This window comes from Marivita sp. S0852, from assembly GCF_046591575.1.
Lineage (GTDB): Bacteria > Pseudomonadota > Alphaproteobacteria > Rhodobacterales > Rhodobacteraceae > Marivita.
Map to the genome: position 1 here is coordinate 57,672 of NZ_JBIQWA010000002.1, position 223,959 is coordinate 281,630.

A 223,959-nucleotide genomic window follows, 5' to 3' on the forward strand; every position below is an offset into this window, starting at 1 on the left:
GGGGGAAAAGAAAGTCGGTTCTGTGGGTATTCCGTTTCCCTACACGGATGTGAAAATCCTTGCCGAAAAGGACGGTGAGGTGACGGCCTGTGACGTGGACGAAATCGGCGAAATCTGCGTGGCCAATCCCGGCGTCTATGTTGGGCATACCTATACGGAAGAGGCCAAGAATGCCGATCTGTTCCACTTTGGAACACATCTGCGCACCGGTGATCTGGGGCGGCTGGATGCAGATGGGTATCTTTGGATCACCGGCCGGGCGAAAGATCTGATCATCCGGGGTGGGCACAATATTGATCCCGCTGAAATCGAGGATGCCTTGCTGGCCCATTCCGCGGTGGCCTTCGCCGGAGCCATCGGTCAGCCCGACGCCCATGCCGGAGAGTTGCCCTGTGCGTTTGTCGAACTGGTCGAGGGGGCAGAGGTGACCGAGCAAGAGCTGATCGCGCATTGCAAGATCCATGTGCATGAACGGGCTGCCCAGCCCAAACACATGACAATTCTTGACGAGCTGCCGAAAACCGCCGTGGGCAAGATTTTCAAACCCGATTTGCGCAAACACGCCATTGCCCGCGTGTTCAACGCAGCGTTGGACGATGCGGATCTGTCCGCGCGGGTTGTGTCGGTGATTGATGACAAAAAACGTGGTCTGGTGGCGCAGGTGCATCTGAACGATGACACGCCAGAAGCGGTTGGTCACGTGCTGGGCAATTTTGCCAATCGCTGGGAAGAGGCGGCGTGAGGCCGGTTTCGGATCGGCTTTGCCGATCCGACCCGCGCGCCTTTGGCGCGCGATTGCATATTGATAAAAAGAAGAAGAGCGCCGCGCGCCCTTGAGGTGGGCCGCTGAGCCTGTGCACGTATCCGGGCGGTCAAGGAGAGCGGGGGTCGATGCAGGTGACGGGCAGCGCCAGCGCCTGTTCCAGCGAATGGGCGATCTGCAACAGACGGGCCTCGCCGCGTGGCGGCCCAATCAGTTGCACGCCGACTGGCATGCCCGAAGGGGTGAAGCCAACCGGCAAGGACAAAGCCGGTAATCCTGTCACCGTTGCCAGAAAGGCGAATTGCAACCAGTCGATATAGTCCCGCATGGCGCGGCCTGCGACCTCTGAGGGGTATTCGATTTCGACCGGCAGCGGGGCCAGTCCATTGACCGGGCAGGCCAGCACGTCGAAGGTTTCAAAAAACGTGACCATGCGTGCATAGAGGGCCGCGCGATCCCGTTCTGCGCGGGCATAATCGGCAAATGTCATCGCCTCTGCATCGGCCAGGTTGCCTTTGATCGTGTCCTTGTAGTGCCGGGAGACGTCTGGTGGTGTGGCCTGATAACTGCCCAGAAACGACAGACAGCGCAGCGCGCGGAAGGTTTCGTCCAGTCGGGGCAGATCGGGGCAGTGGTCATCGACAGATAGGCCCGGACGCTCCAGCCCGCCCAAGGCGGCCCGCAGCACGGTGTCAATCTCGGGTGTGACGGCGGCAAATCCGTTCAGGTCGGGGGTATAGGCGATCCGGATTGCGCCCGCGTCGCGTTGTGCGGTTTCAAAATAGGGGGCGTCCGGTGCCGGAAACGAGATTGGCCAAGTTTGATCGTAGCCAGCCATCGCATCCAGAAACAGCGCACAATCCAGAACATCCCGCGCCATCGGGCCGTCAACGCCGCCTGTGGTAAATGCCAGTGAGGCCGAGCTGCCGCCCGCGATTCCCGGAGAGGGGCGCAACCCCACGATACCGCAGTAATTTGCCGGGCTGCGCAGGCTGCCGCCAAAATCCGATCCGTGACTGAGCCAGAGCGTACCGGTGGCCAGCGAAACAGCCGCCCCGCCTGATGATCCGGCCGCGTTCAGCGCCGTGTTCCACGGATTTCGGGTGGCCCCGAACACCGTGTTGAACGTGTTGGCCCCAGCCCCAATTTCGGGTGTGTTGGTTTTGCCAAGCACAACGCCGCCGCTTTGTTCCAGCCGGGTGACCAGAGGGTCGGATGTGGTTGGGATGTGGTCGGCATAGCCTTGGGTGCCAAACGTGGTGCGCACGTCTTTCACCTCTGTCAGATCCTTGATCCCGATCGGCAATCCGGCCAATGGCGTGTCGGGGGCAACCTGCGCATGTCGCGCCCGCTCCGGGCAGCGTGTGACAACGGCATTGACCGCAGGTTCGACCTGATCCATGCGCGCAAGGCTGGCCGAGATCAGCTCGTCTGTGGACACCTCGCCGTTGCGCAACAACGCAATGATATCGCGCGCCGGTTTCGCGCACAAATCGGGGCCTGAGAACTGTGTGTCAGGACGCATATGTCACCTATTGTCATTTCAGTTGGCAGACTGGCCCAAACGCAGCTGCGACACTAGGGTGTTTGGCTAGGTTTTGCAGAACATGTCGTGCAGTAGTGCAATCATACGCTCTGTGTCAGTGTTGCTGAGGCTGTAATAGATGGTTTTGCCTTCGCGGCGCGTTTTCACCAGCTCTTCCTCTCTGAGGCGCGACAGCATCTGGCTGACGGCGGCCTGACGGATGCCCAAAAGCGTTTCCAGCTCCCCGACAGAGCGTTCGCCGGAGGCCAGATGACACAGGATCGTCAAACGGCCCTCATGTGCCAGTGTTTTCAAATAGATGGCGGCGTTTTCGGCGTTTTTGGCCATATCCTGCGCGGTGGCAGGTGCAAGAGCTGTATCAGACATACATCTTATCCTGGTGACATGACGCGGCATATAGCACCATTCTGTGCGATGTATCAAAGCAATAGCGCGTGTGTCGCTAATCTGTGACCGGCGGAGCGCCGCCGACAAACCGATTGCCCTCCTGATAGTTGCAGGGTGTTTCCTGCATTTGCAGGTGCAACCCGTCGCCGGTGTAGGGATGTTCGCGGGCCAAATCTTCGTTCACGTCGATGCCAAGGCCCGGTGTGTCCGACAGCGCGACATACCCGTTTTCGACGCGGATGGTGTTGCCGATCAGATCGCGGTGAAAGGCGGTGTCGATGGTTTCAGCCAGCAGCAGATTGGGGATTGACGTGCCAAACTGCAGGTTTGCGGCCCATTCGATCGGTCCGGCATAAAGATGGGGGGCTATTTCGGCGTTGAAGGCCTCAGCCATGCCAGCAAGCTTTTTCATCTCCCAGATGCCCCCTGCACGGCCCAGAGCCGGTTGCAGGATCTTTGCCCCGCCGGTGCGCAGAAGCGTGGCAAACTCGGCTTTTGTGGTCAGGCGTTCTCCTGTGGCAATGGGTATGCGCACGGCCCGGGCAACCTCGGCGAATTCCAGCAGGTTGTCGGGGGGGATGGGTTCTTCGTACCAAAGCGGCAGATAGGGCTCGATCGCCTGTCCCAGCCGGATGGCCCCGGATGTGGTAAACTGGCCGTGTGTGCCAAAAAGCAGATCGGCCTTGTTGCCCACAGCCGCACGGATGGCCGCACACATGTCGACGGACAGGGCGATGTCGGTCAGGGCAGGCTGGTGCCCGCCATGAAGGGTGTAGGGGCCCGCCGGATCAAACTTTAGCGCGGTATAGCCCTGGCGGACATAGTCGCGGGCGGCGTCGGCCTGGGCGTCGGGATCGGTCCAGAAGCTGTCCATGTCGTGATGGGGCAGGGGATACAGATAGGTATAGGCCCGGATCTTTGGCGTCATGCGTCCGCCCAGCAAGGCATAGACCGGACGGTTGCGCGCCTTGCCAAGGATATCCCAGCACGCAATCTCCAGCCCGGAAAAGGCGCCCATGACGGTCAGATCCGGCCGTTGGGTGAAACCCGACGAATAGACCCGGCGGAACATCAGTTCGATGTTTTCGGGCGTTTCGCCTTTCATGTGGCGGTCAAACACATCCTCGATCACCGCCCGCATCGCGGTTGGGCCAACCGATGATGCATAACATTCCCCCCAGCCAACCAGCCCGGTATCCGTACTGACTTTGACCAGAATCCAATAGCGCCCGCCCCAACCGGGGGCTGGCGGCGCGGTGACGATGATCTCAACAGCGTGCAGTTTCATATGGTCTTTCCGACAGGGGCATCAGACGAATGTGGCAGGGCCGGGTTAAAACAGGATGACATTGCGCTTTGATCCACCGGCTTTGGTGTCGGCAATCGCGTCATTGATCTGGTCCAATGTGAACCGGCCCGATATCAGCTCGTCCAGTTTAAGCCGCCCCTGCCGGTAAAGGTCAGCCAGCCAGGGGATATCGCGCTGGATCACAACATCGCCCATTTTTGAGCCGATCATGCCTTGCCCCATATAAGCCAGCACCACCGGTTCATAGGCGGCCATCGCCCCGGAATGGGGCATGCCGATCATGATCATGCGGCCGCCCCAACCCAGATAGCGCGGTGCGTCATTATAGGCGGGGATCGCGCCCACGGTGACCGCAACAAGATCCGCACCGCGCCCCAGAATGGACAGAGCCTGTTTCCAGGGGGCTGTACCGGTGGCCAAGACGCCATCCGTGGCCCCAAAGGACAGCGCCGTGTCCAGTTTGTCCTGGGTTATATCGACCGCGACGATGCGTCGTGCGCCGGCCAGACGTGCACCCTGAATGGCGTTGAGCCCAACGCCGCCAGCCCCGATCACCACGACATCTTCGCCGGGGCGTAATTTGCCTGCATTGACCACAGCACCAACCCCGGTGATGACCCCGCAGGCCATCAGCGCAACCGCTTCGGCCGGGATGTCATCGGGCATCGACACCACCTGGCTTTGATCCACGATGACCCGCTCGGCAAAGGCACCACAGTTCATGGCTTGGGTCACCGGCGTGCCATCGGCGCGCGACAGCGGCGACGGTTGATCGACCGCGCCGTCGCAGACGGTTGGTTTGCCGCTGGCGCAATTGGCGCAGGTTCCGCAGGCTTTGATCAGGGTGACGACAACGCGTTGGCCGATCGTCAGTCCTGTGACACCCGCCCCAAGCGCCGACACGCGCCCGGCCGCTTCGTGTCCGTAGACCGCAGGCAGCGCACCGCCCCAGGCACCTTCCGCGAAATGGATATCGGAATGGCAAATCGCCACAGCGTCCAGCGTGACTTCGATTTCACCGTCGCGCGGCGCGGCCAGATCAAGCTCTTCGATCACCAATGGCGCGGCGAACTCGGTGCAGACGGCGGCTTTGATACGGGTCATGGGTGGCTCCTTGTGCAGGGGTTGCGGCACCGTGGGGTGCGCGCAATCAGAGCGCAAGCCGGAAGTCGACGACAACGCATCAAGCCGCGACACCCCGGCGGTTTGGAAAACAGAACACAAATAACGCGACCGCAATCAAGCCAAGCGACAGCAGAAATGGCGCACCCGGAAAATAGACCGGTGCCTCCGACCGGGTGAAGGTCGCGAACACATAGGTCATCAGCATTGGAGAAACGATCATCGCCATGGCCCCGACGGATGTCAGCGCGCCTTGCAATTCGCCTTGCCGCCGGTCCCCCACGGTGCGCGACATGATCCCTTGCAGCGCCGGTGTGATGACGGCACCCAACGCGGTCAGGGGCGTCAGGAACAGAGCCACCGTGCCAGAGGTGATAAATGCCAGCGCGCCGAATGCGGCAATATCGAAAACCAGCCCGTAGATGACAGTGCCACGTTCGCCCAACCGGTGCAGGATAACCCGGATCAACCCGCCCTGAACCACCGCCATCATGATGCCAAACATGCCAAGCGACAAACCGATCATGCCCGCATTCCAGCCAAACCGCGCCTGCGCGAAATAGGCCCAGACCGCAGGATATACGAAAAACGCAACCTGATAGAGAAAGAACACCGCAAATAGACGACTTAGCCCGGGCAATGTGCCAAGCGTTTTGAACGCTCCGAACGGATTGGCCCGCCGCCAGTCAAACGGACGCCGGATCTTGTCCGTCACGGTTTCCGTCAGGACGAAATACCCCAGAAGGGCATTGGCACCCGCCAGTGCCGCCGCCGCCCAAAACGGTGCCCGCGTGCCCCATTCGCCCAAGACTCCGCCCATCAAGGGACCGATCACAAAGCCCAATCCAAAGGCCGCGCCGACCAGACCGAAATTCTGGGCTTTCTTTTCCGCTGTTGAAATATCCGCCATATACGCGGTTGCGGTGGCCTGTGTGGCTGCGGTGATCCCGCCAATCACTCGGCCAAGAAACAAAAGCCAGATGCTGCCCGCCAGCGCCATAACCACATAATCGGCGGCCATGACCGCCAGAGTGATCAGCAAAACCGGCCGTCGGCCATAGCGGTCCGACAGATTGCCCATCAACGGGCCGAACAGGAATTGCATAACGGCAAACACGGTGGTGAGCACGCCCCCCCACAGCGCCGCATGGGCCAGATCACCGCCGGTGATGTCGCGGATCAAGTCTGGCATCACCGGAATGATCAACCCGATACCCATCGCATCGATCATAACGCTGACAAGGATAAAAACGACGGGCAGGCGCATGCGCGGGGCTTTCAATGGTCAGGCGGATGCGCCAATAGCGGGCAGGCTACACCTGTCAGGGCAGGCGTCAATGCGCCTGCGCGGCGATGAAGTCTGACAGAGCCCGTGCAAAATTGTCCGGGTCTTCGACACAGGGCAGGTGCCCGGCCTTGCGGATCAGATGAAACCGCGACCCCGGAACAAGATCGACCGTTTCCTTGACCAGATCCGCAGGCGTGGAGCCGTCTTCGGACCCGGCAATGCCAAGCGTCGGCAACCGCAGGCCAGCCGTCATGGTTAAAAAATCCGTCCCTGCTATCGCATGTGAACAGCCGATATAACCATCTGCCGGGGTGCGCGTGAGCATGTTGCGCCATGCGTGATACTCTTCGGTCTGGCGAAAGGGGGGCGAAAACCATCGCTGCAGGATCGAGTCCGCCAAAGCCTCGATGCCGCCCTGTTCAACCCCGGCAATCCGCTCGGCCCAGATATCACGGGTGCCGATCCTGGTTGCTGTGTTGGACAGCACCAAGGTGCGCACCAGATCAAGGCGCTTGGCCGCCAGCCCCTGCGCAATCATTCCGCCAATCGACAGACCGACAAAAACCGCATCGCGGATCGCAAGATGATCCATCAACCGCTCCGCGTCACGCACCAGCGCGCCCATGGTATAGGGGGGGGGTGGGCATTCCGACAATCCGTGGCCGCGTGTGTCATAGCGGATGTATTTCAGCCCGCGTATCGGCAATCTTGCGATCACCTTGTCCCAAAGGCGCAAATCGGTGCCGAGGGAATTGGAAAACACAACCGGCGCGCCATCCGGATCACCATCTATCCGGTAGTGCAGCCGGATGTCTCCCAAATTCGCAATATACATACGCCGTCCTTTGTATTGGTGTTTCTTTGGGCAAAAAATACCTCGGGGGAGGCCGTAGGCCGGGGGCAGCGCCCCCTGACACGGTTGGCAGATGCACGCTTATCGCTCAAACGCGCGAACATGAGGTCGCCCCTTACCCCTCTCCGAAACGCTCCAGCGCGGCTGTGAACACCGCGCGGTCGACATTTCCACCCGAGATCGTGACAATGACCGTGTCGGCCTCAAAGGCGTCCGGGTGGTAAAGCGCCGCCGCAAGCGCCACCGCGCCGCCCGGTTCAGCCACCAGTTTCAACCGTGAGAACGCCTGTGCCATCGCTTTCTGGGCCTCGCTTTCAGACACCACGAGACCGGGGCCGCAGAGGCGTTTCATGATTGGAAAGGTAAGATCTCCGGGCTGCTGCGTGACAATGGCGTCGCACAATCCGCCGGACGCGGTGGCGTTGCGTTCGATCCGGCCCGAAGCCAGCGAGCGCGCCACGTCATCATAATTTTCCGGCTCGGCCGGGCGCACCTGCATGTCGGGGGCCTTGGCCTGCAGCGCCAGCGCAATTCCCGATGTCAGACCGCCCCCGCCGCAGCACACAATCACCTCGGCGTGGGTCACACCCCGCGTGGCCGCCTGTGCGGCGATTTCCAGACCGCAGGTGCCCTGACCGGCAATGACGTCCGGGTCGTCAAACGGTTTGATCAACGTCAGCCCGCGCTTTTGCGACAGCGTGGCCCCGATCGCATCGCGATTTTCCGATGCCCTGTCATAAAGGATCACCTCGGCCCCCAAGGCGCGGGTGTTGTCGATTTTCAAACGCGGCGCATCCGATGGCATGATGATCACCGCGCTGACACCGAATGCTCGTGCTGCCAGCGCCACACCCTGAGCATGGTTGCCAGAGGAAAATGCGATAACTCCGCGTGCGCGCTGTGCATCGGGCAATGCCGATAGGGCCGACCGCGCGCCACGATACTTGAAGCTTCCGGTGTGTTGCAGACATTCGGCTTTGACCAGCACCCGCCGTCCGGCGATCTTGTCCAGAAACGGCGATGACAAAAGGGGCGTCACCCGCGCGTGCCCTTCAAGCCGTTGCGCGGCCGCTTCGATTTTGGTGATGTCCATCAGGTCCTCAGCATATCCAGCCACCGGCGCAAGGCATCGAGGCTTTCCCGTTCGTCCAGAAACGGAATATGCCCGCGATCGGGGATGTCAACGGCGATCATATCGGGACGGCGGGCTTTCATCTTGTCGACGGTTGCGCGTGCCAGAAGGTCGGAATTGGCACCGCGCAGACAGGCCAAAGGCATGCCGGACAAGGCATCGAACAAAGGCCACAGATCCGGTTCGGGCTGAGCGCCATTGGCAAGAACCGCGTCGCGCAGTTTCGGATCATAGGTCAGGGTCAGACCGGTTTCGGTTTGGTGAAACAGTCGGTGTGCCTCGTCCAGCCATCGTGATTTCGGCACATTGGCAAAGCCCGTCATCAGCCGTTCGCGCGCAGCCGCCACCTCTTCATGGGTGGTCAGGGTCGGGGGGCGGCCAAGGTAGTCTTTGATCACATCCAGGCCCTGCGGATCAATTTCCGGCCCGATGTCATTCAGCGCGACACCCAAAAGCCGGGATTTCGCGGTGGCGGCCAGCATCATGGCCACCAGCCCGCCACGCGAGGTTCCCAAGATGGCGACCTGGTCCAGCCCTAGGTGATCCACCAGTTCAACCGCGTCGCGGGCCTCGACAGGTATCTGGTAGGTCGATGGGTCCGCCCAGTCGGATTTGCCCCGCCCGCGATAGTCAAGCGTGATCAGGCGCACGTCCCGCAGGTGAGGGGCAACAAAATCAAAATCGCGCCCGTCGCGGGTCAGCCCGGCAAGGCACAGGACAGGCAGCCCGGTTCCGGTATCGGTGTAATGCAGGGATATCCCGTCCGAGGTTGTGAAACTGGGCATCAGGCAATCTCCGGAATGGTCGAAAGGTCTGGCAAAATGTGTTTTGGCGTGTGCGACAGGCGATCAACCGGGGCGCGTGCGCGGTTCACCCAAACGGTTTCAAACCCGTATCCGGTTGCCCCGGCGGCGTCCCAGCCGTTGGATGATACAAACAGCACGTCGTCTTTGGCACATCCAAACCGCGCGCCGACCATGTCGTACACGGCTGCAGCCGGTTTGAAGAGGCCAACCTCTTCGACAGACAGAACCGCATCCAGAAAGTCGGCGATCCCGGCACTGTCGACCGCACCGTCCAGCATGTCGGTGCTGCCATTTGACAGGATCGCACAGGTCTTGCCCGCAGCCTTGAGACGGGCCAGCATCATCGGCACATCGCGATAGGCGGGCAGTTCCCAATACAGTGCCAACAGACGTTCGCGCAGTTCCGGGTCGTCCAGTTGGGCTTTTTCCATCGCCCAATCCAGCCCGTCTTTGGTGACATCCCAGAACGGGATATACGCGCCGGTGATCGTGCGCAGCCAGGTGTATTGAAGCTGTTTCTGCCGCCAATCTTCGGCCAGCTGCGGCCACACGGCCTTGAGCGCGGCGCGCCCCGGTTCATCGGCGGCCACACGTGCGGCGGCCGCGACATCAAACAAGGTGCCGTAGGCATCAAAGACAAAGACCTGTGCCACGATTTCCCCTCACCCGACACTTTTGATCAAAGTGGCAGATCGGGTCGATTGAGAAAAGTGTTCTTTCACGCACGATGCGACGCAGCTCAGAAATCAGCCGAGGTCCACATCACCCGGTCGCCATTGACGCGCAGTGGGATCACCGGCCGGTACACACATTGAAAGGATCGGGGGCGATAGTCACAGACCAGCGTATCGCTCGCATCCTTGATGAACAGATACGCGCCGTTTTCGTGCTTCCAGGCAACGCCCCCATAGCTGGCGATTGTCATCGCTGTGATGTGATTGTTGGATGACCAGAAGCTGTAATCATCGGTGCCATAGATGCCGCCGCGCACTGCTTCGGGTTCGTCCTGTTTCGCCTCCGCGACCAGACCCGCCGTATGGTCGTCGATCAGAGCTTTCACAAAGCCGGTCGCTATGGAAGGCACAGCCAGAACCCAACCCGCGCAGGCCCCTGCGGCACCGACACCGTATATAAAGGCATCGGCCGCATCTGGTCCGGTTCCGGTAACGGCCCAAACGACCGGCTGCACAGCAAGACCGGCAACCCCACCGCGGGACAGCCCACCCGCCATGCTGAGCTTGCCATTTATCGCATATTCAACGGAAAAGGCGGCAACGGTCACCGCGGCGTTGGTGGCAGAATTATCTCCTGGCATGTCAATTCCTTGTGATCATGGCCCGTGCCACCACGGCTTGAAAAATTTGACTGGCCGCAAAGTGGCGGGCGGTTGAATAAAGGAAGGCAACAATAAAAATAAAAAGTTGCGCCGCTCAGATAGTGTCATGCATGGTTTGATTCGCGCAAGAAATCTTGCAACGCCTCCCCATGGGGGAGTGCGCCCAGGGCAAAGATCGGACCCGCCAGACACAACAAACCCCCGAAAGCGCAAGGCCTCGGGGGTTGTAAACTTCATAGCGTGTTGGAAAATCTGCTTAGAGCATACCTTCGCGCTGTGCCTTTTTACGCGCCAGTTTGCGCGCACGGCGGATCGCTTCGGCTTTCTCGCGGGCTTTTTTCTCCGATGGTTTTTCGAAGTGCTGACGCAGCTTCATTTCACGGAAAACGCCTTCACGTTGCAGCTTTTTCTTCAGAGCGCGGAGCGCCTGATCTACGTTGTTGTCACGAACACTAACCTGCATGTGGTTTTCACCACCTTTCTAAGTTGGATTTGCAAGGAGTTGCAGGAACGCGCTGGTTATCAAGTTGCGCCCGGTTTGTCCAGCCTGATCTAACGGGTTTTACAGCGGGCCAGACCCGTCCGATGCGGCCATATTATGTGCAGCGGTGATCGGGTTGGCCGGATAGATAAAGATGGCCAGTGACAGCAAGGCAAAGATACATTCATACACTTCCCAACGCCGCGATTCCCCCAGAAGCGGAATAATCAGCGTCACCGCCAATGCAAAGCCCGCATGATGCAGGCGAGGGACCGGGATGATCATCTTTCGGGTCAGCGTCTGAACCCATCCCACACGCGGCCAGAGCAATGGCAGAACGATCAGATAGCTAAGGATGATGTAGCTGAGGACCGGGCCGAAAATGAGTTCATCAAGTTTCACGTCGCCGATCACCAGATTATGGAAGGTGAATTCCTGCTGATCATTGTTTTGTCTAAAGTATTCCGGGCTTTCAAACCCAAGAATACGCTGTCCCCAAGAGATTTCCTCGCCACCTGCCCAGATATACGCAACCCCGTAGAGCACTCCCAGCGCCAGAGCGCCGGTCGGGATGTGTTTGCGCGCTCTGAACGCCCGATACCAAAGAACGCCCCCCGCCAGCGCCAAGCCGATCGCTGTTGTGTCTTCAATCAGCGAATCCTCAGCGCCGAAATAGTCAAAGAATATCTCTCGCGAGATGGCAGAGACAATAAAGGCGGAGATCAGGATCGTTGCGGCGCATGTCAGCAGCCAAAAGTCAAAGGAATGTCGCTGCACGTCTTGTCTCGCGAATTGGGTATTGGCGGCGGTGTATCAGCGACAGGACGTGGATTTCCAGATCAAACCCACAGCGTTTTAAGCCCGGCCCGAGTGACGTGGCTGGATCTGAACCGGGGGCTTGTCAGGATTTGCGCCGATTTCGGGCTCTTCCTGTTGGCGTTTGGCGGGGCATCGCACTAGGTTGGTCTGTAGCAACCCCGCAACCGATCTATCGGAGGCCACTTATGACACAGACACCCGACGAGACCGCCAGCGACGCCGGAAGCCAACTGCTGGACGCCGCGTTGATGCACGTGCCCTTTGACGGATGGTCAGACACCGCGTTTCGGGCCGCAATCGAGGATACCGGAATTGCCCCGGCAGTGGCGCGCGGCCTGTTTCCGCGCGGTGCCATTGACCTTGCTGCGGCCTTTCACCGGCGGGGCGATGACGCAATGGTCACCGCCTTGCAGCAGCACGATCTGTCAACGATGCGCTTTCGCGACCAGGTCACGCTTGCGGTCCGATTGCGGCTTGAGGCGGTCGAGGACAAGGAAGCGGTCCGGCGCGGTGCGACCTTGTTTGCGCTGCCGATGCATGCCGCCGAGGGCGCGCGTCTGGTCTGGGGCACGGCAGATCGCATCTGGACCGCGCTGGGCGACACCTCGCGCGATATCAATTGGTACACCAAACGCGCGACCCTGTCGGGGGTTTATTCGTCAACCGTGCTGTATTGGCTGGGCGACGATTCGCTTGAACATCAAGCAACCTGGGCGTTTCTGGATCGCCGGATCGGCGACGTGATGCAGATCGAAAAGACCAAGGCACAGCTGCGCAAGGCTCCGGGGCTGAGCAGTGTTCTCAAACGGGCGGATTCGCTGTTGTCGCGGGTCAAGGCACCGAAATCGAAACACAGCAACTTGCCCGGCGGCTGGACGGTTCCGCGCTGATGGGATCATCGCAGGGCTTCGGCCACCGGGTTTAGCGGATGGGAGCCAGCAAGGCATCTGTCGCGCGGCAATCCCTGATGACATCGACACCGCATGGCACCGGGTCCAGTGATCTGGACAAACAGATACGCGCTTCCTGAATGCGCCCGGCTTTGCAGGTGATGGTGATCATGTCGCGCGTGAGCTGCGGGTTTGCCTTGATGAACGCCTCTTCAACCACGGCTGCGGGCAAAGTGACCGGTTGGTCCAGTTTCCGGAACACATCCGGGCGCGTGATCATGTCATAGGCTTGCCGCGAGGTGGCGTAATAGTCGGTCGCCGACAGACCGGAACACACGCCATGCTTGTTCCACTGATGCCAGGCCAGACCGGGCGTGCCCATGATATCGGCCATGCCCCGCGTCATTGCGCGCGACGGGTTGCGATGGGTGGTCGGACAGTAGGACGGCCAGCCGCGATCATATTGGGGCCAAAGCCCGTGCATCATCCAGCCGAAATCTGCATCCTCGGAACATTGCGGTGACTGGCGCGCGTCGCCCTCGATGGCGCACCATGTCGGTGACCAACTAAGCGATAGCACATAATAGTCAAACGCGCCGGATTGTTCCCCTTTGGCCACGGCCACAGTGGCCCAAACTGCTGTCACCAGACCAATGATCCACGCCTGCATTTTCTCTTTCCTCTTTGCTCTTGCGCGATTATAAGCGCGCCAAGTTCCCTGACAATGGAAACCGGTCCCGGCACCTCTGGGGCCTCTCGGACAGCCTCCGAGAGATCAAGAAAGCTTTGCGTAAGGAGACGCGAGATGGGCAAACCGATTATGGCCAAAGCCACTGCCGTCTGGCTGGTGGACAACACAACACTGACCTTCAAGCAGATCGCCGATTTCACCGGTATGCACGAGCTTGAAGTGCAGGGCATCGCAGACGGAGATGTGGCCGCAGGTGTCAAAGGGTTTGACCCCATCGCCAACAATCAGTTGGATGCCGAAGAGATCAAAAAGGGTGAGAACAATCCGCTGCATGCCCTGAAGCTCAAGATCTATGCCGCCGCGCAAGGCGAAGAGAAACGCCGTGGTCCGCGCTACACGCCGCTGTCAAAACGTCAGGACCGTCCGGCGTCGATTCTGTGGCTGGTCAAGTTTCACCCCGAACTGAGCGACGGCCAGATTTCGAAACTGGTGGGCACCACCAAACCGACCATTCAGGCGATCCGCGAGCGCACCCATTGGAACATCAACAATATCCAGCCGATTGACCCGGTCGCATTGGGGCTGTGCAAACAATCCGAACTGGATGCCGCCGTCGCCAAAGCCGCGAAAAAGCAGGAAGCGGTGATGACTGATGACGAGCGCCGCAAATTGGTGTCGACGGAGCAGAGCCTTGATATGGACACCGAACCACGTTTGCCAAGCGCAATCGAAGGTTTGGAGACCTTTAGCCTGACCACGCCGGACGAGGATGAAACCAAGACAAGCGAAGAAGATTACACGGACGCGGACAGCTTTTTCAACTTGCCGGACAGCGATGTCGAGGACGAGGACGAAGAGGATGCCAGCGACAAGTGATCGCGGTTTCCGAACAAAAAACCCGGCCCCGTTTAACGGTGCCGGGTTTTTTTTGTGCGACGAGGCTATGATCAGCCGGATTTTTTCATCTCTTTCGGACCGCCGGTCGACACATCGGTGCCCATATAGGGCAGGCCGCTGTCTTTCCATGCCACAAAGCCGCCGGCCATATGTGCGATGCGGTCCGCGCCGGCCTTCAACACCTGTTCGGCCACTTTGGCCGACCGCACACCCGAGCCGCAGTGAAACACGATCTGCTTGCTGTTCTGATCGGGCATGTGATCGGCCTGAAAGGATTGCATCGGTGCCAACAACGCTCCGGTGATCCGTTCCAGCGCGAATTCCTGAGGCGTGCGCACGTCGATCAAGATGATTTCGTTTTTTGCAAACGCCTTGGCCACTTCGTCCGGTGTCCAGTTTTCAAGTGTTCCATTGTCGGTCTGTTCGATGTCCATCCGTGTCCTCCTAAAAGCGGTTCAATGGGATTTTCAGATAGCTGCGCCCATCCGCTTCGGCCTTTGGCGCACGTCCGGCACGCAGGTTCATTTGAAGCACATGCAGCATACGGTCCGGCAAGGCCAGCGACCTGTCACGCCCCTCGCGTTGCGCGATATAGGCGTCTTTGGTCACACCGCCGCCGATATGAATATTTTGTCGCCGTTGTTCGGCCACGGTCGATTCCCAGGTGGGGGCCGGTCGCGTGTCCGTTCCATAATCATGGCCGACGAACAGCCGGGTTTGATCAGGCAGATCAAGAATGGCCTGCAAGGACGCCCAAAGATCTTCGGCGGTTCCACCGGGAAAGTCGGCGCGCGACGTGCCTGCGTCGGGTTGCATAAACGTGTCATGCACGAAAGCCGCATCATCGCCAACGATATAGGTGATCGACCCCAACGTGTGACCCGGCGACAGCATCACCCGCACGGGCAGGGTGCCGATCTTGAAGCTGTCGCCATCGGCAAACAGGTGATCGAACGCCGCTTTCGGATCGAACGCGTCCGGCAGGTGATAAAAATCGCGCCACAGCTTTGCGATCTGTTGTATTTTCTCTCCGATCGCATTCGGCTTGCCCAGCCTGTCTTTCAGATAGGCCGATGCCATCAGGTGATCTGCGTGCGGGTGCGTGTCGAGAATCCACTCGATCTCGGCCCCTTCGCTTTCGGCAAATCGTAAAATGGCGTCAACACTGTCGGTTTTGGTCGATGCGCTTTCGGGATCAAAGGTCAGCACCGTGTCAATCAGCGCGGCTTTGCGCGTGTTCGGGTCGACCACAAGGTACTGAATGCTGCCGGTGTCCGCGTCGTAAAAACCGGTGACCTCGGCCGATCCGCTTCCGGTTGACTGGCTGGTGCGTGATACTGTCATGGTATGCCCTCCGATGTTATGTCCGAAACGGCTGTGGCACTGACATGTTCCATTTTTTGAAGATGTTTTTTCAAACAGTTTTGCGCGCATTCAAGGCAGCGGTGATCGTGCCTTCATCCAGATAATCCAGTTCCCCGCCAATCGGGACACCCTGGGCCAGAGATGTGAGCGTCACGCGGCCTTCCAGATGGTCGGCGATGTAATGAGCTGTTGTCTGACCGTCGATAGTGGCGTTCAAGGCAAGGATCACTTCGGTCACCTCTTCGCTTTCAACGCGGCTTTGCAGTTTCGGGATACGCAGCTCTTCCGGCCCGATTGCATCCAGCGCGGACAGCGTACCGCCCAGCACATGATACCGCCCCTTGAACACGCCAGACCGCTCGATGGCCCACAGGTCCGAGACATCCTCGACCACGCAAAGCAGACCGTTGTTGCGTTGATTGTCCTGACAGATCTCGCAAATGTCCTGCGTTCCGATATTGCCACAATTTAGGCATTCGCGTGCATCGCGTGCCACACGGGTCATCAACTCGGCCAGAGGGCCCAGCAACAGCGACCGTTTCCGGATCATCTGCAGCACTGCCCGCCGGGCGGATCTTGGACCCAGCCCCGGCAGTCGCGCCATCATGGCGATCAACGCTTCTATGTCATTGTCGTCGCGCATCAGCCGCGTGTGATCCTGTCGGTCAAAACGGCAGGTTCATTCCGGGGGGCAAACCCAGACCCTCGGTCAGCTTGGACATCTCTTCCTGGGATTTGTCCTGCGCTTTTTGCTGTGCGTCCTTGATCGCGGCCAGGATCAGGTCTTCGACCACTTCCTTGTCATCGCCGTTAAAGATCGACGGGTCGATATCAAGGGCCGTCAATTCGCCCTTGGCGGTCGAGGTCGCCTTGACCAGACCGGCCCCGGATTCCCCCACAACCGTAATCGACGCCAGGTCTTCCTGCATCTGGGCCATCTTGCCCTGCATCTCCTGTGCGGCCTTCATCATCTTGGCCATGTCACCCATCTGGCCCAAACCCTTAAACATCTGTCGTTCTCCGCTTGTCAGCGCTCCCAGGTGGGGGCGCGGTGTAAAAGATCATCCCAACACATATTGCAGCGATGATGCCAATGAACAAGGCAGGACACCCGATACAGCCTTCGGTCAAGTACCGGGCCGGGCAGGGCTGACAGGATCAGTCCTCCTCGAACGGGTCCCATTCATCTTCCACTTCGGGCAAAGCGTCTGCTTCGGCCTCGGCTGCGATCTGGTCCTGTGTGCGGACCTCTTCGATTGTCGCACCGGGAAAGGCGTCCAGAACCGCTTTCACAAGCGGATGCTCTGCCGCCTCGGCCTTGATTGCGACAAGTGCAGCATCCTTGCGCTCGGCAATTGTTTCGGCGTCCGAATCGTTGACGACCGACACGCCCCAACGATTGCCGGTCCAGCGCTGCAACGCGCTGCCAAGCCGCGCGGCAAGATCGGCAGGTGCATTGTTCGTTGGCGTAAATTCAATGCGGCCCGGTTGATAGGCCGCCAACCGAACACAGCCCTCGACCTCGACCAACAGCTTCACATCGCGGTTCGCGCGGATCAGGTCGACCACATGCTCAAAGGTGGGAAATCGCGCCAGCGCCTGATCTGCGGCAAGCGCCACCGCGGCACCGCCATGGGACGCATGGGGGCCCGATTGCGGTGCATGGGTCGCGGCAGGGGTGCCAAGAGCCGTGGCCCCGTGCGACCCACCGGCCTGTGGTCCACCACCCGCAGGCGGCTGGGGTGGGGGCGGCGCGTCTTGCAAGCGTTTCACCAGATCCTCTGGGCTGGGCAATTCGGACACATGGGTCATTCGGATGATCGCCATTTCGGCGGCCATCATCGCGTTCGGGGCCTGGGCCACCTCGTCCAGCGCCTTGAGCAGCATCTGCCAAAGCCGGGTCAGAGGGCGCATGCCGAGGGCTGCCGCAAAATCCTGCCCACGCTGGCGTTCGTCGGGGCCGATGGTGGGGTCTTCGGCGGCCTCGGGCGTGATTTTGACAACTGAAATCCAATGCGTGATTTCGGCCAGATCCCGCAACACCGCCATCGGATCAGCGCCATCTGCGTATTGGGCGGACAATTCGGTCAACGCGCCTGCCGCGTCGCCTTTCATCACCAGATCAAACAGATCCAGAACGCGCCCGCGATCGGCCAGACCCAGCATCGCCCGGACCTGATCCGCCCCGGTTTCCCCCGCGCCATGGCTGATCGCCTGATCCAGAAGCGATGTCGCATCGCGGGCCGAGCCTTCGGCGGCGCGGGTGATCAACGCCAATGCATCATCGGTGATGTCGGCCCCTTCGGAAGTGGCGATCCGGCGCAGCATTTGAAGCATCATCTCGGGTTCGATCCGGCGCAGATCGAACCGCTGACAGCGCGACAGAACGGTCACCGGAACCTTGCGGATTTCCGTGGTGGCAAAGATGAATTTCACATGCTCGGGCGGCTCTTCCAATGTCTTCAACAACGCGTTGAACGCGCTGGTGGACAGCATGTGAACCTCGTCGATGATGTAGATCTTGTAGCGGGCAGAGGCCGCGCGGTAATGCACCGAATCGATGATTTCGCGAATGTCGCCCACACCGGTGCGCGACGCGGCGTCCATCTCCATCACATCGACATGACGCCCTTCCATGATCGCCACACAATGTTCGCATTGGCCGCACGGTTCGGTGGTTGGCCCGCCCGCGCCATCGGTGCCGATACAGTTCAGACCCTTTGCAATGATCCGTGCGGTGGTGGTTTTGCCAATCCCGCGAATGCCGGTCATCACAAAGGCCTGCGCAATGCGATCTGCCTCAAACGCGTTTTTGAGTGTGCGCACCATCGCCTCCTGGCCGACAAGATCGGCAAAGGTTTCCGGGCGATACTTGCGGGCAAGCACCTGATAGGGTGTGTCGGACATGGGTGTTCTTTCCTCGGCTTGGCGCTCAGGCTACCTGATCCGGGGGAGGATTCACAACAACCAAAGAATGACCCCCGTCGCCGAAGTGCCGATTCCGAAAGCAATCGTGATCACGGTGATATAATCACGGGATTGCCCGTTCGCGTCATGCGTGCTGAGCGAGTCTTTCGTGCGCTTGGCTTGCCGCCATGCCGACACAAAGATCAAAAGCGCCGCGACGATAAAAACGGTGGCCACCACCTTGGGCACCCAGGTTGGCTCGTACGGGCGAAACAGCGCCCTGAGGCCAAGCGCGATGGCAACAGAGGCCATGCCGGTGCGCAGCCAGCCTGCGAACGTGCGTTCATTGGCCAGAACCGTCCGGTCCTCGGCCCAGTCGGTGCGGTTTTCGGCGTATTCAGTGCGGTCTTTGGCCAGTCCGGTCTTGTCGCTCATGCGTTGACGCTACTGCCGGAGGGGCCGGTGACCAATATCGAAAATGTCACCACGCAAGAAAAAGGCCACCGCGACGGGTGGCCTTTTGAAAACGATCGGTGAAAAACGATCAGCGCTTGGAGAACTGGAAGCTCCGGCGCGCCTTGCGCTTACCGTATTTCTTGCGTTCCACAACGCGGCTGTCGCGAGTGAGGAAGCCTGCCGCCTTGAGCGCGCCGCGCAGCGACGGATCGTACAGCTGCAGCGCTTTGGAGATGCCGTGCTTGACCGCACCGGCCTGACCGGACAGACCACCGCCCTTGACGGTTGCCATAACGTCGAACTGGTCGGCAACACCGGCCACGTCGAACGGTTGACGCAGGATCATCTGCAGAACCGGACGCGCAAAGTAAACGTTCATGTCTTTGCCGTTCACGTTGACCTTGCCGGAACCCGGCTTGATCCAGACGCGGGCAACCGCGTCTTTCCGCTTGCCGGTGGCGTAAGAGCGACCAAGATCGTCGCGCTGTGGCTCTGCCGGGGTTTCTGCAACTTCCGGAGCCGCGTCAACGCCAGCAACCGTGTTCAGGTCTTCCAAAGAAGTGATTTGCTCAGCCATTATTTCGCCGTCCGTGTGTTCTTGGAGTTCATGGACTTCACATCCAGCACTTCGGGGCTTTGCGCCTCGTGGGGATGCTCGGCTCCGGCATAGACACGCAGGTTTGTCATGATCTTGCGCGAAAGGCGGTTGCCCGGCAGCATACGCTGAACCGCTTTGGTCACAACGCGCTCTGGATGGGCACCTTCCAGGATCTGCTGCTTGGTACGGGACTTGATGCCGCCCGGATATCCGGTGTGCCAGTAGAAATGTTCCTGACGCTTGTTGCCGGTCAACTGGATCTTGTCCGCGTTGATCACGATAACATTGTCACCGGTGTCCATATGCGGGGTGAAGGTCGCCTTGTGCTTGCCGCGCAGGCGTGTGGCAACGATCGACGCAAGACGGCCAAGCACGACGCCTTCGGCGTCGATGATGATCCATTTCTTGTCGATATCTGCCGGTGTTGCAGAATAGGTTTTCATCTTGGGAGTACCCTGACGTTTGATTGGTGAATCAGGGCCAGATCCGCCCCGAGCGTTCGATGGGCGGGTTATAAGGATTGCATTTCCACAGTCAAGCGCGGTTCGGGGCGAAAAATCACATCAAATCAATACTTTGAAAATAAGGTAATATGTTACCCCATCACGTGACGCTATTTTGCCGCGCCGCCCAGATCAAGCTTGCGATAGACCAGATAGGGGTCAAGCTCTGGCGCGTTGGCGTTGCCGTTATAGCGCTGTGTCTCGCCAAAGCCGAGCCGGTCATACAGCGCCAGCATAGAGCTGTTGCCGCGTACGGTATCGGCAAGGATGGTTGTGGCGCCCATGTCCCTGGCCTTTTCGATCCGCATCTCGATCAGACGGCGTCCCAGACCCAGACCGCGGGCCAGATCGCGGACATAGAGACGCTTCAGCTCGGCCCGGTTTGAATCGATCATCCGGATGAAACCACAGCCCAGCAAATAGCCGGATTTGTCCCGCGCGAACACGATGTCCCCGTTTGGCGGCAGAAAGTCGTCCAGAGAGGCAAGGTTTGCCGCCACCTCTTTTTCGATCGAAAATCGCGGCCCGCCGACATTCATCAGGCGTTCCTGGATCTGACCGTAATATTCCGTCAAAATATCTGACAACTCGGCAAGGTCAGGCTTGGCCTGAGCAAAGGAAAAGGTGATGTCTAGCTGCATTCAGGGCTTTCACAGGTGAGTCGCTCGCACAGGTTACCGTCCGATCCATAGGCGAGCGACTATTTTTTGATCATTCCGGGGAAAAATCAGACACTTATCTGCTCTGGCGGGTGCTCTAAAAGATTGCGCAGCTTATGGAGCGCCTGTTCGAACCGGTCCAACGGGATCTGCGCATTCACAGCAATCCGCACCGCGTGGGGCGCGTGTGCCTCGCGACCGACGAAATCCTCTGCGGGTTTGATTTTGATGTCCTGCGCCTCGGCGGCCTGACAAAAGGCGGATGCACGCCAGCCGACGGGCAGGGGCAGCCAAAAGAACGGAACGTCCTCGCGCCAGCCCAGATCGTGATGCCCCAGAATATTCACCGCAGTGCGGATATATGGCCGCATATAGGCCACCACATCCTGCGCCAGACGGTCCCCTTTGGGATGGGTGAACAGCAAGGTGGCCAGATCGGCCAGCGGCATGGCCAATCCGAAAAAACCGTATTCCGCAGACCGCCGCAAGCTTGCGCCCTGGCCGTGCGGTGAAATCGCAAACCCGATGCGCAGCGACGGAGTGATGGTTTTGGAAATCGACGAAACGTACCAGCCGCGGTCCTTTGCCAACATCCGGTATGACGGCGCGCGCGTGGCACCCATCCGGTAGCAATCATCCTCAAGGATCTGAAAATCACACCGCCGTGCCACCTCGACAATCGCATTCCGACGCTGAACCGGGGTGGAGTGGCATGTCGGATTGTGCACTTCCGGACTGGTACACAGCACTTGCGCCGCGTGCAGGCGGGCGAGGCGTTCCAGCTCTTCTGGAATCAGGCCATGTTCATCCATCGGCACGGACACCACAGTGGCGCGCAGCAAATCGGCGGCCCGACGAAACCCGGGATAGGCAAGCTCTTCGACCAGAATGACCGGTGCAGGCCCGCGCAGAACGCTTTGCAGAATGAGCAAGATGCCGTTTTGCCCGCCATGGCTCAGAACCACGTCATCCGGGTCCAGCGGGCCAAGCGGCGTGCCGTTCAGCCAGCGGACAACGGCGGCGCGTGCAGGCGCGAATGCGGCCCTGTTAGGGTAGTGCATCAATCCAGAGGGCGGGTCTTTGGCGATCTGGATCATCAGATCCCGGACCAGCCGTGCCTGTCCGACATTGGGCAGCGCAGGCGACATCAGGTTGAAATCCTTGAAGTTTCCGTTGGTGCCATGCGGCACTGCGTCAACCTCGATTGGCAGCGCATCGTCATCGACCACAGGGGTCGCCACAAATGTGCCGCGCCCGACCTCGGCCACCACTTCGCCCGCATCCGTCAGAATTGTATAGGCCCGCGCCACCGTGCCCGGTGTGATCGACAGCGACCACGCCAGTTCACGCACAGGCGGCAAACGATCCCCCGGACCAAGGTTCCCGCTGCGAATGGATTTGCGGATCGCATCGACGACACGTTGATATTTTGGGCCGGTCCCGCTGGTGGGCAGTGTGATCTCTGACGGTTCGACTTTGTTCAGAATTGTATCGGGCACAATCTTTTCCTAGCGGCGGCGTATGTAGCAATGTATCTCAAATTGTATTGCTAATGTCTACCTAAATGCCAAAAATTCAAGATTGTGTCGATACAATATAGGAGCGCCACCATGACACACGCCACACAATCCGCCCATCTTGCCTATCTTGGCGATCAGACCTCGCTGACACCAGCAGCCACGGTCGCGGTCCGTGTCGCGGTGGTTTTGACACAATGGACCGAACGCCGCCGCACGCGTCGCCACCTTGGTCAGTTGGATGATCATCTTCTTCGGGACGTTGGATTGGATCGGTTGGCCGCCCAAAGGGAGGCCGACCGCAAGTTCTGGCAGGTGTAATCCCTGCGCTTGTCAGAGCGCTGACTGGGGTGCAAAGACCGGCTTTGCGCCCCTTTTTTTGTTGCACGTCCGCGGCGGACCCCCTAGCGTTTTGGCGGCAGGGAATAGGTCAGCGTCGCGCGCGCCACGGGCTCTGGCTGGCCATCGGAATACAGCAAGACATCTGTCACGCTAAGTGCTTTGCCAAGTTTCAGAACCCGCGCATGAGCCAGCACGTCGGCACCCGCTGCCGGTTTGCGCATAAAATCAATCGAACAATTTGTGGTGACGGCCAGCGCCTCTTTGCCGACCCGCGCCATTGTGGCAACATAGGCTGCCACATCCGCCAGCCCGAACATGGCCGGCCCCGATACAGTGCCGCCGGGGCGCAGATGCTGTTCGGAGGTATGCAAACGCATGACCAGCAGTGTCTCGTCCAGGCGGTCGATCCCGAACATGCCTTTGACCTGTGGAAAGACCTCATTCAGAAATACTGCCATTTCCTCTGCCGGTACTTTGATCGCCATGCTTTCCTCCTCTGGGTTCAGCGGCTAGAGTTGCCTCAAGTCACTGGGAGAACAAGATGAAAATCCTGGAACGTCGCGACACGGACGCGATATGCCATTTGCAGCTAAACGCGCCTGACCGGTTGAATGCGTTGTCGGATGAAATGCTTGCCGCGCTGCAAGAACAATTGGACGCGCTGCACTCTGACAGCTCTATTCGTGTGGTTGTTCTGTCCGGAGCGGGCAAGGCGTTTTGCGCCGGGCATGATCTAAAGCAAATGACCGCCGGTCGGCAGGCCGAGGATGGGGGCAAGGCTTATTTCAAAGACCTGTTTGACCGCTGCGCGCGCGTGATGACCGGTGTTCAAAACCTGCCGCAACCGGTGATCGCACAGGTGCATGGCATAGCAACCGCCGCCGGATGCCAATTGGTCGCGTCCTGCGATATGGCGGTGGCGGCAGAGGGCACGCGGTTCGGGGTCAATGGCGTCAATATCGGGTTGTTCTGTTCGACACCGATGGTGGCCTTGTCCCGCAACATCCCGCGCAAACAGGCCTTCGAGATGCTGGTGACGGGCCAATTCGTGGATGCCCATCACGCCGAGGCGCTGGGCCTGATCAACAAGGTCGTTGCCGAAAACCAATTGTCCGAAGAAACAGATGCGTTGGCGCGGCTGGTGGCCAGCAAGCTGGGCGCGGCCGTGAAAATCGGAAAACATGCCTTTTATGATCAGGCAGAAATGTCCTTGCAGGATGCCTACGCATATACCGGCGATGTCATGGTGGAAAACATGATGAACCGTGACACCGAAGAAGGCATCGCCGCCTTTCTGGAAAAGCGTCCTCCAGACTGGACGCAGTGAATTTTGCACATGCGGCTTCCCTTGCGCGCTGGCATGTCCGTGGGGCTGTTGGGGGGATCGTTCGATCCCACCCATCAGGGCCATGTCCACCTGACCCGCATGGCCCTGACCCGCTTTGCGCTGGATCGGGTTGTCTGGCTGGTATCGCCCGGAAACCCATTAAAATCGCGGGGTCCGGCATCGCTGGAGGATCGCATGGATCGGGCGAAAGCGTTGATGAAAGATCCGCGTGTCCTGATCAGCGATTATGAATCCCGGATCGGCACGCGTTACACGGCGGAAACGCTGTCCTCGTTACAAACGTCCTTTGCCGGAGTGCGTTTTGTCTGGTTAATGGGGGCTGACAATCTGCATCAGTTTCACCGCTGGGATCGCTGGCAACAGATCTTTCAGTCTGTCCCGATCGGGGTGTTGGCGCGTCCCGGCTGGCGTCAATCTGCGCTGCATTCCCGGGCGGCCCGTCAGTTTCGCCAATACCGGCTTTCGGGGCGGGCGTCGCATCTTCTCGCACAGATGCCGCCGCCCGCATGGTGTTTCGTCAATATGCCGATGGTCCCCGTCAGTTCGACCGATATCCGCAAACAAGGCGCATGGCGCAGCTGACGGATATGCGGCAACCGGCACCGGGTATCACCGCCTTTTGATAAGGCACGACAGCCGCTTGAATGCGCGGGGAGCATAAGGTTAGATCACGTCTATGACACGAGGTATTTCACGACGTACTGTCCTGGCAGGACTGGCGGCTAGTGGGCTGGGGCAAGCCGCGCTGGCGCAATCTGCCTTGGCGCCATTGGCCTCGTTGCGCCCGATGGCCCGCGATGGCGGGTTGCTCAAATCCTATCAGCCGCCCCTCTCTGATCTGGTCGCGCAATCCGGTCTGGCTGGCAAAGTCAGCGTGCAGGTCGCGGATGTCAAAACCGGGCTTGTTCTGGAATCGCACAACCCGTTGCGGGCCTTGCCTCCGGCCAGCGTCGCCAAAGCGCTGACCGCCTGTTACGCGCTGGATGTGCTGGGGCCGGGGTTTCATTTTGAAACCCGTATTCTTGCAACCGGCCCGATCACCGATGGACGGCTGAACGGCGATCTTATTCTTGCGGGGGGCGGGGACCCGACGCTGAACACCGATGCGGTGGCGGCCCTGACACAACGTCTGCGCGAAGAGATTGGCCTGACCGAGGTGACCGGGCGGTTCCTGATTTGGGCGGGTGCTCTGCCGCAGCTTCGCCAGATTGACGCCGAACAGCCTGACCAGGTGGGCTACAATCCCGGATTGTCCGGTCTGAACCTGAACTTCAACCGCGTGCATTTTGAATGGAAGCGCGGCGGCAACGGCTACAGCGTGGCGATGGATGCGCGGTCCGCCAGCCTGCGCCCGGCTGTCCGCACCGCCCGGATGCAGATCGAGCCACGCAAATACCCGATCTACACCTATGCAGATGGTGGCAGCCACGACAATTGGACGGTGGCCCGCGCTGCGTTGGGCCAGAACGGATCCCGATGGCTGCCGGTGCGCAAACCTGCCTTATACACAGGCGAGGTGTTTCAGATTCTGGCCCGCTCGAACGGTATTGTCCTCAAAGCGCCGGAACCGATTGAGGTGCTTCCCGCAAATACCACAGAGATCATCACCCATCAAAGCGCCCCCTTGCGGATCATCCTGCGGGATATGTTGAAATATTCGACCAATGTCACCGCCGAATGTATCGGATTGACCGCCACAAACACGCGCGTTGGCCCGGTCACGTCGCTCAGGGCGTCTGCCGAGGCGATGAATGACTGGGCGAGGACCACGCTGGATATGTCGTCAGTGGAGCTTGAGGATCATTCGGGGCTTGGCGACGACAGCCGTGTGTCGGCGCGTGATATGGTCAAGGCGCTGATTGCGGCGCGCAAGGCCGTCGGGATCAAGCCGCTTTTGAAGGCGCATCCCCTGCGAAGCGAAGATCGCACCATTATCAAAGATCACCCGGTCAAGGTTCACGCAAAAACCGGCACATTGAATTTCGTCAGCGGATTGGGAGGCTTTGTCGATCTGCCCGATGGCACAGAGCTGGCCTTTGCCTATTTCTCGGCCGATCTGCCGCGCCGCGATGCTCTAAGCCGGGAAGAACGCGAACGCCCCCCCGGTGGGCGCACCTACAGCACACGCGCCCGCAAGCTTCAGCAGCGCATGCTGGCGCGTTGGGGTATTGTGTATAGCGGCTAGGATCAGCTGCCAGTTCTAGAGTTTCATATGCCGCGCGCGCGATCCACGTTCGATGGCGGCGGCATGAAGGCGGTCAAGGTTCAGCTCGTAGCGGATTTCTTCCAAAAGCCGCAGCTCTGTTTCCTTCAACGTTCCGTCCGCCGCGGCCACATCGCATGCCAGCGCATAGGCGGTTTCAAACAACCGGTCCGGCAGATTGTCGCGGATCAGACCGAACAGTGCATCCAGCCCGTCTTCCTGTTCAAAAAGCTCGAACACCAGGGCGGACATCATCGGAATATGCGATTCGTCGTATTCGGCAAACACTGGCAAATTGTTCACAGCCGAGTTGATTTTGACCAATTCCGCAGTGCGGATTCGCTCGTCCGAGGCCGATACCGCGATCATCAACGCAACCAGACAATCCTGTGGGCTAAGCGGGCGGGGTATCGTATCTGGCACAATGATGGCTTTCTGAACGGGAAACAGGACAAACCCAACTTATTGACCCGCCCGCGCCCCCGCAATAGGGAGAACGCCTTAAACCCCGCCATTCCCGGCGATTGTCCAAATCGGAGAACCTGAGCAATGTCTGATCTGCGCGAAGCTGCAATGACCTCAAAGGCCTGGCCCTTTGAAGAGGCGCGCCGGTTGCTCAAACGCTACGAGAAAGCGCCACCGGAAAAGGGCTATGTCCTGTTCGAAACGGGCTACGGGCCAAGCGGTTTGCCGCATATCGGCACCTTCGGCGAAGTCGCGCGCACCACGATGGTGCGGCGCGCTTTTGAAGTGATCTCGGATATCCCGACCAAGCTGATCTGCTTTTCCGACGATCTTGATGGCATGCGCAAAATCCCGGGCAATGTCCCCAACCCCGAGATGCTGGAAGAGCATTTGCAGCGCCCTTTGACGGACGTGCCGGACCCGTTCGGCACACATGACAGCTTTGGCGCGCACAACAATGCGATGCTCAACCGCTTTCTGGACACGTTCGGGTTCGAATATGAATTCATCTCATCCACCGAATTCTACCGCTCGGGCCGCTTTGACGAGGTGCTGTTGCGCGCCGCCGAACGGTATGACGATGTGATGGCCGTCATGCTCAAATCCCTGCGCGATGAACGGCGCGAGACCTATTCGATCTTCCTGCCGATCCATCCCGACACAGGCCGCGTGCTCTACGTGCCGATGAAGAACGTCGACGCGGCCAAGGGCGAGGTGACGTTCGACGACGAGGACGGGCGCGAGATCACGCTGCCGGTCACAGGCGGGAACGTCAAACTTCAGTGGAAGCCCGATTTCGGCGCGCGCTGGGCGGCGTTGGATGTGGACTTTGAGATGTACGGCAAGGACCACAGCACCAACACGCCGATCTACGACCGCATCTGCGAAATCCTGGGCGGGCGCAAGCCCGAGCATTTCACCTATGAGCTGTTCCTCGATGCGAACGGTCAGAAAATCTCGAAGACCACCGGCAATGGCGTGTCCATTGACGAATGGCTGACCTATGCCAGCACGGAATCCTTGTCGTATTTCATGTATCTCAAGCCCAAAACGGCGAAGCGGATGCATTTTGATGTGATCCCGAAGGCGGTCGATGAATACCACCAGCAACTGCGCGCCTTCCCGACGCAGGACGCCAAGGCGCAGGCGAACAATCCGGTGTGGCACATTCATTCCGGCGATGTGCCTGAATCGAAAATGGTCGTGCCGTTCTCGATGCTGCTGAACCTCGCCAGCGCTGCCGGGGCCGAGGACAAGGACGCGATGTGGGGCTTTATCAAGCGCTATGCGCCCGAGGCTTCACCGGAAACGCATCCTGACCTCGATCAGGCGGCGGGCTTTGCGGTGAAGTATTACGAAGACTTCGTGAAGCCCACCAAAACCTACCGCGCGCCCAACGATCAGGAACGCGCGGCGATGGAAGACCTTGCCGCCCGGCTTGAGGCGCATGACGGTGCGACCGACGACGAGACGTTGCAAACGCTGGTCTTTGCGGTGGGCAAAGACCACGGCTTCGATCCGCTCCGCGATTGGTTCAAGGCGCTTTACGAGGTTCTGCTGGGCCAATCCCAAGGCCCACGCTTTGGCGGCTTCATCGCCCTTTACGGCGTGCCGGAAACGGTGGGGCTGATCCGCAAAGGCCTGGCGGGCGAGCTTCGCTAACGGGCCGGTTTTGCCAGCTTCCCTTCCTGCGCTACTTTAGAGAAAAGCACAGGAAGGGTTTTTATGGGCACCCAAATCACCGGACTTATCTTGGCCATGACATTGGCCAGCACGCTTTGGGCACAAGAGGTTTTGTCGCCTGATCCCGAGATCGAACAAACGATTCAACGCCAGATTGACGCGTTTCTCCAGGATGATTTTGAAACCGCCTTTACCTTTGCCAGCCCCAATATCCGCAATATGTTCCGCACACCGGAAAATTTCGGTCGTATGGTTCAACAGGGATACCCGATGGTCTGGCGCCCCGAGGATGTGCAATTCGGAGCGCTGCGGAACATTGCGGGCGCGCTGTATCAGACTGTGATCCTGAAAGACGCGGCTGGCGATCTGCATTATCTGGACTACCGGATGGACCAGATTGACGGCGTATGGCGCATTTCGGGTGTGCAAATCCTGCAGGCCCCAAAGGTGTCGGCCTAAAGCCGCATCTGGAAGCGGGTCAGTCCAAATCCTCTGGGCCAAGGATATAGGCCTTGCCAAACCCACCGTTCAAATGCGCCCCAAGCGGGGTGAACTGAACAAGGGCGAAATCCGCGAACCCGATATACAGCTTTGCTTTCGGCTGCTTTGTCAGAAAGGCCTGCGCCAATCGGGCATGCGACACATCGGTGTGACGGACGAAAGACGCTTTTGCCTGCAGGCTCAACCGGGGATGGGTCAATGGGTCGCCTTTGGGCCCCGGTTCTCCGATCAGCAGGGAGCAAACCGGAATTTTCTGCAGTGCAGCACTGTGATGGCTCAAGTCAGAGATCAGGCTCAGCGGCAAGCGATCCGGTCCCTCGACCAGCGCAATCCGACTGACCATCGGCGCGCCCGTGTCTGGGTCAATGAACGAAAGCGCCGCAAACCGTGCGTCCTGCAGAATGCTGCGCACCATGTCGCGGGCTGCGTCGTCAAGCGGGCGAATAGGTGATTTCATCGCATCAAACCTTTGCTCAATTCCGGGTGTGGCAATTTTTATGCTGCAGCTGCACAATAACCACCGTACCCTCCGGTCGAATCGGGGGATGACCATATGACCGGACATGTCATTACTGTAGCACAGCAAAAAGGCGGCTCTGGCAAGACGACGGTGTCGGCCAATCTAGCCACTGGCTTTTTGCGTCAGGGCAAACGCGTGGCGCTGGTGGATATTGATCCGCAAGGCAGTCTGGGCCGGTGGTTCATGACCCGGATTGATGGCGAAACCGGTCCGGTAGACCATCTTGAATTTGCCACATCTTCGGCCTGGGGCATCACCTATGAGGTGCGCAAACTGTCTGACAGTCATGACATCGTCATCATCGACACCCCGCCCAAGGCCGACAGCGATCTGCGTCCGGCGTTGCGGGTGGCCGATCTGGTTGTGGTGCCTGTCAGCGTCAGCCATGTGGACCTGTGGGCCACCGAAGGTGTGCTTGATCTGGCGCGCCGTGAAGGCAAAGAGGCGTTGGTGGTGCTGAACCGCGCCCGCAAAAACACCCGCCTTGGCACCGAGGTGTCAGAGGCCGCCGAAAAGCTGCAGGCGCGTATTGCCGACGCGCAATTGGCCAATCGGGTGATCTATGCCGAGGCCTTGGGGCAGGGGCGCGGTGCCGCCGAGGGCCGCAAGACACCCGCGCAAGCCGAAGTGGACGCGCTGACCTCAGAGGTGGCAGAGGTGTTGGCAAACAGGTAGAGCCTGTGCACCAACATCCGGAGTCCGCCTTATGACCGACCTTGCCGCCCTCAAAGACGTGATCCGCGCGGATGGTGTAGCCCGCGGTCAGACCGTTTCAAAGCTTGGCTATTTCTGTGCGCCGTTCCGCCCTGCCACCGGCCCGTTTTCGGACAAGGTGATCAAGGTCTATCGCGGTCTGCGCGATCCGGAGGCGCTCGACCGGCTTGGGCAATGTCATGAAGATTATGTGAAGGCCCTGAACCAGGCGGGTGTGGCGCTTCCGACAACTGAATTTCACCTCCTTGATATCGACGCGGTGCGCATCCCGGTCATCGTTCAGCAAGCGCTTCCTGCCGAATCGATGATGCGCCCGCAGATGATGTCGGCAAGTCGTGACCAAACACTTAAGATGATGGAGGCGGCGGGCGATGTCATTGCCACGTTCTGGAACAACGCCGATCAGTTCGAGACCCGGATCGGCTTTCATCCGTCGATCCGCAATTTCGCCTATCTGGAGGGCGAGGCGCTTTTCTTTGATACATTTCCGCCCCTGATCCACTACAGCCGCGCCGAGATGGGCAAGATGTTGCTGTTGTTTTCCGACAAAGCGCTGATGCGCTGGGTTGGGCCGCTGCTGCAAAACAAAGTCACCGCAATTCAGGATGAATGGTATTCGGCCCCGGAAACGCTTGTCGGGCTGGTCGGCTCTGCCTGTCGCCTGCGCCCCGGGGACGCGGATGCATACCTTGACTGGGGGCGGGATTTCACCGCCCGGCGCATGCCACGTTGGGCAGATGAGGCCTTGCCAAACCTGCAACACCCGCCGCGCCTGCCGGGATATTGGACAGGGTTCCGCAAACTTCTGGGCCTGCAAGGGGAACCGAACGTCCGGTAACACCGCGCAATCACCGCCAAAGCCGATCTGATGCGGATCAAGGCCAACACCATCTGGCCGCGCTATGATGCCTATATCAGCGAATAGGAGGGGTCTGATGTATTCGAATATCCTTGTTCCCATTGCACTCGACAACGAAGATGACCGCACGGCACATGCGATCTCGGTGGCGAAAAAGCTGGCCGATGACGGTGCGCGGATCACGCTTTTGCATGTGGTCGAATCCGTGCCAAGCTATGCAATTTCCTATATTTCATCAGACATTCTGGACGCCACGCGCACAGGTATCGAAAAAGAGATGGAGCGTCTGGCCGCCGATGCCGGGGCTGTGGCCAAGGTGATCGAAGGCCATTCCGGACGGTCGATTCTGGACTATGCCGAAGAGCACGGCCCCGACCTGATCGTCATCGCGTCGCACCGTCCGGGGATGCAGACGTTGCTTCTTGGGTCGACGGCCACGCATGTTGTGCGCCATGCACGATGCGCGGTTCACGTGCTGCGGTAATACGGCAGGCCTCTGACGCTCTGACGGCTTTACTTGTCCGCCGCCCCCATGCCACATCTGCGGGTGAACAAAGACGGAGCCCCGCGCATGGATATTGACGATCTGGCCCGCCGCATCTTGTCCGGTGAACGCCGCGCTTTGGCCCGGGCCATCACCCTTGCGGAAAGCGGGCGGTCCGATCATCGCCAGCAGGCCATTCAGCTGCTGGATCGGTTGCGCGGTCATGGTCGGCAGGCCCTGCGTATTGGCCTGTCGGGCACACCCGGTGTGGGCAAATCAACCTTCATCGAATCCTTCGGTCTGATGCTGACGGGGCAGGGGCTCAAGGTGGCGGTTCTTGCGGTTGATCCCAGTTCGGCGCGCTCTGGAGGGTCGATTTTGGGGGACAAGACCCGGATGGAACATCTGGCCCGCGATCGCAACGCGTTTATCCGGCCCTCTCCGTCGCAATCCCATCTGGGCGGTGTCGCCCGGCGCACCCGCGAGGCCATCGACCTGTGCGAAGCTGCGGGATTTGATGTGGTCCTGATCGAAACCGTCGGGGTGGGCCAGTCGGAAACCGTGGTCGCCGAAATGTCTGACCTGTTTTTGTTGCTGTTGGCCCCGGCGGGTGGGGATGAACTGCAAGGTGTCAAACGCGGCATCATGGAAATGGCGGATATCATCCTGGTCAACAAGGCCGACGGAGAGCTGAAATCGGCAGCCATGCGCACCTGTGCGGATTATGCCGGCGCGCTGCGTCTGCTGCGCAAACGCCCGCAAGACCCAAAGGGCTTTCCCAAAGCGATGACGGTTTCGGCGCTTGAGGAACAGGGGTTGGAAACGGCGTGGACCGAGATGCAATCGCTTGCAGAGTGGCGGCGCGACAACAGCCATTTCGATGCCCGCCGCGCTGCGCAATCGCGTTACTGGTTCGAAGCCGAATTGCGTCAGGCCATTCTGGCACGGCTTGAACGGGAGCCGATCAAGGGGATGGTCGACGCGCTTGGGCTGCAGGTTGAAAACGGTGAGCAAACGCCGGGTCAGGCCGCAGAACGCGTGCTGGCGCAGCTTGAGGGGCGGGGCCCCATACCGTGAGTTTTCTCCGCCTCGACGCCTATGATGCAACGATCAGATGGCTGGATCTTGGGGCAGGGGATCCGATCTTGTTCTTGCCCGGCCTGAGCATGCCGGTCTGCGCCACATTCGCCGCTGTCGCCGCAGATCCCGCCTTGCACGGGCGACGGTGCATTCTGCTTGATTATCTGGGCTCCGGACAATCTGACACGCCCTGCGATTTTGAATATTCGCTGGGGTGCCATGTCGATACGGTGATTGCGGTGCTGGATCATTTGGGCATCTCTGGCATTGATGTGGTGGGTCACAGCATGGGCGGCACTGTCGGCATCTGCCTGGCCCTGTCCCATCCGCACCGGGTGCGGCGGCTGATTGTTGGCGAAGCCAATGTCGATCCCGGCGGAGGTCTGATGTCTCTGCGGATCACTGAAGCGGGTGAGGACGTGTTTTTGGCGTCCGGGCACCGCGCATTGTTGGCGGATCTACGCGGCAAGGCGCGGTTGGGGTCTGCTGGCGCGGACCGTCTTGCCGCCGCGTGGCAGACCGCCGATCCCCGTGGTCTGTACCGCAATGCCCGCGCATTGGTGGACTTGCCGAAAGATTTCTTTGATCGCTTTGCCGCATTAGAGATGCCGAAAGCCTTTTTCCTGGGCGAAAAAAGCCTGCGCTGGGGCACCACGCCAGACACACCCGCACCAGAGCGTTTGCGATCCAATGGAATCACGCCGCTGATTATCCCCAAGGCCGGGCACAGCATGATGCTGGATAATCCTTCTGAATTTATGGGCATGCTGCGATCTGCATTGACTACCGCGTCATAGATGCTGGGCCTCACAATGCTGTCCTTTTCAACGTCGGTGAAAAGGGGGCTCTGCCCCCGGCCTTCGGCCTCCCCCGAGATATTTGATAAACAGAGACCTTGGCACCGTGCACCCCCTGCACAGCGGCAGGGGGCGTCTCCGTTTACGGCCATCGGCGTCTCCGCCTGTACCGCAGGCCCATCTAAGCGCAGCCAGGTAAACACTTGCTTAAATCTCTGTTTCAAAAATATCTTGGGGTGAATGTCGCCAAAGGCGACAGAGGGGCAACGCCAATTGTCTGTCGAGTTCTCTGTCGGGCATCGGGTCATTCGTATTTCCCGCGCTGGCCACTTGACGCCTTTCGTGCATGCCTCTAAGGACAGCCAACGAGATTCCGGGCGCTGCCAGGTGGTGCCCTTTGCTATTGGCGGACGGTTTGAGTGTCCGGCTGTGATAAAACGAGGATGAACCCATGTCGCGTGTGTGCGAACTGACCGGTAAGGGCCCAATGACTGGCAACAATGTCAGCCATGCCAACAACAAGACACGTCGGCGTTTCCTGCCGAACCTGAATGACGTGACGCTGCAGTCCGAAACACTGGGCCGCGGCATCAAGATGCGGATTTCTGCACATGCGCTGCGCAGCGTTGACCATCGCGGCGGGCTAGATAAATTCTTGGCCAAAGCCAAGGACACAGAGCTGTCGGCAAACGCGCTCAAGGTGAAAAAAGAAATCGCAAAGGCGCAGACGGCACAAGCCTGAATCGCTTTTGAACCGATGTAAAACAGCCTCGTTCGGGTTTGCCGGGCGGGGCTGTTTCCTTTTGCCACGTTGTCTGCGACTGCAGTGCGTTTAGGACGGCGACATGCGGACTGTGATACGCCAGACAACTCTGTGTGTGCTGCTGCTGGTGATTGGATTTGCCAGTGTTCAGCTGGCTGCGGCGCGCGGTCAGGCTCCCGCTGTTGGGACAATGGTGATCTGCACCGGCACAGGTCCGATCCATATTCTTGTTGACGAAAACGGAGACCCGACCGGTGCGGTTATGGTGTGTCCGGATTACGCTTTGGCGTTTTTTGCCGATATCACGGGCAGCACACCCCAGGCAAAGCGCGTCGATCTTTTGACGTCCCTTTGGACCAGCCGGACGCGGGCGCGCGCCGCTGAACAGGAGGCTCCGTCCTCCCATGCACGGGGGCCGCCAATTTCTGTTTGATGCACCAAATTTCACGTATTTCAGACAGAAAGACACCAAGATGTTCAAAACCACGATTCTCTCTGCAGCAGCAGCCCTGTTGCTGGCTGTTCCGGCTTTTGCGGAAATAGAAATCCACGATCAATACGCCCGCGCGGCGACGCCCACCTCGAAAACCGGGGCGGCGTTTATGATGATCCGGAACACGGGCGATGAGGCAGACCGCCTGATCGGCGCAGACAGCGACGCCGCAGCGCGGGTCGAACTGCACACCCATCTGGAAGATGCCAATGGTGTGATGCGGATGATCCATGTCGAAGACGGGTTCGAGCTTCCCGTGGATGGGGAAATCGCAATGGTACGCGGTGGCAAACACGTCATGCTGATTGGGTTGACCAATGCGCTCAACCATGGCGATTCGATTTCAGTGACCTTGAGTTTCGAGAAAGCCGGCGATGTTGTGGTTGATATTCCGGTCGATCTTGAGCGTCAGGATCACGGCACCATGATGAACCACGGCTCAGACGGCTGACCATGTTGGGCGGGGGAAACCCCGCCTTACGCTTGGCTCAACAGCCGACCCACCCATTGCGGCACTGTTTCACTGGCTGGTCCTGTGATCTGGTCCTGGAACGCGTATGACATATCGCTGTCTTTCAGGTTCAACTCGACAGTGGCGGCCCCGGCCGACAGCGCCTCTTGCACGAAACCCGCCGCCGGATATACCTGCCCGGATGTTCCAATGGCTGCGAACAGGTCACAGTTTTGCAGCGCGGACAGGATGTCTTGCATGTGGTAGGGCATTTCGCCGAACCAGACGATGTCAGGCCGCGCGGTATGCGCGCCGCAGGCCGGGCAGGTGTCCTCGACCGACAGGTCAGCAGGAGAGTCCCATCGGTGCGCACAGGCGGCGCATAAGGCGCGCATCAGTGCGCCGTGCATGTGAACCGCACGTGATCCCGATTTTTCGTGCAGGTCATCGACATTTTGCGTCACCAGCAACAGATCATAGGGCCATTTCTGCTGAAGCTCTGTCAGGGCATGATGGGCTGCGTTTGGCATGGCGTGCAAAGCCTGTTTGCGCCGTGCGTTGTAAAAGCGATGCACGCGGGCAGGATTGCGGGCAAACGCTTCGGGTGTGGCCACCTCTTCGATCCGGTGTTGTGCCCAAAGGCCATTTTCGTCGCGAAACGTGCTTAACCCGCTTTCGGCGGAAATGCCTGCTCCGGTCAGGATCACGATGTTTCCGGTTTTGGTCATGTCGGGCCTTTCCTCTGGCCTGCGGGTTGGGTTAGGTGCGCTATGACGTATCGTATCCTCTTTGTCTGTCTCGGCAATATTTGCCGGTCTCCCACCGCCGAAGCGGTCACCCGCGCAAAGGCAAAAGCGCTTGGGATTGATCTGACGCTGGACAGTGCCGGAACAGAGGGGTGGCATCAAGGCAAACCGCCTTACGGCCCGATGTCAGACGTGGCCAAGGCAGCCGGATATGACATGTCCACCCTGCGCGCGCGTCAGGTGACGCCTGCGGACAGGTCTGAGTTTGATCTGATTATCGCGATGGATGCGCAAAACCAAAGGGATCTGGCGCATCTTGAGGTGCCAGTGGCGCGGTTCACCGATTACGCCCCACACACTGGCGCGGAATATGTGCCCGATCCGTATTACACCCGCGATTTTGAAGGCGCGCTGGCGCTTATCGAAACCTGTGCCGATGGTTTGTTGACGACGCTTGCCGATAAACCGCGTTAAGTATTGTAAATTTCGCGCGCCACATACCATGAGACCGGCAGCGCCAGAACCGCGCCGATGCCCGCTGCGACCAATATTGGAACAAGTGTGCCATATCCGGCTGTCAGCACCGCAATCACGCCGATGCCCGCCAGTGATGTGCCAATAAGAGAATACAAAATACTTGCAAGACGCAGCATTTCTGCCTCCAAACGTTGTCATTGACAGAGGTATTTCACAGCCGGGATTCTGTGACTTTGACCGGGATCAAGTCGCCGACTGAATACGGGGCTGCTGTGTTTTCAGCGCATTACACGCGGTTTCCAGCTCAAGAAAGCTGTTGCGATTGTGGCACCAGGGCGGCGGGCCTTCCTGGCCTTGCTTTTGCCAATCCACGCAATAGCCTGGGCATTTGCACGACCCGCAGGCCAGCAACGTGGCCCGCAATTCGTGAAACACAAGCGGCGCTTCCTCTTCGGTTGGTGCAAGCGACAGATGCGTCAGCATCCGTTCATGGGCCGATAATCGTGCGTCGAATGTTTCGCGCATATTGTCCAGTAAGTCTGACACGTTCTCCTCCTGATTGTAGCCAAAACTTCATGGGTCGATGTCGGGATTTTTGAAATGGTAACTTTGCCCTGTGACATATGTCCAATTTCATGGGCAGATTTCAGCCGATCGCAGGCCCCCCCTTGTGCTGGCCAGACCCCAATTCATGGGCCCATACAGCGCTTGCACAACGCGGCTTCGGGTACGGCTGTCAGCCGCTCGTCCGAAATTGTGTCGCCGCATTTCGGGCAGATCCCGTATTCGCCATCTTCGATGCGCTGGAGCGCGGCATCTATCTTGCGCAGCTCGTCCAGTTCAACATTGCCCAACGCCTCAAGCACCTCGTCGCCCTGGCGTTCAGAGGCACGATCCTCCCAATCCTTTGGCGGGGTTTCGTCAAGGCTTTGTTCGATATCTTTCAAATCGCCGGTGATTTCGGCCCGACGTTTCAGAAGCGTCTGTTTTTGAACGGCAATATCCATGTCGCGTCTCCTTGGCGTGATAGAAGAGTGCCATGGCTTAAGAAAAATACGTTGATTTAGGTCAAAGCACCGATGCCGCGCGGCCAAAATGGGGTGCCGGACTGATCCGGGCCGCAACAGAAAAACCGCGGCCACATTGCGGAGTGCGGCCCGGCCCGTTCAAGGTATTGCGCTGTAATTGTCATCAGAATCGACGTTTTGAATGCGCGACGACACCACAGTCGCGCACAAAAGCGGAAACAGACTCTAAAGGTCAAACGTCGTCAGCTATCCATTTTCAGCGCCGAAATGAACGCCTCTTGCGGGATATCGACCCGACCGAATTGGCGCATCTTCTTCTTGCCCGCCTTCTGCTTTTCCAGCAGCTTTTTCTTTCGGGTCGCATCGCCGCCATAGCACTTGGCCGTCACGTCCTTGCGCAGCGCGGCTAGTGTTTCGCGCGCAATGACCTTGCCGCCAATCGCCGCCTGAATCGGGATCTTGAACATATGGCGCGGGATCAGATCCTTGAGTTTCTCGCACATCGCGCGGCCGCGCATCTCGGCCCGGTCGCGGTGGACCATGGTTGACAGCGCATCGACCGGTTCGTCGTTCACAAGGATCTGCATTTTGACAAGGTTGTCCTCGCGGTAGCCCGACATCTGATAGTCGAACGACGCATAGCCTTTGGTCACCGATTTCAGACGGTCGTAGAAATCGAACACCACTTCGTTCAGGGGCAGGTCATAGACCACCAGCGCGCGGCTGCCAACATAGGTCAGGTCAAGCTGTTCGCCGCGACGGTCCTGACACAGCTTGAGCACGTCGCCAAGATAGTCATCGGGCACAAGGATCGACGCCTTGATGCGTGGCTCTTCGATGTGGTCAATGGTGGACGGATCGGGCATGTCGGCCGGGTTGTGCAGTTCCTGCATCTCGCCATCTTTGGTGTAGACGTGATAAATCACCGATGGCGCGGTGGTGATCAGGTCGATATCATATTCACGTTCCAGCCGGTCGCGGATGACTTCAAGGTGCAACAAGCCAAGGAACCCGCACCGGAACCCAAAGCCAAGCGCGGCAGAGGTTTCCATCTCGGACGTGAAGGACGCATCGTTCAGGGCCAGCTTTTCGATAGCCCCGCGCATGTCTTCGAAATCATTTGCATCCACCGGGAACAGACCACAGAACACCACCGGGATCGACGGCTTAAAGCCGGGCAGGGGTGTCTCTACGCCCTTTTTCTCTGTTGTGATCGTGTCACCGACGCGGGTGTCGCGCACCTGTTTGATCTGCGCGGTGATATAGCCGATCTCTCCGGGGCCCAGCTCTTTGACCTCTTGCATCGCCGGACGGTAGACGCCGATGCGGTCGATGTCATAGGTGCCGCCGGTTTTCATCATCTTGATGCGCTGGCCCTTTTTCAGCACGCCGTCGATGACGCGCACAATCACCACCACCCCCAGATAGGGATCATATTTACTGTCCACCAGCATCGCCTTAAGCGGCGCGTCCGCATCGCCCTCGTGCGGCTGAGGCAGGCGTTTGACAATTGCCTCCAGCACCGCCGGGATGCCGATGCCCGTCTTGGCCGATATTTCCAACGCGTCAGACGCATCAATGCCGATCACGTCCTCGATCTGTTCTTTGACCCGGTCGGGTTCGGACGCGGGCAGGTCGATCTTGTTCAAAACCGGAACGATCTCGTGATCTGCATCAATCGCGGTGTAAACATTGGCCAAAGTCTGCGCCTCGACGCCCTGCGTGGCGTCCACCACCAGCAGTGACCCTTCGACCGCGCGCATAGAGCGGCTGACTTCATAAGCGAAATCGACATGTCCGGGTGTGTCGATCAGGTTGAGGATGTAAACCTCGCCATCCTCGGCCTTGTATTCGATCCGGACGGTGTTGGCCTTGATCGTGATCCCCCGCTCGCGTTCGATATCCATCGAATCAAGCAGCTGCTCTTTCATCTCGCGATCGGCGACCGTGTTGGTGGATTGGATCAACCGGTCGGCAAGGGTGGATTTCCCGTGGTCGATATGCGCCACGATCGAGAAATTGCGGATGCGAGAAAGCTCTGTCATGCGCCGGATATGATGCGGTTTTGGGGTCCGGTCAAGATGGTGTGATGGTTGTGCGCCGATTGACAAATGGTGATTTGAAAACGCGGGCCTGTTCAGGCATGATCAAACCGAGGGCAGCCGCGCATCACACGGGCACCAGACCCATGGCGCGAAACGACCAAAAATGGGCAGGCAAGATGAAAGTTTTGGTAGCATTGGCAGTGGCGGCGCTTGTCGCGGGGTGCGGTGGAAACCGGTTTGATCGCGGCGACGGCGGACAAGTCACACGTCTGTCCAGCGGTCCGATCAGCCGCGCGTGTATGTCGTCAGACCGGCGGGCGCGCAATGCGCAGCTGTGTGGATGTATCCAGACCGTGGCCAATCAAACCCTGACGCGCAGCGACCAACGCAAGACCGTGCGGTTTTTCCGCGACCCGCAGCGGGCGCAGGATATCAAAATGTCCCAAACGGCAGCCGACGATGCCTTCTGGGACCGCTACAAAGCGTTTTCCGCACGCTCTGAACGATCCTGCCGAGGCTATTGACCATAATCCAGAAACGCGCGCACAGAGGCTTCGAATTCCCTTGGCTTTTCGGCATGAAGCCAATGCCCGGCCCCCGGAATCTTTGCAAACCGTGCTTTAGGAAACAGCGTTCTGATGGTGGGTCGGCTGTCTGACGTGACATACTCGGACTGCGCCCCCGACAAAAAAAGCGTCGGCCCGTCGAACTGGCCTGTCACATCCGGAAACCCAAGGATATTCGGCATTTCCGCGGCCAGCACCTCCAGGTTCAGCTTCCAGCGTTTTGCCTTCAAATCCAAAGACTGAGTGAAAAACGCCTGTAGCGTGGGGTCGTCCACATGCCGCGCAAGCTGTGCTGATGCGTCGGACCGTTTCTCGACCAATGACAGATCAACGTCGCGCATGGCGTTGATAAAGGGCATTTGCGAATGTCCGTAGGTCACCGGAGCAATGTCAGCGACCAGCAACCGGTTGACCAGATCAGGCCGCCGCAGCGCCAGCACCATTGCCGCCTTGCCCCCCATCGAATGCCCAACCACATCCATCGGGGCCCCCTGTGCGTCGATCACCCGCGCAAGATCATCGGCCATGGCGTCATAGCTGTGCCGGTCGGACCAAAAACTGTCGCCGTGATTGCGCATATCGACCGCAGTGACCGGGCCACGATCAGACAGGCGTTTGGCGATCACCCCCCAGTTGCGGCCCGAGCCAAAAAGCCCGTGGACAATCAAAACAGGTGTGGCGGTTCCGTCAGAGGGGTGTTTAAGCGTGTTCAGCATCCGTGTTACATACGGGCGCATCATAGGCTTGAGCAAGATGGTGCAGAGGCTTAGGACACACAAATGGATCGGACCAACAGCATAGAGGCTCAGGTCAGCACCCTGCGGGATCTGCTGGCCCGTCAGGTTGGCGCGCGGCGTGGCTCTTTGGCCAAGCGGCTCGCGACGGCTGGACGCCTGCTGCCGGCTGGTGTGCGCAATGATATCGCCGCAGTTGCCGATGCCGAACACATGGCCGAACACCCCAAGATCAGACGGCGGCTTGATCCGGGGGCCACGCAGGCCGCCTGTGACCGCGCCGCGACGTTCTTGCGGGCAATTGACGTCAAGGATCGCCGCAAGGGGCTTGTTTTGTCGATCTTGGGAAGTGTGGCGTTCAACATTCTGGCGGTGGTCACGCTTTTGATCATTGTCCTGCGTTGGCGCGGACTTGTGTGACAGCGTTGACCCAGCCCCATGCCACCCTAGGTGGCGAGATCATGAAAACAGCACTTATTATTGGCGCAAGCGGCGGCATCGGGTCAGCCCTATGCGCGGCCCTGTCGCAAAAAGGCGTCGACGTCACCACCCTTTCGCGCACGGACGATGGCTTGGATGTCACGGACGAGACCAGCGTGGCGTCGGCACTGCAGTCCTTGAACGGACCGTTTGACCTGATCTTTGTTGCGACAGGGGCCTTGGAGATCAACGGCGCAGCACCCGAAAAAACCATCAAATCGGTCACGGCGGACGCGCTGGTCGATCAGTTTATGCTCAACACGGTTGGACCCTCGCTGGTTCTGAAACATGCCGTTCGGCTATTGCCGCGCAAGGGGCGGTCGGTGTTTGCCGCCTTGTCGGCGCGGGTCGGGTCGATTGGCGACAATCGGCTTGGCGGATGGTACAGCTATCGCACCTCCAAGGCCGCTTTGAACCAGATGGTCCACAGTGCCGCTATAGAACTGGGTCGCACGCATAAAGACCTGATCTGTGTCACGCTGCATCCGGGCACCGTGCAGACCGACTTCACCGCAAAATATGTCGACCGCCATGCCTCCGTCCCGGCCGGGGATGCGGCCCGGAACCTTATTGAAGTTCTGAACGGGCTAACCGTGGAGGACACCGGCAAGTTCTTTGACTGGCAAGGCAAAGAGGTGCCGTGGTGAGCAAACTTATCCTGGTTCTGGGGGATCAGCTGACCGAGACGCTGTCGGCGCTGAAGGCGGCGGACAAAGCGTCGGATCATGTGGTCATGGCCGAGGTGGCCGAAGAAGCCACGTACGTCCAACACCACCCGAAAAAGATTGCGTTTATCTTTGCCGCGATGCGCAAGTTTGCCAAGCGGTTGCGCGATGCGGGATGGGATGTGCGTTATACGCAGCTTGACGATACGGAAAACGCCGGGTCGATCCCCGGCGAATTGCTGCGGCGGGCAGAGGAAACAGGCGCATCCGAGGTTATCGCAACCCAGCCCGGCGAATGGCGTCTGATCCGGGCGCTTGAAGACATGCCGCTTAAGCTGACGATGAAAACCGACACCCGCTTTGTCAGCACGCAAGAGGAATTCGATGCCTGGGCCGAGGGCCGCAAGGCGCTGCGGATGGAGTATTTCTACCGCGACATGCGGCGCAAAACCGGCCTTTTGATGGACGGCGATCAGCCCGAGGGTGGCAAGTGGAACTACGACGCCGAGAACCGCAAACCGGCCCCGGATGACATCGCCTTTTCCGGCCCGATGCAATTCACCCCGGATGATATTGTCGGGGATGTGCTTGATCTTGTTGAGGCGCGATTTGGCAATTCTTTCGGCCAGTTACGCCCGTTCTGGTTTGCCACGGATCAGGAACAGGCCCGGCGTGCGCTGACCCATTTCATCACCTATGCGCTGCCCCGCTTTGGCGATTTTCAGGATGCGATGATGAACGACAATCGTTTCCTCTACCACGCTCTGATCTCGCCCTATCTGAATGTCGGTTTGCTGGATCCGATCGAGGTCTGCAAGGCGGCGGAAGAGGCGTATAAAGACGGTCATGCACCGCTCAATGCAGTCGAAGGCTTCATTCGCCAGATCATCGGCTGGCGCGAATACGTGCGCGGCATTTATTTCCGCGAAGGGCCTGACTATCCCCGCCGCAACGCGCTCAATCACCAGCGCAAACTGCCTGATTTCTACTGGACCGGCGACACCGACATGAACTGCCTGTCCAAATCCATCACCCAAACCGCAGAAGAGGCCTATGCCCATCACATTCAACGCCTGATGGTCACAGGCAATTTTGCACTCTTGGCCGGGATCAACCCGCACGAGGTGCATGACTGGTATTTGCGCGTTTACATCGACGCCTTCGAATGGGTCGAAGCGCCGAATGTCGTGGGCATGAGCCAATTCGCCGATAACGGAATCATCGCCTCAAAACCCTATGTCTCCTCTGGGGCATATATCAATCGGATGTCGGATTACTGCAAATCCTGCCGCTACAAGGTGACCGCCAAAACAGGCCCCAACGCGTGCCCGTTCAACACGCTTTACTGGCATTTTCTTGACCGCCATTCCGACAAATTCGCAAAAAACCAGCGCATGAACCAGATTTACGCCAATTGGCGGCGCATGGACGAGGATCGAAAAACCACGATCCTGTCCGAAGCACAGACGTTTCTGGACAGCTTGACCTGACGCCTAGCCGTAGCGCGCCACCGGTGTTCCCGCGATGGCGGCCATGTTCAGCAATCCGCGCGGGGTGATGCCCGGTGTGACAACATGCGCCCGGTTGCCCATGCCCATCAGGATCGGTCCGACTTCCAACCCGCCGGCGCGCATTTTCAGAATGTTACGCGTGGCGGATGCGGCGTCGGCGTGGCCAAAGATCAGCGCATTTGCCACGCCCTGCATGCGATTGCCCGGCAACAGCCGTTCACGCAGCTCTGGGTCAAGGGCCGCGTCGACGTTCATTTCGCCCTCGTAGCAGAAATCGCGTGGCTTTGAATCAAGCAGTTCAATCGCCGCGCGCAACCGTTTGCCTGACCCTTCGGCCTGATTGCCGAATTGCGATTGCGAACACAACGCAATGTTTGGTGTCAGCCCGAATCGCCGCACATGTCGGGCCGCCCCGATCGCCGACAGCGCCAGTTCTTCGGGCGTGGGTAGGGAATGGACATGGGTGTCGGCGATGAACAGGGGGCCATCCTCTAGGATCATCATGCTCAGCGCCCCATGCGGGGCCAGCTGATCATTGCCCAGAACCTGCTGAATGTAATTCAGATGCCACCGGTATTCACCGAAGGTGCCGCAGATCAGACTGTCGGCCTCTTCGCGATGCACCATGACCGCGCCGATTGCGGTTGTGTTGGTCCGCATGATGGCACGGGCCAGATCAGGTGTAACGCCGCGCCGGGCCATGATGTCGTGATAGGTGCCCCAGTAATCGCGATAGCGCGGGTCGTTTTGCGGGTTCACGATGGTGAAATCACGCTCCGGCCGAATTTCCAGCCCCAACCGTTCGCACCGCGTGGCGATCACCTCGGGGCGGCCGATCAGAATAGGGGTTTCGGTGGTTTCCTCAAGGATCGCCTGCGCCGCGCGCAACACGCGTTCATCCTCGCCCTCGGCAAACACAATACGCCGCGCGGCTGTGGCGGCGGCTTCAAAGACCGGTCGCATCAGCAAGGCTGATTTATAGACATTGGCGTCCAGCTTGTTCTTGTAGGCCGTCAGATCTTCGAGAGGGCGTGTGGCCACACCAGACTCCATCGCCGCTTTGGCAACGGCAGTGGACACGACGCCCGATAAGCGCGGGTCAAACGGTTTGGGGATCAGATACTCTGCCCCGAATGTCATCTGCTCACCGCGATAGGCGGCGGCTGCCTCGGCGCTTGTTGTGGCGCGCGCCAGTTGCGCGATGCCTTCTACGCAGGCAATCTGCATCGCGTCATTGATCTCGGTTGCGCCAACATCCAGCGCGCCGCGGAAAATGAACGGGAAGCACAGAACGTTGTTCACCTGATTGGGAATATCGCTCCGGCCCGTGGCCATGATCGCATCCGGTGCCACCTGCCGGACTTCCTCGGGCAGGATTTCCGGTGTCGGATTGGCCAGCGCAAAGATGATCGGACGCTGTGCCATCCGCGCAACCATGTCGGGTTTCAGCACTTTGGGGCCGCTCAACCCAAGAAACAGGTCGGCCCCCTCTACGACGTCGTCCAACGTGCGCAGATCCGTCTTTTGCGCAAAGGCGGCTTTTTGCGGGTTCATGTCCTCGACCCGGCCTTCATAGACCAGACCGTGAATATCGCAGAGCCAGATGTTTTCGCGTTTGACGCCCAGCTTCAGCAGCATGTTGAGACAGGCAATCCCCGCAGCGCCGCCGCCGGTGGACACAACCTTGATATCCGCAAACGATTTCCCGGCCACGTATAACGCATTTGTGGCAGCCGCACCGACAACAATCGCGGTACCGTGCTGGTCATCATGGAACACCGGGATGTTCATGCGTTCGCGACACAGCTTTTCAACGACAAAACAATCCGGTGCCTTGATATCTTCCAGATTGATCGCGCCGAAGGTCGGCTCCAGCGCGCATACAATATCAGCCAGCTTTTCCGGGTCGCTTTCGTTCACTTCGATATCGAAACAGTCGATATTGGCGAATTTCTTGAACAGAACCGCCTTGCCTTCCATCACCGGCTTGGAGGCCAATGCGCCGATATTGCCCAGACCCAGAACCGCCGTGCCGTTGGTCACCACCGCCACCAGATTGCCCTTGGAGGTATAGCGCGCCGCAGCGCTGGTATCGGCCTTGATCTCAAGACAGGCTTCGGCCACGCCGGGGCTGTACGCCCGCGCCAGATCTCGGCCGTTGGCTAACGGCTTGGTCGCCCGGATCTCAAGCTTGCCCGGTTTCGGATGCTCGTGATAAAACAGGGCCGCCTGACGCAGCGTTTCGTTTGTGTTGTCCGACATGACATGGCCCCCTCAAAATTTAGTTGAGCGGTAAACCAATCTGGACAAAAACAAAAGAGTTCTGCTTGCCACGCGTGTCCTGAAACACTTTCAAAAGTTCCAAACAAGCGGCACGGGCTGCGCCCCCCCTTGCAATCGGGGCCGGGGCCTCGCAATCATGCAGGGGCCGGGACAACGGGGAATACGATGACACTCAGGGCAGCAGCACAGGCGGTGCGGGACAACGCATATGCGCCATATTCCAACTTCAAGGTTGGGGCCGCCATCCAGACATCCACAGGCGCGGTGTTTGTTGGCTGCAACGTTGAAAACGTCGCCTATCCCGAAGGCACCTGCGCCGAAGCAGGGGCCATCGCCGCGATGGTGGCCGCCGGGGAAATCCGGATCGAATGCGCCTATGTCATCGCCGACAGTCCGGACCCGGTTCCACCCTGTGGCGGGTGCCGCCAGAAACTGGCCGAGTTTGCCGCCAAGGATGCCCGCGTGACGCTGGCCACGCTGGACGGAACCGAACGGCACACAACAATCAAAGATCTGCTGCCGGGTGCGTTTGGGGCCGATCACATGGACCGCGCCTGATGGATGCGCGCAGCATTCTTGCCAAACTGCGCCAGGGCCACACGCCAGACGCGGATGCGCTGGCATGGTTTGCCAAGGGATTGGCCGATGGCAGCGTCAGCGACGCTCAGGCCGGGGCCTTTGCCATGGCGGTGTGTGTGCAGGGTCTGGATGCGCCCGGCCGCGCAGCACTGACGCTTGCGATGCGCGACAGCGGACATGTTCTGCGCTGGCATCTGGACGCTCCGGTGCTTGACAAACATTCAACCGGTGGGGTTGGGGATTGTGCAAGCCTGATCCTGGCCCCCGCGCTGGCGGCGTGCGGCGTTTACGTGCCGATGATCTCGGGCCGTGGTCTGGGGCATACCGGCGGCACGCTGGACAAGCTCGAGTCGATTCCCGGCCTCAAAACCACGCTGTCAGAAGATCAGTTTCGCGCCATTGTGCAGGATGTCGGATGCGCCATTGTCAGCGCCAGCGCCGATATCGCGCCAGCCGACAAGCGCCTTTACGCAATCCGCGATGTGACCGCGACAGTCGAAAGCCTTGATCTGATCACCGCGTCGATCCTGTCGAAAAAGCTGGCGGCGGGGCTGGAGGGGTTGGTGCTGGATGTCAAATGCGGCTCTGGCGCGTTTATGAAAACGCCCCAGGAGGCACGCGCTTTGGCGCAGGCATTGGTCGACACTGCAAACGCTGCCGGATGCCCGACCACAGCGTTGATCACCGACATGTCGCAACCTCTGGCCCCCAGTCTTGGCAATGCGCTTGAAGTCATTGAGGTGATGCGGGTTCTGACCGGTCGCAGCACCGGGCGTCTGCTTGATCTTACGGTCGAACTGGGCGGTGCGCTGCTTGATCAGGCGGGGTTTGCCGACGGCCCTGCCAAACTGCGCAATGCCGTGACATCGGGTGCGGCTGCCGACACATTCGGCGCGATGGTCTATGCGATGGGCGGACCGGTGCGCTTTGTCGACAATTGGGCGCGCTTCCTGCCCGAAGCGCCCGTCATCCGCGAAGTGATCGCACCTGTTTCGGGCTGTGTGACAGCACTTGATGGCGAAGCGCTGGGATTGGCCGTCGTCGCATTGGGCGGGGGACGGCAGGTTGAAACCGATGTGGTTGACCCGGCAGTCGGGCTGGGCGACGTGGTGTCGATTGGCGACCGGGTCTCAAAGGGCCAGCCGCTGGCGCGTATCCACGCGGCACGGGAATCGCAGGCCGACCAGGCTGAACAAGCGGTCCTGCGCGCCATTTCCATCGGCGCGCCACCTCCAACGCCCGCCCTCATTCAGGAGCACATCACATGAGCCGCGCCTTTCTTGTCGTGATGGATTCAGTCGGCATAGGCGGTGCCCCGGATGCCGACACATTCTTCAATCAGGGTCAGCCGGATACCGGGGCCAACACGGTGCTGCATATCGCGCAAGCCTGCGCAAACGGATTGGCAGAGGACGGGCGCTCGGGTCCGCTGTCCGTGCCGCATTTGGACGGGCTGGGCCTGGGCCGCGCGCTGACGTTGGCCTGCGGCGACACGGCACCGGGTCTGACTGCCGTGCCAACCGGGCGCTGGGCGGCTGCAACAGAAACGTCCCGGGGCAAGGATACGCCCTCCGGGCATTGGGAACTGGCGGGGCTGCCCGTGCCCTGGGAATGGACCTACCTGCCAGACACGCACCCGTCTTTGCCGCAGGACATCACCGAACGGATCTGCGCATTGGCTGGCACCGATGGCATCCTTGGCAATTGCCATAGCAACGGGATCAAGGTGATCGACGATTTCGGAGCCGAACATCTGCGCACCGGGTATCCCATTTGCTATACCTCCGCAGACAGCGTTCTGCAGATCGCGGCGCACGAAGAGGCGTTTGGCCTCGAACGGTTGCACAAGCTGTGCGAGGATCTGGCCCCCATGTGCCATGCACGTAAAATCGGACGGGTGATTGCGCGTCCGTTTCTGGGCCGTAATGGCCAATTCGAACGCACATCCAACCGGCGCGATTATGCCATTGCACCGCCGACCCCAATCTTGACAAACTGGGTGCAGGACGCGGGGCAACCCGTTATTGCCATTGGAAAAATCGGAGACATCTTTTCGATGTCCGGGATCGACACCGTTCACACAGGCCCGGATGCCAAACTGATGGTTGATCTTGCGCAACAGATTGACACCGCACCGGACGGGGCTTTGGTGTTTGCCAATTTTGTAGAGTTTGACAGCAAATTCGGCCACCGGCGCGATGTTTCGGGCTATGCCAAAGCACTGGAGTGGTTTGACGCCGAACTTGGCCGTCTGTTGCCCCGTCTCAAAAAGGATGATCTGTTGCTCCTCACGGCGGATCATGGCAACGACCCGACATGGATCGGAACCGACCATACCCGCGAACGCGTGCCTGTGTTGATTGCGGGTGCGGGCCGTGGCGAAATCGGTCATATCGGGTTTGTCGATGTCGCCGCCAGCGTGGCGGCGCATCTTGGCGTGGCATCTGACGGGCAGGGACGCAATTTCCTATGATGGACCAGGATCAGCTTGACCGCATCACACGCTTGCCCAAGGTGGAGCTGCATCTGCATCACGAGGGCGCGGCCCCACCAGATTTTATCAAAGGGCTGGCACAGGAAAAATCGGTCAATCTGGACGGTGTATTCGCCCCGGATGGCAGCTATGCGTTTCGCGATTTTGTCCATTTCCTGAATGTCTACGAAGCCGCGACACAGGTTCTGAAAACCCCCGAAGACTATGCGCGCCTGACGAAAGCAATACTTGAAGAAAGTGCTGCAAATGACGTGATTTATTCGGAAATCTTTCTGTCACCCGACTTTTGCGGGGGTGGCGACGTCGGGGCATGGCGCGAATATCTGCACGCCATTCAAGAGGCCGCCGCCGAGGCCGAACAGGACCATGGCATTCTGCTTCGGGGGATCGTGACATGCGTCCGCCATTTCGGCCCCGAACAGGCCAAAACCGCAGCGCTTTGCGCCGCCGAAACCGCCGGTGACTGGATCGTCGGGTTTGGCATGGGTGGAAATGAGGCAAAGGGCACAGCCAAGGATTTTGCCTATAGCTTTGACATGGCACGCGAAGCCGGGTTGCGGCTGACCGCCCACGCGGGCGAATGGGGCGGCGCGCGGTCGGTTCAGGATGCGCTCACCGATCTTCGCGTAGAGCGTATCGGACATGGTGTCCAGGCCATCACCGATCCGGCGCTGATCGACAGGATCATGGATGACGGCATCGTTCTTGAACTCTGTCCGGGGTCAAATGTGGCGCTTCAGGTGTATCCTACGCTTGATCAACACCCGATCGAACAGTTGCGCCAGCGCGGGGTCAAGATCACCGTGTCCACGGATGATCCGCCGTTTTTTCACACCACCCTGCGGGATGAATACCGCAATCTGGCCCAAACCTTTGGCTGGGACGAAGACGTGTTCATGGACCTGAACACCACCGCCGCACAGGCGGCGTTTTGTGACGAGGACACGCGACGCCGTGTTCTGCAACGACTGGAGCGCACATGACCAATCACCTCACCATCGTCGATCATCCGCTTGTTCAGCACAAGCTCAGCCTCATGCGCGACAAGGACACATCGACCAAATCGTTCCGCCAATTGCTGCGCGAAATCAGCCTCTTGCTGGCCTACGAGGTCACGCGCGACCTGCCAATGACCACCCGCAAGGTCGAAACGCCGCTTTGCGAAACGGACGCTCCGGTCATTGGAGGCAAAAAACTTGCGCTGGTGTCGATCCTGCGGGCGGGCAATGGCTTGCTCGATGGCATCCTCGAACTGATCCCGGCGGCGCGGGTTGGCTTTGTCGGTCTGTACCGCGACGAGGAAACCCTCAAACCGGTTCAATATTATTTCAAGGTGCCCACCGGGCTTGAAGATCGCGTCACAATTGTGGTGGACCCGATGCTCGCCACCGGCAACAGCTCTGCCGCGGCGATTGATCTGCTCAAAGAGGCCGGGGCGCAAAACATTATCTTCCTGTGCCTGCTCGCCGCCCCCGAAGGCGTGGCCCGCATGAAAGAGGCCCACCCAGACGTCCCCATCGTCACCGCATCGCTTGACAGCCACCTCAACGAACAGGGCTACATCGTTCCCGGCCTCGGCGACGCAGGCGACCGTATGTTCGGGACCAAATAGCGCTTTACAGTCAAAGGCCTGACAGGCAGTGTTTCGTCACATCTGTGGGGACAGACCTATGACTGCTTTCAAATTGACCGCTCTGGCGGTGCTGGCTGCGGCCAGCTTTGCTGTAACCGGCGCATCTGCGCAAAACCTGCGGTCCGTCGGGCCACCGGAAGAGTTTCCACCGGCCAGTTACGCGGGCACGCAATATGTTGACAGCCGCGGCTGTGTCTATGTGCGGGCCGGTGTCGATGGCGCGGTGAACTGGGTGCCTCGGGTCTCTCGCGACCGGCAGCTGATCTGCGGTCAAACACCGTCGCTGCGTCAGGGTCAGACCGGTATGGCCGAAACCGCCCCGGTGATCATCACCCCGCAGCGCACCGTGCGCGCCGTGCCAAACCGAACCGTGCACCGCCCCAAATACACCGGGACGCACCGAATTGTGCAGGAACGGATCGTGCCCAAACATGTCTACGAGTCACAGGGCGATACGCTGCCCACGGTTCCCAAAGGGTACAAACCGGCCTGGGAGGATGATCGCCTGAACCCGCACCGGGCCCATATGACCCGCAATGGCTATCGCGCCACGCAGCAGGTCTGGAGCAACACCGTGCCCCGAGAGCGGTTAATGGCCCCGCAAGAGATCAAAGACCCCGTGATTGTCGGGCGCGGCCGGGGCCTTGGCCACTGATCACTCGCCGCAGATGCCCTGCAGCCGCAGCCAATCCGCATCACTTAACACCGGACGCGTGTCACGGCCAGCCATCGGGTCTGCCTCGATCAGGCCCAATGTGGTTTCCCCTGTAATATCAAGCGAATAGGCATAAGGTGTGGAGCGCAGCTCGGCGGTTTTGAACGCCGCAAGCAGCATGTCGTCCGACACCGGGGCAGGTGTCTTGGCCAAAAGATGTTCGCTGTAGCGGTCCAGATCGGCCTCGTTCAATTCCCCGGTTGTCAGCAAACGCAGGCTGGACCAGAGTCCCGTTTCGATCAGCATTTCTTCCAAAGGATCTTGGGTCAGCGCGCGCACGCGCTCGGTCAAAATATACCCGGCCGTGACATTGGGGTCTTCCGGGTCTTCGACCAGGGCCCGGTTCAACAGGATACGGCCCCCGGGCAGATGCGCGGTTGTGGACACCCCGCCCGGAAGCACAACCAGAGCGCCGCGTTGACCGGGGCCAAGCACACGCGACGCCAATCTTCGCAGGGGTTCTCTTGCGTCCCGGGTCGTACACATCTGGCCAGAAATCCGCGTAATCCGTGCCAAAAGCGCATCGCCGATGTCGTCGCGCTTTACCGCAGGCACCACTTGAACGGTATGCCGCAGCAAGGCGTCGGGCAGCCACAGGAACATCCCCGCCGCAACAAGACAGGCAATACCGGCGGTGATCCAAAGCCGAAGCTTACCCGGTTTGGCACGGCTTTTGTCAATTGCGGTGCGAATTTGCTCGATCGCGTCGATCATTTCGACGCCATCTTCGCCAAGTTCAAGTGTCTCGCCAGGGTCGCCATCGGGGTGGTACACTGCAGGTCGTTGGCCCTTATTCGCGCGCGCAACCGCTGCAATCGACCAATGCGCCAGAACGTTTTCGCGCAAATCAAAAATCGTGATCGACGCATCCCCAAGAGAGATCACAACGTCCTTGCGCTGGTCTGCAGGCGTGGCACGCCAGACGCCAGCGGCTTCAAGCCGTTGAAATTCCTTCAGCGCGGTCATTTGGGCTGCTCTGCCTCGTTCATTGAGTCAAAACCTACACCGCCCTGCGATTCCGCGCAATGCAGCAGGCGTTACAGCTCCTTTGCGCGGTCGCGCAGTTGGAATTTCTGAATTTTCCCGGTGGCGGTTTTGGGCAGATCTTCAAAAACCACCATCTTGGGGGTTTTGAACCCCGCCAGTTTTGTGCGGGCATAGGCAATCAGGTCGGCTTCGGATACGGAATGATTGTCTTTCAACTCGACAAAGGCGCAGGGCACTTCACCCCAGGTCGCGTCCGGCTTTGCGACCACGGCGCAAAGCAGCACGGCATCATGGCCCATGAGCGTCGCTTCAACCTCAACCGATGAAATATTTTCCCCGCCGGAGATAATGATATCCTTGGCACGATCCGAAATCTGCACATACGCGTCCGGGTGGATGACGGCGATATCGCCGGAATGGAAATGCCCGCCCTCGAACGCCGCCTCTGTCGCCTTCGGATTCTTCAGATACCCTTTCATCACCGAATTGCCGCGAATAACGATTTCCCCCTGGGTTTTCCCGTCTCTGACCACGGGCGCGCCGTTTTCGTCAATGACATCAATCTTTTCCATCATTGGAAACGCCACACCCTGACGCGCCTTGATGCCGGATTGCGCGTCCTGGTCCAGATCATCCCAGACATCGGTTTTCCACAAACATTCAGTGACATGACCATAGGTCTCGGTCAGTCCGTAAACCTGCATGACATTGAAGCCCAGGTGGCCGATCTTGGCCAATGTTGCCGGGGCAGGTGGGGCCCCGGCGGTAAAGACCTGCACGTCATGTTGAAAGTCACGCCGCTCGGACGGGTCGGCGTTCACAATCATATTCAGCACAATCGGCGCGCCGCCGAAATGCGTAACCCCTTCATCGGCAATCGCATCATAGATCGCTTTCGCACTGATATCGCGACAGCAAACAAGCGTGCCCCCCAGCACCGGCATCATCCAGGTGTGGTTCCAGCCATTGCAGTGGAACAGCGGTACAATGGTCAGATAGGTTGGCCGCAGCGTCAGTTGCCAACTGATCACCGTTCCCATCGTCATCAGATACGCCCCGCGGTGATGGTAGACGACCCCCTTTGGCCGCCCTGTGGTGCCCGAGGTATAGTTCAGTGCCAGGCTTTCCCATTCATCCTCGGGCATGATCCATTGGAAATCCGGGTCTGCCGCTGCCAGAACCGCCTCGTATTCCGGATATTCCGAAACCGCATGTACCCCTTCATGCGGGTCTGCCACCTCGATCACTTTGGGGGCGGGGCCGTCCAGTTGTTCAATCGCGTCCGCAAGCCCCGGTATGAATTGGGGATCGCACAGCACCACCTTGGCTTCGCCGTGATCCAGGATATAGGCAATCGTGTCCACATCCAGCCGTGTGTTGATCGTGTTGAGCACCGCCCCGCAGGCCGGAACACCGAAATGCGCCTCGGCCTGGGCTGGAATATTTGGCAGGATCGTCGCGACCACGTCCCCCGGGCGCACACCCATATTCACCAGGGCAGAGGCCAATCTGGTCGCACGCTCCAGATATTGTTCATAGGTCTTTCGATGCGGGCCATGAACAACGGCCACCACCTCTGGAAATACCTCTGCTGCGCGTTTCAGATGCGACAGCGGTGTTAACGGCACATAATTCGCCGCCCGTTTGCCCAAACCGGTTTCGTCCCGCATCCAACCCATATCCACCACTCCTCAAGGACTTCACTTGCCAATGACATAGCGCAGCGATCGTGCCGGGGAAAAGCAATTCCTTGCCTCATCCGTCTGGCAATGGCACCTCTGGCGCATGATTATTTCGCCTGGTCGCCAGTTTGTTTTTGTGCATATCCCCAAAACCGGTGGCACCTCGATGGCGCTGGCCCTGGAAAGTCGCGCGCATCGGGATGACATCCTGATTGGCGACACGCCGAAGGCGCAAAAGCGAAAAGGACGATTGAAATCGCTTACCGCCAAGGGCTGGCTTTGGAAACACAGCACGCTGGCGGATATGGATGGCGTGCTGCCACCAAGGACGTTGTCCGCGATGTTCGTTTTCACATTGGTGCGCAATCCGTGGGACCGGATGGTCAGCTACTATCACTGGTTGCGGGATCAACGTTTTGACCACCCTGCGGTGACACTGGCCCGGTCGGTATCGTTTGATGCGTTTGTTCTGCACGATCAGACCCGTGACGCGCTGAGTGCAACACCTTACAGCAGCTACATGCGACCTGCCGATGGCACCGATTTGCTGTGCCATTACATCCGGTTGGAGCACCTCGCAGCCGATATCGCGCCATTGGAGGCCCATCTGGGTTTTTCGCTGCAAATCCCGCATGTTAACCGATCTAACCGGCCTGCCGACTACCGCCGCGCATACACCGATGAAACGCGTACAGCTGTGGAAAACATATGCGCCCAGGATATCGCGCAGTTCCATTATCAATTTTAATGCTAACGCAATGATCGCCATAAAAAACGCCGCCCCATATTGTGGGACGACGTTATCTGCTCAAGACTGAAGAAATTGTTACGCCGCTTGCGCTTTCTCGCCAAAACGTCCGTAAAATTTCTGACCTTTTGTTGCCATATCCCGCAACACATCCGGGCAAGTGAAGCGATCACCAAACGCATTGGTCAATTCATCACACCGGGCCGCCGCGTATTCCGCGCCCAGCATGTCAAGCCAGGACAGCGGACCACCTGACCAAGGTGCAAAGCCCCAGCCAAGGATCGCCCCCACATCGCCTTCGCGGATATCCATCAGCACGCCGTCTTCCAATGCGCGAACCGCTTCCAGGGACTGCGCGAACAGCAAACGGTGTTGCACATCAACCAGGTCTGGCTGTTCCTCGGCCTGTGGATATTGCGCCAAGACACCCTCGGAAAGGCCCTGTCGCTTGCCCTTGTCATCATAGTCGTAAAACCCAGCGCCGGTCTTGCGACCCAGGCGGCCTTGCTCTTCCATCCAGAAGATCACTTCGTCCACCGCCTCATCCGGGTAGGCATCACCCATCGCCGCCTTCGTGGCGCGGGCAATCTTGGCCCCCAGATCAATCGACGTTTCATCCACCAATTGCAGCGGACCAAGTGGCATGCCCACCAGCTTTGCCGCGTTTTCGATCAGGGCAGGGGCCACGCCTTCCTTCACCATCCGTATCCCTTCGTTGATATACGGAATAATGCAGCGATTGGCATAGAAGAACCGCGCGTCGTTCACCACGATCGGTGTCTTTTTGATCTGCCGCACAAAGTCGAGCGCCTTGGCCACCGCGCGGTCGCCTGTCGCGGTGCCCTTGATGATCTCGACCAGCATCATCTTTTCAACCGGGCTGAAGAAGTGAATGCCGATGAACTGATCAGGCCGTTTTGAGGCCTTCGCAAGCTCTGTGATCGGCAGGGTCGATGTGTTGGTGGCAAAGATGCAGTCTTCACCAATCACTTCTTCGACCTTTTGCGTCACCTCGGCCTTGATCTTGGGGTCCTCGAACACTGCTTCGACGATAAGATCGCAGTCTTTCAGTTCCGCGTAATCGGTTGTTGGCACAATCCGCGCCAGCATCGCATCTGCCTTGTCCTGCGTGATTTTCTTCCGGCTTACGCCCTTTGCTGTATACGCCTCTACATATGCCTTGCCTTTGTCCGCAGCGGCCTGTTCCCGGTCGAGCAAAACAACCTCGATCCCGGCCTGCGCCGACACCAGTGCAATGCCCGCGCCCATCATGCCAGCGCCCAGAACGCCCACTTTCCTGACCGACTGATCCGCAACATCCGCCGGTCTGACAGCGCCTTTCTCTAGTGCCTGTTTGTTAATGAAAAGTGACCGGATCATCGCCGATGACGAGGGGTTCATGAGAATTTGAGTAAACCACCGCGCCTCGATTTTCAGCGCGGTGTCAAACGGGACCAACGCACCTTCGTAAACCGCTGACAACAAAGCCTTTGCGGCCGGATAAACGCCCTTGGTCTTGCCGTTGACCATCGCGGATGCGCCAACGAACGTCATGAACCCAGCCGGGTGATACGGCGCGCCGCCGGGCATCTTGTAGCCCTTGGCGTCCCACGGCTTGACCAGATCGGCGTCCTTCGCGTTGAGCACCCAGTCGCGCGCGGCCGCCACCGGATCGTCAACCACCTCGTCAATGATCCCGGCGGCCTTGGCCTTTTTCGGATCAGACAGCTTGCCCTCCAACAGGAACGGAGACGCCGCCATCGCCCCCATCTTGCGCACCAGCCGCGTCGTACCACCCGCACCGGGGAAGATGCCCACCATGATCTCGGGCAGGCCAATCTTGGCCTTTGGGTTGTCGGCGGCAAAGATGCGGTGCGTCGCCAGCGGCAACTCCAGCCCAATACCCAGCGCGGTACCGGGCAGCGCCGCCGCAATCGGCTTGCCGCCCTTGAACGTCTTCGGATCCATGCCCGCACGCTCGATCTTGCGCAGCATGTGATGGCCGTTCATCGTGAAGTCGAACAGCGCCTCGGCAGGGTCATCCCCGGCCTCGGCCCGGATGGTCGCCAGTGTATTGAGGTCCATGCCGCCCGCGAAATCCGACTTGCCAGAGGTGATCACGATCCCCTTTACGGCCTCATCCGCCAGCGCGTCGTCGATCAGATCGTTGAGCGCCATCATCGACTCGCGGCTCATCACGTTCATGGATTTGCCCGGCACGTCCCAGGTGATGATCGCCACGCCACCCGCGTCTTTTTTCATCGTAAAATCAGTCATGTCGCCGCTCCTTAAACCCGCTCGATAATCGTCGCTGCACCCATGCCGGATGCGATGCACAGCGTGGCGAGGCCCGTGCCTTTGCCCGTGCGCTCCAATTCATCGAGAAGCGTGCCGATGATGATCGCGCCTGTCGCACCCAGGGGATGCCCCATTGCAATCGAGCCGCCGTTCACATTAACCACGCTGTCATCCACATCAAACGCCTGCATGAAGCGCAGCACGACGCTGGCAAAAGCCTCGTTCACCTCGAAGAGGTCAATGTCGCTGATGCTCATGCCCGTGTCGGCGAGGATCATCTCGGTCACGGGGACGGGGCCGGTCAGCATAATGGTCGGATCTGTCCCGATCTTGGCGGTCGCCTTGATCCGCGCGCGGGGTTTGAGACCCCATTTCTCGCCGAATTCCTTGTTGCCGATCAGCACGCCCGCTGCGCCATCGACGATGCCGGACGAATTGCCCGCGTGGTGGATGTGGTTGATTTTTTCCAGATGCGGGTACTTCATCAGCGCGACCGCATCGAAGCCGGGCATGACCTCGCCCATCTGTTGAAACGATGGGTTCAACGCGCCAAGCGACTGCATGTCGGTGCCGGGGCGCATGTATTCGTCATGGTCGAGGATCGGCAGACCGTTCTGGTCGCGCACCTCGACGATCGACTTGGCGAAGCGGTTGTCATCCCAGGCCGCCTTGGCGCGCTTCTGGCTTTCGACGGCCAGGCTGTCTGCCTCATCGCGGCTGAACCCGTATTCGGTCGCAATGATGTCGGCCGAAATGCCCTGCGGCACGAAATAGGTGTCCATCGCCACGGAGGGATCGACGGCAATCGCAGCGCCATCGCTGCCCATGGCGACGCGGCCCATCATCTCGACCCCGCCTGCGATATAGGCGTCGCCTGCACCGCCACGCACCTGGTTCGCGGCAAGGTTCACCGCTTCCATACCTGACGCACAGAACCGGTTGATCGCCAGTCCCGGAATGCTCTCGTCCAATCCGGACGCCAAAACAGCCGTCCGCGCCAGGCATCCGCCCTGTTCTCCGACCTGGGTGACGTTGCCCCAGATCACGTCTTCCACCGCATGGCCCTCAAGCCCATTACGATCCTTCACGGCGTCCAGCACCTGCGCACTCAGCCGCACAGAGGTCACTTCGTGCAAACTGCCGTCCTTGCGACCTTTGCCGCGCGGTGTACGCACGGCGTCATAGATGTAAGCTTCACTCATGTCGCGTCTCCGTCTCAGGCCCGATCCGCAGGGGATCCAGGCATCAAGTGATAGGGGTGTTTCCAACGTGGCAGGGTCTCAATCCCCGACAGCCAACGGTCGATATTCGGCCAATCTGCGCGGTCAAATCCAAAAGGTTCGGGGTAAAACAGGTAGCCGCAACACGAGATATCCGCATTGGTGATCCCGTCGCCCACGATCCAGTCGCGCCCGTCAAGATGTGTATCGAGCACGTTATACGCTGCCTTCAGACGTCCTTGCAAAAAGCCGATAACGTCTGCGGGGCGCTTCCCTTCGGGCAGGAAGTTCATCAAGAACCGCGTCATGCCGGCCTGGCTCGACAGTTTGTGATTGTCCCAAAACATCCAACGCATCACCTCACGCGCCTCCTCTGGCGTTGCGCCGCCAAATTTGCCCGAATGTTCCGCGACATACATCTGGATCACACCCGATTGCGTCAGCTTCACATCGCCATCGACCATCACCGGCACTTCGCCCATTGGGTTGATATGCGTGCGGAACTTATCGGTCCTTGTCTCGCCGCCAAAGAAATCGACCTTAACCGGAACCCAGTCCAGCCCGCCGAGCTCCAAAGCCAGCGCCGCCTTGTAGGCATTCCCGCTTTCGCCAAAACAATAAAGTTGGATACTCATAGGTTCTGTTCCTTGAAAGGTCGGGCGGGCCGATCAGGGCAGGGTGCCTCCGGCGGGAGTTTTCCGGGCAAGATGAAGACAGAACCGGTGCTTTCTTTACCGACCTTTAAGGGTAATCGACTTAGTCTAAGCACGCATGGCAGGCTGGAGAGCTGAGCCATGTGCAAGGTGAAGCCCCGCCAACAGCGCCTGACACCGCGTGGTAAAGAGGCCGGCCGGCGGGGTGGACCTTTCCGTGCGCCTTCATCTTGCCTGGAAAACTCCCGCCGGAGGCTCCCGCAATTTGCCATTTGCGCAAAGGACAGGATCATCACAGCGCCCTCGCAATCAGCTCTTTCATGATCTCATTGGTGCCGCCGTAAATGCGTTGCACCCGCGCGTCAGCCCACATTTCGGCGACGGCGTATTCCTGCATGTAGCCATAACCGCCATGAAGCTGGACGCACTCGTCCAGCACCTCGCCCTGCGTGTCTGACAGCCAGTATTTCGCCATCGCGGCTTTTTCGACCGACAATTCCCCGCGCAGATGCTCGACCATGCAGGCGTCAAGAAACGCGCGCGCGACCGTGGTTTTGGTGTGGCATTCGGCCAGTTTGAACCGCGTGTTCTGGAACTGCGTCAGCGGACCACCAAAGGCTTCGCGCTCTTTGCAATAGGCGATGGTCCGCGCCACAGCGCCTTCCATCGCGCCCACTGCGCCACAGCCGATGATCAGCCGTTCCTGCGGCAATTGCTGCATCATCTGGTAGAAACCCTGGCCTTCCGCGCCGCCCAGCAGGTTCTCGGGTGCGATCTCGACATTGTCGAAGAAAAGCTCTGACGTGTCTGCCGCGTGACAGCCGATCTTTTCCAGGTTCCGCCCGCGCGAAAAACCCTCTGCGCCGTCGGTTTCCACGACGACCAGGGACGTTCCCTTGGACCCTTGCGTCGGGTCTGTCTTGGCCGCCACCAGGATCAGGTTCGCGTGCTGGCCGTTGGTGATAAACGTTTTTTGCCCGCTCAGGCGATAGGCATTGCCGTCCCGCAACGCGCGGGTCTTGATCCCTTGCACATCTGATCCGCCCGAGGGTTCGGTCATGGCCAAAGCGCCCACCAATTCGCCCGTCACCATCTTGGGCAACCAGCGCTGTTTCTGATCGTCGGTCCCGTATTCCAGGATGTAATGCGCCACGATTCCCGAATGGATGCCGTGGCCCCAGCTTGCCAAATTGGCCCGGCCCGCTTCCATCAGGATCACCGCCTCGTGGCCGAAATCCCCACCGGCCCCGCCGTATTCCTCGGGCACAGACGGACACAACAGACCCAACTCACCGGCTTGTTGCCAGATCTCGCGGTCCATCTGTCCTTGCTTGCGCCACTTGTCATACAAAGGCTGCCACTCGGTCTCGATGAACTTCGCGGTCATCTCGGCAAGCATCTCGTGCTCGTCGGTCATCCAGTTTGATCGCATGGCTCCCCCCACATCCCGCGTCATCGTTTGCGCGCGTCCAGCTCGGCATTGAAGAGCCGCAACCGATGGCCCAAAGCCTCGCTGTCCGTCACGCTGTCGAAATTCTCGAACAGGAAGGACAGCGCCTCGCCCTCATCCAGGCCCGCCGCATCGGCAAACCGTTTGAGCCGGCGATAGCCGTCTTCGGTCATGGCGGCCGGAAAGCGACGGGTTAGGCGAAAGCGTTTGGGCATCTGTCCTCCCGGAGTTAAAAGTTCGACGCGTCCAGCACCATGACAGGCTCTGCGCCGGTTTCAATGCGCGCCAGGTGCATCTTGGTGGCGGGCAACTGGCGCGCCATATAGTAACGGCCTGTGGCGATCTTGGTTTCATAAAACGCGGTGTCAGAGGCACCCTCGGACAAAGCCGTCTGTGCAGCAAGCCCCATCCGCGCCCACATATAGCCAAGGCAGACATGACCAAACAGGTGCATGAAGTCATAAGACCCGGCAAGCGCGTTATTGGGATCTTTCATGCCGCTTTCGACAAAATACATCGCGGCGGTCTGCAGGTCTTTGGAGGCGGCCTTCAACGGCTCCAGGAAGTCGCTGTCATACGCCGCGTCCTGGCCTTTGTTTTCAGCAATGAAACTCTTGATCATGTCAAAGAAGGCCATGACGTGCTTGCCGCCGTCCTGCGCCAGCTTGCGGCCCACCAGATCAAGCGCCTGAATGCCGTTAGCCCCTTCGTAGATCATGGCGATCCGGGCGTCGCGCGCGAACTGGGACATACCCCATTCCTCGATATAGCCGTGCCCGCCATAGACCTGCTGGGCATTCACCGCCATCTCGAAGCCCTTGTCGGTCTGAAAGCCCTTGATGATCGGGGTCAGCAGGGAGATCAGGCCATCGGCGTCCTTGTCCGAATTCTTGTGCGCCCGGTCGATCAGGTATGCGCCCCAATAGGTGAACGCGCGCGCGCCTTCGGTAAAGGATTTCTGATCCATCAGATTGCGGCGTATGTCGGGGTGTACGATGATCGGGTCCGCCGCCTTGTCTGGTGCTTTTGCCCCGGTCACGTCCCGCCCTTGCAAGCGGTCATTCGCGTAAGCCACAGCGTTCTGATAGGCGACTTCGGATTGTGCGTAGCCCTGAAGGCCCACACCCAGACGCGCTTCGTTCATCATGGTGAACATCGCACGCATGCCCTTGTGCATCTCGCCCACCAGATAGCCCGTTGCCTCGTCATAGTTCATCACACAGGTCGCATTGCCGTGGATGCCCATCTTTTCTTCGAGCTTGCCCACCGTCACACCATTGCGTGCGCCCAATGATCCATCCGTGTTCACAAGGAATTTCGGCACAATGAACAGCGATACCCCCTTGATGCCCTTTGGCCCACCGGGGATTTTTGCCAGAACGAGGTGGATGACATTGTCCGCCATGTCGTGATCACCGGCCGAGATAAAGATCTTCTGACCCGTGATCTTATAGCTGCCATCGTCCTGCGGTTCGGCTTTGGTGCGCATCAAACCCAGATCGGTGCCGCAATGCGGCTCTGTCAGGTTCATGGTGCCGGTCCATTCACAGGTGGTCATCTTTGGCAGATAGGTCTGCTTTTGGTCATCCGAGCCGTGAAAATAGATCGCCGAATACGCGCCATGCGTCAGGCCCTGATACATGTTGAAGGCCATATTGGCCGACACAAAAGGTTCTTGTGCCGCGGTGTGCATCAGATAGGGCAGGCCCTGACCACCATATTCAGGATCGCAATCCAGCGCCGTCCAGCCGCCGTCGCGCATCATATCGAACGCGTCCTTAAAGCCATCCGGCGTGCGCACCACGCCGTTTTCCAGAACGCAGCCCTGCGTGTCGCCGACGCTGTTCAGCGGCATCAGCACCTCGGAGGCCAGTTTGCCCGCTTCCTCGATCACCGCGCCGGTAAAGTCCCGGTCCAGCTCGTCATAGCCGGGGATATCCTGCGATGCGACGTCAAGAACGTCGTGCAGGATGAACTGCATGTCTTTGACAGGTGCGGTATAGCTTGGCATGTCGGGTCTCTCCTCAAACCGGGCCGCTTATTCAGCCGCCTTTTTCGTCTGTTCCATCGAGGCGAGCATCTTTTCGCCCCAACGCATTTGTTCTTTCAATTCGTCAATCGCCGCTGTCAGCTCGTCGCGCTGCGTTTCCATATCCGATAGTCGCTGTTGCGCGATCTCATAGGTGCGCGCGATCTGGGTCTGCTGCTGGTCACCCATGTGATACAGGTCAAGAAGCTGCCGGATCTCTTCAAGGCTGAACCCAAAACGCTTGCCGCGCAAAATCAGCTTGAGCCGCGCCCGGTCCCGTTTGGTAAACAGGCGTTTCTGACCTTCACGGATCGGGAACAGCAATTCCTTGGCTTCGTAAAAGCGCAGGGTGCGAGGTGTCACGTCATAGGCGTCACACATTTCCCGGATCGTCATGGTGCGGTCGTCAGTCATTTTTCACATTCCTTGTTCGGTGCCGTCATGGCATCGAAATGCAAAGGCGTGACGCTTCATACAATGGGAATTTACGTTGACGTAACTTGGACGCCACGTCACTTCAAAGTTGACGTAACATCCTTCTGCGTCAGCCACCCTTTGCCGAAACATTCTTTCAAAGCGCTTTGAGTTCGATACACATATTAGGTACGGAATACCTTACCCGCAGTCAGTGTGTTTTGGATGAATGAATCACCCAACGCCGTTTTTGACGCAGGAGGCACTGATTCTGCGTGGCGCAAATGGGTCAGGACAGGCTCGATGCGGTTGTGTCGCGCAGCTCTTGCAACTCCTGAATGGCTTCATCCAGCTGGGCGCGTTGTTCGTGCAGTTCATGCAATTGCCGGTCAGCAAGATCGATCCAGGCCCGCATCTGGGCTTCGGTGCCTTCGTTTTCATAAATCAGCAACCACTGGCGGATATCTTCAAGCTGAAATCCGAATTTGCGCCCCCGCAAGATCAACGTCATCCGGGCAATTTCTTTCGGCCCATACCACCGCGACCGACCATCCCGCTCGGGTTGCAGCAGTTCAATATACTCGTAATACCGCAATGTGCGTGGGGTTACGTCAAACCTGGCGCACATTTCCTTGAAACTCAGACGGTGCTCGGTCACGTGGTTGCCTTCTTTCCTTCGTTCAAAGCATAGAAGTGTGGTGCCGCAAGGGCAACCGGCAGATGCGCTCTCTGGCCCTGCAGCGCGAAGCGTCGTACACCGGCAAAAACACAGGACGAAACCATGCCCGCCGACAAAGCCCAGATTGCCCGTCAGTTCATAGAAACCATCCCCCATTCCAAGGCCCTTGGCATGACCATCACAGAGCTGGGCGCGGGGCTGGCCGAGATCACCATGCCCTATGATGACCGCTTTATCGGCGACCCAGAGACCGGTGTGATCCATGGCGGAGCCGTGTCCGCGCTGATGGACACCTGCGGCGGTGCTGCTGTCATGAGCCATCCCGACGCACCCGCAGGAACCGCAACCATAGACCTGCGCATCGACTATATGCGCGCCGCCACCCCCGGCGATCCGATCCGTGCACGCGCCGAAGTCTATCACTTTACCCGCTCTGTGGCCTTTGTGCGCGCGACAGCCTTTGACGACGATCCCGACAAACCCGTTGCCATGGCCACAGGCACATTCACCGTCGAGGGGCATTGACATGGCCCGTCCTGCACCGGAACCCGTCCAGATCGTCAAACAACGCCGCGATGCCGCGCTCAGCGCATTGGTCAGCGGCGTGCCCTACATCACCTTCCTTGGGATCACCTTTGACCGGCGCGGGGATGAGGTGACGGCAGTGCTGCCGTTTGCAGACAAGCTGATCGGCAATCCAATGCTGCCCGCGATCCATGGCGGTGTCACCGCGGCCTTTCTTGAGGTGACCGCGGTGATCACCCTAAGCTGGACCTATATCTGGGAAGACCTTGAAAACGGCACTCTGGATGTCGAAGCCCTGGCCGCCGGGACTGTACCGCGACTGCCCAAAACCATCGACTTTACCGTCGATTACCTGCGCTCGGGCCTGCCGCGCGACGCCTATGCACGCGCAACCATCACCCGTTCTGGACGGCGCTATGCCTCGGTCAAGGCCGAAGCCTGGCAGGACAATCGCCATCGTCCGTTTGCTCAGGCGACAGCGCATTTCCTGATGCCGCGCAAAGACGCCTCTGAATGACCGGCGCGGCGGGGGCGCGGGGCGACGTCACCAACAAGCGCGTCCTGAATATCGCGCTGCCGATCGTTTTGTCCAACGTGACGATCCCAATTCTGGGTGCGGTGGATACCGGCGTTGTTGGACAATTGGGAGAGGCCGCTCCCATCGGCGCTGTCGGCCTTGGCGCAATCGTTCTGTCCGCCATTTACTGGATTTTCGGGTTTTTGCGCATGGGCACAACCGGGCTTGCCGCGCAGGCCCAGGGGCAGGGTGACCGCGCCGAAGTCGCCGCCATCCTGACCCGTGTTCTGATGATCGCCTTCACCGCCGGGGCCGTGATCATCCTGTTCCAAAGCCCGATCATCTGGGCGGCATTCCAGATCGCTCCGGGCAGCGCCGAAGTCGAAACCCTGGCGCGGGGCTATATGGCGATCCGGATCTGGTCGGCCCCTGCGGCCATTGCTGTGTTTGGCATCACCGGTTGGCTGATTGCGCAGGAACGCACGCGCGCGGTGCTGGTGCTGCAGGTCTGGATGAACGGCGTCAACGTTCTTCTAAGCATCTGGTTCGTTCTTGGTCTGGGCTGGGGCGTCAATGGTGTGGCACTGGCCACCTTTCTGGCCGAATGGGGCGGGCTGGCCATGGGGCTTTACCTGTGCCGCGCCGCCTTTCGCACGCCCGATTGGCGCAGTTGGGGGCGGGTGTTTGACCGGCTCAATCTTGTTCGCATGGCGCGGGTCAATTCCGACATTCTGATCCGCTCGCTTCTGCTCGAAACGATTTTTCTGTCGTTCATGTTTCTGGCTGCGGATTTTGGCGATGTCACACTGGCCGCCAACCACATCCTGCTGCAGTTCTTGTATATCACGGCCTACGCACTGGACGGGTTTGCCTTTGCGGCCGAGGCCATCGTGGGTCAGGCCGTGGGCGCGCGCGCTGTTGCGACCCTGCGCCGGGCCGCCATCGTGGCAAGCCTGTGGGGGCTCGGTAGTGCGGCGGCGCTTGGGGCCGGGTTCTGGCTGCTTGGTCCGGACATCATCGCGCTGATGGCCAAAAATTCCGAGGTCCAGACCGCCGCCGCCGCGTTTCTGCCCTGGATGGTGGCCGCACCGGTCGTGGCGCTGGCCTCGTTCATGTTTGACGGCATTTTTGTCGGGGCCACCCGCACCGCAGACATGCGCAACATGATGCTGCTGTCCTTTCTGATCTACGCTGCAACGGCGTTTGCCTTGGTGCCCGGCTACGGCAATCACGGGCTTTGGGCGGCCCTCATGACGTCTTTCGTGGCGCGTGGCCTCACATTGGCCGCGCGCTATCCGGCGTTAGAGAGATCTGTCACCGGTTAACCGGGGCTTTACCTTGATCTGACAAAGCACAGGGTATGACAGGTTTGCCGGATCACCTCACGCCAGAAAGATGGCTCGATCAGATGCTGACCTCCGCAGAGGCGCGCAAAGGGGGTGTGGTCAAACGCCAGATCCGCGATGTCGAACGATTGGTGGGCTACGACATGTTTATCGCCGCCGTCTAGGAACGCGGATTTCAGGCGGTGCGCAACGGGCGGCATGACGTTGTCTTTTGCAACCACCACCCGATCCGCCGGGTGCGGTGAAAGCGGCTTTCAAGCCGCTTGACCGCCGCGTTTCGAAACGCGGCATCAAAGCCAATTCTAATTGGCTTGCCCTTGCCCCGACCGCCACACCTCGCTACCTGTGTCGCGTTCGATAGATGAGGCGCGCAATGAACGATCTTTTTAACTCTTTTATGACCGGTCCCGACGAAAAGGGCCGCTTTGGGATTTTCGGGGGGCGCTTTGTCTCCGAGACTTTGATGCCGCTCATTCTGGAACTGGAAGAGCAATATGAACGCGCCAAGACCGATGACAGCTTCTGGGCGGAAATGGAGTTCCTCTGGAAGCACTATGTCGGCCGCCCTAGCCCGCTTTACCACGCCGAACGCCTGACCGCGCATCTGGGTGGGGCCAAGATCTATATGAAGCGCGACGAGCTGAACCACACCGGCGCGCATAAAATCAACAATGTGCTGGGCCAGATCATCCTAGCCCGCCGCATGGGCAAGACCCGCATCATCGCCGAAACCGGCGCGGGCCAGCACGGCGTCGCCACCGCCACCGTCTGCGCCAAGTTTGGCCTGAAATGCGTCGTCTACATGGGCGCGCATGATGTCGAACGTCAGGCTCCCAACGTCTTCCGCATGAAACTGCTTGGGGCCGAGGTTGTGCCTGTCACCTCCGGTCGTGGCACGCTCAAGGACGCCATGAACGACGCGCTGCGCGACTGGGTCACCAATGTGCGCGACACGTTCTACTGCATCGGCACCGTCGCAGGCCCGCACCCGTACCCCGCGATGGTGCGCGATTTCCAGTCGATCATCGGCAAGGAAACCAGGGAACAAATGCACGAGGCCGAGGGCCGTCTTCCCGACACCATCATCGCGGCCATCGGCGGCGGGTCGAACGCCATGGGCCTGTTCTATCCGTTCCTTGACGATAAAGAGGTCAACATCATCGGTGTCGAGGCAGGCGGCAAAGGCGTGAACGCCAAGATGGAGCATTGCGCGTCGCTCACCGGCGGCCGCCCCGGCGTGTTGCATGGCAACCGCACCTACCTGCTGCAAGACGATGACGGCCAGATCCTCGAAGGCTACTCCATCTCTGCCGGTCTGGATTATCCCGGCATCGGCCCCGAACATTCCTGGCTGCACGAAATCGGTCGCGCCAAATATGTTGCGATCACAGACAAAGAAGCGCTCGAGGCGTTCCAGCTTTGTTGCGAAAAAGAGGGCATCATCCCGGCACTAGAGCCATCCCACGCGCTGGCCCATGTCATGAAGATCGCACCCGATCTGCCGAAAGACCACATCATCTGCATGAACATGTGCGGTCGCGGTGACAAAGACATCTTCGCTGTCGCCAAACATCTCGGATTCGACATGGGCTAACCGGTGCCCGTGTAAACCAAAGGTCTAAAGCTTGTTCAAACCGCCTCGTGCCCCTGGCACGGGGCGTTTTCATTTTTCGCGTATTGCCCAAGGGCTGTCATAAACCAAAGTTTAGGCTGTTAGATCAGATGTTTACAGACCCGAAGATAAACCCTCTGTAGATAGAGGTGACCCCTCAAGACCGGCATGGTTTGTCCTGTTCGCACCACCTTGCAGCAACGCCCTTCTGCGAACAGGGCAACGACCAGGAGACCGACCATGACACTCAGATATGCCGCCACCGCCGCTCTTATCGCCGCCCTCACCACCGGCGCGCAGGCCAATTCCGACCAGATTGACCAGATCCGCGCCGATCTGTCCTCGAAAGGCTTTACCGATATCGACATCGACATTCGCGGCGACCGGATCATCGCCGACGCCGATAAAGGCCGCCGCGATTTCGAGGTGATCTATGACCGCAACACCGGCAGCATCATAAGCCAGGGATGGGAGGATGAGCGCGACGCTTCGGATATCCGCGGCCCCGCTGTCGAAGCCGCCTATGCAGATCTTGCCACCAGAGGGCTGACCGATATCGACCTCGATGTGAAAGGCGACCGCATTTTCGCAGATGGCGAATTGCGGGGCCGTGACTACGAAGTGGTCTATGACCGTGCGTCCGGTGAGGTTGTCAGTGAAGGCTGGGAGGTTGACGATTCGGTTCGCCCAGAGCACTCAGATCTGCGAGATGCCGCCATTGCGGATTTGGCAGCACGCGGGTTCACCGATATTGACGTGGACCAGGAAGGGGACCGCCTTGTCGCAGAAGGAGAGCTGAATGGCCGCGACTACGAAGCGGTCTATGACACCGCATCAGGTCAGGTTGTCAGCGAAGGCTTCGACACCGATCGCGATGAGGACCGTGACGAGCAGGACGACCGGGAGGACGACGATGATCACGATGATGACGATGATCGCGATGATGATCATGACAGCGATGACGACGATGATCAGAACGATGATGACGATTGATCCCGCCTGTCGCCGGTGCCCGTCGTGAACCGCCGGTTCTTTTTGACCAGCCTGCTGAGCGCGGGGCTGGTCATTCCCCATTCTGGCGCGACGCAGGATCTGCAAAGCCGTGTCATCGCCCGCCTGCAAGAGGACGGATATCGCAATATCCGGATCTCACGCACGTTTCTGGGGCGGATTCGCATCCTGGCACGCAGCCCGTCAGGCGAACGCGAGATCATTCTCAACCCGGCCACAGGCACAATCCTGCGCGATTATCTGCGTTTGTCAGATGACCATGACGATGATGATCGGGATGAAAACGATCGCGACGACGAAGACGATCGCGAAGACGATGACCGCGATGATGATGACGACAACGCCGACAGCGACGACGATGACAGCGACGACGACGGTGACGGTGCCGATGACGATGACGGTGGCGACGATGACGATGGTGGCGGTGGCGATGACGGTGGCGATGATGACGATGGTGGCGGTGATGACGATGATTGACCCGGACCGCATTCCGCTCCGAAGGCCAGAGCTGTGAAGGGCCAGATCGGATTTGGCCTGCTTCTTGCGGTGCAGCTTGTCTGTGCCGGGTTTTTCCTGTGGGACATCCTGACCCCGCTTCTGGGCATTCGCTACGCGCCGGTGTCCTGGGCGCTTTATGAAATCATGGAAATCGGGGCCGCGCTGGGGCTGATCATCGGCGTCGCCACCACCACGATCCTGCTATCGCGCTCTACCGTGCGGAGGCGTCAGGCCGAGGAAAAGCTGCGCCTGGCCTCTGGTGCGTTTATGGATGTCCTGTTTGAACGCTTTGACCAGTGGGAATTGACCCCCGCCGAACGGGACGTCGCGCTGTTTTCGGTCAAAGGGCTCAGCACCGCTGAAATCGCCGGTCTTCGCAAGACCTCGGAAGGCACCGTCAAAGCCCAGACCAACGCGATTTACCGCAAGGCGGGCGTCTCGGGCCGCCCGCAGCTTCTTAGCCTGTTCATCGACGATCTGATGGGCGACCCCCTGTCAGCCGAGCCGTCAGACCATGCAGTGTCAAAACCCGCACTGCCAGCCCCCTGACAGAATGCAGGTCTGATCCGGGGTCAGGAGGGGCTGTCCGCATCCAGACGATGCGCCTCAAGCACCTGCAGCGGCACGATCTCCAGGGCGCGTTGATGCGTGGCCTCAAGATTTACCTTGGGCGCACAGCCTTCGTCATGCGCCTGCAAAAATCGCCCCGCACACAGGCACCAGCTGTCACCGGGTTTCAGACCCGGAAAACGATGGTGCGGCATTGGTGTGCTCAGGTCATTGCCGACATATTTCGAATAGGCCAAAAACTCTGCCGTCATCACCGCACAGACCGTGTGGCTGCCTTGATCGGCGGCACAGGTGTTACACTGCCCGTCGCGGAAAAACCCGGTCATCGGATCAGACGAGCAATGCCCAAGCGGGCCGCCCAATACGTTAACGGATGCGTCTTGTTCCATTCTGGATCTCCCTTCCATCGTCAACTTAGCTGTCGCGCCCGGCCCAATCCACCCATCGGCCATGAAAATCTGCCAGGGTCTCAGCCAGTCTATGATCCAACGGCCCAAAACCCGCTGTGCGGTTAATTGCGTTGACGGCAAAAGGTTCTGATTATGCAATTCAGGCTCATCGAAATTTGTCCAACAGCTTTTGCATCGGGCTGCGTGTGTCCGGTTCAGGCGTGGCTGTTGGCGAAGGTTTCGGCACGTCCGCTTTTTCGGCCTTCGGTTTTGATGTGGAAGAACGCGGCGGAGCAACCCGGAGGGCCACGGCGTTCATGAACTTGCCGCTGTCTCCCTCGGCCAGATGCGGCGCGCCGTCGGCAAGGCCGCGCAGCAAATCGTCCAGCCAATCCGCATCAGCCTTGGCAAAGTCATTAAGAACATAGGCCGCCACCTTGTCCTTGTGGCCCGGATGACCGATGCCCAATCGCACGCGGCCGTAATCGGCCCCCAAGTGCCCGTGGATCGACCGCAAGCCATTGTGCCCGGCGTGCCCGCCGCCCTGTTTGACGCGGCATTTTCCGGGGGCCAGGTCCAGCTCATCGTGAAACACGGTGATATCCTCTGGCCCCAGCTTGTAAAACTGCGCCGCCGCCTGCACGGATTGCCCGGATTTGTTCATAAACGTGCCGGGTTTGAGCAAAAGCACTTTCTCGCCGCCCAGACGGCCTTCGCAGGCCTCGCCCTGAAATCGCGCTTTCCACGGCCCGAAGCCGTGATCGGATGCAATCTCGTCCACGGCCATAAACCCGATATTATGTCGGTTTTTCGCATATTTTCCGCCGGGATTGCCCAGACCTACAAAAAGCTTCATTGCGCCATGCCTATGTCGTTTGGCCCTCTCTAGGACATTCCTCACCCAAGAGCAAAACCGGGATGGCCAGCCAAATACCAGGCCCAAAACCCAGGTCACACTTGCCGAGACAGCCAGGACGCATCCGATTGCCAACACGCCGATGTTCAGAAACACCCGAAACAGCTGCGAGTGTGAGGGTGCTATCACATCGGGTTCATTTGGGATGACCGCCCGCAATAAAGGGACTTGGCCAACTTGCGCTTTGCCACGCGCCGGTCAGACTGCAAGTTGCCCCGGCGCAGCGAACACCCTGCCGGGAGGTTCAGGAACGCTCCTTTGAAAGCAGATAGAACAGATGCGCCAACGTCCCCACGACGGCAAAGGCGATGAGGCCCAAACCCCGTTCATAAAGGCCGTCAATCGAGGTCGGCAGGAAAAAGAAAATGGGCGCGGACAGGCACCACAGGATCGACAACGCGATCAAAACGCGGCTGTGCACCCGGCTGACCTGCGCCGCGCCCGGGGCCATCAACGCAGGCGCTGCCGCCATCAACAAACCCAGCGCATAGACAAGAAAGCGATGGATCACCACACCGTCGCGGTCACTGTCGCCGTATTCGTTGCGTGCGCCGACCAGAAACACAATCAGGCCCAGAAGGGCAAAGGCCACAAGACCAACGCTCCAGCCGGAGCCGCCCAGATGCTGATGCGCAGACAAAAGCGCAATGGCGATCAATGCGGCGGAAAACGTATAGATCCCGATATCGACAATGAATTCATATTCCCCGGCCCCAAGATCACTGATCGTGTCAGCGATCCAGTTGTGGTCTGGAACAACCCAATCCGCGATCAGGATCGAAACCGCAAAAACCACACAGCCCAGCAGGGCAAATCCTGCAAGGATCTGCATCATTTGTGGTTGTCGGTTGGCTAAGTTGCGCGGCGTTTCAGCGTGATCCATGGCATGTCAACGCACAGCGCAGGTTTTGGTTCCCCGGCACACCCCTGAAACCGAAAACGGCCCCGCCCGGGGGGGGGCGAGGCCGTGTGTGGCAAGAAATCTGGCAGGATCAGTCTTCGGACTGTTCGATTGCCGGCACTTCATCCGCTTCGGTTTCGTCTTCATCCTCATTGTCGGACGACCGCAGACCGGACGGAGCCGAAATGTTGGCAATCACAAAATCACGGTCAATGGTCGGCTTGGCACCGTCCGGCAGCGTGATGTTCGAGATGGTGATCGTATCGCCGATGTCGAGACCGGTCAGATCAACCGTCAGCTTTTCGGGGATGTCACCGGCCGTCACAACCAGTTCCACTTCGGGGCGTACAACGGTCAAAACACCGCCGCGTTTGATGCCGGGCGCTTCTGCTTCGTTCAGGAATTCAACCGAAATAAACAGGTTGACCTTTGATGTCCGGCGCAGCCGCATGAAATCCACATGTGTCGGCAGATCCTTGACCACATCGCGCTGCACGTCGCGGCAGATCACACGCACATCGTCGTGGCCGTCGACCTTCATGTTGAACAGGGTCGACTTGAAGCGACCTTTCTTGAGACGCTTGAGCAGTTCGTTGAACGGAATGTTGATCGAAAGCGGCTCTGCGTCGCCACCAAAAACAACACCCGGAACCATGCCGTCGCGGCGTGCCTGACGAGCGGCGCCCTTGCCTGTCCCCGTCCGTTCCAGAGCTACGAGATCAGGAATCTCTCCAGCCATGATAAATCTCCAATTTGTAAGGGCAGGGTGCCTCCAAGGCTGTCACCCCGCGTGAAGGCTGCCTCGTAAGGCGGTTTCGCGCGCGATGCAAGCGCGAACAGTTCATTGGGCTGGACGGAGGATGCGGGTCGTGACACAGCGACCTGTATGAGCATGATACAGGATCTTGTCGAAAGCCGCAAAGCGGCCGCCAGCTTTGCCTCGATTGGCGTGCTGTGGGGCACCTTTGCAGCCCTCGTGCCGGCGATCAAACAGCAAGTGGGGCTGGATGATGCGGTGTTCGGGCTGTGCCTTACACTGGGCGCGCTGGGGGCCGTGGGGGCCATGTGGCTGGCCCCGATGGCGGAACGTATCTTTGGCACCCGCATCCTGCCCGTGGTCACCTCGACTGTTGCGGCGGCCTCGATTCCGATTGCCTTTGTCACGGAGGCGGTGGGCCTGACATTGGCTTTCATCGCCATGTCGATGAGTTCAGGCATGCTGGATGTCGTGGCCAATGCCCGGATCAGCGCGATCGAATCACGGGTCCGGCGGTCGCTGATGAACCTCAACCATGCGATTTTTTCGATTGCCTACGGGGCGGCGGCCTTTGCCACAGGGCTGGCCCGCGAAGCCGGATTGGGACCGGTCGAAATATTCGCCGCCTGCTGTGCCGTCAATTTCTGGCTCACCTATATGTCCAGCGGCACACCGCGGTCCAAACCGGGACAAGAGGATGAAACACCTCTCCCGCCAGCGGCATTGCCCTGGAGCTTGCTGGTGCCGGTCGCGCTGATCCTGCTTGTGGGCTTTATGGCCGAGCAATCCACCGAAGGTTGGTCGGCCCTGCACCTGGAACGCACGCTCGACGCCGGAGCGGCCGGCGGGGCGCTGGGGCCGACATTACTGGGCCTGACCATGGCCATCGGGCGTCTGTCGGGACAGATCTTTGCCAACCGCGTGTCAGAGCTTTTGGTGATCCGCTGGGCCTGCCTGCTGTCGGGGGGTGGCGCGATCATTGCCGCGCTCGCGCCGAACATCGTGCTGGCCTATCTGGGCTTTGCGCTTTTGGGTCTTGGCATTTCGGTTGTGGTGCCCATGGCGATGGGCTGGATGGGGCGACATGTGACAGATGATCAACGCTCTGTCGCCATCGCCCGCGTGTCAGTGCTGGGCTATGCCGCGTTTTTTATCGGCCCGATCATGATGGGCAGTCTGGGTCAGATCTTTGGGTTGCGCGTCGCGTTCGGGGCCATTGCCCTGTCGCTCTTGCTGGTGGCGGTGGTTCTGGTGCCCATCCTGTCCCACCGTGCGCGCGTCCAGATATCCTGAGCGCCAAGCCCGTTAGAACGGGCTTGCAACGCGGTTTCGAAACCGCGTCATACGGCTTTTCGAAAAGCCGTCTCACCGCACGCCCCGTTTTCCATGCGTTAACCTTAACGGCTCAGAACCGCGCCCACGATGCGCATCGAGCGGGAAGGGTCACTCCCAGGCCGCGACACTTGGAACTGACAGGCAGGGTCGCAAGACGCTGCATTTTCTCTCTGACGCCGGAAGGTTGGCCATGAGAGACCGGTCTCCGTACAGGTTTGGGTCTCCCCCAAACACAGGCCCCGCGTTAAATCGCGGATACAGAAGAGAATGTCAGCTCAAAGAGCGGCGCCGCTTCTTCTAAGATATACCGTCACCCTCGGGCGTTCACCCGAGGACCACAGAAACACTCACCGGGCACCACCCGGCGATACCGCGTGCTGTTATGATACGGTCACGCGTCCCACTCGCCCGAAAACCCTTTCGGCACCATCAGGATATCGCGGTCCACATCGTTGATGTCGGTGCGCCCGCAAAGGCCCATCGACATCTCCAGCTCCTTGTGGATCACGTTCAACGCATCCGTCACGCCCTGCTGGCCCTTTGCGCCCAGACCGTAGACATAGGCGCGGCCGATATAGGTGCCCTTTGCCCCCATCGCCATCGCCTTGAGCACGTCCTGACCGGACCGGATGCCGCTGTCTATGTGCACTTCGATCTTGTCACCCACCGCGTCCAGGATCGGCTCCAAAGCGCGAATGGAGCTTAGCGCGCCATCCAATTGCCGCCCGCCGTGGTTCGACACGACAATCGCATCCGCCCCCACGTTCAACGCCTCGCGCGCATCGCGCGGGTCCATGATGCCCTTGATGATCAGCGGCCCGTCCCACATCTTGCGAAACTGCCGAATGCGGTCCCAGTCCAGGGATTGATCGAACGCTTCCGCCGTCCATGTGCCCAGGGAGGACGGGTCTTTCACTCCCTTGGCATGGCCCACGATATTGCCAAAGAACCGACGCTTGGTCGACAGCATGCCCATGCCCCATTGCACCTTGGTCATCATGTTGGCCACGGAGGCGGGCGTCAGCTTGGGCGGTGCGGACAGGCCGTTCTTCAGATCCTTGTGCCGCTGGCCCAGCAGTTGCAAATCGACCGTGATGATCGCGGCCGAGCATTTCGCGTCTTTCGCCCGGTCGAACAGGCGCTGCATGAAATCGTCGTCCTTGAGCGTGTAGACCTGCATCCAGAACGGCTTTGACGTGTTGGCAGCCACATCCTCGATCGAACAGATCGACATGGTGGACAGCGCATAGGGCACGCCGAACTTCTCCGCCGCCTTGGCCGCTTTGATCTCGCCGTCGAAATGCTGCATGCCCGTCAGGCCCACAGGGGCCAGCGCCACCGGCATCGACACATCCTGACCGATCATCTGCGTCCTGGTCGAGCGCCCCTCCATGTCGATGGCCACGCGTTGCCGCAGGTAGATCTTGTCGAAATCCGACGTGTTCTCGCGGAAGGTCTGTTCCGTCCAACTGCCCGACTCGGTGTAGTCATAGAACATCTTGGGCACGCGCCGCTTGTAAATGCGCTTGAGATCGTTGATGTCGGTGATGACGGCCATGACGTGTCCCTCGGTCGTTTTGGTTAAGTTTCTTTACCAATTACGCACAGGCGCGACAACGTGGCATTTTACCCGTCAGGTTGAGCCCGCCCTGATGGCGTCAGGCGCGATGGGCACCATCGGCCAGCGTTTTGACAAAGGCCAACACGTCGCTGACCGGTTTGCCCGCACCCATCTCGGAAACAATGGCCGATCCGACAACACATCCATCCGCAACGCTGGCGATGGATTGCGACGCCTCTGGCGTCTTGATGCCGAAACCCACAATCACCGGCAGGTCGGTTTGCGATTTGATCCGCGCCACCTCTGGGCCCACATCCGTGGCCTGTGCCTCGGCGGCCCCGGTGATGCCGGTGATCGACACGTAATAGACAAATCCGGACGTGTTCTGCAGCACCTTGGGCAGACGTTTGTCATCGGTGGTCGGCGTGGCGAGGCGGATAAAGTTCAGGCCGACAGCCTGGGCTGGCAGACACAGCTCTTCGTCCTCTTCCGGTGGCAGATCGACGATGATCAACCCGTCAATGCCCGCTGCTTTGGCCTGATCCAGAAACCGGTCCACCCCGCGCGAATAGATCGGATTGTAATAGCCCATCAGCACAATCGGCGTGGTGTCATCGGTTTTACGAAACTCGGTGGCAAGGTCCAGCGTGCGGTCCAGCGTCATGCCCGCATCCAGCGCGCGCTGACCTGCCAGTTGAATGGTGGTGCCATCGGCCATCGGATCGGTAAAGGGCAAGCCCAGTTCGATCACATCCACACCCGCCTCCGGCAACCCTTTGACCAGCGCCAGCGAGGCATCGAAATCCGGATCACCGGCCATGACATATGCAACAAATGCTTTCTGGCCTGCATCCTGCAGCGCGGCAAATTTGGCGTCGATCCGGGTCATTGCGGTCTCCTCGTTCAGGTTTGGACCCATTGCCTGAGCTGTAAGGGAAAATCAATGGGCACTGCGGGGCGCAATTGACGCGTATCAAGGCGGTGCTTGCAAAAATCATCTACGCTTGGCGCATATTATTTCTCTAACGGAGCCGTGTATGACGACCACCCTTTCCAAGACCAGCCAAGAGACTAAAACGACACCCGGTGCATTGAACGAGGTGCCAGCCCCCGCGGCGCGCGCCGTCGGAGCGGACGAGGTGCGCCGGGCGTTTGAGACGGGCAAATACCCCTATAGCCGACGGCTGTCGCGCCGGGCCTATGAGGCGGAAAAAGCGGCGCTGCAGTCAGAGCTTTTGAAAGTGCAATTATGGGCGCAGGAGACGAGCCAGAAATTTGTCATGCTGTTTGAGGGCCGGGATGCGGCGGGCAAGGGCGGCACGATCAAACGGTTCACCGAACATCTCAATCCCCGCAGCGCGCGTGTGGTGGCGTTGAACAAACCCACCGACGAAGAGCGCGGACAATGGTATTATCAGCGCTACATCCGGCACCTGCCGACAGCGGGCGAGATCGTGCTGTATGACCGGTCGTGGTACAACCGCGCCGGGGTCGAACGGGTGATGGGGTTTTGCGAACCGAACGAATATCTGGAATTCATGCGCCAGACCCCCGAACTGGAACGGATGCTCACACGCTCTGGTATCCGGCTTTACAAATACTGGTTTTCGGTCACGCAGGATGAACAGAAACGCCGGTTTGCCAGTCGCGAAACCGATCCTCTCAAACAGTGGAAGCTGTCACCGATCGACAAGGCCAGCTTGTCGAAATGGGATGATTACACCGAAGCCAAAGAGGCGATGTTCTTTTATACGGATACCGCCGATGCGCCCTGGACCATTGTCAAATCCAACGACAAGAAACGCGCGCGCCTGAATTGTATGAAGCACTTTTTGTCGACGCTCGATTACCCGGGCAAGGATCATGCCATTGCGCAAGCGCCTGATCCGCTGATCGTTGGGGGTGCCGGTCATGTGATCAGTCAGTCGGATCATATTCTGGGCACATCCCTGCATCCCGACGCGCGCAAAACGCAGGGCTAGACGCACAGCGCGTATGCTGTCCCAGTCCGGGCTGCGATCGGCCCGGATGCCGTGTGATCTGCGAATTCGCGCGTGTCGGACGCGGTTGGGCCTTGTTTTGACGCCGCCCCGGCCTTACCTCGGGCCATGATGAAACAGCTTGCCTGCGCCCTGACCGTTGGATTTCTGGCAGCCCCTCTTGGGGCGCATCCGCATATTTTTGTGGACACGGCCTTGCGGTTCGAGGTCAACGACGCGACCGAGGTGACGGGTGTCACCGTCACCTGGACATATGATGATTTCTTCACCCTGCTGATCCTTGAGGATATGGGGCTTGATCCGGACGGCGATGCCGTTCTCACCGAGGCCGAGCTGGAGGCGTTGTTCGGCTTTGATCTGGTCGAATGGCCCGAAGGGTTCGAGGGCGATCTTTATGTCTATTCCAATGGCGAAAAGATAGAGATGCCACGCCCCAAACCGATTGGAATCGCGGTAGAGGACGGGCTGATCACCGCAACGCATTTTCGCGAAATACCCCCGGTGCCGGTCGAAGGGTTGGTCGTGCAACAATATGATCCGACCTATTATGTCGCGTATGACGTGTCCCAGGGGGTGTCTTTTACCAATCCCGATTGCACCGCGATTGTGTCTGACCCCGACCTCGAAGCGGCGCAGGCGGTGATCGAGGAAGAGGTCAGCGGCAATATGGAAGACATCTTCAACGAGATGAAAGTCGGCGTGCATTTCTCTGACAAAATCGACATGACATGCGCGCCGTCCTCCAACTAGCGGCGCTGGGGCTTGTCGGGCTGGCGGTCTGGCTGTGGCTGTTTGACGGCGCGTTCTGGCTGGAACGCTGGGCGGCAGAGGGCCAACGCGCGGCCCAGAACGGAATGGCGCGCGGCCTGCGGGCGTTGCGCGCCCAGGAACCGGGTGCCATCGGGGCGTTGATGGCCGTGTGTTTCGGCTATGGGTTTTTCCATGCCGTGGGGCCGGGGCATGGCAAATTGCTGATCGGGGGTTATGGCGTGGCCAAACGGGTGGCGGTGACCCGGCTGTCGGTGCTGGCGCTTTTGTCCAGTCTGGCACAGGCTGGAACGGCGATTGTGCTGGTCTATGGCGGGGTCTGGCTGTTTGGTCTGGGGCGCGAGGCGATGGTTGGCGCGGCCGAGGATTGGTTTGCGCCGGTCAGCTATGCCGCAATCGGGGCCATCGGCGTCTGGTTGGCGATCCGGGGCGCGATCAAACTGTGGCGGACATGGCGGGCGCAAGAGTCCGCCCCCCATCACCACCACGATGATGACGCGGGCAAAGACGGCCTGTGCCAGTCGTGCGGTCATGCGCATGGACCGACACCGGAACAGGCCAGTGACGTGCGGTCGTTGCGCGATGCGGTGATGCTGATCGCCGCGATTGCGATCCGGCCCTGCACTGGGGCGCTGTTTCTTCTGATCCTCGCGATCCGCATGGATATCGACCTGGCGGGGGTGCTGGGCACACTGGCAATGGGGCTGGGCACTGCCAGCGTAACCGTTCTGGCGGCGGCGGCCTCTGTCACCTTTCGCGAAGCCGCGCTGGTGCGCCTGGCCTCAGGTCCGCAGGCCGTGCGGATGATGGGCCTGATCGAAACCGGCGCGGGGCTGGTGATTGCGGTGCTGGCCACACAGTTTTTGATGCGCGCCCTGTGATGGCCGTGATGGACAATTTTCTTGCCGGAACAATCGCTCCACGCTAACGCTGATTGATGCGCGCTGTTGAGATGTCATACCCGGCCCATGTGAGGGCCGTGCTAGTGTTGGGCCTGCCCCTGATCGGCGGGCATATGGCACAGATCGGGATTGGCCTGACCGACACGATCATGGTCGGCTGGTACGGGGCCACGGCCTTGGCCACGTTCACGCTGGCCAACACGCTGTTCTTTTCTCTGTTTCTGGTCGGCACCGGTTTTGCCGCCGCAGTGCTGCCGATGGTGGCGAAATACGCCGCGGAACGCGATGACCCACAGGTCCGGCGCGCCACGCGCATGGGGCTGTGGCTGTCGGCGATCTATAGCGTTCTGGTGTTTCCGCTGTTGTGGTGGTCCGAACCGATCTTGCTGGGTCTGGGGCAGGACCCGGTCATCGCCGCAGACGCACAGCTGTATCTGCGCATGTTGGCCTTTGGACTGCTGCCCGCGCTGGTGGTGATGACGCTGAAAAGCTATCTGGCGGCGCTGGAAAAGACGCAGGTTGTGTTCTGGGTCACCCTGGTTGCGGTGCCGTTCAACGCGGCGGCGAATTATGGGCTGATCTTTGGCAATTTCGGATTTCCCGAGCTGGGCCTCAAGGGGGCCGGGATCGCGTCGCTCAGCACACATGTGTTCTCGGCGCTTGTGGTGATAGGCTATATCGCGGTCTGTGTGCCCAAACATGCGCTGTTCCAGCGGATCTGGAAACCCAGCCCCCAGATGCTGATGGCGGTGTTTCGGCTGGGCTGGCCGATTGGCCTGACCATGCTGTCGGAAACCGTGCTTTTTGCCGCCTCGGCGCTGATGATGGGATGGATCGGCACCGTGCCACTGGCCGCCCACGGGATCGCGCTGCAATATGTGTCGGTGACGTTCATGCTGCATCTGGGCCTGTCGAACGCGGCAACAGTGCGCGTGGGCAACGCCTTTGGTCGACAAGACTGGCCCCATATGGCGCGCGGCGGGGTCGTTGCGTTGGTGATGTCGGTGGTGGTCGCAGTGGTGACGATTGTGGTGCTTCTAGCCATCCCCGAGCCGCTGATCGCGGTGTTTCTTGATCCGGACGATCCGGCGCGGGCAGAGATCATTTCGGCCGGAGTGGTCCTGCTGATGCTTGCCGCGCTGTTTCAGCTTGCCGATGGCGCGCAGGTGGTGGCGCTGGGCCTGTTGCGCGGGGTGCAGGACACGCAGGGGCCGATGATCATCACGGCGTTTTCGTATTTCGGGGTCGGCGTGCCGGCGGCCTATGGTCTTGGCTTTCTGCTGGACTGGGGCGGTGCCGGGGTCTGGATGGGGCTGGTGCTGGGGCTGGCTGTGACAGCGGTGCTTTTGAACCACCGGTTCTGGCTGCGCATCGTCCCCGGCCTGAGCCGTCTTGCAGCCCCGGTTTCGACCGCATAGAAGCAGCCCGAATGCGCGCGCTCAGGAGACGGAAAAATGGGGTTCAAAGTTGGTATTGTGGGCTTGCCCAATGTCGGGAAATCGACGCTTTTTAATGCGCTGACCAAAACTGCGGCGGCGCAGGCGGCGAACTTTCCGTTCTGCACCATTGAACCCAATGTAGGCGATGTGGCGGTGCCGGATCGGCGGCTGGATCAACTGGCCGCGATTGCCAAATCGGCCCAGATCATCCCGACACGCATCACTTTCGTCGACATCGCGGGCCTTGTGAAAGGCGCGTCCAAGGGCGAAGGTCTGGGCAACCAGTTTCTGGCCAATATCCGCGAGGTCGACGCGATTGCCCATGTGCTGCGGTGCTTTGAGGACGGCGATGTGGTGCATGTGGATGGCCGGGTCGATCCGGTTGCCGATGCCGACACAATCGAAACCGAACTGATGCTGGCCGATATGGAAAGCATCGAAAAACGCCTGCAAAACATCGTCCGCAAGGTGCGCGGCGGAGACAAAGAGGCGGTGCAGCAGGAACGCCTGATGCGCGCTGCGATGGCGATGCTCGAACAGGGCAAGCCCGCGCGTCTGGTCGAGGTGGACGACGAAGACCGCAAGGCGTGGGACATGTTGCAGCTGCTCACAACCAAGCCTGTGCTTTATGTCTGCAACGTGTCCGAGGCGGACGCCGCTGAGGGCAACGCGCTGTCCGATGCCGTGGGCGAAATGGCGGCGGCGCAGGGCAACAGCCATGTCGTGATCTCGGCCCAGATCGAGGAAGAGATCAGCCAGCTGGACGATGACGAAGCCACCGAATTCCTGTCTGAAATGGGGCTGGAAGAACCGGGTTTGGACCGGGTGATCAAAGCGGGCTATGAATTGTTGCAGCTCGACACCTATTTCACCGTCGGCCCCAAAGAAGCCCGCGCCTGGACCATCACCAAGGGCACATTGGCCCCGCAGGCGGCAGGTGTGATTCACGGGGATTTCGAAAAGGGCTTCATCCGCGCCGAAACCATTGCCTTTGACGACTATGTCACCCTGGGCGGTGAAAACCCCGCCAAAGAGGCAGGCAAGATGCGCGCCGAAGGCAAGGGCTATACCGTCAAGGACGGCGATGTCCTGCACTTTTTGTTCAACACCTAGGACCAGACCCGCCGCAGGCGCAAAACGCGCCCGCGTCGGCCCGATCAAAGCCGTTCAGGCGTCCAGGGTAAGGTTTGACAGCGATTTGCGCAGGCTGTGCTCTGCGCTTTGCAAGGCCTGAAACGCGGCAAAGCGCAGGTCATGGCACTGCGCAACCGAACCCGTGGCCGGGGTGAACCGTGTCTTGATCGACGACATCGCGGCCATGGCCTCTGGCAGGGTGTCATGCGTTTTGCCCGCGACCGCCCCCAGCATCGCAGCGCCCAGCAAGACGGGTTCCGGAGACCGTGTGGCCAGGACCGGAAAACCGCTTGCATCCGCGATCAGCTGTTTGATGGTGGCGCTTTCTCCTGCGCCGCCGCTGACCACGATGGCTTTGGGGCGCACTCCATGCGCGGCTTGCACCTCCATGATCTGGCGCAGGCTGTAGCCAATGCCCAGCACCGCTGCCACATAGGTGGCCACCAGATCCTCCAGATCATGCGCCAGCGTCAGCCCTGATATCACCGCTGTGGCCTCGGGATCGGCATAGGGCGCGCGGTTGCCATGAAAATCCGGAACGACCAGCCGTGCGCCCGCAAGTTTCACCGCCTGACTGACCTGCGGGGTCCGGCGCTCGACCTCGTGCATCAGATACCCCTGTAGCGACAGACCAGCGGCTTGCGCGGCTGCGGTTGCTTCGGCCCGTGCGAGATGGGTGGCGCAAAGATGCGCTATCGCCTCGCCCGCTGCCGACTGGCCGCCCTCTGACAACCACATATCGGGGACCATCGCGGAAAAATACGGCCCCCAGATGCCGGGCACCTTATGCGGTTTGGCCGATGTCGCCATCGTGCAGGCAGAGGTGCCGAACACATAGGCCATCGTGGCCTCTGGTCCTGTGTCGCGATCAGCGCCGACTGTGCCGATACCGCCTGCATGCGCGTCGATCAGACCCGCGCCCACAGCTGTGCCCGGGCGCAAGCCCATAAGCGCCGCCGCGGTTTCGGTCAGGCCGGGGTCAAGGGTTTGACCGGGCGCGACGATCTGCTGACCGATCCGGGCATATCCTTCGGCGGGCATCTCTGACAGGCCGATCTGGTCAAAATAGCTGTCATCCCACCGGTTTTCATGGGCCAGATATGTCCATTTGCAGGTCACGGTACAGGCAGACCGCGCCAAAGAGCCGGTTGCCGCCCATGTCAGAAAATCCGGCAGATCGAAAAACTGACCGGCGGCGGCAAACGTGTCTGGGCGGTTCTCTTTGATCCAAAGCAGTTTGGGTGTCTGCATCTCTGGCGAAATCCGCCCACCAACGTAATCCAGAACGGAATGACCCTGTGCATTGATCCGTTCGGCCTGGGGCGTGGCGCGGTGGTCCATCCAGACGATCACATTGCGCTGCGATTGTTCGGTGTCGCTGATGGAAAGCGGTTGCATCTGGCGGTCCAGGACAACCATGGAGCAGGCGGCATCAAAGCCGATCCCGCTGACCGTTTCAGGGTCGATCCCGGCCTCTGACACCGCATCGCGGACAGACGCGCAAACGGCGTGCCAGATATCGTCCGAGGATTGCTCGGCGATGCCACCTGCCGCGCGCCACATTTGAATGTCATGTTTGTGGCTGGCCAGCAGCGTTCCGGCCCTGTCGAACACACCCGCGCGCGCACTGCCCGTGCCGACATCAACACCAATGAAATAGGTCATAGGTCAACAGCATTCGGCAGCAGGACCAGATCCCGGATGGTTACATGCGATGGTCGCGTCAGCATAAAGACAACGCAGTCGGCGACCTCTTTGGGTTGCATCAGGCTGCCTTCGGCCAGCGCCTGTTCCAGCTTTGCCTTGGGCCAATCATCCAGCAGCGCGGTCACCACAGGCCCCGGCAACACGGCCCCCACACGCACACCATGTTTGGACATCTGGCGACGCACCGTGTGGGTAAAGGCTTGCACCGCATGTTTGGAGGCGGTGTAGATCGGTTCCCAGACCACGGGAATGACCCCGGCGACCGAGCTGGTCAGGACCACATCGCCCGAGCCCTGCTTGGCCAGATGGGGCAGAACCGCGTGAATGGATCGGAACGCGGCGTTGATGTTCAGGTTCAGCACATGATCCCACGCATCCGGATCGCCCTCGGTGACATCACCGCCGATATACGCCCCGGCATTGGCGTGAAACACGTCGAGCCGGCCGCAGCGCTCTAGGATTTGCGGCAGCATCTTTGCCACGCTGGTTTTGTCCAGCAGGTCGGTCACGATGGGCACCGTGTCCGGGCCCAGATCATCACAGGCCCGGCGCAGCGCAGCCTCGTCCCGATCCACCAGCGCGACAGTCGCGCCCGCATCGCGGCAGGCTTCTGCACAGGCCAGACCGATGCCCGATGCGGCCCCGGTGATCGCCACGACCTTGCCCGATAAATCGCTCATGCCGGTGTCTCCTTTTTGGTTAACTGTATGGTGCCGTGCGATGCTCCAGCGGTGGTTTCGCCGATGCCGGGCGCGAGTCCGGGCAGGCCGCGCCGGTGCATGTGATCCAGAGTATCGCGTGTCATATGCTGGAATACCCGCCTTCAATCATCATGGTTGTCCCGTTGACCAGATCCGAGGCAGGTGACGCCAGATAAAGCGCCATATCGGCGATTTCGACGGGCTCACCAAATCGGCCCAAAGGCGTGCGCGCAAGGAACGGGTCTTTCTTGTCAGGGGCCGACCAAAGCGCCTGACCCATTTCGGTCATCACCACCGTGGGGCAGATGGCATTGACCTGGACGTTGTGGGGGGCGGCTTCGGTCATCAGAGATTTCGTCAGCGCGTTCAGCCCGCCCTTGGAGCTGGCATAGGCGGCATGCTCGGGCAGGGCGATGACACCGGTTTGCGACGAGATGTTGATGATCTTTCCCTGCTTACGCCGCATCATGCCGGGCAGCAGCGCCTTGGACAAAATGAAAGGCGCGCTCAGGTTCACCGCCAGCGTTTTTTGCCAATCGGCCAGATCATACTCGATGGCAGGCCCGGTGATGGCGATCCCGGCGGAATTGACCAGAATGTCAATCTGATCAAATGCCTCCAGCGCCTGCTGTGCAACAGCTTCGGTTGCAACCGGATCTGCCAGATCGCCGGTGATCGGCACAATCCTGCGTCCTGTGACGGAGATTTTTTGGGCCAAGGCGTCAAGCCGTGTGGTGTCACGGCCATGCGCTGCGATATCCGCCCCGGCATCGGCGAACACCTCGGCGATTGCGGTGCCGATGCCAGAGGACGCCCCGGTGATCAAAGCGGTTTTGCCTGTGAGGCGAAAGCGCGTGTCCCAGCTCATCGCTTACTCCAGATTGGTGTGATTGGCGCGCATCCTGTCGGGGGCGACCGCCAAACGGTCGCGCAGATCCAGAACAAGCACCTCGAAGAAAAGATACATCAGCGCTTCATAAAGTGACCCCATAGGCAGGATCGAGCTTGCGGCTGCACCCTGATCGGCGGCCATGGTCTGGGCTGGCAGGTGGATCGCCAGATCGGCGCTTTGCGGCACCGTACCCGCCGCTTCTGCCGTGATACAGATCACATGCGCGCCGCTGGTTTTGGCCACATCCACCAGTGCAGCGACGGTTGAAAACTGTCCCGGACCGGCGCTGACGAAAAGCACATCACCCCGGCCTATGGGTGGTGCCGTCATGTCACCGACGATATGCGCATCAAGCCCCAGATGATACAGCCGCATGCCAAGCGCCTTCATCATCAGACCTTCGCGCCCGACGCCGTAGCACAGGATGCGACCGGCCTTGGCCAGCGTTTCCGACAGCGGCGGGATCTGTTCCAGCACCGTGCGCGACAGACCGGGGCGGAGTTCGTCAAGCAGCTGATCGGCAAGTGTATCGAGGTTCAGGCTCATGTCTGATCAAGCCGGATCTGGATCTTGACGTCCGTAGGATTGGCTGCGACCGCACGGTCGAACGCGGCGATGCTGTCATCAAAGGCAAAGGTTTCAGACACCAGTGGCTTGAGATCGACCTTGCCGGACCCCAGCAAGGCAATCGCCCGGTCATACATATTGGCATAGCGAAACACGGTCTCCATGCGCAGTTCCTTGGATTGCGCCAGAACGATGTCGACAGGCACCGGGTCCACCGGCATGCCGACCCAGACGACACAGCCCGCCGGTGCCGCCGCTTCAAGCGCGGTCTGGATGGACGCGGCCGCCCCGGCGCATTCAAAGACCACATCGGCCCCCCAGCCTTCGGTCGCATCGCGCAGGATCTGGCCGGGATCGTCGCGCGGGATCAGAATGGGTTCGATATTGTCATACTGGGCTGCAACGCCCAGTTTGTCTTCGACCAGATCGGCAATATAGACCTTGGCGCACCCACCGGCCAGGGCCGCCAGTGCCACCATGATGCCAATCGGCCCCGCGCCGGTCACAAGTGCGACATCGCCCGGTTTGATCCGGGCCTTGGCGGCGGCCTGCATGCCGATGGCAAAGGGTTCGACCATGGCCCCTTCGGCAAAGCTGACACTATCGGGCAATCGGAAGGTAAAGGCGGCGGGATGCACAACCGACGGGGTCAGACATCCATGCACCGGCGGCGTTGCCCAGAACCGCACCGACGGGTCAACATTGTAGACACCCAGCTTGGCCGCCTTGGAGCGTGTGTTGGGGATGCCCGGTTCCATGCAGACGCGGTCTCCGACAGCCAGATGTGTGACATCCGACCCGATCTCGGTCACGGTGCCTGCTGCCTCGTGGCCCAGAACCATCGGGGCGTTCACAACGAACGGGCCGATCTTGCCGTGGGTGTAATAATGCACATCACTGCCGCATACGCCCACCGTGTGAATGGCGATGCGCACATCTTCGGGGCCAAGCGCATCCGGCAGGTCAATGTCGCGCAGGGACAGTTCATTTGCCTTTTCCAGTACAAGTGCCTTTGCCATCCGGGTCGTCCTTTTTCCTTGAGGTCAATCCGCGACGCGCTGCAAAAGCGCGGTTGCGGTGTTTTCATCAGTGACAAGCGTGTCGACAAATCCGCGCTTGAGCGATGCGGCGATAATCGGAACCTTATGCACCCCGCCTGCCGCAAGAATGACATTGTCGATGCGGGACATATCATCCAGCGACATCCCGATCACGCGCTGATTAAGCGGATGGTCGATCAGATCGCCCTCGGCGTTCAGGATATGGCCGGTGATGTCCCCAACCCCGCCGCGGGCTTTCAGCTCTGCCGGGTCGATGTCGGCGGGCAGCGCGTCGCGCACCAGAAGCGACGAGTCAAGATCGCCGGTTGCCAACGCAATCGCCCCGCAGGACCGGATTTTGCCCAGCATTTCTTTGATCACGTCCTGATCGAGAAACAACCCCTGGCTTTCGGCGCTTCCGGCATAAAGCGGGGCGGTGAAAAAGCTGTGCTCGGCATTGCACAGATCCGCCAGCCGCGTGGTGATTTCATAGCCGTTCACATCCGACCCGCGCGACACGCCGCCCATGATCGACACCACTTCAAGATCGGGCCGGTCCAGCGGCTGCATGTGCCGCGTTGCCAGATTAAGCGTGTTGCCCCACGACATGCCAAACCGCGTCAGGCGCTTGTCCTTGAGCAGATCCCCCAGATGCGCCCCAAGACCGGCGCTGACCAGCGGCGTGACCGACGCGCCATCGGCGGGGCAGGGCACGACCACCGCGCGCAGCAGGCGAAACCGGCGTTCCAATTGCCATTCCAGATCGGCGGCCGCGGCAAACACGGAGTCGACGCTGACCCGCAATATGCCCCGGCGGCGTGCCTCGCTCAGCGCCTTGTTCACCCGCAGCCGCGTGATGCCAAAGCGATCCGCCGCTTCTGCCTGCGTCATGCCTTCGATCTCGCAGGCCCAGGCCAGCCGAACCAAAAGCTGTTCTTCGGGGTCGATCTGATCAAGCTTGATAGAGCGCGACACGAGCAACCGGTCCTTTCAGAAAAATGTGCAGGGATCGTGCGGGCGGGTCATTTGACGGCCCCCATGGTCAGCCCGCGCACCAGTTGTTTCGACGCGATCAGCGCAAAGATCAGAACCGGGATCACAATCAGGGTCGAGGTCGCCATGATCTTGCCATAAGGCAGGTTGTAGCCTTCCATGAAGGACACCGCCATGGCCGGGGCCGTTTTGGCGTCGCTGCGGGTCAGGACAAGGCCGAACATCAATTCGTTCCACGAAAAGATGAACGAGAAAATGGCCGAGACAGCCACACCGGGCATTGCAAGCGGCAGGCAGATCTTGCGCATGATCGTGAATTGCGACGCGCCTTCCAGGCGGGCCGCTTCGTCCAGATCATAGGGAATGCCCCGGAACTGGTCGGTGACGATCCAGATGACGATCGGCAGGTTGAAGGTCAGGTAGATCAGGATCAGCGTGATGTGTTTGTCGAGCAATCCAAGATTGCGCGCGATCAGAAAGAACGGCAGCGCCAAGACAATCGGCGACACCATGCGGTTGGTGATGAACCAGAACCACAGGTCTTTCTTGCCGCGAAATTCGAACCGCGCCAGCGCAAAGGCCGCAGGCACCCCCAGTACCAGGGCAAGCAGCGTGGTGCAGACGGCGATGATCAGCGAATTGATCAGCGTCTGCAACACGCCGTCTTCGAACAACGCTTCGCGGTAATTGTCCAGGGTCGCGTCAAACAGCCAGACGGGCGGGGATTCCAGCGCGACAACCTGGGTTTTCAATGATGTGGTCACCATCCAGTAGAACGGGAACACGCACAGCGTGATGATCACGACAAGCAGCGCAATTTGCGCCCAGAGGGAGCGGGAGGATGTCATCGCTCAGACCTCCTTGTAGAAGACGCGGATATAGATCTGCGCCAGGACGATGGTGATAATCAGAAGAATGATGGCCTGCGCCGAGGCTAGCCCCTGATCAAAGGCGCGGAAGCCCACGCGCTGGATCAAAAGCGATATGAACTCGGTTGACGCCCCCGGTCCGCCACGCGTCAGGGTAAAGACCATATCAAACAGTTTCAGCGTATCCGCGGTGCGCAGGATCAGCACAGCCACAAGACCGGGCAGCAGGAACGGCAGTTGAACATACCGCAGGATGGTCCATTTCGACTTGGTCTCAAGCCGCGCGGCTTCCTCGATTTCGCCGGGAACCATGGTCAGCCCGGCAAGCAAAACCAGGGCGACAAACGGTGTCCATTGCCAGACATCCCAGAAGATAATCATGGCAAAGGCGTTTTGCGGATCGCCGATCCAGTTGATATCCGCGCCGCCCAACAGCTGGTTCACAACGCCGAATTTCTGGTTGAACATGACCTGTCCCAGCAGGCCGACAACCGCATAAGTCGTGGCCATCGGCAGAACCAGGCTCAGACGTGCCAGCGTTTTCAGCAGGGTCAAACCGGGCTGATGCAGCACCAGGGCAATGCCCAGCCCAAGAGCGATTTGGAGCGGCAAGGCGGTGCCCAGCAGAAAGAAGGTTCGCGACATGGCCTGCCAGAATGCTTCGTCGGTCAGCACGTCCCAATAGTTTTGAAGGCCGATGAATTCGACCCGCCGCAGCTGTGTCAGGTTGTAGAAATGCAGGGATGTCCAGATCGCGTAAAGCAGTGGCGCGATGCCGACAATCGCAAGCCCAAAGACAGCAGGGCCAATGAAGGAAAAGATGGTTTTACGGGGAACCTGACCGCGCATGTTGTCCTCCGGACGCTGCGACTTTGAAGGATGACCGGAGACGCTTGAAACAGCGCCTCCGGTCAGGTGTTTCAACGCTGTTTTACTGCGCCAGAGGCTTGTCACCGGAGTAGTATCCGGCGGCTTCAAGCACCTCTTCCATACGGGTGCCAATCTCGGTCGCACCTTCCTCGGTGGTGACCTCGCCCAGCATCATCTTGGTGCCCCATTCCTGCACGATCTCGGTGATCTCGGGCCATTCTGCGAAACGCGGACGGAATTCAGGCACGCCGTCCTGCCAGCTTTCGACCAGCGCGGGCACGAATTTGAACTCTTCCAGACCGTCCTGTTGATAGACGGACTGACGGGCAGGCACGCCGCCGCGCTCAAGATATTCGCGGGCATTGGCCTTGGAGGTGGCCCACTGAATGAACAGATATGCCGCCGCCTGTTCGTCTTCGTCCGCCTGTGACGCCACCGCCATCGAAAAGCCCCCCAGCGCGGGCTTGCGGCCCGCAGGGCCTTTCGGTTCGGGAGCGATTTCAACGCAATCGGCGACTTTCGATGTTTCGGGCGATACGACCGACGAATAGAAGGCCGACCATTCGGTGATCATCGCCACATCGCCCTGTGCAAAGGCGTTGACCGTTTCGGCATGGTCATAGGCCACAATGCCATCGGGCATATACTGCATCAGATCCTGACGGAATTGCAGACCGGCCTGGCTTTCCGCGCTGTTCAGGTTGGAGCGGAAGTTTTCGTCCAGGAACGACCCGCCAAAGGGCCACAGAACGCGGGCAAAGCTGTCGGCGGACTGGGTCTCGTTGCGCTTGGACTGCAATGCAAACGCATATTTGCCATCCTTGGTGAGCGCCGGGCCGTAGACGTCTTTCAATTCGGTCCAGGTTTCGGGCGGGCCGTCAAAACCGGCCTCTTCCAGCATGCAGCGGTTATAGAACATCAGGCCCGAATAGTTGTCGACCGGAAGACCGTACACCGTGTCGTTCCAGCCGCCGAACGCGTTCAGGACAAGCGGGAAAAAGTCGTCAATATCCAGATCGGGATCAACAATATCGGGGAATTTTGCCTGCACATCCGCCAATGGCAGAACCCATTCATTTTCGGCAAAATTGCCCATCCAGACAAGGTCGATCAACGCGATATCCAGATCGCCGCCCGCGACAAAATCGCGGACCTGTTCACCCAGAGCGTTCTCATAGGGGTGCTTGATGATGTTGACCTTGATGCCGGTTTCTTCCTCGAAGGCGGGCAGCATGGCTTCGATGGCTTCATAGCCGGGGCGCAGAAGGAACACGACATCCACGGTTGTTCCGGCATAGGGTTCTGCCGCTTGTTTCAGGCTCCAGCCGTGGGTGTCTGCCACGGCCCCTGTGGCAATGAGGCTTGCCAAGGCGGCTGTGCCATAAAGGTTACGCAGTTTTTTCATGACGATTTCGTCCTCCCAATGGTGTCTGGATTGGGGTCAATCCAAATGTATGACCTTGATTACAAAAGTTACAAATCGCTTGAAAGTCAACACATATGTTCCTAACAAATAACATAAGTAGGGCGGGGACGCGCCGCGCGTGGTGCGGCCCGACATGCAGGGAGACACGGCTTTGGCTGGCATCAAGATCAACGGATTGAACAAGTTTTACGGCGATACACAGGCGCTTTTTGACGTCAGCCTGGATATCGCGGATGGCGAATTCGTCGTCTTTGTCGGCCCCTCGGGCTGTGGGAAATCCACGCTTTTGCGGTGTCTGGCGGGGCTGGAAGGGGTCGATTCGGGCAGTATCGAAATCGGCGGTCGTGATGTTACCAAGGCCGAGCCGGTGGATCGGGATCTTGCCATGGTGTTCCAATCCTACGCGCTTTATCCGCATATGAGCGTGCGGGCGAATATGGAATTTGGCATGAAGGTGAATGGCTTGCCTGCCAAGGAGCGGGAAACGCGCATCGCCGAGGCGGCACGGATTTTGCAGCTTGGTGAGTATCTTGACCGCAAGCCATCGCAATTGTCCGGGGGGCAGCGACAGCGCGTGGCCATTGGCCGTGCGATTGTCAAAGACCCGAAAGTGTTCCTGTTTGACGAACCTTTGTCCAATCTGGATGCCAAGCTGCGTGTCCAGATGCGGGTCGAGCTTGAGGGGCTGCACAAGCAGCTTGCCGCAACCATGATCTACGTCACCCATGATCAGGTCGAAGCGATGACAATGGCCGACAAGATCGTTGTGCTGAATGGCGGGCGAGTCGAGCAGGTGGGCACCCCGATGGAGCTGTATCACACACCCAATTCGCGCTTTGTTGCCGAATTTATCGGCTCTCCGGCGATGAATGTCTTTAGCCCGAAAGCCGGTCTGACCGATCTGGCGCTTAACCCGGCGACCGCGTTTGTGGGCTGCCGCCCCGAACATTTCGAGCTGGTCGCGCCGGGGCAAGGCCACGCGGATGCCACTGTCACTGTCAAAGAGCAGTTGGGTGGGGAAAGCCTGCTGTATCTGGGGCTGGCCGGGGGCACGAATGTGGTCGCGCGGGTTGATGGTGATGATGCCACGGATGTGGGGCAAAGCATTGGTCTGCGTATTCCGCCCAAACGCCTGCACCAGTTCGACAGCTCTGGCCACGCGCTGCACTAAGACAGTGACGATGCTTTCCTCTGCCCCGCCGATCGCCCTGTCGACCCTGTTCGACGACGTCGACCTTGTGATCTTTGATTTTGACGGGGTGGTGGCCGACAGTGAGGTCATTTCGCTATCCACCTTGCAACAGGCGCTGGCGGATTTCGGAATTGATATGACGCCGGAGGCGGTGCGCAAACGGTTTTTGGGCACGTCCATGAAGACGATGCTGGACTATGTCGGCACGCTGAACCCTACACGTCCGGTTGCGGAGTTTCCCGATCACTGGCAGGCGACCCTGTTTCAGCAGTTTGAACGGCATCTTGTGCCGGTGCCGGGGGTGGTTCCGCTTGTCGATCAGTTGGATGCTGCGCGCATCGGCTATTGCATCGCGTCCAGCAGTTCGTTCACCCGTCTTGGTGTGGCGTTGGACGCGATGTCCCTGACGGCGCGGTTCAGCCATGTGTTCAGCGCCGAACAGGTGGTTCGCGGCAAGCCCGCGCCTGATTTGTTTCTCTATGCGGCGGGTCAGCTTGACGTTGCGCCATCGCGGTGTCTGGTGATCGAGGATTCGCCCTTTGGGGTGCAGGCGGCCAAAGCCGCCGACATGCGCTGCGCCGGATTTGTGGGCGGGCAACATATGATCGGCATCCGCGACGCGCATGCCGCGCGGCTGAGCGCTGCGGGGGCGGATCTGATCGTGCAGAGCTTTGCCCATGTGATGCCAGAAGATATTGCGCGCGGACAGACACGCCGACAGTCTGGCGCGGACACGAGTGAGGAACGCCCGAACCGATGAGCTATCTTGGAATTGATCTTGGCACGTCTGGCCTGCGCGCCCTTCTGGTGTCTGAAACCGGCGCTGTTCTTGGGTCGGTCGAGCGCTCTTACAGGTCCGAACACAAACATTCCGGGTGGAGCGAACAAGATCCCGCCCATTGGATTGCCGCATTGGATGAGGCCATCGAAGAGCTGCGCCACAGCAGCACCGCGTTTGGCGATCTTCGGGCGATCAGTGTTGCGGGCCATATGCATGGGGCGACGCTGATTGACGGGACCGGTGCCGTTATTCGCCCGTGTATCCTGTGGAATGACACCCGCGCCCATGCAGAGGCGCGCGATCTGGATGCGACCGAGCAGGTGCGCGAGATTTCGGGCAATATCGTCTTTCCCGGCTTCACCGCCCCCAAGCTGGCCTGGGTCGCGAAACATGAACCGGCGCATTTTGCGCGTATTCACAAAGTATTATTGCCCGCAGGTTATCTGAATTACCATCTGACCGGCGCGTTTGTCGCTGATATGTCCGACAGCGCGGGCACGTCCTGGCTGAACGTGGCAGAGCGGACATGGTCCGAGACGCTGTTGGAGGCAGGTCAGATGCGGCTGGATCAGATGCCTCGTCTGGTCGAGGGCTGCCAACCGGCGGGAACGCTGCGTCCAGAGCTGGCGCGTCGTTGGGGTGTCGGCGATCGGGTCATCATCGCGGGCGGGGCAGGGGATAACGCGGCCGCCGCTTGCGGCATTGGTGCGTTGAACGAAGGGGATGGGTTTTTGTCGCTGGGAACGTCCGGCGTTCTGTTGGCAGCGCGTGACGGGTATCATCCGAACCCGGCATCCGCGCTTCATACCTTTTGCCATGCGGTGCCGGATCGTTGGTATCAGATGGGGGTCATGTTGTCGGCCACCGATAGCCTTAATTGGTTGGGGCAGATCACTGGAACGTCGCCCTCTGATCTGACGGCGGATCTGGGAGAGACGCTGTGCGCGCCGGGGCGGGTGCAGTTCATGCCCTATCTGTCGGGGGAACGCACACCCCACAATGATGCGAATATCCGCGGCAGTTTTACCGCACTTGGCAAGGACACCACGCGCAGCGACCTGACCCGTGCCGTTCTGGAAGGCGTGGCCTTTGGGTTGCGCGATTCCCACGAAGTGCTGGTCGAGACCGGTGCCCGGATCGACCGGCTGCTTGCCATCGGGGGCGGCACGCGGTCGCGCTATTGGGTCAAGTTGATTTCAACCGTTCTGAACGTGCCGCTGGAATTGCCCAAAGACGGAGAGCTGGGGGCCGCTTTGGGTGCGGCGCGGCTGGCCATCATTGCCGAGACAGGAGAGGAGCCGGACCGCGTTTTGACACCGCCCGATGTGGCCGAACGCATCCTGCCCGACGCAAAGCTGAAGGACGCGTTTGACGCCGCCTATGACCGTTTCAAAGCGGGCTATCCCACATTGCGCACCGTGTCGTCGCTCACGTAACACGGGCTGCACTGCGATAGGGCCGATTTCAATATGAGTGGTCACGACAGGCCCGTCGTTTACGGCCACCGCTCTGTGCCTGCGGGTGCGTCGCCATTTGCCTCAATATCGTCGATATAACGTTTCATTTCGGCAATTTCGCTGCGCTGTGCTTCGATAATCGCGTCAGCCAGCGCGCGGACACGCGGATCAGAGATATTGGCGCGTTCGCTGGTCAGGACCGCGATGGAGTGGTGCGGAATCATCGCCTTCATCCAGGCCACATCGCCCACTGTGTCTTGGGATCGGACAAGATACAGGCTTGCCGCAAAGGCCAGAGCCGCCCCGGCAAAGATGGCGATGTTGGCTTTGCGGTTGGTATACATGCCAAGCATGAAAGCCAGCATGACAACCGCCATCATGCTGCCCATATAAAGCGCCATCCACATCCGGGTCTGCGAATAAAAGACGTGATCCAGCGCGTAGGTGTTTAGATACATCAAGCCATACATCACAACCGTCGATGTGCCGATCATCGCGAAAAAGCGGGCGTAATTGCCATTGTGGCCGGTGTCGGTGCTTTGGTCGGACTGATGCGTTTCCTGTGAAATACTGCTGGAATGTGCCATTTCCCCTCTCGTCTTTGGTGCCAGATAGAGGAAAAACGCCCGCAGCGCGGATTGGTTCCAATCGCAGACGCGGTGTAAGGGAAGGGGTGCTGCTATTGGGCCTTTGACGTGGATTGCAACCAAAGACGGGGATTTTTGCCCTGCACGCGCAAGAATTCCCGGTTGAAGTTCGATTTGGTGTTGAAGCCACTGGCAAACATGGCCTCGGTCACCGATGAGCCGTTTTGCATCAGCCCACAGGCGTGCCGCACGCGGTGTCGGTTGATAAAGCGCGAGACGTTTTCGCCCTTGGCCGTGTTGATTGCCCGCGACACCTGTTTTTCGGGCACGCGCAATTTGCGGGCCAGGCGCGCCAGCGTCAGATCGGAATCAAGATAGGGTTTGTGTGTCTGCATATAGGCGTCAAGCGTTTCAAGGATCGTTTTGTCGCGCATCTGGTCCTGGTCGGAATAGGCGGCGCGGTCCTGGGTGCCGGTGTTCTGGCTTTCCATGGCATGCAATAGCCCAAGCGCCCCAAGCACCAGCAAAGTGAGCGACGAAAACAGGCTGGGAAGCCATAGCAACACCGCTGTATCGCCGGAGGCCAGGCGGATTGCGATGTAGATGTCGCTTGCCGCAGAGCCGACCAGCGCAAAAGCCACCACGCGCCAGACCAGAACCGTCCTTGTCCCGTGTTCCAGACGGCTATGTGGCACACTGTCTTCGCCTTGCATCACGGCGATGCCAATCGCTATGCCATATGCTGCAAAAAGCACCGGTATCAGAATGTCGAGCGCCGCCGGCCATGCGATCAGGCAGATCAGGGCGGCCACCGGGCCGATCATGTGACGCACCATATCCTGCCTGCGAAGATGGCCCGTTGATGCCTGACGAAACGCCGTCCAAGCGATGGCGGGAATGGCGGTCGCCAGCAGGGGCTGAAACACCCGCAGGCCGGTCAGGCCATAATACTGCACCAGCGCGATAAGCGCGCTTTGCACCGCGCACACCCCGATCAACGCCGACAGCGCAAGATGCGTGTCGCGGGTCAGGACCCGGTGCACCAGAAAGCCCGCAAGCACCAAGGCGATGATCATAGGGACAGGCAGCACTGGCATGGGTGGACCGTTCTTTGGTCTGAAAAGGTTCTGAATTCCGATCTGCACGACCTTAAACCGGATTCAGGTCGTCTTAAACCGGGTCACCGTGCCAAGCGGACGCATCTACATGCAAACCGCTTTACCGAAAGGCCCGTTATGAAACACATGCTTCTTGCAGTCGCTGTCACCTTGACCGTGGGCGATGACCTGTCCGCCGGGGGTGTCGGGCTGATCGAACAGACGATTGCAGTCCCTCATCATAGCCAAGACATGCAAATGTCGATCCTGTTTCCCGCCACAGGCCAGGATCGGACGGTGTTTGCAGAAAATGCGGTGTTTTATGGCACCGAGGTTCTGAGCGATGCAAAGCCGGTTCCGGGGACATACCCGGTTGTGCTTGTCTCACATGGGTGGGGCGGCAATTCCGCGCGAATGGCGTGGCTTGCGGCCGGGCTGGTGTCGCACGGGGCGATTGTGGTGGCGGTCAATCACCCCAACAGCACAACCTTTGATCTGGATTTTGACACGGCCTTCAATCACTGGACCCGCGCCCAAGACCTGACAGCCGCGTTGGATCATATGCTGCAGGACCCGAGATTTGCGCCGGTGATCGATGAGGCCCGGATATACGCCACCGGGTTTTCCTATGGCGGATGGACCGCGCTTTCACTGGGTGGGGTGCGGGGCAAACGCGGTGGGTTTTTCGACTATTGCGCGGCGGCCGGCACACACTCGCAATTTTGCACAATGCTGACAGACGCCGGTGTCGATATCACGGCGCTTGACCGGGACAGATACGAAGCGTCCTACAAGGACGGGCGCATCGCTGCCGTTGCCGCGATTGATCCCGGCCTGACTTGGGGGCTGGCACCGGACGATGTTGAGGATCTGACGGTTCCGGTACTGTTGATCGCATTGGGGCAGGGGCCGCACCGCCTGAACGCGACCGACACCAGTGCCGCTGGCAGCGGTTTTGAAGCGTTGGTCCCGGATGCGACGGTCAAAACCATCGCGCCTGCGATGCATTTCACGGCGCTTGGGCTCTGTCAGCCGGCAGGCGAGGCGATCCTGCGCGAAGAGCAGGATGATCCGGTGTGCACAGATCCGCCGGGAACGGACCGCGCGCAGGTGCTTGAGACGATCATTGATGCGATGGCCGATCATTTTGAGCTGCGCTAGCCTGGGTGTGCCCGGCGCGGATCAGGCACTGCGGCGCGCGTGATCCAAGCGCGGCCCGGTGGCTTTGGCCGGGGTCCATTCTTCCAGCACGGGCCGCCCATGTCTGAGATGGGCGGCCACCAGCTTTTTGGCCATTTTGCCGTCAACAAACGGTCGGGCCGGGACCATCTGACGGCTGTGCTGCGCTGTATCCGGGGCACCCGCGATGGCTGTGCCGATGTCATGACCGCCAAATTCCGAACCCGCGCCAAGAAACAGGCTTTCCGCAGGGGCTCCGTTTGCGATCAGAACGGCGTGGCGTTCCAGCAGCAGGTGGTAATATGTGACCGGCTGCATCGAGCGGTCCAGATCCACGCCAGGCACACCAATGAGCTTATGAGCCGGTATCAGGATTTCGGTATGACGACACAGACGCGCGGCAATCCGCGAGGCCATCATAACCCGATGTTGGCGGGACAGGCGTAGATCCCGGGTAGGACAGCCGTTGCCCAAAGCCCCGGTGCGGATGCGCACCGGCAACAACCGCGCTTCTCGGGCGAGTTCGAGCGGTCGTACCTTACGGGCATATAGGTCGATCACCCCAAGCGCTGCTCCGTCAACCGTTGTGACCAGATCACCTTTGCGGAAGTGCGACACCTGTTTGGTGCCTGTTGGCGTGTCGATAAAGGTGTCACCGCAGAAACAGACGATGCGGAAATCGGCAGAATCGATCCCGATGTCAAACACATCGAAGTTACCGCTTGAGCCACCAGTGCCAAAAATCCGGATCGAATTGACCGGGGATTGAAAGTGGATAAAGCCAACGCTGCCGTTGTTGAACGCTCCGGTGCTGCTCAGCCCGCCGGCGGCTGTGACAAAATGGGTCGCAGCCCCGGTTTGGGTGAATTCAACAGTGCCATCGGCAATGGCGGTGTTGAGATCAACCTGCACGCCATCAATCTCGACAAAGTAAACCTCGCCCGGGTTGCTGGCCCCGATGGCAAAGGACACGCCATGCACCGTGTCGTCAAAATTCACCTCGACGGTCTGATTGCCGTCGGCGGTCACCCGTGCGCCGCGATCAATTCCGATGCGCGACAGCGTCGAGACGTTGCTGGTGATCGTGTACCCGACCGAACCGCCATTGGTGGTTGTCAGCGTGCCAGTGGTGCCGTTTGCGTAATTGTCGATGATATCTGTAAACGCCATGCATTGCGTCTAGGTGAACCCGATGACCGAGTTGAGGCACATTTATGGTAAATTTTAGCGAAAACACCCGGTTTGTTGCCGCCAATGGCCCCGGACAGGGCCATGAAACCAAGTGTCAACGCAGGTTCGGCACATTTGCCGAAATGCCCGATCGTCGCCGTGCAAAGCCGGGTGCGGACACCGCTGGCCCGAATTCCTGCCCATGGATCAAATTTAGCCTTGTGACCGCCGCGCAGAATCCCTAAACCCACCGGCGGAGACGTGGCCGAGTGGTCGAAGGCGCTCCCCTGCTAAGGGAGTAGGCGGGAAACCGTCTCGAGGGTTCGAATCCCTTCGTCTCCGCCATAGAATTGAAAATTATGATTATTAATCAAGATGTTGCGCGATAACCTATCGCGCTCGTCCCCCAATTTGTCCGCCATTCTGTTTTCTCATTCGAGCTGCTTTGATCCGTAGGCGAGCCAGTAACGGATAAGGTCTTGCAGCGAGTCGATCTGCGATTTGGTCCTGACCTGCCACGGGATTTTTCCTCCACCGTCGATTAGAGTCCGCCCTAACCTGAGGACGGACAATGAAGCGAACGAGATTCACGGACGAGCAGATCATCGGCATTCTGGCTGAGCACGAGGCAGGCGCAAAGTGCGCGGACCTGTGCCGCAAGCACGGCATGTCGGAAGGTACCTTTTATAACTGGAAGGCCAAGTTCGGCGGCATGACGGTGTCGGAGGTCAAGCGGCTGAAGGCGCTCGAGGATGAGAACGCCAAACTGAAGAAGTTGCTAGCCGAGCAGATGCTCGATCTGGCAGCGATGAAGGAACTGGTTTCAAAAAAGTGGTGACGCCTGCCGTGAAGCGCGAGGCGGTCGCGCATCTGAAGGCCCGGCTCGGGCTCTCAGAACGGCGGGCGTGCCGGATCGCAAGATGATCCGCTACCAGTCGCAGCGCGCGCCCGATACGGAGTTGCGCGGTCGGTTGCGGGAGCTGGCTAATGAACGTCGGCGGTTCGGATACCGGCGGCTCTTCGTCCTGCTGCGCCGCGAGGGCGAGCCTTCCGGGATCAACCGGATCTATCGGCTCTACCGCGAAGAAGGGCTGACGGTACGCAAGCGGAAGGCCCGGCGCAAGGCGGTCGGGACACGGGCGCCGATCTTGGTCGAGGCGCGGGCCAATGCGCGCTGGTCGCTGGATTTCGTCCATGACCAGTTCGCCAACGGCCAGCGCTTCCGGGTGCTCAACGTGGTCGACGATGTCACCCGGCAGTGCCTCGCTGCGATCCCGGATACCTCGATCTCGGGGCGCCGTGTGGCGCGTGAACTGACGACCCTAATCGAGCGCCGCGGCAAACCCGGCATGATCGTCTCTGACAACGGGACGGAACTGACCTCGAACGCCATCCTGCGGTGGTGTTCAGAGCACCGGATCGAATGGCACTACATTGCGCCGGGCAAGCCAATGCAGAACGGCTTCGTGGAGAGTTTCAACGGTCGGATGCGCGACGAGTTGCTCAACGAGACCATGTTCCGCAATCTGGCCCATGCGCGGATCGCGATCACTGCCTGGGCAACCGACTACAACACCGAGCGCCCGCATTCGGCCTTGGATTACCAGACCCCAGCCGACTACGCGCAGACCCTGACTACCGCAATCGCCCGCCCCGCTGCGCGAGATGAAGGCTCCGCGCGTCGGGCGATTGCTCAACCCGCGCCAATCGGCGTAAATACCAACCGGGCTCCGGTCGCGGCTGGATGAAAGTTCAGTGGCAGGTCAGTCCCAAGGAAGGTGTGAGCGCAGTGCCGCGCATTGTTGTGCGCCTCGGTTTGGTGCCGCGACAACGGCGTCGAAGGTCGTGTTTAGAATATCGCTTGGTGTGTCTAAGGCTTCGGATAGCCAAAAAAGCATCGGCGCGCATTGAATGTGATTGTAGACAAACTGCGCATCCCGTTTGGTGTCAGAGCGACCATACGCACCGGGACCATCGTATTCGGCAAGCCAGCCCAGCCAATGCTCTTTCTGCGACCGATACCATGCGCGGTTATGACCGACGCCTTCGCGCAGCGCGGTTTCCATCGCTTTGGTTTGGGACAGGTACTCGGGCAAAGGTTTGATGTGGGCGCGCAAAACCAGAGGTGTCATGTCATACCACCTTTAGTCTTGTTGCAGATCAGGCACGAAAATCTGTTTCAACGGTATCAATGCGCGATAGCGGGGCGACAATTTCGCGTAGTGTTCGAAAACCAATTCTACAAACTGTTCGCCATTGATCAGGCGTAGCTTCGCGCGGTTGCGTTCCAGTTCCACCGCTCCTCTGGCGAATGAGCCAAGGTTGACGAACAGACCGTATTCACCGTCGCCCAGAGTTCCCAAAAGCTGGTCCACATCGGGGCGGGGCGTCTGGCCTGTTGTCCGCTTGCATTGAACCTTCACGATGGGCGGTTGGAAGCCCAGCGGGTCCATGTGTGCGATGACGTCAACGCCACCGTCGCCTGACTTTGGTGTGACGCGGGCGGTGTAGCCCATGCACTCCAGAAGGTGCGCGATAAATTCCTCGAACTGATGTCCCGTTAGTTCGGTCATCAGGCGTTTGATGATGAAATCGCTGGTGCTGGCCTCGGCTTGGATGGCTGCTGAGACCGTCGCTGTGTCGTCGTCGGCAATTTCGTCTTGTTGGTCTGCAAGGGCCTCTGAAGGTGTCGTGATGCTGACCGGGGCTGCCAGATTGATCTTCGCCAAAAACTCGTTCGCATAGCGACGGACGCGGAACATGGTCAGGAAAGAGCCGATTTCATGTAACGCCGCTTGGCTGAATTCGTCGCGTGGAACGTGCTTGAGCCATTCGACCTTTTGCCGTGTTGGGTATTCATCGGGGTCACCTTCGACATAAACGGCTTCGCCAGTGAACCGCCCGATATTCACCATGCGGTCCGCTTTCGACGGATAAACCACAATGTCACCCGCTTGGATGTCATGCAGGAACTTGAACATGGACCCAGCATCAACCGGAATGGCACCTGCCTTCTTGTCGGGGTAGGCTGCAATCAACGCCGCTTTGAATGCTTCACGGTCTGGGGCAATCTTGGTCAGGTCACCAAGAGCAGGCCAACCAATAGCTACATAGCCGCCCTCGATAGGGCGGTCTCCAACATGCGCCCCCATGTGGACGCCCCAAATGGTGACTTGAGGCACTAAATGTCCTTACTCTTTGGTTGGGCTGATGGGTTCATTTTGGTACAGATTTTCGGCTATTGCAAAAAGTTCAGCGCCATCTACTCCAACCTCTATATTCCCGAGTTGCGGAGAAGGCTTGCCATGGAACCATTGTGCAACCTCACCATCAGTGTTTTGACGGCTACCTTTTTCGAATATATCGCGATATCTTCGCGGGGAAATTCCAAAAAAGTGTTCTATCGAGACTGTGGGTTCATCGCTAGAATCCGAGGCTACTATGTCTTTGTAAAGGGTCTCAACTTTGCTTTTGGGATATGGTTCTATAAAAACTATACGATTAATCCCTGAAGCAATTAAGTTTTTTGCGCAATTGTGACATGGATAGGTGGTAACATAAATGCTGGCCCCATTCACAGACCTCCCGAGTCGAGCCGCATCAGTTAGGGCGTTCATCTCTGCGTGTACCATGCGTCCATATTCAGTTACCTTCGAGACTAACGACTTCTTTATCGCCTTTTTCAAGCTTTCATCTTGAAGGATTTCTTCGACTGACTTCTCAACGGGGAGTATGCCTTGTTCCTTTAATACTTCAAGGAAATCAAAAACCATTCTATTGACTTCATTCTTGTTGGCTTCTCCCCCCATGTCTATGTCGCGTTTTTTGTCTGTATCCTCATCCCAATAGTTTCCACCACCAAATTTTGGAACCTCATTGCAACCAACAGAAATGATATCTCCATCTTTTGTCGTAATAGCTGCGCCAACCTGTCTTGAAAGGTCCACTGATCGAAGAGAGGCTGCTTTGGCCATATAGCTGCCGAACTCATCTCGTGTGGGTGCAACATTATTTCGCCCAAAAAATGCTCGAACGAAGCGGTCGCTCGAAGAGACAAGGCTTGCCTCGTTTTCTCCATCAAAGAACACGTCGCCTAAGTGGAATATTTTTGTAATTTGCTGACCCCTTTTATCTTTCCGTTCGTCTTGATCTATTCCAATAAGAAAATCCGCATGAGACTCGCATTTCTCATTTGTCCAGCCGTGTTGTTCAGATCGCAATCTAGAGATAAGGGAGTGCCGCCTTTTTTCTAAATTTGTGACAACAGAAACTTGAACAAAGCGTTTACTAAAGGTTTTAACTAGAAGGTCAATTTCTTCTGGTCGTTTTAGTTGGTCAATTATGAAAGCGTGTTCATCAAGCCTAACAGTCGCGATTTGACCAAGTTTTTCGTCGTCCTCTTCACCCGCAGCTTTGGCTTTGTCGCGGCGGTATGTCACAATTTGTCGGATGGCTTCGGCTGCAAGAACAGAATTGTTGCTAAAAGCGGATCTGATAGCGTTACCTTTTTTGATTTTTGTTAATAACTCTGATTCTTCTGGTGCGGGGATGCTAGCGGCCTTCGCTTCAAGCAGCCGATCCATTTCGGCGCTTAGGGAAATTTTTATTGGCTTGTAGTCTACCTTCTTTAGTGTATCGGCAAGAATGTCCCCTGCCTCATGGATTGGACAGCCGATGGGGCCGACCAAACCGAAAACAAGCTCATCCCGACTGGCCATAAAATCATCCCTGAGTTGCACTCAGAACAATATCTTGCTGATTTTAGCGAGAGGTCAACCCAAGTGTTGATGTGCGACGACTTTTCGATCAAGGTGCAAGAAAAAGCAGGAGGAAGACATGGACATCGAGACAAAGCCATCTGAGCACGAGAGGCAGGAGCAAAAAAACCACCTTCGCGACCTCGACCAAGAGCGGCAAGACTTCCAACGTATGATTGAACTTCGCTCGGAGGCTTCGCGAGTGTACGCAAGCGGAAGATTTCAGTCAGCGTGACCAGAGAACTGCTAGCTCGTGAGACGTGTCATTATCGTGGCGCGAGCTAGCGTTTTTATGAGCGGATCAATCACATAACAGCTAAACCCAAACCCAGCACTTGTTTCACTGTTGGTGCGTCGCACGAGTTGATTCGACCAAGTACATCGTAAGTTCGTTGTCGCTAAGGACATGGCGAAACCTGTTGATGAAAAGTCTGTTAGCTTGGTCCTCGCACCACTCGATTTCGAAGCGTTTGCGCTGATACGTCCGTTGCCACATGCCCTTGGGTTTTGGGGCTATCCAATAGGCAGTTCCCGGTCCGCCTCCAAGTTCCATGCGCAGTTTGTTCGCTCGGCGCAACATGCGGTCGTATCGCGGTTCTGACTGGCTGGTATAGGCGACGTTGTAGCAATGACGGCAGAGGAAGTAGCGCCCGCCTGAGAACAGCTTGCCAACGCGGCGTCCGCACGCGCGACCGTTCACGACGCCGGGGCAGATAAAATAGGGCCGTTTATTCCCATAGTGGCAGGGCGCGTAGGTGAGCCGGGTCGGTTGTTCGATGTCTTCCCATTGGCCCGCCATCTACGACCGCGCCTACTTGCAGGCGAACATTGCGGGCGGCGAAAGCTTCGACTGGTTCTACGCCAGCGCCGCCGATAGAAGCGCGCAGGGGCGACCGATACTGTGAGGGTTGCGAACCCAGCGAGCCCGGCCAAACGACGTGCGAAGACTGCCCGGCGCGGCTGAACCGGCCGCTCACCCATGAAGGCTGGCAGGTCTGGGACCTCGTCGGCCGCCTCGGCGGACAGCTGCGCGTCCTCCCCGGCGCCGTGATCGGCTGGGATATGTCGGCGGCGCTTGCTCTCGGTGACGCGCTCGGCGTGTCGCCGCTCGCCATGGCCGAACTGCTGCCCGTCATCGAAGCGGTGATGGTCGCAAAACTTAACGAACAGATGGATCATTCCTATGGCTGAGAAACGCATATCCGTTCGCCTTGCAGCGGTCGGCGGCCGACAGGTGCGTGCTGAGCTGGAAGGTGTCGGTGAGGCCGGAGCGCGCGGCTTCGGCCGCCCCCACCGGGAGATGGAAGCAGCCAATACACGGCTCGCGGCGTTTTCCCGCCGTGTTGCGATGGCAGCCGCTGCCGCCGTTGCCGCCGCTGCGGCTGCTGGCGTGGCGATGGTCCGATCCGGGCTGCAAACCGTGGATGCGCAGGCAAAGTTGGCGCATTCGCTTGGTACCACCGTCGCCTCAATTCAGACCCTTGAGCGCGCGGGTGAACTCGCGGGCGTGTCGATGTCCGGCATTGAGCAGGCCACCAAGGATCTGACACGCCGCCTCAGCCAGGCTGCCGCTCGTCATGGTCCCGCTGCCGATGAGCTGGAGCGGCTTGGGCTATCTGCGACTGACCTGATTGCCCTGCCGCTGGATCAGCGGGTGACGCCCGTGGAAAACGTGACCGGGCGTTGTTGCTGATCGGTTGGGCGGGCGGGTTCCGGTCCTCGGAACTGGTGGGCCTCGATCTGGCCGATATCGAAGAGGTCCGCGAAGGTCTGGTACTACAACTGCGCCGGTCCAAAACCGACCAGACAGGCCAAGGCCGCAAGATCGGCATCCCCCTCGGTCGCGCTCGTCATTGCCCCTTGCCTTCCGTACGCCACCCAAAGGTTGCATCCACCACACGGATCGCGGGTCGCAATACTGCTCTCACGACTATCAGAAGATCCTGCGCCAGCACGGCTTCAAGGTATCGATGAGCGGAAAAGGCAATTGCTATGACAATGCGGCTGTTGAGACGTTCTTCAAAACCATCAAGGCTGAGCTGATCTGGCGACGGTCATGGGAAACACGACGGCAGGCGCAGATGGCAATCTTCGAGTACATAAACGGCTTCTACAATCCGCGTCGCCGTCACTCAGCATTAGGCTGAAAAAACCCGGTCGCTTTCGAGCGAAAGGTGGCCTAAACGAGCACTAGGGGCGGCACAAAGGCGCGACAGGTCCAGAGCGGCCACACGTTGGCGCAGAAGCAAGAAGCCATCGAGAAGTTTACGGTCTGACATCCTGCCCGGCATTCCTTATCGTTACCAGTAATGAGGGAGCGCCGGAGGATGTTACCGAAGATAGATGATCCACAGATCGCACATCCCTTTTAACCCTTTGATCAAATATCTTAAAGTATTGATAATAATAAAATTTTCAAATTTACTCATACTAGAGAGAGGTAGTTGCTTCTTCGATGGTGTCTCGCTTATCCCGGAATGCCTTTAGTCTAGCATCATATCCTTCAGGGTGAAGAAGCCAGTCTGGGTTAGCTTCGATTGGCAGATCGCTACCTTACACAACTTCCCCGATGCCGATATCTACCCCGACTTTGCCAGTGACGCCGAACTCGGCTTTGAATGCCTCACGCATGATCTGGTCCAAGTCGTCCTGTATCCCATGATGCACGATAAAGCTGTCATGCACTGGCAGACAGGCATAGCGCGTTTGGGCGCAAGTGGTTGGTCGCTTTGTCGCAGAAGGTCACGTGATCATACGGGTCTGTATGAGGGAATGGCGCTTGGCAATCGTTCTGTTGTGGCTGTACTCTGAAATCGTTCGGGGTGATGGGATTTTCCAGCTCTGGGCCAAGTGTGGAATTCAGCTGCGTCAGGTCAGATATGGGCCTGCCAAAGATAAAAAACGGGAGCAACCCTTATGTCTGATCCGGTATTTTTCCAATTTTCGACGGCAACAGTCATAATATTATTGGTTTTATTTTACGGTGGCACATTTTTGCTGTCGACCTTCGTCAACGAAAAGGAAGAAAGCGTTGACGGTTTCATGGTGTCCAGCGGCAAGGTTGGATTCGGGATTTCTGCCGCCAGTATGACGGCGACTTGGATCTGGGCGGCGTCTTTTTATGGAGCGGCGATTTCGGGGTATAATTACGGGTTGTCCGGGCCGATGCATTACGGCTTTTGGGGGGCGTTGATGATCCTGTTCATCTATCCGTTCGGTTTGCGGTTTCGCGCGCTTGCGCCCAATGCCCATACATTGGCCGAGGTGATGCACGCGCGTCATGGATCGGGCAGCCAGTTGATCCTTGCGGTCTCCAACCTGATGGGCAGTGTCATCAGCCTGATGGTGAATTTCACCGCGGCAGGTGCGTTGGTGGCGGTGTTGTCGCCGCTGTCGTTTCAGGCGGGCGTTCTGATTGCCGGTATTGGCGTGTTGTCCTACACGCTGTGGTCCGGGTTTCGGGCGTCGATCCTGACCGATTTTGCGCAGGTTGTCGCGATGATGTCGATTGCCGTGGTGATCATTCCGTGGGTGTATTTCAGCGCGGGCGGCAGTGAAGCGTTGCAGGCCGGATACGACATTATCACAGAAGAGCAGGCCGATTTCTTTTCCATGACCGCCATTCTGGAACAGGGCGCGCCGTTCTTTGTGGCGGTTCTGGCCTATGCCATCGGCAACCAGACCATTGCGCAACGTCTGTTTGCGGTGCGGCAGGATCTGATCAAACCGACCTTCATCACCGCGACGCTTGGCTACGGATCGATTGTGATCGGGTTGGGTATGCTGGGGCTGATGGCGCTGATGCTGGGCATTGTCCCGCATGAAGGCGATCCCAACAACATCATCCCGCAGATGGCGTCGGCCTATCTGCCTCCGGTGATGATCGCGCTGTTCTTTGTGTTGGTCATCGGGTCGCTGTCCTCGACCGCGGATTCCGATCTGTCGGCGCTGGCGGCGATCATGATGACGGATATCTATGGTCGTAACCTGGCCAAGGGCAATCCGAACCCGCGCAAGATGCTGTTGCTGGGCCGTCTGACGATGATCGTGGCCACCATGGCCGGGCTGATCCTGGCCAGTTTTGCGCTTGATATTCTGGTGATGCTGGTCTTCGTCGGCGCGTTGTGGGGGGCCATCGTGTTTCCCGTGATTGCCAGCTGCTACTGGAACCGGGTCACCAACCAGGCGTTCATCTGGGCGGTGCTTGGCGGGCTGCTGCTTTTCACTGTGGTGCGGTTTGAACTTCTGCCGATGACGGGTGTTGTCGCGGGCTTCTTCGAGATTGTCGCAGCAGTCGGTGGGGGCGTGGTGGTCGGGCTGATGGCCTTCGGCTTTTTCGGACGGATCGCCGGTATCGCGGTGGGTGTCATTGGGATGGCTGTCGGGATCTTCTATTTCAGCGGCTTCCTGCGCGAATATACAGTTTTGCTGGGATCGTTGACGGCCTATGGCGCAAGTACCATCATCTGCGTTCTTCTAAGCCTTTTGGGTAAAGAAGAGTTCGATTTCGATGTGATCAACGAGCGCGTGACCAGCTTTGACGATGACGCGGCGCTTGCCGCTGTTCGTGCCGCTGACCAAAAAATCTGAGTTTTCGAGAAAGCAAGGACGGAAGAAATGCTGACATTTTACATTCTGGTCTGGCCCATCATTTCGGCAGTTGTGCTGGCAGTGATCGTGACAACCTTTGTACGCGAATTGCGTCAGGCCAAGAAAGACGGCAACAAGCTTGTCTAAAAAAAACAGGGCTGGGATGCGTTTGCAAACCCGGCCCTTTCGGATGGCGGTTGATTGACCGTTTGGCGGTGTCTGGCGCGAAAGCCACCAGACACCGCGTTATGTGCCGTCACTCTGCCGCAATGGCGGACACGGCTTGCGGGGTGTAGTTGAGGATCGGTGCGAGCCAGCGTTCGGCCTCGTCAAACGCCATGCCTTTGCGCTCTGCGTAATCCTGCACCTGATCGCGCTCGACCTTGGCCACGCCAAAGTAATATGCCTCGGGATGGCCGATATAGAGGCCAGACACGGATGAGCCGGGCCACATCGCCATGCTTTCGGTCAGTTCCACCCCGGTGTTCGCCTCGGCATCCAACAGACGGAAAAGCGTGCGTTTTTCGGTGTGATCCGGCTGCGCTGGATAGCCCGGCGCGGGGCGAATTCCGCGATAAGGTTCCCCGACCAGTTCGTCGGGTGCAAAGCTTTCCTCGGTCGCATAGGGCCACAATTCGCGCCGCACGCGTTGGTGCAGCATCTCGGCCATGGCTTCGGCAAAGCGGTCGGCCAGCGCCTTGACCAGAATCGCGGAATAGCTGTCGTTTGAATCCTCGAATTGCTTGGCGATGGTTTGCTCTTCGGGGCCTGCGGTGACGACAAACCCACCGACGTAATCCGCCGTGCCCTCAGGGGCCACGAAATCGGACAGGGCCACATTGGGCCGGCCTTTGCGCTTGGCGTGTTGCTGGCGCAGGGTGTGCAGGGTGGCGAGTTGGTCTTTCCGGTCGTCGCCAGTGAAAAGCCGAATATCGTCGCCCACCGCATTGGCGGGCCAGAACCCGGCCACGGCACGCGGGCCGAACCATTTTTCGTCGATGATCCGTTTCAGCATGTCCTGAGCATCGGCAAACAGCGCGCGGGCGGCTTCGCCCTGACGCTCGTCCTCAAGGATTTTCGGATAGACGCCTTTCAGTTCCCAGGTGCGGAAGAACGGGGTCCAGTCGATATATTTGGCGATCTCGGCCAGATCCCAATCTTCGATCACCCGCGCCCCGGTAAAGGTGGGGGCAGGGACGGTGTAGTCACTGAAATCAATCTGCATCGCATTGGCACGGGCGGCGGCAAGCGGCACGCGTTCTTTCGCCCGTTCGGACCGTTCGTGGCGTTCGGTGACGGTCACATATTCCTCGCGGATGCCTTCGATATAGCTATCGCGTGTGTCGGGGCTCAGAAGCTGGCTGACAACGCCGACCGCACGCGACGCATCCAGAACATGGATCGCCTGATTTTTCGTGTAGCGCGGTGCGATTTTCACCGCTGTATGGACCTTGGAGGTGGTTGCCCCGCCAATCAGCAACGGAATGTCATAGCCCTCGCGCTCCAGCTCGGAGGCCATATGCACCATCTCGTCCAGGCTGGGTGTGATCAGACCGGACAGGCCGATGATATCGACATTCTCGGCCTTGGCCACTTCGAGAATTTTCTGCGGGGGTACCATGACGCCCAGATCAATGATCTCGTAATTGTTGCAGGCCAGCACGACGCCGACGATGTTTTTGCCGATGTCATGCACATCGCCTTTCACGGTGGCCATCAGCACCTTGCCCGCAGCCTCACGCGCATCGCTGCCGTTTTGGCGTTTTTCCTCTTCCATGTAGGGCAGCAACACCGCGACCGCCTGTTTCATCACGCGGGCGGATTTCACCACCTGCGGCAGGAACATCTTGCCCGAACCGAACAGATCGCCCACCACGTTCATCCCCGCCATCAGCGGGCCTTCGATCACGTGCAGCGGGCGTTCGGCCTGCTGGCGCGCTTCTTCGGTGTCGGCGTCGATAAATTCGGTGATGCCGTTGACCAGCGCGTGTTCCAGCCGCTTCTCGATCGACCACTCCCGCCACGCCAGATCGCGCACTTTTTCCTCGCGCGCGCCACCGCGAAAGCGTTCGGCCAAGTCGAGCATCCGCTCGGTCGCGTCCTCGCGACGGTTCAGAACAACGTCTTCGCAGGCTTCGCGGAGGTCGGGATCAATCTGGTCATAGACCGCCAACTGGCCCGCATTCACGATGCCCATGTCCATCCCCGCCTGAATGGCGTGATAGAGGAACACGGCATGCATCGCCTCGCGCACGGTTTCATTGCCCCGGAAGGAGAACGACAGGTTCGACACACCGCCAGACACATGGGCGTGGGGCAGGTTCTGCCTGATCCAACGGGTCGCTTCGATGAAATCGACGCCGTAATTGTTATGTTCTTCGATGCCAGTAGCGATGGCAAAGATGTTGGGGTCAAAGATGATGTCCTCTGGCGGGAAGCCGACCTCGTCCACCAGAATTCGGTAGGCCCGCGCGCAAATCTCGGTCTTGCGGGCGGCGGTGTCGGCCTGGCCCTGTTCGTCAAACGCCATGACCACCACGGCGGCCCCGTAAGCCAGACACAGGCGGGCGTGGCGGCGGAATTCGTCCTCGCCCTCTTTCATGGAGATCGAGTTGACGATGCTCTTGCCCTGCACGCATTGAAGACCGGCCTCGATCACCTCCCATTTGGAGCTGTCGATCATGATCGGAACGCGGGCGATATCCGGTTCCGACGCGATGAGGTTCAGGAACTCGATCATCGCCTGTTTGGAATCGATCAGGCCCTCATCCATGTTCACGTCAATGATCTGCGCACCGTTCTCGACCTGATCGCGCGCCACATCCAGCGCCGTCGCATAGTCGCGGTTGGTGATCAGTTTGCGAAACTTGGCCGAGCCGGTGACGTTGGTCCGCTCGCCCACATTCACAAACGGGATATCCGGTGTCAGGACAAAGGGCTCAAGTCCGGAAAGACGAAGATAACGGGTCATGCGGCTTGCTCCTTGAGGATTTGGCGGGGCGAATGGGGGGCGACGGCGTCAGCGACGGCGCGGATATGCTCTGGCGTGGTGCCACAACAGCCGCCGACAATGTTCAGCAGGCCCTCTTCGGCAAAGCCTGCCAGCTGTGCGGCGGTTTCTTCGGGGCCTTCATCATATTGGCCGAACGCGTTGGGCAGACCGGCATTGGGATAGGCACAGGTCAATGTGTCGGCGACGCCGGCCAATTCGGCCATATGCGGCCGCATCGCTGATGCGCCAAGCGCACAGTTCAGACCCACCGAAAAGGGCCGTGCATGGGCGACGGAATGCCAGAACGCGGTTGGCGTCTGGCCGGACAAGGTGCGCCCCGACGCGTCGGTGATGGTGCCCGATATCATGATGGGCAGATGGGTGTTTTGCGCCTCGAACGCCTCGAAGGCAGCAAAAATCGCAGCTTTGGCGTTGAGCGTGTCAAAGATCGTTTCGATCAGGATCAGATCCGCACCACCGGCAATCAACCCGCGGATCTGTTCGCCATAGGCGACGCGCAAATCGTCGAATGTTACCGCGCGGTAGCCCGGATTGGTCACATCGGGCGACAGCGAGGCCGTCCGGTTTGTGGGGCCCACCGCTCCGGCAACAAAACGTGGTTTGCCGTCCAGTTCCGTCGCACGGTCCATCGCGCGGCGCGCAATTCTGGCGGCCTGTTCGTTGAGGTCCGGCACAGCGGCCTCAAGCCCGTAATCGGCTTGCGCGATGCGGGTAGAGGAAAAGGTGTTTGTCTCGACGATGTCGGCACCGGCTTTGGCAAACTGGAAATGGATATCTTCGATCGCCTGCGGCTGGGTCAGGGTCAGAAGATCGTTATTGCCCTTTTGCGGGTGCTCGGTCGGATGCGGACATGGCTGTCCGGTTCCGCGCCCGGCATAGTCGTCCTCGCCCATTTTCAGGCTCTGGATCATCGTGCCCATGGCCCCGTCAAGGATCAGAATACGCTCTCTTGCAAGTGCGGCGAGGGTATCGGCGATGGCGTTCCCGGATTCAGACATGAGACCTCCTGACGGTGTGATCCATGCCTCATACAGAAGCAGCCGTCATTAATCGACTTCATAATATTCAGGATAAGTATGAACTGAGCGAATATTGATGCGCCGTCCGGGTGCATGGCCGTCAACGGGGTGCGCCGGTAAATGGCGGCTTTGCCGTGACGCGCCTGACCCAAGATTGCGATAGGACAAGTGTCGATCAAGGTCGCATTGTGGGGCCGGGCCGGGTCGATTAGCTTACGCTAGGGCAGCTGTTTGGGAGGACAGGATGCGCGATCTGAACATCGTGGATCAGATCAACCATGTGCGGCGCGGCATAGCGTTCGTGCGCAATCAGGTGGCGGCCGGGACACCATTGGCCTGGCTGGCACAGGATTAACACAATTTCAAAAGGGAGGAGCATATGCTCGACACAACGATTGCCGATCAAACCCAAAACTTTCTGGACGATTTCGGCGCGGCACTTGAACAGGGCGATATCGCGCGCGTTCGGGATATGTTTCAAGACGAGTGCTACTGGCGCGATCTGGTGACCTTTACCTGGAACCTTAAGACGGTTGAGGGCAAGGATCAGATCGAAGACATGCTGAAACATCAGCTGTCGACAACCCGGCCCTCGGGCTGGCGCCTTGCCGAGGGAGAGATCCCAACAGAAGAAGACGGCATCATCACGGCGTGGATTCAGTTCGAAACAGAGCTCGCACGGGGGTATGGGCTGGTTCGGTTGAAGGACGGGAAAATCTGGACCTTGTTGACCACCATGGTCGAGCTGAAGGGCCACGAAGAACCCGCCGGGTTCAACCGTCCGCTTGGGGCCAAACATGGCGCGGGCAAGAACCGCGAAACCTGGGCCGAGGAGCGCGACCGAGAGGCGACCGAGCTGGGCTATAAAACCCAGCCCTATTGCCTGATCATCGGCGGCGGACAGGGCGGGATCGCGCTGGGCGCGCGCTTGCGTCAGTTGGGGGTGCCGACCATCATCGTCGAAAAGAACGACCGCCCCGGCGACAGCTGGCGCAATCGGTACAAATCGCTCTGTCTGCATGACCCGGTGTGGTATGACCATCTGCCTTATATCAAGTTTCCCGACAACTGGCCGGTGTTTGCGCCCAAAGACAAGATCGGGGACTGGCTTGAGATGTATACCAAGGTGATGGAGCTGAATTACTGGACCCGAACCACCGCCAAATCCGCAACCTTCGATGAAACGACGCAGGAATGGACCGTAGTTGTTGATCGGGATGGTGAAGAGGTGGTTTTGAAGCCAAAGCAACTGGTGATGGCAACGGGCATGTCCGGAAAAAAACGGATGCCTGATTTTCCGGGCATGGACAGGTTCAAGGGGGTGCAACAGCATTCGTCGGAACATGACGGGCCGGACAATTGGACCGGCAAGAAAGTGGTGGTTGTCGGGTCGAACAATTCGGCACATGACATCTGTGCAGCCCTTTGGGAACACGATGCCGATGTGACCATGGTGCAGCGGTCCTCGACCCATATTGTCCGGTCTGACACCTTGATGGAGATCGGTCTTGGTGCGCTGTATTCCGAAGAGGCGGTGCGCAACGGGGTGACAACCGAAAAGGCCGACCTGATTTTTGCGTCGCTGCCCTATCGCATTTTGCATGAATTCCAGATCCCCGCCTATGAGGCGATGAAGGAGCGGGACAAGGACTTCTATGACGGGCTGGAAAAGGCCGGTTTCTGGCTGGATTGGGGTGATGACGGCTCGGGGCTGTTCCTGAAATACCTGCGGCGGGGATCGGGGTATTACATTGATGTGGGCGCCAGCCAGCTGATCATTGATGGCGAGATCAAGCTAAAGCGGGGGCAAGTGACCGAGCTTGATGAAACCGGCGTCATTCTGGATGACGGCACCCATCTGGATGCCGATCTGGTCATCTATGCCACCGGTTATAATTCGATGAATGGCTGGGTTGCGGATCTCATGGGTCAGGATATGGCCGACAGGCTTGGAAAGTGCTGGGGTCTGGGGTCTGACACCACCAAAGATCCCGGTCCCTGGGAGGGCGAGCAGCGCAATATGTGGAAGCCGACGCAGGTGCCGAACCTTTGGATGCATGGCGGAAACCTGCATCAATCGCGGCATTATTCGCAATTCCTGTCCTTGCAGATCAAAGCGCGTATGGAGGGGCTGGACACGCCGGTTTACGGATTGCAGGCCGTGCATCACCTGAGCTGACCTGCGCACAGCCGCTCGATCCCTCCGGATCGGGCGGCGGCCGTCTTTATCGCGGTTTTGACCGATCAAAGATGCGGGCCGCCAAAGGGGCACCCAGGATAACAGCAAAAATCCGCAGAATGTGGTGGGCGACGACAAAGGCAATGTCGGCCCCCACGATCAGGGCAAAGACGGTCAATTCGGCCTGCCCACCGGGGGCAAAGGCCAGCAGCGTTTCCATCCCCGGCGCAAGGCCCAGCTGATAGATCGCTTCGACAAAGATCAGCGTCAGCACGATCAGGATGGCGCAGAAGCCCAGCCCGGCAGCAAGGTCGCGGCGCACCTCGTTCCAGGTGATCCCGGCATATTTGGTGCCAATGCTCATGCCGATGAAAAACTGCGCCGCCCAAATCGCTTCTGCGGGGGGGCGGTTGTGCAGACCTCCGGCGAGCGTCAGCGCGGCGGTCAGGATCAGCGGGCCCAGAATGGACGCGCCGAACAATCCGACACGATCGGCCACGCGCCAGCCCACAAAGGCGCAAACGCACATCAGGCCCAGTTCTTGCAGCGGGATGCTGGAGGCGGGCGCACCGGGCGGATTGGACAGGTCGGCATCCCAGATCCCGATCAGCAGGAAAGGCAGGGCGACCACGATGATCATGACACGGGTGGCGTGAATGAGGCTGATGGTGCGCACATCCCCGCCAGCGTCTTCGCCAAAGGCGATCATGTCTTGCAAGCCACCGGGCATGGTCGAGTAATAGGCGGTTGGAAAGTCGAAACCGCAGATGCGTTGGAAATACGGCACGCCCACCGCGCCGATGCAGGCGATCATCACCGGCACCAGAACCAGCGTCGGCCACATGGCGGGAAACGTCGCCAGAACCGACGGTGTGAGCGTGGCCCCGACCGCGACGCCAAGGATTGTGCGCATGCTGTGATTGAGGGTTTTGACCCCGCCAAGTGGCAGACCGGCCAATGCCGCCAGCAGACAGGCGGAAATCGGACCAAGCAACCAGGGCAAGGGCAAATCGACAGCGTAGAACACCGCCACTCCGGCACCGGCGGTGATAAAGGCGCTGACCACCGGGATCATGGCAGCGTTCCAAGCCAAAGCCAGACGGTGATGATAGACATGCCCGTGGCCAACAGAACCGAAGACGCCGCCACCCGTCGCGCCCGACCATACATGTTAGCAAAAATATAGCCGTTGATCCCCGGTGCCATGGCCGCCGTCAACACGGCACTGCGGAACGCGGCATCGTCAAGCGGGAAGCTGGCGGCCAAGCCCCAGGTGATCCCCGGATGCAGGATCAGGCTGATTGCGCAAACATACAGAATAACGCGCATATCGCCTTCGGGCCGGTATCTATAAAGCACGCCTCCTAATGCAAACAAAGCGGCCGGAAGTGCGGTGCGCACAACCATGTCAAGCGCAACGGTTACCGGCTCTGGCAGGGTGATATCCAGCAGGTTGAACGCCACGCCGAAGGCAATTCCGATGACAAGGGCGTTGCGGAACATGGCTTTGGCAACAATCAGCGGCACATCGCGATTGCGTTGCCCGGCAGACCGGGCGCGGACAAACTCCATCACGCTGATGCCAAGCCCGTAGCAAAACGGCGAATGAAACGCGATGATCGCATAATTGGCGGTCAGGGCATCGGACCCAAAGGCGCGTTCGGTTATGGCGATGCCCAGCAGGACCGAATTGGCGAACAGGCAGCAAAAGCCGATGACAACGGACTCTTCCCACGGCCGATGAAACAGAAACCGCGCCCCCAACAGCCCGGCCACAAAACAGGTGAGCGAGCCGGTGTAATAGCTGATCAGCAGCGGGATCGAAAAACTCTGGCCCAAGTCAAGCGTCCAGATTGCGCGGAACAAAAGCAGGGGAAGGGCGATTTTCTGGGTGAACGCCATCAAACCGTCCATCGACGCGTCGCCAAGCACGCCACGCCACGCGACAAGGTAGCCCAGTCCGATCACCAGAAAGACCGGAAGGATGATGTCAATCAGCGCCTGCATGTCAGCCGGGCGGAGTAAGGGCGGAAAATCGGCGCATGGTGACAGACTGCACTGGAAATGTGACGCGACGCAATCGGACGCGGCCTAGACGGGCTGGGTGATCACCATACCATCATAGGCCGGGGTGATATGGTCGGGCGTTTCCGCGTCAACCGTCGCATAGTCAAGATCGACATGCATGTTGGTTAAGACCCCCAAACGCGGCTTGGCGCGATCCAGCCATTCAAGTGCGAGGGCCAAATGCGCATGGGTCGGGTGCGGCTCGCGGCGCAGCGCGTCAAGTATCCAGACATCCAGATCCTGCAAATGGGTGTCCCACACCTTTTCGGGAATGGACGCGACATCAGGCAAATAGGCAAGATCGCCAATGCGGAACCCAAGCGCATCAATGCTGCCATGGTTCACATCGAACGGATCGAGGGTGATTGGCCCGCCCGCGCCGTAAACCGTCAGCGGGCCGTTGATCGTGTTCATTTCGCAGATCGGCGGATAGGGGCTATCCGAGGGTTGCACAAAGGCATAGCCAAAGCGTGAAAACAGATCGTTCTGGGTTTCGCCATCGGCCCAGACCTGCAGGCGTTTGCGCATGTTGAACACGATCATGCGCACGTCATCCAACCCATGAACATGGTCGGCATGGCTATGGGTGTAGACCACCGCGTCAAGCTCTCCGATGCCAGCATCCAGAAGCTGGGCGCGCATGTCCGGTGAGGTGTCGATCAGAACGCGGGTCGTGCCTGTGGGTTTTACACGCTCCACCAGCAGCGAACAGCGCCGCCGCGTGTTTTTGGGGTTGTCCGGATCACACGCCCCCCAGATCCCGCCAAGCCGGGGCACCCCGCCCGATGATCCGCAGCCAAGGATTGTAAAGCGCATTTCGTCCATCATGCAGCGGCCTTGTATTGCGCAGCTTTGGAAAAGAGCCGGTCAAAATTCGCTTCCGTCTGGGCGGCAAAGGCATCGTATTCAAGCCCGAACAATTCGGCACCGACCCGTGCGGTGTGCGCGGTAAAGGCCGGTTCATTGCGTTTGCCGCGATGCGGCGGCGGGGCAAGGTAGGGGCTGTCGGTTTCGACAAGCACGCGGTCCAGCGGAGCGGTCGCAAAGATATCGCGCAGGTCCTGGCTTTTCGGGAAGGCGGCGATGCCGGACATGGACAGATAGAACCCCAGATCCAGTGCCGCTTTCGCCAGGTCAAGAGACGAAGAAAAGCAATGCATGACACAGGTATAGGGCTGCGTCTTAAAGCAATCTGTTAAGATTTGGGCCATGTCGTCATCGGCCGCGCGCGCATGGATGATCAGGGGCAAACCGGTGGCTTGTGCAGCTTCGATATGCACGCGCAACGACTGTTTCTGAATCTCCGCGCTTTCGGATGTGTAGTGATAATCCAACCCGGTTTCACCGATGCCAACAAACTTGGGATGGCGCGACATCTCGATCAGTGCATCAACCGTGGCAAGCGGTTCGTCGGCAGCACTCATCGGGTGTGTTCCGGCGGCGTAAAACACCGGGTCATGGGCTTCGGCAATGGCGCGCACCTGCGGTTCGAGCCTCAGTTTTGTGCAGATGGTCACCATGCGATGCACCCCGGCCTCGCCAGCGCGGCGAATGATATCGGGGCGTTCATTGTCGAAGTCCGGAAAATCCAGATGGCAATGGCTGTCGGTGATCAGTGGTATAGACATGGCCGAGGTATCGGGGATGCGGGCAGGGGCGTCAAGCCGTCCTGCACCTATCTGGGGCACCCGTCGCGCAGAGCCAGAAAACTGGACAAGAGCAGCGAGCCTGCCTCGACGTTGACGGCCCGACCGTGGCGCAATCTGTCGCCCTGGGTTTGTGCCACATGCGCCCAGTGTCGCGCCGCCTGTGCCGACGGGCAAAGCCACTGGAACGTGTCGGATTCGGCCGCTGAAACAGCAGGGCTGGGGGGCAGGCCAGTGGCCCCGGTGCGCGCCAGCCGCGCCAGGGCGCGGTCCAGCAGCGTCAGCATCAGATCAAGCCGGTCTTCCTTGCCACGCCCGGCGGCGCTTTCGGCCAGGGCAATGGCATGAGGGCGGCTGAGATCGGGTAGCGTGGACAGCAGTTTGACGATGTCGGCATAGAGTTTCAGCCCGTCCTGTTGCAGCAGCCTGACGGCCTCGCCGATCGAACCGCCGGACAAGGCCGCCAGCGCATCGGGATTTGCATCCGAGACATCAATTCCCGCAGCCTTTAGCGCCTGTGCCATGTTCTGCGGGCTGAGCGGGGACAACCGCAATTCCCGGCATCTTGAGCGGATCGTCGGCAACAGCCGCGAGGGCTGGTGGCTGACCAACAGCAAGGTGGTGCGCTCGGGAGGTTCCTCCAGAAGCTTGAGCAGGGCGTTGGCGGCATTGACGTTCATATCATCCGCAGCATCGACAATCACCACCCGTCGCCCGCCATCTGCGGCTGACAACGCGAAAAACCCTTTGAGTTTGCGCACTTCGTCGACCGTGATCTGCGCCTTCAGCCGCTTTGCCTTGTCGTCATAGGGGCGTCGCAGCACAAAAAGACCCGGCTCGGAGCCCGCCAGAATGCGGTGCGACACCGGATGGTCGTTCGGGATCGTCAGGTCCGCGGGCGGCGCAGGCGCACCAAACAGCCCGTCCTCCTGGCCCGGCGGAGTGGCCAGCAAAAACCGGGCAATGCGCCAGGCCAAGGTGGCCTTTCCGACGCCGCGTGGCCCGGTGATCAGCCAGCCGTGATGCAACCGGCCCGAGGCGAAGGCCCGTAGAAAATCCGCTTGCGCCAAGTCTTGCCCAAACAAACGTTCGGTTTCTCGCGGGTGCGGTGCGCCGTCGATGCGGTCGGGTTCGGGAAGGGCTGTGTCACTCATGTCAGATGGCATGTCAGATGGGGGCTTACCGCAGCCCAGACATCCTGTGCAACGGCGTCCGGCACGCGCGCCCCGTCAATGACCCGAAAGCGGTCTGCAAATTCCTCTGCCAGCGACAAAAACCCGGCACGCATCGCGTCCTGAAGTCCCTGGCCAAAATCCTCGAAGCGTTCTTCGGCCGTGTTGCGCGATTTTGCGCGCTGCAGACCGGTTTCCGGGTCCATATCAATCAGGATCGTAATGCTCGGTTCGATGCCGATCATCAGGTCATGCAACGTGTCGACCGTGTCGCGCAGGTTGCCGCGCGACAGGCCCTGATACATCCGTGTGCTGTCTGCAAACCGGTCACAAATCACAACCTTGCCCGCGTTCAGGGCCGGACGGATCGTGCGTTCCAGATGATCCCGGCGGGCCGCGGTAAAAAGCAACAGCTCGGTTTCGGCGGACCATCGATCCGGATCACCCTGCAGAACCAAAGCGCGGATTTCCTCGGCCCCGGGACTGCCGCCGGGTTCGCGTGTCAGCACAGTATCAATGCCCCGCGCGTCAAGTGCGTCGGACAACAGGCGCGCCTGAGTAGATTTGCCTGATCCGTCGATGCCTTCAAAGCTGATAAACAACCCTGTGGGGTTCACATTGCGTCCTCTGAGGGGGCCTGCATACGGCCCAGCAAGACCTGCGAGACATTCATCATCCGCTCTACAAACCCGCTGGCCGGAACCTCGGAGGCCGCGAAAAGCGGAATGCGGTGTTCGGGCAGGCCCTCGGGGCTGATGATCAGTTCAGCCAGCTGGCGACCTTGGGCAATGGGGGCCTCAATCGGGCCGGTATAGACGACTTCGGCGGTCACAGCGCTGCCTGGTGTGTTGGGCAACAACAATGTCACATCGTCTTTGGCGGCCAATCCCACACGATCGCTTGCCCCCATCCAGACATCGGCCTCTGCGATCACCGCTCCGGCCTTGGTCACGGTCTGTTCGGCGAATTGGCGGAAGGCCCAGTTGACAATCGCCTCTGATTCCTGCGCCCGGCCCGCAGCGGTATCCAGTCCGGTCAGGGTAAAGATCACCCGACGGTCCCCCTGTTTGGCCGAGCCAACCAAACCATAGCCCGCTTCTTGCGTGTGGCCGGTTTTCAACCCGTCCGCGCCGATGCCAAGCCCCAAAAGCGGGTTTCTGTTGTAGCGGTTCTGCGATTCCTGTTCGTCGAACAGAAACTCTGTTTCGGCAAACATCGGGTAAAACTCTGGAAAGTCCTCTATGATGCGCTGGGCCAGCAGGGTCAGATCCCGCATTGACATCACATGCCCGTCGGCCGGCCAGCCGCTTGAGTTTTTGAAGGTCGAATTGGTCATGCCCATCAATTGCGCACGTTGCGTCATCATCCGGGCAAAGCCTGCCTCAGACCCGTCCGGCGACAGCGCTTCGGCCAGGACCACGCAGGCATCATTGCCCGACAGCACAATGATCCCCCGGATCAGATCCTCGACCGAAACACGTTCCCCTTCGCGCAGGAACAGGGTGGAGCCGCCAAATGAATTGGCATGTGCCGACACCGGCAGCCGTTCGTCCAGCTGCAGCCGTCCGTCCCGGACGGCCTCGAATGCAATATAGAGCGTCATCAGCTTGGACATGGAGGCCGGTGGCATGGCTGTGTCGGCATTTTTGGCCAAAAGGACCGTGCCGGTCTTTTCGTCCAGAACAAAGGCCGCTTCGGCCTGGGTGTCAAAGGCGGCCAGCGGTGGTGCCGACAGCATCAGGGCTGCCATGCAGGCAGTGAACACGGGGCGGTATCGACGGATCATGGTGGCTCTCCTGGTGTCGCTGACACTGGTCTTTAGTTTGTCACAACATAGGCATCGGTAAAGCCGGTCTCTTTCACCTTCGCAAGCAGCGAACTGCGCTCTGCGCGGCTCTGTGCCGGTCCGACAAGGACACGCCAGAACGCCTTGCCGCTGGAGGACTGCTCAAGAACGGTTGGCACCATCCCGGCCTGCCGCATGGCGGTTGCGGTATTGTTGGCGTTTTCCTCGATGCTGAAGATCCCGATCTGGATAAATGGCTTGTCCAAGCTGGATGCGGCAGGTTGCGGGACAGGTGCCTGTGCCTGTGGTGCCGGGCTTTCTGCCGGAGCGGTGGTGGCCGGGGTGGCATCCAGCGCTGCGGCTGCGGTTTGCGCAATCGGATCAAGCGGTGCTTCGGCCACATCTGTCGGCGCGGCAAATATGTCCTCTCCGGTCGGGGCGTCCTGCACAGGGGCCGCTGTCGCGTCATCCGGCACCTCTTCGCGTCGCAAGGCCACGACATTCAGATTGGTTGGTGCGCCGGCCAGAACCCCAAGTGCGGCTGCCGCGTCAGAGGAAATCTGCAGCAGGGGGCCGGGTGTTTCCCTTTCTTTGCGGAACAATGCGCCGATGACAAAATTGCCATTGGCCTCATTGCGGATGATCACACGCTCTGGTTCGGTGACGCTTGGATGGGCGGCCCACACGCCCCCCAGTGACGGGCGCCCGTCCCAAAGACCGGGTTCCGAGACCTGAAACACCTCTGGCGCTTCGACATCGCGTTCCACCAGCCGCGTCGCCCGCTGATTGCCGGTGATTGCTGTTCCTGCCTCTGCGTCGTTTGATCCGCCCTGCAGAAATGCGGGCATATTGGCGCTGTCGCACGCGCCCAGAGAAAGCGCCGCAAAACCTGCTGCGAAAACCGATCTTGAGCGCCGCCACCGTCCCGAGGCCGTCATTGTGATGTCCATTGCCTGCTCGCCCTTTGCTGTGCCGCATCCGGTGACAACGTGACCCGCAGGCCCACCGCCACTCTTGTTTTGCGAAAAGCTTACAGTCTTGCGAGACACAAGAAAAGTCTAACGACACATCTGTGCTTTTTTTCCCAATCACCGGCTTTCAGAATCGCATTTCTGCGGGTATGCGACTGTCACCGGAGGTTTGGCAGAGTGGTCGAATGCGGCGGTCTTGAAAACCGTTGGGCGTGAGAGCGTCCCCAGGGTTCGAATCCCTGAGCCTCCGCCACAAGTATCCCTCTTGTTGTTTTATTCATCATTGGACTCAATACCTTGCCCGTGGATTGAGGGTAGCGACACGTCCTGCGTTTTTGTTTTTCTATGCTTTTTGCAATGCTCGGCGGTGTGTAGAGGGGGGCGGCCATGTCAAAACCGATTTTACGTGGGAAGACATGGTATATCAGAAGGCGGGCACCAAAGCAGTCATACTGCGATGTATCCCGCACTTGCGGATTGCACATGGCCACATTCATGAAACGCGATCCTCCACATCAAGACGTGGTCCACCGTATTGCCAGTGTTCAGTCGGGTGATGACGTCTTTGACTTGCAAGGGCCAGCCAAGAGATCACGCCTTGCAACGGCCTGCACGGATTGCACCGTCAATGACGGCGGGTCTTGCGCCGATGGCCGCGAGGGTCAGCCTGATCAAAATCAGTGGCTCCGAAATCCCTGCGAAGCTGATGCTTTACCCTACCACGTCAACTCCCAGGTTTTTGCCTATTCCCAAGCGGGGCATCTGAGCAATTCATCCAGATTTTATCAGCGGCCCTAGATCACGGATTGCAAAAACTGATGCTCTCTTTTCCGGCTGTGGCGCAAAGATTGATAACTGTTGTCCAGCCAGCATCGTCTTGCTCGAACATCAAAACCGATTGCTGGTGATAGCTTCCATCTAAGGCGTGCTCCTCGAACAGGAGGACCGCAGTGTCATTGATGATCAGTGGCGTTACACTGATGCTCCAGCCGTCATCATACGCCGTTGCGGCGGCGCACATTGGAGCAATTCCCGTCGTGTAGAGGTCAGCAAGCGATGTCGGCTTTTGAATTCTTGGGTTTGATCCGTTGGCAAAGCTTTGCAAATCGACACGAGAGATCATCGTCTCCAACGCGTCACACTTTGCTGACGCATTCTCCGACACCTCTGCCATAGAATCTGCGACATCAGAATGTGTCAGTGCCAGCGCTGGCGTCGCCAGTAGAACAAAGAACGACAGAAGACGATACCGGATCAATTTGACGCCCTCGCCATGTTTAAAGGCAAAAGATAGTCGGCTTCGCGAATACGGCGACTGGTGTACTCGTCTCCAAAATTACGCAGTTCACGCTCCATGCTCCTCCAGTCTTGCTGCACCGCATATCTCCAGAATGTTGGGGTTCTTGTAGGCAAGCTGCCATATTGGAAGGCGACTGACATTATCACTGTTTGCGCTTCTCTTGGCAATGAACGGAAGGTTGGTGCCGTGCGTTGCTGACGCGTCGGCCTGAATGTTGACGCGACCGCCGCATCATAAGTTGTCGCAATTGCCCGGGCTTTTGCGGTTTTCACTGCACGGTCGATAATAGACGCCTGAGCATCAGTAATCGTCAATGGTTGTGCTCGCAATGCTTCGACAGCGCGCATGCGTTTGAGGCCGACATAAGGGGTCAGTAAAGCAATGATATCAGGATGCTGACCAAACAGCCGATTTAGATCACTGATACTGTGCTGGCCGATATCAAAGCCCGTGGCAATGGTCACACCTGACTGTCCGAAGACCGCTCCTTGGGCGTTCATAGGCACGTAGCCTGTCGTGACCGCCTCGCCCTCTTGCCGCGCGATAAAATTCCAATCGATGTCAAAACTCATGCGCGCCACTCCTGAGACAATGTTCCTTTAGGATTAGGCAAGGACCGGTTCGAACACTACCCTCAACGAAACTGGTGGCGGGATTTCGCCGCCAGTTTCCGAAAGCTGTTCTGGCACAAGCTTGTCCAACCGTCAGTTTGGAGGTGATCTGCGCTCGCCATCATTCCCGGCAGGACATGAGCGTGGCGATTGTTGCCTTGATACGCAATCTTCAGATCGAGGCGCTTGCGTCGCTGCTTATGCTGGCGGGGTGCGATGATCTTCCTGCGAAGCTCCGCTGAAATCCGTCAGCAAGACGGCCTGTCAATCGTGTCGCACGCGCAAGCCGTCCTGTGCGATCTCCGTATTCCTCAGATCCAGACCCGCCTGCTCCGTATCGGTCTGCACGAGGTCGCCCAGGCGGGTGAGGGCGTTCGCGTTTTCCGCCTGCGCAAATGCTTGCGCCTCGATCACGAAGTCCATCGTGGCACGGCTGATCATCCTGGCAATGGTCTGTTTTTCAGCATCACTCATTTCATGGCCCAACCCCGTATCCCGGATGGCGCGGCGCATCTGATCGCGGCTGATCCCGTTGGACCTGGAAAATCCGATGTCGGCCCTTGCGTCAGGAGCGCCCGCAGGGGCTTCGCCTGACCCATCCAATGCACACGAGTTGGCCTAGCCAAACCGGCCAAAACCTCTTGCGTGCAGCGGTCCGGGGGGGGGGTATTCTTTGGGTGCCTCGGGCGGTGTTTGGCGATTTCAGCCTTCCTTCGAAATTGGTGAACACCCGGCTGCGGGTTCACAGCCAGCGGCCTTCATGCTTGCGGAACCTGCGTGAGCGTGTTTGGTAGCGTCGGCCAAATCCCATGCCCGTTCCGGAAGGGGGCCTTATGCTCGACAAGCTGGAAATGTTCATCGCTCTTGCCAAGGCAGAGCATTTCGGCAAGGCCGCCGAAGAGCTTGGTATCACGCAGCCGACCCTGTCGACCGGCATCAAGACGCTTGAGGAACAGCTTGGCGTCAAGCTCGTGTTTCGAGGATCAAAGTTTGGCGGCTTGACGCCGGAAGGTCACAGCGCGCTGAACTGGGCCCGCCGGATCGTCAGCGATACGCGCCATCTGCGCGAAGAGATGCGGTTCAAGAAAAACGGCCTCAGCGGTCAATTGCGCGTGGCGGTGATCCCGACAGCGCTGACCTGGGCGGCGCAGCTTTCGGCCCGTTTCAGCGAGAAGAACCCGAATGTGCGGCTGACCCTGCTGTCGCGCACCTCGATCGAGATCCTGTCGATGATCGAGGATCTCGATGTCGATGCCGGGATCACCTATCTTGACAACGAGCCGACAGGACGGCTCAGCACCGTGCCGCTTTACCGTGAGAAATACCTTCTGGTCTGCAATCGGGCGTCGCGATTTGCCGGACGCGATGGTGTCGGGTGGCATGAGCTTGAGGGCGAGCGTCTGGCGCTTTTGACGCCGGACAACCAGAACCGGCGTATCATCAACGGCCATTTCCGGGATGCGGGTGTGACGCCCGATGCCTGGATCGAATCGGATTCGACTGTCGTTCTGGTCGCCAATGTCGAACGCGGCGATTGGGTGACCATCCTGCCCGCCGACATAGCCGCCTTTCTGGCCGCCGGAAAAGCGCTCAGTCTGGTGCCTTTGTCGGGCAATATCCGGCATCCTTCGGTCGGCCTTGTCGCCCCCTACCGCGAGCCGCATACCCCAACATTACAAGCGCTTTTGGCGAGTGCTGCACAGCTTGCGGATGATAGTGATTGATATTCTCTATCGGTTGACGGGATAATGATATTGATTATCCGATGAAGCGACGCCTAACCTTGAGGCAACACAGCCAAAAGGTCAGCTATGCCACAGACGCTTCCTCCCCCAACAGATGCCGAAATCGATGCGATCATCGTACCGCTCAAGGATCTTGAAGGTCCGCTTTTGCCGATGCTTCACGCCTTGCAGGCTGCGTTCGGCCACATCTCCTCGGCCGCCATCGCGCGCCTGTCGCACCTGCTGAACATGACCAAGGCCGAGGTGCACGGCGTGGTGTCGTTCTACCATGATTTCCGCGAGCGGCCCGCCGGTCGCCATGTTGTCAAGATATGCCGTGCCGAGTCGTGTCAGGCGGTTGGCGGCGATGTTCTGGCCGCAGAGACGCTGGCCAGGCTGGGGCTCGACTGGCACGGCACCACGGCCGACGGTCGCCTGACGGTCGAGCCCGTCTATTGTCTGGGCATGTGCGCCTGCGGCCCGGCCGCGCTGGTGGATGACACGGTCGTGGGCCGCCTCGACGCCACGCGGCTGGAACAAATTCTGACGGAGGCGCGGGCATGAAATTGTATATTCCCCTGGACAGCGCGGCCAAGGCGCTTGGTGCCGAGCAGGTGGTCGACGCGATCCGCCGCGAGGCCGGGGCGCGCGGGATTGAGATCGAGATCATCCGCACCGGAACGCGGGGCATGATCTGGCTGGAACCGCTGGTCGAGGTCGAACTGGACGGTGTGCGCCATGGCTTTGGCCCGGCAGAGCCGTCCGACGTTGCGGGCATTCTTGACGGCAGCAGCGACAAGGCGCTTGGCCCGGTCGAGGATCTGGACTGGATGGCGCGCCAGACACGGCTGACATTCGCACGCTGCGGCGTGATCGACCCGCTCGATCTGACCGATTACGAGGTGCATGGCGGCCTGACTGGCCTGCGCCGCGCGCTGAACATGACCGCGCCCGAGATCGTCACTGAAGTTACCGACAGCGGGTTGCGCGGGCGCGGCGGGGCCGGGTTTCCCACCGGTATCAAGTGGAAAACGGTGATGGAGGCCGAAGCGCCGCAGAAATACATCGTCTGCAACGCCGACGAAGGCGACAGCGGCACCTTTGCCGACCGCATGATCATGGAGGGTGACCCCTTTACCCTGATCGAGGGGATGGCGATTGCCGGGCTGGGTGTCGGCGCGACCCAAGGGTACGTCTATCTGCGTTCGGAATATCCCGATGCGATTGCCGTCATGACCCAAGCAATCCGCATCGCGCGGGCCAAGGGTGTGCTGGGCGGTGATATCCTCGGATCGGGTCGCGCCTTTGACATAGAGGTACGCGTCGGCGCGGGGGCCTATGTGTGTGGCGAGGAAACGTCGCTGCTCAACTCGCTGGAAGGCAAGCGCGGCGTTGTGCGCGCCAAGCCGCCGCTTCCGGCGCTCGAAGGCTTTCTTGGGCGGCCCACGGTCGTCAACAACGTCATCAGCCTTGCGACCGTGCCGGTGATCTTTGAGAAGGGCGCAAAGCACTACGCCGATTTCGGTCTGGGCCGTTCACGCGGGACCGTGACCTTGCAGATCGCGGGCAACGTGGCGCGCGGCGGGCTTTTTGAAACCGCCTTCGGCATTACCCTGGGCGAAGTGGTCAATGATCTGGCAGGCGGCACCCGGTCCGGGCGGCCGGTCAAGGCCGTGCAGGTCGGCGGCCCGCTGGGGGCCTACATCCCGGTGTCGCATTTCGACGCGCCGCTGGGCTACGAAGAGCTGGACGCCAAGGGCGGATTGCTGGGCCATGCCGGTCTGACCGTTTTCGACGACAGCGCGGACATGCTGAAGATGGCGCGTTTCGCCATGGAATTCTGCGCGGTGGAATCCTGTGGCAAATGCACGCCGTGCCGCATCGGATCGGTGCGGGGCGTCGAGACCATTGACCGCATCGCGGATGGCGACGCGGCGGCGATCCCGCTTCTGACCGATCTGTGCGAGACGATGACCGACGGGTCGCTTTGTGCGTTGGGAGGTCTGACGCCGTATCCCGTCATGTCCGCGCTGACCCATTTCCCCGATGATTTTGCAACTTCCAAGGAGGCCGCGGAATGAAGGATTTCATCATTCCCCCATCCATTCATGACGACCGCGACATGGGCACACCCGCCAAGACAGGTACGCCCGTCACCCTGACCATCGACGGTTTCGAAGTCACGGTGCCCGAAGGCACATCGGTCATGCGCGCCGCCGCCGAGGCGGGCATTCAGGTGCCCAAGCTTTGCGCGTCCGACAATCTTGACGCCTGGGGCTCGTGCCGCCTGTGTGTGGTCGAGATCGAGGGACGGCGCGGCACGCCTGCCTCTTGCACCACGCCGGTGGCCGAGGGCATGGCGGTCACCACGCAGGGTGCAAAGGTCAAGAAGATCCGCCGTGGTGTGATGGAGCTTTATATCTCGGATCATCCTCTGGATTGCCTGACCTGCAGCGCCAACGGCGATTGCGAATTGCAGGACATGGCCGGCGCGGTCGGCCTGCGTGATCAGCGTTACGAAAGCGGGCGCAACCATTACGATCCAAAGGGCGTTGGCACGCTGGCGGCGGGCGACATCCGCGCGCGCGCCCGGTCCGGTACGGGCGATCTGGGCAATCCCGAATACATCCCGAAGGACACGTCCAACCCCTATTTCACCTACGATCCCAGCAAATGCATCGTCTGTTCGCGCTGCGTGCGAGCCTGCGAAGAGGTTCAGGGCACCTTTGCCCTGACCATCGAGGGGCGCGGGTTCGAAAGCCGCGTGTCGGCGGGTGCGGCGGGCGACGATTTCATGGCCTCCGACTGCGTCAGCTGCGGGGCCTGCGTGCAGGCCTGTCCGACAGCGTCGCTGCAAGAAAATTCGGTGATCGAGCTGGGCACGCCCGAACGGTCGGTCATCACCACCTGCGCCTATTGCGGCGTCGGCTGTTCGTTCAAGGCCGAACTGAACGGCGACGAGCTGATCCGCATGACGCCCTACAAGCACGGCAAGGCCAATCGCGGCCATAGCTGCGTCAAGGGCCGGTTCGCCTATGGCTATGCCAATCACAAGGACCGGATTTTGAACCCGATGATCCGCGACAGCATCGACGAACCGTGGCGTGAGGTCGGCTGGGACGAGGCGCTGAGCTTTGCCGCGCAGCGGATGCGCGGGCTGCAAGAGAGGTATGGCCAGAAATCCATCGGCGTCATCACCTCCAGCCGCTGCACCAACGAGGAAACCTATCTGGTGCAGAAACTGGCCCGTGCGGTCTTTGGCAACAACAACACCGATACCTGCGCGCGGGTGTGCCATTCGCCCACCGGCTATGGCCTGGGCCAGACCTTCGGCACCTCTGCCGGCACGCAGGATTTCGATTCCGTCGAGCAGACGGATGTCGTTGTCCTGATCGGGGCCAACCCGACCGATGCGCATCCGGTCTTTGCCAGCCGCATGAAGAAACGTCTGCGCGCCGGGGCCAAGATCATCGTGATCGACCCGCGCAAGATTGATCTGGTGCGGTCGGCCCATATCGAGGCGGCGCATCACCTGCCGCTGCGTCCGGGCACCAATGTTGCCGTGGTCTCGGCGATGGCGCATGTGATCGTGACCGAAGGGCTGATGGACGAGGCATTCATCCGCGAGCGGTGCGACTGGGAAGAGTTCAGTGAATACGCTGAATTCATCAGCGATCCGCGCCACAGCCCCGAGGCGACCGAGTTGCTGACCGGCGTGCCCGCCGCCGATCTGCGCGCGGCTGCGCGGCTCTATGCCACTGGCGGCAACGGGGCGATCTATTACGGGCTGGGCGTGACCGAGCACAGCCAGGGATCGACCACCGTGATCGGCATCGCCAACCTTGCCATGCTGACCGGCAATATCGGCCGCCGCGGCGTGGGCGTGAACCCTCTGCGCGGGCAGAACAACGTGCAGGGCTCGTGTGACATGGGCAGCTTCCCACATGAGCTGCCGGGCTATCGCCACGTCAAGAACGACGATGTGCGCGACATCTATCAGGAGGTCTGGGGCGTCCAGATCGACAACGAGCCGGGGCTGCGCATTCCCAACATGCTGGACGCCGCTGTCGAGGGCACCTTCAAGGGGCTCTATTGTCAGGGCGAGGATATCCTGCAATCGGACCCGGACACGAAACATGTCGCTGCAGGCCTTGCCGCGATGGACTGTGTCATCGTGCATGACCTGTTCCTGAACGAGACGGCCAATTACGCGCATGTGTTCCTGCCCGGATCGACCTTTCTGGAAAAGGACGGCACCTTCACCAATGCCGAGCGCCGCATCAACCGCGTGCGCGAGGTGATGACGCCGCGCAACGGCTATGCCGACTGGGAGGTGACACAGCTTTTGGCCAACGCCATGGGCGCGGACTGGCACTATACCCACCCCAGCCAGATCATGGACGAGATCGCCATGACCACGCCCAGCTTTGCCGGGGTCTACTATGACGTGCTCGAAGAGCAGGGATCGGTGCAGTGGCCCTGCAACGAGGCGCATCCCGACGGCACGCCGCTGATGCATGTCGATGGTTTCATGCGCGGCAAGGGGCGGTTCATCTTTACCGAATACGTGGCGACGGGGGAAAAGACCGGCCCGCGTTTCCCCCTTCTTCTGACGACGGGGCGGATTCTGTCGCAATACAATGTCGGCGCACAGACGCGGCGCACCGCCAACAGCGAATGGCACGAAGAGGACCTGCTGGAAATCCACCCCCACGACGCCGAACTGCGCGGCCTGAAGGATGGCCAATGGGTCAAGCTGGCGTCACGGTCCGGCGAGACGACGCTGCGCGCGCAAATCTCGGATCGGATGTCGCCGGGGGTGGTCTATACCACCTTCCACCACCCCGATACCCAGGCCAATGTCATCACGACGGACTATTCCGACTGGGCCACCAACTGTCCGGAATACAAGGTGACGGCGGTGCAGGTGTCGCAGTCCAACGGCCCAACCGACTGGCAGGAGGATTACGCGGCACAGGCCGAGCGGTCGCGTCGCATCCTTCCGGCAGCGGAGTAGGTCGATGAGTGTATTACAGCTGTCCCACAGCATGCCGGGCGTCACGGTCCGGCCCGAGGGGCTGCACGATCTGCACCGCAGCTTGCCCGAGGAAACACCGGTCGCGTTGGTCTTTGACGGCACCACAGCGGCGGTGATGATGGCCAGCCCCGCCGATGTCGAGGATTTCGCGATGGGGTTTGCCCTGACCGAAGGGTTTATCACCGGCCCGCGCGATGTCATCGATTTCGAGATCGTGGCACATGATCTTGGGATCGAGGCGCGGTTCTGGCTGACCGGTCACAGGGCCGAGGCAATCCGCCAACGCCAACGTAACATGCTGGGTCCGGTGGGCTGCGGTCTTTGTGGGATCGACAGTCTGGAACAGGCCGTCCGCACCCTGCCTGTCCTGCGATCCGAAAACGCGCGGCTAAGCCGAATTGCGGTGGCGCGGGCCGCCGAACGGTTGCAGGCGCATCAGCCGCTGCACGATCAGACCCGCGCGGTTCATGCCGCAGGGTTCTGCAACGCCGACGGCGACATCGTCGTCGCGCGCGAGGATGTCGGGCGTCACAATGCGCTGGACAAGCTGATCGGCGCGCTGCTGCGGGGCGGGGTCGATCCGGGCCAGGGCGCGATCGTGCTGACCTCGCGGATCTCGGTGGACATGGTCCAGAAAACCGTGATCGCGGGATGCCCTGTGCTGATCGCGGTTTCGGCACCGACCGCCCATGCGCTGCGCCTGGCCCAGCAGGCGCGCCTCACGCTGGCCGCATTCGCGCGCGGCGGCACGTTTGACATCTACAGCCACCCAGAGCGTATCCAGACAGGAGCCTGCAATGCAGCCTGACAAACTCATCATGATGGCCAACCAGATCGCGACCTATTTCCAGAGCCAGCCCGGCACGGATCAGGCCGAGCGTGTTGCAGCCCACCTCAATGATTTCTGGGAACCAAGCATGCGCGCCAAGCTGTTCGCCTACTGCCAGGCGGACGGCGCGGGCCTGTCAAACCTCGCGCGGGATGCGATGGCCTTTGTCCGGGTCCCGGTGGACTGACCTGACCGCCGCGCGGTCACGTCATTGGCCCCGCCAACACGACGATGCGCGCGCTGTTTATGTGGTCACGGCGTTCAGGATGGATTGTCCAATGAACAAATCCTGCAAAGAGATGCCGGAACTGTCGAAAATCGTGATCTCTGTATCGCTGCGGCGACCTTCTGTGGTGCCGGTCAATACCTGTCCGATGGCGATGATCTGCGGATTGTTGGTGGCGTGCTGGAATTCACCGATGGTCACGGATTGCGCCGGTAGATCGCAGAACAGCGTGGCGTTGGGGAATAGGTCTGGCGGAAGCTCTTGTTTGCCTTTTGCGTCGGACCCCATGGACGAGATATGGGTGCCGGGTTGGACCCAGTCGGCCTGAAATAGCGGTGTGTCGGCGGTTGTCACGGTGACAATGATGTCCGCGGCGCGTGTGGCGTCCTCGGGTTGGGCGGCGTCCGCTGGCAAGCCCATGTCGTGCAATTTCGCAACCAGTGTCGCGCTGCGGGTTGCATCTCGTCCGACGACCATGATCCGTGACACCGGCCGAATGCGCGCGATGGCCTGGGCCTCGTAAGCGGCTTGATGGCCGGTGCCGAACACCGCCAACACGCTTGCATCCTTGCGTGCCAACGCATCGGTGGCGACAGCATCGGCTGCTGCGGTGCGATAGCAATTCAGGGCAGAGCCTTCGATCAATGCGCCAATTTTGCCTGTAGCCTGATCTATCAACACGATGGTGGACGCATGGCGCGGCACGCCGCGTGCGTCATTGGTGGGAAAGTAGGCCCCCACCTTGAGCCCGGCCAGCCCGGAACCGGCGGCGGACTTTATGCTGAACCGGTTTTGCGGATCGCAGGCATGGGCGTTGACCACGGGAAACACGCGGGCGTCTTCGTCCAGTGCGGCCACGAACGCGGCGCGGGCGGCATCAAAGGCAAGCTTTGGTGTGACAAGCGCGCTGGATTGGTCTTCGGTCACGTAAATCATCGGGCGTCCTTACCAGCCGCCGAAACGGTGCCAGATATCACGCGGACCGTTCCCTTTGGGCAGGACATGGTATCGGTCAAACTGTGCTGCGGTGGCGCAGGCATGGTTGGGCAAAATCCGCAACTGTCTGCCAACCGGCAGATCCGGTATCGGCTGCTCTGGACCGTTCCGATGCGCGATAATGCCGTGCTCTTGATTTGCGCCGATCATAATCAGGTCGGGTATCACGCGGCCCTGCGCGTCACAGACCATCCCGTAGCCTTGATCCACGTCCTGTGTGGCGGTTCCCCTGTCGCGGGACATGGCCATCCAGCCGGCGTCAACAAGCACCCATCCTTTTGAGGGCTGATGCCCGATCACGGTTGTCAAAACACTGAGTGCGATGTCGTCCGGTGTGCAGACGTCAATTCCGGCCATCACCAGATCAAAGAACATGTAAACGCCGGCGCGCAATTCGGTCACACCCGTCAGATCGCGCGCGCCATACGCCGTTGGCGTTGATCCGACACTGACCACCGGGCAGTCCAGCCCGGCTTTGCGCAAGGTCTCGGCAGAGCGGACGGCGGCCGACCGTTCCTGTTCGGCAAAGGCGGCATGTGCATCTGCGCCGCGCACCGTATAGCTTTCGCCGGCATGGGTCATCACGCCGCGCAGGGTGCCGCTGTCGTGAAGAAGACGGCCGACCTCGATCAGGGCGGGATCGTCGGGCTCAAGCCCGCCGCGATGCCCGTCGCTGTCGATCTCGATCATGGCGGGCACGCCAGCCTGCGCCACGGCGGTCGCCTGTGCGACATTGTCCAAAATCACCACCAGATCACAGCCTTTTGCGCGCAACGCGCGGACGCGGTCCAGTTTCTGCGGCGCAATACCGACAGCATAAAGAATGTCGGTGTGACCGGCGGCGTGGAACATTTCGGCTTCTGCGAGGGTCGACACGGTGATCGGATCGGTTTTGTCCTGGCCCATGTGCGCGGCGACCTCGATAGACTTGGCGGTCTTCATGTGGGGCCTTAACGTGACCCCAAGCTTTTTTGCGCGCGCCGCGAGATGATCGATATTGCGCATCATCTTGGCTTCGTCCAGCAGCAGGGCGGGCGTTTCCAGGTCGTCGAAATCTGTATCTGTGGACGTCACTTGATGGGCCTCATTGTCACGTGCGCCGACCGTTTTGCCGGATGCGGCGCTGTTGGAGATATTGATCATGCGCGCGCGCCGCGAAATCGCGACACGGGCGTGACCGCGTCTTACCCAATCTTTGAAAGCAACTCCACCGGCCTGTTGGCCGCGCGGCTGTGTCAGGGGTTATTGCCCAAGCGCGATGCCTTCGCGCCGGGGATCTGCGCCCCCGCGCAGCTGATCGCTGATGGAAATCGCGTGCAGACCAGAGTTCAGGCCACGGGCGTTGACTTCGAACCCGAGGGCCGTGAGTGGCTCGGCAAGATCTGCGGCGCTGGTGCCGTCCTCTATATCGAAGGTGCCAAAGCGGTTGACCAGATGTGGCATCGACACGGCCTGTTGCACATCCATGCCCCAATCCAGATGAGCGATGATCGCTTGTGCAACATAACCGATGATCCGGCTGCCGCCCGGGCTGCCGATCACCAGAATAGGCGCATCATCCTGCATGACGATCGTTGGTGCCATGGACGAGCGGGGGCGTTTGCCCGGTTCAATCCGGTTGGCGATCGGGATGCCATCTGAATGGGTGCGGAAACTGAAATCGGTCAGTTCGTTGTTCAACAGAAAGCCGCGCACAAAAAGCCGGCTGCCAAAACCGTTTTCGATTGTGGTGGTCATGGACAGGGCGTTGCCATAGCTGTCGACAATTGAAATGTGGCTGGTCGAGGGCAGTTCGAGCGACTGGTCATCGGCCCACAGCATCGCATGATCCCACTCGGGCTCTCCGGGGGTGACCGTTTCAAGCGCGGTGTCGGCCGCTTTGATCTGACCGGCGCGCGATTCCAGATAGACGGGATCGACCAAACCCTCGGTGGGCATCGGAACGAAATCGCTGTCGGCCATATAGCGGCCGCGATCGGCAAAGGCGAGGCGCGACGCATCGCCGATGATCCGCCAGCTTTCGGGGTTGTCGGGACCAAGCGTGGCCAGATCAAATTGCTCTGCCATGCCCAGGATTTGTCCAACCGTCAAAGCACCGGACGAGGGCGGACCCATGCCGCAGACATCTGCCTGACGATATTCGACACAGACCGCAGGCCGTTCGATCACCCGGTACGTGGCCAGATCGTCAAGCGCCAAAAGACCGGGGTTGCCCTGGGCTGTGCGCACGGTGCGCACGATGTCTTCGGCGATGGGGCCTGAATAGATCGCATCGGCCCCCTGTGCTGCCATCTGCCGCAAGACGTCGGCATACTCGGGGTTGACCAGCGTGGTTCCCGCCGCCAGAGGCGTGCCGTCCGGAATAAAGTAATCGGCGGTTGGTCCAAACCGCCCCAGTCGTTCCGCGTCGCCTGCGATGGACGCGGCCAACCGCTCGGACACCGCAAAACCGTTTTCGGCAAGATCAATGGCCGGGTCCAGAAGGCCGCCCCAGTTCGCGCGCCCCCAGCGGCGATGCGCGTCTTCCATCAAGCGCGGTGTGCCGGGCGTTCCGACCGACAGCCCGCCGACAACGGCATCGAAAAACTGAAGCGGCTCACCGGTTTCATCCTGAAAAACCGTGGGTGTCACCGCCATCGGGGCGGTTTCTCGTCCGTCCAGCGTTGTCAAAGCGCTGGTTTCGGCGTCGTACCACACCAGAAACGCACCCCCCCCAAGGCCAGAGGATTGTGGCTCGACCAGCCCCAGAACCGCTTGCACCGCAACCATCGCATCGGCTGCCGTGCCGCCATTGCGCAGCACCTCTGCACCGGCTTCGACAGCGAGGGGATTGGCCGCTGCAACCATCCAGTCATCGGCAACAACCGGAGTGCCCGCATTTTTGGCGTCCAATGCGGCGCGGGCAGGGGCGCTCAGGCCGTCAAAGGCGGTCGACAGGTCGGTGTCCGCCTCGGGGGCCACGGAATCCGCTGTGGTCTGCGCATAGACCGGAACGGATGTGATTGCAGTCAGAACAGCCGCCAAAAGCCACTTTTGTTGAAACATGTCTTTCCCCCCAAAGTTGAAACCTGGGGACAAGTGTAGGTTTGCCGCGACGGGCGGAGCAAGCCTCTTTTACGGTGTGGACATCCTGGGTTGCGTTTGAAAGCGGGGATTGGCCGATCCAATGAGCGGTGCCGCGTTTTCAGTCGCCGTTTTCTGAGCGGGACAGGACATCGCGCAGTTCATCTTCGTTGCGATAGCCGATCAGAATGCCCGACTTGGCCTCTCCAAAGCGTGTGTCACGCGCCGCAATCCAGGCGTCAGAGCGCGTGATCCGTTGCGATGTTCGGCGTGTCCAGTCAAAGAAAAGCCGTTCCAGACGGGCGATTTCCCCGGCATGGGCGGCATCCCGGCCCAGGTCGGTCAGCTCGTCTGGATCTGTGTCCAGGTCGAACAACATCGGCGGAAACCCTTCGGCAAAGATGTATTTCCACCGCCCATCGAACAGCATGGTCAGCTTGGCATCCTTGACCTCGACCCCAAGTCGCCTGCGCACATCGCGCATCGAATAGTCATACTCGGACACCGCAACATCGCGAAGCTGGTCGACCTGTCCATGCAAGATCGGCTGGACGGATTTGCCTTCGATGATATGAGGCACCGCGTCGCCGTCGAAATAGTCAAGAATGGTCGGAACAACGTCGATCGCTTCGATCAGGGCGGATGATTTCGTCCCGCGTGTGACATTGGCTTCGGGGCGCGGATCGACGATGATCAGCGGAATACGGGACGATGCGTCGTGGAACAATTCCTTTTCGCCCATCCAGTGATCGCCCAGATAATCCCCGTGATCCGAGGTGAAAACGATCATGGTTTCATCCGTCAGGCCCTGATCATCCAGAAAGGACATCAGGCGGCCCATCTGGTCGTCGATCTGTTTGATCAGGCCCATATAGGCCGTCAGCACACGGGTGCGGGTGCCATCATCGCAAAAGGCACGGCTGACGCGTTCTTCCATAAAGGCCCCATACACCGGATGCGGATCGTGGCGTTCGCTTTCGCTGCGGACCGGTTCAAGATGGGTCTCGGGGCCATACATATTGTGATAGGGTGCAGGCACGATATAGGGCCAGTGCGGTTTGATATAACTCAGATGCAGACACCAGGGTGTGTCGCCTGCCTCGCGGATGAAATCCATCGCGCGGCTGGTGATATAGGGGGTTTCGCTGTCCTCATCCGCAGCCCGCGCCGGTTTGTCGGCATTGTCCATGAACCAGCCACTGAGCAAAGTGCCGTCTTCGTCCTCGGCAGAATTGGCAACGCTTTGCCAGGGGTTTTCGTCGGGCCAGCCGCGCTGTTTCATATAGGTGTCATAGGCCGCGTTGCGCGGGTAGCGCGGGCCGTCCGGATGAAGCCCGTCTTCACGTTCAAACGCTTCAAATCCACATTCAGACACCAGCGCGCCAATCTGGCTGTCAGGAGCCAGACCAAGACGTTTCATGCCGTCGACATCGGCTGTCATATGGGTTTTGCCACACAATACGGTGCGCACGCCAAGGGGCCGAAGGTGATCGCCCAGCGTGATCTCTCCGACCTTGAGCGGAATGCCATTCCAGGTCGAGCCGTGCGAGCTGACATATCGCCCGGTGTAGAACGACATGCGCGACGGTCCGCAGATCGGGGATTGCACATAGGCGCGATCAAACAGAACGCCCCGTTGTGCCAACCGGTCAATATTGGGCGTATGCAGATGCGGATGCCCTGTGCAGGACAGGTAATCCCATCGCAATTGGTCGCACATGATGAAAAGAACGTTTTTGGTCATGATCCGGCACCCTTTGGTATCTGACCGGGGCAAGGATGCCCCGATCCGGTCGTTTGGCGTATTCCGCGTTAGATACGGGCGACATCCGGAATCGCCACGCCCAGCTCTTCCAGCGCGCGTAGCGCGCCCGGATGCAGGGGCATGTTCAAATCCGACACAGCCGCTTGGGGGGTGACGGCCCCCAGCCAGGGTGCGCTGTCGCGCATGTCGGCCACGCCCGCAAAGAAGGTTTTGGTCATGTCATAGATCATCGCCTCGTCCGCGTCCTCGTTGGTGACAATGCCAACGGTCACAGCCAGCGTAGTGGTGTCGTCCGAATTGACCTGGTTTTCACCGTAGATCCCCGCAGGCAGCGTTCCCAGTCCAAAGCCCGGACGGTTGGCGAGCGCCTTGATGCCATCGGTTTCCAGCTTGTCTGCCGGAATGCCAAGGAACCGGATTGCATTGGACACGGCGATCTGGGTCAATACCGGGCTGGGCGCGTTGGTCGGGTTGCAATAGATGTCGAGGTTGCCATCCTGAAATGAGGCGGCCGCCGCATCCCATCCCAGCTTTACCGCTTCGTAATCGGAGCCCGCTTTCAGACCGGTGACTGCCTCGAACAGCCGTTCCATTGTCGAATAGGCCGCCCCTCCGGGAGGGCCAAGAAAGACCCGTTTGCCTTTGGCCTGATCCAGCGATGTGATGCCCGACGTGTCGTAGACCGCGATGTGATACACTCCCATCGGGAAGTTCAGCACAGCGCGCAGCTTTTTCGCCAGCTCTGGTGCCTGGTCCATCTTTTCGAACATTGCCCGCTGGTTGGACATCAGCGCGTGCAGCGCGGGCGAAGACATGCAGAAGGCTGTTTTGCCCATAGCCACCTCAAGAACATGGCGCGTGGCCGCCCCCGTGGCGTTGATCTGAATTTCGTAATCCGCCATCTCCTGATTGATGATATTGGCGAAGGTTGTCATCACAAGGTTCGGGCTGGTTCCGGGCCCCAGCGTTGACATGCGCATCAGCTCTTTGGCGCGCGCGGCCCGCGGCATCAGTCCCAAAGTTGCAGCGGCGGCGCTTGCGGCCAGAAGGCTGCGGCGGTTCAGCTGGATTGAGGTCATATTGGTCGTCTCCCTTTTGTGTCTTATGAAATTTGGTCTTTGACGGACAGGTCCAGGCGGTCGATATACATCAACCCGATGGCAGCGATCGCAGCGATCCAGGACACGGTTGGCCCAAAGAAAATAAGCGCTGCGGCCAAACTTAAGCCAACGGGCACCATATAGCTTTTGCCGCGCCGGGGATAACAGGCGCGGGCGATCAGGATCGTCGCCAGCATCACAAACAAAATGGCCTGAAGCGACGCGGTCCAGTCGAACCCGGTGCCCAGCAAAAGCGCCGGCTGGTAGATAAAGGCAAACGGGATCACAAATCCGGGCAACGCAAGGCGTGATGCCTCAAGGGCCGCGGCCATGGGGCTTGCGCCAGCAATCGGCGCGGCGGCAAAAGCGGCAAGCGCAACAGGCGGCGTGATGGCCGAAAGCACACCGAAATACAGCACGAACATATGGGTGTGGATGATGGGCACGCCCAGCTTTTGCAGCGCAGGCCCCATCACCAGCACGATGATCAGGTATGCAGGCACGGTCGGCATTCCCATGCCCAAAAGCAGGCAGGCCAAGGCCATGAGGATCAGCGACAGGATCAGCTGGTCTTCGGCCAGACCCGACAGCAGCGATGCAAAGCGCAGGCCGACCCCGGTCATATTGAGCACACCAATCACAATCCCCACAGCCCCGACAATGACAACAAGCTGTGCCGAAATCAGACCCGCCGAGCGGATGAACTTCAGCCACGCTTCGCGATTGATCAGCAGGTCAGGCCGAATGGCGAACCCCAACAGCGCGGCCAGCGTGACACCGACGAATCCGGCATAGGCCGGGGATGATCCGCCGACCATGGTGATGACAATGCCCGCCAGCGCCAGAACGAAAATCCCCATCTGCACCAGCTCGCGCCAGTTAAAAGAGATCTTGGGGCGGGGCTCATCGGTCAGGTCCATATTCCGCGCCGCACTTGAGATCGCGACAAACAAACCGCCGTAATACAGCAGGGCAGGTACGGCTGCGGCGGCACAAATGGTCAGGTACGGCATGCCGGTGACATCTGCCATGATAAAGGCCACGGCCCCCATGATCGGCGGTGTGATCTGCCCGCCGCTGGACGCGGCCGATTCAACCGCCGCTGCAAATCGCGCCGAAAACCCGCGTTTCTTGATCAGCGGGATCGTAATGACACCGGTGCCGACCACATTGGCAACAGCACTGCCCGATATTGTCCCGAACAAGCCGCTGGCGACTGTCGCGGCAGCAGCAGGGCCCGACCGCATCCGCCCGGTGGCGGCCATGGCCAGCCTGACCAGCACCTGATCAATTGCCAGCAGTTCGAGAAGCGCGCCAAACACGATGAAAATCAGGATGGTCGACACGACCGTGGCCATGGGGCGGCCAAAGACTCCGTCAAAAGAATACCATAGCACGGTCATCAATTCTTCGGTTGAAATGCCCGCATGGCGCAAAAATCCGGGGGCCAGATGCCCAAACGCGCCGTAAGCCAGCAAAACACCGGCCACAATCGCCATCACAAGCCCGACAGAGCGCCGGGTCAGTTCAACAATTGCCACAAGCCCAAGAAGGCCCATCCAGATATCTGTCGAGGTCAGGAAATACAGCCCGGTTTCGATCTCTTCTGCGGCGCGGAAATATTGGTAGACCGCCAGCGACAGCGCCAGCGCGATGGCAACCAAAACCCCGCGATCCGCAAGGCCGCCGGGCCGTCCAAGGGCGGACAGGATGATGATCAGACCACCCACGAACAGCATTCCAACCCTTAGATACGAGTCAGAAAAAACGCCAAACACGGACACGTAGAAAACAACAGCGATCACCGCGAGCGAAAGGGCAGTCACGGCATGGTCAAGATATGACGTTTTTTTAAGATGCGACACGACTTCCTCCCAGAGTGTGGCTTGCCCGGTGTCGCCCCGAATGTCCGGTTGTGATGACCCGCGCAGACACGAGACTATTGAAGATATATTTTTGAGTCGATTTACTGTTACACTAGGTGAAACGCGAAATATGACCAAACTGAATCGATCCATAGAACGCGGCCTGACAGTGTTGGAAGTTGTCCATACGTTCGGGGCCAGTTCGCTTGCCTTTCTTGCGGCGCGCACCGGGTTGTCAAAGCCGACCCTGTTGCGGATCTGCGCGACCCTTGAAGGGCGGCGCTGGCTGATCCGGCGCAGCAGCGATGGGTGCTATCAGCTTGGCTCTGCTTTTCCGAATATCGGTGGAATGCCGGATCTGGTGGATCGTCTTGTCGCCGTGGCCAAGGAAGACATTCTGCGCCTGTCCGAGGAAACCGGGCTGGGCGTTGATCTGGCCGCCGGGATTGGCGGCGGCCGCTGCGAGATTGTCGACACAACGCGGGTTTTCAAAAAACATGGGGTCTACCCGGACACGGTGGGGTTTCGACCCTCTCCGATTCTTTCGGCCTTGGGGGCCGCCTATCTTTCCGGCTTGCCAGAGGCCGCGCGCCTTTCGGCGTTGCAGGATGTGGTCAAAAAGCTGCCTCGTGAGGATGTCGCGGCTTTGCCACAAGTGCCGGCACTGTTGAAAACCATTGCCGAGCAAGGATATGCGACCCGTGCGCAGGGGCATTGGGGGCGGGCGGTTGATTATGGGGAATTGCCCTCGGCGATCGCGGTCCCGATCCTGGCCGGAACCGAGGCGGTCGGGGCGCTGAACCTGGTGTGGAACGCCGCCGACCGATCTGTCGCGGAGGTCGCGAAATCGCATCTTTCGCGGCTTCGCTCAGCGGCACAGATCATCGGCGACGCCTATTCCGATATGGGATGATCCCGGTCAGGATCACGCGCTGCCGGTTCTTTTGGCAGGCAGGATTGTCCCGGTGCAGGGGCCAAACCCGATCCGGTACCCATCACCCTGCGCAGACCCGTGCAGCGCAAGCGTATCGCCGTCTTCGATAAAGGTACGGGTCTGTCCGCCCTTCAGCGTGATGGGGTTTTTGCCGCCCCAAGTCATTTCAAGAAGCGACCCGAACATTCCCTGTTCCGGACCCGAAATCGTGCCCGATCCCAGCAGGTCACCCGTGCGCATCGCACAGCCGGAGGACGCGTGATGGGCCAGTTGCTGCGCGGCCGAGTAATACATCGTGTTATAGTTGGTTTTGCAGATCACCGTGGGTTGGCCGTTTTCTGGTGTCATGGTCACCGACAGGTCAATGTCATACAGCATTGGCCCTGTGTCCTTGATATGAGGCAGCAATTCCTTTTCACGCGGCGGCGTGTCGGTGCGGAACGCCTCCAGGGCAGCTTTGGTCACCACCCAGGGGCTGATCGTTGTGGCAAAGGCCTTGGCTTGAAACGGGCCAAGCGGTTGGTATTCCCATGCCTGAATGTCACGCGCCGACCAGTCGTTCAGCAGCACATACCCAAAGATCATGTCATCAGCCTCATCCACGCTCACCGATGTGCCCATCGCGGACGGCGTGCCCACAACGGCCCCCATTTCCAGCTCGATATCGAGCCGTTGGCACGGGCCAAAACGGGGCGTGTCATCCTGCGGGCCTTTCATCTGGCCCATGGGGCGGTGAACATCCGTGCCCGAGACAACGACAGTGGACGCGCGCCCGTTATAGCCGATCGGAATGTGGAGCCAATTCGGGGGCAAGGCGTTGGCCGGATCGCGGAACAAGGAGCCCACATTGAACGCATGTTGCCGTCCGGCATAAAAATCGGTGAACTCAGAAACCGTGAAGGGCAGATGCAGGGTGACGCTGTTCATGTCGTGCAGCGCAGCCTGCACTGCGGGTGTCTCGTTGCCAGCGCGCAGCAGATCGGTCAGTGTTTCGCGAATATCGTGCCACGCCTGTCTGCCGCTGGCCATAAACGTGTTGAGCGCGGGGTGATCGAACCCCTGATCGGGCAACAGCCCAGCCGCTTGCAGCGCCGCTAGATCCAGCACCTTGTCGCCGATGGCCACCGCACAGCGCGGCGCGTCGCCTGCCGAAAATACGCCAAAGGGCAAGTTATTGAGGGGAAACGCGGTTTCGGGATCATTTGCAGTCTCGACCCATGAACGGATAAGATGTGTCATCGGATTTCCTTTAGTTGGCGTCAGGCTGGTTTTCGGGGCGCGCGGCGTCAAAGGCCGGCAAGGTCAGCGCCGTTTCTTCGATGGCGGTCAAGCGGTTAAAGGGCGTCATGTCAACGCCCCACCGATGCGCATTGTAAAGCTGTGCGACAAGACAGATGTCGCACAGCAATGGGCTGTCCGAAAAGCTGTAGGCCGGGCCATCGGGCAGCAGCGCCTGATAGGCGTGCAAGCCTTCGGTCATCCAGTGGCGCATCCAGTGCAGGCTTGTCTCGCGGGTGAAGCCGTGTTCTTTTTCCAGCCGCATCACAACTTTAAGGTTGTTCACCGGATGCACATCCAGCGCCATGACATGCGCGGCGGCCATGACCTGTGCACGCAGCACAGGATCATCCGGTAGCAGCGCGGGGTTCGGCGCGATATGATCAAGGTAATCCATAATCGCAAGTGACTGCGTCAGCACCGTGCCGTCTGTTAGCACCAGCGTCGGCACCGCTTTGACCGGGTTCTTGGCCACATAGTCCGGCGCGTGCTGCGCACCGGCCAGCAGGTTCACCGGGACCGTTTTATAAGACAGCCCCTTGAGGTTCAGGGCGATCCGCACCCGATAGGAGGTGGTGGAGCGCCAATAGGAATAGACCGTCATTTTTTGCCCGGCGTGCCGTCGAACTTCTTTTCCATATCCGCCCAGCAGTCGATGTAATCGTCCTGAAGCGGCGCTCCCTTGCCGGCGAACTGCGTGAGTTGCTGCGGAAAGCGGGTCTCGAACATGAAGGACATGGTGTTGTCCAGCTTGTCGGGGCCGAGATTGGCGTTGGACGCTTTCTCGAACGCCTCGCGATCAGGGCCGTGCGGCAGCATCATGTTATGGAGGCTGATTCCACCGGGCACGAAACCCTGCGGCTTGGCGTCGTATTCGCCGTAGATGTTGCCCATCAGCTCGGACATGATGTTCTTGTGATACCAGGGCGGGCGGAACGTGTCTTCCATCACCATCCAGCGTTCGCGGAACAGCACGAAGTCGATATTGGCCGTGCCGGGTTGGCCTGACGGCGCGGTCAGCACGGTGAAGATCGACGGGTCGGGGTGGTCGAACAGGATCGCGCCGACCGGGCAGTAATTGCGCAGATCGTATTTGTAGGGCGCGTAATTGCCATGCCAGGCCACCACGTCAAGCGGGCTTTGCGCGATCTTGGTTTCGTGGAACTGGCCGCACCATTTCACGGTGACGGTCGAGGGAACTTCGCGGTCCTCGTAGGCCGCTACCGGGGCTTTGAAGTCCCGCGGGTTGGCCATGCAGTTGGCACCGATGGGGCCGCGGCCCGGAAGCTCGAATTTCTGGCCGTAGTTTTCGCAGACAAAGCCGCGGGCTGGGCCGTCGAGCAGTTCAACGCGGTAGACCAGACCGCGCGGGAGGATGGCGATTTCTTTCGGTTCGAGGTCGATGATGCCCAGTTCGGTGGCAAAGCGCAGACGGCCTTCCTGCGGCACCACCAGCATCTCGCTGTCGGCCGAGAAGAAATAGGCGTCCTGCATCGATTCGGTCACGAGATAGACATGGGAGGCCATGCCGACCTGCGTGTTCACATCGCCTGCGGTGGTCATGGTGCGCATGCCGGTGAGCCAGGTCAGCGCCTTGTCCGTGTGCGGAACCGGGTCCCAACGGTACTGACCAAGAGAGGTCACATCAGGGTGAATGTCCGGGGCAGAGCGCCAATAGGGCAGGTCGATTTTCTTGTACCGGTGGGAATGCTTGACCGAAGGCCGGATGCGGTAGCACCAGGTGCGCTCGGGCCGCACATCGGTAAAAGCCGTGCCGGAAAGCTGTTCGCCATAAAGACCGTAATTGCATTTCTGCGGGCTGTTCATGCCTTGGGGCAGGGCACCGGGCAGCGCTTCGGTTTCAAAATCATTGCCGAAACCGGGCATGTATCCGGGGGTGAGTGTTTTGCCTTCGGCGCGCACCAACGCGGGTGTGTCGTGAACCGTCATATCATTCCTCCTGCATCCCACAGCCAACCGACTCTGTCGGTGTTCCTGTCAGTCAAAGTTAGGTCGCAGGCTATGGCCGCGTCGAGTTTTTGTTTCACCAGGTGAAATGACGCGCGTCCGGTCCGGAAACACAGGTGCAAAAAACCCGGAGCCGGGCATGGGCAAGCCGGGTTACGCAGGGTTGGCGTCAGATGCCGGTCAACACACCGCCGCGCCGCGCAGGGTTGCGTCGACATAAAGAGACCCGCGTCTCGTGGCCTCAAGCGCGGTTTCAACGCGATAGGTTTCGCCGATCTGCGGCAAGGCGAGGATATCGGCTGGCTGGCCATCCGCCATAATCATGCCGTCCTTGATCAGGATAAGACGGTCGCAGAATTCTGCGGCAAGGTTCAGATCATGCAGCGCGGCCATCACAATGCTGCCGCGCTGCTTCATTTCGGACCTGACGGATGACAGGATCGACAATTGGTGATGCAGGTCCAGCGCGCTTGTGGGTTCGTCCAGCAAGACGATCCGGGGATTGCGGACAAGCGTCTGCGCCACCGCCACCATCTGTGCCTGCCCGCCGGACAGGTTGCCCAGACCCCGGTTGGCCAGATGCGTCAGTCGCAACGCGGACAGGGTTCGGGACACAATGTCCAGATTATCGCTTTCCACACGCCAGCCGGTTGTCTGTTTCAACGCCAGCAAAACACTTTCATAGACGGTCAGGATGGCATTGCAGCCATAGGCCTGGGGCATATAGGCAATGGCGCGGGACCGGTCGCGGCGGGTGAATGTGGTCAGATCCGACCCGTTCAATTCGATCGACCCGGCGCTGGGCGTCAAAAGCCCGGACAGGGATTTGAACAAGGTCGATTTGCCCGACGCGTTAGGCCCGATCAGGCCAACAAATTCGCCGGGTTTGATCGGATCGACGGTCACGTCATGCAGCACTTTCACACGCCCGTATCCGGCATTCAGCCCACGAATTGACAGCGTCATGACAGGCTCCTTCTGCGGGTGGACAGGATGATCGAGACGAAGACCGGCACACCGATCAGCGCGGTGATTATGCCGATGGGATAGATCACTCCGGGCGTGATGGATTTCGAGATGATCGAGGTCAGCGACATCACCAAAGCGCCCACCAATGCGGATAATGGCAGAAAGAAGCGTTGGTCCTCGCCCACAAGCATGCGCGCAATATGGGGTCCGACCAACCCGATGAACCCCACCGTACCGACAAAGGCCACCGCCGTGGCTGCCAAAAGCGAGATCGAGATCAACATCTCGATGCGCAACCGCGCGATATCGACGCCCATGCTGGCTGCTGTTGCCTCGCCCATGCGCAGGGCTGTCATGGACCATGACCGCATCAGCCCAAACGGGAGAGCCACCGCCAGAAGTACCGCACCGAGCGCGATTTTCTCCCAGCTGGCCCGGCCCAGTGAGCCCATCATCCAGAACACGATCCGGCTGATCTGATCCTCGGACGCCATGTATTGCATCAATGACAGCAGCGCCGAGAAGGTAAAGAAGATGGCAATGCCAAACAGGATCATGGTTTCGGACCCGACACCTTTGAGCCGTGTGGCCAGCATGATGATCCCGCAGGTTGCAAAGGCAAAGACAAACGCGTTCAGCGTCACGATCAAGCCGCCAATGGCCGGGATGACGGAAAACCCCAGAACAATCGCCAGCGATGCCCCGAAACTGGCTGCTGCCGACACGCCAAGCGTGAAGGGCTCGGCCAGAGGGTTGTTCAGGATCGTTTGCATCTGCGCCCCCGCCACCGCCAAAAGCGCGCCGACGATCACTGCGGTCAAGGCCACGGGCAAACGGTAATCCCAGACGATGACTTTGAGCCGCGCCCCATGCGACATTGGATCGGTCAGCACGTTCGCCACCACGGACAACGGGTAATTGCCCGGACCGGTAGCGATGTCGTAGACAAAGCTCATCACCAGACAGAGCGTCATAAAGGCCAGCAAGATAAGACGCCTGCGCGTGCGCGCACCATAGCCCGCGGCAAGGTCGGGTATTGCAACATCTGTCACGTGTGATCACCCATAACGGATTAAAAAATGCCGCGCGGACAGATCGGCCCGCGCGGCGTTAAGCGCAACGCGGCTCAGCTGTCGCTTTGCAGCGTCGCCCAGAACTGCCCGGAATAGTCGATAGGCAAGAACTGCTCGTGCAATTGGCGCATCGTGGCGTCCGGGTCCAGCTCTGTAAACCGCTCTGGATGCATCCATTTGGCAAAGGCCTGCATCGCGACAAAATGATAGGGGCTGTTGTAGAACTGGTGATAGATGCCGTGGAAATTGCCGGATTTCACCGCCTGCAATTCTTCCCATCCTGGACGCGATGCCAGCCCTGCGAGACGCTCCTGCACGCCAGCCGCTTCGGCTTCATAGCCAAAGAGCACGGCCGTGGTTGCCGGGTTCGCCTCGGACCAGTTGGCACCGGTGCCGATGATCACGTCAGGGTCGGTTTCAAACACCGCCTCAAGGCTGACTTCGCCTCCGAAACCGGGAAACAGGCTGGAGCCCCAGTTGCGGCCGCCTGCAAGTTCCACCAGACGACCCATATTGGCAGAGCCATAGGTGCGGCAGCACGCATCGGGCTCCCATCCGGCACCGTTTTCAACGAAGACCAAGGGACGATCGTCCACAGGGATCTGTTCGACACGACCGTAAATCATTTGCATCTGCGCTGTGTAAAAGTCAGTGAATGCGTCGGCGTTTTCGCGCTCTCCCAACACCCGGCCCATGAGTTGAATGCTTGGCACGGTGTGTGCGGTCGGATCTTGACGGAAGTCGATGAAAAGCGTTGCGATGCCAGCCTCGTCCAGCTTTTCGATGATCCCGCTTTCCTGCGCGCGCAACAGGCTGCCAAGGTTCATGAACACCACATCCGTGTCCAGAGCGATCACCGCCTCAAGGTTCCATTCATCCGAATAGGGGCTGCCAAGGCGGGCGATCTCAGTGGCCTCGGGGAATTTGGCCTCGTAAGCGCGCCAAGCGTCGGGATCGTAAAGGATCATGTCGTCTTTCCATCCCACGACCCGCTCGAACGGGTTTTCGCGGTCCAGCAGGGCCAGCGAATAGATCATCCGCCCTTCGCCCAGAACGACATGTTCGGGATTTCTTTCGAGTGTGACACTGCGTCCGGCAATGTCGGTGACTGTGATGGTCTCTGCAGTGGCGGTCGTGGCGGACGCGATCATGGTCGCGACGGCTGCGGAAGCGAGGCAGAGACCCTGAGCGCGCTTGAAAAGCTGCATGGGTCTCTCCTTTGAATGATGCCGCGATCCGCGACAGGGGCGGTTCTCGCTTATCTTATTGTTTTAGTCAACTACTCGCGGGCAAAAACCTTAATAATTTACTCAGGTTTCGCCGGGCACCGTTTAGGCGCGTCTTGTCATGGTCGCTTTCAGCTTCGAACCCGTTGCTACCCCGCCACGTTCAAGGCCCATCCAATCAGCAGCACCTGCGGCACGGTCAACGCCGGCAGCAGCAGCGCCGCCTTGAGCCGTCCTGTCACTTCGCGCAGGATCAGGATTTCGGTGTAATCCGTCGCCACCCCCGCCATCAGGAAGGTGAACGCATTGCCGGGTGCTGCGGCGCGTGTCATCAGGTCGGCGGCGATGGGCACGGACCCTTCAGAGCAGACCTCGATGATCGTGGCGGCCAGCAAGGTGGTGAACAAGCCAAGCAGCGTCGCGCCGAACCATGTTTGGAACGTCTCGGTCGGAACGGTCGCCTGTATCAGCGCGGCCAGCACGATGCCGAAGAACAGCCAGCGCAAGACCATCTTGCTGGCACTGACCGAACGGCGGGCCACGTCGCGCGCAAAATCCATATCATAGCGGGTGGCTTTCAGCCCCGCCTTGGCCTCACGCCAGACATGGAAATCGGCGGGCAGGTCGATGCGGTTGGGGTTGGGCTTCACCCGGCCCGCGCGCTCTAACGCCTCGACCGCGAGACCTGTGACAAAGGCGATGACCAGAGATGCGCCCAGGAACAGAAGCATCCAGCCCCAGCCCATCAGCGCACCGATGATGATCGTCAGCGACAGCGAATTCCACGGCGATGCGATGAGAAAGGCAAAGACCTGCCCAAGGCTTGCGCCTCGTTCATACAGTTTCGCGCCGACCATCAACACACCGTGGTTGCACAGATCCAGCAGCACCCCGCCCAGCACCGCGCGGACCAGGCTTTTCGCCCCCTGATCGCGCCCGATGATGCCGATCACGAACTGGCGCGGCACCCGGTCGATCAGGCCCACGGCGACCATGCCCACAAGGATGCCCCACCACATCAGGTTCATCATCTCTTGCACGCCATGGGCAAAGACCCCCAGGCCGAAAGGCGCATCATGCGACAAAAAGAACCCTGCCACATAGGCCACAAGGATCAGCCCGCCGGACCCCCAGAGCATCCAGTCCACCCGCCGCCACAGGGCCGCATCCGCAGCAGGCAGCGCACCGCCACAACAATTGGTCGCGGCGTCCGCCCCGCATCCGGACGCGGCAGCTTTGGGGGGCTCGCTTGGACGCTCACCGGGAAGGACGAATCCGCTGGTTGCAGAAGGTGTCTGCGTGGTTTGGGGTGTGCTCGACATCGCGGCCTCCTGTGCGTTGACGTCGATATACGACCTCTAGTAGCTGTAGCTTCAAGAGATATTTTCGCGACATTTAAGGTTTTTGCACGGGAGCCACGCCATGTACCCAATCGGCACTCTTTCGAAACGCACCGGCACCAAGGTGCAGACGATCCGTTATTATGAACAGATCGGTCTGATGCCGGAACCCGGCCGCTCGGATGGCGGGCAGCGGCGCTATGATGATGGCGCGCTGGACCGGCTGTCCTTTATTCGCCACGCGCGCCAGTTGGGATTTACGCTTGATGCGATCCGCGAGTTGCTGGACCTGTCGGACAACCCGTCGCGGTCCTGTGCCGAAGTGGACGAGATCGCGCATCGCCAGTTGAAAGAGGTGGTGCACCGGATCGAACGGCTGGACGCGCTGCGGGTTGAACTTGAACGCATGCTCACGCAATGCAGCAAAGGCACCGTCGCAGAGTGCCGCGTGCTGAACGTGCTGCGTGACCATTCCGCCTGCCTGTCGGACCACGGCGCGCCTCTTCGGATGGACAGCTAGACCCGGCGTGTTGCGTCAAACAACCGATCCTGCATCGTGCAACGCGTCGGCCAATCGCTGCCATTCCGCAGCACTGCCCGGCAGGCCAAGTCGCAGCCAATGATCGGAATAAGGAAAGATCCGTGACCAGATCTGATGCCGGGCAAGCCTGTTCTGTGCCGCCTTGGCATCTGGTGTGTGATACAGCCGAAACAGCGCCGTCCCGCCCAATATTGTCCACCCGGCGGATTGCGCCAGCCCGTCGGCTTGGGCCGTATCCCGTTGCAACCGCGCAATGGTTGACTGTGCCCAATCCTGGTCTTTCAGCGCCTGTGTGCCAATCCGAAGCGCCGCGCCACTGACGGGCCAGGGCCCGGCCATGTCGGAAAGTTGTGCGATGTCTTCGGACGATCCGACCACAAAGCCCAGTCGCAGCCCTGCCAATCCGTAGAATTTCCCAAAGGAGCGCAGCACGATCAGACCATGCTGGCCTGCATCGGGAGCCAGCGACAGGTCGGGATACGGATCGCAAAAGCTTTCGTCCACAACCAGCCGCGTCCGATCGGCAAGGGCGCGTAGGGCGGCGGGCGCAAAGCTTTGACCATCGGGGTTGTTCGGATTGACAACAACGGCCAGATCGGCCCCGTCCAGCTGATCAAGGTGGGTCACTTCCTGCACCTGCCACCCGGCAGCGCGCAAGGCGGCGGCATGTTCGTTATAGGTTGGTCCAAGAACCCGCGCGCAGCCCGGTCGGGTCAGTCGCGGGATCATCTGGATCGCCGCTTGCGCGCCTGCGGTGGCCAGCATCGGGGCCTTGGTGTGATACGCGACCCGTGCCGCCTGAACCGTGTCCGACATCGCCGTGCGGGTGGGCAGCATTGTCCAGTCGCTCATGGGAATATCCGAAACCGGATAGGGGCTGCGGTTGATGCCGGTGGACAGGTCAATCCAGTCGGTGCCGCCAAAACGGGCCATGGCCGTGTCGATGTTTCCCCCGTGATCGCGCATCGTTTTCCCCTTAGATCCATGCCAACAGCACAAGCGCGGCACTGCCCAAAACCATGGCCCGCACGTAAAGCGCAAGCCCCCGGCGCAGGTCGGTTGCGTCTGGATCGGCAGCACCGGCGTTGACATAGGGTTCATCGACACTGCGATCGGCATAGACGCGCGGGCCGGACAGCCGCACAGCCAGGGCAGCCGCCATCGCCGCTTCGGGCCAGCCTGCATTGGGCGACCGGTGTTTCGGGGCATCGCGCCACATTGTCCGGAACGCCTCGAATGGTCGCGCCGAAACAGCGGCAAACATCAGCCCGGTCAGGCGCGACGCGGGCAGATTGACCAGATCGTCGATCCGGGCCGAGGCCCAGCCAAACGCTTCATGGCGCGGGGTGCGGTGGCCGATCATCGAATCAAGCGTGTTGATGGCCTTGTAGGTCGCGATACCGGGCAGGCCGAACACCACCCCCCAAAAAAGCGGTGCAACAATGCCGTCGGATGTGTTTTCGGCAAGGCTTTCCAGCGCCGCACGGGCAATCCCCGCGTCGTCAAGGCTTTGGGTGTCGCGTCCGACGATCATCGAAACGGCGTGGCGGGCGGCCGGCACGTCGCGGTGTGTCAACGGATCAGCCACAGCCGCGACATGGTCATACATGGATCGCATCGCCACCAGCGGCCAGGCCAGGATGCCGCCGATCACGATGGCCTGCCACCCGGACATCACCGCTTGCAGGGCCGCAGTGCTGCCTGCGACTGTGCCGATGCACAGCATGGCGGCCAGCACACCGGCCTGTTTGCGGCGCTTGAAACTGTCGCTGTCGCAGTTCAGCTGGCAATCCAGTCTATGGATCAGCGCCCCGATCCAGGTGACGGGATGGCCGATCCTGGCATAGAGCCATGCGGGCCAGCCGATGACCAGATCAAGCGCCACAGCGATCACCATCATTGCGGCAAAGCTCATTCCGGGCCTCCGGCGGTAAACCGCAGCGTGTCGCGCAATCCGGCACGTTCCAAAACAGAGCGCCAGTCCAACGGCACCATGCCCGGTGCAAAGATCAGCCCGCGGGCCGATCCAGTATGCGCGATCACATATCCAAGCGCGCCAAGCTGACGTGCCAAATCGGCGGTCGGATCGGGTCGCGGGCCGCGCAGGTCAAGCGTGCGCGCCGCCGATTGGCTGGCGAGCCGCGCCAAGGCCGGCAAATCCCCGGCCTGCGCGGCGGCGATCCATTGCGGCACGCGGGCGGCGATATCAGGAAAGCGCGTATCGGTTGCATCGGTGCGGAGCGGATCGCCGTAAAAGCCGCCGATCACCTCAAAGCGAGGCAATTGCGGCAGATCGGCCAGCTTTTGCCCGCAGCGTGACGCCCAAAGTTGATGATGCGGCTGGCTGAACATCACCGGGTCGGACGCGCCCTCGATGGCGATGCAGGCGGCGGCAAGTCTGCGCGGGGTGCCGCGATACCCGGCCAATTTGGCCAACGCGACCAATGCGGCGGTTGATGCACCGGCACCACCGCCCAGCGGCATCTCGGCACGCAGTTCAATGCGGCCGGTCAGCGAAAGATCAAGCCGCTTCAGCAAGGCCTGTGCCTTGTCAGCCGACACAAGCGCCTGACTTGTCGCGTCGAGGTCAAAGCCGATCCCGGAAATGTGCCGCGCCGCAACACCCAAAACGGGGCAAGGCAGCGTGACAAGCGCCACCGGCCCGTCCGGCCCCATGGTGCCTTGCATCAGCTCTCCGAAATGGCCTGCGATCCGGATCATTGCACCATCCGCATATCCGCAGGCCTTCCCCCGCCAACACCCGGGTTTGCCCGATGAAAAGGTGGGGTGGTGCGGCATGTTTCACGGCCTGTCGGTGCGATCACCACAATTCTCCTTCACGTTCGGCCCTGTCTCTGCTTTGTATGCCGCGCACGGGCAAGGGGCGGTTTGCAAATGTCGCGGATTGTTTTGGTTACAGGAGGCGCGCGGTCGGGCAAAAGCCGCATCGCTGAAACGCGGTGTCTGCTGAACGCAGATACGGCGATTTACATCGCCACGGGGCAGGCAGGTGATGATGAAATGCAGGCGCGCATCCAAGAGCATCAGGCCCGGCGCGGACCGGAATGGCGCACGATTGCCGAACCTATCCGCCTAGTCGCGGCCCTTACCGACAGCAATGGCACAGGGCCGCGTTTGGTGGATTGCCTCACGCTTTGGTTAAGCAATCTTATGCTGTCAGACCGCGATTGGCAGGCGGCGGTGTCGGAACTGGTGACATGTCTGGCGCAGCAGACCAGCCCGGTTGTTCTGGTGACCAATGAGGTTGGTATGGGGATTGTGCCGGAAAACGCCCTGGCGCGTGCGTTTCGCGATGCGGCAGGCAAAATGAACCAACAGGTCGCGTCGGTTGCGGATGAGGTCATTTTTGCCGTCTCGGGATTGCCACTTCGGGTCAAATGACCCCGATTGCCAGACCGGACGCGGCTGTCAGCGCGCCAGTTGCAACAGCCCCGATACATCCAGATGCGCCTCCATGTGACGGGCCAACGCGTCAAGCGTGGCTTCGACGCCAGCTGCGTAGCTGGACGGCGATCCTGTCGCGCCCAGCCCGGACACCCACGCGCGGCGAAACGAGTCATCGGCGAACATGCCGTGCAGATAACTCCCGGTCACCCGTCCGTCTGCCGAGCTTGCACCCTCTGGCACGCCATCGACATGCGCAAAGGGGCGCTGGCAATCGGGGCCGTCGCTGCGTCCGATGTGAATTTCGTAGCCGCTGAAGGGCAGGTCCAGCGCATGATGCCGGGCGCGCACTTTGGTCAGACGTTTGTCGCCGCCCATGACCGTGCGAATATCCAGTAGGCCCAACCCCGGCGTTTCGCCCGCCGGACCCTCGATGCCCATGGGGTCCGCAACCTGCGTGCCCAGCATCTGATAGCCGCCACAAATCCCCAGAATGCGCCCGCCGCGCCGATGATGGGCCAGCAGATCAATATCCCAGCCCTGCGCCCGTAAAAACGCCAGATCGCCGCGTGTCGATTTTGTTCCGGGCAGGATCACCAGATCGGCCCGGGCCGGAATCGGTTGGCCGGGGGGCAGCATGGTGACACGCACGCCATCGTCCTGAACAAGCGGATCAAGATCGTCGAAATTGGCGATACGCGACAGACATAGACAGATGATGTCAAGCCGTTCAGATTTGGTTTCAGATGGCGGGCGGGAAAAATCTAGCGCGTCTTCGGCAGGCAGCCGCCAGGCGTCGGAAAACCACGGAGCAACGCCAAACCCGCGCCAGCCGGTCATGCGTTCTATGGCGGCATAACCATCGTCGAAAAGGCTGGGATCGCCGCGAAACTTGTTGATCAGAAAGCCTTTGATTAGGTCTGCATCCGCCGGGGGCAAAACCGCTTGGGTGCCGACGATCTGCGCGATGACGCCGCCGCGGTCGATGTCGCCACACAGCACAACCGGCACATCCGCCGCCGCGGCAAAGCCCATATTGGCAATATCGCCGCGGCGCAGATTGATTTCCGCGGGGCTTCCGGCCCCTTCGACAATCACCAGATCATGACGTGCCCGCAAGCGTGCAAAGCTGTCCAGAACCGCGTCCATCAACCCAGGTTTCAGCGCGGCATAATCCCGGGCCTGTGTTGTGGTCAGCCGCTGGCCCTGAACAACCACCTGCGCGCCGGTATCGGTTTCAGGTTTGAGCAGGACCGGATTCATATCCGTCTGGCCCTCCAGCCCGCAGGCCAGCGCCTGCAGCGCCTGTGCGCGTCCGATCTCTCCGCCATCTGCTGTGACAGCGGCGTTGTTGGACATGTTCTGCGGCTTGAACGGGGCAACAGACAGCCCGCGCAGGCGCGCGGCACGGCACAGACCCGCCACCAGCATGGACTTGCCAACATTCGAACCCGTCCCCTGGATCATCAACGCGCGGGCCATGAGCGGTTACATCTCAACGCCTTTTTGCGCGACGATCCCGTCGCGGAACGGGTGCTTGATCAGCGTCATTTCGGTGACCAGATCCGCCGCCTCGATCAGTTCGGGCTTGGCGTTGCGGCCGGTCAGGCAGACATGGGTCATCTCGGGCTTCTTGGTCAAAAGAAACTCCACCACCTCGTCGATATCAAGGTAGTCATAGCGCAGCGCGATGTTGATTTCGTCCAGCAGAACGAACTGAATCTCGGGGTCCAGGATCTGCTCTTGCGCGATGGACCAGCCATTTTGCGCGGCGGCGATATCGCGTTCTCGATCTTGAGTTTCCCAGGTAAAGCCTTCACCCGACACGAAAAAGCGACATTCCTCGCTGAACCGGTCGCGCAGGAACATCTTTTCGCCGGTCTGCCAGTTGCCTTTGATGAACTGGACAACCGCGCACGGCATCCCATGCGCGATGCACCGCATGATCATCCCAAAGCCAGAAGATGATTTGCCCTTGCCAGAGCCAGTATGCACCATGATCAGACCTTTTTCTTCGGTCTTTGTCTCCATCATCTTGTCGCGCGCGGCTTTGATTTTGCGCATTTTTTCGGCGTGACGGGCGTTCAGGTCTTCGGACATTTCGGACTGATCCTTGTTAGCAACAGCGGTCGGACAGTAAGCGCATACCGACCCTGTGGCGGGGGCCGGTTTTGGCAGGTGAACACAAACATTGAAGCCGCGCGGCGGCGCGGTCAAGGCGCACAAGATCGCGGCGGCACTCCTGTTGGGGGCAGCACTATTGGCTGAACCCAAGACAGACCGCCGGTCTTATGGGCGGGGCAGGGCGGCGGCCTCTTGGGCCAGAGCCTCGATCGCGGCCCAGTCGCGCTGGGCGACAAGATCTTTCGGGGCGACCCATGATCCCCCGGCGCAAAGCGTGTTTGACAGGGCCAGATAGTCTGGCGCGTTGTCAAGCGACACGCCCCCGGTTGGGCAAAACCGGACCTGCGGGATGGGGGCACCAATGGCTTTCAGGGCGGTTACGCCGCCATTTGCCTCGGCTGGAAAGAACTTCTGAACGGAATAGCCGCGCTCCAGCAAGGCCATGGCTTCGGACGCGGTCGCGGCACCGGGCAGCACCGGCAGATCATGCGCTTCGCACGCGTCCAGCAGACGGTTGGTGGCCCCCGGAGAGACGCCAAACCGCGCGCCCGCCTGCGTGGCATCGCGCACATCTTGGGGCGTCAGCAACGTGCCTGCACCGACAACACCGCCCTCAACCTGGGCCATTTCGCGGATCACCTCCAGCGCGGCATTTGTGCGCAATGTCACTTCCAGAACCGGCAAACCACCGGCGACAAGCGCCTCGGCCAAGGGGCGGGCGATGCTGGCATCCTCGACCACGAGCACGGGAATAATTGGTGCCAATGCACAGAACTTTGCCGTTTCAATGCTGGCATCTGATGGCGTAATCATGTTTGTGTTCCGTGTGTTGCAGAGGTTTGTTTGTTCATAACATTAAACGACAACGCCCGCGCCGGTTTCGGCCAGCCCGACATTTGCGCGGAAAGCTGCGAACAATTCACGCCCCACACCGTGGCCATTGCCGCTTAGATCGGCGGTTACCGGTTCGCGCTGATCAAAGTCATCGGCCAGACAGTCGATCTGCCCCGAAACAGCGTCAACCCGCACCATATCTCCGTCACGCACACGGGCCAGCGGGCCACCATGGGCGGCTTCGGGGCTGACATGGATCGCGGCAGGCACTTTGCCCGAAGCGCCTGACATGCGGCCATCGGTGACAAGCGCGACTTTCAGACCGCGATCTTGCAACACGGCCAATGTCGGTGTGAGGCTGTGCAATTCCGGCATCCCGTTGGAACTGGGCCCTTGAAAGCGCACGATGACCACGGTGTCTTCGCTGAATTCGCCGTTTTTGAACGCCACTTTCACATCGTCCTGATCGTGGAAAACACGCGCCTTGGCTTCGATCACGCGACGTTCGGGGGCCACGGCAGAGGTTTTCATCATGCCTTTACCCAGATTGCCCTCAAGCTGTTTTAATCCGCCTGTGGCTTGAAACGGATCTGTTGCCGGACGCAGGATTTTCGCGTTTTGCGTTTCGCCTGCGCCGGGGCCATACACAACCCGGCCCTCGGCGATTTTGGGTTCCTGGGCGTACAGGTGCAGCCCGTCACCCGCAACGGTTTTGACATCGTCATGCAGCAGACCCGCAGACAACAATTCGCCAATCATGAACCCCAAACCGCCTGCGGCATGAAAATGATTCACATCGGCCAGCCCGTTCGGATAGACTTTGGCCATCAGCGGCGTGACGGACGAAATATCGTCAAAATCTTCCAGACGCAGTTCAACTCCGGCGGCGCGGGCCATCGCGGGCAGATGCAGAACAAGGTTCGTCGATCCACCGGTGGCCATCAATCCGACGATTCCATTGACAAAGGCCTTTTCGTCCAGAACGTCGCAGACAGGGCGATAATCATTGCCCAGTTGCGTGATCTCAAGCGCGCGCTCGGTGCCTGCGGTGGTCAAAGCCTCGCGCAGCGGGGTTCCGGGGTTCACAAAGGACGCACCCGGCAGGTGCAGCCCCATGAATTCCATCAGCATCTGGTTGGAATTGGCGGTGCCGTAAAAGGTGCAGGTGCCGGGCGAATGATAAGACGCCATTTCAGCTTTCATCAACGCCTCGCGATCCACCTCGCCTGCAGCAAATTGCTGGCGCACCTTGGCTTTTTCATCATTCGGCAAGCCCGATGGCATTGGTCCGGCCGGAATAAAAAGCCCCGGCAGATAGCCAAACGTGGCCGCGGCGATCACCAGACCGGGCACGATCTTGTCGCAAACGCCAAGATACAGTGCAGAATCAAACGTGTTGTGGCTAAGCGCAACACCGGCGGCCAATGCGATCACGTCGCGCGAAAACAGCGAAAGCTCCATTCCGACTTGACCCTGAGTGACGCCGTCGCACATGGCAGGAACGCCACCCGCGACCTGCGCCGTACCGCCCGCTGCCCGTGCGGCGGTGCGAATGATGTCGGGAAAGCGCTCGAACGGCTGATGCGCGGACAGCATGTCGTTGTAGGCGGTGACAATTCCGATATTCGGTGCGCGTTCCGTAGCAAGCTTGCCCTGGTCTTCGCCCATGGCGGCATAGGCATGGGCCTGATTTCCACAGCTCAGATGCGCGCGGCGCGGGCCTTCGGCGGCGGCCTGACGCATACGGGACATATAGCGACCGCGTGACTGTTCAGAGCGTTCCCGAATCCGCTGGGTGACGGTCTTGATTGTGTCATTCAAGGGGTGTGCCATGATGCCTCCGCGTAGAAACCGTTGCAGTCTTGAGGATCACTTAGTAAAGTTAGCGCTAACAGTAAAGTCCCATCTGTTACCGCAGGTCGTTTCGTTTTTCAGTAAATTGTACCGATTTCGCCCTTAATGCGCCCTTTTCTCCGGCTTTGTTGATTGTGAAAATCTGATCAACCGGCCCGTAAAGGACGCATATTATGAAATCCCTGTTAAAGGCAGGTGCCGCAGTGTTGTTGGCGGTGTCGCTCAGTGCCTGTGCAAGCACCGGCCCGGCCAGCCGCGCCGCGATGCCGGACGACACCGCTCTTGGGTTTGTCCAGCCCGATTACATGATCGACAGCTTTACGGTGTCGGTCCCGCAATCCCTGGTGGTGAATGAACGTAACACCTATTATCCCCGCGGCGACATCGTGTGGCGCGGCGACCCCCTGGGCGATCGGCATGGGCAGGTCAAAGCGATGTTCGAAACCGCCTTGCGCAATGCCGCCCCGCATGTGCAGGGCACCCGCCCGGTGCGCGTCGATGTGCAGGTGACGCGCTTTCATGCCTTGTCCGAAAAAGCCCGCTACACGGTTGGCGGCGTCCACGACATCAGCTTCAAGATGCGGCTCGTCGATATAGAAACGGGTCAGCAAATCGGCGCGACCAAGGATGTGGACGCCGATCTGGACGCGCTTGAGGGCCAATCCGCAATCGCTGCAGATGCCCGAGGCGAGACCCAAAAGCAGCGTTTGATCGCGCATCTCGCTCAGGTCATGACCAACGAACTGACCGTGCCGGGCGGGCATGTGAACGCAAAGCTGGGGCTGCTTCAGCTCATAAACGACATCTAGGCCAAACAGAGGCTTTCCCCCCAAGAGCGAGGGGCGTAAAGGAGACGTTATGACAGCGTCTTCTTTACCCGTTCTTCGATTGAAACCCAAAACCAAACCGCAGGCGATCCGCCGTGGCTATCCTTGGGTCTATGCCAATGAAGTTGTTACCGACCGCAGAACGCGCGCGATGACACCCGGCACGATCGCGGTTTTGGAGGATTCTGACCGCAGCCCGTTGGCGATGGTCGGGGTCAATCCGAATTCCAAAATCATCGGCCGAGTTCTCGACATGCCAGAGGCCGCTGCGCCGGATCAGGGCTGGTTTGCCACGCGCTTGCGCAAAGCCCAGGACCTACGCGAACGGCTGTTTTCCAGCCCGTATTACCGGCTGGTCCATGCCGAAGCGGATGGGCTGCCGGGCGTGATCATTGACCGGTTCGGCGACATTGCGGTCATCCAACCCAATGCGGCCTGGGCTGATCTATTGCTGGACGATCTGACAGCAGCGCTTGCCGATGTCACAGGCGTGACCACGATCCTCAAAAACGCCGGAGGGCGGGGGCGGGGTCTGGAAGGGCTGGACGATGTCGATGCTGTGTTGTTGGGGGACGCCCCGACAGAGCCGGTCCCGGTTCACATGAACGGTGCCATCTACATGGCAGATCTGGTCAGCGGCCAGAAAACCGGATTGTTCTTCGACCAACGCCCGAACCACGCATTTGCCGCAGCATTGGCGGATGGGGCGCGGGTTCTTGACGTGTTCTCGCATGTTGGCGGCTTTGGATTGGCCGCATTGGCCGGAGGGGCGCAACACGCGCATTGCGTGGACGGCTCCGAACCGGCATTGGCACTGGCGACCGAAGGTGCCCGCCGGATGGGGGCTGGTGACCGGTTGACCACAACCCGGGGTGATGCCTTTTCGGTTCTGACAAGCCTGGCCGAAGACAACGCCGAATTTGACGTTGTGATTTGTGATCCGCCAGCCTTTGCCCCATCGCACAAGGCGCGGGATGCCGGGTTGCGCGCCTATGAACGTATCGCGCGTTTGGCGGCACCTTTGGTGGCCAAAGACGGGTTTTTGGTGCTGTGTTCGTGTTCCCACGCGGCCGACATGTCTGCCTTTACCGGAGCTTGCCTTCGCGGGATTGGTCGGGCCGGGCGTCATGCGCAGCTGATCCATACAGGGCAGGCCGGTCCGGACCATCCCTTGATGCCGCAACTGGCGGAATCGGGATATCTAAAAGCGCTGTTCTTTCGCCTGTGAAAGTGCTGCTCGACACATGTGTGTTGTATCCAACCGTGATGCGCGAGGTGTTGTTGGGCGTTGCGGCTGAAGGTCTGTTTGAGCCGCTTTGGTCACAGCGCATTCTGGATGAATGGTCGCGCGCGGCGGGGAAACTGGGACCGCAGGGACAGCTGCAGGCGGATGCCGAGATCGCGATGGTCAACGCGCATTGGCCAGAGGCGCGGGTCACACCGAAAGCGTCGCTTCTGGATCGGTTGTGGTTGCCGGATGCCAATGATGTCCACGTTTTGGCGGCTGCCATTGCGGGCCATGCGGATGTTCTGATCACGTTGAATGCCAAGGATTTTCCCCGCAATATTTTGACTGAAGAAGGTCTATCCCGGTCTGATCCCGACGCGTTTCTGATCGGTCTTCATGCAGCGGACCCCGACGCGGTCGCCCGCGCCGTGGCCGCCGTTCATGACGCGGCCAACCGGCTGTCGGATCGGCTTTGGGATGTGCGCAAATTGCTGAAGAAAGCCCGCCTGCCACGGCTGGGCAAAGCGTTGGAGCGGGGCAAAGATTATTCGTACGAATAATCTTAAAGGTCTAAAGAAAAAATTAGCTCAGCGCAGATATTCCATGGGATCGACACTGTCGAATCCTTTGCGCACTTCAAAATGAACCCGCGCGGGATCGAACCGTGCGACTTTCGCAATCGCCTGGCCCCGGCTGACGGCATCGCCCTTCTTGACCGATATATTGTCAACATGGGTGTAGACCGTCAGCAAATTGTCGGGATGACGCACCACCAAAATATTGATGCCATCGGTGTTTGTAGTGATCGCTGCAACCTGGCCGCTGGCGGCGGCTTTCACATCTGTGCCGACCGACGCGCCGATATCTATCCCGTCATTCCGTCCTTTCGCATATTCGCGAATGATGCTGCCCTGAACCGGAAAGCTCATGGCGGCGGTTGATGCGCTGGCGGCTGTCTGTTCTCCGACATCGGCAGCGGGCGGGGCCTCGGGTTCGGCGGGTGCCGTGGCCTCTGCGGCGGGTGGTGGGGTCTCCTCGGGCAGTGGTTGCGATGCCGAGGGCGGTTCCGGGGTGGGTGAACCACGCCCCGGTGCCTCTGGTTCAGAGGCTTGCGCCGGGGCTTGCGTGGCCACCGGGATCAGCAGGAACTGCCCCTCGCGCAGGGAAAAGTCGCTGTCGAGACCATTCCATTCTGCCAAGGACCTGGCGGACACATTGTAAAGCCGCGAGATCGTAAAGGCGGTTTCCCCGCGTTTAACCTGATGCCGGACCGGTTCGGCACCGGTTTGCGGTTCGCTGCGCTGGCTTGGTGTCGGCTCGGATCGGTCGATTGCGTCGCTGGCCAGCGTGGTGATGTCAACCTCGGAGGGCGGGCGGATCGGACCTGTGGCAACGGCCCCTGTGGCGGGCGATGGTTCAGCCACGCGGCGGGGCAGGGCGATGATTTCCCCGGCGCGTAGACTATCGCCGGTCTGAACGCCATTAAAACGGGCCAGTTCCGCAGCGGGCAATCCGACGCGGTTTGCCAATGTGGCGAGCGTGTCTCCGCGCTGGGCCACAGCGACCTGGTAATTCGGATAAGAGATCACCCCCCGATTGTCTGGCTCGGGCCGGCTCGCCGTTGCTGCGCGGGCCGCATCTGCGGTATTGAAGCCCCCGTTCAGAATGCCCCGCATATCCAGATCAAGCGGTTCCGAGCACGCGCCAAGCACCGCCAGAACGGTCACGGATGCGCTCAGCCGGAATGCAGGTCTGCGGGTCTCTGAAAAAGAAGCCATGTCGATATCCTCAAATGCGCCGGTTGTGTCCCCTGGCGTCACGTTGCACATTATGCCCGTTTTACCCGTCTCGGGCCACCCCTTCGACAAGCGGAACAAACCGAACCGGGCGTAATTCGTCATACTCTAGCCCATCTTCCGTACGCCGAACCCGGATCAGATGCTGAACCGCATCGGATTGCCCCACAGGAAGCACCATAATGCCTCCCACTTTGAGCTGCGCCAATAACGGGCCGGGCGGGTCTTCGGCGGCAGCTGTCACCAGGATGCGATCAAACGGGGCCTGATCCGGCAGCCCGAAACTGCCATCGGCGGTAAAGGCCGTGACGTTGGTCAGCCCCAGTGTCTCAAACACTTCGCGGGCCTCGCGCACCAGCCGTCTGTGTCGGTCCACCGTATAGACGCGACGGGCCAGCACACTCAGGATCGCGGCCTGATAGCCAGAGCCGGTGCCCACCTCCAGAACCGTGTCGCGCGGTGTGACCTCAAGCGCCTGGGTCATCAGCCCGACAACCGAAGGCTGGCTGATCGTTTGCCCGCAGGCAATCGGCAATGGCATGTCCTCATAGGCGCGTTCGGCGAAATAGCCCTTGATAAAAGGCGCGCGGTCGACCTGCTCCATCGCGGTCAATACCGTGGCATTGGTCACACCGCGGGACCGCAGGGCATAAAGGAACTGCATCTTGAGTTCCGGATCAATCATCACTCAAAAGCGTTCTGCAAAGTGGCCATCTGATCCTTGGCGGTCAGATCCGCCCGCATCGGCGTGACACTGATATACCCCGCGAGGTTTTCCGACGCATCGCTGCCCGGAGCTGTGGGCGCACGCTGATCGCCGCCCTTGATCCACAAAAACCGACGCCCCGAAGGAGAGTTATGTGGCTCGACCGAAAAGCTTGTCCCTTCGCGGATGCCTTGCGGCGTCACCCGCGTGCCTTTGACCGCAGCGGCGGGCACAGGGGGGAAGTTCACATTATAGAACAGCCGATATCCGGTTTGGCCCTTGGGGTCAGCGGCAAGAATCCGCCGAATAACCTCGGTCCCATGGACACGCGCGGCTTCGAACGGGTCATCGGCGTGTAGATTGTCGGGGCCATAATACTGCGAAAGGGCAATGGCCGGGATGCCTTGCAGCGCTGCTTCCATGGCACCGCCCAGCGTTCCCGAATACAGCGCGTTTTCCGCCGAATTGTTCCCACGGTTGACACCCGACAAGACCAGATCAGGTGGGCCGCCGATCAGTACGTCATGCAACCCCGCCAGCACACAATCCGCCGGGCTGCCTTCGGCGGCATAGCGGTTTTCGCCGCGCATCTGGCTGACCATCATCGGATGGGTATAGCTGATGCAATGGCCGACGCCGGATTGTTCAAAGGCGGGTGCCACCGTCCAGACATCGCCATCCGGACCCGCGACAGCCTTGGCAATTTCGGTCAGCACATCCAGCCCGGGGGCACTGATTCCGTCGTCATTTGTTATGAGTATGCGCATATGATCTGCCCTTGTTTTGACCTGCATAGGACAAGGGCGCGTGTGCGGCAAGCATCCGCCTGCGCGCAACTTTGCGTTTTTGCGGGTCTGCAAAACATTGGATGTGGTGACGCGGAATGCGTGTTGATCAGGCGGACAGGATGTCCGGCAAAAGGCGGGCGGCTTCGTCTTTGGCCGGTGCCAGCCCCGATTGGTCCTCGCCGGGATAGAACCGCGTGCGCAACAATGTGGTCATGGGGTTCGGTTTTAGAATCCGCACAACCGGACCTGTTTTGGCAGATTCCGCCTGCCAGGACCGCACCAGCGATATCTGAGCAGATTTCGTCGTGCCATAATGACCAAAGAACTTTTCCCCACCCCGGGGATCATCAAAAAAGACCGCTCGACCCTCTGACCCCAGCAGCGGCGCGATATAAGGGACCAGATAAGACATTGCATCAAGATTGATCGACAAGGACTTTTTCCAATCCTTGGCATCCATGTGATTGACCGGCGTCAGCGGGCCGGCATGGATTGCCGTATGCACCCAAAGCGCGATCCCGCCCCAGCGGTCATGGATCGACCGGCACAGCTGGGCCATGGCATCGGCCTTGGCAATATCCATCGGAGCCAGCGTCGTGGAGCCACCCCTGGCCTGTATCCGGTCGTCAAGATCTTCCAGACCGCCAACCGTGCGGGCCACGGCGACGATATGATGGGTGTCTGCCAAAGCGTCCGCCAGGGCAAATCCCAGTCCACGGGAGGCACCGGTCACCAATGCCACGGGAAGTGTTGTGTCTGTCATGGCACGTCACATGCCTTTTTGGCGCAGGTATCGCAAGGGGGGACGCTTGACTTGATGCTGCAATTGCAGAAATAACAAGGGCAACACACGGAACAGATGTAAGGATACCCAAAATGACGCCTATGCCAGCCGTTCTCGGCAAAACCACACTCTTCCGTCAAGCGCTTATGGCTCTTGGTGGGGCCGCGTTCATAGCGGTGGCCACCCAGATTTCGGTTCCGTTTTTCCCGATCCCGATGACGTTGCAGACCCTGGCGATCCTAATCATCGGGCTGACCTTTGGAGCCCGGCTTGGGACAGCTACGCTTTTGACCTATCTTGGCTATGGTGCGATGGGGCTGCCGGTTTTTGCCAGCGGCATGAACGGTCTTGCGTTTTTCGGCCCGACAGCGGGGTTCCTGTTCGGGTTTGTCATGATGGCGGGTCTGGCGGGGCTGGCCGCGGAACGCGGTATTGCCAAAGGGGTGGCGTCCACCGCAGCGGTGACGCTGGTTCTTTCGGCACTGCTGTATATTCCCGGTATCGCATGGCCAATGGCGGTGGCGTCGCTGACCGGCGTTGAGGCAGGCTGGGTCGGTCAGGATATTGGATATTACTGGGCCTATTTCACCGCGCCGTTCTTGATTGGTGATGCGGTCAAAGCGATCCTGGCGGCTCTGATTGTGACTGGAGCCTGGAAAGCGTTGAAAGCGCGTCAGTCGTAATCTGCCGCTGAGGCAAAATGGAAAAAGCCCTCGCCGGATCGGCGGGGGCTTTTTGTTTTGACGGTGTGGGGGCGCTGCCCCCGGCCTGCGGCCTCCCCCGAGATATTTTCGAAACAGAGACGGGCGTCAGGATGGTGGTCTATTCGGCCGCCTTCATCTGAAAGCCTTTTTCGAGCATATCGGACGGCTCGACCGGATATTCGCCCGAAAAACAGGCGTCGCAATATTGCGGCGATTTGGCGTCGCGCCCGGACGCTTCACCCACCGCGCGGTAAAGGCCATCCAGAGAGATGAATTTGAGGCTATCCACCCCAAGGTGGCTGCGCATTTCCTCTTCGGACATGGTTGCGGCAAGCAGCTTTTCGCGCTGTGGCGTGTCGACGCCGTAAAAGCAGGGCCAGGCGGTGGGCGGAGAGGCGATGCGGAAATGGACCTCTGCCGCACCGGCATCGAGGATCATTTCCTTGATCTTGCGGCTTGTGGTTCCGCGCACCACACTGTCATCAACCAGGACAACGCGTTTGCCCTTGATCAGCGCGCGATTGACATTGAGCTTGAGCCGCACACCCATGTTTCGAATTTGTTCGGTGGGTTCGATAAACGTGCGACCCATATACTGGTTGCGGATGATCCCCATGCCATAGGGGATGCCAGATTCGAACGCGTAGCCAATGGCGGCAGGTGTGCCGCTGTCCGGGACCGGGCACACCAGATCAGCCTCGACCGGCATTTCGCGGGCCAGCTCCACACCGATCTGGCGTCGGGTTTCATAGACGGAGCGATCCCCGATAATGCTGTCAGGACGCGAGAAATAGACATGTTCGAAGATGCAGAAGCGCGATTTCTTCGGGCGGAACGGGCGGATTGAATCGACGCCGTGTTCGGCGGTGATCACCACCATTTCGCCCGGTTCGATTTCGCGGACATATTCGGCCCCGACGATATCCAGCGCGCAGGTTTCCGAGCTAAGAGCCCAGCCATCGCCAAGTTTGCCAAGCACCAGCGGGCGCACGCCCAGGGGATCGCGCACGCCGATGAGTTTGGTACGGGTCATCGCCACCACAGAGAACGCGCCTTCGACACGGCGCAGCGCATCTTCCATCCGCTGGGGGATATTGCGCTGCAAGGACCGTGCCATCAAATGGATGATACATTCGCTGTCAGACGAGCTTTGAAAGATGGAGCCGCGTTCAATCAGTTCGCGGCGCAGGGCATCGGCATTGGTGATATTGCCATTATGGGCAATGGCAGCGCCCCCCATAGAGAATTCGCCAAAAAAGGGTTGCACGTCGCGGATCTGGGTTTGGCCCTTGGAGCCGGCGGTGGAATAGCGGACATGGCCAATGCCCAGCTCTCCCGGCAAGGTTTCCATCAGCTTTTGACTGGTAAAGTTATCGCGGACATAGCCAAAGCGCCGTGCGCTGTTGAAGCCGTGATCGGGATGATACGAGACGATCCCGCCCGCTTCTTGTCCGCGATGTTGCAGCGCGTGCAAGCCAAGCGTGACGAAGTTTGCGGCATCGGTGACGCCAACTACGCCGAAAATACCGCATTCCTCCCTGAGTTTGTCATCATCAAAGGGATGGGCGGGGGGCATCTGAGTGTCGGACAAACCGGGGCTCCGAATCCGTGGCAGCAGAGAGTGGGTTCGTCATAGGTGGTTGTGATGCCGGTGTCACGCAAGGATGCGGATCAGGATTGTTTTTGTGACGTTACGGCCCGGTTCCTGTGCCGTCTGCGTCAGGCATCGTTCCCCGCTGGCGCATCACACACCGAAACCAGCGCTTCGTATTGTGCCGTGATCCAGCCAAGCGCCTGTTCGGGGTTCTGGTTTTCGATCTGATCGGTAAAGCGGCTGAAAACCACTGCGGACCGGCTATCATCGATCATGGCGATATCCTGCGAGGCAATAACGACCTCGTAGACGAAAAAGGCAATCGCCACGAGCAAAATGCCCCGTGCCACACCAAACAGAAAGCCGAACGCCTGGTCCAGCCCCCCCAGCGCCGAGCGTTGCACAAGTGATGAAAACAGCGGCGTGAAGAACGACATGATCACAAGGGCAATCGTGAACACCGAGGCAAAGCCGCCGATCACGCTGAGTTCACAACTGCCGGACATGAATTCACCGATGATGGGAATTTCAGACATCAGCGGGCGCAGCTGTGGTCCAAACATGAACCCCAGTATTGCAGCAGCGACCCAGCCCAGAATGGCCATGCCTTCGCGCACAACCCCGCGCGAATAGGCAAGCAGTGCCGAGAGAACGATGACGACAGCGACGACGCCATCAATTGCGGTAAAGCCTTCCATCGGCGTCTTGCCCTTCTTACAATCTGTGGCGCTACCCTGCGCCGAACACATCACCCACAAAACTTGCCAAAGCGTCAATTTCGGTTGTTTTAATCCCGTCGCGGGACACCGACTTGCCGCCCTGTGGCACGATCGCGGCGGTAAAACCAAGTTTTTGCGCTTCTTTCAACCGGTTTTCGGTTTGCCCGACAGGCCGCAATGCGCCAGACAGGCTGATTTCGCCGAAGACAACCGTTTCCGGCGGCAAGGCCACGTCCTCGCGGGCCGACAAAAGCGCTGCGGCCACAGCAAGGTCTGCGGCGGGTTCGCCGATCTTCATGCCACCGGCCACGTTGAGGTAAACGTCCAGCCCCGCAAACGGAATGCCGCAGCGCGCTTCCAGCACCGCGAGGATCATTGCAAGCCGCCCGCCATCCCAGCCGACGACGCTTCGGCGCGGTTGGCTGTGTGGCGTGGGGGCCACAAGGGCCTGAAATTCCACAAGCACCGGACGCGTGCCTTCGATCCCGGAGAACACCGCAGAACCCGGGGCGGACTCGCCGCGTTCCGACAGGAACAGGGCAGAGGGATTCGCAACTTCGGACAACCCCTTGCCGGTCATTTCAAAAACACCGATTTCGTCGGCCGGGCCAAATCGGTTCTTCACCGCGCGCAAGATCCGGAATTGATGGCCCCGTTCGCCTTCGAAATAAAGCACGGTGTCGACCATGTGTTCGACCACGCGGGGGCCGGCGATCTGGCCGTCCTTGGTGACATGGCCGACCATGACGATCGAGGTGCCGCGCCGTTTGGCAAAGCTGGTCAGTTCGTGCGCTGACGCGCGCACCTGGGCCACGCTGCCGGGGGCGCTGGCCACATTGTCGGCCCACATGGTCTGGATCGAGTCGATGATCGCCAGATCGGGCTTTTCGTTTTCCAGCGTTGTCAGGATGTCGCGCAGATTGGTTTCGGTGGCAAGCTTGACCGGTGCGTCGCGCAACCCCAGACGCGCGGCGCGCATGCGGACCTGTGCGCTGGCTTCTTCGCCCGAGATGTAAATAACCTTGAGGCCCGCCCGGGCAAAGGCCGCGGCGGCTTGCAACAACAGGGTTGATTTGCCGATGCCCGGGTCGCCGCCCACCAAAAGCGCCGAGGCCGGGACAAGACCGCCCCCCAGAACGCGGTCCAGTTCGGCCAGTTTCGATGTTGTCCGGGGCGGCGGGGCTTCGTCACCGGACAAATCGCTAAGCGGCAAAGACCTGCCCTTGGAGGCCCCCAGCGTTTTCGACGCGGGCCCAGCGGCCAGTGGGACTTCCTCGACAATCGAATTCCATTCGCCGCACGCGTCGCAGCGTCCGGCCCATTTGTTGGTGGTGTTGCCACAGGACTGGCACACAAAGGTTGCTGTCGATTTCACCATCGTGCCGCTTGTGGCCTAAGCCGCGACGGCCCGCAAGACGCTGCTGTCCTATTCGGCGGCACGACGCGCGAGAAGCGCGACGATGCGGTTGTCATCGTTATGGGGAAATTCGACCGGTTCGTCCCAGATGTCCGCAGCTGGCGTGTCGTTTGCCGCAGGGGCGACCGTTTCGGCGCACGGGGGGGTGCCGATAACGCCAGTTTGCAATTCGGGCAGGATATCGGCCAAAACCTCGGTCAGTTGCGCCAGCTGCGCCTTGGCGACGCTTTCCTCAAGCTCGACCTTGTCGACCCAGACCCGCATGTCGGCGGCGACGGCCTTGGCTTCGTCAAGGCGCGTTGTGAAGTCCTCGATCTCTTGCTGGCGCTGGATCAGAAAATCCCGCGCGCGATTGATGCTGGCCTCTGAATAGGTCTGCGCCAGATCGCGCGACACATGGCTCATCTGACTTGCGATTTCGAGAACGGATGGCTCAAGCTCGGCCAAGTCCGGATGATCGCGCAAATACGCCATGCGTTCCCGTACGGAGTCGAATTCGGATTTCAGTTTGAACACCCCGTGACGGTCGGACGCGTGGGACAACCGGTAGGCGCGCGCCACGTCGTCCATTGTGATGTGGAACTTCCGGTGGGAGGTTTCCAACGCCATGATCCGGGCATTGGCAGGCAGGAAAACGCAAAGCCCGACCAGAAGGGCGGTCACGCCGATCTGCACGGCCATTCCGGCGTTTTGCACCGGAGTGCCGTCAAAGGACATGGCCATTTCCAGCCAGGGCGCATAGCCAAATGCCGCAGCAAGCGTATAGGCCAGCGCGCCAAGCCCCAGGATCGCAACACAGGCGAACATCAGCCTTTGGACAAACCACCCTGTGCCGACAACGACTGATTGCATCGCACCACTCATGAAACCCCCAAATCCGCACAAAATAGCATCACTTCAGGCGATATTATGCCGATAGGGTGGGGTGCCCTACTGTTTTTTAACGTTTTTTCAATATTTGCAGAGAGGCGTGAACAAACATGTCACATACCTCTGATTGCGTTGAGGGTGATTCAGTCGCGTCGCGCGTGGTTTTCAACGACGCTTGCGATCAGGGACACCAAAATACAGGCCGAGAACAGGTACAGCCCCCATGCTGTTTCAATCCGTCCGAACCCGATGCCTTTGACGATGGTGATATAAAGCGCGATCAGGAAAATATCCGCCATCGCAAGCTTGCCCAGCATCGAAAGGGCAGGCAAGGCCCTGTCGCTCAGCAGTCCGAAATGCACCAAAGCCAGACCGATGGTTTTCAGATACGGCGCAAACAAAGCAAACAGGGTCACCAGAACGGCCAGAAAGATATCGCTTTGCCACAACGCTTGCAGGCCGGTCAAAACGCTGATTTCCGTCAAACCGAACAACGGCAGCACGCCTGCGCGCATCAGCGGGGCAACCCAGGCTATTGGATATAGAATAAGAAGCGACAGGTTGATCCATTTAAGTGCGGCCATCCGTCAGACCTGCGTGACCGCCCAAAGGCCCAGAAACGTGATGAATCCTATGACATGGAGCACATCAATCCAGCGCCAGCGGCGTGAGGGCAGCAAAAGGCTGGTGGCAAAAATACCCGAGGTGATCAGCGGCAGCGCCATCCCGCCCCCCAAGGCCAATAGCCGCGCGGCGGGGGGGTAAGCCCCCAGTGTCTGAAGATTGAACGCCGGGGCAAAGGCTGCAAAAATTGCCAAAAGACATAAGATCAACGTCAGCAGCGCCGGAATGCGGGCAGCCCCTTGTCCAACAGCAAGCCGCAGCAGGGCCAAGACGGCCAGCACCTCGAAAAAGACAAAGCGTTGCACAAAGATAAAGGCCAGCAGAACCGGCGAGGGTTCGAAAAAGGTCATATCTCTCAGACGCCAATCACTGCGGTTATGCGGTTATGCGGTTATATATGTCCGGTTATAGCGCGGCCCAAGGGATGTGAGAATTTCATACCCGATCGTTCCGCCCGCATCCGCCACGCTGTCGATAGATTGGTGCTGGCCCAAAAGCTCGACCCGGTCGGGCGGGTCTTTCAGCGCGCTGACATCGACGCCGATCAGGTCCATCGAAATCCGCCCGACGATCTTGCAGCGGCTTTCCCCGGCCCAGACATAGGCTTTTGGTCCCATCGCGCGCAGGATGCCATCAGCGTATCCGGCTGATATCGTGGCGATTTTGCCCGGCACTCTGGCCACCCATCGGTTGCCATAGCCGACCGATTCACCCGGATTGACATCGCGTACCTGAATGACCGGGATCGACAAGGTCACCACCGGCACCGCTTCGATATATGGCAGCCCGCCATACAGGCCGATGCCCGGTCGCGTCATATCAAAATGGTACTCCGCACCCAGCAAGGTCCCGCCGGTTGCGCCAAGAGACCGGGGCGCATTTATGCCGTCTGTCATCTGGCGGAAGGTCTGAAGCTGAAACGCATTCATCCCGTGACCGGGTTCATCCGCGCAGGCAAGGTGGCTCATCACAAGCACCGGCTTCTGGCTAAGGGCGATGTCCCGCAGGGCAGACCATTCACCCGCTTCCATGCCCAAACGGTTCATGCCGCTGTCCAGCTGGATGCCGAACGGGTGCCCGGGCAAGGCTTCGACATGGCGCAACATTTGGTCGATCGAGTTGATCATGGGCACAAGGTTGGCATCGCGGATCAGCGCCGCGTCGCCCTCCATATGGCCGCCGAACACGCCAATCGTCGGGCCCGGACCAAGCGCGTTGCGAACCGTGGCCCCTTCTTCGGCCATTGCCACAAAAAACGTGCGCGCGCCCGCTTTGGCCAAGGCTTGCGAAACGCGCTTGGCGCCAAGCCCATAGGCATTGGCCTTGACCACGGCGGCGGTATCGCCCGCAGACATCTGCGCAAGCGCCCGCCAGTTTGTGCAAATCGCACCAAGATCAATTGTAAGTTCAGACTGTGCCATGAGCGGTGTTTGGCAGGTCTGCGCGGTGCGTCAAGCAAGAAAGCCCGCGAAACCTCAGCCGGTCTTTTGCCAGGTTGGATTTTGTGTTGTGGCCGCGCCAGCGCAGGTCTAGTCAGACAGTATGACACAGACCGATTTTGACACCGCGCTGGGCGGGAAAATTGACACCAAAACCAAGCCGGTTGGCGCGTTGGGGCGGATCGAAACAGTCGCGGCCCAGGTGGCGCGGCTGCAACACAGCCTGACCCCAAGGATGCAGACCTGCCAGCTGACGATTTTTGCGGCGGATCACGGGATTGCCCGCTCTGGCGTGTCGGCCTTTCCGCCAGAGGTCACGCGCCAGATGGTTCTGAATTTTGCATCCGGCGGCGCGGCTGCAAATGTGTTTGCCGATGCAAACGGTGTGGACCTGCGCGTTGTGAATGCGGGTGTTCTGGGCGGACCCTTCGATCTGGATCGTATCGTGGACGCCCCGGTGGCCGAAGGGACGGCAAACAGCCTTGAGCGACCGGCCATGTCCGACGCGCAGCGTGACCAGGCCGTGGCACGCGGCAAGGCGTTTGGTCAGGACGGTGCATATGACGCTGTGGCGTTTGGCGAGATGGGGATCGCAAACACATCCGCCGCTACGTTGATCGCCCATTTCATGACCGGTCAGGACGTGCATGTTTTGACCGGGCGGGGCACCGGGCTGGATGATGCGGGTTTGACCGACAAGCAAAATACTCTGGCGCAGGCCGCGGCCCGCACTCCGGGACTGAGCGATCCGGCCCGGGTTCTGGCCGAATACGGCGGCTTCGAAATTGCGATGATCGTCGGTGCCATACTTGGCGCGGCCGAGGTGAAACGCGTGATCCTGATCGATGGGTTCATCGCCAGTGCGGCAGCGCTTCTTGCGGTTCGGATGATGCCCGAGGTGCGCGACGCCATGATCTTTGCGCATCGTTCGGCCGAACCGGGACATGCAGCGCTGCTGCAGGCGTTGGAGGCCGATCCGCTGCTTGATCTGGGCATGCGGCTGGGTGAAGGCACCGGCGCGGTTCTGGCGTGGCCGCTGGTCAAATCGGCAGTGGCGATGCTGAATGACATGGCAAGTTTCGAAAGCGCGGGTGTGTCGGGCAAAGCATGAAGGCGGGTTTGCGCAGCGAATGGCATGTCTTTCTGATTGCGGTTCAGTTTCTGACCCGCGTGCCTGTTCCCCGTGATCTGCCTTTTTCGGATGAGTTGCTGATCCGGGCGACGCGGTACTATCCGCTTGTCGGATGTGGGGTTGGTGCGGTCGGGGCGGGGGTTTTGGGGCTGTCGGCGCTGGCGGTGCCGATGATCGTTGCCGTCTTGCTGTCGATGGCCGCGACGATCTTTATCACAGGCGCGTTCCACGAAGATGGTCTGGCGGATTCGGCAGACGGGCTGGGCGGCGGCATGACCCGCGAACGCGCGCTCGAAATCATGCGGGACAGCCGGATCGGCACCTATGGCGTTGTGGCGCTGGGGCTGACCTTGGCGCTAAAGGCCGCAACATTGGCCAGTTTTTCGGTCTCGACAGCGGCTGTTGCGCTGATTGTAGCGCATATCATCAGCCGTGCCGGGGCCGTGCATGTGATTGCAACCGACGCCTATGCGCGCGAGGTCGGCGCGAAATTCGTCGCCCCCACGGTTGCCCCCGAAGGATACCGGTTTGCCATGCTCAGCGGTGCGGTCGCTGTGGGGCTGGCGGTGATCTGGTTTGGAGCTGTTGCATCCCTTCTGGCGGGTGTAACCGCCATTCTGGCCGCTGCGGTATTTCGTGCGATGCTGCTGCGCAAGCTGCAGGGCTATACCGGTGATTGCCTTGGCGGGATACAGCAGTTGAGCGAGGTTGGGTTCTATCTGGGGCTTGCGCTATGGCTTTGACATTGGTGCGTCACACAACGCCCCAGGTGGCCAAGGGCACCTGTTATGGGCGCACCGATCTGGCACTTGCCGACAGCTTTGCCACAGAGGCGGATACCGTTCTGGCATCCTTGCCGGACCCTGGCCTGCTGGTGTCATCACCCTTGACCAGATGCCGGACGCTGGCGGCACATATCGCAGATCACCTATCACATGAGATTGTTGTGTCAGAGCATTGGATTGAAATGGATTTCGGGCTTTGGGAAGGTGTGCCCTGGGCCGCCATTCCGCGTGATCAGATTGACGGATGGGCCGAGGATTTTCATCACTTCGACGGCCATGGCGGCGAAAGCGTCGCCATGCTTGAACGCCGGGTGCGCGCGGGTCTTGAGAGCCTTGCGGACAACGCGCTTGTCGTGACACATGCGGGCTGCATCAAGGCAGCCTGCGCTATTTTCGGCGTCAATGACGGCTGGGATACCGACGTGCCGTTTGGCGGTATGATCACGCTGGGATAAGCGGGATCACATCTCTTCTGCGCCCTGCTGCCACGGTTTGATGAGGTTGCCAAACCGGGTGAAGCGGCCTTCAAAGCTAAGCTCGATCGACCCGATCGGTCCGTGGCGCTGCTTGCCGATGATGACCTCGGCTTTGCCGTGTAGGCGTTCCATTTCATCCTGCCAGGCGGCCATTTTTTCCAGATCGTGATCGCCCGGCTTTTCGCGTTCCTTATAGTATTCCTCGCGGAATACGAACATCACCACATCGGCGTCCTGTTCGATCGACCCGGATTCCCGCAGGTCCGACAATTGCGGGCGCTTGTCCTCGCGGTTTTCGACCTGACGCGACAGCTGTGACAGGGCGATCACCGGAATATCAAGTTCCTTGGCAATGGCCTTGAGGCCTTGCGTGATCTCGGACACTTCGTTGACGCGGCTGTCTTTGGCAGAGGCCGGGCGGACCAGTTGAAGATAGTCGATGATCAACACATCAAGGCCATGCGTCCGCTTCAGACGGCGCGCGCGGGCGGCCAATTGGCTGATGGGCAGGGCCGGCGTGTCGTCAATATAGAGCGGGCAGGCTTCGAGCGATTTGGCGGCATCGACAAAGCGGCGGAATTCCGTTTCGGTCATATCCCCGCGGCGGATTTGTTCTGATGGCACTTCGGCGGCTTCCGACAGGATACGTGCGGCCAGCTGTTCGGCGCTCATTTCCAGCGAATAGAACCCCACCACGCCGCCTTCGACGGTGCCTTCGGTGCCATCGGGCCGCGTGCCCTTGCGATAGGCTTTGGCGATGTTGAACGCCACGTTGGTGGCCAGAGAGGTTTTGCCCATCGACGGACGCCCCGCGAGGATCAGAAGGTCGGATTTGTGCAAACCGCCCAGTTTGCGGTCCATATCCGTCAGGCCCGTGGAAATGCCCGCCAGCCCGCCTTCGCGCTGATAGGCGGCGTTGGCCACGTTCACGGCATCGGTGACAGCCTTGAGAAAGCTTTGAAAGCCGCTTTCGCTGCGCCCTTGTTCGGCCAGTTTATACAGCGCCTGTTCGGCTTCGACGATCTGTTCGCGGGGTTCGGACTGCACATCGACCTTGGCCGCTTTGGAGCTGATGTCGCGCCCCAGCGTGATCAGATCGCGCCGCACCGCCAGATCATAGATCATCTGCGCATAGTCGCGCACGGCAAACGAACTGATCGCCGCACCGGCAAGACGAGCAAGGTAGGCGGGGCCGCCCAGCTCTTTCAGGCCCTCGTCATCTTCCATAAACGCTTTGAGCGTTACCGGAGAGGCAAGGTTGTTCTTGGCGATGCGGGCTGATGAAATTTCAAAGATGCGCGCATGAACGGGGTCGTAGAAATGTTGCGGCCCGATTATGGACGCCACGCGATCAAACACATCATTGTTGGTGAGAATCGCACCCAAAAGCTGTTGTTCGGCCTCGACCGAGTGCGGCATGGTTTCCGGGTTCTGGATTTCGGCACCGGTTGGATTGAATGTTGTGATCTCGTTCATAATTGCTTTCCCCGTGTCCTGGGATCGAAGTAGCGACAAGCCCGCGTAAGGGCAAAATGTATAAGTTGTGGACAACTCTCTGTCAGATGCGCTATCTGCATCTTGCGCCGAACGGCGCGCCTAGGTCAATATATTGTGGTTTTTGCGACGCGCTGTGGCCTCAGTGACACTTGGCCCGTCGGCTTTCTTTTGCCGACATTTTTCGCTTTGTCCCGCGCGACGGGATTGGACCCTACGTCACCGTCAGCGGCGGCCATATACAGCGCTGCCGATTCTCGGGGCGGGGTGGCAGATCGGCGCGCGCGCTTTAGCTGCGCGCGTCTTGCCAATCCCGGGGCGCTTTGAGAAACGCCTCCACCTCGGCCAAAGTTGCGTCGTCAAACGCCGCTTGCGCGCGGGCCTCGGCCAGCACATCCCACCACGTACACAGATGGTGCAGCGTGACGCCGTGATCGCCCAACGTCTTTTCGGTTTCGGGAAAGATGTCATAGTAAAAGATAACCGCTGTGTGCCCGCAGGTGGCACCGGTTTCGCGAATGGCATCCACAAAACCGAGCTTTGAGCCGCCATCAGTTGTCAGATCCTCGACGAGCAACACGCGTTCGCCTTCGGACATCGCACCTTCGATGCGGGCGTTGCGGCCATAGCCCTTGGGCTTTTTGCGCACATAGGTCATTGGCAAAGCCATGCGTTCGGCGACAAGGGCGGCAAAGGGGATACCTGCGGTTTCGCCACCTGCGATATTGTCAAATGCTTCGAACCCCGCATTGCGCATGACCGTGATGGTCAGAAAATCCATCAATGTCGACCTGATGCGCGGAAAAGAGATCAGTTTGCGGCAATCAATATAGGTGGCGGATGGTTTGCCAGAGGCCAGGATAAATGGATCGTCCGGGCGAAAATTCACCGCTCCGATTTCAAGAAGCATCCGCGCTGTCAGGCGGGCGATTTCGTCGTTGGTGGGATAGGATGCTGGGATCACGGCAGGCCTCATTGGTCATGTGGCGCTGCCTTACGCTATCCGGCGCGTGGTTTGAAGCCTTTGAACGCGGGCTTGTCCTAGTTTGGCGGCGGCGGGGCCTGTCGGCGTTTGATCGTGGGCAAGCCAAGCATTCTGGAGAAGGAAAAGCTTGGTGTTTTGGTGTCGGGCGCGGATTCCCCGTGTTTGATGACCAGCGGCAAGATCGCGTCGGCCATGCGGCCATGACGCGGGATAATCGAGGCCGTGACAGGGGTGCGCCGACTGGTCAACGGAATGATACCTGCCATGCGGGCATGGCGGGGGAAAATGGATTTATCATACGGCTTGCGGTCACTGAGCAATGGAATGGGAAAGTTCGCCATGCGCGGGCCGCCAGGTATGATTGCGTTGGTATGTTCCTTGCCATTGATCAAAAGCGGGAACGGCCAGTTTGCCATCCGCATGTGACGCGGAAAAGCGAATTTATCCCACGGCTTGCGACGGCTGATCAGTGGCAACACGAAATCCGCCATACGCGCGTGGCGCGGAATAATGGACCCGGTGTAGGGTTTGCGTTTGCTGATCAACGGCAGTGGGAAATTCGCCATGCGCATATGACGCGGGAAGGCGAATTTATCCCAGGGTTTGCGTCTGCTGATCAGCGGCAGGGGAAAGTTTGCCATCCGGGCATGGCGCGGGATGGCGCTTTCGGCATAGGGTTTGCGCCTGCTGATCAGCGGAATGGGCCAGTCCGCCATGTGGACAGTCGGCTTTGATTTATCCTTGGGACGGCTGAGGATGTAGGGATGTTCTGTCAGAACGCTCAGGCTGCGTTTGCGTTCGTCCTTGTAAAAATTCGCTTCGTTCAGATCGCCAAGGTCAACAGCCCCCAGTCGCGCCGCCACTTCACGGGTGGTTCTGGCCACGCCAAGCGGTTTGTATCCGGCCCTGACCAGCAGGACCGACCCGCCTTTGGACAGTTTCGCGGCATAGGCTTTGGCGGTGTCCTCAACGACCCGTTCTTTCGTCAATGTCGCGACCAGACCATCGGGGTCGGTATAGGTGCTGACAATGGCTGGCGCAAACCGGTGGTTGTAGACCAGTTCTTTTTTGACGGCGTCGGCTTGATCTGCGGTTTCAAAGTAGCGTGTGATGACTGTGGTCATGGTGCCTCCACCGGGTTGGATTGCGAGGATGCTGTCGCGTGATGCACGCGCGCGCCAGAGCGGCGCATGGCCAGCGGGATGGCGATGAGCACAGCCAGAACAAGAAAGGCTGTATCCAGCGAGAAAACCGTAAGATAGGGCGTTTCAACCGACAGCCCAGTATCCGCAGGCAAGGCGACGATCACGTCGCGAATCCATCCGGCCAGGGCCATTCCAATGCCTGCAGCGGTCGCCTGAACACTGCCCCAAGCGCCAAGGGCCAGACCGACCTTGTCTTTCGGAGCCGCGCGCATGGTTGCGGTCAGGGTCGCGTGGCCAAACAGGCCCGCGCCAAAGCCGATCAGCGCTGTGCCAAGCAGAAATGCAGACGATCCTCCGCCATAGGCGGAAAAGATGATGCACAAAAAACCGGGAATTCCGATCAGCGCCCCGTGCATCGTCGTCAGACCCGGATTCCCGCCGCGGCCCAACATACGCGAGGCAAGGCCGAATCCAAGCAGCGTGCCCGCCGCCAGCAAAGCGGTGAGTTTCGTGGTGCTTGCCACGGACAGGCCCAGCGCTTCGCCGCCATATGGCTCTAGCAGGACATCGGCCATTCCAAATCCGAACGTGCCCAAGGCAATGACCACAAGCAGCCGCATCATCCCGGCCGTCTGCATCAGGCTGCCCCATGCGTTGCGGAACGCCACCGGGGGGGCCACGGCCATCGCCTGTGCCCGCACGCGGTCGCGGGCCTCTTGTTTCCACATGGCGCAGAAATTCAGAACAACGGTCACAACAGCCGTGCCCTGGATCACCTGAATAAGTCGTCCGGGGCTGTAATTTTCAAGAAGAACTCCAAAAGCCAACGCACTGATAACCATGCCAAAAAGCAGCATGACATACATCAGTCCAACGACCTTGGGCTGGTCGTCTTCCTCGACCAGATCGGTGGCCAGGGCAAGACCGACCGTTTGAACCATATGCACGCCTGCACCCACCAGCAAAAAGGCCAGCGCGGCAGAGCTATAGCCAATCCAGCGCGGTGTATCGAAGGATTCGCCATAGCCCGACAGGACAAGCAGCGCAAATGGCATCACAGCAAAGCCGCCAAACTGATACAGTGTGCCTTTCCAGATGTAGGGAAGGCGCCGTAAGCCAAGAGCCGATTTGTGCATGTCGGATTTGAAGCCGATAAACGCGCGAAACGGTGCGAAAATGATAGGCAGCGCCAACATGGTGCCGACCAGACTTGCCGGGACGGACAATTCCACAATCATCACGCGGTTGAGCGTACCCACCATCAGAACAAGGGCCATACCGACGGTCACCTGAAACAGGGCCAGGCGCAGCAGGCGGGACAGCGGCACATCTTTGGTCGCGACATCCGCAAAGGGCAGGTAACGCGGTCCAAGTGTGGCCAAACGGTGCAGAACGATGCGACGATATTCGAGCATGCGGTCCACCTGTATTAGAGCCAGCTTACCGCCCCTGAGGGCACAATCTGGCGGAAAACGGGGAGGTCGCTGCAGGCCCGGGATTTACGCCATGGGCCTGCAGAAGAAAGCGTTTACAGCTCGGGTTGCACTTGTGGTGCCTGGATAAGAGCCGTCGTCGATGTGCCGTCCGGCAGGATCAGCGTGACTTCGAGGCTGCCATCCGCCTGCGGTACAACGTAACTGGCTTTGGCTGTGTTCGCGGCGGGCGCGTTCATTGCTGCCGCGGCTATGTCACCGGACCCCAGTTCCTGGCCGGACAAAAAGTCAGACACCCAGGATGTATTGCTAAGCACGGCCACATGGACAGCAAAGGACCCAACGGCAACAGCGCCCAGAAAGATCGGAACCCCAACTGCGGGTGGCACAACAAGCCACATTTTTGCGTTATTCATGCTGTGTCCCCCTTAGCCCAGCCACGGTGTGGCGGCTGCGACAAGAAAATGCGCCAACAGTGCTATTGCACCAAAGACACGCGTCCCGTCGATCAGGTAGCTGTGGACTTCCTCAGCTTCCGGCAATGTTAGGCCTGTGGGCCAGACTTTGTCTTCGTCATCTGTAGACATTGGTACCTTCCTCCTCAGGGTGGTTCGGTTTGGTCGCGGAGCGCAGGAAATGCGGGCAAAGCCCAAAGGCATCCGGCTTGCACTCCAAAATCCACCGGTGCCTAGATTCTGCGAATTGCGAGGAAGATTGTCACATAAATCTGACATAATCAAATGTAAGGTTTAGTTTACACTTAGATATAGGTTTGGAATTTGCACGCTGAAATCGGTAAATTCTGCCATCAATCAACCGCTTGCGGGCTTTCCCTTGCGTCAATTTCAAGACGAAAAAATTTGCAATCAGCAGGTGTGACTGCAGGATCAAGACCCCATTTGCAGCGTTTTAGGGTGTGTCATGACACAGGTAGAGCCCCGCCTAAGCGGATAAGCGCAGCTTGCTACAGCGATGGATCAATCGTGAACGCGCCAGTGCAGGGGCATCATCGGGTCGAATACGGTGACCGGGCCGTCGTCTGTTTCGATCTGCGCGGGATAGCTGACCGGTGCGCCTTTGGTCAAAGTCACCGTGCCCTGATTGGGCGGCATCCCGTAAAACGCGGGCCCGTTGATCGAGGCAAAAGCCTCCAATTGATCAAGTGCGCCATCCTGCTCGAACACCTCGGCCAGAATGGACAGGGTATTGGTGGCGGTAAAACAGCCCGCACATCCGCAAGGCAGCAATTTGTTCGCGTCCGTGTGCGGCGCGCTGTCCGTTCCCAGAAAAAAGCTTGCAGCGCCGCTGGTGGCGGCTTTGCGCAATGCCAATCGGTGCTCTTCCCGCTTGGCGACGGGCAGGCAGTAGTAATGCGGCTTGATACCCCCCGCAAGAATGTGGTTGCGGTTGATGACAAGATGGTGCGTCGTGATGGTCGCGGCCAGATCGGCACCGCCTTGGCTGGCATAGTCCACACCCTGTTTGGTTGTGATATGTTCCATCACCACGCGCAATCCCGGCGTGGCGCGGCGGATCGGGTCCAGCACACGGTCAATGAACACCGCTTCACGGTCAAAGATGTCGATATCCGCATCAACCACTTCGCCATGCACGCAAAGCGGACACCCGATTTCGGCCATCCGCTCAAGCACCGGGCGGACCTTGTCAAAATCGGCCACACCGCTGGATGAATTGGTTGTGGCCCCCGCTGGATAAAGTTTGACAGCGGTGATCAGACCCTCGGCATGCGCGCGGGCGAGGTCGTCCGGATCGGTGTCTTCGGTCAGATAGAGCGTCATCAACGGCTGAAACGGCGTGTCCTTGGGCAAGGCCGCCATGATCCGGCTGCGATAGGCCACCGCCTGCGCGCCGGTCACAACCGGAGGCACAAGGTTCGGCATAATAATGGCACGGGCAAAATGGCGGGCCGTTTCCGGCGCAACCGCGCGCAGCATAGCGCCGTCACGCAGGTGCAGGTGCCAATCGTCGGGTGTGCGAAGGGTGATCTTATCTGTCATGCTTTGTCGCCTAGCATGCCGACAGCAGCGTTGCTAGGTCTCGCCTGTGTCCTGTGCGTGCCGGGCTTGGCGAATGGCCTTAAGTTTGCGCCGGTAGCGCGGCCCCCCAAAATTATTCACGATATGCGAACACACAACTTCGGACAAGAAAGGACGGTCCATCGGTTCTACTGCGCCGAACAGCCGTTTGCAGTAAGACGGGTAATCCCGGCGTTTGCTATACAGCTGCGCATAGTCCTTGGCATCCAGGGTACCGTCTGCGGCGCTTTTGATCAGGGGCTGCAAAATGCCCATCTGTTCAAAATGCGCCTGCATGCCGCCACCCAGATGACGCGCGCGAAACCGGGTGATCCCGGCGCGGGCAAACAAAGCCGCATGCATGGCATCCAGCGGTTTATGCGGATCATACACCACATACGCGTTTTCCGCCGCTTCCAGCATATCAGGGGCATATCCATAGCGATCGGTGAAGCTGAGCTTTCGCATCTCGGTGAACCGGTCGTCCCATTCGGTGACATTGGGATCAAGCGTCGCCTGCGGTTCCAGGGCAACAACCGTTGCGCCGGGTGCGGCGACCGAAAAGGCGCAAGCGGCATACCCGCACGGACCGGCCCCGTAAAAGATCACCTGATCGAAATCCTCGAAAAACCCGTCATCTGTCATCTGGTCAAAAAAGCCGTAAACGTCACCGTCGCGAAACCACGTGTCCTGAGACGCAATGACCGACAGGCACGACCATCCTTCCACGTTGGCAATGTCAAAGCCAACCGGTCGTGCGGTTTTTGACAGCGCCTGAATCGCAGGCAGTGCTTCGAACGACACCAGCAACGTATCGCCTTGCTCGACAAAAACCGCATTATGGTCGTCGCCCAAGGGTTCGAAAAACCCGAACGCGTCCCCCAATTGTGTGATTTCCTGCATCCATTGCGTCGGTCGCAAATCGGTCAGGGAAATATCATACGGCTCGGTCATGTCCTGCATAAATCCATGCATCCTCGTTACGTCACGCCCGCTGTCAGGTCATTTACTTGGCCCGACGCTAGCCGCGAATTCGGGCAGAATTGGGCCGAAATGCGGGGCACAGTAAGGAGTTTCCTTTGACAGACTAGCGCGGCTCCTGTGCCGCCGCCAAAGCACACCGCATGAGTTTGCCCGCCTCAGTGTCAGATAACGGGCGCGACGGCGGTGTCATCAACAAACGCCCGTAAAGATCCCGTCCCGCATCCGTCGCAAGCAGGGCCATGAGCCGGGATCTGCGCCATGCCACCGCAGCCTCATGAAGCGCGGCCAGCGTGGTGTCCGCAGCAAGAGCATCACGGATCGGTGCCGCTTTGTCCCACAGGGGCAGCGCCGAACGGTCGTCTTCTATGTTGAGGTTACGCTCGACCCAGTAGTCAAGGCCCAGCCTGTCCGCACTGTGAACCGCGCGGCCGCGGTCGGATTTCAGCACAAAGCTTTCAACCGAACATAGCGGGTAGTGGTTCAGCTGCACCAGGCTGTGCTGATCCTGACGATAATCGGAAAACACGCGGCCTGTCGCCATATCCGCCGCCAATGCCCGTCCGGCCCCATCATACCAACGCGCGGTTTCAAGCCGTGCCTCCACCGCGTTGCGCGGGCGGTGAACACCCAGGTTGCGGTAGGTTTTATCGTTTCGGTACACTGTCTTGAACATGGCGGCACGCCAGGGCCAGGTCTGACGCCGGGGGGCTGCCTGCGTGAACTGCAGCGGCAGCGGATGGTCTGCGTAGCGCACAATCCCGCCATTGCCGAAATTCCGCCATGTAAGGGTGATGGCCGTAGCTTCGGGAAGAGCCCCGATCAGCGCGGGCAGGGTGCGCGCGCCGACATGCACATTCACAAATTCGTCGATATCCAGCACCACCAGCCAATCGGCCTGTTTGACGGTGTCCGATCTGTTGGCCAGCTTCAATCCGCTGAACTGAATTCCGCCATTGCCGTATGGGGGATCGTTGCGGATGTGGTGCAGCCAGCCGATGCTGTGCAGATGATCCAGCATATCATCCGTGCCATCCTGACACGCGTTGGAGACCACGACAAAATCAGTGACCCCCATAGCGCGATGCCATGCCAGCCAATCCAGCAGGAAAGCGGCTTCGTTGCGTACACACAGAACGGCGGTGAGCTTCACGAAACCGGGCTCCAAAGCGGTAAGGATCAGTTGGCGCACCTTGTCAGGCAGGGGGCGGCGCGTCAATTCTTGCCGCCGGGTTTGCGACCATGGCGCTATTGCCATCCAGGCACGCGCAGGGCAGCAAGGCACAGAAAAAGGAGATCGCCGATGCAAACGCCTGACAGTATTGATGCCGTCCAATCCATGCTGGCCGATACCGGCTATGTCTGTGGTCGAGCCCTGGCGACGGTTGTGTTTCTGTCGCTCCGGCTGGGGCGGCCGCTGTTTCTGGAAGGCGAGGCCGGGGTCGGCAAGACCGAGATCGCCAAAGCGCTGGCCGCAAGCCTGGGGCGCAAGCTGATCCGGTTGCAATGTTACGAAGGTCTTGATGCCTCGACTGCGGTTTACGAATGGAATTTCCCGGCCCAGATGATTGCAATCCGCACCGCCGAAGCGTCCGGAGGCGCGGATCGCGGCGCGTTGCAAAAAGAACTGTTCGGCCCGGATTATCTGGTGGAACGCCCTTTGCTGGAGGCCATGCGCCCGGACGAAAACGGCCCTCCGGTGTTGCTCATCGACGAGCTAGACCGCACCGATGAGCCGTTTGAGGCGTTTTTGCTTGAGGCCCTGTCCGACTTTCAGGTCACCATTCCCGAGATGGGAACCATTAAGGCACCCGAACCGCCCATTGTCATCCTGACCTCAAACCGCACCCGCGAAGTGCATGACGCGCTGAAACGCCGGTGTCTGTATCACTGGGTCGATTACCCGGATTTCGAACGCGAGGTAGAGATACTGCGCAGCCGCGCGCCCGAAGCTGCCGAAACCCTCAGCCGCGAGGTGGTGGCGTTTGTGCAGCGGTTGCGCACCGAAGACATCTTCAAAAAACCCGGTGTTGCTGAAACCATCGATTGGGCCAAATGTCTTTTGGCGCTCGATGTGATCGACCTGTCTCCCGAAGTGATTTCCGACACGCTCGGAGCGATTCTGAAATATCAGGACGACATTCAAAAGCTTCAGGGCTCCGAGGCCAAACGTCTGCTGGATGACGCAAAGGCAAGCCTGGAGCCGGTATAGTGTTTCTTTGGGCTGAAAATACCTCGGGGGGCGGGGGGCAGAGCCCCCGGTCGGGCATGTAATGCCCGAATATGTCCCTCTGAAATTGCCCGACACCCCACGTCTGGCGCAGAACATCATTCATTTTGCGCGCGCGTTGCGCCGTGCCGGGCTTCCCATCGGGCCGGGCCGGGTGATGGACGCGATCCGCGCTGTCGAAGCGGCCGGGTTCACCGAACGCATGGATTTTTTCTGGACGCTGCACGCCTGTTTTGTGAACCGGCCAGAGCACCGGGTGATCTTTGCGCAGGTGTTTCGGCTATATTGGCGCGATCCTCAATATCTGGAACATATGATGTCCTTCATGTTGCCGGCGATCCGCGGCGTGCAAGAAGATCAGGTTGCGCAGGCCGGAGAGAAACGCGCGGCGCAGGCGTTGCTGGACGATCTTTTGCCCGAGGTTCCCGAAAACGAACAAAGCGACGAGGGCACCGAGATCGAGATCAGCTCAACCCTGACAATGAGCACCGAGGAAAAGCTGCGCAGTCTTGATTTTGAACAGATGTCCACCGCCGAGATCGCACAGGCCAAACGTATGTTGGCCAAGATGCGCCTGCCGGTGAAACCCATTCCATCGCGCCGTGGCAAAGCCGCCGTCAAAGGCGCGCAGATGGATTTTCGAAAAACCCTGCGCAATGCGATGCGGCAGGGCGGAGAGATGCAGTCAATCGCGCGCCAAACGCCGCGCCCGCGCTGGCCCAACCTTGTGGTTTTATGTGATATTTCGGGGTCCATGAGCCAGTATTCGCGCATGGTTCTGCATTTTCTGCATGCCGTGGCCAATGAAAAAGGCGCAGGCTGGGCCAAGGTTCATGCCTTTACCTTTGGCACAAGGCTGACAAATATCACCCGGCATCTGGCGACGCGCGATGTGGATGCGGCGCTAAAGGCGGCAGGCGCGCAGGCGCAGGATTGGGAAGGCGGCACCCGGATCGGCCAGTGTCTTCACAGTTTTAATCACAATTGGTCACGGCGGGTCATGGGGCAGGGTGCGGTTGTCTTGCTGATCACCGATGGTCTGGACCGGGACGATTCAAACGCCTTGGGCAAGGAAATGGAACGCTTGCATTTGTCGTCGCGCCGTTTGATCTGGCTGAACCCGTTGCTGCGCTGGGACGGGTTTGCCCCCAAGGCGTCGGGCATCCGGGCGATGTTGCCGCATGTGGACAGCTTTCGGGCGGGACACTCTATCGAAACGCTTGAACAGCTTGCCGAAGCCATTTCGCGCCCCGATGATCCGGGGGAAAAAGAGCGTTTGATGGCGGCGCTTTGACGGCACAACACCCCCGAATGGGATCGGGAGTGTCCGGGTCGTATTCAGGATAAAGCGGCTATTCTGCCGGCATCTCGACCCCGTCGGGATCACCGATCAGGCTGTCGGGCAGGACAAATGCCACCAGCACGAACACCGCGCCAAGGGCAATGCCCAGAATGTCGCCAGACACAGCCATAAGCCCATCAAAGGATGACCCGGGAACGGTGCCCAGTGTCACCTTGCCACCGGCAAAATTGTCCAAAAGCCCGGCACTTTTCCAGGCCGGATAGGTTGCCATATAGGCAGCCGCCCCCAGCAAGCCACCAGCGATGAAAAACAAAGCGTCTTTCCGACCGGACGCCGCCGCGCAGACGCCGGTGCCCGGGCAATAGCCGGATGCCGCCCATCCACCCCCCAAAAGCAGACCGCCGATGAACACCCCGACATAGGCGGCTTTGACCGACATATGGCCCACATCGACCAGTCCCAGCATCTGACCGCCGAACATCAGGATCGACCCGGTGCCGATGGCCAGCAGGATGGCTTTCATCAAGTGCAGCCGTCGCAGCGTCAGCATTCCGCCGATCCAGTTGGGGTTGGTCGCTCCGACCCGGTCAAGAACGGCTCCAAACGCCGCCCCGATGACAATTGCAAGAAGAATGGAGGTCATGGCTTATCCCCTTTTATACATCAGCATGGCAGTGGGAATGGCGGCAGCAAACGCTCCGGCGGCAAAGATATAGCCAGACAGCGAGGTCTGCATCATGCCCGACATCATGTGGCCTGACGTACAGCCCCCCGCCAAACGTGCGCCGTACAGCACGATAAATCCGCCCAGAAAAGCCACCGCGTAGCGCTTTATCGGTGTGTCGCCGAAATTGGCCCGCCAGATCGCCGGTGCGGCGCGTTCAACCGCGTCGATCCCGCCCCGCAACCGGGAGGAAAGAAAAGCCCCGACCGCCATCGCGAGCACAAAGATAAAGCTGTAATTCAGTGGATTGGCGGCGTTGTTGGCGTATTTCCCGTCCGATTTTGCCATATAGGCGTTGGTCGAGGTATAGCCGTCCTCTGTCTGGGTGATGAAATCGGGGCTCACAATATCAGCGACAATCCCGTCAAGGATCACGAATTGCGTTGAGACACCAATGGGTTTGACCAGCAAAACGGCGGCAAAAAACACCAGCCCAAGCAGCAAACCACCGGTTTTCCAGTTGAGTACCATCTGTCGCGCTCCTTCATATTCTGGGAAGTGAATATCATAAAGGCGCGACAGCCGGGTTGATCTGGATCAAAGATATTCCAGTTTCAGAATGCGTCTTGCGTCGCAGGCTGCGGCAGGGGCCGTTGGTTTTTGCGAGAACGGCACCTGCCTGACCGGACAGTCCCGAACGGCTTTAGGCGAAATGATCTGCAAAGGCGGTGCTGTGCAACGCCTTCAACTCGTCCAACGGGGCCTCGGCTGCGCCGATTTTGACCGTGTCGCCTTGGAATTTTCCAACCGTGGCTACCGGCACACCGGCCTGACCTGCCGCCACAAACAGCGCCTCGGCCTGATCAAAATTGCACGCCACCAGATACCGTGCCTGATCTTCGCCGAAAAGCATCGCCTGATCGGCTTCGTCGATCTGGACACCGACATCCGATGCGCTGGCCATTTCAAATGCGGCCAATGCCAGACCACCGTCGCTCAGGTCGGTGCAGGCTTTGATCAGGTCGCGATTTTCACGGATGAAATCACCATGCAGGCGTTCGGCGGCCAGATCCACATGCGGCGCGTCGCCATCTTCGCGGTTGAACACTTCGGCCAACAGCGCGGATTGGCCAAGATGGCCCTGTGTTTCCCCAATCAGCAGGGCGACATGCCCGTCGCGCGCGCGGCCAAGGATCGGCTCTTCGTCTTTACCCAGCAGTCCCACCGCGCCAATCGTCGGTGTGGGCAAAATGCCCTGACCATCCGTTTCATTGTAAAGCGACACGTTGCCCGACACGATGGGCATCTCAAGCGCCGAACAGGCTTGTCCGATGCCGTCCAATGCGCCGACAAACTGTCCCATAATTTCCGGCTTTTCGGGATTGCCAAAGTTAAGGTTGTCGGTGGTCGCCAGGGGTTTTGCGCCGACGGCACAGAGGTTCCGGAACGCTTCGGCCACGGCTTGCTTGCCGCCCTCTACCGGGTTGGCTTTGACGTAGCGCGGGGTCACGTCCGATGTGAAGGCCAGCTTTTTGTCGGTGCCATGCACGCGGATCACGCCAGCGCCCCAGCCGGGGCCTTCGACGGTGTCGGCCATGACCATCGTGTCATATTGTTCAAACACCCAGTTGCGGGCGCTATAGTTCGGGCTGCCGATCAGCACCTTCAGCGCATCAATGGGATCGACTGCCGGGACGTCCTCCAAAGGTGCTGGTGCCTCGGTCGGCTCCCAGGGGCGGTCATATTCGGGGGCCGAGGAGCTGAGCTTGCTCAGTGGCATGTCGGCTTTGGCGACGTTGTTGTGCATGATCAGAAAGCGATCTTCGGCGATGGTTTCCCCGACGATGGCAAAATCGAGATCCCATTTTTCGAACACGGCGCGGGCTTCGGCCTCTTTTTCGGTGTCCAGAACCATCAACATGCGTTCTTGGGATTCCGACAGCATCATCTCGTAGGCGGTCATGTTCTCTTCGCGCTGCGGGACTTTTTCAAGATCAAGCCGGATGCCCAGCTTGCCCTTGTCGCCCATTTCCACGGCAGAGCAGGTCAGGCCAGCCGCGCCCATATCTTGAATCGACACAACAGCGCCGGTTTGCATCAGTTCCAGCGTTGCTTCCATCAGGCGCTTTTCGGTGAAGGGGTCGCCGACCTGAACGGTGGGGCGTTTTTCCTCGATCGTGTCGTCAAATTCAGCCGACGCCATTGTCGCGCCGCCAACGCCGTCGCGGCCGGTTTTTGCGCCAAGGTAGACAACCGGACGCCCGACACCGCTGGCGGCCGAGTAGAAAATCTTGTCCGCATCGGCCAGGCCTGCGGCAAAGGCGTTGACCAGGCAGTTGCCATTGTAAGCCGCATGAAAACGCACTTCGCCACCGACGGTCGGCACGCCGAAGCAGTTGCCATATCCGCCAATCCCTTCGACCACACCATGCACAAGCTGGCGCGTCTTGGGGTGGTCCTTTTCACCAAACGACAGCGCGTTCATCGCCGCGATGGGCCGCGCGCCCATGGTAAACACGTCACGCAGAATGCCGCCCACGCCGGTGGCCGCGCCTTGGTAGGGTTCGATATAGCTGGGGTGGTTGTGACTCTCCATCTTGAAGACCACAGCCTGACCATCCCCGATATCGACCACTCCGGCGTTTTCACCCGGGCCGCAAATGACCTGCGGGCCCTCGGTGGGCAGGGTGCGCAGCCATTTCTTGGAGGACTTGTAGGAACAATGCTCGTTCCACATGGCCGAAAAGATGCCAAGCTCGGTAAAGGTTGGCTCGCGCCCCATGATGTTTAGGATCTCGGCATATTCGTCGGCGTTGATCCCGTGGGCGGCAATGAGGTCTTCGGTGATGGCTGGCTCTTGCATGTAGGCTTCCGGCGGCAGTGGCGTGTTGCGCGTGTCATAGGGCAAGGGCGACCGGGAAGGAAGAGGTGCCAGGGATATTGGCACGCGTTGCGGCGAAACGGTCTGGAACGGCCCGGTTGCCCGGATAGGCAAGTTTCCGCCGCAATCATCGCGCGCGGCGGTGTTGTAACTTGTGGCTTTATCTCGAATTGAAAGATACACGTAAAGAGTGCGTTTGACCTGACGATCCTGGCCTGAAGGAGGCCTACCCCAACATGACGATTGCGGTGGCACCTGAATATAGCCACTTGGCGTTGACCGAAATGCAGGTCGGTCTGGAAGTCGCCCGCGTGGGGATCGGACGCGTTGATTACCTTGCCGATACAATCAGGCTGGACGGCCTCAGCGCGGAATTGTTCGGCTTTACGGCCGGCACGGATATTCCGCGCGCCACGTTTCATACGCGTATTCATCCTGATGACTGGCTCATGGTCGCGCGGGAGGTGGATGTTCTGTTGGCCCCTCAAAAGCCGGATGTGATTGATTTAACGCATCGCATTTTGCTGCCGAACGGAGAGGAGCGCTGGGTCAATGCCCGCAAACGTGTGACATTTGACAGGACCGTGCGTCCGGACGGACCGATTGGCGGTGTGTTTGCCGTTCTGGATGTCACCGAAATCAAACGGGCCCAGCAAGAAACAGAGTTGCTGGTCAGGGAATTGAACCATCGAACCAAGAACCTGATCACAGTGGTGCGCGGCATCAGCCGTCTTTTGGCCCGCACAGTTGCACCAGAAGATTTCCCCGAAGAGCTGAACAAGCGGTTGATGGTGCTGGTGCGCAATCAGGATGCAATCATCGGTGGCGGCGCGGGGGCGTTCGATTTGAAAGAACTGCTGCTGTCCCAGCTTGCGCCTTTTGACGACGATCTGAGATCGCGGGTGACGCTTAGCGGCGCTCGAATGCGCATCACTGCGGATGCGGCACAGGTCATTGGTATGATCGTGCACGAACTGGCCACGAATGCGGTGAAATACGGCGCTCTCTCGCAACCCGGCGGGCGCGTGACGCTGGATTGGGACAGTGAGGGCGAACACAACACTGTCGCCTTTGTGTGGCGCGAACAGGGGGTGCCCAGGGTGGCCCCGCCATCGCGTCAGGGGTTTGGATCACAGGTGCTGGAAACACTGCCCAAGCTGTCGCTGGATGCAGATGTGTCCATGCGCTTTGATCCGGGCGGTATCTGCTATAGCCTGCGGGTGCCGCAATCCGTTTTGGGCTGATCCGGTCGACCGGCAAAAAAAAGGCCGAGCATAAGCTCGGCCGAAGTCCAACAGGGAGGTATCAAGATGATGCCAGATTGGGCGTTTCACCTTGCATATGCCAAATATGTCATCGAATTGAATTCAGGCAAGGCCTATGTGGCTGCCATGGGCGCATTCCCGCTATGCGTGAGGCGCAAGGGTCACACCTTGATCGCTGCGTCGCGCCCTTCAAGCGCCTTTCGGGTCTGACGGTGGGCAAAGATTTCATCCTGAACAAAGTCACGAAACGCCGCAATGCGTTTGGATTGACGCAGCTCTTCCGGATAGGCAAGAAACACCGGAACTTCGACGGATTCAACCTCGGGCAGGACGCGTTGCACGCTTGGGAAATCCTCGATGATGTAGTCCGGCAAAACCCCGATCCCAAGCCCGGACAGGACACTTTGTAAAACCCCGAAATAGTTGTTCACGGTCAGCGTTGAATGGATGTCATGCGCCAGCAGCTGTTGCACCAGCATCATCCCCGCGCTGACCTGGGCGGCGCGCGGGTTCTGGCAGATCAGCCGATGATTGGACATGCCGTCCATCGTTTCAGGCGCACCGTGCTGCGCCAGATATTCTGGCGATGCGTAAAGCCGCATGCGGATCGCCATCAGCTTTTTGCGGATCAGATCCGCCTGACTTGGTTCTTTCATGCGCACCGCCACATCGGCCTCGCGCATTGGCAGATCGAGCACCCGTTCTTCCAGCATCAGGTCGATATTCAGGTCCGGATATTTTTCAAATAGTTTCGGAAGCCGTGGGGCAAGCCAAAGCGACCCAAAGCCGATGGTTGTGGTCACGCGCAATTCGCCGAACACTTCTTCTTCGCTGTCCCGTATGCGGGCGGTTGCGGCCTCGATGCGTTTGTTCATCGATCGTGTGGCGTCAAACAGCAATTCACCCTGTTCGGTCAGAATCAAACCGCGGGCATGGCGGTGAAACAGGACCGTGTTCAGCGAATCCTCAAGCGCGCGCACTTGACGCGACACAGCCGATTGCGACAGGTGCAGCGTGTCACCGGCATGGGTCAGGCTGCCAGCATCGGCAACGGCGTGAAATATTCTAAGCTTGTCCCAGTCCATGACATACACTTTCCATCGTTACCGACCGTTTACATGACATAAACACATATATGAACGGCAACTTGTTCAAACACCGGCAATTGATCAAAAATAAGTGGAAAGGTCAGCATTTGTGACCTAATATTATGCTATAATCGTTCTGACATCCGTCGCGGGGAGGCGTCCAATGACCAAAGCTGAGATTTCACTGAATGATCGGTTTGACCTTAGCAAATCGCCCGTATTGCTGAATGGCACGCAAGCGCTGGTGCGCCTTATGCTGATGCAAAAGGTGCGGGACGTGGCAGCAGGCGTGAACACCGCCGGATATGTCACCGGCTATCGCGGATCGCCTTTGGGAGCGGTTGATTTGCAGATGCGCCGCGCGGAAAAGGCGTTGCACGCGGCAGAGGTCACCTTTCAGGAGGGTCTGAACGAAGATCTTGCCGTGACCGCTCTTTGGGGCACGCAACAGGCCGAGCTGCGCGGCGAGGGCACGCATGATGGCGTGTTTGGTCTGTGGTACGGCAAGGGGCCGGGCGTTGACCGATCCGGCGACGCGATGCGGCACGCCAACATGGCAGGCACGTCGCCGCATGGCGGTGTCGTGATGGCGATGGGGGATGACCACACCGGCGAAAGCTCGACCGTGCTGCACCAGTCCGAATGGGCGATGGTGGATGCTTACATGCCGGTTGTCTCGCCCGCTGGCGTGCAGGAGATTCTGGATTACGGGCTTTACGGCTTTGCCCTGTCGCGGTTTTCGGGGCTTTGGGTGGGCCTCAAGACGATGAAGGATACGGTCGAGGCGACGGCGGTTGTTGATGGGCGGCCGGACCGGATGTCTTTTGTCACGCCCGAATTCGACATGCCTGCGGGTGGTTTGAACATCCGTCTGGGCGACACGCCGCACGATCAGGAAGCGCGGATGATCGACCATAAACGCTTTGCCGCCGAGGCGTTTTCCCATGCCAACAAGATGGACAAGCGGATCTGGGGCAAGCCGGGGGCGAAGATCGGCTTTGTTGCGGCGGGCAAGAACTGGCTTGATCTGGTCCATGCGTTGTCGCTTTTGGGCATCGACGCGCCCGAGGCCGAACGGCTTGGCATCACCACCTATAAGGTGGGCCAGACCTGGCCGCTGGACATGCGCGGCTTTCACGACTGGGCCGAGGGGCTGGACCTGATCGTGGTGGTCGAGGAAAAGCGCAAGCTGATCGAGGTGCAGATCAAGGAAGCCATTTTCGACGACCGGCGCGGGCGGCGGGTTTATGGTTGGCACAAGGGCGGCGGCGCGGGTTCAATGCATGGACCAGAGCTTTTCCCGACGCGCGGCGCGCTTGATCCGATCATGATCGCGGAACGTCTGGGTGGGATTCTGATCGAGGAAGGGCGCGATACAGACCGCATCAGGGCTGGCCTGCAAGCCATTGATGAGACTAAGAAAGCCGATAATGCAGAGGAGATCGCGGCGCGATTGCCGTATTTCTGTTCCGGCTGCCCGCATAACACGTCCACCAAGGTGCCCGAGGGCAGCCGCGCCTATGCCGGGATCGGCTGTCATTACATGGTGCAATGGATGGACCGCGAGACCGTGGGCTTTACCCATATGGGGGCCGAGGGGGCCAACTGGATCGGTGAATCGCAGTTTTCCAAAAGAAACCATGTTTTTCAGAACCTTGGCGACGGAACTTACAATCATTCCGGCGTTCAGGCCATCCGCGCGGCGCTGGCGGCGGGCACGACGATCACGTACAAAATCCTTTATAATGACGCCGTCGCCATGACCGGCGGGCAGAAGAATGACGGCGGATTGACACCGCAACAGATCACCGCTGAATTGCGCGCGATGGGGGTTCAGAACCTTGCCGTTGTCTATGATGAAAAAGAGGATGTTGACTTTAACGCCTTCCCCGAGGGTATTGAAATAAAAGAGCGCGCGGATTTGCAAACTGTTCAGGAGAAGTTTGCAAACACCACAGGCGTCAGCGCAATTGTCTATATCCAGACCTGTGCGGCCGAAAAACGCCGTCGCCGCAAGCGCGGACAGTTTCCCGACCCGGACAAGCGCGTGTTCATCAATACAGATGTCTGCGAAGGCTGCGGTGATTGCGGGGTGCAATCGAACTGCGTGTCCATTGTCCCCGAGACCACCGAACTGGGGCGCAAGCGGGCGATTGATCAGTCGTCCTGCAACAAGGATTTTTCATGCCTGAAAGGGTTTTGCCCGTCATTTGTCACTCTGGAGGGGGCCAAGCTTAAGAAAGCGGCAACCGCGTCTTTGGACTTGCCGGATTTGCCGCACCCGAATTTACCCGCGATTAACGGGACGTGGAATATGGTTGTGACCGGCGTCGGGGGCACAGGCGTTGTCACAATCGGCGCGGTTTTGGCGCAGGCCGCACAGATTGATGGCAAAGGTGCCGGCATGATGGAAATGGCAGGTCTCGCACAAAAAGGGGGGGCGGTTCACATACACTTGCGGTTGGCAAACCAGCCCGACGATATCAGTGCCATTCGCGTGGCGACCGGCGAAACCGACGCGTTGATCGGCGGCGATCTGGTTGTGAGCGCCGGGGCCAAGACGCTGGGGCTTATGAAAACCGGGCGCACGGGCGCTGTGGTCAACCGACATGAAATCATCACAGGTGACTTTACACGCGATACCGAATTTGCGTTGCCAATTGACCGGTTACAGCTTGCACTTGAAGCACGATTGCAAGATCGGTTGGATATGTTTGATGCGTCTGATTTGGCCAAGGCGGTTCTGGGAGATTCCATCTTTTCCAACATGATGATGCTTGGCGCGGCATGGCAGCGTGGCCTGGTGCCGCTCTCTTATGACGCAATCATACAGGCGATCGACTTGAATGGCGCGGCCCCTGACCGAAACAAACGGGCCTTTGAGGTTGGGCGCTGGGCGGTTCTTTATCCGGATCAGGCGGCGCGGCTGAGTGCCGGAAATGTGGTCAGTCTGCCGAAGTCACTTGAGGACCGGATTGCCTACCGGTTTGACCACCTGGTCAAATACCAAAGCAAACGCTACGCCAAACGTTATGCCAGGTTGGTTGACAGCGTGTCAGAGCCGCGTCTGAAAGAGGCGATTGCAACCGGCTATCACAAACTGTTGGCTTATAAGGACGAATACGAGGTAGCGCGGCTGCATCTGGAAACCCGCGAAAAGGCCAAAGCGCAGTTTGACGGCGATTTCAAAATGTCCTTTCACCTTGCGCCGCCGATGCTGACCAAAGAGGGGCCGGATGGACGCCCTGTCAAAAAGCAATATGGCGAGCGTATGCTGACGGCGTTTGGCCTGTTGGCGAGGTTGAAGGCCCTGCGCGGCACACCGCTTGACCCATTTGGCAGAACCGCAGAGCGCAGGATGGAACGCGCGCTGATCAAGCAATACGAGGCAGATATGGCGCAATGGCTGCCAAAGGCGTCGCCAGAGACGATGGATGCCTTGGTTGCTTTGGCGGAATTACCGCTGCAGATCAAAGGGTTCGGTCCAGTGAAAGAGGCCAATGAGCAAAAGGCGGCGAAGCGTCGCGAAGAGCTGCTTGCGGTTTTGCGAACGGGCGGTGACGGCGTCAGACAAGCTGCGGAATAATGTGTCACCGGCGCGTCAAACGGATTTGACCCGCTGGTTGCGGCACCTTGGATCATCCATCTTGCCAGTATTTCTGTCGCAATTCCCACATCGAGACGCGCAATCCTGTATGCGTCGCAAATTGCGGCGGGCCGTCGAATGTGCGAACGCGGCCCGCGCGATTGCCACATGGCAGAAAGATGCGCGCGCCTGCATGGATTTTCTTTGGAAAGCGACGTATGTGCTGATCTCAGCGCCGGTTTTGTCTTTGGATAACGGCTTTGGAATTCGACGAAAAGATTCGGTGGCGCACCAAGAGGGTCACCTGACAGGAGCACGACATGGCGGTTGGAATATTTGACAGCGGGTTGGGCGGTTTGACCGTGTTGGACGCGGTGTCCAAGCGGTTGCCAGAGGTGCCCTTTGTCTATCTTGGCGATAACAAACATGCGCCATATGGCGTTCGGGATGCTGATGATGTCTACGATCTGACCTGCGCGGCAACGCAGCGGCTTTGGGACGCGGGGTGTGATCTTGTCATTCTGGCGTGCAATACGGCTTCGGCGGCGGCGCTGCGCCGGATGCAGGAAAGCTGGATTCCCTCGGACAAGCGTGTGCTTGGCGTTTTTGTGCCGCTGATTGAGGCCATGACCGAACGCCAATGGGGGGACAATTCCCCACCGCGGGAGGTGGCGGTTCAGCATGTGGCCTTGTTTGCCACTCCGGCCACCGTGCGCAGTCGGGCGTTCCAGCGAGAGCTGGCATTCCGTGCAATCGGTGTCGATGTGGAAGCGCAGGCCTGTGGGGGTTTGGTGGATGCCATCGAAGAAGGGGATATGATCCTTGCCGAAGCGCTGGTGCGCAGCCATGTGGATGCGCTCAAGCGCAAGATGCCCACGCCCGAGGCCGCGATTCTGGGCTGCACGCATTATCCGCTGATGGAGGATGTCTTTCAGGACGCGCTTGGACCGGAGGTTTCGGTCTATTCGCAAGCCAATCTCGTGGCAGACTCCCTGGCAGATTACCTTGTCCGGCATCCCGCGATGCGGGGCCCCGGAGAGACGCCGATGTTTTTGACCACAGGAGATGCGAAACGTGTGTCTGATCATGCCACGCAGTTCTTGCGACGACAGATCAGCTTTCAACCGGCATAACCCGGTGTCTCTGTCTGTTCTCGAACGCACGTCCTGAAGGAGCTTTGAATGCCTTTCCAAATCGCCATCATCGGTGCCAGCGGCTATACTGGGGCCGAATTGTTGCGCCTGATAGCCACCCACCCAGAGATGGAGATCGCGGCGCTTGCCGCGAACTCCAAGGCGGGTCAGAGCGTGGCCCAGGTGTTCCCGCATCTGCGCCATCTGGACTTGCCGCAGCTTGTCACATGGGAAGAGATTGATTTTTCCGGGATCGACCTGTGTTTCTGTGCGCTGCCGCACAAAACCAGCCAAGAGGTGATTTCGAAACTGCCAAAGACGCTCAAGATCGTCGATCTGTCCGCCGATTTCCGGCTGCGTGACCCGGCGGATTATGAAAAATGGTATGGCACCCCCCATTCGGCGGTCGACATGCAAAGCGAGGCGGTTTACGGGCTGACCGAGTTTTACCGCGAAGACCTGCGTTCAGCGCGGCTGGTGGCGGGCACGGGCTGCAATGCCGCAACCGGGCAGTATATCCTGCGTCCGCTAATCATGGACCGGGTGATCGGTTTGAAAGACATCATTCTTGATCTTAAATGTGCGGTTTCAGGGGCAGGGCGATCGTTAAAGGAAAACCTGCTGCATGCCGAGCTGTCAGAAGGCTATAACGCCTATGCGGTTGGCGGCACGCATCGGCATTTGGGCGAATTCGATCAGGAATTCAGCGCATTGGCCGGAGAAGAGGTGCGGGTGCAGTTCACGCCGCATCTGATTCCAGCGAACCGGGGTATTCTGGCCACCTGTTACGTGAAGGGCGATCCAGAAGCGGTGTATACATCCTTGGCGTCCGCCTATGCGCAGGAGCCATTTGTCGAAGTGCTGCCCTTTGGCGAGACACCGTCGACGCATCATGTGCGCGGATCGAATTTTTGCCATATCGGTGTGACAGGTGACCGGATAACCGACCGCGCGATTGTCGTGGCCGCGTTGGACAATCTGACCAAGGGGTCGTCCGGGCAGGCCCTGCAGAACGCCAATCTGATGTTGGGTCTTGAGGAAACGGCAGGCTTGATGCTGGCCCCGTGTTTCCCATAAGGGCCGGTCGCGTTTTTTGGGGACCACGGGCGACGCTGGTATTTTATCGGTGACTTATGAAAGATGTTGCGGCATTTTGATCTAGCGCAGTGTTCAGGCTGCGTTTTGTGCTTATATTCTTCAAAAGCTTTGGAGAAAATGTCATGGCGTTGAAATCGCTCAAGAAGCAAAGACGGATTCAAGTGATTGCGCTGGCGACTGTCGCGCTTGTTCTTTCGACAGCATTGATCGGGTACGGCATGCGCGACGGGATCAATTTTTTCCGGTCTCCCAGCCAAGTGGTCGAAGAGCCTCCGGCCCCGAATGAAGTGTTTCGGATCGGCGGGTTGGTCGCCGAAGGATCTATTGTGCGCGGGCAGGGATCGTCTGTTACGTTCAGCGTAACCGATGGCGGAGCGACGGTGCCTGTTGTCTATACCGGTGTGCTGCCTGATCTGTTTTCTGAAAATGAGGGCATGGTTGGCACAGGCCGATTTGTCGACGGTGTGTTCGAGGCATCCGAGATTCTGGCCAAACACGATGAAGAATATATGCCGGCCGAGGTTGTGGACGCTTTGAAAGAGCAGGGCGTCTATCAGGAACCGGCTGCCGACAGCTAAGTCCGCGTCAGCTTCACCCCAAGTAAAAAAGCCGCCAAGACGTTGTCTGGCGGCTTTTTCGTGCGGGTGCTTTACGACCTGAGGATAGAGCGCCCGGCATATTCCGCCGTTTCGGCCAGCATTTCCTCGATGCGGATCAACTGGTTATACTTGGCCAACCGATCAGACCGCGCCAGAGACCCGGTTTTGATCTGACCACAATTTGTGGCAACAGCAAGATCGGCAATGGTGGCGTCTTCGGTTTCGCCCGAGCGGTGGCTCATCACATTGGTATAGCGTGCGCGGTGGGCCATATCGACGGCTTTGAGCGTCTCGGTCAGGGTGCCAATCTGGTTCACCTTGACCAGCATGGAGTTCGCACAGCCCTTGGCGATCCCATCGGCAAGACGCGCAGGGTTGGTGACAAACAGATCGTCGCCCACCAGTTGAACCTTGTCACCCAGAACTTCGGTCAGCGTGGCCCATCCGTCCCAATCATCTTCGGACATGCCGTCTTCGATGGACAGGATCGGGTAATCGTCCACCAGGGCCTGAAGGTAGGCAACATTTTCGTCAGAGGTCAGCGTCTTGCCTTCACCGGCGTAAACGTAATGGCCGTCTTTGTAGTATTCCGTGGCGGCACAATCGAGCGCGAGCATCATGTCGTCGCCTGGAGTGTAGCCTGCCTTTTCGATGGATCGCAGAATGAAATCGAGCGCATCGCGGGTCGAGCCAAGCTCGGGGGCAAAGCCACCCTCATCGCCAAGGCCAGTGGACATGCCTGCGGCGGACAGTTCTTTTTTCAGCGTATGAAACACTTCGGACCCCATGCGCACCGCATCGCGGATGTCGTCTGCGGCGACCGGCATGATCATGAATTCCTGAATGTCGATCGGGTTGTCTGCATGTTCGCCGCCATTGATGATGTTCATCATCGGAACCGGCAGAATCCGGGCCGATGTGCCCCCGACGTAACGATACAAAGGCTGTGCCGAAAAATCGGCAGCGGCCTTGGCTACGGCCAGACTGACGCCAAGGATCGCATTGGCCCCCAAACGGCTTTTGTTTTCGGTGCCGTCGAGTTCGATCATACCAAGGTCAATGGCCACCTGTTCGGTCGCGTCCATCCCGACGATCTCTTCGGCGATTTCGCCGTTCACGGCGGCAACAGCCTCAAGCACGCCTTTGCCCATGTAGCGGTTTTTGTCGCCGTCGCGCTTTTCGACCGCCTCGTAGGCCCCGGTTGACGCGCCGGACGGCACAGCCGCACGGCCGATTGTGCCGTCTTCCAGCAAAACGTCGACTTCGACGGTTGGGTTGCCCCGGCTGTCCAGAATTTCGCGGGCGTAAATGTCGATGATGGTGCTCATGGGGTTTGGTCCTTGGCAGGCTTATGGTTGTGCGGCGGTATAGCAGGGCGGGACGTAAAGTAAACTGCAACTGCTAGCGCTAACGTCTTGCTACAGGCTCGCCTGTTGATCGGCTTTTGCCAATCTGTGCAGTTTGCGTTCGCGCAAAACGGTGTAAATGCCCGAGGCCACAACCAGACTTCCGCCGGTAATCATCCAGATATCAATGGTTTCGCCAAATAAAAGCACCCCAAGGCACACGCCAAACAGCAACCGGGTGTAGCGGAACGGCGTGACGACCGAGATGTCGCCAATCCGCATGGCGGCGGTGATGGCATAATATCCGGCGATGGTCGGGACAACGGCAAGCGCCAGAAGGCCAGTTTGGCGCAGGTCCGGCACGCGCCACGGGTCTGTGAACGGGATCAACACCAGAGCGGCGAGGTTAAACGCGGCAAAGCCAACGGTTGCAAGTTGGAGGTTGGACAGCGATCTGGGGGCAGCCCGTGTCGACAGGTCGCGCGCCGCCAGAGCCAGCATCGCGCCCACCGACAGCAGGGCCAGTATGTTAAACCCTTCGGTGCCCGGACGCAGGATGATCAGCACGCCAAAAAGCCCTGTGAGGATTGCGCACCAACGCCGCCAGCCGACCTTTTCGCGAAAGAAAACAACCGCGCCCAGAGCCACGGCCAAAGGTCCGGCCTGCGTGACGCTGGTGACCAGCGACAACGGCGTAAGGGCCAGTGCGTTAATCATGCAAAGTGCAGCGGCAATTTCCGCAAAAGTCCGGATTGCAATGGCAGGATGGGCCAGGTCCTTGGTCAGAACGGGCTGTCGCTTTAATCGGCTCAGCGCATAGAAAAATGAGGTGCCCAACACCCCCATGGTCATCACGATCTGACTGAGCGACAGGTCGACACTCAGGGCCTTGATCCCCACATCGCCAAGCGCGAAGCCTGCCATGGCGAGGATCATGAGAGTGATGCCTTGGAGATTCTGCATATGCCGCAGCTACGCCGGTTTGAGAGCGGTGACCAGTCAGATGATGCCGCGAAGGGACTTGGATGAGGTTAACACAGCCCAAAGCGCAGGCCGCGCCGCCACTTTGGGCGCTATTTCTTCATCGGTACGCCGTAAAGCTCAAGCCGATGGCCCTTGAGCGTGTATCCCAGCTTGGCCGCGATTTTTTCCTGAAGCGCCTCGATCTCGGGGTCGACGAATTCGATGACCTTGCCGGTTTGCAGATCAATCAGGTGATCATGATGATCGCGTTCCGCATCTTCGTATCGGGCGCGGCCATCGCCGAAATCGACCTTTTCAAGAATGCCCGCCTCTTCAAACAGCTTGACCGTGCGATAGACCGTCGCCAGCGAAATATTGGGATCAAGCCCCGACGCCCGTGCGTAAAGTTCCTCGACATCGGGGTGATCGTGAGAGTCTTGTAACACTTTGGCAATGGTCCGGCGCTGATCTGTCAGGCGCAAGCCTCTGGTTTCGCACCGCGAGATGATGGTGTCGGACATCCGCAGACCCTTTTTGTTCGTGAAAGCTGGTGTATCGCGCAATGAAAAGCAAGGCCATAAGCGTCATGAAAAATTATGCGGGACGACGCAAGTGGCGAAGGTAAAGTGCCAGGCTGGTGATCACGATGGCACCGCCCAAAAGCATGCGTTGCGTGGGGGCTTCGTCAATCAGCACCCATACCCAGATCGGGCCCAGAACGGTTTCCAGCAACAGCACAAGGCTGACATTGACGGACGCGGTGTGACGGGACGCTTCGGACATGAGGTAGAACGATACCGGCAGAACAAACAGGCTGGCAGTTGCGATGGCCCATGTTGTGCCCTGCACAAGAGCGCCTGGCGTGGTCAGGGACAAGGCACCGATCCCCGCCAGCAATGCCCCGATCCCCACGGCGCATAACATGGGCATATCGGGATTGTTCCGCAGAAGCGTGAAGCTCAGCGACAGGCTTAGAGCGACGCCAAGCCCGCAGGCGACGCCGATCAGCGATGTGGCGGTCAGCGTCATGTCGCCCTTGCCTGTCATTGCCAAAGCAATGCCCAGCCCAACACATATGATTGTGACCCATGTCGCACGCCGCGTCGGCACGCCGTATAACAACCACGACCAGAACGCCGCCCAAACCGGGACGGTGGCCACGGCAATCAAAACCAAAGCCACCGGTGCCACCGAGATCCCCGTGGCAAACAAACTGGCATTGGCCCATTGCGACAGGATCAACGCCACGCCAACGCCAGAGGCAAGCCTTGGGATATGGCGAAGCTGGCCGATAAAAGCCGCAGCGATCAGAAACAGACAGCCCATCGCCAATCCACGCCACGCCACCAAAGCGGTCGGGGGCAATTCGGACAGACGAATAAGAAGCGCGTCCGGCGTCAGGATCAGAACGCCAACAAACGCGAGGATAATGCCCTTCATTCAGATGGGTCAGCTGTAAAGGGGCTGAACCCCCATCTGCATGTGAAGGGTGTTGACGGTGGGTTGATCAAGCTCCATGGCGCGGGCCAGACCATCAAGATATTCCGCTTCGGGCTGGGTATCGACACGGATGGTCATCAGGGACGCTGAATACACCTGCGTGCGCAGCGGGGCTGGTGTGTCTTTTGCCAAGGCGTCGATATCGACCGGGGCTGCCAGCTGTTCCTGGACAAATGCGATGTCCTCGGGGGCTGCGTCGTCGCCAACGGTGTCAATGATTTTGGCGCGTTCGGCTTCGTCGATACCGCCGTCTGATTTTGCCGCCTGGATCATCGCGCGCAGCATCAAGGCCGCGGTTTCTTCGGCTTGTGGTGCGGCGGCCCCGCTGTTCGACAATTGATCCAGCATACCGCCCATGTTCTTGCCGCCCATTGCGGCGGCACCGCCCGCTGCGGCAAGCACCCCTGCCAGACCGGCCCCGCCTGAACCTCCGAGAGAGGCCAGCAATCCACCCTTATCGCCTGATGGCTGCCCGGCCGTGCCACCGCCCATGAGTGACGACAGATCAAGCCCGCCGGATTGCAAATTGTCCATGATCCCGGCCAGCGGATTGTCCCCGCCCGTGCCAGCGCCTCCCATCATTTGCCCCATCTGGGCCTGAAGCTTTGCCATCGGGTGATCGCCCTGCACCTGGGCACCGCCGGTCAGACCAGCAAGACCTTTGCCGCCAGAGAGGTGATCAACGCCCCGCGCGGCTGCGTATCCGATGGCCACTTTGGCCAGTGTTCCCATGAGGCTCATAGATCATCTCCAATTGATTGACATGATTACGATGACAGATTCGGACACGCGTGGCGACAGGGCGAATAATCCGGGCGCGGATGCTGCGCGTGGTTGACGGTGCTACGTGCCGCAGAACGTCGCTTGCACGACTTCGCTGTCCAAAGGTGGCCGCCGCAGATCTTCGGTGTCGGCTGTGGCGACATAGGGGTCCGCATAGGCGGACATCAGACGGTGAAACAGGCGATCATCCTCTTGCGTGGCCGCTGTGATCATCTGTTCGATCCGGTGGTTTCGTGGGATCAGCACAGGATTGGCGCGACGCATCACTGCGTCCGGATCGTCTTCGCGCTCGATCCGTGCTTTCCATCTTTGGGACCACGCATCAAACCCGGCAGTATCCAGAAATTGATCCCGCGCGGTGCCGTCCACCAACCCACGGAAAGTATTGGTGAAATCCGCCTTTGCCTCTTGCGTGAGGTTCAGCAGGTCGGTCACCAAGGTTGCATCGTCGGAAGCTGGGTTGGTTATCCCGATCTTGGCCGCGAAGCGTTGATGCCATTCCGAGCGGATCATCTCTGGCATTTGGTGGATTTTGGCGGTGAACGGCTCGACTGCCGCTTCGGGGTCCGGCATCAATGGCAACAGGGCCGTTGCCAATTGGGCCATGTTCCACACGATAATATCGGCCTGTGCCGCATAGCTGTACCGCCCGTAGCGGTCGATTGACGAATAGACGGTTTCGGGATGGTAGCTGTCCATAAAGGCGCAGGGGCCGTAATCAATGGTTTCGCCCGAGATGCTGCAATTGTCGGTGTTCATGACACCGTGGATGAAGCCGATGCTAAGCCATTGCGCGACCAATGCGGCCTGTTTGCGCATCACCGCATCCAGAAACAGCGCCGGATCGGTGGCGTCGGGGTAATGGCGGGCGACGGCATAGTCGAATAATGTCCGAAGCGCGTCTGTGTCGCCGCGCGCGGCGAACACCTGAAACGTTCCGACCCTGAGATGGCTTTGCGCCACACGGGTCAGCACGGCTCCGGGCAGGGGGCGCTCGCGGATCACGGCCTGACCGGTGCGCACCGCCGCCAGAGCGCGTGTTGTTGGCACGCCAAGCGCGTGCATCGCTTCGCTGACCACATATTCGCGCAACACAGGCCCCAGCCAGGCGCGCCCGTCACCGCGGCGCGAAAAGGGGGTTTGGCCAGATCCCTTAAGTTGAATATCGCGGCGCACCCCGTCGGTGCCAACGGTTTCCCCCAACAAAACCGCGCGCCCATCCCCCAGTTGCGGATTGTACTGGCCAAACTGGTGCCCTGCATAAAGCTGCGCCAGGGGCGTGGCACCGTTTGGCACCACGTTGCCGGCAAAGATCGCTGCAAGCTCTGGGTCGTCCAGCCCGTCCATGCCCAGATCACGCGCCAGTGCTGTGTTAAAGGCGATCAGGGATGGCTCTTTCACCGGCGTGGGTGGAACGCGCGCGTAAAAGCTTTCGGGAAGCGCGGCATAGCTGTTGTCGAACGGAATCTGTAAAGTCATGTGTCAGATATAGGCGCTGCGTGTGCCGGCTGCCAGTGATCAGAGGATCAAAGCACCCGTGTCATCAACAGGTGGCCGTCTCGGGGTTGAAACCGGGCTCGGCTGTAGAATTTGTGCAGCGTCTCATCGGATTTGTTTGCCTCAAGATGCAGCGCCCGGATGCCGCCGTCTTTCAACGCTTTGGCAAGACCGTCCAGCGCCTCGCTGCCCATGCCGCGATTGCGCACGGCGCTGCGGATGAACAATTCATCGACGATTGCATCGAGACCGCCAAATTCAACTGACCAGCCAAAGGAGACAACGACATACCCGACCGGCGCGCGGCGTGGCCCGATCAGCCAAATGGCACCATGGGGGCTTCCCTCAAGCAACGGCAGGATCGCATCGTGTTGATGGTCGGCCGTGGTGTCAAAGCCTTGATGCGCGTGAAACGACGCAACCAGGGGCAAGATCTTGGGCAGATCGTCTGTCGTGGCAAGGTGCAGGGATCTCATAGCCGGGCCAGCCGGTCTGTGAGCAGGGCGAAAAAGCCGTCAGCGTTGATATCGCGCATGAATGTGGCGTTTGCGGGCCGGTCTGTCACGCCCCACCAATCCGCCACGGTCATGCCCAGTGTCAAATCAGAGCCGGTCTCGATCTCTACATTGATATGGCGTCCGCCGAATAGATCCGGGTCGATCAGATACGCGGTTACACACGGGTCGTGCAGCGGAGCACCTGCGCTGCCGTATTTTTGTTTGTCGAAGCGTTCGAAGAAATCCGTCATTTCGGCCACGGCCTGTCCCACGGGGGTGCCAATGGCGCGGAAGGCATCGTTGCGCGGCTGCGTGACCAGCGCCTTGTGGGTCACGTCCAGCGGCATCACGGTGATCGGAGCGCCGCAGCCAAAGACGATTTTAGCGGCGTCGGGATCGACATAGATATTGAACTCGGCGGCAGGGGTGATGTTGCCGACCTCGAAATACGCGCCGCCCATCAACACAATCTCTTGCAGGCGCTCGGCAATGTCCGGGGCTTGCTGCAAGGCGGTTGCAACATTTGTCAACGGACCCAGCGGGCACAGCGTCACCGTGTTCGGCGCTTCGCGGCGCAGGGTGTCAATAATGAAGTCGACCGCGTGCCGGTCTTGCAGGGGCATCACCGGATCAGGCAGCGTCGGCCCGTCCAGACCGGTTTTGCCATGCACATGTTCAGCTGTGACAAGCTTGCGGGTCAGCGGCGCATCGCAACCCGCATAGACTTTGGTGTCTGGCTTGCCCGCCAATTCGCACACAATTCGCGCGTTTTTTTCGGTGAGCGGCAATGGGACGTTTCCGGCAACGGCGGTAACGCCAAGAACGTCGATATCTTCGGGCGAGGCAAGCGCAAGCAGGATGGCAACGGCATCGTCCTGTCCGGGATCAGTGTCGATGATGATTTTACGCGGTGCCATGGACGTCTCCTGTATTGGGTGGGTGGTGACATGGGTCATTGGCAGGTTCAAGCGCCATGATCCGGTCGGGCAAAGCTTTGCCATCGCCGGTCGGTGTGTAATTGCAGAGCGACAGGCACATGATACTGATGTCGTGATTGGAGCGAAATCAGTTTACATCCTGTTCGTTAGCGCTAACAAGGCGCTGATCAAACCAGAATCGAAAGGCCCTCATTATGGTGTCCCGCGTAATTCCAGTTGACCCCTTTGACCTTGTGATCTTTGGCGGAACCGGCGATTTGGCGCGCCGCAAGATCCTGCCCGGACTGTTCCGGCGGTTCTGTGCAGGCCAGATGCCAGAGGGATCGCAGATCATCGGGGCCGCGCGGTCCGACATGGATGACAGCGGGTATCGCAAGATGGTTGCGGATGCCGTGGCCGAATTCGGCGGTGGCGCTGATTGCGACAACGGAACGCTCGATGCCTTTCTTCAGACCGTGCATTACGTGACAACAGATGCCATGGGCGAGGGCGGCTGGGCCGATCTGAATTCCCGCATGCAAAAAGACTGTGTACGGGCCTTTTATTTTTCGGTGGGCCCATCGCTGTTCGGGCCTTTGGCGGAACGGTTGCACCGTTTCGGGCTGGCCACACCTGACAGCAGGATTGTTGTGGAAAAGCCGTTTGGACATGATCTTGAGTCCGCCAAGGCCCTGAATGCCACGCTGGCCCAGCATTTCGACGAAACCCAGATCTACCGGATTGATCACTACCTTGGCAAAGAAACCGTTCAGAACCTGATGGTTGTGCGGTTCGGGAATATGCTGTTCGAGCCGCTTTGGAATTCGCAGTATGTCGATCACATTCAGATCACGGTGGCGGAAACTGTCGGTGTTGGCGGGCGCGGCGGGTATTACGACAAATCGGGCGCGATGCGCGATATGATGCAGAACCATCTGATGCAGCTTTTGTGCCTGATCGCGATGGAGCCGCCTGCCAAATTTGACCCCGATGCGGTGCGCGACGAAAAGCTTAAGGTGATCCGCGCGCTGGAGCCGGTGGACTGGCATCATATCGTGCGGGGGCAATACACCACTAGCGGCGATGTCGCGGGCTATCGCGAGGATGTGGACGACGCCAAATCCCGAACCGAAAGCTTTGTCGCGATGAAGTGCCACATCTCGAACTGGCGTTGGGCGGGAACACCGTTTTACATGCGCACGGGCAAACGTCTCAAGGCGCGCACGTCGGAAATTGCCGTGGTGTTCAAGGATGCGCCGCATTCTATTTTCGGCGCGGATTCAGGCCGGCACCGCAATGTGCTGGCCATTCGGCTGCAACCTAATGAAGGCATGACGCTTGATGTGACGATCAAGGAACCGGGGCCGGGCGGTATGCGGATGATGGACGTGCCGCTGGACATGAGCTTTGCCGAAGCGTTGGGTCCGGATGTCGAAGAGGCACCTGACGCTTATGAACGGTTGATCATGGATGTGATCCGGGGCAACCAGACGCTTTTCATGCGCGGAGACGAGGTCGAAGCCGCCTGGGCCTGGACCGACCCCTTGATCGAAGGCTGGCAAGCGCGCAATGATGTGCCCAAGGAATATGACGCGGGAAGCGTTGGCCCGGAAGATGCGTTGATGCTGATGCACCGGGATGGCCGCAAATGGCGGGACATCAAGGCATGATCCGAAACAGCGCGCGGCGCAGGTCGCCGGGTGTGATTCTGATGCGGCCCACCGCAGGCGACCACTGAACATGGCAGGAGATCTGAGCATGAATTACGACTTTCAATCTTATCCCGACAGGGAAATGCTTGCGATCGATCTGGCCAATAAACTGGCGGGTGATCTGCGCTCGATCTTGCAGCATGAAGACCGCGTTGTGCTGGCGGTTCCCGGCGGCACATCGCCGGGGCCGGTGTTTGATGCGTTATGCGCCGCCGATCTGGACTGGGCACGTGTTGACGTGATGCTCACCGATGAACGCTGGGTGCCCGAGACAAGCGACCGGTCCAACACCCGGTTGATCCGCGACCGGTTGCTGGTAAATCGGGCCGCCGCTGCGCGCCTGTTGCCGTTGTATATTGATGCACATGAACCCGAAGAGGTGCTGGCCGAACTGGAAAGCCAGATTTCAAGTGAGTTGCCCCTGGCGGTGGTCTTGTTGGGCATGGGGGCTGACATGCACACGGCCTCGATTTTTTCCGGTGCGGATAAACTGACCGAGGCTTTGGCTCCCGATGCTTCCATTCTGGTTGCCATGCGCGCGCCCGGTGCGCCGGAACCCCGCGTCACGCTGAGCGCGCGTGTGTTGAACGATGCGATCCGTAAACATGTTCTGATTTTTGGCGAGGAAAAGCGCATTGCCCTGGAGCAGGCGCTGCATTTGAAACCGACAGAGGCCCCGATCAAAGCCGTGCTGAGCGAAGCCACGGTTCATTGGGCGGAGTAAAGACGATGTGGACTGCGCTGAAATCGGCCGCCGAGGCCGGCAAAACCCGTTCGATCACTGAACTGTTCGACCGTGATCCAGACCGCGCAGAGGCGTTCAGCGTCACTGCGTGTGACATGCTGTTCGATTATTCGAAAACCCAGATTGACGCAGCGTCTTTGGACACGCTGATCGCACTGGCCAAAGACGCGAATGTGAACGCGCGGCGCGATGCGATGTTCGATGGGTCACAGATCAATGAAACCGAAGGGCGAGCGGTCCTGCATACGGCGCTGCGCAATCTGGATGGCGGGCCGATCACGGTGGACGGGCAGGACGTGATGCCGGATGTCCTGCGCGGCTTGTCGCGGATGGAAGCAATTGCCAATGACGTGCGCGCGTCAGATATCACAGATGTTGTCAATATTGGCATCGGCGGATCGGATCTGGGCCCGGCCATGGCCTATCTTGCCCTGTCGCCCTATCGCGACGGGCCGCGCTGTCATTTTGTGTCCAATGTCGATGGGGCCGATATCGCCGACACTCTGCGTGGCTGTCGGCCAGACAAGACACTGTTCATCGTTGCGTCAAAAACCTTTACCACCATCGAGACGATGACCAATGCCCGCACAGCGCGGGCGTGGTTGACGGATCATAATGTGCCCACCGACGGACGCTTTATTGCGCTCTCCTCGAATGCTGATGCCGCCGCTGACTGGGGTATTCCCGAAGACCGTGTTCTGGGCTTTGAGGATTGGGTTGGAGGTCGCTATTCAATGTGGGGGCCGATTGGGCTGTCGCTGATGATCGCCATCGGGGCGGACGCGTTCAAGGCGTTTCTGCGCGGCGGCCAGGCCATGGACCGGCATTTCCAATCCGCAGCACTGCACGAAAACATGCCTGTGCTGTTGGCGCTGGTGGGCATCTGGCACAATCAGGGGCTGGGCCATGCGACCCGCGCCGTGCTGCCCTATGACAACCGCCTGTCAAGGCTGCCCGCCTATCTGCAACAGCTGGAAATGGAATCAAACGGCAAATCCGTGGCGATGGACGGCTCCGATCTTTCGGTGAATTCCGGGCCGGTTGTCTGGGGAGAGCCGGGCACCAATGGCCAACACGCCTTTTACCAGTTGATCCATCAGGGCACGCGCGTTGTGCCCTGCGAATTCATTATTGCCGCGAACGGGCACGAAGAGGATCTGCGCCACCATCACGAACTGCTGATCGCCAACTGTCTTGCCCAATCCGAAGCGCTGATGCGCGGGCGGTCGTTGCAAGAGGCGCGCGCGCTGATGGCGGATGCCGGGCTAAGCGGTGACGAGCGGGAACGACAAGCGCGCCACCGCGTGTTTCCCGGCAACCGTCCGTCCACGACGCTGATGGTTCCTAAGGTCACGCCAGAAATTCTGGGCCAGATCATCGCGCTTTATGAACACCGCGTGTTTGTCGAAGGTGTGATCCTTGGGATCAATTCTTTCGATCAATGGGGTGTCGAACTGGGCAAGGAATTGGCAACCTCGCTTGGTCCGCTTGTCAGCGGCGACGCGCCCGCCGACGACAAAGATGCAAGCACCCAGGGGCTTTTGGTCTATGTGAAACGGTTTTCCTGATCGCGCTCGACGCCTTCGACATCATGGAAATACGCGCGGATCGGGTCCGGGATCGCAAGACGGCCGGTCCCGTCCGGGTGCAACAGCACGATCACGCATTTGAATTCGGCCCGTTTGGTGCCGGCGGACCAGATCTCTTGATGCATGGTAAAGCTGGTGGTGCGGCAGGCAATCGTTTTGGACACGATGACATAATCTTCGTCCGCACGCATTTCCTGTAGCCAATCCATCTCGCCCCGGCGAATAACGATTCGCGGCTCGGTTGCGGCGTTTTCATAGGTGGTCAGGTTGATATGTTTGAAATACGCGACGCGGGCGGATTCAAACCAGATCAGATAGGCCACATTATTGACGTGGTTCAGCGGGTCCAGCTCGGCAAAGCGCACGCGGTCTGCAATCGCCAATGGCCACTGCGTCGGCAATCCGGCCGCCTGTTGCTGATCCGCGGTCAGCGGGGTGAGGTAGGGTAAATCTGTCATAGCTGCTGGGTGTCAATCCGCGCGCGGAATGTCAAACCCCGACGCGACCCCGGTGAGTATGACAGCCCCGGTGGAGCGACCCTGTCTGACAACAAAGCCGGTGGCGTATTGCCCCAATGCACGGCAACGCACGACCCATTCTGATTTGGTTAATGCCTGCTTTGCAGTGTCTGGCCCGTGTCACAATCAGGGGGCCAATGGCCATGACAGACTACAGCGTGCGACAGATCGCGGAAGACATCGTTCGCCGCGAAGGGGGCTATGTCAATGATCCGGATGATCGGGGCGGGGCCACCAACTATGGGGTGACGATCCACACGATGCGTCGCCTGGGCCTCGATCTGACGGGCGATGGTGCCGTCACAACGGCCGATGTACGGCGTCTGACCGCCGAACAGGCCGCCGACATCTTTCTGGAGCATTACTTCACCCGCCCGCGGATTTCGGATGTGTCGCAGATGATACAGCCGACGCTGTTCGATATGTATGTGAACGCAGGCAGCAATGCAGTCACGTTGTTGCAAAAGCTGTTGGGCAAGATGGGGATTCCGGTGGCCATTGATGGCGTGATCGGCCCCAGAACAATCGCCGCCACAGCACAGGGCTGTGCCGCTGCGCCGAACCATATCGTGGACGCCTACGGGATAGAGCGGCGCAATTATTACTTTGCCTTGGCGGACCGACGGCCCAGCAACCGCAAATATGCCCGGACACGGGCGGGCGGCAAGGGCGGTTGGATCAAACGCGCCGAGGCTTTTATGGCGTCGCGCTATCACCTGAGTGACGCAGCGTTTGAACAAAGGACCGCAAAATGGGACTGATCGAGCAGCTGTTTTCGCTTGTGTTTGGATCGGGTCGCAACGTGCTGCGGGAAACGGCAGAGGTGTTCCGGCCAAATGCGGAAGCCCAGTCTGTCAGGGATCACACCCGGCACGCTGCCGCGCTTCGGCAATTCGGCCACGAGTTCCTGCAACCAAAGCGGGGGGGATTCGACAGGTTCATGGATGGATTGAACCGGGTGCCGCGACCGGCGCTGGCGCTGGGCACGCTGGGGCTTTTCATTTCGGCAATGGTCGATCCGGTTTGGTTTGCCGCCCGCATGGCCGGTATCGCCTTGGTGCCAGAGCCGCTATGGTGGCTGCTTGGAGCCATCGTCAGCTTTTATTTCGGAGCGCGCCATCAGGCAAAAGGTCAGGATTTTCAACGCGATCTAACCAGACAACTGGACGCGGCCCTGCCGGATGTTCTGGACCGGCTTGATACATTGAAAGACGCGCAAACACCGGCGGGGCCGGTAAACATCCAAGGCAATGCCGCGCTGCAAGACTGGAAAGGCCAGCGCGACCCCTAGCATTGGACCCCTTGCGACAATGTGAACCGGCATCTGGAGTAAATGTTATTGGTCGCCGCCGCTGAGGCTCTTATACTCAGCCTCATGGTTACAGAACTCGGTCATTTCGCCCTCATCCTCGCGTTCCTTGTCGCGATTGTGCAATCTGTCGTCCCGTTGATCGGTGCGCATAAACGATGGCCGGGCTGGATGGCCGTGGCGGAACCTGCCGCCACCGTCCAGTTCCTGCTGACGGCATTTTCATTTGCCGCGCTGACATATGCTTTTGTCATCTCTGATTTCTCGTTGCGGCTGGTCTGGCTGAACAGCCATTCGGCCAAGCCGATGATCTATAAAATCAGCGGGGTCTGGGGCAACCATGAGGGCTCGATGCTGTTGTGGGTGCTTATCCTGACCTTGTTCGGCGCGATGGCCGCCTGGTTCGGCAAGGGCCTGCCTCCGACCCTCCGCGCCCGTGTTCTGGCGGTGCAATCCTCTGTCGCCGTGGCGTTTTTTGCCTTTATCCTATTCACCTCCAACCCGTTCCTGCGCTTGGCTGTACCACCGTTTGACGGCCAGGATCTGAACCCGTTGTTGCAAGACCCCGGCTTGGCGTTCCATCCTCCCTTCCTTTACCTCGGCTATGTCGGCCTGAGCATCTGCTTCAGCTTTGCCGTGGCCGCCCTGATCGAAGGGCGCGTCGATGCGGCGTGGGGGCGTTGGGTACGTCCGTGGACGCTGGCTGCCTGGACGTTTTTGACCATCGGGATCGCGCTTGGATCATGGTGGGCCTATTACGAATTGGGCTGGGGCGGGTTCTGGTTCTGGGACCCGGTTGAAAACGCGTCCTTTATGCCTTGGTTGCTGGCGGCTGCATTGCTGCACTCGGCCATCGTGGTGGAAAAACGCGAGGCGCTGAAAAGCTGGACGATTTTGCTGGCGATCCTGGCATTTGGTTTCTCGCTCATCGGGACGTTTATCGTGCGCTCTGGCTTGCTGACCTCGGTTCATGCCTTTGCCAATGATCCCGAGCGTGGCGTGTTTATCCTGATGATCATGATCTTCTTTACCGGTGGTGCGCTGACCCTGTTCGCGCTGCGGGCCAGTTCGATGGAAGCCAAGGGCATCTTTGGCGTGGCAAGCCGCGAAAGCGCTCTGGTTGCCAATAACGTGCTTTTGGCGGTCAGCTGTTTCGTAGTCTTCTTTGGAACGCTTTGGCCCGTCGTCGCCGAGATGTTCTTTGATACCAAGCTCAGCGTGGGCGCGCCGTTCTTCAACATGGCATTCACGCCGTTTATGGTTGTTTTGGGGTTGATCCTGCCGATCGGGTCAATGCTCAGCTGGAAACGCGCCAAAGTCGGGCGCACCCTGAAACAGCTTGTTCCGGCGTTCATTCTTGGGGTGTTGCTGCTTGGTCTGTTCTGGACAATGCAAACCGGCAAAAGCCTTTTGGGGCCGGTTGGTGTGTTCCTTGGCGTCTGGTTGCTGTCTGGTGCCGTCCTTGATCTGCTTAACCGCACGGGTCAAAACCGCGATCTGTCACGGCTCTGGCGTTTGCCGCGTGCGGATTGGGGCAAGGCCACGGCGCATATCGGACTGGGCGTGACCATGGTTGGGATCGCCGGGCTGATGGCCTGGCAGGAAGAGGACATTCGCGTCGCACAGATCGGAGAGCCGTTCACAGTTGGCGATTTCGAGCTTGAGCTGGCGGCCGTCAATGAAGTCACCGGCCCCAACTATTACTCGACCATGGGCGACGTGATCGTGCGCAGCGACGGAGAGCAGATTGCCTTTCTGCAACCCGAAAAGCGCAACTATCCCGTGGCCCAGATGCCGACAACCGAAGCGGCGATCGACTACCGTTTCCTGCGCGACATCTATGTCGTGATCGGCGATGAACAGGCCAATGGGGGCTGGGTGGTTCGCACCTATATCAAACCGTTGGCGAACTGGATCTGGGCGGGCTCCATCCTGATGGCGCTTGGCGGCTTCCTGTCCCTGTCGGATCGGCGCTATCGTGTTGCAGCGGGTGAAAAGAAAGTCCGCACCCCACAAGGCGTACCTGCAGAATGAGGATGATGCGCATAGTAAAAGCCGGGCTGCTGTCGATGATGATGGCAGCCCTTGTCATGCCGGCCTTTGCGGTTCAGCCGGACGAGGTGCTGGACGATCCCGCGCTTGAAGATCGGGCGCGGGACCTGTCCAAAGGGCTACGCTGTCTGGTGTGCCAGAACGAAAGCATCGACGAATCCAACGCGCCGCTGGCACGGGAATTGCGCCTGGTGGTGCGGGAACGTCTGGTCGAAGGCGACACCAATGACGAGGTGCTCGACTTTCTGGTCGAACGCTATGGGGAATTTGTGTTGCTCATGCCCCGGACCGATGGCTGGAACATGATCCTTTGGCTGTCCGGCCCGGTGCTGTTTCTGATCGCGCTTGGGGTGGGGACAAGCTATATTCGTGGCCGCGCCAATGCGGTGACCCCGACCGAAGCGGCCCTGTCCGAGGCGGAAAAAAAGCGCCTGGAAGAGCTGCTGAAGGACTGATCCGCACAGCGCACCCAACCCGGTCAGCCCCGATGTGACGCCGCGTTGGGCTTTGCCAACCTGCACAGTTCGGTGTTTGATGCGCCAGATCTGAATTCAGGAGTGCCCTGCGCATGCAATACGACACCATCGCCTTTGACATCACCGACAATATCGCAACGGTCAAACTGAACCGTCCCGACGTGATGAACGCGCTCAACACCCAGATGCGCGCTGAAATCACCGATGCGGTGCTGGAGGCGGGCAAGACAGCGCGCGTTGTGGTGTTGACCGGAGAGGGCAAATCATTCTGTTCCGGACAGGATCTGGGCGACCGTGCAAACGCCGCCAACCTTGATCTGGAGCGGACCCTGCGCGATGAATACGTGCCCATGCTGCGGGCAATCTTTGACTGCCCAGTGCCAACGATTTCTGCCGTGAACGGTGCAGCAGCTGGGGCAGGGGCCAATCTGGCGCTGGCTGCGGATGTTGTGATTGCATCTGAATCGGCCTTCTTTCTGCAAGCGTTCACGCGCATCGGTCTTATTCCGGATGCCGGCGGCACCTATTATCTTCCGCGTCAGATGGGCATGGCCAAGGCCATGGGGGCGGCCTTGTTCGCCGACAAGATCACTGCAAAACAGGCCGATGACTGGGGCATGATCTGGGAAGCGGTGCCGGATGCGTCCTTTGCCGATCACTGGCGCGCACGGGCCGCGCATTTGGCCAAAGGCCCAACCGCTGCCTATCAGCGCGTCAAGCAGTCCATTCGCGGATCGTTCGACAATGACCTTGAGGCGCAATTGGCGCTGGAGGCAAAGCTGCAAGGCCAATGCGGTAAAACGCGGGACTTCAAGGAAGGGGTGATAGCGTTTCTGGAAAAGCGCCCGGCACAATACGAGGGCCGGTAAACCACACCGGTGACGGCATCAGTCGCGGGGGGGGGGCCAGAAACGGGCAAGGTTGAAAAAGGCCACCCCATGGTGGCCTTTTTTTATTATGTGATCAGCGGTTTTCGATATCAACATAGTCGCGCTGAACCGGGCCCTGATACAATTGGCGCGGACGGCCAATCTTCATCTGCGGATCGGCAAGCTGTTCTTTCCACTGGGAAATCCAGCCCACTGTCCGGCTAAGCGCGAAAATCGGCGTGAACATGGAAGTCGGGAAGCCCATCGCCTCAAGGATAATGCCGGAATAGAAATCCACGTTAGGGAACAGCTTTTTCTCGGCAAAATAGGGATCGGCCAATGCGGCTTTTTCCAGTTCCTTGGCGGTGGCCAGAACCGGATTGTTCTCGACGCCCAGCAGATCCAGCACCTCGTCTGCGGATTGCTTCATCACCGTGGCGCGTGGGTCGAAGTTTTTGTAAACCCGGTGGCCAAAACCCATCAATCGGAACGGATCATCCTTGTCTTTGGCGCGCGCGATATAGGCAGGGATATTCTCGGGAGAGCCGATTTCCTTGAGCATCTCAAGGCAGGCCTGGTTCGCACCGCCATGCGCCGGACCCCAAAGACACGCAATGCCCGCCGCGATACAGGCAAACGGGTTGGCCCCGGAAGACGACGCCAGACGCACCGTCGATGTTGACGCGTTCTGTTCGTGATCGGCATGCAATGTCAGGATGCGGTCCATCGCACGGGAAATGATCGGATCGACCTGATATTCCTCGGCCGGCACCGCAAAGCACATATGCAGAAAATTCGCCGCATAATCGAGATCGTTGCGTGGGTAGACGAAAGGCTGACCAATGGAATATTTATACGCCATTGCCGCGATTGTGGGCATCTTGGCGATCAGCCGGTGCGACGCGATCTCGCGCTGGCGTTCGTCGGATGGATCGGTGCTGTCATGATAGAAGGCCGACATTGCGCCGACCACACCGACCATTGTTGCCATCGGATGCGCATCGCGCCGGAAGCCGCGGAAGAAGTTGTGCATCTGTTCGTGGATCATCGTGTGACGCGTGATCGTCGCCTCGAACAGCTCCAGATCCGCAGCCGAGGGCAGTTCGCCATAAAGAAGCAGATAACACACTTCGAGATAATGCGATTTTTCGGCCAGCTGGTCGATCGGGTAGCCCCGATGCAGCAATTCGCCCTTGTCGCCGTCAATAAAGGTGATGGTGCTGTCGCAGGCCGCTGTCGATGTGAACCCGGGGTCGTAGGTAAACACACCCGCAGCGCCATATAGCTTGCGGATATCAATGACGTCCGGACCGGCTGTTGGTGAATAGATCGGCAGATCATAAGTTTCACCATCAATGGTCAGCGTCGCAGTTTTTGTGGTGTCAGACATACGTGGTCCCTTCGTCTCAATGCTTTGAACGGGGGTTCAAAGCCAACTATCTCTGGTGCTTAAAAGGATCACTGACGCGTGGTCAGGTCGCCTCATCAGCAGATGCGTCCGTCAGGCGCGCAATGGTTTCCTCGCGTCCCAGAACCAGCATCATATCGAACACACTCGGCGTCACAGCCCGGCCTGCAAGCGCCGCGCGCAGAGGCCCCGCAAGCTTGCCGAATTTTGTCCCGTGCGCTTCTGCAAATCGGGATGTGACGGCCTCAAGCTCGTCGCGGGTCCAGCTAGCATTTTGCAACTGCGGCGTCAACGATTTCAGTATACCACGGGATACCGCATCCAGCTGCTTGGCGGCCTTCTCATCCGGCACAATCGGGCGATCGGCCATAATAAACTCTGCCTTATCAAGAAGTTCCGGAAACGTGCGCGCCCGCTCTTTGAGGCAATACATCGCACGTGCCATCGCGTCTTTCTGTGCGTCAGTCAGAGCAGGCCGGTCGGCTGCCGCCAGATAGTTCTTCAGTTCATGCAGCAGCGCAGCATCGTCGCCATTCGCGATATGCTGACCTGACAGGTTGTCCAGTTTCTTAAAATCAAAGCGCGCCGGGGATTTTCCGATTCCATTGAGGTCAAACCACTCTTTTGCCTGATCATCGGTAAAGAATTCGTCATCGCCGTGGCTCCAGCCCAACCGGGCAAGGTAATTGCGCATACCCGCCGCCGGATAGCCCATGGCCTGATACTCTTCGACACCCAACGCGCCATGGCGTTTGGACAGTTTCTTGCCATCGGGTCCGTGGATCAGTGGGATATGCGCCCAAACGGGCATGTCCCAGCCCATGGCGGTGTAGATCCCCATCTGTCGCGCGGCATTGTTGAGGTGATCATCGCCCCGGATCACGTGGGTCACGCCCATATCGTGATCGTCGACAACCACCGCCAGCATATAAACCGGTGTCCCATCCGAGCGCAGCAAGACCATATCGTCCAGCTGATCATTGCGGATCGTCACATCGCCTTGCACCTGATCGTGAATGACCGTGGTGCCTTCCATCGGGGTGCGCAGGCGGATGACAAACGGCGCATCCGGGTGGGTTTCTGGTGCGGCGTCCCGCCAGGGGCTTTGGAACAGAGTGCTTTTGCCCGCGTCACGCGCTGCCTCGCGGAAGGCTTCAATCTCGTCCTGGGTGGAAAAACACTTATAGGCCGCACCCTTGGCCAGCAGGTCGCGGGCGACGTCGGCATGGCGATCGGCGCGGGCGAATTGGCTGATCACCTCGCCATCATGGTCCAACCCAAGCCAGTCCAGGCCCTTCAGGATCGCCTCGGTGGCCTCCGGCGTAGAGCGTGCGCGGTCGGTGTCCTCGATTCGCAGCAGGAACGTGCCGCCACGACCACGGGCATATAGCCAGTTGAACAACGCCGTGCGCGCCCCACCGATATGAAGAAAACCGGTGGGCGACGGAGCGAAACGGGTGACGATCTGGCCGGACATGGGCACGTTTACCTTTCATTCACCATAGGGGAGATATCTTACCGGTCTCTTAACCAGCACCTTGAACGGGGGCAAGCATGGCGCGGGTCTTGTCGGGGATGTCAACCATCCTTCTTGCGCAGCGCGGGGGCCTCTTTGCGGGGGTGCCTGTCTGTCTGGCTTGCGGGATCTGCCTGTATTTCGGCCTGTTGTCCGAACCAACGCTAGCGGCGCTTGCGGCCGTTGCTGCCATTGGGGGCGGCCTGCTGATTGTCTATATGCGCAGCCGATCCGCTTTTGCGCCCGTGATCTGCGCCTGTGCGATGGTCTGTCTTGGCGTCACGCTTGCCGGTATGCGCAGCCATATGGTGGCGGGTCCGGTGCTGGATTGGCGCTATTACGGGCCAGTGACCGGGCGTGTGGTCGCCATTGATCGTTCTGCGTCAGATGCCGTGCGGATCACGCTGGACCGGGTCTGGCTGACCGATGTCCCGCTTGCCAAAACCCCTGAACGGGTGCGCCTGTCGCTGCATTCGTCGGTTCCCGGATTGTCGCCAGAGCCGGGAATGACCATCATGACAACCGGGCATCTGGGCCCTCCCGGCGGTGCGGTTGAACCCGGCGGGTTCGATTTTCGCCGTCACGCCTGGTTTCTGCGGCTTGGAGCCGTAGGCTATACCCGCAATCCGCTGGTCCTGTGGCAAGAGGCCAGCGGTGGGCAATGGGTGTTTCGCACCCGAATGGGCATGTCTGCCCGCATTCAGGCGGCGCTGCCAGGGGCAACCGGGGCCTTTGCCGCCGCCATCATCACCGGCGACCGCAGCGCCATTCCGCAGGATGTCTTGCAAGCCCTAAGGGACACCAACCTTGCGCATCTGCTGGCCATTTCGGGCCTGCATATGGGATTGGTCAGTGCGTTTGTGTTCGCCACATTGCGTCTTGCCCTGCTGTGCAGCCCGGTGGGATTGCGGTGGCCGACGAAAAAGCTGGCCGCGGTGGGCGCTTTGGGCGTGGCGGGCGTGTATCTGGCGCTGTCCGGAGCCAATGTGGCGACAGAGCGCGCCTTTGTGATGGTGTCGGTGATGCTGGTCGCGGTCATGTGTAACCGACGCGCGATTTCATTGCGCGCGGTGGCGCTGGCGGCAGTGATCATTCTGACCCTGCATCCCGAAGCGGTGATGGGGCCGGGGTTCCAGATGTCGTTTTCCGCAACCACCGCGCTGGTGGCGGTTTTCGGGGCGCTGCGCGACAGTCGGGTCGAGATCCCGAAACACCGGTTTCTGCGCGGGGCCCTATCGGTTGTGATGTCTTCGGCCATTGCGGGGGCTGCAACCGCGCCATTTGCCATGGCGCATTTCAACCAGATCGCCCAGTTCGGCCTTCTGGCCAATCTGGCGACCGTGCCCTTGATGGGCGTTCTGGTCATCCCGGCGGCTGTGCTTGGGGTGTGCCTGATGCCGTTCGGACTGGAATCCATAGGTCTGATCCCAATGGGATGGGGCGTGGACTGGATCTTGCGCGTGGCCCAGCACATCGCAGATTGGGACGGTGCGGTCCGGCCAGTGGTGACGCCGCAACCCGTGGTCTTGCCACTGATCGCGCTTGGCGCGCTGACTGTGGTGATCTGGTCAGGACGCCTGCGCTGGGTCGGGGTCGCACCCATTGTGGCCGCCATCGCGCTTTGGAGCACCGCAGACCGTCCCGACATTCTGGTCGCGCAAGGCGGTACTCTGGTGGGGGTGATGACCCCGGACGGGCGGGCCTTATCGCGGCCCAGAGGCACCGGGTTTGTGGCCCGCGTCTGGCTTGAAAATGACGGGCGGGGCGGCGATCAAACCAGTGCTGCGTCCTTGTGGCAGGCGGCACCGCCCGTAAATATCCGCCACATACATGGCAAACGGGCCGCCCGCGCGTTCCAGGGATGCGCCGCGAACGAACTGGTCATCGCCAGCGCCAATTTGCCAGCAGCGACAATTGCACCGACCTGCACCATCCTGGACAAACGTGACCTATCTGGCATGGGCAGTCTTGCCATCACCCGCCGTGCCGGTGGGGGCTATCACATTGAAAAAGCGCGCGACCGGGCTGGTGCGCGCCTTTGGAATGACAAAAGCGTGCGCGCCCGTCAGTAGGTGCGGATCAACCCGACCAGACGCCCTTGCACCTTGACATCCCCGACCGGCAGGATGCGCGGCTCATAGGCCGGATTGGCGGCCTCAAGAATGATGCTTTCGCCCTTGCGCCGATACCGCTTGAGCGTGGCTTCATAGCCTTCGACCTGCGCAACCACGATATCGCCATTATCGGCTGAAGAGGTTTCCCGGATCACCACCACATCGCCATTGTTGATCCCGGCGTCGATCATCGAATCGCCTTTGACTTCAAGTGCATAATGCTTACCGCTTCCGCTTAGCATCGCGCCCGGCACGGTGACTTTGGGGGGCACGTCATTGATTTCCTGGATCGGCACACCGGCGGCAATCCGGCCCATCAGGTCAAGCCCGACAGCATCCGTTGTGTCCACCTCGACCGCGTTGGCCGGGGCAGGGTGGTCCGGCACGTCGCCCTCGATCACCACGGGTTGAAACCCCGGTTGCCGTGCGGCCAGGGTGTCAGGCAATTTGACAATCTCGATGGCCCGCGCCCGATGCGCCAGTCGCCGGATAAACCCGCGTTCCTCTAGCGCAGTGATCAGGCGGTGAATGCCCGATTTGGAACGCAGATCAAGCGCCTCTTTCATTTCGTCAAAACTTGGCGGCACCCCATCGCGGGCCACCCGTTTGTTGATAAATTCCAGCAAGTCCAATTGTTTCTTGGTCAGCATGCTCTGCCTCCGCTCGCGTGATCCTCGCCGTTTGTTCTACGGATGTTCCTGTTTTGTGTCAAGAATCGCTGTGGCCGTCGCGATTTAGCGGATCGGCAGGTAGTCAACGACGTCCCCCGCATGGCGCGGCGCGTCTTTCGGGGCGCGCACGATCAACGCATCCGCCTCGCCCAGAATGCTGAGCAAAGAACTGTCCTGCGATCCAAAAGCAACCAGACCGCCATCCACAAACCGCGCCCGCATATAGTGTTCGCGCGGGCCGTTCTGTGGCAGATCTTCGGCCAAAGCCGCGCGCAATCGCGGGGCCTGCGTGGCGGGCAGGCCCAGAAGGGCGCGGATAACAGGGGCGATAAACACATGCCCGCACACCATGGCAGACACCGGATTGCCCGGCAGCCCGATCATCATGGCCTTGCCAAATCGCCCGGCCATCAAGGGTTTTCCAGGCCGCATCGCAACCTTGTAGAAAGTCTGATCAAAGCCCAGCTGAGGCGCAATATTGGCCACAACGTCATAATCCCCAACCGACGCGCCCCCAATGGTGACAATCAGATCCGCCCCCTCGGCCAGCTCGAACGCGGTTTTCAGCGACGCTTCGTTGTCGCGCGCAATCGGAAGCAGCCGCGGAACTGCGCCCAGATCGCGCATCAAGGCATGCAGACCCATCGTGTTGGACGCAATAATCTGGTCCGGCCCCGGCGTTTCGCCCGGCATCACCAATTCATCCCCCGTCGAGATCAGCGCCACCACCGGGCGCCGCATCACAGGCACAAGGGCAATGTTCATCGCCGCCATCAGCGCGATGTCATTCGGGCCCAGCACACGTCCGGCCTTTATGCGGTCACCCACCCGGAAATCCCCGCCTGCCGGGCGGATATACGGATTGCTGTCCAGCCTATCGCCAATGGTGATCCAATCGCCGTCGCGATGGACATCTTCCTGGATCACGATCCGCTCTGCTCCGCTGGGAACAGGGGCCCCGGTGAAAATGCGCACGGCTTGCCCTGGTCCGACCGCCCCCGCAAACCCGTGCCCCGCTGCGGATTCGCCGATGACCTGCAAGCGTTGGCCTGGGGTCGCCTGTGCCACCGCATAGCCATCCATGGCCGATCCATCAAAGGGCGGCTGATCGCGCGTCGCGGCCACATCATCGGCCAGCACACGTCCATGCGCCTCAAGCAGAGGCACCGTTTCGGTGTCCAGCGGCCGCGCAAGCCGGAACAGATGATCCAACGCCTCGGCGACAGAAATCATGGTGCTTCGTACCGCCCAGACTTGCCGCCATCCTTGAGCATCACGCGAATGCCGCTGATCTCCATCCCCTTGTCGACCGCTTTGGCCATGTCATACACCGTCAGCGCCGCCGTCGACACAGCGGTCAATGCTTCCATTTCGACCCCTGTCTGACCCGTCGTCTTGACCGTGGCCTCAACCCGCAGCCCCGGCAAATCCGGCTCGTGGGTCAGCTCGACCGCCACCTTGGTGATGGGCAGCGGATGGCATAGCGGGATCAGATCGGGTGTTTTTTTGGCCCCGATGATCCCCGCCAGCCGCGCCACGCCAATCACATCACCCTTTTTGGCGCGGCCCTGGGTGATGATGTCAAACGTCTCTTGCGCCATCTTGACATAGCCCTCGGCCACCGCCACCCGAGAGGTCACGGCCTTGTCGGACACGTCCACCATATGGGCATCGCCCTTGGCGTCGAAATGGGTCAGGCCGCTCATGCTGCCACCGGATCGGCAAGAAGCGACCGCGTCGCCTGGGCCACGTCCTCCTGACGCATCAGGCTTTCACCAATCAGGAAACTGCGCGCGCCAAAGCGCGCCATGTCGGCCAGATCGGCCGGGGTGAACAGGCCAGATTCAGAGATCAGCATGCGATCCTCCGGAATATGTTGCGATAGGTCGCGCGTTGTCTCAAGTGTCGTCTCAAAGGTCTTGAGATTGCGATTGTTGACGCCGATCAGCGGTGACGTCAACGCAAGCGCCCGGTCCAACTCGGCCCGGTCATGCACCTCGATCAACGCGTCCATGCCCCAGCCAAAGGCTGCGTCCTCCAACTCTGCCGCCTGGGCGTCGCTGACACTGGCCATGATGATCAGGATGCAATCGGCCCCAAGACTGCGGGCCTCGGTCACCTGATAGACGTCATACATGAAATCCTTGCGCAGCGCGGGCAGCGCAGTCGCCGCGCGCGCCGCAACCAGATAGTCCTTTGCCCCCTGAAAGCTCGGGCTGTCCGTCAAGACCGACAGGCAGGTGGCTCCCCCGGCCTCATAGGCCTGCGCCAATGCCGCGGGATCGAAATCCGCGCGGATCACCCCTTTCGACGGAGAGGCCTTCTTGATCTCGGCAATCAGCCCATATCCCGATGCCTGCGCCGCGCGCAGCGCCGCCCCGAACGGCCGCACCGTATCGGCGGCTTTTGCCGCTTGCTCAACCTCGGCATAAGAGGTTCGGGCTTTGTCCGCCGCCACCTCTTCAAGCTTATAGGCTTTGATCTTGTCGAGAATGGTTGTGCTCATGGCGTCGTCCAGTTGATCGCGGGTTGGCCCTGATCTGTAAGCCAAGCGTTGACCTTGGAAAAGGGGCGCGAGCCGAAAAAACCCCTCCGCGCCGACAAGGGCGAGGGATGCACGCTTTCCAGCACCAGATGCCCGCGCCCTGCCAAATCCGGCGCATGTTTGCGCGCGTCATTGCCCCATAACACAAAGGCGTGCGGCCGGTCCGCCAACGCATCCAGAACCTGGGGCACCAACGCCTGCCAGCCCAGGCCACGATGTCCGCGCGCGACACCAGAGGGCACGGTCAGCACATCATTCAGCAAAAGCACCCCCTGCGCGGCCCAAAAGCGCAGATCCCCATGTTCCGGCCTGTCGCCGATATCGTCGTGCAACTCCTTGAAAATGTTATTCAAAGATCTGGGCAAGGGACGAACATCTCGCGCCACGGAAAACGCAAACCCATGCGCGTGTCCCGGTGTCGGGTAAGGGTCCTGACCCAGTATCACAACGCGCACATCCTGCGGCGCACAGGCGTGCAGCGCTGCAAACACCTGATCCCGCGGTGGCAGGATCACGCGCTGCTCTTTGTCAAGCGCGCGCGCGATGCTCGGGTAGGTCTCGTCAAAAAACCGCAGATGCGCCCATGCTTCGGGGAGTGCCGTCATAACAGGAACCCGTGCCCCCGCGTCTCTGTTTCAAAAATATCTCGGGGGAGGCCGCAGGCCGGGGGCAGCGCCCCCTGACGCCCGTGCCATCGGCGCTGCGTCACGCCGCTTGCGAAATCCGCGCCAGCAGCGCGACGCGCGCCTTGGCGGCACCGCTGTCGATGCTTTCGGCGGCCATTGCGACACCGTCTTTCAGGTTGGTGACCCGGTCCGCCACGATCAGCGCCGCCGCCGCATTCAGCAAAACCGCGTCGCGATAGGCGCTGTGTGCGCCCTCCAGCAAATCGCGCAGGGCCTGCGCGTTCTCTGCCGGTGTGCCGCCCAGAATATCACGGAAGGGGTGAACCGGCAGGCCCGCATCCTCTGGATGCACTTCCATGCCGGTGATCTTGCCATCCGCCAGGGCGGCCACCTGCGTGGGTTCCGAAATTGAAATCTCGTCCGTGCCATCGCCGCCATGCACCAGCCAGGCTTTCTCGGAGCCAAGGTCTTTCAACGTCTCGGCCATCGGAAAGATCAGATCAATCGCAAAGGCCCCGGTCAGTTGCCGTTTGACGCCCGCCGGATTGGTCAGAGGCCCCAGAATGTTGAAAATCGTCTTGCATCCCAGCTCCTGACGCACCGGCATCACATGTTTCATCGCAGGGTGATGCATCGGGGCCATCATGAACCCGATCCCGGCTTCGCGCAGCCCGCGTTCCACATTTTCGGGGCCAACCATCACATTGATACCGATCTCGGTCAGCGCATCCGCCGCCCCGGATTTGGACGACAGGTTGCGATTGCCGTGTTTGGCCACCGGAACCCCCGCACCGGCCACAACAAAGGCGGTCGCGGTCGAGATATTGAGCGTGCCCATCCCGTCTCCGCCGGTGCCGACAATATCCATCGCGCCGTCCGGGGCGCTGACAGGGGTGCATTTCGCCCGCATCACAGCCGAGGCCGCGGCATATTCCGACACCGCCTCGCCACGGGCGCGCAGGGCCATTAAAAAGCCGCCAACCTGAGCGGGCGTCGCCTCTCCGTTGAACAGGATCTCAAACGCCTGTTCCGCCTGCGACCGGCTCAATGGCCCTTCTGATGCGGCATAGATCAGGGGTTTCATCATGTCGCTCATGCAGGCACCTTCAGCTCTTTGACAAAGTTCTCAAGCAGGGCGTGGCCATGCTGTGATGCAATCGATTCCGGATGGAACTGCACACCATGCATCGGCAGGCTGCGGTGGCTCAGCCCCATCACGGTGCCGTCCTCAAGCCATCCGGTGACCTCAAGACAATCGGGAATGGTGCCCTTGTCGACAACCAGGGAATGATAGCGTGTGGCCTCGAACGGTGAGGGCAGCCCGGCAAACACCCCTTTGCCCGCGTGATGAACACGACCCATCTTACCGTGGACAATCTC

225 protein-coding genes, 2 tRNA genes and 4 pseudogenes (2 of these 231 running past the window's edge) are annotated in these 223,959 nt (G+C 59.7%); 90 read left to right on the forward strand and 141 right to left on the reverse strand.

The annotated features are described in order from the left end of the window. Positions 1–742: the end of an acyl-CoA synthetase gene (locus tag ACG74X_RS04365; protein ID WP_411232937.1), read on the forward strand. The gene continues 1,139 nt to the left of window position 1, outside the view; the window shows 742 of its 1,881 coding nt (coding positions 1,140–1,881); its start codon lies beyond the left edge, outside the window; its stop codon occupies positions 740–742. Between the two features lie 130 nt (positions 743–872). Here ACG74X_RS04365 and ACG74X_RS04370 read toward each other — a convergent pair whose 3' ends face one another. The 12 genes from ACG74X_RS04370 to ACG74X_RS04425 all read right to left on the reverse strand — a co-directional run bounded on the left by ACG74X_RS04370 (position 873) and on the right by ACG74X_RS04425 (position 11,800). Further along, entirely contained in the window at positions 873–2,288 is a 1,416-nt protein-coding gene (locus tag ACG74X_RS04370) for an amidase (RefSeq protein WP_411232938.1), read from the reverse strand. A 66-nt stretch (positions 2,289–2,354) separates the two neighbouring features. Further along, complete coding sequence (locus ACG74X_RS04375) at positions 2,355–2,675, reverse strand: ArsR/SmtB family transcription factor (RefSeq protein WP_411232939.1); 321 nt, start codon at positions 2,673–2,675, stop codon at positions 2,355–2,357. 76 nt (positions 2,676–2,751) lie between these two features. Continuing rightward, positions 2,752–3,984, reverse strand: coding sequence for a mandelate racemase/muconate lactonizing enzyme family protein (locus ACG74X_RS04380; protein WP_411232940.1), 1,233 nt, complete (start codon positions 3,982–3,984; stop codon positions 2,752–2,754). 45 nt (positions 3,985–4,029) lie between these two features. Next, on the reverse strand, positions 4,030–5,109 hold the full coding sequence (locus tag ACG74X_RS04385; RefSeq protein WP_411232941.1) for an alcohol dehydrogenase catalytic domain-containing protein: 1,080 nt from the start codon (positions 5,107–5,109) through the stop codon (positions 4,030–4,032). A gap of 79 nt (positions 5,110–5,188) precedes the next feature. Then, positions 5,189–6,394, reverse strand: coding sequence for a TCR/Tet family MFS transporter (locus ACG74X_RS04390; RefSeq protein WP_411232942.1), 1,206 nt, complete (start codon positions 6,392–6,394; stop codon positions 5,189–5,191). A 67-nt stretch (positions 6,395–6,461) separates the two neighbouring features. After that, a complete protein-coding gene (pcaD, locus tag ACG74X_RS04395; RefSeq protein WP_411232943.1) occupies positions 6,462–7,250 on the reverse strand; it encodes a 3-oxoadipate enol-lactonase in 789 nt (262 codons plus the stop codon). 133 nt (positions 7,251–7,383) lie between these two features. Continuing rightward, on the reverse strand, positions 7,384–8,361 hold the full coding sequence (locus ACG74X_RS04400; RefSeq protein ID WP_411233328.1) for a threonine/serine dehydratase: 978 nt from the start codon (positions 8,359–8,361) through the stop codon (positions 7,384–7,386). Then, positions 8,361–9,185 carry an alpha/beta fold hydrolase gene (locus ACG74X_RS04405; RefSeq protein WP_411232944.1) on the reverse strand — a complete coding sequence of 275 codons (825 nt, stop codon included), beginning with the start codon at positions 9,183–9,185 and terminating at the stop codon, positions 8,361–8,363. The genes ACG74X_RS04400 and ACG74X_RS04405 overlap by 1 nt, the downstream gene beginning before the upstream one ends. After that, positions 9,185–9,859 carry a haloacid dehalogenase type II gene (locus ACG74X_RS04410; RefSeq protein ID WP_411232945.1) on the reverse strand — a complete coding sequence of 225 codons (675 nt, stop codon included), beginning with the start codon at positions 9,857–9,859 and terminating at the stop codon, positions 9,185–9,187. Before ACG74X_RS04410 ends, ACG74X_RS04405 begins: the two co-directional genes overlap by 1 nt. Positions 9,860–9,945: 86 nt before the next feature. Further along, positions 9,946–10,521 (reverse strand): hypothetical protein, encoded by a 576-nt coding sequence (locus ACG74X_RS04415; protein ID WP_411232946.1) that lies wholly within the window; start codon positions 10,519–10,521, stop codon positions 9,946–9,948. A 277-nt stretch (positions 10,522–10,798) separates the two neighbouring features. After that, positions 10,799–11,005 (reverse strand): 30S ribosomal protein S21, encoded by a 207-nt coding sequence (rpsU, locus tag ACG74X_RS04420; protein WP_036556662.1) that lies wholly within the window; start codon positions 11,003–11,005, stop codon positions 10,799–10,801. Between the two features lie 99 nt (positions 11,006–11,104). Beyond that, a complete protein-coding gene (locus tag ACG74X_RS04425; RefSeq protein WP_411232947.1) occupies positions 11,105–11,800 on the reverse strand; it encodes a hypothetical protein in 696 nt (231 codons plus the stop codon). Between the two features lie 227 nt (positions 11,801–12,027). Here ACG74X_RS04425 and ACG74X_RS04430 point away from each other — a divergent pair, with 227 nt between their 5' ends. Continuing rightward, positions 12,028–12,732: a COQ9 family protein gene (locus ACG74X_RS04430; RefSeq protein WP_411232948.1), complete on the forward strand. Its 705-nt coding sequence runs from the start codon at positions 12,028–12,030 to the stop codon at positions 12,730–12,732. A 31-nt stretch (positions 12,733–12,763) separates the two neighbouring features. Here the strand turns inward: ACG74X_RS04430 and ACG74X_RS04435 are convergent, their stop codons facing one another. Next, positions 12,764–13,402: a ribonuclease T2 family protein gene (locus ACG74X_RS04435; RefSeq protein ID WP_411232949.1), complete on the reverse strand. Its 639-nt coding sequence runs from the start codon at positions 13,400–13,402 to the stop codon at positions 12,764–12,766. Positions 13,403–13,537: 135 nt separating this feature from the next. On the opposite strand from ACG74X_RS04435, the gene ACG74X_RS04440 reads away from it, so the two are divergent. After that, positions 13,538–14,299, forward strand: a complete 762-nt coding sequence (locus ACG74X_RS04440; RefSeq protein WP_411232950.1) for a DUF1013 domain-containing protein — start codon at positions 13,538–13,540, stop codon at positions 14,297–14,299. 71 nt (positions 14,300–14,370) lie between these two features. Here ACG74X_RS04440 and ACG74X_RS04445 read toward each other — a convergent pair whose 3' ends face one another. The 10 genes from ACG74X_RS04445 to ACG74X_RS04490 all read right to left on the reverse strand — a co-directional run bounded on the left by ACG74X_RS04445 (position 14,371) and on the right by ACG74X_RS04490 (position 22,292). Next, on the reverse strand, positions 14,371–14,754 hold the full coding sequence (locus ACG74X_RS04445) for a rhodanese-like domain-containing protein (protein ID WP_411232951.1): 384 nt from the start codon (positions 14,752–14,754) through the stop codon (positions 14,371–14,373). 10 nt (positions 14,755–14,764) lie between these two features. Then, the gene (locus ACG74X_RS04450) at positions 14,765–15,664 is read right to left on the reverse strand and encodes an MBL fold metallo-hydrolase (protein WP_411232952.1); all 900 of its coding nucleotides are present in this window, start codon (positions 15,662–15,664) and stop codon (positions 14,765–14,767) included. Positions 15,665–15,734: 70 nt separating this feature from the next. After that, complete coding sequence (gene recR, locus ACG74X_RS04455; RefSeq protein WP_411232953.1) at positions 15,735–16,328, reverse strand: recombination mediator RecR; 594 nt, start codon at positions 16,326–16,328, stop codon at positions 15,735–15,737. Positions 16,329–16,350: 22 nt separating this feature from the next. Continuing rightward, entirely contained in the window at positions 16,351–16,695 is a 345-nt protein-coding gene (locus tag ACG74X_RS04460; RefSeq protein ID WP_411232954.1) for a YbaB/EbfC family nucleoid-associated protein, read from the reverse strand. Positions 16,696–16,843: 148 nt separating this feature from the next. Continuing rightward, positions 16,844–18,592, reverse strand: coding sequence for a DNA polymerase III subunit gamma/tau (locus tag ACG74X_RS04465; RefSeq protein WP_411232955.1), 1,749 nt, complete (start codon positions 18,590–18,592; stop codon positions 16,844–16,846). Between the two features lie 51 nt (positions 18,593–18,643). After that, positions 18,644–19,027 (reverse strand): YidH family protein, encoded by a 384-nt coding sequence (locus ACG74X_RS04470; protein WP_411232956.1) that lies wholly within the window; start codon positions 19,025–19,027, stop codon positions 18,644–18,646. A 109-nt stretch (positions 19,028–19,136) separates the two neighbouring features. Further along, positions 19,137–19,625, reverse strand: a complete 489-nt coding sequence (gene rpsI / locus ACG74X_RS04475) for a 30S ribosomal protein S9 (protein WP_411232957.1) — start codon at positions 19,623–19,625, stop codon at positions 19,137–19,139. Beyond that, entirely contained in the window at positions 19,625–20,089 is a 465-nt protein-coding gene (gene rplM, locus ACG74X_RS04480) for a 50S ribosomal protein L13 (protein ID WP_411232958.1), read from the reverse strand. Before rplM ends, rpsI begins: the two co-directional genes overlap by 1 nt. A gap of 170 nt (positions 20,090–20,259) precedes the next feature. Beyond that, positions 20,260–20,790, reverse strand: coding sequence for a GNAT family N-acetyltransferase (locus ACG74X_RS04485; protein ID WP_411232959.1), 531 nt, complete (start codon positions 20,788–20,790; stop codon positions 20,260–20,262). An 86-nt stretch (positions 20,791–20,876) separates the two neighbouring features. Beyond that, a complete protein-coding gene (locus tag ACG74X_RS04490; protein WP_411233329.1) occupies positions 20,877–22,292 on the reverse strand; it encodes a PLP-dependent aminotransferase family protein in 1,416 nt (471 codons plus the stop codon). A gap of 126 nt (positions 22,293–22,418) precedes the next feature. Here ACG74X_RS04490 and ACG74X_RS04495 point away from each other — a divergent pair, with 126 nt between their 5' ends. Continuing rightward, a complete protein-coding gene (locus ACG74X_RS04495; protein WP_411232960.1) occupies positions 22,419–22,646 on the forward strand; it encodes a DUF1127 domain-containing protein in 228 nt (75 codons plus the stop codon). An 83-nt stretch (positions 22,647–22,729) separates the two neighbouring features. Here the strand turns inward: ACG74X_RS04495 and ACG74X_RS04500 are convergent, their stop codons facing one another. After that, positions 22,730–23,152 (reverse strand): PaaI family thioesterase, encoded by a 423-nt coding sequence (locus ACG74X_RS04500; protein WP_411232961.1) that lies wholly within the window; start codon positions 23,150–23,152, stop codon positions 22,730–22,732. Between the two features lie 56 nt (positions 23,153–23,208). Here ACG74X_RS04500 and ACG74X_RS04505 point away from each other — a divergent pair, with 56 nt between their 5' ends. The 3 genes from ACG74X_RS04505 (at position 23,209) to dacB (ending at position 26,200) form a co-directional block, all read left to right on the forward strand. Then, positions 23,209–23,994: an enoyl-CoA hydratase gene (locus ACG74X_RS04505; RefSeq protein ID WP_411232962.1), complete on the forward strand. Its 786-nt coding sequence runs from the start codon at positions 23,209–23,211 to the stop codon at positions 23,992–23,994. Positions 23,995–24,003: 9 nt separating this feature from the next. Beyond that, on the forward strand, positions 24,004–24,597 hold the full coding sequence (locus ACG74X_RS04510) for a nicotinate-nucleotide adenylyltransferase (protein ID WP_411232963.1): 594 nt from the start codon (positions 24,004–24,006) through the stop codon (positions 24,595–24,597). A 94-nt stretch (positions 24,598–24,691) separates the two neighbouring features. After that, complete coding sequence (gene dacB / locus ACG74X_RS04515) at positions 24,692–26,200, forward strand: D-alanyl-D-alanine carboxypeptidase/D-alanyl-D-alanine-endopeptidase (RefSeq protein ID WP_411232964.1); 1,509 nt, start codon at positions 24,692–24,694, stop codon at positions 26,198–26,200. Positions 26,201–26,215: 15 nt separating this feature from the next. On the opposite strand, the gene ACG74X_RS04520 is transcribed toward dacB, so the two are convergent. Then, on the reverse strand, positions 26,216–26,587 hold the full coding sequence (locus tag ACG74X_RS04520) for a tellurite resistance TerB family protein (protein WP_411233330.1): 372 nt from the start codon (positions 26,585–26,587) through the stop codon (positions 26,216–26,218). A gap of 180 nt (positions 26,588–26,767) precedes the next feature. Here ACG74X_RS04520 and ACG74X_RS04525 point away from each other — a divergent pair, with 180 nt between their 5' ends. Continuing rightward, on the forward strand, positions 26,768–28,345 hold the full coding sequence (locus ACG74X_RS04525; protein ID WP_411232965.1) for a lysine--tRNA ligase: 1,578 nt from the start codon (positions 26,768–26,770) through the stop codon (positions 28,343–28,345). A gap of 63 nt (positions 28,346–28,408) precedes the next feature. After that, complete coding sequence (locus ACG74X_RS04530; RefSeq protein ID WP_411232966.1) at positions 28,409–28,825, forward strand: DUF4864 domain-containing protein; 417 nt, start codon at positions 28,409–28,411, stop codon at positions 28,823–28,825. 19 nt (positions 28,826–28,844) lie between these two features. On the opposite strand, the gene ACG74X_RS04535 is transcribed toward ACG74X_RS04530, so the two are convergent. After that, entirely contained in the window at positions 28,845–29,324 is a 480-nt protein-coding gene (locus tag ACG74X_RS04535) for a HugZ family protein (protein WP_411232967.1), read from the reverse strand. A gap of 96 nt (positions 29,325–29,420) precedes the next feature. Here ACG74X_RS04535 and parA point away from each other — a divergent pair, with 96 nt between their 5' ends. The 8 genes from parA (at position 29,421) to ACG74X_RS04575 (ending at position 35,028) form a co-directional block, all read left to right on the forward strand. Next, positions 29,421–30,062: a ParA family partition ATPase gene (parA, locus tag ACG74X_RS04540; RefSeq protein ID WP_411232968.1), complete on the forward strand. Its 642-nt coding sequence runs from the start codon at positions 29,421–29,423 to the stop codon at positions 30,060–30,062. Between the two features lie 31 nt (positions 30,063–30,093). Further along, positions 30,094–30,939, forward strand: a complete 846-nt coding sequence (locus ACG74X_RS04545) for a DUF6206 family protein (RefSeq protein ID WP_411232969.1) — start codon at positions 30,094–30,096, stop codon at positions 30,937–30,939. A gap of 97 nt (positions 30,940–31,036) precedes the next feature. Continuing rightward, positions 31,037–31,444, forward strand: coding sequence for a universal stress protein (locus ACG74X_RS04550; protein ID WP_411232971.1), 408 nt, complete (start codon positions 31,037–31,039; stop codon positions 31,442–31,444). An 87-nt stretch (positions 31,445–31,531) separates the two neighbouring features. After that, a complete protein-coding gene (gene meaB / locus ACG74X_RS04555; protein WP_411232972.1) occupies positions 31,532–32,521 on the forward strand; it encodes a methylmalonyl Co-A mutase-associated GTPase MeaB in 990 nt (329 codons plus the stop codon). Next, the gene (locus tag ACG74X_RS04560; protein ID WP_411232973.1) at positions 32,518–33,321 is read left to right on the forward strand and encodes an alpha/beta fold hydrolase; all 804 of its coding nucleotides are present in this window, start codon (positions 32,518–32,520) and stop codon (positions 33,319–33,321) included. The genes meaB and ACG74X_RS04560 overlap by 4 nt, the downstream gene beginning before the upstream one ends. Before the next feature lie 451 nt (positions 33,322–33,772). Next, positions 33,773–34,063 carry a 50S ribosomal protein L28 gene (gene rpmB, locus ACG74X_RS04565; protein WP_411232974.1) on the forward strand — a complete coding sequence of 97 codons (291 nt, stop codon included), beginning with the start codon at positions 33,773–33,775 and terminating at the stop codon, positions 34,061–34,063. 103 nt (positions 34,064–34,166) lie between these two features. Beyond that, on the forward strand, positions 34,167–34,517 hold the full coding sequence (locus tag ACG74X_RS04570) for a hypothetical protein (protein WP_411232975.1): 351 nt from the start codon (positions 34,167–34,169) through the stop codon (positions 34,515–34,517). Between the two features lie 40 nt (positions 34,518–34,557). Then, positions 34,558–35,028, forward strand: coding sequence for a copper chaperone PCu(A)C (locus ACG74X_RS04575; protein WP_411232976.1), 471 nt, complete (start codon positions 34,558–34,560; stop codon positions 35,026–35,028). A gap of 26 nt (positions 35,029–35,054) precedes the next feature. On the opposite strand, the gene ACG74X_RS04580 is transcribed toward ACG74X_RS04575, so the two are convergent. Continuing rightward, entirely contained in the window at positions 35,055–35,756 is a 702-nt protein-coding gene (locus ACG74X_RS04580) for an NAD-dependent deacylase (RefSeq protein ID WP_411232977.1), read from the reverse strand. 42 nt (positions 35,757–35,798) lie between these two features. Between ACG74X_RS04580 and ACG74X_RS04585 the strand changes: the two genes are divergently transcribed. Next, positions 35,799–36,248 (forward strand): low molecular weight protein-tyrosine-phosphatase, encoded by a 450-nt coding sequence (locus ACG74X_RS04585; RefSeq protein WP_411232978.1) that lies wholly within the window; start codon positions 35,799–35,801, stop codon positions 36,246–36,248. Here ACG74X_RS04585 and ACG74X_RS04590 read toward each other — a convergent pair. The 4 genes from ACG74X_RS04590 to lepA form a co-directional block, all read right to left on the reverse strand. After that, positions 36,245–36,427, reverse strand: a complete 183-nt coding sequence (locus tag ACG74X_RS04590; protein ID WP_411232979.1) for a hypothetical protein — start codon at positions 36,425–36,427, stop codon at positions 36,245–36,247. The two genes, ACG74X_RS04585 and ACG74X_RS04590, sit on opposite strands and share 4 nt — an antisense overlap. Before the next feature lie 67 nt (positions 36,428–36,494). After that, positions 36,495–36,797, reverse strand: coding sequence for a DUF6455 family protein (locus ACG74X_RS04595; protein ID WP_411232980.1), 303 nt, complete (start codon positions 36,795–36,797; stop codon positions 36,495–36,497). A gap of 143 nt (positions 36,798–36,940) precedes the next feature. Further along, a complete protein-coding gene (locus tag ACG74X_RS04600; protein WP_411232981.1) occupies positions 36,941–37,258 on the reverse strand; it encodes a TraR/DksA family transcriptional regulator in 318 nt (105 codons plus the stop codon). Between the two features lie 263 nt (positions 37,259–37,521). Then, positions 37,522–39,324 carry a translation elongation factor 4 gene (gene lepA / locus ACG74X_RS04605; protein WP_411232982.1) on the reverse strand — a complete coding sequence of 601 codons (1,803 nt, stop codon included), beginning with the start codon at positions 39,322–39,324 and terminating at the stop codon, positions 37,522–37,524. 176 nt (positions 39,325–39,500) lie between these two features. On the opposite strand from lepA, the gene ACG74X_RS04610 reads away from it, so the two are divergent. Then, positions 39,501–39,848: a hypothetical protein gene (locus ACG74X_RS04610; RefSeq protein WP_411232983.1), complete on the forward strand. Its 348-nt coding sequence runs from the start codon at positions 39,501–39,503 to the stop codon at positions 39,846–39,848. On the opposite strand, the gene ACG74X_RS04615 is transcribed toward ACG74X_RS04610, so the two are convergent. Continuing rightward, positions 39,842–40,606, reverse strand: coding sequence for an alpha/beta fold hydrolase (locus tag ACG74X_RS04615; protein WP_411232984.1), 765 nt, complete (start codon positions 40,604–40,606; stop codon positions 39,842–39,844). The genes ACG74X_RS04610 and ACG74X_RS04615 overlap by 7 nt on opposite strands. 63 nt (positions 40,607–40,669) lie before the next feature. Here ACG74X_RS04615 and ACG74X_RS04620 point away from each other — a divergent pair, with 63 nt between their 5' ends. Genes ACG74X_RS04620 through ACG74X_RS04630 form a run of 3 tightly spaced genes read left to right on the forward strand, consistent with a single transcriptional unit; the run spans position 40,670 to position 43,259 of the window. Further along, the gene (locus ACG74X_RS04620) at positions 40,670–41,044 is read left to right on the forward strand and encodes a hypothetical protein (RefSeq protein WP_411232985.1); all 375 of its coding nucleotides are present in this window, start codon (positions 40,670–40,672) and stop codon (positions 41,042–41,044) included. Positions 41,045–41,085: 41 nt separating this feature from the next. After that, positions 41,086–41,751 (forward strand): SDR family NAD(P)-dependent oxidoreductase, encoded by a 666-nt coding sequence (locus tag ACG74X_RS04625; RefSeq protein ID WP_411232986.1) that lies wholly within the window; start codon positions 41,086–41,088, stop codon positions 41,749–41,751. Beyond that, entirely contained in the window at positions 41,745–43,259 is a 1,515-nt protein-coding gene (locus ACG74X_RS04630; protein WP_411232987.1) for a cryptochrome/photolyase family protein, read from the forward strand. The genes ACG74X_RS04625 and ACG74X_RS04630 overlap by 7 nt, the downstream gene beginning before the upstream one ends. Positions 43,260–43,262: 3 nt before the next feature. Here the strand turns inward: ACG74X_RS04630 and ACG74X_RS04635 are convergent, their stop codons facing one another. Next, entirely contained in the window at positions 43,263–45,542 is a 2,280-nt protein-coding gene (locus tag ACG74X_RS04635) for an NADP-dependent malic enzyme (protein ID WP_411232988.1), read from the reverse strand. Between the two features lie 186 nt (positions 45,543–45,728). Here ACG74X_RS04635 and ACG74X_RS04640 point away from each other — a divergent pair, with 186 nt between their 5' ends. The 6 genes from ACG74X_RS04640 to ACG74X_RS04665 are packed head-to-tail and all read left to right on the forward strand — an operon-like array spanning position 45,729 to position 50,924. Then, positions 45,729–46,121: a cytidine deaminase gene (locus tag ACG74X_RS04640; protein WP_411232989.1), complete on the forward strand. Its 393-nt coding sequence runs from the start codon at positions 45,729–45,731 to the stop codon at positions 46,119–46,121. Beyond that, positions 46,121–47,410 (forward strand): thymidine phosphorylase, encoded by a 1,290-nt coding sequence (locus tag ACG74X_RS04645; protein WP_411232990.1) that lies wholly within the window; start codon positions 46,121–46,123, stop codon positions 47,408–47,410. Before ACG74X_RS04640 ends, ACG74X_RS04645 begins: the two co-directional genes overlap by 1 nt. After that, positions 47,407–48,615 carry a phosphopentomutase gene (locus tag ACG74X_RS04650; RefSeq protein WP_411232991.1) on the forward strand — a complete coding sequence of 403 codons (1,209 nt, stop codon included), beginning with the start codon at positions 47,407–47,409 and terminating at the stop codon, positions 48,613–48,615. The genes ACG74X_RS04645 and ACG74X_RS04650 overlap by 4 nt, the downstream gene beginning before the upstream one ends. Beyond that, positions 48,612–49,619: an adenosine deaminase gene (locus ACG74X_RS04655; protein WP_411232992.1), complete on the forward strand. Its 1,008-nt coding sequence runs from the start codon at positions 48,612–48,614 to the stop codon at positions 49,617–49,619. The genes ACG74X_RS04650 and ACG74X_RS04655 overlap by 4 nt, the downstream gene beginning before the upstream one ends. Continuing rightward, positions 49,616–50,248, forward strand: a complete 633-nt coding sequence (upp, locus tag ACG74X_RS04660) for a uracil phosphoribosyltransferase (protein WP_411232993.1) — start codon at positions 49,616–49,618, stop codon at positions 50,246–50,248. Before ACG74X_RS04655 ends, upp begins: the two co-directional genes overlap by 4 nt. A 58-nt stretch (positions 50,249–50,306) precedes the next feature. Further along, positions 50,307–50,924 (forward strand): hypothetical protein, encoded by a 618-nt coding sequence (locus ACG74X_RS04665; RefSeq protein ID WP_411232994.1) that lies wholly within the window; start codon positions 50,307–50,309, stop codon positions 50,922–50,924. Here the strand turns inward: ACG74X_RS04665 and ACG74X_RS04670 are convergent, their stop codons facing one another. Together ACG74X_RS04670 and ACG74X_RS04675 are read right to left on the reverse strand one after the other, a co-directional pair. Continuing rightward, positions 50,925–51,950, reverse strand: coding sequence for a hypothetical protein (locus ACG74X_RS04670; protein ID WP_411232995.1), 1,026 nt, complete (start codon positions 51,948–51,950; stop codon positions 50,925–50,927). A 71-nt stretch (positions 51,951–52,021) separates the two neighbouring features. Further along, the gene (locus tag ACG74X_RS04675) at positions 52,022–53,650 is read right to left on the reverse strand and encodes an AMP-binding protein (RefSeq protein WP_411232996.1); all 1,629 of its coding nucleotides are present in this window, start codon (positions 53,648–53,650) and stop codon (positions 52,022–52,024) included. A gap of 106 nt (positions 53,651–53,756) precedes the next feature. Here ACG74X_RS04675 and ACG74X_RS04680 point away from each other — a divergent pair, with 106 nt between their 5' ends. Then, a complete protein-coding gene (locus ACG74X_RS04680; RefSeq protein ID WP_411232997.1) occupies positions 53,757–54,401 on the forward strand; it encodes a sulfotransferase family 2 domain-containing protein in 645 nt (214 codons plus the stop codon). 78 nt (positions 54,402–54,479) lie between these two features. Here the strand turns inward: ACG74X_RS04680 and ACG74X_RS04685 are convergent, their stop codons facing one another. The 8 genes from ACG74X_RS04685 to ACG74X_RS04720 all read right to left on the reverse strand — a co-directional run bounded on the left by ACG74X_RS04685 (position 54,480) and on the right by ACG74X_RS04720 (position 63,123). Further along, positions 54,480–56,678, reverse strand: coding sequence for a 3-hydroxyacyl-CoA dehydrogenase NAD-binding domain-containing protein (locus tag ACG74X_RS04685; protein WP_411232998.1), 2,199 nt, complete (start codon positions 56,676–56,678; stop codon positions 54,480–54,482). A gap of 11 nt (positions 56,679–56,689) precedes the next feature. Further along, positions 56,690–57,901 carry an acetyl-CoA C-acetyltransferase gene (locus ACG74X_RS04690; RefSeq protein WP_411232999.1) on the reverse strand — a complete coding sequence of 404 codons (1,212 nt, stop codon included), beginning with the start codon at positions 57,899–57,901 and terminating at the stop codon, positions 56,690–56,692. Between the two features lie 14 nt (positions 57,902–57,915). Then, a complete protein-coding gene (locus ACG74X_RS04695; RefSeq protein ID WP_411233000.1) occupies positions 57,916–58,554 on the reverse strand; it encodes a glutathione S-transferase family protein in 639 nt (212 codons plus the stop codon). A 310-nt stretch (positions 58,555–58,864) separates the two neighbouring features. Then, positions 58,865–60,004, reverse strand: a complete 1,140-nt coding sequence (locus tag ACG74X_RS04700; protein ID WP_411233001.1) for an acyl-CoA dehydrogenase family protein — start codon at positions 60,002–60,004, stop codon at positions 58,865–58,867. Positions 60,005–60,024: 20 nt separating this feature from the next. Then, positions 60,025–60,237, reverse strand: coding sequence for a hypothetical protein (locus tag ACG74X_RS04705; RefSeq protein WP_411233002.1), 213 nt, complete (start codon positions 60,235–60,237; stop codon positions 60,025–60,027). 14 nt (positions 60,238–60,251) lie between these two features. Then, entirely contained in the window at positions 60,252–62,033 is a 1,782-nt protein-coding gene (locus ACG74X_RS04710; protein WP_411233003.1) for an acyl-CoA dehydrogenase C-terminal domain-containing protein, read from the reverse strand. A gap of 27 nt (positions 62,034–62,060) precedes the next feature. Further along, complete coding sequence (locus ACG74X_RS04715) at positions 62,061–62,465, reverse strand: MerR family transcriptional regulator (RefSeq protein WP_411233004.1); 405 nt, start codon at positions 62,463–62,465, stop codon at positions 62,061–62,063. 289 nt (positions 62,466–62,754) lie between these two features. Further along, positions 62,755–63,123: a MerR family transcriptional regulator gene (locus ACG74X_RS04720; protein WP_411233005.1), complete on the reverse strand. Its 369-nt coding sequence runs from the start codon at positions 63,121–63,123 to the stop codon at positions 62,755–62,757. 123 nt (positions 63,124–63,246) lie between these two features. Here ACG74X_RS04720 and ACG74X_RS04725 point away from each other — a divergent pair, with 123 nt between their 5' ends. The 8 genes from ACG74X_RS04725 (at position 63,247) to ACG74X_RS04760 (ending at position 69,202) form a co-directional block, all read left to right on the forward strand. Further along, positions 63,247–63,669: a PaaI family thioesterase gene (locus tag ACG74X_RS04725; RefSeq protein ID WP_411233006.1), complete on the forward strand. Its 423-nt coding sequence runs from the start codon at positions 63,247–63,249 to the stop codon at positions 63,667–63,669. Position 63,670: 1 nt separating this feature from the next. Beyond that, positions 63,671–64,186, forward strand: coding sequence for a PaaI family thioesterase (locus ACG74X_RS04730; RefSeq protein WP_411233007.1), 516 nt, complete (start codon positions 63,671–63,673; stop codon positions 64,184–64,186). Beyond that, on the forward strand, positions 64,183–65,511 hold the full coding sequence (locus tag ACG74X_RS04735) for an MATE family efflux transporter (protein ID WP_411233008.1): 1,329 nt from the start codon (positions 64,183–64,185) through the stop codon (positions 65,509–65,511). Before ACG74X_RS04730 ends, ACG74X_RS04735 begins: the two co-directional genes overlap by 4 nt. 35 nt (positions 65,512–65,546) lie before the next feature. Continuing rightward, entirely contained in the window at positions 65,547–65,696 is a 150-nt protein-coding gene (locus ACG74X_RS04740; RefSeq protein WP_411233009.1) for a hypothetical protein, read from the forward strand. Between the two features lie 209 nt (positions 65,697–65,905). Next, entirely contained in the window at positions 65,906–67,126 is a 1,221-nt protein-coding gene (gene trpB / locus ACG74X_RS04745) for a tryptophan synthase subunit beta (RefSeq protein ID WP_411233010.1), read from the forward strand. Between the two features lie 258 nt (positions 67,127–67,384). Beyond that, positions 67,385–68,137 (forward strand): hypothetical protein, encoded by a 753-nt coding sequence (locus ACG74X_RS04750; RefSeq protein WP_411233011.1) that lies wholly within the window; start codon positions 67,385–67,387, stop codon positions 68,135–68,137. 15 nt (positions 68,138–68,152) lie between these two features. Further along, positions 68,153–68,632 carry a hypothetical protein gene (locus tag ACG74X_RS04755; protein WP_411233012.1) on the forward strand — a complete coding sequence of 160 codons (480 nt, stop codon included), beginning with the start codon at positions 68,153–68,155 and terminating at the stop codon, positions 68,630–68,632. Between the two features lie 33 nt (positions 68,633–68,665). Next, positions 68,666–69,202 (forward strand): helix-turn-helix transcriptional regulator, encoded by a 537-nt coding sequence (locus ACG74X_RS04760; protein WP_411233013.1) that lies wholly within the window; start codon positions 68,666–68,668, stop codon positions 69,200–69,202. Positions 69,203–69,225: 23 nt separating this feature from the next. Here the strand turns inward: ACG74X_RS04760 and ACG74X_RS04765 are convergent, their stop codons facing one another. The 4 genes from ACG74X_RS04765 to ACG74X_RS04780 form a co-directional block, all read right to left on the reverse strand. Then, positions 69,226–69,612 (reverse strand): DUF2237 family protein, encoded by a 387-nt coding sequence (locus ACG74X_RS04765; RefSeq protein WP_411233014.1) that lies wholly within the window; start codon positions 69,610–69,612, stop codon positions 69,226–69,228. 166 nt (positions 69,613–69,778) lie between these two features. Then, positions 69,779–70,468, reverse strand: a complete 690-nt coding sequence (gene pth / locus ACG74X_RS04770) for an aminoacyl-tRNA hydrolase (protein WP_411233015.1) — start codon at positions 70,466–70,468, stop codon at positions 69,779–69,781. Between the two features lie 304 nt (positions 70,469–70,772). Beyond that, positions 70,773–71,360, reverse strand: a complete 588-nt coding sequence (locus ACG74X_RS04775; RefSeq protein WP_411233016.1) for a DUF998 domain-containing protein — start codon at positions 71,358–71,360, stop codon at positions 70,773–70,775. 160 nt (positions 71,361–71,520) lie between these two features. Next, entirely contained in the window at positions 71,521–72,168 is a 648-nt protein-coding gene (locus ACG74X_RS04780) for a 50S ribosomal protein L25/general stress protein Ctc (protein ID WP_411233017.1), read from the reverse strand. A 147-nt stretch (positions 72,169–72,315) separates the two neighbouring features. Here ACG74X_RS04780 and ACG74X_RS04785 point away from each other — a divergent pair, with 147 nt between their 5' ends. After that, a complete protein-coding gene (locus tag ACG74X_RS04785) occupies positions 72,316–73,479 on the forward strand; it encodes an MFS transporter (RefSeq protein WP_411233018.1) in 1,164 nt (387 codons plus the stop codon). Positions 73,480–73,912: 433 nt separating this feature from the next. Here ACG74X_RS04785 and ACG74X_RS04790 read toward each other — a convergent pair whose 3' ends face one another. After that, a complete protein-coding gene (locus ACG74X_RS04790; RefSeq protein WP_411233019.1) occupies positions 73,913–75,079 on the reverse strand; it encodes an L-lactate dehydrogenase in 1,167 nt (388 codons plus the stop codon). Between the two features lie 100 nt (positions 75,080–75,179). Further along, entirely contained in the window at positions 75,180–75,971 is a 792-nt protein-coding gene (gene trpA, locus ACG74X_RS04795; protein ID WP_411233020.1) for a tryptophan synthase subunit alpha, read from the reverse strand. A 148-nt stretch (positions 75,972–76,119) separates the two neighbouring features. Between trpA and ppk2 the strand changes: the two genes are divergently transcribed. The 5 genes from ppk2 to ychF all read left to right on the forward strand — a co-directional run bounded on the left by ppk2 (position 76,120) and on the right by ychF (position 81,304). Next, positions 76,120–77,064: a polyphosphate kinase 2 gene (gene ppk2 / locus ACG74X_RS04800; protein ID WP_411233021.1), complete on the forward strand. Its 945-nt coding sequence runs from the start codon at positions 76,120–76,122 to the stop codon at positions 77,062–77,064. A gap of 126 nt (positions 77,065–77,190) precedes the next feature. Continuing rightward, complete coding sequence (locus tag ACG74X_RS04805) at positions 77,191–77,832, forward strand: DUF1007 family protein (RefSeq protein WP_411233022.1); 642 nt, start codon at positions 77,191–77,193, stop codon at positions 77,830–77,832. Then, positions 77,811–78,731 (forward strand): nickel/cobalt transporter, encoded by a 921-nt coding sequence (locus tag ACG74X_RS04810; RefSeq protein WP_411233023.1) that lies wholly within the window; start codon positions 77,811–77,813, stop codon positions 78,729–78,731. The genes ACG74X_RS04805 and ACG74X_RS04810 overlap by 22 nt, the downstream gene beginning before the upstream one ends. A gap of 56 nt (positions 78,732–78,787) precedes the next feature. After that, entirely contained in the window at positions 78,788–80,170 is a 1,383-nt protein-coding gene (locus ACG74X_RS04815; protein WP_411233024.1) for an MATE family efflux transporter, read from the forward strand. Between the two features lie 36 nt (positions 80,171–80,206). Then, on the forward strand, positions 80,207–81,304 hold the full coding sequence (ychF, locus tag ACG74X_RS04820) for a redox-regulated ATPase YchF (protein WP_411233025.1): 1,098 nt from the start codon (positions 80,207–80,209) through the stop codon (positions 81,302–81,304). Positions 81,305–81,358: 54 nt separating this feature from the next. Here ychF and ACG74X_RS04825 read toward each other — a convergent pair whose 3' ends face one another. The 9 genes from ACG74X_RS04825 to ACG74X_RS04865 form a co-directional block, all read right to left on the reverse strand. Next, positions 81,359–82,990, reverse strand: coding sequence for an FGGY-family carbohydrate kinase (locus ACG74X_RS04825; protein WP_411233026.1), 1,632 nt, complete (start codon positions 82,988–82,990; stop codon positions 81,359–81,361). Then, entirely contained in the window at positions 82,987–83,712 is a 726-nt protein-coding gene (locus tag ACG74X_RS04830; protein ID WP_411233028.1) for an SDR family oxidoreductase, read from the reverse strand. The genes ACG74X_RS04825 and ACG74X_RS04830 overlap by 4 nt, the downstream gene beginning before the upstream one ends. A 121-nt stretch (positions 83,713–83,833) precedes the next feature. After that, the gene (locus tag ACG74X_RS04835) at positions 83,834–84,601 is read right to left on the reverse strand and encodes an SDR family NAD(P)-dependent oxidoreductase (RefSeq protein ID WP_411233029.1); all 768 of its coding nucleotides are present in this window, start codon (positions 84,599–84,601) and stop codon (positions 83,834–83,836) included. Positions 84,602–84,604: 3 nt separating this feature from the next. Continuing rightward, positions 84,605–85,171: an SIS domain-containing protein gene (locus tag ACG74X_RS04840; RefSeq protein WP_411233030.1), complete on the reverse strand. Its 567-nt coding sequence runs from the start codon at positions 85,169–85,171 to the stop codon at positions 84,605–84,607. Further along, positions 85,168–86,211: an NAD(P)-dependent alcohol dehydrogenase gene (locus ACG74X_RS04845; protein ID WP_411233031.1), complete on the reverse strand. Its 1,044-nt coding sequence runs from the start codon at positions 86,209–86,211 to the stop codon at positions 85,168–85,170. The genes ACG74X_RS04840 and ACG74X_RS04845 overlap by 4 nt, the downstream gene beginning before the upstream one ends. Positions 86,212–86,235: 24 nt before the next feature. Beyond that, entirely contained in the window at positions 86,236–87,207 is a 972-nt protein-coding gene (locus ACG74X_RS04850; RefSeq protein WP_411233032.1) for a sugar-binding transcriptional regulator, read from the reverse strand. Between the two features lie 47 nt (positions 87,208–87,254). Further along, positions 87,255–88,073, reverse strand: coding sequence for a carbohydrate ABC transporter permease (locus tag ACG74X_RS04855; protein ID WP_411233033.1), 819 nt, complete (start codon positions 88,071–88,073; stop codon positions 87,255–87,257). Positions 88,074–88,076: 3 nt separating this feature from the next. Next, positions 88,077–88,943, reverse strand: a complete 867-nt coding sequence (locus tag ACG74X_RS04860; RefSeq protein ID WP_411233034.1) for a carbohydrate ABC transporter permease — start codon at positions 88,941–88,943, stop codon at positions 88,077–88,079. 82 nt (positions 88,944–89,025) lie between these two features. After that, positions 89,026–90,369 (reverse strand): ABC transporter substrate-binding protein, encoded by a 1,344-nt coding sequence (locus tag ACG74X_RS04865; RefSeq protein WP_411233035.1) that lies wholly within the window; start codon positions 90,367–90,369, stop codon positions 89,026–89,028. Positions 90,370–90,541: 172 nt separating this feature from the next. Between ACG74X_RS04865 and ACG74X_RS04870 the strand changes: the two genes are divergently transcribed. From ACG74X_RS04870 to xylB, 3 genes are read left to right on the forward strand one after another with little or no spacing between them, the layout of a single operon-like run. Further along, positions 90,542–91,561 carry an ABC transporter ATP-binding protein gene (locus tag ACG74X_RS04870; protein ID WP_411233331.1) on the forward strand — a complete coding sequence of 340 codons (1,020 nt, stop codon included), beginning with the start codon at positions 90,542–90,544 and terminating at the stop codon, positions 91,559–91,561. A 10-nt stretch (positions 91,562–91,571) separates the two neighbouring features. Beyond that, positions 91,572–92,342, forward strand: coding sequence for an HAD family hydrolase (locus tag ACG74X_RS04875; RefSeq protein WP_411233332.1), 771 nt, complete (start codon positions 91,572–91,574; stop codon positions 92,340–92,342). Continuing rightward, complete coding sequence (xylB, locus tag ACG74X_RS04880) at positions 92,339–93,799, forward strand: xylulokinase (RefSeq protein WP_411233036.1); 1,461 nt, start codon at positions 92,339–92,341, stop codon at positions 93,797–93,799. The genes ACG74X_RS04875 and xylB overlap by 4 nt, the downstream gene beginning before the upstream one ends. Before the next feature lie 59 nt (positions 93,800–93,858). Here the strand turns inward: xylB and ACG74X_RS04885 are convergent, their stop codons facing one another. Beyond that, on the reverse strand, positions 93,859–94,314 hold the full coding sequence (locus ACG74X_RS04885) for a DUF305 domain-containing protein (RefSeq protein ID WP_411233333.1): 456 nt from the start codon (positions 94,312–94,314) through the stop codon (positions 93,859–93,861). A gap of 185 nt (positions 94,315–94,499) precedes the next feature. Then, a complete protein-coding gene (locus tag ACG74X_RS04890; protein WP_411233037.1) occupies positions 94,500–95,504 on the reverse strand; it encodes a helix-turn-helix domain-containing protein in 1,005 nt (334 codons plus the stop codon). A 138-nt stretch (positions 95,505–95,642) separates the two neighbouring features. Here ACG74X_RS04890 and ACG74X_RS04895 point away from each other — a divergent pair, with 138 nt between their 5' ends. Continuing rightward, positions 95,643–96,665, forward strand: a complete 1,023-nt coding sequence (locus tag ACG74X_RS04895; protein WP_411233038.1) for an alpha/beta hydrolase family protein — start codon at positions 95,643–95,645, stop codon at positions 96,663–96,665. 21 nt (positions 96,666–96,686) lie between these two features. On the opposite strand, the gene ACG74X_RS04900 is transcribed toward ACG74X_RS04895, so the two are convergent. Next, positions 96,687–97,853 carry a Hint domain-containing protein gene (locus ACG74X_RS04900; RefSeq protein ID WP_411233039.1) on the reverse strand — a complete coding sequence of 389 codons (1,167 nt, stop codon included), beginning with the start codon at positions 97,851–97,853 and terminating at the stop codon, positions 96,687–96,689. A gap of 44 nt (positions 97,854–97,897) precedes the next feature. Between ACG74X_RS04900 and ACG74X_RS04905 the strand changes: the two genes are divergently transcribed. The 3 genes and pseudogenes from ACG74X_RS04905 (at position 97,898) to ACG74X_RS04915 (ending at position 99,601) form a co-directional block, all read left to right on the forward strand. After that, positions 97,898–98,098 carry a hypothetical protein gene (locus tag ACG74X_RS04905; protein ID WP_411233040.1) on the forward strand — a complete coding sequence of 67 codons (201 nt, stop codon included), beginning with the start codon at positions 97,898–97,900 and terminating at the stop codon, positions 98,096–98,098. A gap of 10 nt (positions 98,099–98,108) precedes the next feature. After that, a tRNA-Ser gene (locus ACG74X_RS04910) sits at positions 98,109–98,198 on the forward strand. 226 nt (positions 98,199–98,424) lie between these two features. Further along, positions 98,425–99,601, forward strand: a pseudogene (locus ACG74X_RS04915) (IS3 family transposase). Positions 99,602–99,616: 15 nt separating this feature from the next. On the opposite strand, the gene ACG74X_RS04920 reads toward ACG74X_RS04915, so the two are convergent. The 4 genes from ACG74X_RS04920 to ACG74X_RS04935 all read right to left on the reverse strand — a co-directional run bounded on the left by ACG74X_RS04920 (position 99,617) and on the right by ACG74X_RS04935 (position 103,409). Beyond that, on the reverse strand, positions 99,617–99,985 hold the full coding sequence (locus ACG74X_RS04920) for a hypothetical protein (protein WP_411233041.1): 369 nt from the start codon (positions 99,983–99,985) through the stop codon (positions 99,617–99,619). A gap of 12 nt (positions 99,986–99,997) precedes the next feature. After that, entirely contained in the window at positions 99,998–101,035 is a 1,038-nt protein-coding gene (locus ACG74X_RS04925) for a restriction endonuclease (RefSeq protein WP_411233042.1), read from the reverse strand. 9 nt (positions 101,036–101,044) lie between these two features. Continuing rightward, positions 101,045–102,571 (reverse strand): anti-phage dCTP deaminase, encoded by a 1,527-nt coding sequence (locus ACG74X_RS04930; protein WP_411233043.1) that lies wholly within the window; start codon positions 102,569–102,571, stop codon positions 101,045–101,047. A gap of 379 nt (positions 102,572–102,950) precedes the next feature. Continuing rightward, positions 102,951–103,409, reverse strand: a complete 459-nt coding sequence (locus ACG74X_RS04935; protein WP_411233343.1) for a hypothetical protein — start codon at positions 103,407–103,409, stop codon at positions 102,951–102,953. Here ACG74X_RS04935 and ACG74X_RS04940 point away from each other — a divergent pair. From ACG74X_RS04940 to ACG74X_RS04955, 4 genes and pseudogenes are all read left to right on the forward strand, one after another. Continuing rightward, positions 103,399–103,503, forward strand: a pseudogene (locus ACG74X_RS04940) (glycoside hydrolase TIM-barrel-like domain-containing protein); the annotation flags it as partial. The gene ACG74X_RS04935 and the pseudogene ACG74X_RS04940 overlap by 11 nt on opposite strands. Before the next feature lie 154 nt (positions 103,504–103,657). Further along, on the forward strand, positions 103,658–103,801 hold the full coding sequence (locus ACG74X_RS04945; protein WP_411233044.1) for a hypothetical protein: 144 nt from the start codon (positions 103,658–103,660) through the stop codon (positions 103,799–103,801). Beyond that, a pseudogene (locus ACG74X_RS04950) lies at positions 103,794–104,267 on the forward strand (phage tail tape measure protein); the annotation flags it as partial. The gene ACG74X_RS04945 and the pseudogene ACG74X_RS04950, both read left to right, overlap by 8 nt. A gap of 196 nt (positions 104,268–104,463) precedes the next feature. Further along, positions 104,464–104,757 (forward strand): annotated as a pseudogene (locus tag ACG74X_RS04955) (DDE-type integrase/transposase/recombinase); the annotation flags it as partial. A gap of 406 nt (positions 104,758–105,163) precedes the next feature. Here the strand turns inward: ACG74X_RS04955 and ACG74X_RS04960 are convergent. After that, positions 105,164–105,295: a hypothetical protein gene (locus ACG74X_RS04960; RefSeq protein ID WP_411233045.1), complete on the reverse strand. Its 132-nt coding sequence runs from the start codon at positions 105,293–105,295 to the stop codon at positions 105,164–105,166. Positions 105,296–105,526: 231 nt separating this feature from the next. Between ACG74X_RS04960 and ACG74X_RS04965 the strand changes: the two genes are divergently transcribed. Both ACG74X_RS04965 and ACG74X_RS04970 read left to right on the forward strand, forming a co-directional pair. Next, complete coding sequence (locus ACG74X_RS04965; RefSeq protein ID WP_411233046.1) at positions 105,527–107,200, forward strand: sodium:solute symporter family protein; 1,674 nt, start codon at positions 105,527–105,529, stop codon at positions 107,198–107,200. A 27-nt stretch (positions 107,201–107,227) separates the two neighbouring features. Further along, on the forward strand, positions 107,228–107,347 hold the full coding sequence (locus ACG74X_RS04970) for a putative transporter small subunit (RefSeq protein WP_411233047.1): 120 nt from the start codon (positions 107,228–107,230) through the stop codon (positions 107,345–107,347). Positions 107,348–107,456: 109 nt separating this feature from the next. On the opposite strand, the gene metH is transcribed toward ACG74X_RS04970, so the two are convergent. After that, complete coding sequence (gene metH / locus ACG74X_RS04975) at positions 107,457–110,171, reverse strand: methionine synthase (RefSeq protein WP_411233048.1); 2,715 nt, start codon at positions 110,169–110,171, stop codon at positions 107,457–107,459. Next, a complete protein-coding gene (locus ACG74X_RS04980) occupies positions 110,168–111,211 on the reverse strand; it encodes a homocysteine S-methyltransferase family protein (RefSeq protein ID WP_411233049.1) in 1,044 nt (347 codons plus the stop codon). The genes metH and ACG74X_RS04980 overlap by 4 nt, the downstream gene beginning before the upstream one ends. 400 nt (positions 111,212–111,611) lie before the next feature. Here ACG74X_RS04980 and ACG74X_RS04985 point away from each other — a divergent pair, with 400 nt between their 5' ends. Further along, positions 111,612–113,411 carry an NAD(P)-binding domain-containing protein gene (locus ACG74X_RS04985; RefSeq protein ID WP_411233050.1) on the forward strand — a complete coding sequence of 600 codons (1,800 nt, stop codon included), beginning with the start codon at positions 111,612–111,614 and terminating at the stop codon, positions 113,409–113,411. 46 nt (positions 113,412–113,457) lie between these two features. Here the strand turns inward: ACG74X_RS04985 and ACG74X_RS04990 are convergent, their stop codons facing one another. The 8 genes from ACG74X_RS04990 to ACG74X_RS05025 all read right to left on the reverse strand — a co-directional run bounded on the left by ACG74X_RS04990 (position 113,458) and on the right by ACG74X_RS05025 (position 121,032). Next, a complete protein-coding gene (locus ACG74X_RS04990) occupies positions 113,458–114,486 on the reverse strand; it encodes an AbrB family transcriptional regulator (protein ID WP_411233334.1) in 1,029 nt (342 codons plus the stop codon). After that, entirely contained in the window at positions 114,483–115,418 is a 936-nt protein-coding gene (locus ACG74X_RS04995; RefSeq protein WP_411233051.1) for an AEC family transporter, read from the reverse strand. Before ACG74X_RS04995 ends, ACG74X_RS04990 begins: the two co-directional genes overlap by 4 nt. 84 nt (positions 115,419–115,502) lie before the next feature. Further along, positions 115,503–116,303 carry an MBL fold metallo-hydrolase gene (locus ACG74X_RS05000; RefSeq protein ID WP_411233335.1) on the reverse strand — a complete coding sequence of 267 codons (801 nt, stop codon included), beginning with the start codon at positions 116,301–116,303 and terminating at the stop codon, positions 115,503–115,505. Then, positions 116,303–117,106, reverse strand: coding sequence for a TatD family hydrolase (locus ACG74X_RS05005; protein ID WP_411233052.1), 804 nt, complete (start codon positions 117,104–117,106; stop codon positions 116,303–116,305). Before ACG74X_RS05005 ends, ACG74X_RS05000 begins: the two co-directional genes overlap by 1 nt. Before the next feature lie 47 nt (positions 117,107–117,153). Further along, positions 117,154–118,278, reverse strand: coding sequence for a DNA polymerase III subunit delta' (locus tag ACG74X_RS05010; protein WP_411233053.1), 1,125 nt, complete (start codon positions 118,276–118,278; stop codon positions 117,154–117,156). After that, positions 118,275–118,913 carry a dTMP kinase gene (tmk, locus tag ACG74X_RS05015; protein ID WP_411233054.1) on the reverse strand — a complete coding sequence of 213 codons (639 nt, stop codon included), beginning with the start codon at positions 118,911–118,913 and terminating at the stop codon, positions 118,275–118,277. The genes ACG74X_RS05010 and tmk overlap by 4 nt, the downstream gene beginning before the upstream one ends. Beyond that, on the reverse strand, positions 118,910–120,082 hold the full coding sequence (locus ACG74X_RS05020) for a D-alanyl-D-alanine carboxypeptidase family protein (protein ID WP_411233055.1): 1,173 nt from the start codon (positions 120,080–120,082) through the stop codon (positions 118,910–118,912). The genes tmk and ACG74X_RS05020 overlap by 4 nt, the downstream gene beginning before the upstream one ends. Positions 120,083–120,114: 32 nt before the next feature. Continuing rightward, positions 120,115–121,032: an SPOR domain-containing protein gene (locus ACG74X_RS05025; protein ID WP_411233056.1), complete on the reverse strand. Its 918-nt coding sequence runs from the start codon at positions 121,030–121,032 to the stop codon at positions 120,115–120,117. 184 nt (positions 121,033–121,216) lie between these two features. On the opposite strand from ACG74X_RS05025, the gene ACG74X_RS05030 reads away from it, so the two are divergent. Beyond that, positions 121,217–121,306, forward strand: a tRNA-Ser gene (locus tag ACG74X_RS05030). A 546-nt stretch (positions 121,307–121,852) separates the two neighbouring features. Here ACG74X_RS05030 and ACG74X_RS05035 read toward each other — a convergent pair. The 3 genes from ACG74X_RS05035 to ACG74X_RS05045 all read right to left on the reverse strand — a co-directional run bounded on the left by ACG74X_RS05035 (position 121,853) and on the right by ACG74X_RS05045 (position 123,438). Next, positions 121,853–122,185: a hypothetical protein gene (locus tag ACG74X_RS05035; RefSeq protein WP_411233057.1), complete on the reverse strand. Its 333-nt coding sequence runs from the start codon at positions 122,183–122,185 to the stop codon at positions 121,853–121,855. 122 nt (positions 122,186–122,307) lie between these two features. Beyond that, positions 122,308–122,925 carry a pesticin C-terminus-like muramidase gene (locus ACG74X_RS05040; protein WP_411233058.1) on the reverse strand — a complete coding sequence of 206 codons (618 nt, stop codon included), beginning with the start codon at positions 122,923–122,925 and terminating at the stop codon, positions 122,308–122,310. Between the two features lie 303 nt (positions 122,926–123,228). Then, on the reverse strand, positions 123,229–123,438 hold the full coding sequence (locus tag ACG74X_RS05045; protein ID WP_411233059.1) for a hypothetical protein: 210 nt from the start codon (positions 123,436–123,438) through the stop codon (positions 123,229–123,231). Positions 123,439–123,797: 359 nt separating this feature from the next. Between ACG74X_RS05045 and ACG74X_RS05050 the strand changes: the two genes are divergently transcribed. The 6 genes from ACG74X_RS05050 to ACG74X_RS05075 all read left to right on the forward strand — a co-directional run bounded on the left by ACG74X_RS05050 (position 123,798) and on the right by ACG74X_RS05075 (position 130,742). After that, complete coding sequence (locus tag ACG74X_RS05050; protein ID WP_411233060.1) at positions 123,798–124,688, forward strand: LysR family transcriptional regulator; 891 nt, start codon at positions 123,798–123,800, stop codon at positions 124,686–124,688. An 87-nt stretch (positions 124,689–124,775) separates the two neighbouring features. Beyond that, positions 124,776–125,252 carry a formate dehydrogenase subunit gamma gene (locus tag ACG74X_RS05055; RefSeq protein ID WP_411233061.1) on the forward strand — a complete coding sequence of 159 codons (477 nt, stop codon included), beginning with the start codon at positions 124,776–124,778 and terminating at the stop codon, positions 125,250–125,252. Next, positions 125,249–126,769 (forward strand): formate dehydrogenase beta subunit, encoded by a 1,521-nt coding sequence (locus ACG74X_RS05060; protein WP_411233062.1) that lies wholly within the window; start codon positions 125,249–125,251, stop codon positions 126,767–126,769. Before ACG74X_RS05055 ends, ACG74X_RS05060 begins: the two co-directional genes overlap by 4 nt. Further along, positions 126,766–129,705, forward strand: coding sequence for a formate dehydrogenase subunit alpha (gene fdhF / locus ACG74X_RS05065; protein WP_411233063.1), 2,940 nt, complete (start codon positions 126,766–126,768; stop codon positions 129,703–129,705). The genes ACG74X_RS05060 and fdhF overlap by 4 nt, the downstream gene beginning before the upstream one ends. 4 nt (positions 129,706–129,709) lie before the next feature. Beyond that, complete coding sequence (gene fdhD / locus ACG74X_RS05070; protein WP_411233064.1) at positions 129,710–130,534, forward strand: formate dehydrogenase accessory sulfurtransferase FdhD; 825 nt, start codon at positions 129,710–129,712, stop codon at positions 130,532–130,534. Continuing rightward, complete coding sequence (locus tag ACG74X_RS05075) at positions 130,524–130,742, forward strand: formate dehydrogenase subunit delta (protein WP_411233065.1); 219 nt, start codon at positions 130,524–130,526, stop codon at positions 130,740–130,742. Before fdhD ends, ACG74X_RS05075 begins: the two co-directional genes overlap by 11 nt. A gap of 57 nt (positions 130,743–130,799) precedes the next feature. Here ACG74X_RS05075 and ACG74X_RS05080 read toward each other — a convergent pair whose 3' ends face one another. The 6 genes from ACG74X_RS05080 to ACG74X_RS05105 form a co-directional block, all read right to left on the reverse strand. After that, entirely contained in the window at positions 130,800–131,717 is a 918-nt protein-coding gene (locus tag ACG74X_RS05080; protein WP_411233066.1) for an ornithine cyclodeaminase family protein, read from the reverse strand. Between the two features lie 9 nt (positions 131,718–131,726). Continuing rightward, positions 131,727–132,920, reverse strand: a complete 1,194-nt coding sequence (locus ACG74X_RS05085) for an alanine racemase (protein WP_411233067.1) — start codon at positions 132,918–132,920, stop codon at positions 131,727–131,729. A gap of 99 nt (positions 132,921–133,019) precedes the next feature. Further along, positions 133,020–134,822, reverse strand: coding sequence for a gamma-glutamyltransferase (ggt, locus tag ACG74X_RS05090; RefSeq protein ID WP_411233068.1), 1,803 nt, complete (start codon positions 134,820–134,822; stop codon positions 133,020–133,022). A gap of 139 nt (positions 134,823–134,961) precedes the next feature. Beyond that, entirely contained in the window at positions 134,962–136,584 is a 1,623-nt protein-coding gene (locus tag ACG74X_RS05095) for an alkaline phosphatase family protein (protein WP_411233069.1), read from the reverse strand. Positions 136,585–136,652: 68 nt separating this feature from the next. Next, on the reverse strand, positions 136,653–137,684 hold the full coding sequence (locus tag ACG74X_RS05100; protein ID WP_411233070.1) for a TAXI family TRAP transporter solute-binding subunit: 1,032 nt from the start codon (positions 137,682–137,684) through the stop codon (positions 136,653–136,655). Positions 137,685–137,707: 23 nt separating this feature from the next. Further along, a complete protein-coding gene (locus ACG74X_RS05105) occupies positions 137,708–139,531 on the reverse strand; it encodes a TRAP transporter permease (RefSeq protein WP_411233071.1) in 1,824 nt (607 codons plus the stop codon). Between the two features lie 169 nt (positions 139,532–139,700). Between ACG74X_RS05105 and ACG74X_RS05110 the strand changes: the two genes are divergently transcribed. Beyond that, positions 139,701–140,483 (forward strand): IclR family transcriptional regulator, encoded by a 783-nt coding sequence (locus tag ACG74X_RS05110; RefSeq protein ID WP_411233072.1) that lies wholly within the window; start codon positions 139,701–139,703, stop codon positions 140,481–140,483. Between the two features lie 12 nt (positions 140,484–140,495). Here ACG74X_RS05110 and fahA read toward each other — a convergent pair whose 3' ends face one another. From fahA to ACG74X_RS05145, 7 genes are all read right to left on the reverse strand, one after another. Continuing rightward, positions 140,496–141,743, reverse strand: a complete 1,248-nt coding sequence (fahA, locus tag ACG74X_RS05115; RefSeq protein ID WP_411233073.1) for a fumarylacetoacetase — start codon at positions 141,741–141,743, stop codon at positions 140,496–140,498. Between the two features lie 10 nt (positions 141,744–141,753). Further along, entirely contained in the window at positions 141,754–142,386 is a 633-nt protein-coding gene (gene maiA / locus ACG74X_RS05120; protein WP_411233074.1) for a maleylacetoacetate isomerase, read from the reverse strand. After that, complete coding sequence (hmgA, locus tag ACG74X_RS05125; RefSeq protein WP_411233075.1) at positions 142,383–143,732, reverse strand: homogentisate 1,2-dioxygenase; 1,350 nt, start codon at positions 143,730–143,732, stop codon at positions 142,383–142,385. The genes maiA and hmgA overlap by 4 nt, the downstream gene beginning before the upstream one ends. Before the next feature lie 198 nt (positions 143,733–143,930). Beyond that, on the reverse strand, positions 143,931–144,716 hold the full coding sequence (locus tag ACG74X_RS05130; RefSeq protein ID WP_411233076.1) for an ABC transporter ATP-binding protein: 786 nt from the start codon (positions 144,714–144,716) through the stop codon (positions 143,931–143,933). After that, positions 144,713–145,771, reverse strand: coding sequence for a FecCD family ABC transporter permease (locus tag ACG74X_RS05135; RefSeq protein WP_411233077.1), 1,059 nt, complete (start codon positions 145,769–145,771; stop codon positions 144,713–144,715). Before ACG74X_RS05135 ends, ACG74X_RS05130 begins: the two co-directional genes overlap by 4 nt. Positions 145,772–145,845: 74 nt before the next feature. Continuing rightward, positions 145,846–147,000: an ABC transporter substrate-binding protein gene (locus tag ACG74X_RS05140; protein ID WP_411233078.1), complete on the reverse strand. Its 1,155-nt coding sequence runs from the start codon at positions 146,998–147,000 to the stop codon at positions 145,846–145,848. A 167-nt stretch (positions 147,001–147,167) separates the two neighbouring features. Further along, entirely contained in the window at positions 147,168–148,340 is a 1,173-nt protein-coding gene (locus ACG74X_RS05145) for a permease (RefSeq protein WP_411233079.1), read from the reverse strand. Between the two features lie 100 nt (positions 148,341–148,440). On the opposite strand from ACG74X_RS05145, the gene ACG74X_RS05150 reads away from it, so the two are divergent. Next, positions 148,441–148,878 carry a MerR family transcriptional regulator gene (locus tag ACG74X_RS05150; protein WP_411233080.1) on the forward strand — a complete coding sequence of 146 codons (438 nt, stop codon included), beginning with the start codon at positions 148,441–148,443 and terminating at the stop codon, positions 148,876–148,878. A gap of 15 nt (positions 148,879–148,893) precedes the next feature. Here the strand turns inward: ACG74X_RS05150 and cobD are convergent, their stop codons facing one another. Genes cobD through ACG74X_RS05165 form a run of 3 tightly spaced genes read right to left on the reverse strand, consistent with a single transcriptional unit; the run spans position 148,894 to position 151,620 of the window. Then, positions 148,894–149,865 (reverse strand): threonine-phosphate decarboxylase CobD, encoded by a 972-nt coding sequence (cobD, locus tag ACG74X_RS05155; protein ID WP_411233081.1) that lies wholly within the window; start codon positions 149,863–149,865, stop codon positions 148,894–148,896. Positions 149,866–149,875: 10 nt separating this feature from the next. Continuing rightward, positions 149,876–150,814, reverse strand: coding sequence for an adenosylcobinamide-phosphate synthase CbiB (gene cbiB, locus ACG74X_RS05160; RefSeq protein ID WP_411233082.1), 939 nt, complete (start codon positions 150,812–150,814; stop codon positions 149,876–149,878). Further along, positions 150,811–151,620 carry a propanediol utilization protein gene (locus ACG74X_RS05165; protein ID WP_411233083.1) on the reverse strand — a complete coding sequence of 270 codons (810 nt, stop codon included), beginning with the start codon at positions 151,618–151,620 and terminating at the stop codon, positions 150,811–150,813. The genes cbiB and ACG74X_RS05165 overlap by 4 nt, the downstream gene beginning before the upstream one ends. A 174-nt stretch (positions 151,621–151,794) precedes the next feature. Here ACG74X_RS05165 and cobU point away from each other — a divergent pair, with 174 nt between their 5' ends. After that, positions 151,795–152,301: a bifunctional adenosylcobinamide kinase/adenosylcobinamide-phosphate guanylyltransferase gene (gene cobU, locus ACG74X_RS05170; RefSeq protein ID WP_411233084.1), complete on the forward strand. Its 507-nt coding sequence runs from the start codon at positions 151,795–151,797 to the stop codon at positions 152,299–152,301. Positions 152,302–152,328: 27 nt separating this feature from the next. On the opposite strand, the gene ACG74X_RS05175 is transcribed toward cobU, so the two are convergent. From ACG74X_RS05175 to edd, 4 genes are all read right to left on the reverse strand, one after another. Continuing rightward, positions 152,329–153,786, reverse strand: coding sequence for a cobyric acid synthase (locus tag ACG74X_RS05175; RefSeq protein WP_411233085.1), 1,458 nt, complete (start codon positions 153,784–153,786; stop codon positions 152,329–152,331). A gap of 6 nt (positions 153,787–153,792) precedes the next feature. After that, on the reverse strand, positions 153,793–154,404 hold the full coding sequence (gene cobO, locus ACG74X_RS05180) for a cob(I)yrinic acid a,c-diamide adenosyltransferase (RefSeq protein ID WP_411233086.1): 612 nt from the start codon (positions 154,402–154,404) through the stop codon (positions 153,793–153,795). A 189-nt stretch (positions 154,405–154,593) separates the two neighbouring features. Further along, positions 154,594–155,238 (reverse strand): bifunctional 4-hydroxy-2-oxoglutarate aldolase/2-dehydro-3-deoxy-phosphogluconate aldolase, encoded by a 645-nt coding sequence (eda, locus tag ACG74X_RS05185; RefSeq protein WP_411233336.1) that lies wholly within the window; start codon positions 155,236–155,238, stop codon positions 154,594–154,596. Positions 155,239–155,283: 45 nt separating this feature from the next. Beyond that, positions 155,284–157,095: a phosphogluconate dehydratase gene (edd, locus tag ACG74X_RS05190; RefSeq protein ID WP_411233087.1), complete on the reverse strand. Its 1,812-nt coding sequence runs from the start codon at positions 157,093–157,095 to the stop codon at positions 155,284–155,286. 194 nt (positions 157,096–157,289) lie between these two features. On the opposite strand from edd, the gene ACG74X_RS05195 reads away from it, so the two are divergent. The 3 genes from ACG74X_RS05195 to ACG74X_RS05205 are packed head-to-tail and all read left to right on the forward strand — an operon-like array spanning position 157,290 to position 159,731. Continuing rightward, a complete protein-coding gene (locus ACG74X_RS05195) occupies positions 157,290–157,925 on the forward strand; it encodes a DUF6778 family protein (RefSeq protein ID WP_411233088.1) in 636 nt (211 codons plus the stop codon). A gap of 49 nt (positions 157,926–157,974) precedes the next feature. Then, complete coding sequence (locus ACG74X_RS05200) at positions 157,975–159,171, forward strand: RSP_2647 family RNA methyltransferase (RefSeq protein ID WP_411233089.1); 1,197 nt, start codon at positions 157,975–157,977, stop codon at positions 159,169–159,171. Beyond that, on the forward strand, positions 159,168–159,731 hold the full coding sequence (locus ACG74X_RS05205) for an RSP_2648 family PIN domain-containing protein (RefSeq protein WP_411233090.1): 564 nt from the start codon (positions 159,168–159,170) through the stop codon (positions 159,729–159,731). Before ACG74X_RS05200 ends, ACG74X_RS05205 begins: the two co-directional genes overlap by 4 nt. Positions 159,732–159,758: 27 nt before the next feature. On the opposite strand, the gene ACG74X_RS05210 is transcribed toward ACG74X_RS05205, so the two are convergent. The 4 genes from ACG74X_RS05210 to ACG74X_RS05225 form a co-directional block, all read right to left on the reverse strand. Next, positions 159,759–160,949, reverse strand: a complete 1,191-nt coding sequence (locus ACG74X_RS05210) for a peptidoglycan DD-metalloendopeptidase family protein (RefSeq protein WP_411233091.1) — start codon at positions 160,947–160,949, stop codon at positions 159,759–159,761. Positions 160,950–161,010: 61 nt separating this feature from the next. Further along, the gene (locus tag ACG74X_RS05215) at positions 161,011–161,652 is read right to left on the reverse strand and encodes a protein-L-isoaspartate(D-aspartate) O-methyltransferase (protein WP_411233092.1); all 642 of its coding nucleotides are present in this window, start codon (positions 161,650–161,652) and stop codon (positions 161,011–161,013) included. Then, positions 161,652–162,440: a 5'/3'-nucleotidase SurE gene (gene surE / locus ACG74X_RS05220; protein ID WP_411233093.1), complete on the reverse strand. Its 789-nt coding sequence runs from the start codon at positions 162,438–162,440 to the stop codon at positions 161,652–161,654. Before surE ends, ACG74X_RS05215 begins: the two co-directional genes overlap by 1 nt. A 127-nt stretch (positions 162,441–162,567) precedes the next feature. Next, a complete protein-coding gene (locus ACG74X_RS05225; protein WP_411233094.1) occupies positions 162,568–163,224 on the reverse strand; it encodes an SDR family NAD(P)-dependent oxidoreductase in 657 nt (218 codons plus the stop codon). A 113-nt stretch (positions 163,225–163,337) separates the two neighbouring features. Between ACG74X_RS05225 and ACG74X_RS05230 the strand changes: the two genes are divergently transcribed. Beyond that, positions 163,338–163,928 (forward strand): biotin transporter BioY, encoded by a 591-nt coding sequence (locus tag ACG74X_RS05230; protein WP_411233095.1) that lies wholly within the window; start codon positions 163,338–163,340, stop codon positions 163,926–163,928. Between the two features lie 139 nt (positions 163,929–164,067). On the opposite strand, the gene purF is transcribed toward ACG74X_RS05230, so the two are convergent. The 7 genes from purF to alr form a co-directional block, all read right to left on the reverse strand. Next, positions 164,068–165,525, reverse strand: coding sequence for an amidophosphoribosyltransferase (gene purF / locus ACG74X_RS05235; RefSeq protein WP_411233338.1), 1,458 nt, complete (start codon positions 165,523–165,525; stop codon positions 164,068–164,070). 143 nt (positions 165,526–165,668) lie between these two features. Then, a complete protein-coding gene (locus ACG74X_RS05240) occupies positions 165,669–166,241 on the reverse strand; it encodes a CvpA family protein (protein ID WP_411233096.1) in 573 nt (190 codons plus the stop codon). Positions 166,242–166,272: 31 nt separating this feature from the next. Then, positions 166,273–167,640 carry a DNA repair protein RadA gene (gene radA, locus ACG74X_RS05245; RefSeq protein WP_411233097.1) on the reverse strand — a complete coding sequence of 456 codons (1,368 nt, stop codon included), beginning with the start codon at positions 167,638–167,640 and terminating at the stop codon, positions 166,273–166,275. Positions 167,641–167,688: 48 nt separating this feature from the next. Next, a complete protein-coding gene (locus ACG74X_RS05250) occupies positions 167,689–168,531 on the reverse strand; it encodes a DNA repair protein (protein ID WP_411233098.1) in 843 nt (280 codons plus the stop codon). Positions 168,532–168,692: 161 nt separating this feature from the next. Beyond that, positions 168,693–169,133 carry a paraquat-inducible protein A gene (locus ACG74X_RS05255; protein ID WP_411233099.1) on the reverse strand — a complete coding sequence of 147 codons (441 nt, stop codon included), beginning with the start codon at positions 169,131–169,133 and terminating at the stop codon, positions 168,693–168,695. A 3-nt stretch (positions 169,134–169,136) separates the two neighbouring features. Further along, positions 169,137–169,523, reverse strand: a complete 387-nt coding sequence (locus tag ACG74X_RS05260; protein WP_411233100.1) for a hypothetical protein — start codon at positions 169,521–169,523, stop codon at positions 169,137–169,139. A gap of 33 nt (positions 169,524–169,556) precedes the next feature. Further along, positions 169,557–170,594: an alanine racemase gene (alr, locus tag ACG74X_RS05265; RefSeq protein ID WP_411233101.1), complete on the reverse strand. Its 1,038-nt coding sequence runs from the start codon at positions 170,592–170,594 to the stop codon at positions 169,557–169,559. A gap of 121 nt (positions 170,595–170,715) precedes the next feature. On the opposite strand from alr, the gene cobT reads away from it, so the two are divergent. The 3 genes from cobT to cobC are packed head-to-tail and all read left to right on the forward strand — an operon-like array spanning position 170,716 to position 172,984. Beyond that, positions 170,716–171,723: a nicotinate-nucleotide--dimethylbenzimidazole phosphoribosyltransferase gene (cobT, locus tag ACG74X_RS05270; protein WP_411233102.1), complete on the forward strand. Its 1,008-nt coding sequence runs from the start codon at positions 170,716–170,718 to the stop codon at positions 171,721–171,723. Further along, the gene (locus ACG74X_RS05275; RefSeq protein WP_411233103.1) at positions 171,720–172,487 is read left to right on the forward strand and encodes an adenosylcobinamide-GDP ribazoletransferase; all 768 of its coding nucleotides are present in this window, start codon (positions 171,720–171,722) and stop codon (positions 172,485–172,487) included. Before cobT ends, ACG74X_RS05275 begins: the two co-directional genes overlap by 4 nt. Next, positions 172,478–172,984 carry an alpha-ribazole phosphatase family protein gene (gene cobC, locus ACG74X_RS05280; protein ID WP_411233104.1) on the forward strand — a complete coding sequence of 169 codons (507 nt, stop codon included), beginning with the start codon at positions 172,478–172,480 and terminating at the stop codon, positions 172,982–172,984. The genes ACG74X_RS05275 and cobC overlap by 10 nt, the downstream gene beginning before the upstream one ends. Before the next feature lie 6 nt (positions 172,985–172,990). Here cobC and ACG74X_RS05285 read toward each other — a convergent pair whose 3' ends face one another. The 9 genes from ACG74X_RS05285 to ACG74X_RS05325 all read right to left on the reverse strand — a co-directional run bounded on the left by ACG74X_RS05285 (position 172,991) and on the right by ACG74X_RS05325 (position 182,337). After that, positions 172,991–174,481, reverse strand: a complete 1,491-nt coding sequence (locus ACG74X_RS05285) for a replicative DNA helicase (protein WP_411233105.1) — start codon at positions 174,479–174,481, stop codon at positions 172,991–172,993. Positions 174,482–174,788: 307 nt separating this feature from the next. Then, positions 174,789–175,463, reverse strand: a complete 675-nt coding sequence (locus ACG74X_RS05290) for an orotate phosphoribosyltransferase (RefSeq protein ID WP_411233106.1) — start codon at positions 175,461–175,463, stop codon at positions 174,789–174,791. Positions 175,464–175,540: 77 nt separating this feature from the next. Next, on the reverse strand, positions 175,541–176,608 hold the full coding sequence (locus tag ACG74X_RS05295) for a PucR family transcriptional regulator (RefSeq protein WP_411233107.1): 1,068 nt from the start codon (positions 176,606–176,608) through the stop codon (positions 175,541–175,543). After that, positions 176,605–178,044 carry a PucC family protein gene (locus ACG74X_RS05300; RefSeq protein WP_411233108.1) on the reverse strand — a complete coding sequence of 480 codons (1,440 nt, stop codon included), beginning with the start codon at positions 178,042–178,044 and terminating at the stop codon, positions 176,605–176,607. Before ACG74X_RS05300 ends, ACG74X_RS05295 begins: the two co-directional genes overlap by 4 nt. Before the next feature lie 113 nt (positions 178,045–178,157). Further along, positions 178,158–178,478, reverse strand: coding sequence for a light-harvesting protein (locus ACG74X_RS05305; protein WP_411233109.1), 321 nt, complete (start codon positions 178,476–178,478; stop codon positions 178,158–178,160). A gap of 12 nt (positions 178,479–178,490) precedes the next feature. Further along, entirely contained in the window at positions 178,491–178,649 is a 159-nt protein-coding gene (gene pufB, locus ACG74X_RS05310) for a light-harvesting antenna LH1, beta subunit (RefSeq protein ID WP_411233110.1), read from the reverse strand. A 390-nt stretch (positions 178,650–179,039) separates the two neighbouring features. Beyond that, positions 179,040–180,080 carry a dihydroorotase gene (gene pyrC / locus ACG74X_RS05315; protein WP_411233111.1) on the reverse strand — a complete coding sequence of 347 codons (1,041 nt, stop codon included), beginning with the start codon at positions 180,078–180,080 and terminating at the stop codon, positions 179,040–179,042. 33 nt (positions 180,081–180,113) lie between these two features. Beyond that, complete coding sequence (locus ACG74X_RS05320; protein WP_411233112.1) at positions 180,114–181,052, reverse strand: phosphoadenosine phosphosulfate reductase; 939 nt, start codon at positions 181,050–181,052, stop codon at positions 180,114–180,116. A 133-nt stretch (positions 181,053–181,185) separates the two neighbouring features. Next, positions 181,186–182,337: a glycosyltransferase family 2 protein gene (locus ACG74X_RS05325; RefSeq protein ID WP_411233113.1), complete on the reverse strand. Its 1,152-nt coding sequence runs from the start codon at positions 182,335–182,337 to the stop codon at positions 181,186–181,188. A gap of 45 nt (positions 182,338–182,382) precedes the next feature. Between ACG74X_RS05325 and ACG74X_RS05330 the strand changes: the two genes are divergently transcribed. Then, a complete protein-coding gene (locus ACG74X_RS05330) occupies positions 182,383–183,291 on the forward strand; it encodes an AAA family ATPase (protein WP_411233114.1) in 909 nt (302 codons plus the stop codon). A gap of 61 nt (positions 183,292–183,352) precedes the next feature. Further along, positions 183,353–184,603 (forward strand): vWA domain-containing protein, encoded by a 1,251-nt coding sequence (locus ACG74X_RS05335; protein ID WP_411233115.1) that lies wholly within the window; start codon positions 183,353–183,355, stop codon positions 184,601–184,603. A gap of 58 nt (positions 184,604–184,661) precedes the next feature. On the opposite strand, the gene ACG74X_RS05340 is transcribed toward ACG74X_RS05335, so the two are convergent. From ACG74X_RS05340 to purL, 3 genes are all read right to left on the reverse strand, one after another. Continuing rightward, positions 184,662–185,255 carry a YeeE/YedE thiosulfate transporter family protein gene (locus ACG74X_RS05340; protein ID WP_411233116.1) on the reverse strand — a complete coding sequence of 198 codons (594 nt, stop codon included), beginning with the start codon at positions 185,253–185,255 and terminating at the stop codon, positions 184,662–184,664. Between the two features lie 3 nt (positions 185,256–185,258). Then, positions 185,259–185,807, reverse strand: a complete 549-nt coding sequence (locus tag ACG74X_RS05345; RefSeq protein WP_411233117.1) for a YeeE/YedE thiosulfate transporter family protein — start codon at positions 185,805–185,807, stop codon at positions 185,259–185,261. A 172-nt stretch (positions 185,808–185,979) separates the two neighbouring features. Next, a complete protein-coding gene (gene purL, locus ACG74X_RS05350) occupies positions 185,980–188,139 on the reverse strand; it encodes a phosphoribosylformylglycinamidine synthase subunit PurL (protein ID WP_411233118.1) in 2,160 nt (719 codons plus the stop codon). Between the two features lie 254 nt (positions 188,140–188,393). Here purL and ACG74X_RS05355 point away from each other — a divergent pair, with 254 nt between their 5' ends. After that, a complete protein-coding gene (locus tag ACG74X_RS05355; RefSeq protein WP_411233119.1) occupies positions 188,394–189,401 on the forward strand; it encodes a sensor histidine kinase in 1,008 nt (335 codons plus the stop codon). A 182-nt stretch (positions 189,402–189,583) separates the two neighbouring features. Here the strand turns inward: ACG74X_RS05355 and ACG74X_RS05360 are convergent, their stop codons facing one another. Next, the gene (locus ACG74X_RS05360) at positions 189,584–190,507 is read right to left on the reverse strand and encodes a LysR family transcriptional regulator (protein WP_411233120.1); all 924 of its coding nucleotides are present in this window, start codon (positions 190,505–190,507) and stop codon (positions 189,584–189,586) included. A gap of 166 nt (positions 190,508–190,673) precedes the next feature. Here ACG74X_RS05360 and ACG74X_RS05365 point away from each other — a divergent pair, with 166 nt between their 5' ends. The 4 genes from ACG74X_RS05365 (at position 190,674) to ccmE (ending at position 196,905) form a co-directional block, all read left to right on the forward strand. Next, a complete protein-coding gene (locus ACG74X_RS05365) occupies positions 190,674–194,096 on the forward strand; it encodes an indolepyruvate ferredoxin oxidoreductase family protein (RefSeq protein WP_411233121.1) in 3,423 nt (1,140 codons plus the stop codon). Between the two features lie 320 nt (positions 194,097–194,416). Further along, a complete protein-coding gene (locus ACG74X_RS05370) occupies positions 194,417–195,229 on the forward strand; it encodes a glutamate racemase (RefSeq protein WP_411233122.1) in 813 nt (270 codons plus the stop codon). 48 nt (positions 195,230–195,277) lie between these two features. Next, positions 195,278–196,306, forward strand: a complete 1,029-nt coding sequence (gene argC / locus ACG74X_RS05375; protein ID WP_411233123.1) for an N-acetyl-gamma-glutamyl-phosphate reductase — start codon at positions 195,278–195,280, stop codon at positions 196,304–196,306. Between the two features lie 143 nt (positions 196,307–196,449). After that, positions 196,450–196,905: a cytochrome c maturation protein CcmE gene (gene ccmE, locus ACG74X_RS05380; RefSeq protein WP_411233124.1), complete on the forward strand. Its 456-nt coding sequence runs from the start codon at positions 196,450–196,452 to the stop codon at positions 196,903–196,905. Positions 196,906–196,976: 71 nt separating this feature from the next. On the opposite strand, the gene eno is transcribed toward ccmE, so the two are convergent. From eno to ACG74X_RS05420, 8 genes are all read right to left on the reverse strand, one after another. Continuing rightward, positions 196,977–198,254: a phosphopyruvate hydratase gene (gene eno, locus ACG74X_RS05385; protein WP_411233125.1), complete on the reverse strand. Its 1,278-nt coding sequence runs from the start codon at positions 198,252–198,254 to the stop codon at positions 196,977–196,979. 90 nt (positions 198,255–198,344) lie between these two features. Then, a complete protein-coding gene (locus ACG74X_RS05390; protein ID WP_411233126.1) occupies positions 198,345–199,235 on the reverse strand; it encodes a DMT family transporter in 891 nt (296 codons plus the stop codon). A 110-nt stretch (positions 199,236–199,345) separates the two neighbouring features. After that, positions 199,346–199,756, reverse strand: a complete 411-nt coding sequence (locus tag ACG74X_RS05395; RefSeq protein ID WP_411233127.1) for a Fur family transcriptional regulator — start codon at positions 199,754–199,756, stop codon at positions 199,346–199,348. A gap of 73 nt (positions 199,757–199,829) precedes the next feature. Further along, positions 199,830–200,675, reverse strand: a complete 846-nt coding sequence (locus ACG74X_RS05400; RefSeq protein WP_411233128.1) for a DMT family transporter — start codon at positions 200,673–200,675, stop codon at positions 199,830–199,832. A 9-nt stretch (positions 200,676–200,684) separates the two neighbouring features. After that, a complete protein-coding gene (locus ACG74X_RS05405) occupies positions 200,685–201,476 on the reverse strand; it encodes a DUF533 domain-containing protein (RefSeq protein ID WP_411233129.1) in 792 nt (263 codons plus the stop codon). A gap of 102 nt (positions 201,477–201,578) precedes the next feature. Further along, positions 201,579–202,997 (reverse strand): protein adenylyltransferase SelO, encoded by a 1,419-nt coding sequence (locus ACG74X_RS05410; RefSeq protein ID WP_411233130.1) that lies wholly within the window; start codon positions 202,995–202,997, stop codon positions 201,579–201,581. Between the two features lie 47 nt (positions 202,998–203,044). Continuing rightward, on the reverse strand, positions 203,045–203,491 hold the full coding sequence (locus tag ACG74X_RS05415) for a GNAT family N-acetyltransferase (RefSeq protein WP_411233131.1): 447 nt from the start codon (positions 203,489–203,491) through the stop codon (positions 203,045–203,047). Then, positions 203,488–204,429 carry a nucleoside hydrolase gene (locus ACG74X_RS05420; protein WP_411233132.1) on the reverse strand — a complete coding sequence of 314 codons (942 nt, stop codon included), beginning with the start codon at positions 204,427–204,429 and terminating at the stop codon, positions 203,488–203,490. Before ACG74X_RS05420 ends, ACG74X_RS05415 begins: the two co-directional genes overlap by 4 nt. 215 nt (positions 204,430–204,644) lie before the next feature. On the opposite strand from ACG74X_RS05420, the gene zwf reads away from it, so the two are divergent. The 3 genes from zwf (at position 204,645) to pgi (ending at position 208,454) form a co-directional block, all read left to right on the forward strand. After that, the gene (zwf, locus tag ACG74X_RS05425; RefSeq protein WP_411233133.1) at positions 204,645–206,099 is read left to right on the forward strand and encodes a glucose-6-phosphate dehydrogenase; all 1,455 of its coding nucleotides are present in this window, start codon (positions 204,645–204,647) and stop codon (positions 206,097–206,099) included. Between the two features lie 88 nt (positions 206,100–206,187). Then, positions 206,188–206,865: a 6-phosphogluconolactonase gene (gene pgl, locus ACG74X_RS05430; protein ID WP_411233134.1), complete on the forward strand. Its 678-nt coding sequence runs from the start codon at positions 206,188–206,190 to the stop codon at positions 206,863–206,865. Positions 206,866–206,870: 5 nt separating this feature from the next. After that, positions 206,871–208,454, forward strand: coding sequence for a glucose-6-phosphate isomerase (gene pgi / locus ACG74X_RS05435; protein ID WP_411233135.1), 1,584 nt, complete (start codon positions 206,871–206,873; stop codon positions 208,452–208,454). Here pgi and ACG74X_RS05440 read toward each other — a convergent pair. Beyond that, on the reverse strand, positions 208,433–208,933 hold the full coding sequence (locus ACG74X_RS05440) for an acyl-CoA thioesterase (protein ID WP_411233136.1): 501 nt from the start codon (positions 208,931–208,933) through the stop codon (positions 208,433–208,435). The two genes, pgi and ACG74X_RS05440, sit on opposite strands and share 22 nt — an antisense overlap. Before the next feature lie 203 nt (positions 208,934–209,136). Here ACG74X_RS05440 and ACG74X_RS05445 point away from each other — a divergent pair, with 203 nt between their 5' ends. The 5 genes from ACG74X_RS05445 to ACG74X_RS05465 all read left to right on the forward strand — a co-directional run bounded on the left by ACG74X_RS05445 (position 209,137) and on the right by ACG74X_RS05465 (position 213,699). After that, positions 209,137–209,754, forward strand: coding sequence for a holin-associated N-acetylmuramidase (locus ACG74X_RS05445; RefSeq protein ID WP_411233137.1), 618 nt, complete (start codon positions 209,137–209,139; stop codon positions 209,752–209,754). Next, positions 209,745–210,284: a holin family protein gene (locus ACG74X_RS05450; protein WP_411233138.1), complete on the forward strand. Its 540-nt coding sequence runs from the start codon at positions 209,745–209,747 to the stop codon at positions 210,282–210,284. Before ACG74X_RS05445 ends, ACG74X_RS05450 begins: the two co-directional genes overlap by 10 nt. A gap of 84 nt (positions 210,285–210,368) precedes the next feature. Next, entirely contained in the window at positions 210,369–212,336 is a 1,968-nt protein-coding gene (locus ACG74X_RS05455; RefSeq protein ID WP_411233139.1) for a heme lyase CcmF/NrfE family subunit, read from the forward strand. 2 nt (positions 212,337–212,338) lie between these two features. Beyond that, positions 212,339–212,809, forward strand: coding sequence for a cytochrome c-type biogenesis protein CcmH (locus ACG74X_RS05460; RefSeq protein ID WP_411233140.1), 471 nt, complete (start codon positions 212,339–212,341; stop codon positions 212,807–212,809). Positions 212,810–212,922: 113 nt separating this feature from the next. Continuing rightward, complete coding sequence (locus ACG74X_RS05465; RefSeq protein WP_411233141.1) at positions 212,923–213,699, forward strand: enoyl-CoA hydratase-related protein; 777 nt, start codon at positions 212,923–212,925, stop codon at positions 213,697–213,699. Between the two features lie 94 nt (positions 213,700–213,793). Here ACG74X_RS05465 and ACG74X_RS05470 read toward each other — a convergent pair whose 3' ends face one another. Continuing rightward, positions 213,794–215,089 carry a citrate synthase gene (locus tag ACG74X_RS05470; RefSeq protein ID WP_411233142.1) on the reverse strand — a complete coding sequence of 432 codons (1,296 nt, stop codon included), beginning with the start codon at positions 215,087–215,089 and terminating at the stop codon, positions 213,794–213,796. Between the two features lie 82 nt (positions 215,090–215,171). Further along, a complete protein-coding gene (gltX, locus tag ACG74X_RS05475) occupies positions 215,172–216,584 on the reverse strand; it encodes a glutamate--tRNA ligase (RefSeq protein WP_411233143.1) in 1,413 nt (470 codons plus the stop codon). A gap of 77 nt (positions 216,585–216,661) precedes the next feature. On the opposite strand from gltX, the gene ACG74X_RS05480 reads away from it, so the two are divergent. Then, positions 216,662–218,695 (forward strand): ComEC/Rec2 family competence protein, encoded by a 2,034-nt coding sequence (locus tag ACG74X_RS05480; RefSeq protein WP_411233144.1) that lies wholly within the window; start codon positions 216,662–216,664, stop codon positions 218,693–218,695. On the opposite strand, the gene lexA is transcribed toward ACG74X_RS05480, so the two are convergent. The 7 genes from lexA to ACG74X_RS05515 all read right to left on the reverse strand — a co-directional run. Next, the gene (gene lexA / locus ACG74X_RS05485; RefSeq protein WP_411233145.1) at positions 218,689–219,387 is read right to left on the reverse strand and encodes a transcriptional repressor LexA; all 699 of its coding nucleotides are present in this window, start codon (positions 219,385–219,387) and stop codon (positions 218,689–218,691) included. The two genes, ACG74X_RS05480 and lexA, sit on opposite strands and share 7 nt — an antisense overlap. Before the next feature lie 84 nt (positions 219,388–219,471). After that, positions 219,472–220,641: a gephyrin-like molybdotransferase Glp gene (gene glp / locus ACG74X_RS05490; RefSeq protein WP_411233146.1), complete on the reverse strand. Its 1,170-nt coding sequence runs from the start codon at positions 220,639–220,641 to the stop codon at positions 219,472–219,474. Then, the gene (gene moaC, locus ACG74X_RS05495; RefSeq protein ID WP_411233147.1) at positions 220,638–221,114 is read right to left on the reverse strand and encodes a cyclic pyranopterin monophosphate synthase MoaC; all 477 of its coding nucleotides are present in this window, start codon (positions 221,112–221,114) and stop codon (positions 220,638–220,640) included. The genes glp and moaC overlap by 4 nt, the downstream gene beginning before the upstream one ends. Then, positions 221,111–221,914: an indole-3-glycerol phosphate synthase TrpC gene (gene trpC, locus ACG74X_RS05500; RefSeq protein WP_411233148.1), complete on the reverse strand. Its 804-nt coding sequence runs from the start codon at positions 221,912–221,914 to the stop codon at positions 221,111–221,113. Before trpC ends, moaC begins: the two co-directional genes overlap by 4 nt. Then, positions 221,911–222,558, reverse strand: a complete 648-nt coding sequence (locus ACG74X_RS05505) for a uracil-DNA glycosylase (protein ID WP_411233149.1) — start codon at positions 222,556–222,558, stop codon at positions 221,911–221,913. Before ACG74X_RS05505 ends, trpC begins: the two co-directional genes overlap by 4 nt. A gap of 100 nt (positions 222,559–222,658) precedes the next feature. Further along, complete coding sequence (gene trpD, locus ACG74X_RS05510) at positions 222,659–223,675, reverse strand: anthranilate phosphoribosyltransferase (RefSeq protein ID WP_411233150.1); 1,017 nt, start codon at positions 223,673–223,675, stop codon at positions 222,659–222,661. Then, positions 223,672–223,959: the 3' portion of an anthranilate synthase component II gene (locus ACG74X_RS05515; RefSeq protein ID WP_411233151.1), read on the reverse strand. 294 nt of this gene lie beyond the right edge of the window; 288 of the gene's 582 nt are visible here — the last part of the coding sequence; the start codon falls outside the window, past its right edge; it ends in the stop codon at positions 223,672–223,674. Before ACG74X_RS05515 ends, trpD begins: the two co-directional genes overlap by 4 nt.

Coding starts and splice junctions, on each gene's coding strand:
- ACG74X_RS04460 (WP_411232954.1), bottom strand. CDS start 16,695: ATGTTTAAGGGTTTGGGCCAGATGGGTGACATGGCCAAGATGATGAAG.
- ACG74X_RS04585 (WP_411232978.1), top strand. CDS start 35,799: ATGACGTATCGTATCCTCTTTGTCTGTCTCGGCAATATTTGCCGGTCT.
- ACG74X_RS04600 (WP_411232981.1), bottom strand. CDS start 37,258: ATGGATATTGCCGTTCAAAAACAGACGCTTCTGAAACGTCGGGCCGAA.
- ACG74X_RS04495 (WP_411232960.1), top strand. CDS start 22,419: ATGACACACGCCACACAATCCGCCCATCTTGCCTATCTTGGCGATCAG.
- ACG74X_RS05040 (WP_411233058.1), bottom strand. CDS start 122,925: ATGAGTTTTGACATCGATTGGAATTTTATCGCGCGGCAAGAGGGCGAG.
- zwf (WP_411233133.1), top strand. CDS start 204,645: ATGGTGTCCCGCGTAATTCCAGTTGACCCCTTTGACCTTGTGATCTTT.
- alr (WP_411233101.1), bottom strand. CDS start 170,594: ATGGCACAGTCTGAACTTACAATTGATCTTGGTGCGATTTGCACAAAC.
- ACG74X_RS04905 (WP_411233040.1), top strand. CDS start 97,898: ATGGTAAATTTTAGCGAAAACACCCGGTTTGTTGCCGCCAATGGCCCC.
- ACG74X_RS04445 (WP_411232951.1), bottom strand. CDS start 14,754: ATGGACATCGAACAGACCGACAATGGAACACTTGAAAACTGGACACCG.
- ACG74X_RS04505 (WP_411232962.1), top strand. CDS start 23,209: ATGAAAATCCTGGAACGTCGCGACACGGACGCGATATGCCATTTGCAG.
- ACG74X_RS04650 (WP_411232991.1), top strand. CDS start 47,407: ATGAGCCGCGCCTTTCTTGTCGTGATGGATTCAGTCGGCATAGGCGGT.
- ACG74X_RS05130 (WP_411233076.1), bottom strand. CDS start 144,716: ATGACGCTGTCAATTCGTGGGCTGAATGCCGGATACGGGCGTGTGAAA.
- ACG74X_RS05085 (WP_411233067.1), bottom strand. CDS start 132,920: ATGATCAATATCTCCAACAGCGCCGCATCCGGCAAAACGGTCGGCGCA.
- ACG74X_RS04520 (WP_411233330.1), bottom strand. CDS start 26,587: ATGATCGCGGTATCGGCCTCGGACGAGCGAATCCGCACTGCGGAATTG.
- fahA (WP_411233073.1), bottom strand. CDS start 141,743: ATGACACATCTTATCCGTTCATGGGTCGAGACTGCAAATGATCCCGAA.
- ACG74X_RS05505 (WP_411233149.1), bottom strand. CDS start 222,558: ATGACGGCACTCCCCGAAGCATGGGCGCATCTGCGGTTTTTTGACGAG.
- ACG74X_RS05150 (WP_411233080.1), top strand. CDS start 148,441: ATGTACCCAATCGGCACTCTTTCGAAACGCACCGGCACCAAGGTGCAG.
- cbiB (WP_411233082.1), bottom strand. CDS start 150,814: ATGAGCTTTGCCGCAATGATGGTGATCGCTGTGGCGCTTGATCTGGTC.
- ACG74X_RS05345 (WP_411233117.1), bottom strand. CDS start 185,807: ATGGTACTCAACTGGAAAACCGGTGGTTTGCTGCTTGGGCTGGTGTTT.
- ACG74X_RS04980 (WP_411233049.1), bottom strand. CDS start 111,211: ATGTCTGAATCCGGGAACGCCATCGCCGATACCCTCGCCGCACTTGCA.
- ACG74X_RS04865 (WP_411233035.1), bottom strand. CDS start 90,369: ATGAAAAAACTGCGTAACCTTTATGGCACAGCCGCCTTGGCAAGCCTC.
- ACG74X_RS05470 (WP_411233142.1), bottom strand. CDS start 215,089: ATGTCTGACACCACAAAAACTGCGACGCTGACCATTGATGGTGAAACT.
- recR (WP_411232953.1), bottom strand. CDS start 16,328: ATGCGCGACGACAATGACATAGAAGCGTTGATCGCCATGATGGCGCGA.
- ACG74X_RS04825 (WP_411233026.1), bottom strand. CDS start 82,990: ATGACCTATTTCATTGGTGTTGATGTCGGCACGGGCAGTGCGCGCGCG.
- ACG74X_RS04625 (WP_411232986.1), top strand. CDS start 41,086: ATGAAAACAGCACTTATTATTGGCGCAAGCGGCGGCATCGGGTCAGCC.
- ppk2 (WP_411233021.1), top strand. CDS start 76,120: ATGACGACCACCCTTTCCAAGACCAGCCAAGAGACTAAAACGACACCC.
- ACG74X_RS04465 (WP_411232955.1), bottom strand. CDS start 18,592: ATGTCCGACACACCCTATCAGGTGCTTGCCCGCAAGTATCGCCCGGAA.
- ACG74X_RS05320 (WP_411233112.1), bottom strand. CDS start 181,052: ATGACCGAGCCGTATGATATTTCCCTGACCGATTTGCGACCGACGCAA.
- ACG74X_RS04390 (WP_411232942.1), bottom strand. CDS start 6,394: ATGCGCCTGCCCGTCGTTTTTATCCTTGTCAGCGTTATGATCGATGCG.
- ACG74X_RS04785 (WP_411233018.1), top strand. CDS start 72,316: ATGAGCATGATACAGGATCTTGTCGAAAGCCGCAAAGCGGCCGCCAGC.
- ACG74X_RS04995 (WP_411233051.1), bottom strand. CDS start 115,418: ATGCAGGCGCTGATTGACATCATCCTTCCGGTCTTTCTGGTGATCGGA.
- cobD (WP_411233081.1), bottom strand. CDS start 149,865: ATGCGCGATCACGGGGGAAACATCGACACGGCCATGGCCCGTTTTGGC.
- ACG74X_RS04615 (WP_411232984.1), bottom strand. CDS start 40,606: ATGCTGAACACGCTTAAACACCCCTCTGACGGAACCGCCACACCTGTT.
- ACG74X_RS04695 (WP_411233000.1), bottom strand. CDS start 58,554: ATGAGTATCCAACTTTATTGTTTTGGCGAAAGCGGGAATGCCTACAAG.
- ACG74X_RS04380 (WP_411232940.1), bottom strand. CDS start 3,984: ATGAAACTGCACGCTGTTGAGATCATCGTCACCGCGCCGCCAGCCCCC.
- moaC (WP_411233147.1), bottom strand. CDS start 221,114: ATGAGCGGCCTGACCCATTTCGACGCCAAGGGCGATGCCCATATGGTG.
- ACG74X_RS04690 (WP_411232999.1), bottom strand. CDS start 57,901: ATGAGTGAAGCTTACATCTATGACGCCGTGCGTACACCGCGCGGCAAA.
- ACG74X_RS05405 (WP_411233129.1), bottom strand. CDS start 201,476: ATGAGCCTCATGGGAACACTGGCCAAAGTGGCCATCGGATACGCAGCC.
- ACG74X_RS05005 (WP_411233052.1), bottom strand. CDS start 117,106: ATGTCTATACCACTGATCACCGACAGCCATTGCCATCTGGATTTTCCG.
- ACG74X_RS05450 (WP_411233138.1), top strand. CDS start 209,745: ATGGGACTGATCGAGCAGCTGTTTTCGCTTGTGTTTGGATCGGGTCGC.
- ACG74X_RS05000 (WP_411233335.1), bottom strand. CDS start 116,303: ATGGACGAAATGCGCTTTACAATCCTTGGCTGCGGATCATCGGGCGGG.
- ACG74X_RS04500 (WP_411232961.1), bottom strand. CDS start 23,152: ATGGCGATCAAAGTACCGGCAGAGGAAATGGCAGTATTTCTGAATGAG.
- ACG74X_RS04930 (WP_411233043.1), bottom strand. CDS start 102,571: ATGGCCAGTCGGGATGAGCTTGTTTTCGGTTTGGTCGGCCCCATCGGC.
- ACG74X_RS05175 (WP_411233085.1), bottom strand. CDS start 153,786: ATGGCCCGCGCGTTGATGATCCAGGGGACGGGTTCGAATGTTGGCAAG.
- ACG74X_RS04805 (WP_411233022.1), top strand. CDS start 77,191: ATGATGAAACAGCTTGCCTGCGCCCTGACCGTTGGATTTCTGGCAGCC.
- ACG74X_RS05325 (WP_411233113.1), bottom strand. CDS start 182,337: ATGGCAATAGCGCCATGGTCGCAAACCCGGCGGCAAGAATTGACGCGC.
- ACG74X_RS05465 (WP_411233141.1), top strand. CDS start 212,923: ATGCAATACGACACCATCGCCTTTGACATCACCGACAATATCGCAACG.
- pgl (WP_411233134.1), top strand. CDS start 206,188: ATGAATTACGACTTTCAATCTTATCCCGACAGGGAAATGCTTGCGATC.
- ccmE (WP_411233124.1), top strand. CDS start 196,450: ATGGCGTTGAAATCGCTCAAGAAGCAAAGACGGATTCAAGTGATTGCG.
- ACG74X_RS04645 (WP_411232990.1), top strand. CDS start 46,121: ATGGATGCGCGCAGCATTCTTGCCAAACTGCGCCAGGGCCACACGCCA.
- pgi (WP_411233135.1), top strand. CDS start 206,871: ATGTGGACTGCGCTGAAATCGGCCGCCGAGGCCGGCAAAACCCGTTCG.
- cobC (WP_411233104.1), top strand. CDS start 172,478: ATGGCTTTGACATTGGTGCGTCACACAACGCCCCAGGTGGCCAAGGGC.
- ACG74X_RS05295 (WP_411233107.1), bottom strand. CDS start 176,608: ATGACCACAGTCATCACACGCTACTTTGAAACCGCAGATCAAGCCGAC.
- ACG74X_RS05200 (WP_411233089.1), top strand. CDS start 157,975: ATGACAGCGTCTTCTTTACCCGTTCTTCGATTGAAACCCAAAACCAAA.
- ACG74X_RS05215 (WP_411233092.1), bottom strand. CDS start 161,652: ATGATTGATCCGGAACTCAAGATGCAGTTCCTTTATGCCCTGCGGTCC.
- ACG74X_RS04570 (WP_411232975.1), top strand. CDS start 34,167: ATGCGGACTGTGATACGCCAGACAACTCTGTGTGTGCTGCTGCTGGTG.
- ACG74X_RS05445 (WP_411233137.1), top strand. CDS start 209,137: ATGACAGACTACAGCGTGCGACAGATCGCGGAAGACATCGTTCGCCGC.
- rpsU (WP_036556662.1), bottom strand. CDS start 11,005: ATGCAGGTTAGTGTTCGTGACAACAACGTAGATCAGGCGCTCCGCGCT.
- ACG74X_RS05250 (WP_411233098.1), bottom strand. CDS start 168,531: ATGCAATCAGTCGTTGTCGGCACAGGGTGGTTTGTCCAAAGGCTGATG.
- ACG74X_RS04875 (WP_411233332.1), top strand. CDS start 91,572: ATGCTTTCCTCTGCCCCGCCGATCGCCCTGTCGACCCTGTTCGACGAC.
- ACG74X_RS04840 (WP_411233030.1), bottom strand. CDS start 85,171: ATGAGCCTGAACCTCGATACACTTGCCGATCAGCTGCTTGACGAACTC.
- lexA (WP_411233145.1), bottom strand. CDS start 219,387: ATGCTGACCAAGAAACAATTGGACTTGCTGGAATTTATCAACAAACGG.
- ACG74X_RS04685 (WP_411232998.1), bottom strand. CDS start 56,678: ATGACTGATTTTACGATGAAAAAAGACGCGGGTGGCGTGGCGATCATC.
- ACG74X_RS04970 (WP_411233047.1), top strand. CDS start 107,228: ATGCTGACATTTTACATTCTGGTCTGGCCCATCATTTCGGCAGTTGTG.
- parA (WP_411232968.1), top strand. CDS start 29,421: ATGACCGGACATGTCATTACTGTAGCACAGCAAAAAGGCGGCTCTGGC.
- pufB (WP_411233110.1), bottom strand. CDS start 178,649: ATGTCTACAGATGACGAAGACAAAGTCTGGCCCACAGGCCTAACATTG.
- ACG74X_RS05395 (WP_411233127.1), bottom strand. CDS start 199,756: ATGTCCGACACCATCATCTCGCGGTGCGAAACCAGAGGCTTGCGCCTG.
- ACG74X_RS04525 (WP_411232965.1), top strand. CDS start 26,768: ATGTCTGATCTGCGCGAAGCTGCAATGACCTCAAAGGCCTGGCCCTTT.
- ACG74X_RS04935 (WP_411233343.1), bottom strand. CDS start 103,409: ATGGCGGGCCAATGGGAAGACATCGAACAACCGACCCGGCTCACCTAC.
- ACG74X_RS04450 (WP_411232952.1), bottom strand. CDS start 15,664: ATGACAGTATCACGCACCAGCCAGTCAACCGGAAGCGGATCGGCCGAG.
- ACG74X_RS04400 (WP_411233328.1), bottom strand. CDS start 8,361: ATGGACATCACCAAAATCGAAGCGGCCGCGCAACGGCTTGAAGGGCAC.
- edd (WP_411233087.1), bottom strand. CDS start 157,095: ATGGCACACCCCTTGAATGACACAATCAAGACCGTCACCCAGCGGATT.
- ACG74X_RS04715 (WP_411233004.1), bottom strand. CDS start 62,465: ATGACTGACGACCGCACCATGACGATCCGGGAAATGTGTGACGCCTAT.
- ACG74X_RS05260 (WP_411233100.1), bottom strand. CDS start 169,523: ATGACCTTTTTCGAACCCTCGCCGGTTCTGCTGGCCTTTATCTTTGTG.
- ACG74X_RS04790 (WP_411233019.1), bottom strand. CDS start 75,079: ATGGCCGTCATCACCGACATCAACGATCTCAAGCGCATTTACAAGCGG.
- ACG74X_RS05420 (WP_411233132.1), bottom strand. CDS start 204,429: ATGGCACCGCGTAAAATCATCATCGACACTGATCCCGGACAGGACGAT.
- ACG74X_RS04780 (WP_411233017.1), bottom strand. CDS start 72,168: ATGGCTGGAGAGATTCCTGATCTCGTAGCTCTGGAACGGACGGGGACA.
- ACG74X_RS04470 (WP_411232956.1), bottom strand. CDS start 19,027: ATGAGCGACAAGACCGGACTGGCCAAAGACCGCACTGAATACGCCGAA.
- ACG74X_RS05400 (WP_411233128.1), bottom strand. CDS start 200,675: ATGAAGGGCATTATCCTCGCGTTTGTTGGCGTTCTGATCCTGACGCCG.
- ACG74X_RS04545 (WP_411232969.1), top strand. CDS start 30,094: ATGACCGACCTTGCCGCCCTCAAAGACGTGATCCGCGCGGATGGTGTA.
- ACG74X_RS04710 (WP_411233003.1), bottom strand. CDS start 62,033: ATGCCAAGCTATACCGCACCTGTCAAAGACATGCAGTTCATCCTGCAC.
- ACG74X_RS05305 (WP_411233109.1), bottom strand. CDS start 178,478: ATGAATAACGCAAAAATGTGGCTTGTTGTGCCACCCGCAGTTGGGGTT.
- ACG74X_RS04580 (WP_411232977.1), bottom strand. CDS start 35,756: ATGACCAAAACCGGAAACATCGTGATCCTGACCGGAGCAGGCATTTCC.
- ACG74X_RS04375 (WP_411232939.1), bottom strand. CDS start 2,675: ATGTCTGATACAGCTCTTGCACCTGCCACCGCGCAGGATATGGCCAAA.
- ACG74X_RS05025 (WP_411233056.1), bottom strand. CDS start 121,032: ATGGACATCACAATGACGGCCTCGGGACGGTGGCGGCGCTCAAGATCG.
- ACG74X_RS04415 (WP_411232946.1), bottom strand. CDS start 10,521: ATGCCAGGAGATAATTCTGCCACCAACGCCGCGGTGACCGTTGCCGCC.
- ACG74X_RS05195 (WP_411233088.1), top strand. CDS start 157,290: ATGAAATCCCTGTTAAAGGCAGGTGCCGCAGTGTTGTTGGCGGTGTCG.
- ACG74X_RS05360 (WP_411233120.1), bottom strand. CDS start 190,507: ATGGACTGGGACAAGCTTAGAATATTTCACGCCGTTGCCGATGCTGGC.
- ACG74X_RS05415 (WP_411233131.1), bottom strand. CDS start 203,491: ATGAGATCCCTGCACCTTGCCACGACAGACGATCTGCCCAAGATCTTG.
- ACG74X_RS04530 (WP_411232966.1), top strand. CDS start 28,409: ATGGGCACCCAAATCACCGGACTTATCTTGGCCATGACATTGGCCAGC.
- ACG74X_RS05390 (WP_411233126.1), bottom strand. CDS start 199,235: ATGCAGAATCTCCAAGGCATCACTCTCATGATCCTCGCCATGGCAGGC.
- ACG74X_RS05225 (WP_411233094.1), bottom strand. CDS start 163,224: ATGACAGACACAACACTTCCCGTGGCATTGGTGACCGGTGCCTCCCGT.
- ACG74X_RS04775 (WP_411233016.1), bottom strand. CDS start 71,360: ATGCAGATCCTTGCAGGATTTGCCCTGCTGGGCTGTGTGGTTTTTGCG.
- ACG74X_RS04835 (WP_411233029.1), bottom strand. CDS start 84,601: ATGAGCTGGGACACGCGCTTTCGCCTCACAGGCAAAACCGCTTTGATC.
- ACG74X_RS04845 (WP_411233031.1), bottom strand. CDS start 86,211: ATGGCAAAGGCACTTGTACTGGAAAAGGCAAATGAACTGTCCCTGCGC.
- ACG74X_RS05165 (WP_411233083.1), bottom strand. CDS start 151,620: ATGATCCGGATCGCAGGCCATTTCGGAGAGCTGATGCAAGGCACCATG.
- argC (WP_411233123.1), top strand. CDS start 195,278: ATGCCTTTCCAAATCGCCATCATCGGTGCCAGCGGCTATACTGGGGCC.
- ACG74X_RS04370 (WP_411232938.1), bottom strand. CDS start 2,288: ATGCGTCCTGACACACAGTTCTCAGGCCCCGATTTGTGCGCGAAACCG.
- ACG74X_RS05440 (WP_411233136.1), bottom strand. CDS start 208,933: ATGACAGATTTACCCTACCTCACCCCGCTGACCGCGGATCAGCAACAG.
- ACG74X_RS04510 (WP_411232963.1), top strand. CDS start 24,004: ATGCGGCTTCCCTTGCGCGCTGGCATGTCCGTGGGGCTGTTGGGGGGA.
- ACG74X_RS04705 (WP_411233002.1), bottom strand. CDS start 60,237: ATGCCCAAACGCTTTCGCCTAACCCGTCGCTTTCCGGCCGCCATGACC.
- ACG74X_RS04735 (WP_411233008.1), top strand. CDS start 64,183: ATGACCGGCGCGGCGGGGGCGCGGGGCGACGTCACCAACAAGCGCGTC.
- pyrC (WP_411233111.1), bottom strand. CDS start 180,080: ATGACAGATAAGATCACCCTTCGCACACCCGACGATTGGCACCTGCAC.
- ACG74X_RS04750 (WP_411233011.1), top strand. CDS start 67,385: ATGACACTCAGATATGCCGCCACCGCCGCTCTTATCGCCGCCCTCACC.
- eno (WP_411233125.1), bottom strand. CDS start 198,254: ATGAGCACCATCATCGACATTTACGCCCGCGAAATTCTGGACAGCCGG.
- surE (WP_411233093.1), bottom strand. CDS start 162,440: ATGCGCATACTCATAACAAATGACGACGGAATCAGTGCCCCCGGGCTG.
- ACG74X_RS05100 (WP_411233070.1), bottom strand. CDS start 137,684: ATGACCTCAATCCAGCTGAACCGCCGCAGCCTTCTGGCCGCAAGCGCC.
- ACG74X_RS04815 (WP_411233024.1), top strand. CDS start 78,788: ATGCGCGCTGTTGAGATGTCATACCCGGCCCATGTGAGGGCCGTGCTA.
- glp (WP_411233146.1), bottom strand. CDS start 220,641: ATGATTTCTGTCGCCGAGGCGTTGGATCATCTGTTCCGGCTTGCGCGG.
- ACG74X_RS04680 (WP_411232997.1), top strand. CDS start 53,757: ATGATTATTTCGCCTGGTCGCCAGTTTGTTTTTGTGCATATCCCCAAA.
- ACG74X_RS04740 (WP_411233009.1), top strand. CDS start 65,547: ATGACAGGTTTGCCGGATCACCTCACGCCAGAAAGATGGCTCGATCAG.
- ACG74X_RS05140 (WP_411233078.1), bottom strand. CDS start 147,000: ATGCAGCTTTTCAAGCGCGCTCAGGGTCTCTGCCTCGCTTCCGCAGCC.
- ACG74X_RS04590 (WP_411232979.1), bottom strand. CDS start 36,427: ATGCTGCGTCTTGCAAGTATTTTGTATTCTCTTATTGGCACATCACTG.
- upp (WP_411232993.1), top strand. CDS start 49,616: ATGACCAATCACCTCACCATCGTCGATCATCCGCTTGTTCAGCACAAG.
- ACG74X_RS05340 (WP_411233116.1), bottom strand. CDS start 185,255: ATGACCTCCATTCTTCTTGCAATTGTCATCGGGGCGGCGTTTGGAGCC.
- meaB (WP_411232972.1), top strand. CDS start 31,532: ATGGATATTGACGATCTGGCCCGCCGCATCTTGTCCGGTGAACGCCGC.
- fdhF (WP_411233063.1), top strand. CDS start 126,766: ATGAAGGATTTCATCATTCCCCCATCCATTCATGACGACCGCGACATG.
- ACG74X_RS04765 (WP_411233014.1), bottom strand. CDS start 69,612: ATGGAACAAGACGCATCCGTTAACGTATTGGGCGGCCCGCTTGGGCAT.
- ACG74X_RS04985 (WP_411233050.1), top strand. CDS start 111,612: ATGCTCGACACAACGATTGCCGATCAAACCCAAAACTTTCTGGACGAT.
- cobO (WP_411233086.1), bottom strand. CDS start 154,404: ATGTCCGAAGACCTGAACGCCCGTCACGCCGAAAAAATGCGCAAAATC.
- ACG74X_RS04665 (WP_411232994.1), top strand. CDS start 50,307: ATGACTGCTTTCAAATTGACCGCTCTGGCGGTGCTGGCTGCGGCCAGC.
- ACG74X_RS05365 (WP_411233121.1), top strand. CDS start 190,674: ATGACCAAAGCTGAGATTTCACTGAATGATCGGTTTGACCTTAGCAAA.
- ACG74X_RS04575 (WP_411232976.1), top strand. CDS start 34,558: ATGTTCAAAACCACGATTCTCTCTGCAGCAGCAGCCCTGTTGCTGGCT.
- ACG74X_RS05110 (WP_411233072.1), top strand. CDS start 139,701: ATGACCAAACTGAATCGATCCATAGAACGCGGCCTGACAGTGTTGGAA.
- ACG74X_RS05370 (WP_411233122.1), top strand. CDS start 194,417: ATGGCGGTTGGAATATTTGACAGCGGGTTGGGCGGTTTGACCGTGTTG.
- ACG74X_RS05050 (WP_411233060.1), top strand. CDS start 123,798: ATGCTCGACAAGCTGGAAATGTTCATCGCTCTTGCCAAGGCAGAGCAT.
- trpD (WP_411233150.1), bottom strand. CDS start 223,675: ATGAGCGACATGATGAAACCCCTGATCTATGCCGCATCAGAAGGGCCA.
- rpmB (WP_411232974.1), top strand. CDS start 33,773: ATGTCGCGTGTGTGCGAACTGACCGGTAAGGGCCCAATGACTGGCAAC.
- ACG74X_RS04990 (WP_411233334.1), bottom strand. CDS start 114,486: ATGATCCCGGTGGTCAGCGCCTTTATCACCGCCGGTGCCGGAGTGGCG.
- ACG74X_RS04855 (WP_411233033.1), bottom strand. CDS start 88,073: ATGACATCCTCCCGCTCCCTCTGGGCGCAAATTGCGCTGCTTGTCGTG.
- ACG74X_RS05210 (WP_411233091.1), bottom strand. CDS start 160,949: ATGGCTTCTTTTTCAGAGACCCGCAGACCTGCATTCCGGCTGAGCGCA.
- ACG74X_RS05410 (WP_411233130.1), bottom strand. CDS start 202,997: ATGACTTTACAGATTCCGTTCGACAACAGCTATGCCGCGCTTCCCGAA.
- trpA (WP_411233020.1), bottom strand. CDS start 75,971: ATGACCCGGATCGACGCCAAATTTGCCGCGCTGCAGGATGCAGGCCAG.
- ACG74X_RS04435 (WP_411232949.1), bottom strand. CDS start 13,402: ATGCAGGCGTGGATCATTGGTCTGGTGACAGCAGTTTGGGCCACTGTG.
- pth (WP_411233015.1), bottom strand. CDS start 70,468: ATGAAGCTTTTTGTAGGTCTGGGCAATCCCGGCGGAAAATATGCGAAA.
- ACG74X_RS05480 (WP_411233144.1), top strand. CDS start 216,662: ATGGCGCGGGTCTTGTCGGGGATGTCAACCATCCTTCTTGCGCAGCGC.
- ACG74X_RS05240 (WP_411233096.1), bottom strand. CDS start 166,241: ATGGAAGGCTTTACCGCAATTGATGGCGTCGTCGCTGTCGTCATCGTT.
- ACG74X_RS04385 (WP_411232941.1), bottom strand. CDS start 5,109: ATGACCCGTATCAAAGCCGCCGTCTGCACCGAGTTCGCCGCGCCATTG.
- ACG74X_RS05255 (WP_411233099.1), bottom strand. CDS start 169,133: ATGGCCGCACTTAAATGGATCAACCTGTCGCTTCTTATTCTATATCCA.
- trpC (WP_411233148.1), bottom strand. CDS start 221,914: ATGAGCACAACCATTCTCGACAAGATCAAAGCCTATAAGCTTGAAGAG.
- rplM (WP_411232958.1), bottom strand. CDS start 20,089: ATGAAAACCTATTCTGCAACACCGGCAGATATCGACAAGAAATGGATC.
- ACG74X_RS04670 (WP_411232995.1), bottom strand. CDS start 51,950: ATGACCGCGCTGAAGGAATTTCAACGGCTTGAAGCCGCTGGCGTCTGG.
- ACG74X_RS05355 (WP_411233119.1), top strand. CDS start 188,394: ATGACGATTGCGGTGGCACCTGAATATAGCCACTTGGCGTTGACCGAA.
- fdhD (WP_411233064.1), top strand. CDS start 129,710: ATGAGTGTATTACAGCTGTCCCACAGCATGCCGGGCGTCACGGTCCGG.
- ACG74X_RS04730 (WP_411233007.1), top strand. CDS start 63,671: ATGGCCCGTCCTGCACCGGAACCCGTCCAGATCGTCAAACAACGCCGC.
- ACG74X_RS05080 (WP_411233066.1), bottom strand. CDS start 131,717: ATGATTTACGTGACCGAAGACCAATCCAGCGCGCTTGTCACACCAAAG.
- ACG74X_RS04550 (WP_411232971.1), top strand. CDS start 31,037: ATGTATTCGAATATCCTTGTTCCCATTGCACTCGACAACGAAGATGAC.
- ACG74X_RS04535 (WP_411232967.1), bottom strand. CDS start 29,324: ATGAAATCACCTATTCGCCCGCTTGACGACGCAGCCCGCGACATGGTG.
- ACG74X_RS05275 (WP_411233103.1), top strand. CDS start 171,720: ATGAAGGCGGGTTTGCGCAGCGAATGGCATGTCTTTCTGATTGCGGTT.
- ACG74X_RS05045 (WP_411233059.1), bottom strand. CDS start 123,438: ATGAGTGATGCTGAAAAACAGACCATTGCCAGGATGATCAGCCGTGCC.
- ACG74X_RS04900 (WP_411233039.1), bottom strand. CDS start 97,853: ATGGCGTTTACAGATATCATCGACAATTACGCAAACGGCACCACTGGC.
- ACG74X_RS04860 (WP_411233034.1), bottom strand. CDS start 88,943: ATGCGCGGTCAGGTTCCCCGTAAAACCATCTTTTCCTTCATTGGCCCT.
- ACG74X_RS05010 (WP_411233053.1), bottom strand. CDS start 118,278: ATGAGTGACACAGCCCTTCCCGAACCCGACCGCATCGACGGCGCACCG.
- ACG74X_RS05230 (WP_411233095.1), top strand. CDS start 163,338: ATGACGCCTATGCCAGCCGTTCTCGGCAAAACCACACTCTTCCGTCAA.
- ACG74X_RS04890 (WP_411233037.1), bottom strand. CDS start 95,504: ATGCCAGTGCTGCCTGTCCCTATGATCATCGCCTTGGTGCTTGCGGGC.
- ACG74X_RS04655 (WP_411232992.1), top strand. CDS start 48,612: ATGATGGACCAGGATCAGCTTGACCGCATCACACGCTTGCCCAAGGTG.
- ACG74X_RS04430 (WP_411232948.1), top strand. CDS start 12,028: ATGACACAGACACCCGACGAGACCGCCAGCGACGCCGGAAGCCAACTG.
- ACG74X_RS05060 (WP_411233062.1), top strand. CDS start 125,249: ATGAAATTGTATATTCCCCTGGACAGCGCGGCCAAGGCGCTTGGTGCC.
- ACG74X_RS05330 (WP_411233114.1), top strand. CDS start 182,383: ATGCAAACGCCTGACAGTATTGATGCCGTCCAATCCATGCTGGCCGAT.
- purF (WP_411233338.1), bottom strand. CDS start 165,525: ATGCCCCCCGCCCATCCCTTTGATGATGACAAACTCAGGGAGGAATGC.
- ACG74X_RS04895 (WP_411233038.1), top strand. CDS start 95,643: ATGAAACACATGCTTCTTGCAGTCGCTGTCACCTTGACCGTGGGCGAT.
- metH (WP_411233048.1), bottom strand. CDS start 110,171: ATGACCCGTTATCTTCGTCTTTCCGGACTTGAGCCCTTTGTCCTGACA.
- dacB (WP_411232964.1), top strand. CDS start 24,692: ATGACACGAGGTATTTCACGACGTACTGTCCTGGCAGGACTGGCGGCT.
- ACG74X_RS04830 (WP_411233028.1), bottom strand. CDS start 83,712: ATGAGCGATTTATCGGGCAAGGTCGTGGCGATCACCGGGGCCGCATCG.
- ACG74X_RS05145 (WP_411233079.1), bottom strand. CDS start 148,340: ATGTCGAGCACACCCCAAACCACGCAGACACCTTCTGCAACCAGCGGA.
- xylB (WP_411233036.1), top strand. CDS start 92,339: ATGAGCTATCTTGGAATTGATCTTGGCACGTCTGGCCTGCGCGCCCTT.
- ACG74X_RS04810 (WP_411233023.1), top strand. CDS start 77,811: ATGCGCGCCGTCCTCCAACTAGCGGCGCTGGGGCTTGTCGGGCTGGCG.
- ACG74X_RS04700 (WP_411233001.1), bottom strand. CDS start 60,004: ATGCGATCAAACTGGATGACCGACGAGCACGAGATGCTTGCCGAGATG.
- pcaD (WP_411232943.1), bottom strand. CDS start 7,250: ATGTATATTGCGAATTTGGGAGACATCCGGCTGCACTACCGGATAGAT.
- ACG74X_RS04640 (WP_411232989.1), top strand. CDS start 45,729: ATGACACTCAGGGCAGCAGCACAGGCGGTGCGGGACAACGCATATGCG.
- ACG74X_RS04725 (WP_411233006.1), top strand. CDS start 63,247: ATGCCCGCCGACAAAGCCCAGATTGCCCGTCAGTTCATAGAAACCATC.
- purL (WP_411233118.1), bottom strand. CDS start 188,139: ATGCAAGAGCCAGCCATCACCGAAGACCTCATTGCCGCCCACGGGATC.
- ACG74X_RS05285 (WP_411233105.1), bottom strand. CDS start 174,481: ATGAACGAGATCACAACATTCAATCCAACCGGTGCCGAAATCCAGAAC.
- ACG74X_RS05335 (WP_411233115.1), top strand. CDS start 183,353: ATGCCCGAATATGTCCCTCTGAAATTGCCCGACACCCCACGTCTGGCG.
- ACG74X_RS04965 (WP_411233046.1), top strand. CDS start 105,527: ATGTCTGATCCGGTATTTTTCCAATTTTCGACGGCAACAGTCATAATA.
- radA (WP_411233097.1), bottom strand. CDS start 167,640: ATGGTGAAATCGACAGCAACCTTTGTGTGCCAGTCCTGTGGCAACACC.
- ACG74X_RS04635 (WP_411232988.1), bottom strand. CDS start 45,542: ATGTCGGACAACACAAACGAAACGCTGCGTCAGGCGGCCCTGTTTTAT.
- lepA (WP_411232982.1), bottom strand. CDS start 39,324: ATGACAGAGCTTTCTCGCATCCGCAATTTCTCGATCGTGGCGCATATC.
- ACG74X_RS04620 (WP_411232985.1), top strand. CDS start 40,670: ATGGATCGGACCAACAGCATAGAGGCTCAGGTCAGCACCCTGCGGGAT.
- ACG74X_RS05455 (WP_411233139.1), top strand. CDS start 210,369: ATGGTTACAGAACTCGGTCATTTCGCCCTCATCCTCGCGTTCCTTGTC.
- ACG74X_RS04885 (WP_411233333.1), bottom strand. CDS start 94,314: ATGATCGGCACATCGACGGTTGTGATGTATGGCTTGATGTATCTAAAC.
- hmgA (WP_411233075.1), bottom strand. CDS start 143,732: ATGACGGTTCACGACACACCCGCGTTGGTGCGCGCCGAAGGCAAAACA.
- ACG74X_RS04485 (WP_411232959.1), bottom strand. CDS start 20,790: ATGCAGCTAGACATCACCTTTTCCTTTGCTCAGGCCAAGCCTGACCTT.
- ACG74X_RS04405 (WP_411232944.1), bottom strand. CDS start 9,185: ATGCCCAGTTTCACAACCTCGGACGGGATATCCCTGCATTACACCGAT.
- ACG74X_RS04440 (WP_411232950.1), top strand. CDS start 13,538: ATGGGCAAACCGATTATGGCCAAAGCCACTGCCGTCTGGCTGGTGGAC.
- cobT (WP_411233102.1), top strand. CDS start 170,716: ATGACACAGACCGATTTTGACACCGCGCTGGGCGGGAAAATTGACACC.
- ACG74X_RS04920 (WP_411233041.1), bottom strand. CDS start 99,985: ATGACACCTCTGGTTTTGCGCGCCCACATCAAACCTTTGCCCGAGTAC.
- maiA (WP_411233074.1), bottom strand. CDS start 142,386: ATGACGGTCTATTCCTATTGGCGCTCCACCACCTCCTATCGGGTGCGG.
- ACG74X_RS05300 (WP_411233108.1), bottom strand. CDS start 178,044: ATGCTCGAATATCGTCGCATCGTTCTGCACCGTTTGGCCACACTTGGA.
- ACG74X_RS04610 (WP_411232983.1), top strand. CDS start 39,501: ATGAAAGTTTTGGTAGCATTGGCAGTGGCGGCGCTTGTCGCGGGGTGC.
- ychF (WP_411233025.1), top strand. CDS start 80,207: ATGGGGTTCAAAGTTGGTATTGTGGGCTTGCCCAATGTCGGGAAATCG.
- trpB (WP_411233010.1), top strand. CDS start 65,906: ATGAACGATCTTTTTAACTCTTTTATGACCGGTCCCGACGAAAAGGGC.
- ACG74X_RS04675 (WP_411232996.1), bottom strand. CDS start 53,650: ATGGGTTGGATGCGGGACGAAACCGGTTTGGGCAAACGGGCGGCGAAT.
- ACG74X_RS05460 (WP_411233140.1), top strand. CDS start 212,339: ATGATGCGCATAGTAAAAGCCGGGCTGCTGTCGATGATGATGGCAGCC.
- cobU (WP_411233084.1), top strand. CDS start 151,795: ATGTCGCGGATTGTTTTGGTTACAGGAGGCGCGCGGTCGGGCAAAAGC.
- ACG74X_RS05020 (WP_411233055.1), bottom strand. CDS start 120,082: ATGATCCGTCGATACCGCCCCGTGTTCACTGCCTGCATGGCAGCCCTG.
- rpsI (WP_411232957.1), bottom strand. CDS start 19,625: ATGGCTGAGCAAATCACTTCTTTGGAAGACCTGAACACGGTTGCTGGC.
- ggt (WP_411233068.1), bottom strand. CDS start 134,822: ATGTTTCAACAAAAGTGGCTTTTGGCGGCTGTTCTGACTGCAATCACA.
- ACG74X_RS05055 (WP_411233061.1), top strand. CDS start 124,776: ATGCCACAGACGCTTCCTCCCCCAACAGATGCCGAAATCGATGCGATC.
- ACG74X_RS05075 (WP_411233065.1), top strand. CDS start 130,524: ATGCAGCCTGACAAACTCATCATGATGGCCAACCAGATCGCGACCTAT.
- ACG74X_RS05095 (WP_411233069.1), bottom strand. CDS start 136,584: ATGACCAAAAACGTTCTTTTCATCATGTGCGACCAATTGCGATGGGAT.
- gltX (WP_411233143.1), bottom strand. CDS start 216,584: ATGTCCGGCCAGATCGTCACCCGTTTCGCTCCGTCGCCCACCGGTTTT.